The organism is Edwardsiella piscicida, from assembly GCF_021733145.1.
GTDB classification, from domain to species: Bacteria; Pseudomonadota; Gammaproteobacteria; order Enterobacterales; family Enterobacteriaceae; genus Edwardsiella; species Edwardsiella piscicida.
On sequence record NZ_CP090968.1, the window covers coordinates 2,813,274 to 3,043,959 of the forward strand.

200 protein-coding genes, 9 tRNA genes, 3 rRNA genes, 1 other RNA gene, 4 pseudogenes and 1 other annotated feature (2 of these 218 only partly in view) are annotated in these 230,686 nt (G+C 59.7%); of the genes and pseudogenes, 77 read left to right on the forward strand and 140 right to left on the reverse strand.

What is annotated here, in order from left to right:
- Nucleotides 1-702 carry the 3' portion of a ModD protein gene (gene modD / locus L1P05_RS12820; RefSeq protein WP_012849501.1) on the forward strand. 147 nt of this gene lie to the left of the window's left edge, so the window shows 702 of its 849 coding nt (coding positions 148-849); the start codon falls outside the window, past its left edge; it ends in the stop codon at nucleotides 700-702.
- Nucleotides 703-737: 35 nt separating this feature from the next.
- Here the strand turns inward: modD and L1P05_RS12825 are convergent, their stop codons facing one another.
- Complete coding sequence (locus L1P05_RS12825) at nucleotides 738-1,310, reverse strand: Ail/Lom family outer membrane beta-barrel protein (protein ID WP_012849502.1); 573 nt, start codon at nucleotides 1,308-1,310, stop codon at nucleotides 738-740.
- A gap of 403 nt (nucleotides 1,311-1,713) precedes the next feature.
- On the opposite strand from L1P05_RS12825, the gene L1P05_RS12830 reads away from it, so the two are divergent.
- Nucleotides 1,714-2,160, forward strand: a complete 447-nt coding sequence (locus tag L1P05_RS12830; protein WP_012849504.1) for a hypothetical protein — start codon at nucleotides 1,714-1,716, stop codon at nucleotides 2,158-2,160.
- Nucleotides 2,161-2,180: 20 nt separating this feature from the next.
- On the opposite strand, the gene L1P05_RS12835 is transcribed toward L1P05_RS12830, so the two are convergent.
- A complete protein-coding gene (locus L1P05_RS12835; RefSeq protein ID WP_012849505.1) occupies nucleotides 2,181-2,810 on the reverse strand; it encodes a ParB N-terminal domain-containing protein in 630 nt (209 codons plus the stop codon).
- Nucleotide 2,811: 1 nt separating this feature from the next.
- Nucleotides 2,812-4,023, reverse strand: coding sequence for a phosphoadenosine phosphosulfate reductase (locus L1P05_RS12840; RefSeq protein WP_012849506.1), 1,212 nt, complete (start codon nucleotides 4,021-4,023; stop codon nucleotides 2,812-2,814).
- Nucleotides 4,024-4,371: 348 nt separating this feature from the next.
- On the opposite strand from L1P05_RS12840, the gene L1P05_RS12845 reads away from it, so the two are divergent.
- A complete protein-coding gene (locus L1P05_RS12845) occupies nucleotides 4,372-6,252 on the forward strand; it encodes a potassium transporter Kup (protein WP_012849508.1) in 1,881 nt (626 codons plus the stop codon).
- 61 nt (nucleotides 6,253-6,313) lie between these two features.
- On the opposite strand, the gene L1P05_RS12850 is transcribed toward L1P05_RS12845, so the two are convergent.
- The 5 genes from L1P05_RS12850 to pagP form a co-directional block, all read right to left on the reverse strand.
- On the reverse strand, nucleotides 6,314-8,752 hold the full coding sequence (locus L1P05_RS12850) for a glycogen/starch/alpha-glucan phosphorylase (RefSeq protein WP_012849509.1): 2,439 nt from the start codon (nucleotides 8,750-8,752) through the stop codon (nucleotides 6,314-6,316).
- Nucleotides 8,753-8,876: 124 nt separating this feature from the next.
- The gene (locus L1P05_RS12855; protein WP_012849511.1) at nucleotides 8,877-9,317 is read right to left on the reverse strand and encodes an ATP-binding protein; all 441 of its coding nucleotides are present in this window, start codon (nucleotides 9,315-9,317) and stop codon (nucleotides 8,877-8,879) included.
- Between the two features lie 11 nt (nucleotides 9,318-9,328).
- On the reverse strand, nucleotides 9,329-9,667 hold the full coding sequence (locus tag L1P05_RS12860) for an STAS domain-containing protein (protein ID WP_012849512.1): 339 nt from the start codon (nucleotides 9,665-9,667) through the stop codon (nucleotides 9,329-9,331).
- Nucleotides 9,664-10,929 carry a PP2C family protein-serine/threonine phosphatase gene (locus L1P05_RS12865; protein WP_012849513.1) on the reverse strand — a complete coding sequence of 422 codons (1,266 nt, stop codon included), beginning with the start codon at nucleotides 10,927-10,929 and terminating at the stop codon, nucleotides 9,664-9,666. Before L1P05_RS12865 ends, L1P05_RS12860 begins: the two co-directional genes overlap by 4 nt.
- Before the next feature lie 159 nt (nucleotides 10,930-11,088).
- Nucleotides 11,089-11,595: a lipid IV(A) palmitoyltransferase PagP gene (gene pagP / locus L1P05_RS12870; protein WP_417926537.1), complete on the reverse strand. Its 507-nt coding sequence runs from the start codon at nucleotides 11,593-11,595 to the stop codon at nucleotides 11,089-11,091.
- Nucleotides 11,596-12,129: 534 nt separating this feature from the next.
- Here pagP and gss point away from each other — a divergent pair.
- Nucleotides 12,130-13,997 (forward strand): annotated as a pseudogene (gss, locus tag L1P05_RS12875) (bifunctional glutathionylspermidine amidase/synthase).
- Nucleotides 13,998-14,209: 212 nt separating this feature from the next.
- On the opposite strand, the gene L1P05_RS12880 reads toward gss, so the two are convergent.
- The gene (locus L1P05_RS12880; RefSeq protein ID WP_012849518.1) at nucleotides 14,210-14,542 is read right to left on the reverse strand and encodes an HdeA/HdeB family chaperone; all 333 of its coding nucleotides are present in this window, start codon (nucleotides 14,540-14,542) and stop codon (nucleotides 14,210-14,212) included.
- A gap of 356 nt (nucleotides 14,543-14,898) precedes the next feature.
- Complete coding sequence (locus tag L1P05_RS12885) at nucleotides 14,899-16,098, reverse strand: chloride channel protein (RefSeq protein ID WP_285806480.1); 1,200 nt, start codon at nucleotides 16,096-16,098, stop codon at nucleotides 14,899-14,901.
- Nucleotides 16,099-16,561: 463 nt separating this feature from the next.
- Between L1P05_RS12885 and L1P05_RS12890 the strand changes: the two genes are divergently transcribed.
- The gene (locus L1P05_RS12890) at nucleotides 16,562-16,855 is read left to right on the forward strand and encodes a hypothetical protein (RefSeq protein ID WP_012849521.1); all 294 of its coding nucleotides are present in this window, start codon (nucleotides 16,562-16,564) and stop codon (nucleotides 16,853-16,855) included.
- A gap of 451 nt (nucleotides 16,856-17,306) precedes the next feature.
- Here L1P05_RS12890 and L1P05_RS12895 read toward each other — a convergent pair.
- Nucleotides 17,307-17,383 (reverse strand) — tRNA-Arg (locus L1P05_RS12895).
- Between the two features lie 198 nt (nucleotides 17,384-17,581).
- Between L1P05_RS12895 and folD the strand changes: the two genes are divergently transcribed.
- The gene (gene folD, locus L1P05_RS12900; RefSeq protein WP_015462158.1) at nucleotides 17,582-18,439 is read left to right on the forward strand and encodes a bifunctional methylenetetrahydrofolate dehydrogenase/methenyltetrahydrofolate cyclohydrolase FolD; all 858 of its coding nucleotides are present in this window, start codon (nucleotides 17,582-17,584) and stop codon (nucleotides 18,437-18,439) included.
- A 120-nt stretch (nucleotides 18,440-18,559) separates the two neighbouring features.
- Nucleotides 18,560-18,772, forward strand: coding sequence for a ribosome-associated protein YbcJ (ybcJ, locus tag L1P05_RS12905; protein ID WP_012849523.1), 213 nt, complete (start codon nucleotides 18,560-18,562; stop codon nucleotides 18,770-18,772).
- 63 nt (nucleotides 18,773-18,835) lie between these two features.
- Here ybcJ and cysS read toward each other — a convergent pair whose 3' ends face one another.
- Nucleotides 18,836-20,221 (reverse strand): cysteine--tRNA ligase, encoded by a 1,386-nt coding sequence (gene cysS / locus L1P05_RS12910; RefSeq protein WP_012849524.1) that lies wholly within the window; start codon nucleotides 20,219-20,221, stop codon nucleotides 18,836-18,838.
- A 188-nt stretch (nucleotides 20,222-20,409) separates the two neighbouring features.
- Between cysS and ppiB the strand changes: the two genes are divergently transcribed.
- Both ppiB and lpxH read left to right on the forward strand, forming a co-directional pair.
- Nucleotides 20,410-20,904, forward strand: coding sequence for a peptidylprolyl isomerase B (ppiB, locus tag L1P05_RS12915; protein WP_012849525.1), 495 nt, complete (start codon nucleotides 20,410-20,412; stop codon nucleotides 20,902-20,904).
- Nucleotides 20,905-20,912: 8 nt separating this feature from the next.
- On the forward strand, nucleotides 20,913-21,692 hold the full coding sequence (gene lpxH / locus L1P05_RS12920) for a UDP-2,3-diacylglucosamine diphosphatase (RefSeq protein ID WP_015462160.1): 780 nt from the start codon (nucleotides 20,913-20,915) through the stop codon (nucleotides 21,690-21,692).
- Here the strand turns inward: lpxH and L1P05_RS12925 are convergent.
- Nucleotides 21,635-23,005, reverse strand: coding sequence for a sensor domain-containing diguanylate cyclase (locus L1P05_RS12925; RefSeq protein WP_012849526.1), 1,371 nt, complete (start codon nucleotides 23,003-23,005; stop codon nucleotides 21,635-21,637). The genes lpxH and L1P05_RS12925 overlap by 58 nt on opposite strands.
- Before the next feature lie 273 nt (nucleotides 23,006-23,278).
- On the opposite strand from L1P05_RS12925, the gene purE reads away from it, so the two are divergent.
- A complete protein-coding gene (gene purE / locus L1P05_RS12930; RefSeq protein ID WP_012849527.1) occupies nucleotides 23,279-23,788 on the forward strand; it encodes a 5-(carboxyamino)imidazole ribonucleotide mutase in 510 nt (169 codons plus the stop codon).
- Nucleotides 23,785-24,855: a 5-(carboxyamino)imidazole ribonucleotide synthase gene (gene purK / locus L1P05_RS12935; RefSeq protein WP_012849528.1), complete on the forward strand. Its 1,071-nt coding sequence runs from the start codon at nucleotides 23,785-23,787 to the stop codon at nucleotides 24,853-24,855. The genes purE and purK overlap by 4 nt, the downstream gene beginning before the upstream one ends.
- Nucleotides 24,856-24,858: 3 nt before the next feature.
- Here purK and ybbP read toward each other — a convergent pair whose 3' ends face one another.
- Both ybbP and ybbA read right to left on the reverse strand, forming a co-directional pair.
- Nucleotides 24,859-27,261 (reverse strand): putative ABC transporter permease subunit YbbP, encoded by a 2,403-nt coding sequence (gene ybbP / locus L1P05_RS12940; protein WP_012849529.1) that lies wholly within the window; start codon nucleotides 27,259-27,261, stop codon nucleotides 24,859-24,861.
- Complete coding sequence (gene ybbA, locus L1P05_RS12945) at nucleotides 27,258-27,944, reverse strand: putative ABC transporter ATP-binding protein YbbA (RefSeq protein ID WP_012849530.1); 687 nt, start codon at nucleotides 27,942-27,944, stop codon at nucleotides 27,258-27,260. Before ybbA ends, ybbP begins: the two co-directional genes overlap by 4 nt.
- Between ybbA and tesA the strand changes: the two genes are divergently transcribed.
- From tesA to L1P05_RS12980, 7 genes are all read left to right on the forward strand, one after another.
- Complete coding sequence (gene tesA / locus L1P05_RS12950) at nucleotides 27,912-28,574, forward strand: multifunctional acyl-CoA thioesterase I/protease I/lysophospholipase L1 (protein WP_073383442.1); 663 nt, start codon at nucleotides 27,912-27,914, stop codon at nucleotides 28,572-28,574. The genes ybbA and tesA overlap by 33 nt on opposite strands.
- Nucleotides 28,575-28,616: 42 nt before the next feature.
- Nucleotides 28,617-29,402: an SDR family oxidoreductase gene (locus tag L1P05_RS12955; RefSeq protein WP_012849532.1), complete on the forward strand. Its 786-nt coding sequence runs from the start codon at nucleotides 28,617-28,619 to the stop codon at nucleotides 29,400-29,402.
- Nucleotides 29,403-29,468: 66 nt separating this feature from the next.
- Nucleotides 29,469-30,323, forward strand: a complete 855-nt coding sequence (locus L1P05_RS12960; protein ID WP_012849533.1) for a co-chaperone YbbN — start codon at nucleotides 29,469-29,471, stop codon at nucleotides 30,321-30,323.
- Between the two features lie 277 nt (nucleotides 30,324-30,600).
- Nucleotides 30,601-31,341 carry a nucleoside recognition domain-containing protein gene (locus L1P05_RS12965; protein ID WP_012849534.1) on the forward strand — a complete coding sequence of 247 codons (741 nt, stop codon included), beginning with the start codon at nucleotides 30,601-30,603 and terminating at the stop codon, nucleotides 31,339-31,341.
- Entirely contained in the window at nucleotides 31,341-31,817 is a 477-nt protein-coding gene (locus L1P05_RS12970; protein WP_080514644.1) for a YjiG family protein, read from the forward strand. The genes L1P05_RS12965 and L1P05_RS12970 overlap by 1 nt, the downstream gene beginning before the upstream one ends.
- A gap of 16 nt (nucleotides 31,818-31,833) precedes the next feature.
- A complete protein-coding gene (locus L1P05_RS12975) occupies nucleotides 31,834-32,949 on the forward strand; it encodes a M20 family metallopeptidase (RefSeq protein ID WP_012849536.1) in 1,116 nt (371 codons plus the stop codon).
- 163 nt (nucleotides 32,950-33,112) lie between these two features.
- Nucleotides 33,113-33,334, forward strand: coding sequence for an HP1242/YdcH family protein (locus tag L1P05_RS12980; RefSeq protein ID WP_012849537.1), 222 nt, complete (start codon nucleotides 33,113-33,115; stop codon nucleotides 33,332-33,334).
- 64 nt (nucleotides 33,335-33,398) lie between these two features.
- On the opposite strand, the gene eno is transcribed toward L1P05_RS12980, so the two are convergent.
- The 5 genes from eno to rlmD form a co-directional block, all read right to left on the reverse strand.
- A complete protein-coding gene (gene eno, locus L1P05_RS12985; protein WP_012849538.1) occupies nucleotides 33,399-34,700 on the reverse strand; it encodes a phosphopyruvate hydratase in 1,302 nt (433 codons plus the stop codon).
- Between the two features lie 80 nt (nucleotides 34,701-34,780).
- Nucleotides 34,781-36,418 (reverse strand): glutamine hydrolyzing CTP synthase, encoded by a 1,638-nt coding sequence (gene pyrG / locus L1P05_RS12990; protein WP_012849539.1) that lies wholly within the window; start codon nucleotides 36,416-36,418, stop codon nucleotides 34,781-34,783.
- 260 nt (nucleotides 36,419-36,678) lie between these two features.
- Nucleotides 36,679-37,473 (reverse strand): nucleoside triphosphate pyrophosphohydrolase, encoded by a 795-nt coding sequence (gene mazG / locus L1P05_RS12995; RefSeq protein ID WP_034167978.1) that lies wholly within the window; start codon nucleotides 37,471-37,473, stop codon nucleotides 36,679-36,681.
- A gap of 89 nt (nucleotides 37,474-37,562) precedes the next feature.
- Entirely contained in the window at nucleotides 37,563-39,809 is a 2,247-nt protein-coding gene (relA, locus tag L1P05_RS13000) for a GTP diphosphokinase (protein ID WP_012849541.1), read from the reverse strand.
- Nucleotides 39,810-39,844: 35 nt separating this feature from the next.
- Nucleotides 39,845-41,161 (reverse strand): 23S rRNA (uracil(1939)-C(5))-methyltransferase RlmD, encoded by a 1,317-nt coding sequence (rlmD, locus tag L1P05_RS13005; RefSeq protein ID WP_034167977.1) that lies wholly within the window; start codon nucleotides 41,159-41,161, stop codon nucleotides 39,845-39,847.
- A gap of 83 nt (nucleotides 41,162-41,244) precedes the next feature.
- Here rlmD and barA point away from each other — a divergent pair, with 83 nt between their 5' ends.
- A complete protein-coding gene (gene barA / locus L1P05_RS13010; RefSeq protein ID WP_012849544.1) occupies nucleotides 41,245-44,004 on the forward strand; it encodes a two-component sensor histidine kinase BarA in 2,760 nt (919 codons plus the stop codon).
- Between the two features lie 173 nt (nucleotides 44,005-44,177).
- On the opposite strand, the gene acpS is transcribed toward barA, so the two are convergent.
- From acpS to L1P05_RS13075, 13 genes are all read right to left on the reverse strand, one after another.
- A complete protein-coding gene (gene acpS, locus L1P05_RS13015) occupies nucleotides 44,178-44,558 on the reverse strand; it encodes a holo-ACP synthase (RefSeq protein ID WP_012849545.1) in 381 nt (126 codons plus the stop codon).
- A complete protein-coding gene (gene pdxJ / locus L1P05_RS13020; protein WP_012849546.1) occupies nucleotides 44,558-45,289 on the reverse strand; it encodes a pyridoxine 5'-phosphate synthase in 732 nt (243 codons plus the stop codon). The genes acpS and pdxJ overlap by 1 nt, the downstream gene beginning before the upstream one ends.
- A gap of 165 nt (nucleotides 45,290-45,454) precedes the next feature.
- Nucleotides 45,455-46,183 carry a DNA repair protein RecO gene (recO, locus tag L1P05_RS13025; RefSeq protein WP_012849547.1) on the reverse strand — a complete coding sequence of 243 codons (729 nt, stop codon included), beginning with the start codon at nucleotides 46,181-46,183 and terminating at the stop codon, nucleotides 45,455-45,457.
- A gap of 8 nt (nucleotides 46,184-46,191) precedes the next feature.
- On the reverse strand, nucleotides 46,192-47,097 hold the full coding sequence (era, locus tag L1P05_RS13030) for a GTPase Era (protein ID WP_012849548.1): 906 nt from the start codon (nucleotides 47,095-47,097) through the stop codon (nucleotides 46,192-46,194).
- Nucleotides 47,094-47,774, reverse strand: a complete 681-nt coding sequence (gene rnc / locus L1P05_RS13035; protein WP_012849549.1) for a ribonuclease III — start codon at nucleotides 47,772-47,774, stop codon at nucleotides 47,094-47,096. The genes era and rnc overlap by 4 nt, the downstream gene beginning before the upstream one ends.
- Before the next feature lie 177 nt (nucleotides 47,775-47,951).
- Nucleotides 47,952-48,926: a signal peptidase I gene (gene lepB / locus L1P05_RS13040; RefSeq protein WP_012849550.1), complete on the reverse strand. Its 975-nt coding sequence runs from the start codon at nucleotides 48,924-48,926 to the stop codon at nucleotides 47,952-47,954.
- A gap of 73 nt (nucleotides 48,927-48,999) precedes the next feature.
- A complete protein-coding gene (lepA, locus tag L1P05_RS13045) occupies nucleotides 49,000-50,793 on the reverse strand; it encodes a translation elongation factor 4 (protein WP_012849551.1) in 1,794 nt (597 codons plus the stop codon).
- Nucleotides 50,794-50,932: 139 nt separating this feature from the next.
- The gene (rseC, locus tag L1P05_RS13050) at nucleotides 50,933-51,409 is read right to left on the reverse strand and encodes a SoxR-reducing system protein RseC (RefSeq protein ID WP_012849552.1); all 477 of its coding nucleotides are present in this window, start codon (nucleotides 51,407-51,409) and stop codon (nucleotides 50,933-50,935) included.
- A gap of 7 nt (nucleotides 51,410-51,416) precedes the next feature.
- Nucleotides 51,417-52,370, reverse strand: coding sequence for a sigma-E factor regulatory protein RseB (gene rseB / locus L1P05_RS13055; RefSeq protein ID WP_012849553.1), 954 nt, complete (start codon nucleotides 52,368-52,370; stop codon nucleotides 51,417-51,419).
- The gene (gene rseA, locus L1P05_RS13060) at nucleotides 52,370-53,008 is read right to left on the reverse strand and encodes an anti-sigma-E factor RseA (protein ID WP_012849554.1); all 639 of its coding nucleotides are present in this window, start codon (nucleotides 53,006-53,008) and stop codon (nucleotides 52,370-52,372) included. Before rseA ends, rseB begins: the two co-directional genes overlap by 1 nt.
- A gap of 29 nt (nucleotides 53,009-53,037) precedes the next feature.
- A complete protein-coding gene (rpoE, locus tag L1P05_RS13065) occupies nucleotides 53,038-53,613 on the reverse strand; it encodes an RNA polymerase sigma factor RpoE (protein ID WP_012849555.1) in 576 nt (191 codons plus the stop codon).
- A 440-nt stretch (nucleotides 53,614-54,053) separates the two neighbouring features.
- Entirely contained in the window at nucleotides 54,054-55,421 is a 1,368-nt protein-coding gene (gene brnQ, locus L1P05_RS13070) for a branched-chain amino acid transport system II carrier protein (RefSeq protein ID WP_012849556.1), read from the reverse strand.
- A gap of 240 nt (nucleotides 55,422-55,661) precedes the next feature.
- Nucleotides 55,662-56,405, reverse strand: coding sequence for a tRNA1(Val) (adenine(37)-N6)-methyltransferase (locus L1P05_RS13075; protein WP_012849557.1), 744 nt, complete (start codon nucleotides 56,403-56,405; stop codon nucleotides 55,662-55,664).
- 226 nt (nucleotides 56,406-56,631) lie between these two features.
- Here L1P05_RS13075 and srmB point away from each other — a divergent pair, with 226 nt between their 5' ends.
- Complete coding sequence (gene srmB / locus L1P05_RS13080; protein ID WP_012849558.1) at nucleotides 56,632-57,978, forward strand: ATP-dependent RNA helicase SrmB; 1,347 nt, start codon at nucleotides 56,632-56,634, stop codon at nucleotides 57,976-57,978.
- A gap of 102 nt (nucleotides 57,979-58,080) precedes the next feature.
- Here srmB and grcA read toward each other — a convergent pair whose 3' ends face one another.
- Nucleotides 58,081-58,464 (reverse strand): autonomous glycyl radical cofactor GrcA, encoded by a 384-nt coding sequence (grcA, locus tag L1P05_RS13085; RefSeq protein WP_012849559.1) that lies wholly within the window; start codon nucleotides 58,462-58,464, stop codon nucleotides 58,081-58,083.
- A gap of 409 nt (nucleotides 58,465-58,873) precedes the next feature.
- Between grcA and ung the strand changes: the two genes are divergently transcribed.
- Nucleotides 58,874-59,569 carry a uracil-DNA glycosylase gene (ung, locus tag L1P05_RS13090; protein ID WP_012849561.1) on the forward strand — a complete coding sequence of 232 codons (696 nt, stop codon included), beginning with the start codon at nucleotides 58,874-58,876 and terminating at the stop codon, nucleotides 59,567-59,569.
- Nucleotides 59,570-59,614: 45 nt separating this feature from the next.
- Here ung and grpE read toward each other — a convergent pair whose 3' ends face one another.
- Entirely contained in the window at nucleotides 59,615-60,193 is a 579-nt protein-coding gene (gene grpE, locus L1P05_RS13095; protein ID WP_012849562.1) for a nucleotide exchange factor GrpE, read from the reverse strand.
- 181 nt (nucleotides 60,194-60,374) lie between these two features.
- On the opposite strand from grpE, the gene nadK reads away from it, so the two are divergent.
- From nadK to bamE, 3 genes are all read left to right on the forward strand, one after another.
- Nucleotides 60,375-61,253, forward strand: a complete 879-nt coding sequence (gene nadK / locus L1P05_RS13100; protein ID WP_012849563.1) for an NAD(+) kinase — start codon at nucleotides 60,375-60,377, stop codon at nucleotides 61,251-61,253.
- Between the two features lie 111 nt (nucleotides 61,254-61,364).
- Nucleotides 61,365-63,026, forward strand: a complete 1,662-nt coding sequence (gene recN, locus L1P05_RS13105) for a DNA repair protein RecN (protein ID WP_012849564.1) — start codon at nucleotides 61,365-61,367, stop codon at nucleotides 63,024-63,026.
- Nucleotides 63,027-63,193: 167 nt separating this feature from the next.
- The gene (bamE, locus tag L1P05_RS13110; protein ID WP_012849565.1) at nucleotides 63,194-63,544 is read left to right on the forward strand and encodes an outer membrane protein assembly factor BamE; all 351 of its coding nucleotides are present in this window, start codon (nucleotides 63,194-63,196) and stop codon (nucleotides 63,542-63,544) included.
- Between the two features lie 40 nt (nucleotides 63,545-63,584).
- On the opposite strand, the gene L1P05_RS13115 is transcribed toward bamE, so the two are convergent.
- Nucleotides 63,585-63,869 carry an RnfH family protein gene (locus tag L1P05_RS13115; RefSeq protein WP_012849566.1) on the reverse strand — a complete coding sequence of 95 codons (285 nt, stop codon included), beginning with the start codon at nucleotides 63,867-63,869 and terminating at the stop codon, nucleotides 63,585-63,587.
- Nucleotides 63,862-64,296: a type II toxin-antitoxin system RatA family toxin gene (locus L1P05_RS13120; RefSeq protein WP_012849567.1), complete on the reverse strand. Its 435-nt coding sequence runs from the start codon at nucleotides 64,294-64,296 to the stop codon at nucleotides 63,862-63,864. Before L1P05_RS13120 ends, L1P05_RS13115 begins: the two co-directional genes overlap by 8 nt.
- Nucleotides 64,297-64,449: 153 nt before the next feature.
- On the opposite strand from L1P05_RS13120, the gene smpB reads away from it, so the two are divergent.
- The 3 genes from smpB to L1P05_RS13135 all read left to right on the forward strand — a co-directional run bounded on the left by smpB (nucleotide 64,450) and on the right by L1P05_RS13135 (nucleotide 66,725).
- Nucleotides 64,450-64,932 (forward strand): SsrA-binding protein SmpB, encoded by a 483-nt coding sequence (smpB, locus tag L1P05_RS13125; protein ID WP_012849568.1) that lies wholly within the window; start codon nucleotides 64,450-64,452, stop codon nucleotides 64,930-64,932.
- 48 nt (nucleotides 64,933-64,980) lie between these two features.
- Nucleotides 64,981-65,344: a transfer-messenger RNA gene (gene ssrA / locus L1P05_RS13130) on the forward strand.
- Between the two features lie 184 nt (nucleotides 65,345-65,528).
- Nucleotides 65,529-66,725: an integrase domain-containing protein gene (locus L1P05_RS13135; protein WP_012849569.1), complete on the forward strand. Its 1,197-nt coding sequence runs from the start codon at nucleotides 65,529-65,531 to the stop codon at nucleotides 66,723-66,725.
- Nucleotides 66,726-66,761: 36 nt separating this feature from the next.
- Here L1P05_RS13135 and L1P05_RS13140 read toward each other — a convergent pair whose 3' ends face one another.
- Nucleotides 66,762-68,171, reverse strand: coding sequence for a hypothetical protein (locus L1P05_RS13140; RefSeq protein WP_012849570.1), 1,410 nt, complete (start codon nucleotides 68,169-68,171; stop codon nucleotides 66,762-66,764).
- Nucleotides 68,172-68,689: 518 nt separating this feature from the next.
- A pseudogene (locus L1P05_RS13145) lies at nucleotides 68,690-68,794 on the reverse strand (phage polarity suppression protein); the annotation flags it as partial.
- An 85-nt stretch (nucleotides 68,795-68,879) separates the two neighbouring features.
- On the opposite strand from L1P05_RS13145, the gene L1P05_RS13150 reads away from it, so the two are divergent.
- The 7 genes and pseudogenes from L1P05_RS13150 to L1P05_RS13175 all read left to right on the forward strand — a co-directional run bounded on the left by L1P05_RS13150 (nucleotide 68,880) and on the right by L1P05_RS13175 (nucleotide 74,691).
- Nucleotides 68,880-69,212, forward strand: coding sequence for a DUF5375 domain-containing protein (locus L1P05_RS13150; protein WP_045474486.1), 333 nt, complete (start codon nucleotides 68,880-68,882; stop codon nucleotides 69,210-69,212).
- Nucleotides 69,213-69,226: 14 nt separating this feature from the next.
- Nucleotides 69,227-69,364, forward strand: coding sequence for a hypothetical protein (locus L1P05_RS17570; RefSeq protein WP_193345403.1), 138 nt, complete (start codon nucleotides 69,227-69,229; stop codon nucleotides 69,362-69,364).
- Nucleotides 69,346-71,022, forward strand: a pseudogene (locus L1P05_RS13155) (primase-like DNA-binding domain-containing protein); the annotation flags it as partial. The gene L1P05_RS17570 and the pseudogene L1P05_RS13155, both read left to right, overlap by 19 nt.
- Before the next feature lie 509 nt (nucleotides 71,023-71,531).
- Nucleotides 71,532-72,751 (forward strand): annotated as a pseudogene (locus L1P05_RS13160) (integrase domain-containing protein).
- 80 nt (nucleotides 72,752-72,831) lie between these two features.
- Complete coding sequence (locus tag L1P05_RS13165) at nucleotides 72,832-72,963, forward strand: ParA family protein (protein WP_012849572.1); 132 nt, start codon at nucleotides 72,832-72,834, stop codon at nucleotides 72,961-72,963.
- A gap of 46 nt (nucleotides 72,964-73,009) precedes the next feature.
- Nucleotides 73,010-73,825, forward strand: a complete 816-nt coding sequence (locus L1P05_RS13170; RefSeq protein WP_012849573.1) for a ParA family protein — start codon at nucleotides 73,010-73,012, stop codon at nucleotides 73,823-73,825.
- The gene (locus L1P05_RS13175; RefSeq protein WP_071818532.1) at nucleotides 73,822-74,691 is read left to right on the forward strand and encodes an SIR2 family protein; all 870 of its coding nucleotides are present in this window, start codon (nucleotides 73,822-73,824) and stop codon (nucleotides 74,689-74,691) included. Before L1P05_RS13170 ends, L1P05_RS13175 begins: the two co-directional genes overlap by 4 nt.
- 685 nt (nucleotides 74,692-75,376) lie before the next feature.
- On the opposite strand, the gene L1P05_RS13180 is transcribed toward L1P05_RS13175, so the two are convergent.
- On the reverse strand, nucleotides 75,377-75,685 hold the full coding sequence (locus tag L1P05_RS13180) for a phage polarity suppression protein (RefSeq protein ID WP_012849575.1): 309 nt from the start codon (nucleotides 75,683-75,685) through the stop codon (nucleotides 75,377-75,379).
- 206 nt (nucleotides 75,686-75,891) lie between these two features.
- On the opposite strand from L1P05_RS13180, the gene L1P05_RS13185 reads away from it, so the two are divergent.
- Entirely contained in the window at nucleotides 75,892-76,188 is a 297-nt protein-coding gene (locus tag L1P05_RS13185; protein ID WP_012849576.1) for a YciI family protein, read from the forward strand.
- Between the two features lie 116 nt (nucleotides 76,189-76,304).
- Here L1P05_RS13185 and L1P05_RS13190 read toward each other — a convergent pair whose 3' ends face one another.
- From L1P05_RS13190 to uilS, 5 genes are all read right to left on the reverse strand, one after another.
- Complete coding sequence (locus L1P05_RS13190; protein ID WP_012849577.1) at nucleotides 76,305-76,691, reverse strand: RidA family protein; 387 nt, start codon at nucleotides 76,689-76,691, stop codon at nucleotides 76,305-76,307.
- Between the two features lie 36 nt (nucleotides 76,692-76,727).
- Nucleotides 76,728-77,054: an AzlD domain-containing protein gene (locus tag L1P05_RS13195; protein ID WP_012849578.1), complete on the reverse strand. Its 327-nt coding sequence runs from the start codon at nucleotides 77,052-77,054 to the stop codon at nucleotides 76,728-76,730.
- Nucleotides 77,047-77,814 carry an AzlC family ABC transporter permease gene (locus tag L1P05_RS13200; RefSeq protein ID WP_012849579.1) on the reverse strand — a complete coding sequence of 256 codons (768 nt, stop codon included), beginning with the start codon at nucleotides 77,812-77,814 and terminating at the stop codon, nucleotides 77,047-77,049. Before L1P05_RS13200 ends, L1P05_RS13195 begins: the two co-directional genes overlap by 8 nt.
- Nucleotides 77,815-77,847: 33 nt before the next feature.
- Entirely contained in the window at nucleotides 77,848-79,131 is a 1,284-nt protein-coding gene (locus L1P05_RS13205; protein ID WP_012849580.1) for an L-cysteine desulfidase family protein, read from the reverse strand.
- 526 nt (nucleotides 79,132-79,657) lie between these two features.
- The gene (gene uilS / locus L1P05_RS13210) at nucleotides 79,658-80,518 is read right to left on the reverse strand and encodes a UilS family quorum-quenching N-acyl-homoserine lactonase (protein ID WP_015462185.1); all 861 of its coding nucleotides are present in this window, start codon (nucleotides 80,516-80,518) and stop codon (nucleotides 79,658-79,660) included.
- 437 nt (nucleotides 80,519-80,955) lie between these two features.
- Here uilS and L1P05_RS13215 point away from each other — a divergent pair, with 437 nt between their 5' ends.
- Nucleotides 80,956-81,681 carry a ribonuclease T2 family protein gene (locus tag L1P05_RS13215; RefSeq protein ID WP_012849583.1) on the forward strand — a complete coding sequence of 242 codons (726 nt, stop codon included), beginning with the start codon at nucleotides 80,956-80,958 and terminating at the stop codon, nucleotides 81,679-81,681.
- A 408-nt stretch (nucleotides 81,682-82,089) separates the two neighbouring features.
- Here the strand turns inward: L1P05_RS13215 and L1P05_RS13220 are convergent, their stop codons facing one another.
- On the reverse strand, nucleotides 82,090-83,559 hold the full coding sequence (locus tag L1P05_RS13220) for a sensor domain-containing diguanylate cyclase (protein ID WP_012849584.1): 1,470 nt from the start codon (nucleotides 83,557-83,559) through the stop codon (nucleotides 82,090-82,092).
- Between the two features lie 244 nt (nucleotides 83,560-83,803).
- Nucleotides 83,804-84,796 carry a TDT family transporter gene (locus L1P05_RS13225; protein WP_012849585.1) on the reverse strand — a complete coding sequence of 331 codons (993 nt, stop codon included), beginning with the start codon at nucleotides 84,794-84,796 and terminating at the stop codon, nucleotides 83,804-83,806.
- A gap of 107 nt (nucleotides 84,797-84,903) precedes the next feature.
- On the opposite strand from L1P05_RS13225, the gene L1P05_RS13230 reads away from it, so the two are divergent.
- The 9 genes from L1P05_RS13230 (at nucleotide 84,904) to L1P05_RS13270 (ending at nucleotide 94,913) form a co-directional block, all read left to right on the forward strand.
- On the forward strand, nucleotides 84,904-85,782 hold the full coding sequence (locus L1P05_RS13230; protein WP_012849586.1) for a LysR substrate-binding domain-containing protein: 879 nt from the start codon (nucleotides 84,904-84,906) through the stop codon (nucleotides 85,780-85,782).
- A 154-nt stretch (nucleotides 85,783-85,936) separates the two neighbouring features.
- The gene (locus L1P05_RS13235; protein WP_012849587.1) at nucleotides 85,937-86,461 is read left to right on the forward strand and encodes a Dps family protein; all 525 of its coding nucleotides are present in this window, start codon (nucleotides 85,937-85,939) and stop codon (nucleotides 86,459-86,461) included.
- Between the two features lie 152 nt (nucleotides 86,462-86,613).
- On the forward strand, nucleotides 86,614-87,099 hold the full coding sequence (locus L1P05_RS13240) for a DUF1198 family protein (RefSeq protein WP_012849588.1): 486 nt from the start codon (nucleotides 86,614-86,616) through the stop codon (nucleotides 87,097-87,099).
- 611 nt (nucleotides 87,100-87,710) lie between these two features.
- The gene (mprA, locus tag L1P05_RS13245) at nucleotides 87,711-88,229 is read left to right on the forward strand and encodes a transcriptional repressor MprA (RefSeq protein WP_012849590.1); all 519 of its coding nucleotides are present in this window, start codon (nucleotides 87,711-87,713) and stop codon (nucleotides 88,227-88,229) included.
- Nucleotides 88,230-88,575: 346 nt separating this feature from the next.
- A complete protein-coding gene (emrA, locus tag L1P05_RS13250) occupies nucleotides 88,576-89,751 on the forward strand; it encodes a multidrug efflux MFS transporter periplasmic adaptor subunit EmrA (RefSeq protein ID WP_012849591.1) in 1,176 nt (391 codons plus the stop codon).
- Between the two features lie 17 nt (nucleotides 89,752-89,768).
- Nucleotides 89,769-91,304, forward strand: coding sequence for a multidrug efflux MFS transporter permease subunit EmrB (gene emrB, locus L1P05_RS13255; protein ID WP_012849592.1), 1,536 nt, complete (start codon nucleotides 89,769-89,771; stop codon nucleotides 91,302-91,304).
- A 201-nt stretch (nucleotides 91,305-91,505) separates the two neighbouring features.
- Nucleotides 91,506-92,558, forward strand: coding sequence for an extracellular solute-binding protein (locus L1P05_RS13260; RefSeq protein ID WP_012849593.1), 1,053 nt, complete (start codon nucleotides 91,506-91,508; stop codon nucleotides 92,556-92,558).
- A gap of 13 nt (nucleotides 92,559-92,571) precedes the next feature.
- Nucleotides 92,572-94,233 carry an ABC transporter permease gene (locus tag L1P05_RS13265; protein ID WP_012849594.1) on the forward strand — a complete coding sequence of 554 codons (1,662 nt, stop codon included), beginning with the start codon at nucleotides 92,572-92,574 and terminating at the stop codon, nucleotides 94,231-94,233.
- Complete coding sequence (locus L1P05_RS13270; protein WP_012849595.1) at nucleotides 94,230-94,913, forward strand: ABC transporter ATP-binding protein; 684 nt, start codon at nucleotides 94,230-94,232, stop codon at nucleotides 94,911-94,913. Before L1P05_RS13265 ends, L1P05_RS13270 begins: the two co-directional genes overlap by 4 nt.
- Nucleotides 94,914-95,029: 116 nt before the next feature.
- Here the strand turns inward: L1P05_RS13270 and degP are convergent, their stop codons facing one another.
- Together degP and dgt are read right to left on the reverse strand one after the other, a co-directional pair.
- Nucleotides 95,030-96,445 carry a serine endoprotease DegP gene (gene degP / locus L1P05_RS13275; RefSeq protein WP_034165522.1) on the reverse strand — a complete coding sequence of 472 codons (1,416 nt, stop codon included), beginning with the start codon at nucleotides 96,443-96,445 and terminating at the stop codon, nucleotides 95,030-95,032.
- 222 nt (nucleotides 96,446-96,667) lie between these two features.
- Nucleotides 96,668-98,191, reverse strand: coding sequence for a dGTPase (gene dgt / locus L1P05_RS13280; RefSeq protein ID WP_012849597.1), 1,524 nt, complete (start codon nucleotides 98,189-98,191; stop codon nucleotides 96,668-96,670).
- 158 nt (nucleotides 98,192-98,349) lie between these two features.
- Here dgt and mtnN point away from each other — a divergent pair, with 158 nt between their 5' ends.
- From mtnN to L1P05_RS13295, 3 genes are all read left to right on the forward strand, one after another.
- Nucleotides 98,350-99,048, forward strand: coding sequence for a 5'-methylthioadenosine/S-adenosylhomocysteine nucleosidase (gene mtnN / locus L1P05_RS13285; protein ID WP_012849598.1), 699 nt, complete (start codon nucleotides 98,350-98,352; stop codon nucleotides 99,046-99,048).
- A gap of 3 nt (nucleotides 99,049-99,051) precedes the next feature.
- On the forward strand, nucleotides 99,052-99,915 hold the full coding sequence (gene btuF, locus L1P05_RS13290; RefSeq protein ID WP_012849599.1) for a vitamin B12 ABC transporter substrate-binding protein BtuF: 864 nt from the start codon (nucleotides 99,052-99,054) through the stop codon (nucleotides 99,913-99,915).
- Between the two features lie 276 nt (nucleotides 99,916-100,191).
- On the forward strand, nucleotides 100,192-100,803 hold the full coding sequence (locus L1P05_RS13295; RefSeq protein WP_012849600.1) for a TRIC cation channel family protein: 612 nt from the start codon (nucleotides 100,192-100,194) through the stop codon (nucleotides 100,801-100,803).
- A 77-nt stretch (nucleotides 100,804-100,880) separates the two neighbouring features.
- Here L1P05_RS13295 and erpA read toward each other — a convergent pair whose 3' ends face one another.
- Both erpA and clcA read right to left on the reverse strand, forming a co-directional pair.
- Complete coding sequence (erpA, locus tag L1P05_RS13300; protein WP_012849601.1) at nucleotides 100,881-101,225, reverse strand: iron-sulfur cluster insertion protein ErpA; 345 nt, start codon at nucleotides 101,223-101,225, stop codon at nucleotides 100,881-100,883.
- A 91-nt stretch (nucleotides 101,226-101,316) separates the two neighbouring features.
- Nucleotides 101,317-102,756: a H(+)/Cl(-) exchange transporter ClcA gene (gene clcA, locus L1P05_RS13305; protein ID WP_071818534.1), complete on the reverse strand. Its 1,440-nt coding sequence runs from the start codon at nucleotides 102,754-102,756 to the stop codon at nucleotides 101,317-101,319.
- Between the two features lie 228 nt (nucleotides 102,757-102,984).
- Here clcA and hemL point away from each other — a divergent pair, with 228 nt between their 5' ends.
- The 4 genes from hemL to L1P05_RS13325 all read left to right on the forward strand — a co-directional run bounded on the left by hemL (nucleotide 102,985) and on the right by L1P05_RS13325 (nucleotide 107,664).
- A complete protein-coding gene (gene hemL / locus L1P05_RS13310) occupies nucleotides 102,985-104,268 on the forward strand; it encodes a glutamate-1-semialdehyde 2,1-aminomutase (RefSeq protein ID WP_012849603.1) in 1,284 nt (427 codons plus the stop codon).
- 353 nt (nucleotides 104,269-104,621) lie between these two features.
- Nucleotides 104,622-105,455, forward strand: coding sequence for a xanthosine phosphorylase (gene xapA, locus L1P05_RS13315; RefSeq protein WP_012849604.1), 834 nt, complete (start codon nucleotides 104,622-104,624; stop codon nucleotides 105,453-105,455).
- Nucleotides 105,456-105,499: 44 nt separating this feature from the next.
- Nucleotides 105,500-106,708 (forward strand): MFS transporter TsgA, encoded by a 1,209-nt coding sequence (tsgA, locus tag L1P05_RS13320; RefSeq protein ID WP_012849605.1) that lies wholly within the window; start codon nucleotides 105,500-105,502, stop codon nucleotides 106,706-106,708.
- A gap of 23 nt (nucleotides 106,709-106,731) precedes the next feature.
- On the forward strand, nucleotides 106,732-107,664 hold the full coding sequence (locus L1P05_RS13325; protein ID WP_012849606.1) for a LysR family transcriptional regulator: 933 nt from the start codon (nucleotides 106,732-106,734) through the stop codon (nucleotides 107,662-107,664).
- A gap of 97 nt (nucleotides 107,665-107,761) precedes the next feature.
- Here the strand turns inward: L1P05_RS13325 and L1P05_RS13330 are convergent, their stop codons facing one another.
- Nucleotides 107,762-108,466, reverse strand: coding sequence for a GNAT family N-acetyltransferase (locus L1P05_RS13330; RefSeq protein ID WP_012849607.1), 705 nt, complete (start codon nucleotides 108,464-108,466; stop codon nucleotides 107,762-107,764).
- Between the two features lie 147 nt (nucleotides 108,467-108,613).
- On the reverse strand, nucleotides 108,614-109,804 hold the full coding sequence (locus L1P05_RS13335) for a CynX/NimT family MFS transporter (RefSeq protein ID WP_012849608.1): 1,191 nt from the start codon (nucleotides 109,802-109,804) through the stop codon (nucleotides 108,614-108,616).
- Between the two features lie 99 nt (nucleotides 109,805-109,903).
- Here L1P05_RS13335 and L1P05_RS13340 point away from each other — a divergent pair, with 99 nt between their 5' ends.
- Complete coding sequence (locus L1P05_RS13340; protein WP_012849609.1) at nucleotides 109,904-110,695, forward strand: AraC family transcriptional regulator; 792 nt, start codon at nucleotides 109,904-109,906, stop codon at nucleotides 110,693-110,695.
- 559 nt (nucleotides 110,696-111,254) lie between these two features.
- Here the strand turns inward: L1P05_RS13340 and guaA are convergent.
- Together guaA and guaB are read right to left on the reverse strand one after the other, a co-directional pair.
- Nucleotides 111,255-112,832, reverse strand: a complete 1,578-nt coding sequence (gene guaA, locus L1P05_RS13345; RefSeq protein ID WP_012849611.1) for a glutamine-hydrolyzing GMP synthase — start codon at nucleotides 112,830-112,832, stop codon at nucleotides 111,255-111,257.
- Nucleotides 112,833-112,916: 84 nt separating this feature from the next.
- Complete coding sequence (guaB, locus tag L1P05_RS13350) at nucleotides 112,917-114,383, reverse strand: IMP dehydrogenase (RefSeq protein WP_012849612.1); 1,467 nt, start codon at nucleotides 114,381-114,383, stop codon at nucleotides 112,917-112,919.
- Between the two features lie 171 nt (nucleotides 114,384-114,554).
- Here guaB and xseA point away from each other — a divergent pair, with 171 nt between their 5' ends.
- Nucleotides 114,555-115,937, forward strand: coding sequence for an exodeoxyribonuclease VII large subunit (gene xseA, locus L1P05_RS13355; protein ID WP_012849613.1), 1,383 nt, complete (start codon nucleotides 114,555-114,557; stop codon nucleotides 115,935-115,937).
- Between the two features lie 14 nt (nucleotides 115,938-115,951).
- On the opposite strand, the gene L1P05_RS13360 is transcribed toward xseA, so the two are convergent.
- The 29 genes from L1P05_RS13360 to trmJ all read right to left on the reverse strand — a co-directional run bounded on the left by L1P05_RS13360 (nucleotide 115,952) and on the right by trmJ (nucleotide 143,166).
- Nucleotides 115,952-116,530 carry a TPR domain-containing protein gene (locus L1P05_RS13360; RefSeq protein ID WP_012849614.1) on the reverse strand — a complete coding sequence of 193 codons (579 nt, stop codon included), beginning with the start codon at nucleotides 116,528-116,530 and terminating at the stop codon, nucleotides 115,952-115,954.
- Entirely contained in the window at nucleotides 116,527-116,910 is a 384-nt protein-coding gene (gene nrfF / locus L1P05_RS13365) for a heme lyase NrfEFG subunit NrfF (RefSeq protein ID WP_012849615.1), read from the reverse strand. Before nrfF ends, L1P05_RS13360 begins: the two co-directional genes overlap by 4 nt.
- Nucleotides 116,907-118,601 carry a heme lyase NrfEFG subunit NrfE gene (gene nrfE / locus L1P05_RS13370; RefSeq protein ID WP_012849616.1) on the reverse strand — a complete coding sequence of 565 codons (1,695 nt, stop codon included), beginning with the start codon at nucleotides 118,599-118,601 and terminating at the stop codon, nucleotides 116,907-116,909. The genes nrfF and nrfE overlap by 4 nt, the downstream gene beginning before the upstream one ends.
- A gap of 38 nt (nucleotides 118,602-118,639) precedes the next feature.
- Nucleotides 118,640-119,581 (reverse strand): NrfD/PsrC family molybdoenzyme membrane anchor subunit, encoded by a 942-nt coding sequence (nrfD, locus tag L1P05_RS13375; RefSeq protein WP_012849617.1) that lies wholly within the window; start codon nucleotides 119,579-119,581, stop codon nucleotides 118,640-118,642.
- Nucleotides 119,578-120,249, reverse strand: coding sequence for a 4Fe-4S dicluster domain-containing protein (locus L1P05_RS13380; protein ID WP_012849618.1), 672 nt, complete (start codon nucleotides 120,247-120,249; stop codon nucleotides 119,578-119,580). The genes nrfD and L1P05_RS13380 overlap by 4 nt, the downstream gene beginning before the upstream one ends.
- Nucleotides 120,246-120,833 (reverse strand): cytochrome c nitrite reductase pentaheme subunit, encoded by a 588-nt coding sequence (nrfB, locus tag L1P05_RS13385; protein ID WP_012849619.1) that lies wholly within the window; start codon nucleotides 120,831-120,833, stop codon nucleotides 120,246-120,248. The genes L1P05_RS13380 and nrfB overlap by 4 nt, the downstream gene beginning before the upstream one ends.
- 42 nt (nucleotides 120,834-120,875) lie before the next feature.
- Complete coding sequence (gene nrfA / locus L1P05_RS13390; RefSeq protein ID WP_012849620.1) at nucleotides 120,876-122,324, reverse strand: ammonia-forming nitrite reductase cytochrome c552 subunit; 1,449 nt, start codon at nucleotides 122,322-122,324, stop codon at nucleotides 120,876-120,878.
- A gap of 449 nt (nucleotides 122,325-122,773) precedes the next feature.
- Entirely contained in the window at nucleotides 122,774-123,001 is a 228-nt protein-coding gene (locus L1P05_RS13395) for a zinc ribbon domain-containing protein (RefSeq protein WP_012849621.1), read from the reverse strand.
- Nucleotides 123,002-123,010: 9 nt separating this feature from the next.
- Entirely contained in the window at nucleotides 123,011-123,967 is a 957-nt protein-coding gene (locus tag L1P05_RS13400) for an AEC family transporter (RefSeq protein WP_012849622.1), read from the reverse strand.
- A 260-nt stretch (nucleotides 123,968-124,227) separates the two neighbouring features.
- A complete protein-coding gene (gene der / locus L1P05_RS13405) occupies nucleotides 124,228-125,712 on the reverse strand; it encodes a ribosome biogenesis GTPase Der (RefSeq protein WP_012849623.1) in 1,485 nt (494 codons plus the stop codon).
- A gap of 134 nt (nucleotides 125,713-125,846) precedes the next feature.
- Nucleotides 125,847-127,025 (reverse strand): outer membrane protein assembly factor BamB, encoded by a 1,179-nt coding sequence (gene bamB, locus L1P05_RS13410; RefSeq protein WP_012849624.1) that lies wholly within the window; start codon nucleotides 127,023-127,025, stop codon nucleotides 125,847-125,849.
- Nucleotides 127,026-127,036: 11 nt separating this feature from the next.
- The gene (locus tag L1P05_RS13415; protein ID WP_012849625.1) at nucleotides 127,037-127,657 is read right to left on the reverse strand and encodes a YfgM family protein; all 621 of its coding nucleotides are present in this window, start codon (nucleotides 127,655-127,657) and stop codon (nucleotides 127,037-127,039) included.
- A 13-nt stretch (nucleotides 127,658-127,670) separates the two neighbouring features.
- Nucleotides 127,671-128,945, reverse strand: coding sequence for a histidine--tRNA ligase (hisS, locus tag L1P05_RS13420; RefSeq protein WP_012849626.1), 1,275 nt, complete (start codon nucleotides 128,943-128,945; stop codon nucleotides 127,671-127,673).
- Between the two features lie 106 nt (nucleotides 128,946-129,051).
- Entirely contained in the window at nucleotides 129,052-130,176 is a 1,125-nt protein-coding gene (gene ispG / locus L1P05_RS13425) for a flavodoxin-dependent (E)-4-hydroxy-3-methylbut-2-enyl-diphosphate synthase (RefSeq protein ID WP_012849627.1), read from the reverse strand.
- Between the two features lie 25 nt (nucleotides 130,177-130,201).
- Nucleotides 130,202-131,236 (reverse strand): cytoskeleton protein RodZ, encoded by a 1,035-nt coding sequence (gene rodZ, locus L1P05_RS13430; protein ID WP_071818535.1) that lies wholly within the window; start codon nucleotides 131,234-131,236, stop codon nucleotides 130,202-130,204.
- Nucleotides 131,226-131,981 carry a type IV pilus biogenesis/stability protein PilW gene (pilW, locus tag L1P05_RS13435; protein WP_012849629.1) on the reverse strand — a complete coding sequence of 252 codons (756 nt, stop codon included), beginning with the start codon at nucleotides 131,979-131,981 and terminating at the stop codon, nucleotides 131,226-131,228. Before pilW ends, rodZ begins: the two co-directional genes overlap by 11 nt.
- 81 nt (nucleotides 131,982-132,062) lie before the next feature.
- Nucleotides 132,063-133,235, reverse strand: coding sequence for a dual-specificity RNA methyltransferase RlmN (rlmN, locus tag L1P05_RS13440; protein WP_015462213.1), 1,173 nt, complete (start codon nucleotides 133,233-133,235; stop codon nucleotides 132,063-132,065).
- Nucleotides 133,236-133,485: 250 nt separating this feature from the next.
- Nucleotides 133,486-133,917 carry a nucleoside-diphosphate kinase gene (gene ndk / locus L1P05_RS13445; protein WP_012849631.1) on the reverse strand — a complete coding sequence of 144 codons (432 nt, stop codon included), beginning with the start codon at nucleotides 133,915-133,917 and terminating at the stop codon, nucleotides 133,486-133,488.
- Between the two features lie 311 nt (nucleotides 133,918-134,228).
- Nucleotides 134,229-135,089 carry an enhanced serine sensitivity protein SseB C-terminal domain-containing protein gene (locus L1P05_RS13450; protein ID WP_015462214.1) on the reverse strand — a complete coding sequence of 287 codons (861 nt, stop codon included), beginning with the start codon at nucleotides 135,087-135,089 and terminating at the stop codon, nucleotides 134,229-134,231.
- A gap of 67 nt (nucleotides 135,090-135,156) precedes the next feature.
- Entirely contained in the window at nucleotides 135,157-136,458 is a 1,302-nt protein-coding gene (pepB, locus tag L1P05_RS13455) for an aminopeptidase PepB (protein ID WP_012849633.1), read from the reverse strand.
- A 130-nt stretch (nucleotides 136,459-136,588) separates the two neighbouring features.
- Nucleotides 136,589-136,789: a Fe-S cluster assembly protein IscX gene (iscX, locus tag L1P05_RS13460; protein WP_012849634.1), complete on the reverse strand. Its 201-nt coding sequence runs from the start codon at nucleotides 136,787-136,789 to the stop codon at nucleotides 136,589-136,591.
- 1 nt (nucleotide 136,790) lies between these two features.
- Nucleotides 136,791-137,126 carry an ISC system 2Fe-2S type ferredoxin gene (gene fdx / locus L1P05_RS13465; RefSeq protein WP_012849635.1) on the reverse strand — a complete coding sequence of 112 codons (336 nt, stop codon included), beginning with the start codon at nucleotides 137,124-137,126 and terminating at the stop codon, nucleotides 136,791-136,793.
- 2 nt (nucleotides 137,127-137,128) lie between these two features.
- On the reverse strand, nucleotides 137,129-138,979 hold the full coding sequence (gene hscA, locus L1P05_RS13470) for a Fe-S protein assembly chaperone HscA (protein WP_012849636.1): 1,851 nt from the start codon (nucleotides 138,977-138,979) through the stop codon (nucleotides 137,129-137,131).
- Between the two features lie 29 nt (nucleotides 138,980-139,008).
- Entirely contained in the window at nucleotides 139,009-139,527 is a 519-nt protein-coding gene (gene hscB / locus L1P05_RS13475) for a co-chaperone HscB (RefSeq protein WP_012849637.1), read from the reverse strand.
- Nucleotides 139,528-139,617: 90 nt separating this feature from the next.
- Nucleotides 139,618-139,941, reverse strand: coding sequence for an iron-sulfur cluster assembly protein IscA (gene iscA / locus L1P05_RS13480; protein ID WP_005289574.1), 324 nt, complete (start codon nucleotides 139,939-139,941; stop codon nucleotides 139,618-139,620).
- A 66-nt stretch (nucleotides 139,942-140,007) separates the two neighbouring features.
- Nucleotides 140,008-140,394: a Fe-S cluster assembly scaffold IscU gene (gene iscU / locus L1P05_RS13485; RefSeq protein ID WP_012849638.1), complete on the reverse strand. Its 387-nt coding sequence runs from the start codon at nucleotides 140,392-140,394 to the stop codon at nucleotides 140,008-140,010.
- 32 nt (nucleotides 140,395-140,426) lie between these two features.
- On the reverse strand, nucleotides 140,427-141,641 hold the full coding sequence (locus tag L1P05_RS13490; RefSeq protein WP_012849639.1) for an IscS subfamily cysteine desulfurase: 1,215 nt from the start codon (nucleotides 141,639-141,641) through the stop codon (nucleotides 140,427-140,429).
- Nucleotides 141,642-141,710: 69 nt separating this feature from the next.
- Entirely contained in the window at nucleotides 141,711-142,208 is a 498-nt protein-coding gene (gene iscR / locus L1P05_RS13495) for a Fe-S cluster assembly transcriptional regulator IscR (RefSeq protein ID WP_012849640.1), read from the reverse strand.
- A gap of 220 nt (nucleotides 142,209-142,428) precedes the next feature.
- A complete protein-coding gene (trmJ, locus tag L1P05_RS13500) occupies nucleotides 142,429-143,166 on the reverse strand; it encodes a tRNA (cytosine(32)/uridine(32)-2'-O)-methyltransferase TrmJ (RefSeq protein WP_012849642.1) in 738 nt (245 codons plus the stop codon).
- A 227-nt stretch (nucleotides 143,167-143,393) separates the two neighbouring features.
- Between trmJ and suhB the strand changes: the two genes are divergently transcribed.
- A complete protein-coding gene (suhB, locus tag L1P05_RS13505) occupies nucleotides 143,394-144,197 on the forward strand; it encodes an inositol-1-monophosphatase (RefSeq protein ID WP_012849643.1) in 804 nt (267 codons plus the stop codon).
- Between the two features lie 237 nt (nucleotides 144,198-144,434).
- On the forward strand, nucleotides 144,435-145,466 hold the full coding sequence (locus tag L1P05_RS13510; protein WP_012849644.1) for a PRD domain-containing protein: 1,032 nt from the start codon (nucleotides 144,435-144,437) through the stop codon (nucleotides 145,464-145,466).
- Nucleotides 145,467-145,507: 41 nt separating this feature from the next.
- Here L1P05_RS13510 and glyA read toward each other — a convergent pair whose 3' ends face one another.
- Nucleotides 145,508-146,761 carry a serine hydroxymethyltransferase gene (gene glyA, locus L1P05_RS13515; protein WP_012849645.1) on the reverse strand — a complete coding sequence of 418 codons (1,254 nt, stop codon included), beginning with the start codon at nucleotides 146,759-146,761 and terminating at the stop codon, nucleotides 145,508-145,510.
- Nucleotides 146,762-147,100: 339 nt separating this feature from the next.
- Here glyA and hmpA point away from each other — a divergent pair, with 339 nt between their 5' ends.
- Nucleotides 147,101-148,288: an NO-inducible flavohemoprotein gene (gene hmpA / locus L1P05_RS13520; protein ID WP_012849646.1), complete on the forward strand. Its 1,188-nt coding sequence runs from the start codon at nucleotides 147,101-147,103 to the stop codon at nucleotides 148,286-148,288.
- Nucleotides 148,289-148,412: 124 nt separating this feature from the next.
- On the opposite strand, the gene L1P05_RS13525 is transcribed toward hmpA, so the two are convergent.
- Together L1P05_RS13525 and dnaQ are read right to left on the reverse strand one after the other, a co-directional pair.
- Nucleotides 148,413-148,489 (reverse strand) — tRNA-Asp (locus L1P05_RS13525).
- A 132-nt stretch (nucleotides 148,490-148,621) separates the two neighbouring features.
- Complete coding sequence (dnaQ, locus tag L1P05_RS13530; protein WP_012849647.1) at nucleotides 148,622-149,353, reverse strand: DNA polymerase III subunit epsilon; 732 nt, start codon at nucleotides 149,351-149,353, stop codon at nucleotides 148,622-148,624.
- Between the two features lie 67 nt (nucleotides 149,354-149,420).
- On the opposite strand from dnaQ, the gene rnhA reads away from it, so the two are divergent.
- The gene (gene rnhA, locus L1P05_RS13535; RefSeq protein WP_012849648.1) at nucleotides 149,421-149,885 is read left to right on the forward strand and encodes a ribonuclease HI; all 465 of its coding nucleotides are present in this window, start codon (nucleotides 149,421-149,423) and stop codon (nucleotides 149,883-149,885) included.
- 18 nt (nucleotides 149,886-149,903) lie between these two features.
- Here the strand turns inward: rnhA and L1P05_RS13540 are convergent, their stop codons facing one another.
- Nucleotides 149,904-150,626: a class I SAM-dependent methyltransferase gene (locus L1P05_RS13540; RefSeq protein ID WP_012849649.1), complete on the reverse strand. Its 723-nt coding sequence runs from the start codon at nucleotides 150,624-150,626 to the stop codon at nucleotides 149,904-149,906.
- Between the two features lie 31 nt (nucleotides 150,627-150,657).
- Between L1P05_RS13540 and gloB the strand changes: the two genes are divergently transcribed.
- Entirely contained in the window at nucleotides 150,658-151,413 is a 756-nt protein-coding gene (gene gloB / locus L1P05_RS13545; RefSeq protein WP_012849650.1) for a hydroxyacylglutathione hydrolase, read from the forward strand.
- A 69-nt stretch (nucleotides 151,414-151,482) separates the two neighbouring features.
- Nucleotides 151,483-152,865: a murein transglycosylase D gene (mltD, locus tag L1P05_RS13550; protein WP_034165997.1), complete on the forward strand. Its 1,383-nt coding sequence runs from the start codon at nucleotides 151,483-151,485 to the stop codon at nucleotides 152,863-152,865.
- Nucleotides 152,866-152,929: 64 nt separating this feature from the next.
- Here mltD and L1P05_RS13555 read toward each other — a convergent pair whose 3' ends face one another.
- From L1P05_RS13555 to rluD, 10 genes are all read right to left on the reverse strand, one after another.
- A complete protein-coding gene (locus tag L1P05_RS13555; RefSeq protein ID WP_015462221.1) occupies nucleotides 152,930-153,691 on the reverse strand; it encodes an endonuclease/exonuclease/phosphatase family protein in 762 nt (253 codons plus the stop codon).
- A gap of 268 nt (nucleotides 153,692-153,959) precedes the next feature.
- Nucleotides 153,960-154,036, reverse strand: a tRNA-Asp gene (locus L1P05_RS13560).
- A 99-nt stretch (nucleotides 154,037-154,135) separates the two neighbouring features.
- Nucleotides 154,136-154,212, reverse strand: a tRNA-Asp gene (locus L1P05_RS13565).
- A gap of 47 nt (nucleotides 154,213-154,259) precedes the next feature.
- Nucleotides 154,260-154,375: ribosomal RNA gene (rrf, locus tag L1P05_RS13570) — 5S ribosomal RNA — on the reverse strand.
- A gap of 90 nt (nucleotides 154,376-154,465) precedes the next feature.
- Nucleotides 154,466-157,373: ribosomal RNA gene (locus L1P05_RS13575) — 23S ribosomal RNA — on the reverse strand.
- 189 nt (nucleotides 157,374-157,562) lie between these two features.
- Nucleotides 157,563-157,638: transfer RNA gene (locus L1P05_RS13580), tRNA-Glu, on the reverse strand.
- Nucleotides 157,639-157,720: 82 nt separating this feature from the next.
- Nucleotides 157,721-159,264: ribosomal RNA gene (locus L1P05_RS13585) — 16S ribosomal RNA — on the reverse strand.
- Together the 16S, 23S and 5S rRNA genes with 3 tRNA genes alongside form the textbook arrangement of a ribosomal RNA operon.
- A gap of 472 nt (nucleotides 159,265-159,736) precedes the next feature.
- Entirely contained in the window at nucleotides 159,737-162,310 is a 2,574-nt protein-coding gene (clpB, locus tag L1P05_RS13590) for an ATP-dependent chaperone ClpB (protein ID WP_012849653.1), read from the reverse strand.
- Between the two features lie 168 nt (nucleotides 162,311-162,478).
- Nucleotides 162,479-163,213 (reverse strand): purine nucleoside phosphorylase YfiH, encoded by a 735-nt coding sequence (gene yfiH, locus L1P05_RS13595; protein WP_012849654.1) that lies wholly within the window; start codon nucleotides 163,211-163,213, stop codon nucleotides 162,479-162,481.
- Nucleotides 163,210-164,190, reverse strand: a complete 981-nt coding sequence (gene rluD / locus L1P05_RS13600; RefSeq protein ID WP_034168572.1) for a 23S rRNA pseudouridine(1911/1915/1917) synthase RluD — start codon at nucleotides 164,188-164,190, stop codon at nucleotides 163,210-163,212. Before rluD ends, yfiH begins: the two co-directional genes overlap by 4 nt.
- A 133-nt stretch (nucleotides 164,191-164,323) precedes the next feature.
- Between rluD and bamD the strand changes: the two genes are divergently transcribed.
- From bamD to pheA, 3 genes are all read left to right on the forward strand, one after another.
- Complete coding sequence (bamD, locus tag L1P05_RS13605) at nucleotides 164,324-165,061, forward strand: outer membrane protein assembly factor BamD (RefSeq protein ID WP_012849656.1); 738 nt, start codon at nucleotides 164,324-164,326, stop codon at nucleotides 165,059-165,061.
- Between the two features lie 331 nt (nucleotides 165,062-165,392).
- The gene (gene raiA / locus L1P05_RS13610; RefSeq protein WP_012849658.1) at nucleotides 165,393-165,731 is read left to right on the forward strand and encodes a ribosome-associated translation inhibitor RaiA; all 339 of its coding nucleotides are present in this window, start codon (nucleotides 165,393-165,395) and stop codon (nucleotides 165,729-165,731) included.
- A 126-nt stretch (nucleotides 165,732-165,857) separates the two neighbouring features.
- Nucleotides 165,858-165,980 (forward strand) — a sequence feature (Phe leader region).
- A 38-nt stretch (nucleotides 165,981-166,018) separates the two neighbouring features.
- Nucleotides 166,019-167,179, forward strand: a complete 1,161-nt coding sequence (pheA, locus tag L1P05_RS13615) for a bifunctional chorismate mutase/prephenate dehydratase (protein WP_012849659.1) — start codon at nucleotides 166,019-166,021, stop codon at nucleotides 167,177-167,179.
- A 25-nt stretch (nucleotides 167,180-167,204) separates the two neighbouring features.
- Here pheA and tyrA read toward each other — a convergent pair whose 3' ends face one another.
- On the reverse strand, nucleotides 167,205-168,326 hold the full coding sequence (gene tyrA, locus L1P05_RS13620; protein ID WP_012849660.1) for a bifunctional chorismate mutase/prephenate dehydrogenase: 1,122 nt from the start codon (nucleotides 168,324-168,326) through the stop codon (nucleotides 167,205-167,207).
- A 6-nt stretch (nucleotides 168,327-168,332) separates the two neighbouring features.
- Nucleotides 168,333-169,403 carry a 3-deoxy-7-phosphoheptulonate synthase gene (locus tag L1P05_RS13625; RefSeq protein WP_041692600.1) on the reverse strand — a complete coding sequence of 357 codons (1,071 nt, stop codon included), beginning with the start codon at nucleotides 169,401-169,403 and terminating at the stop codon, nucleotides 168,333-168,335.
- Between the two features lie 288 nt (nucleotides 169,404-169,691).
- On the opposite strand from L1P05_RS13625, the gene btsR reads away from it, so the two are divergent.
- Together btsR and L1P05_RS13635 are read left to right on the forward strand one after the other, a co-directional pair.
- Nucleotides 169,692-170,408 carry a two-component system response regulator BtsR gene (btsR, locus tag L1P05_RS13630; protein WP_012849662.1) on the forward strand — a complete coding sequence of 239 codons (717 nt, stop codon included), beginning with the start codon at nucleotides 169,692-169,694 and terminating at the stop codon, nucleotides 170,406-170,408.
- A gap of 486 nt (nucleotides 170,409-170,894) precedes the next feature.
- Complete coding sequence (locus L1P05_RS13635; protein ID WP_012849664.1) at nucleotides 170,895-171,797, forward strand: helix-turn-helix domain-containing protein; 903 nt, start codon at nucleotides 170,895-170,897, stop codon at nucleotides 171,795-171,797.
- 10 nt (nucleotides 171,798-171,807) lie between these two features.
- Here L1P05_RS13635 and L1P05_RS13640 read toward each other — a convergent pair whose 3' ends face one another.
- Both L1P05_RS13640 and L1P05_RS13645 read right to left on the reverse strand, forming a co-directional pair.
- Nucleotides 171,808-172,704, reverse strand: coding sequence for a helix-turn-helix domain-containing protein (locus L1P05_RS13640; RefSeq protein ID WP_012849665.1), 897 nt, complete (start codon nucleotides 172,702-172,704; stop codon nucleotides 171,808-171,810).
- 192 nt (nucleotides 172,705-172,896) lie between these two features.
- The gene (locus tag L1P05_RS13645) at nucleotides 172,897-175,416 is read right to left on the reverse strand and encodes an inverse autotransporter beta domain-containing protein (protein ID WP_012849666.1); all 2,520 of its coding nucleotides are present in this window, start codon (nucleotides 175,414-175,416) and stop codon (nucleotides 172,897-172,899) included.
- Nucleotides 175,417-176,099: 683 nt separating this feature from the next.
- On the opposite strand from L1P05_RS13645, the gene L1P05_RS13650 reads away from it, so the two are divergent.
- The 3 genes from L1P05_RS13650 to L1P05_RS13660 all read left to right on the forward strand — a co-directional run bounded on the left by L1P05_RS13650 (nucleotide 176,100) and on the right by L1P05_RS13660 (nucleotide 179,098).
- Entirely contained in the window at nucleotides 176,100-177,443 is a 1,344-nt protein-coding gene (locus L1P05_RS13650; protein WP_012849668.1) for an anaerobic C4-dicarboxylate transporter, read from the forward strand.
- A 169-nt stretch (nucleotides 177,444-177,612) separates the two neighbouring features.
- Nucleotides 177,613-178,383: a DUF481 domain-containing protein gene (locus L1P05_RS13655; RefSeq protein ID WP_015462228.1), complete on the forward strand. Its 771-nt coding sequence runs from the start codon at nucleotides 177,613-177,615 to the stop codon at nucleotides 178,381-178,383.
- 166 nt (nucleotides 178,384-178,549) lie between these two features.
- Nucleotides 178,550-179,098 carry a class I SAM-dependent methyltransferase gene (locus L1P05_RS13660; protein ID WP_012849670.1) on the forward strand — a complete coding sequence of 183 codons (549 nt, stop codon included), beginning with the start codon at nucleotides 178,550-178,552 and terminating at the stop codon, nucleotides 179,096-179,098.
- A 133-nt stretch (nucleotides 179,099-179,231) separates the two neighbouring features.
- On the opposite strand, the gene rplS is transcribed toward L1P05_RS13660, so the two are convergent.
- From rplS to ffh, 5 genes are all read right to left on the reverse strand, one after another.
- Nucleotides 179,232-179,579 carry a 50S ribosomal protein L19 gene (gene rplS, locus L1P05_RS13665; RefSeq protein WP_012849671.1) on the reverse strand — a complete coding sequence of 116 codons (348 nt, stop codon included), beginning with the start codon at nucleotides 179,577-179,579 and terminating at the stop codon, nucleotides 179,232-179,234.
- 44 nt (nucleotides 179,580-179,623) lie between these two features.
- Nucleotides 179,624-180,388, reverse strand: coding sequence for a tRNA (guanosine(37)-N1)-methyltransferase TrmD (gene trmD, locus L1P05_RS13670; protein ID WP_012849672.1), 765 nt, complete (start codon nucleotides 180,386-180,388; stop codon nucleotides 179,624-179,626).
- A gap of 38 nt (nucleotides 180,389-180,426) precedes the next feature.
- Complete coding sequence (gene rimM / locus L1P05_RS13675) at nucleotides 180,427-180,972, reverse strand: ribosome maturation factor RimM (RefSeq protein WP_012849673.1); 546 nt, start codon at nucleotides 180,970-180,972, stop codon at nucleotides 180,427-180,429.
- An 18-nt stretch (nucleotides 180,973-180,990) separates the two neighbouring features.
- The gene (rpsP, locus tag L1P05_RS13680) at nucleotides 180,991-181,239 is read right to left on the reverse strand and encodes a 30S ribosomal protein S16 (protein ID WP_015462230.1); all 249 of its coding nucleotides are present in this window, start codon (nucleotides 181,237-181,239) and stop codon (nucleotides 180,991-180,993) included.
- Nucleotides 181,240-181,387: 148 nt separating this feature from the next.
- Nucleotides 181,388-182,749: a signal recognition particle protein gene (ffh, locus tag L1P05_RS13685; RefSeq protein ID WP_012849675.1), complete on the reverse strand. Its 1,362-nt coding sequence runs from the start codon at nucleotides 182,747-182,749 to the stop codon at nucleotides 181,388-181,390.
- A 194-nt stretch (nucleotides 182,750-182,943) separates the two neighbouring features.
- On the opposite strand from ffh, the gene L1P05_RS13690 reads away from it, so the two are divergent.
- Both L1P05_RS13690 and L1P05_RS13695 read left to right on the forward strand, forming a co-directional pair.
- The gene (locus tag L1P05_RS13690; RefSeq protein WP_012849676.1) at nucleotides 182,944-183,732 is read left to right on the forward strand and encodes a cytochrome C assembly family protein; all 789 of its coding nucleotides are present in this window, start codon (nucleotides 182,944-182,946) and stop codon (nucleotides 183,730-183,732) included.
- 76 nt (nucleotides 183,733-183,808) lie between these two features.
- Complete coding sequence (locus L1P05_RS13695; RefSeq protein WP_012849677.1) at nucleotides 183,809-185,095, forward strand: HlyC/CorC family transporter; 1,287 nt, start codon at nucleotides 183,809-183,811, stop codon at nucleotides 185,093-185,095.
- A 79-nt stretch (nucleotides 185,096-185,174) separates the two neighbouring features.
- Here L1P05_RS13695 and luxS read toward each other — a convergent pair whose 3' ends face one another.
- The 13 genes from luxS to pncC all read right to left on the reverse strand — a co-directional run bounded on the left by luxS (nucleotide 185,175) and on the right by pncC (nucleotide 195,035).
- On the reverse strand, nucleotides 185,175-185,690 hold the full coding sequence (gene luxS / locus L1P05_RS13700; RefSeq protein WP_012849678.1) for an S-ribosylhomocysteine lyase: 516 nt from the start codon (nucleotides 185,688-185,690) through the stop codon (nucleotides 185,175-185,177).
- 160 nt (nucleotides 185,691-185,850) lie between these two features.
- Nucleotides 185,851-187,410 carry a glutamate--cysteine ligase gene (gshA, locus tag L1P05_RS13705; RefSeq protein WP_012849679.1) on the reverse strand — a complete coding sequence of 520 codons (1,560 nt, stop codon included), beginning with the start codon at nucleotides 187,408-187,410 and terminating at the stop codon, nucleotides 185,851-185,853.
- A 61-nt stretch (nucleotides 187,411-187,471) separates the two neighbouring features.
- Nucleotides 187,472-187,900, reverse strand: a complete 429-nt coding sequence (locus L1P05_RS13710) for a YqaA family protein (protein ID WP_015462234.1) — start codon at nucleotides 187,898-187,900, stop codon at nucleotides 187,472-187,474.
- Nucleotides 187,900-188,466, reverse strand: a complete 567-nt coding sequence (yqaB, locus tag L1P05_RS13715; RefSeq protein ID WP_012849681.1) for a fructose-1-phosphate/6-phosphogluconate phosphatase — start codon at nucleotides 188,464-188,466, stop codon at nucleotides 187,900-187,902. The genes L1P05_RS13710 and yqaB overlap by 1 nt, the downstream gene beginning before the upstream one ends.
- A gap of 329 nt (nucleotides 188,467-188,795) precedes the next feature.
- Nucleotides 188,796-188,872 (reverse strand) — tRNA-Arg (locus tag L1P05_RS13720).
- Nucleotides 188,873-188,944: 72 nt separating this feature from the next.
- Nucleotides 188,945-189,021: transfer RNA gene (locus L1P05_RS13725), tRNA-Arg, on the reverse strand.
- Nucleotides 189,022-189,100: 79 nt separating this feature from the next.
- A tRNA-Arg gene (locus tag L1P05_RS13730) sits at nucleotides 189,101-189,177 on the reverse strand.
- Between the two features lie 3 nt (nucleotides 189,178-189,180).
- Nucleotides 189,181-189,273 (reverse strand) — tRNA-Ser (locus tag L1P05_RS13735).
- Between the two features lie 463 nt (nucleotides 189,274-189,736).
- A complete protein-coding gene (gene csrA / locus L1P05_RS13740; protein ID WP_002209449.1) occupies nucleotides 189,737-189,922 on the reverse strand; it encodes a carbon storage regulator CsrA in 186 nt (61 codons plus the stop codon).
- A gap of 253 nt (nucleotides 189,923-190,175) precedes the next feature.
- A complete protein-coding gene (alaS, locus tag L1P05_RS13745; RefSeq protein WP_236888273.1) occupies nucleotides 190,176-192,803 on the reverse strand; it encodes an alanine--tRNA ligase in 2,628 nt (875 codons plus the stop codon).
- 134 nt (nucleotides 192,804-192,937) lie between these two features.
- Nucleotides 192,938-193,378: a recombination regulator RecX gene (gene recX, locus L1P05_RS13750; protein WP_012849683.1), complete on the reverse strand. Its 441-nt coding sequence runs from the start codon at nucleotides 193,376-193,378 to the stop codon at nucleotides 192,938-192,940.
- Between the two features lie 36 nt (nucleotides 193,379-193,414).
- Complete coding sequence (recA, locus tag L1P05_RS13755) at nucleotides 193,415-194,476, reverse strand: recombinase RecA (protein ID WP_012849684.1); 1,062 nt, start codon at nucleotides 194,474-194,476, stop codon at nucleotides 193,415-193,417.
- A 70-nt stretch (nucleotides 194,477-194,546) separates the two neighbouring features.
- Nucleotides 194,547-195,035, reverse strand: a complete 489-nt coding sequence (gene pncC / locus L1P05_RS13760; protein ID WP_012849685.1) for a nicotinamide-nucleotide amidase — start codon at nucleotides 195,033-195,035, stop codon at nucleotides 194,547-194,549.
- Nucleotides 195,036-195,418: 383 nt separating this feature from the next.
- Between pncC and L1P05_RS13765 the strand changes: the two genes are divergently transcribed.
- Nucleotides 195,419-200,374, forward strand: coding sequence for an autotransporter domain-containing protein (locus L1P05_RS13765; RefSeq protein WP_012849686.1), 4,956 nt, complete (start codon nucleotides 195,419-195,421; stop codon nucleotides 200,372-200,374).
- A gap of 124 nt (nucleotides 200,375-200,498) precedes the next feature.
- Here the strand turns inward: L1P05_RS13765 and L1P05_RS13770 are convergent, their stop codons facing one another.
- From L1P05_RS13770 to L1P05_RS13795, 6 genes are all read right to left on the reverse strand, one after another.
- Nucleotides 200,499-201,146 carry a MarC family protein gene (locus tag L1P05_RS13770; protein WP_012849687.1) on the reverse strand — a complete coding sequence of 216 codons (648 nt, stop codon included), beginning with the start codon at nucleotides 201,144-201,146 and terminating at the stop codon, nucleotides 200,499-200,501.
- A complete protein-coding gene (locus L1P05_RS13775) occupies nucleotides 201,131-202,432 on the reverse strand; it encodes an APC family permease (RefSeq protein WP_012849688.1) in 1,302 nt (433 codons plus the stop codon). Before L1P05_RS13775 ends, L1P05_RS13770 begins: the two co-directional genes overlap by 16 nt.
- A gap of 5 nt (nucleotides 202,433-202,437) precedes the next feature.
- Nucleotides 202,438-203,373: a glutaminase A gene (glsA, locus tag L1P05_RS13780; RefSeq protein ID WP_012849689.1), complete on the reverse strand. Its 936-nt coding sequence runs from the start codon at nucleotides 203,371-203,373 to the stop codon at nucleotides 202,438-202,440.
- Between the two features lie 75 nt (nucleotides 203,374-203,448).
- Nucleotides 203,449-205,029 carry a glutamine/gamma-aminobutyrate antiporter GadC gene (gene gadC, locus L1P05_RS13785; protein ID WP_012849690.1) on the reverse strand — a complete coding sequence of 527 codons (1,581 nt, stop codon included), beginning with the start codon at nucleotides 205,027-205,029 and terminating at the stop codon, nucleotides 203,449-203,451.
- A 36-nt stretch (nucleotides 205,030-205,065) separates the two neighbouring features.
- On the reverse strand, nucleotides 205,066-206,460 hold the full coding sequence (gene gad, locus L1P05_RS13790; protein ID WP_012849691.1) for a glutamate decarboxylase: 1,395 nt from the start codon (nucleotides 206,458-206,460) through the stop codon (nucleotides 205,066-205,068).
- 282 nt (nucleotides 206,461-206,742) lie between these two features.
- A complete protein-coding gene (locus L1P05_RS13795; RefSeq protein ID WP_012849692.1) occupies nucleotides 206,743-208,323 on the reverse strand; it encodes a methyl-accepting chemotaxis protein in 1,581 nt (526 codons plus the stop codon).
- A 497-nt stretch (nucleotides 208,324-208,820) separates the two neighbouring features.
- Here L1P05_RS13795 and hdeB point away from each other — a divergent pair, with 497 nt between their 5' ends.
- From hdeB to mutS, 3 genes are all read left to right on the forward strand, one after another.
- Entirely contained in the window at nucleotides 208,821-209,138 is a 318-nt protein-coding gene (gene hdeB / locus L1P05_RS13800) for an acid-activated periplasmic chaperone HdeB (RefSeq protein WP_015462241.1), read from the forward strand.
- Between the two features lie 123 nt (nucleotides 209,139-209,261).
- Entirely contained in the window at nucleotides 209,262-209,930 is a 669-nt protein-coding gene (locus L1P05_RS13805; protein ID WP_012849694.1) for a helix-turn-helix transcriptional regulator, read from the forward strand.
- Nucleotides 209,931-210,092: 162 nt separating this feature from the next.
- Entirely contained in the window at nucleotides 210,093-212,651 is a 2,559-nt protein-coding gene (gene mutS, locus L1P05_RS13810; RefSeq protein WP_012849695.1) for a DNA mismatch repair protein MutS, read from the forward strand.
- Nucleotides 212,652-212,703: 52 nt separating this feature from the next.
- Here the strand turns inward: mutS and rpoS are convergent, their stop codons facing one another.
- The 10 genes from rpoS to rppH all read right to left on the reverse strand — a co-directional run bounded on the left by rpoS (nucleotide 212,704) and on the right by rppH (nucleotide 221,917).
- Nucleotides 212,704-213,690: an RNA polymerase sigma factor RpoS gene (gene rpoS / locus L1P05_RS13815; protein ID WP_012849696.1), complete on the reverse strand. Its 987-nt coding sequence runs from the start codon at nucleotides 213,688-213,690 to the stop codon at nucleotides 212,704-212,706.
- 51 nt (nucleotides 213,691-213,741) lie between these two features.
- The gene (nlpD, locus tag L1P05_RS13820) at nucleotides 213,742-214,680 is read right to left on the reverse strand and encodes a murein hydrolase activator NlpD (RefSeq protein WP_078057757.1); all 939 of its coding nucleotides are present in this window, start codon (nucleotides 214,678-214,680) and stop codon (nucleotides 213,742-213,744) included.
- A 328-nt stretch (nucleotides 214,681-215,008) separates the two neighbouring features.
- Complete coding sequence (locus L1P05_RS13825; protein ID WP_012849698.1) at nucleotides 215,009-215,647, reverse strand: protein-L-isoaspartate(D-aspartate) O-methyltransferase; 639 nt, start codon at nucleotides 215,645-215,647, stop codon at nucleotides 215,009-215,011.
- Complete coding sequence (surE, locus tag L1P05_RS13830; RefSeq protein ID WP_012849699.1) at nucleotides 215,641-216,405, reverse strand: 5'/3'-nucleotidase SurE; 765 nt, start codon at nucleotides 216,403-216,405, stop codon at nucleotides 215,641-215,643. Before surE ends, L1P05_RS13825 begins: the two co-directional genes overlap by 7 nt.
- The gene (gene truD / locus L1P05_RS13835; protein ID WP_012849700.1) at nucleotides 216,386-217,432 is read right to left on the reverse strand and encodes a tRNA pseudouridine(13) synthase TruD; all 1,047 of its coding nucleotides are present in this window, start codon (nucleotides 217,430-217,432) and stop codon (nucleotides 216,386-216,388) included. Before truD ends, surE begins: the two co-directional genes overlap by 20 nt.
- 3 nt (nucleotides 217,433-217,435) lie before the next feature.
- Nucleotides 217,436-217,909 carry a 2-C-methyl-D-erythritol 2,4-cyclodiphosphate synthase gene (gene ispF / locus L1P05_RS13840; protein WP_012849701.1) on the reverse strand — a complete coding sequence of 158 codons (474 nt, stop codon included), beginning with the start codon at nucleotides 217,907-217,909 and terminating at the stop codon, nucleotides 217,436-217,438.
- A 3-nt stretch (nucleotides 217,910-217,912) separates the two neighbouring features.
- Nucleotides 217,913-218,644, reverse strand: coding sequence for a 2-C-methyl-D-erythritol 4-phosphate cytidylyltransferase (gene ispD / locus L1P05_RS13845; protein WP_012849702.1), 732 nt, complete (start codon nucleotides 218,642-218,644; stop codon nucleotides 217,913-217,915).
- A gap of 53 nt (nucleotides 218,645-218,697) precedes the next feature.
- The gene (gene ftsB / locus L1P05_RS13850; RefSeq protein WP_012849703.1) at nucleotides 218,698-219,042 is read right to left on the reverse strand and encodes a cell division protein FtsB; all 345 of its coding nucleotides are present in this window, start codon (nucleotides 219,040-219,042) and stop codon (nucleotides 218,698-218,700) included.
- Nucleotides 219,043-219,124: 82 nt separating this feature from the next.
- Nucleotides 219,125-221,371 carry a phosphoenolpyruvate--protein phosphotransferase gene (gene ptsP / locus L1P05_RS13855; RefSeq protein WP_034167940.1) on the reverse strand — a complete coding sequence of 749 codons (2,247 nt, stop codon included), beginning with the start codon at nucleotides 221,369-221,371 and terminating at the stop codon, nucleotides 219,125-219,127.
- Nucleotides 221,372-221,383: 12 nt separating this feature from the next.
- On the reverse strand, nucleotides 221,384-221,917 hold the full coding sequence (gene rppH / locus L1P05_RS13860) for an RNA pyrophosphohydrolase (protein WP_012849705.1): 534 nt from the start codon (nucleotides 221,915-221,917) through the stop codon (nucleotides 221,384-221,386).
- Nucleotides 221,918-222,607: 690 nt separating this feature from the next.
- Between rppH and mutH the strand changes: the two genes are divergently transcribed.
- Together mutH and L1P05_RS13870 are read left to right on the forward strand one after the other, a co-directional pair.
- Nucleotides 222,608-223,294, forward strand: coding sequence for a DNA mismatch repair endonuclease MutH (gene mutH, locus L1P05_RS13865; protein ID WP_015462249.1), 687 nt, complete (start codon nucleotides 222,608-222,610; stop codon nucleotides 223,292-223,294).
- 87 nt (nucleotides 223,295-223,381) lie between these two features.
- Complete coding sequence (locus tag L1P05_RS13870; RefSeq protein WP_012849708.1) at nucleotides 223,382-224,098, forward strand: TerC family protein; 717 nt, start codon at nucleotides 223,382-223,384, stop codon at nucleotides 224,096-224,098.
- Between the two features lie 72 nt (nucleotides 224,099-224,170).
- Here the strand turns inward: L1P05_RS13870 and L1P05_RS13875 are convergent, their stop codons facing one another.
- The 4 genes from L1P05_RS13875 to aas all read right to left on the reverse strand — a co-directional run bounded on the left by L1P05_RS13875 (nucleotide 224,171) and on the right by aas (nucleotide 230,055).
- A complete protein-coding gene (locus tag L1P05_RS13875) occupies nucleotides 224,171-225,013 on the reverse strand; it encodes a hypothetical protein (protein WP_012849709.1) in 843 nt (280 codons plus the stop codon).
- Between the two features lie 142 nt (nucleotides 225,014-225,155).
- Nucleotides 225,156-226,592 carry an alkaline phosphatase gene (gene phoA, locus L1P05_RS13880; protein ID WP_012849710.1) on the reverse strand — a complete coding sequence of 479 codons (1,437 nt, stop codon included), beginning with the start codon at nucleotides 226,590-226,592 and terminating at the stop codon, nucleotides 225,156-225,158.
- A gap of 120 nt (nucleotides 226,593-226,712) precedes the next feature.
- A complete protein-coding gene (gene lplT / locus L1P05_RS13885) occupies nucleotides 226,713-227,903 on the reverse strand; it encodes a lysophospholipid transporter LplT (protein ID WP_012849711.1) in 1,191 nt (396 codons plus the stop codon).
- On the reverse strand, nucleotides 227,896-230,055 hold the full coding sequence (aas, locus tag L1P05_RS13890; protein WP_012849712.1) for a bifunctional acyl-ACP--phospholipid O-acyltransferase/long-chain-fatty-acid--ACP ligase: 2,160 nt from the start codon (nucleotides 230,053-230,055) through the stop codon (nucleotides 227,896-227,898). Before aas ends, lplT begins: the two co-directional genes overlap by 8 nt.
- A 593-nt stretch (nucleotides 230,056-230,648) precedes the next feature.
- On the opposite strand from aas, the gene galR reads away from it, so the two are divergent.
- A protein-coding gene (gene galR, locus L1P05_RS13895; protein ID WP_012849713.1) for an HTH-type transcriptional regulator GalR crosses the window boundary here: on the forward strand, nucleotides 230,649-230,686 show its beginning. It continues 970 nt past the right edge of the window; only the first 38 of its 1,008 coding nucleotides appear in the window; its start codon is at nucleotides 230,649-230,651; its stop codon lies beyond the right edge, outside the window.

A 230,686-nucleotide genomic window follows, 5' to 3' on the forward strand; every position in this document is an offset into this window, starting at 1 on the left:
GCCCTCACCTGCCGCATGCTGGCCCGACTGGGGCTGGAGAGCATCGCCGCCGTGCGCGACGGCGATCGGGTCGAGCCCGGCGCCCTGCTGCTGCAGGCCCGCGGCAGCGCCGCCGCGCTGCACCAGGGCTGGAAAGCCAGCCAGAATCTGCTGGAGTGGAGCTGCGGGGTCAGCGACTACGCCGCCCGCATGGTGGATATCCTGCGCCGCTACCAGCCCGAGGGGCAGATAGCCTGTACCCGCAAGTCGATTCCCGGCACCCGGCTAGCCGCCATGCAGGCGGTGCTCGACGGCGGCGCCATTCTGCACCGCGCCGGCTGCGCTGAAACCGTTCTGCTGTTCACCAACCACCGGCGTTTCTGGCCGCAGCCCGATGACTGGCGGGGAATGGTGGCGCGCCTGCGTCGTCAGGCGCCGGAAAAGACCCTGATCGTCGAAGCGGACACTCCGCAGGAGGCCGCGGCGGCGCTGGCCGCGCAGCCCGATATTCTGCAGCTGGATAAGTTCACCCCGGCGCAGATAGCGCAGATCCAGACGCAGGCGGCCACGCTGGCCCCCCGCTGCCGCCTGTCGCTGGCCGGTGGGATCAACCTGAACAGCATTGAGACCATCGCTCAGACGGGCGTCGGGCTGCTGATCACCTCGGCACCTTATCACGCGGCGCCGGCGGACATTAAAGTCCGCCTGATGCCCTGCCCCTAACCCCGTCGCGGGGGCACCCGGCCCCCGCCGCTGGCTTAGAAGCGGTAGCCGACACCCAGGTTAAAGCCGTTGATGCTGTGCTTGCTGCCGCCCAGATCGACGCGCGATCCCTCATAGCCCACATCGATGCTCCAGTTGGCCAGCGGGTTGATCTGCAGACCGGCGCCGTACATCAGCGACCCCTTACTGCGCGTTTGCTGCAGACTGCCCTCTTCATAGCCGCCGACCCACACGTCGCGCCAGGCGGCGGAGACCGTGGTCTTATTCACGTTAACCCCCAGCAGCCCATAAACGCTGACGCTATCATTAATCCGCCAGGCCGGGCCCGCCGCCAGAGAGTAATATTTTAGATCCCCATTACCGCGAGAATACTCCAGCCCCGTGCTTTCACTGAACGCCTTGCTGCCGCTCATATAGGTAAAGGAGGTCATCAGGCTAAGGGGAGAGTCCCACTCATAGCGATATTTCAGGTTAACCCCGGCAATATTTTTAAAATCAGCCACCTTGGCCTGAGCATAGCCCAGAGAAACCGTCTGGCCCTCAGCCATTACCGGCGCAGCGGCACCCAGGGAAATCAACAGAGATACTGCGCAAAAACTTTTTTTCATTATGATTATTCCTAAAAATAGACAATATTTAAATTAAGAAACCGTCAGGCACGCCAGCGGCGCGGCGCCAAAATGGCATGAGAGTCTTATTTCGGCGCCGCGTGAGCGCCGCTGCGACCGGCGTAAAATACCCTTGCGAAAATACACCAAACATAAACGAACGCGCATTTCTGCGCACGACAGCGGACAAATAGGAATAGCGGAAAAAATCACATCGATTTTACCGAATGGTCACTTCGGCGTTCATTTAATTGTATTGCAAATGAATCTTCACGCCAAAAAACATCACTAGGAATAATACCAATTTATTTAAAACCGCTTGATCTTGGGGGATAAGAATGAATAATAGCCAGCCTGATTCAACACAGCATCAAAAATAACTAACCAAAAATAGGTATATATAATGAAGAAAATAACTCTGGGTAAGTTCCTTTTTATCGCAGGCGCCTCACTGTTATTAAGCGCCTGCGGCGGGGTACCGCTCCAGCACTATGCCGCCTACGGCACTCCGGTCAACGTCATCGCCCCCGCCGGACAATATAGCGAGTGGCACACCGACAGCAGCAGCCATACGACCGGCGATAGCCATACGCAGTCTCAGGGAAGCTGCACCCAGAGTGAGGACAGCGTGTTCAGCGATGACGGCGTCACCCGCACCCGCCAAAGCAACTGTAACAACAGTAGCCAAACCCACAGTAGCAGCCGTGCCAACAGCCGCTCCAGCAGCGTCGGCTTCAGCGTGGGTGGCCCCATCGGGGCCAGTCTCGGGCTGATTAAGCAGATGGAAGAGATGAATCGCCCGCGCGACGGCGGCATGGGGAGCGACATGTTCCGCGACGTCGGCTTTTGAGCCGTCGGCGCGGCTCGCCGCTAATCCACCGTCCATCCCTGGCTGTAGCCCTCGTCAGCAAACAGCTCCGCCAGTCCGCTGATCTGCTTGAGCCGCAGCACCTCATCGGCGTCCATGCCCAGCTCTTCGCCGATGCGCCCCTCATCCCAGCCCAGGCGGTGCAGATCGCGGACGATATCGGACATCGGCGCGATCTGGTGCTTGCCGCGCGCGCGGTTATGGCGGATCGTGGCCGCAATGCGCGCCGCCGCATCCTCACTCGCGCTGACCAGCAGCGTCACCGGCAGATAGCCCTGCAGTCGCTGGCGTAGCGCCACGTTCTTACGGCCCAGAAGGTAACGGTGAAAACCGTCGATCACCACGTAGCGCTCTCCCTGCGCCACCGCCACCACCGGCTGGGTATAGCCGTCCGAAGCCAGCGAACGCTGCAGCAGCCGTTTTTCCACCGGCGCCATCACGTTGGGGTTATAGTCATTGGCCTCAATCCGTTCGTTGGCGATCCACAGCACGCAGTCCACCGGCTCATCGGCAAAGGGACTGTAGCGATGCAGCAGCGTCCGCAGCCGATTAAGCAGCGCGATGCGCTGCGCCGTCGTCGACTGGGACTCCAGCAGATCGATCAGCGCCTGCTCTAGGGCTTCTAGGGTCATCTCAGATAATCTCCCATTGATGGCGCTTCTGCTGTATGCGCTTAACATAGCGCGCGTAGGCCTGCGGCCGATTGGGGCTGAAGGACAGCGATCGGCACCAGAAATCATTTTTGATCAGGGTTTTACAAATCCGACGCCACGAGGGAATATCGCGGGCTCCCAGATCGCTCTCCTGGCTGTCGGGAATATCCTGCGGGTAGCCGTGGCGCTGATACCAACGCAGGTAAATGGCGATCTTATTGCGGTAATGCTCCGCCGTTTTCTGCGGCATGCTGGCCAACAGATAGTGGACATAGCTTTTCCAGGTGTGCTGAGGCGGCTTGTCGATCTGCCGATTAAGGGCATAAAACGCCCCGCTCTGATTGGCGTAGATAGCGCCGCCGTTGGCACCGGCGACCCGCGAGCAGGCGCGTCCCCAGGTCGTCGGCTCCAGCACGTGGTACAGCCACAGCCCCTTACGCTGCTCTGGGCCGAAAGGCTCGCAGATACGCATCTGACGCAGCGGCACCCCGGCGCGATACATCAGATCATACAGCGGGTTATAGGGCAGACGCTGCTGCGCGTTAAAATGCCAGATATCGCTGACCTTCCAGTCATACAGCGGATAGGCGGTATAGTAAAAGCCATCCTGAGAGGCGGTCGTCCAGGGCTTGTCGTCGTCGTAGCGCAGCTTGCTTTGCGACGCCACCGCCATAAAGCGGTTCAGGGACTCATCGGCGCGGATCCCCACCAACGTCGCCATACTCTTACGCCCCGATAGCCAGAGGGAAAAGGCCACCACAAAGGCTTCGAAGCTAATACCCGACGTATAGAACGGAAAGAAGTCCGGATCGGTGATGGCATCCGGCGGCGGCTGGCGCACCCACGTCACCCCCGGCTGCCAGCAGGTCCACTCCGTTTCATACTGCGACACCCCGCTGGCCGTCGTCAGCGGCAGCGCCACCCAAAAGAAACGCTCAATCACATCCTGATAGCGCTGACGCATACTCTCGATATGCTGGATGGTATGGCTGAACTGCACCTCCCAATCGACAAACAGGACGAAGAGACGGCGCTTTTTCCGACGCGCGACCTCGGCAGCGATATGCAATAGAACGGTAGAATCCTTTCCGCCGGAAAATGAAACGCACACCCGAGGAAAAGTTTCAAATACCCAGTTCATCCGGGCATAGGCGGCAACGAAGACGTTCTCCTTTAGCGGGATCTTTTTCATAACTTCCCTATATAATTAATATTTAAACATCATTAAAATAGATAGCAGGCTTAGCGTAATTTGAATATTAAATTTAAATACCAGCGCGACGCCAACGTTTTTTCATCCAACTATTTTGGTGATCACACTTTTATTCTTATAAATAAATATTTGAAATAAACTTCTAGTGACAAATAAATACAGAAAATAATTTGGCATCGGACCGACAGTAATTACGCCGCCGCCGAGTAGCATCAATGGCAACGCCGCGCCGTCGCCAAGGAATAACAATATCGCCCGCTGGGCAATTCATCATAGAAATTGTCTATGCTATACTATGAAAATCAAGTAATTATCAGGAGATATGTCATGCCCGAGCGTACGGATAACGACGCATCCACCGGCAAGCGTCTACCTATCCTGGTATTTGGCGCATTGGGCATCGTCTTTGGCGATATTGGCACCAGTCCGCTCTATACCCTGAAAACGGTACTCTCTCTGGCCGGAAACCCCCATGCCCCCGCGGATGTGCTGGGGCTGCTTTCGCTGGTATTTTGGACGCTGGTCATTATTACCTCGCTTAAATATGCCCTGTGCGTAATGCGCATCGACAACCACGGCGAGGGCGGTATTCTGGCGCTGATGTCCCTGCTGGTACGCCACAAACATTCGCGCCCGGCCATCGTCATGGCGGCCCTGTTCGGCGCGGCGCTGATCTATGGCGATGGGGCGATCACCCCGGCCATTTCAGTCCTTTCCGCGCTAGAGGGGCTCAATCTGGTCATGCCGCAGCTGGATCCCTATATTCTGCCGGCGACGGTCGTTATTCTGGTGCTGCTGTTTGCGCTGCAGCATCTGGGCACCGCGCGGATCAGCAAGCTGTTTGCCCCGATCATGACGCTGTGGTTTCTCTCTATCGCCGCGCTGGGCATCTGGGGTATCAGCCTTCATCCCAGCGTACTGCTGGCGATAAATCCCTACTACGCCATCCACTTTATGCTGACGCACGGCACGCTGAGCTTTGTCGTGCTCGGCGGCGTCTTTCTGTGCGTGACCGGCGCCGAGGCGCTGTACGCCGATATGGGCCACTTTGGCCGTAAGCCGATCTGGGGCGCCTGGTTCGGCATCGTCTTTCCCAGCCTGCTGTTGAACTACGCCGGGCAGGCCGCCCTGGTGCTCTCCGGCGCCGATCTCAGCCAGAACATCTTCTATCTGCTCTGTCCGACGCCGCTGGTGGTCCCGCTGGTGATCCTGGCGACCCTGGCCACCATCATCGCCAGCCAAGCGATTATCAGCGGTGCCTTCTCCATGACGCGCCAGGCTATCCAGCTCGGCTGGCTGCCGCGCCTGCAGATCAAGCAGACCACCGAGGAGAGCTACGGCCAGATCTACATCGGCAGCATCAACCTGATGCTGATGATCGTCACGCTGCTGCTGGCCATCTTCTTCAAGACCTCGGAAAACCTGGCCGCGGCCTACGGCATCGCCGTCTCGCTGACCATGACCCTGACCTCGTCGCTGCTGTTTATCGCCATGCGGGAGATCTGGCGCTGGTCCCTGCCCGCCAGCCTGTGCGCCGCCGGGTTCTTCATGTGCGTGGATCTGCTGTTCCTGTGCGCCAACCTGACTAAGCTGATGGAGGGGGGCTATATCCCGCTGCTGCTGGCGCTGGCCATCTTCACCCTGATGCTGGTCTGGCATAAGGGCAGCCGGATGGTGCTGCGCAAGACCCAGGAGCGCATGATCCCGCTGACCAGCTTCCTGCACACCATTGAGGCGCAGAATATCCCGCGGGTGCCCGGCACCGCCGTATTCCTGACCCGCTCCTCCGCCGGCGTGCCGTCGGTGATGCGCCTGCACGTGCAGCGCAACGGCTCGCTGCACCGCAACGTGCTGCTGCTGACTATCCTGGTCGACAATATTCCCTACGTCGCGCCCGCGGAGCGCGTGACCCTGACCCAGATAGCGCCGAATCTGTGGCGCTGTAGCGCACACTACGGCTTTATGGAGCACCCCAACATTCCCCAGCTGCTGAGCGGGGCCGACTTTGAGCACTGCCAGAGCGATCCCAAGGAGATGACCTACTATATCGGCCATGAATCCCTGATGATGAAGGATCGAAACAAGGCGTTTCCTACCTGGCAGCGTAAGATATTCCGCGTCATGATGCGAAATAGTGCTCATGTCACAGACTACTATTATCTGCCCAGCGATCAGGTCGTCGAAATCAACCGCGTGGTGGCGCTGTAACCCCCTCGACACCCTAAAAAAAGGGCGGCCCACGGGCCGCCCTTTGTCGCGCTGTGCAGCGCTATACGTCGGTATTCCAGATATCGCGGCAGTAGCCGCGGATGGTGTAATCGCTGGAGAAGCTCCCCATTCGGCTCATCCCCCGCAGGGTACGGCGATACCACTCGGTATGCCGGCTAAAGTCCAGCTGCGCCTGCTGGTGAGCGTGACGATAGCCATCAAAGTCGGCCAGGTGCATGTAGTAATCCGACGCGGTCAGCATCTCATACAGCGGGCGGAACAGTTCGCGATCGGCGCACAGCTCGCCGGACACCAGCGCGTCCAGCGCCATCTGCAGCGACGGCTGCTGGCTCAGCACCTCATAGGGTCGGTAGCCCTGCGCCTTCTTCTGGGCTATCTGCAGCGTCGTGTGGCCAAACAGGTAAAAGTTCTGCTCGCCGACCGCCTGACGGATTTCGATATTGGCGCCGTCCAGCGTCCCGATCAGCAGCGCGCCGTTCATCGCAAACTTCATGTTGCTGGTGCCGGAGGCCTCCGTACCGGCCATCGATATCTGCTCTGACAGATCGCAGGCGGGGATCAGCCGCTCCGCCAGCGAGACGCTGTAGTCCTCCAGAAACACCACGCGAATAACCCCGTTCACCCGCGGCAGCTGGCTGATGCGCCGCGCCACGCAGTTCACCAGCTGCAGGATCAGCTTGGCCAGGGTATAGCGCGGCGCCGCCTTGCCGGAGAAGAAGTAGATCTTCGGCGTCGCCAGCTCCACGCCCTCCTGCAGACGCTGATACTGGTAGATGATGTGCAGCACGTTGAGCAGCTGGCGCTTATATTCATGGAAACGCTTGGCGTGAACATCAAACATGGTCATCGGGTCCAGGGCGATCCGGTAGCGGCTGTAGACATAGTTACTGAGCGCCAGCTTATTGTCGGTTTTAATCCGCCGCACCCGATCCACGACCTGAGCGTCATCGCAATAGTCCGATAGCTGCGCCAAACGATGGGGATCGTCCAGCCACGCCGGACCGATAAGCTCGGTAAAAAACTGCGCCAGCGCGGGGTTGGCCAGCTGCAGCCAGCGGCGATGGGAGATCCCGTTGGTCTGGTTGACGAACTTGTCAGGGGTCAGGCGACTGAACTGCGGCAGCAGCATATCGCGCACCAGCTCGGAGTGGATGGCCGAGACGCCGTTGACCTTATGGCTGCCCAGCGTCGCCAGATTCACCATCCGCAGGCGCTTCTCTCCGCTCTCATCGATCAGCGACAGCGACGGCAGCAGCGGCGCGGCATCATCGGGATAGCGACGGCTGACCGTGGTCAGGAAACGGTGGTTAATCTCATAAATCAGCTGCAGATGGCGGGGCAACAGACGCTCCACCAGCGGCAGCGACCAGCACTCCAGCGCCTCCGGCATCAGGGTATGGTTGGTAAACGAACAGGTGCGGCAGGTCATCGACCAGGCCTCATCCCAGCCGATACGGTACTCGTCCACCAGCACCCGCATCAGCTCCACCACGATCAGCGCCGGATGCGTATCGTTAATGTGCACGGCCGCCCACTCCGGCAGTCGGCGAATATCCTGGTGCTCGGCGAAGAAATCACGCAGCAGGTCGCGCACGGTGCAGGCGACCAGAAAGTACTCCTGAGTCAGACGCAGCTCTTTACCGGAGAGAATTTCGTCGGAGGGGTAGAGGATCTTGGAGATATTCTCGCTGCCAATCTTCTCGCCGACCGCCTGCAGGTAGTCCCCCTGGTTAAAGATGAGAATATCGAAGGAGTCGGAGGCCGCCGCATGGTACAGACGCAGGCGGTTAACCCCTTTATCCTCACCGCCGCTGACGTAATAGTCGTTGGGGACGCCCAGCAGCACCTTCCACTCCAACCACATCGGGTTATAGTTTCCCTGCGCGTCGAAGCCATGCTCTATGCGCCCGTAGATCGGAATGATCATGCTCTGGCTCGGATGCTGGATAATCCAGGGCGAGGCGGCCGAGTGCCACTCGTCCGGTTTTTCGATCTGCTGATCATTGATGATCAGCTGCCGGAACAGACCGTACTCATACTTGATGCCGTGACCGCTGGCGGCGACGTCCAGGGTCGCCAGCGAATCCATAAAGCAGGCGGCCAGTCGCCCCAGGCCGCCGTTGCCCAGCGCGGCGTCCGGCTCGCTGTCGAACAGCGCCTCCAGCGCCTGCCCCTCGGCCGCCAGCGCCGCCTGCGCCGTTGCGTACAGTCCCAGATTCTGCAGGTTAAAACGCAGCGATTGGCCGATCAGAAACTCCATCGACAGGTAGTACACCCGCTTACGCTGCTGATGCGCGTGACGCTGCCGGGTTTGGCAATAGGCATCATACAGGCGATCGCGCACCACCAGCGCCAGGGCGTTGAACCAGTCCCGCTGGCCCGCCGCCGCCGGCTCCATACCGACGCGATGGCGCAGCGCACAGACAATCTGACGCTGCATACGGCTTTCACTGCTCTCGCTTTCCGCGCTATAGGACATAGCTGCTACCCCTGTTATCTCGGCGTGATACGCCGTGGGCTCTGCGGCGCGCTGCGCCCTGAGCCGTCGTTCCCTTCGCCATCGCCGACGCGCTATGCGCCCGGCCCGCGATCCCCGTCATGCGCTATGGCGCGCACGTACCGCCGCCCAGCGGCAGATACTTGATCAGCCGCTGCTCATTTCCTCCCGCGCTGTAGCGGTAGTGGTACTCATCGGTCATTTGGCGGATCAATAGCATGCCCATGCCATGCTCCGGCCAGCTGCACGGATCGTCCATCTGGGGATCCGGTGCCGTCGGCCGCAGCGCCTCAGCGGGGATCGGCTGCCCGCGATCGCGCAGCACCACCTCCAGATGTCGGGGGTGACGCGTCAGGGTTATCGCCACCGGATACGCCCCCGCCTGGCCGTGGCGCACGATATTGCTGAAGGACTCATTGGCAGCCAGCTCCAGCTGGAACAGCACGTCAGGCGGCGCGCCGCTAAAAAACTCCTGCAGCGCGGCCCCCAGCGGGGCCAGACTATCCAGCGTCGCCGCCAGCGGAAATGAATAGGTGCGCAGCTTCATCGCCTACCGCCTCAGGCGCCGTGCTGCGCCAACATCTGCTGGCGATCCGTACCGATATGAAAAACGCGATCCATCCGGGTGATGCGGAACATGCCCTGAATATTTTCATTCAGCCCGCACAGCAGCAGATCGCCCCGATTGTTTAATAGCTTCAACAGCGAGACCAGGGCCCCCAGGCAGCTACTGTCGATGAAGTCCACCTGGCTGAAGTCCAGCAGCAGCCGATAGTGCCCCTGCTCGATCAGCGTAACGACGTTCTGACGAAATACCCCGGCAACCGACGCATCCAGGCGGCGGATCAGCGGTGAGACAATCGTCAGGCCATCCACTTCCTCTACGGCAAGATTCATATATTCTCCTCTACCCGTCCCTGCAGGTCATCGGCACAGCGGGTGATCATCAACAGTGAAATATCATCGGAAAAGCGCTGATGCGGGGTTCCCTCATCGGGGCTGTGCCAGCGCGAGAGAGCGGCGGCCAGCGTCTGCAGCAGCTGCGGCGCCGCCGCGTGGCTCTGCGCCTGCAGCTCACGGCGCAGGCGGAGCTCGCCGAACAGTTCGCCCTGCGGGCTGTCGCACTCGCTGACGCCATCGCTGTACAGACACAGCCGATCGCCGGGCGCCAGCGTCAGCGTATGATCCTCATACGCAGCCCACTCAAACAGACCTATCGGCAGCCCGCCGTCGCCAACGCCGCTCAGGCTGCCGTCCGCCCGGATCCACAGCGGTGTAGGATGCCCGGCCTGGCACAGGGCTATCTGACCGTTACGGGTATCCAGCACCCCATACACCAGGGTGAAGTAGCGCATGACGCCATCCTCCTGCGGCTCCAGGCAAAAGCGACGATTAAGCTCGCCCACCACCTGGTGCGGCGGCGCAGGCGCCTGGGCCGACGGGGAGAACAGCAGGCTGTGGGTCAACAGCGCGCTGTTAAACTCCTGCGCCACCGACTGCGCCAGCATGGCGGCGCTTACGCCGTGTCCGGCCACATCCACGCAGTAGAATGCCAGATGATGCGTATCCAGCAGAACGTAGTTCAGCAGATCGCCGGACACATAGGCCGAGGGCAAAAACAGCCAGTCGGCATGGAAGCCGTTAATGGTTTGGTCGTGAGAGGGCAGCAGGTTGCGCTGCATCGCGGCGGCGGCCTGCAGATCGGATTCGATCTGCTGGTAGGCATGGGCCAGCGTGGCGTTGCGCGCCGCCAGCGTGGCCTCCAGAGAGATGATGCGCTGGGCGGCATGCAGGCGACTGCGCAGCTGCCCCTGATTGAGGGGTTTCGTCAAAAAATCGTCGGCACCGGCCGCCATTCCGGCCAGCATATCCTCGGTCGACTGGCGGATAGTCAACAGGATCAGATAGATATAGTGACCGTAGTCTCCGGCGCGGATCGCCCGGCACAGCGCGGCGCCGTCCATCAGCGGCATCTCCCAGTCACTGATCACAATATGCACCCGGTGGCTCGCCAGACACGCCAGCGCCTGCTCACCGTCCTGCGCCTCGATAACCCGGTATTGCCAACGCGCCAGGATCGTCGCCAGCAGGCGGCGATAGCCCGGTGAGTCATCCACAATCAATACCGTATCGGCAAGCAAGACGCTCTCCGCTACCATGGTCATCCCCCGGGACGCGCCCGCTGACGTAATAACCGAGTACCCTGTAGCAAAGATAGATAACAACCCGGCGGCTCACCAATTTTTCCGCCGTATTTTATCGTCGGGCGCGCGCTAAACGGCGCCGTCCGCACCGTGAATTATGCCCCCTGCGCCGCGTTAAAACTGCAGCCTCAGCCAGGCAAAATAGACGTTACCGTTATCATAGGTGCCTGGAATATACGTCATTTGCAGCGTCAGCGGACCATAGCCGACGGAAGCCATCGGCAAGATCACCGGGATCGGGATATAGCGCCAGTTATCACGCATGGTCACTCCCACGGTATAGCCGGCGCCCCAATGAAAGTCCGAGCCCTCCAGCGGGCGCCAGGTTGCCTCCCAACCATAGCCGCCGATCGGCTCCCACTTATTAAACGAGTCTTTAAACGCCATCAGGTACAGGCCGTGCCAGTTACCCTTCTCATCCCAGCGGGACTGCCCAAAACCGGCGCCCCACGGACGCTCGTTGTAGCTATCGATCTTCTCCTGGCTATAGGCAAAGCGGGCGTGCCACGTAATCGCCGGCAGGTACAGATCGTAATGCTGCGGCTGTTCCCAGGTCTGAACAATATTGTTGCGTAACGTGTCCAGCATCCCGGGCTCAGCGGCAAAGGCCGCCCCAGTCAAAAAGAGGGGCAATGCCGCCAACGCGGCCAGAATATCATTATGCGTTTTCACTAAAACGGGTTCACTCTATTTTATTTAATGCAGGCGCTCATAGCATAACAATACAAACACAAACCTTCTATAAACAAACAGCATCGCGCCAACAGAACGACACCGCCGATAACAATCAGTTTATTATCAATTAGATACAAATAAAAATACGGTATTAAACTCGCCGCAGAGAATGCGATTAATATGCGCTAACATATTCAAATTACGATTTATTTGATGAACGAGGCACCGTGGTGCTATCCCTGAAAAGGATAATCCATGCGCTATAAAATAAGATTTTTCTCACACAATAGGCATATTTCACTTTTATTGACTGCGTAGCCGCAGCGCGACCGCCCGCCCTTTCTGCCCGCGCCGTTGCCGCCCCGTAAGTTAGTGCTATGATGAATCCACCTCTGTCTGGCTGGCGCCAGCGACTTGCCATGACGGCACCCTTTTCACCCTGCCAGCCAGCTCCAGCAGCGTTATACTGAGGTCAGGATCATGAGCGTAGATATCACCCACAATGACGCCCCTTTCGGTACTTTGCTTGGCTATGCGCCGGGCGGCGTCGCAATTTACTCCTCCGACTATAGCACGCTGGATCCCCGGGTTTATCCCGATGAAGCCTCCCTGCGCAGCTACATCGACGACGAATATATGGGCCACAAGTGGCAGTGCGTCGAATTTGCCCGTCGCTTTCTATTTCTGAACTACGGCGTCGTATTTACCGACGTCGGCATGGCCTATGAAATTTTCTCTCTGCGTTTTCTGCGTCAGGTCGTTAACGATAGCCTGCTACCGCTGCAGGCCTTCGCCAACGGTTCGGCGCGGGCGCCGGTGCGCTGCTGATCTGGCAGAAAGGCGGTGAATTCAAGGATACCGGCCACGTTGCCGTCATCACCCAGCTGCTGGGCGACCGGGTACGCATCGCCGAGCAAAACGTTATCCACGCCCCGCTGCCGCCGGGACAGCAGTGGACGCGGGAGCTCACGCTGCAGCGACACCAGGGCCGCTATACCATTCGGGACTCGTTTGACGACACCGAAATCCTCGGCTGGATGATCCATACCGACGACGCCCGCGACAGCTTACCCCAGCCCACCCTGGCGCCGCCGATGATGGCGCTGCACGACGCCCGACGCAGCGATAAGGGGACCTTTGACGGCCGCTGGCTGAATGAAAGCGATCCCCTCGAAAACGCCTATGTACAGGCTAATGGGCACGTCATCAACCAAAACCCGTATCAATATGTCACCATCAGCGAAAGCGCCGAACAGGAGCTGATCAAGGCCACCAATGAGCTGCACCTGATGTACCTGCACGCCACCGATAAGGTGCTGCGCGACGACAGTCTGCTGGCGCTGTTCGATATTCCCAAGATCCTCTGGCCGCGCCTGCGCCTCTCCTGGCAGCAGCGCCGTCACTGCATGATCACCGGGCGCATGGACTTCTGTATGGATGAGCGAGGGCTGAAGGTCTACGAATACAACGCAGACTCGGCCTCCTGCCATACGGAGGCCGCGCTGATCCTGCAGCGCTGGGCGAAGCAGGGCGACGGCGTACCGGGCTACAACCCGGGCGAGGATCTGCTCAACGAGCTGGCCGGTGCCTGGCGCCACAGCCACGCCCGCCCGTTTGTCCACATCATGCAGGATAACGACGTCGAGGAGAGCTATCACGCGCTCTTTATGCAGCGGGCGCTGTCGCAGGCCGGCTTCGATAGCAAGATAGTCAAAGGGCTGGCGGCGCTGCGCTGGGACGCCACCGGTCAGCTGATCGACGACGAGGGGCGCCAGGTGAACTGCGTTTGGAAAACCTGGGCATGGGAGACCGCCCTGGAGCAGGTACGGGAAGTCAGCGATGCCGAATATGCCGCGGTACCCATCCGCACCGGCCAGCCGGAAAACCAGGTGCGGCTGATCGACGTTCTGCTGCGTCCGGAAATCATGGTGTTCGAACCGCTGTGGACCGTCATCCCCGGAAACAAGGCGATCCTCCCGATCCTGTGGTCGCTGTTCCCCCACCACCGCTATCTCCTGGATACCGACTTTGAGCCGACGCCGGCGCTGATCCGCAGCGGCTACGCCGTTAAGCCGATCGCCGGGCGCTGTGGCAGTAATATCGATCTGGTCAGCCGCCATGAGGAGGTGCTCGATACCACCAGCGGGAAATTCCGCGACCAGAAGAATATTTATCAGCAGCTATGGTGCCTACCGCGGGTGGCGGACAAGCATATCCAGGTCTGTACCTTTACCGTGGGCGGTAGCTACGGCGGCGCCTGCCTGCGCGCAGACAGCGCATTGGTGATCAAGAAAGAGAGTGATATCGAGCCGCTTATCGTGCTCAAAGACAGTGAGTTTCTGAAGTAGGTGCCGACCTAAGCCCGTCAAGCAGCGGGCTTAGGTGCGACGGAGAGCCTATTCCAGCAGAGGCTGGCGTTGACACGCGCCGGACCGCGCAGATCCCCTACGCGTTCCCGCTCGTCAGACGCCTACGCTGACTGATGGGATAGGCTCTATCTCCGTGACATCATGGGCATTGACCGCCATCCGCTCAGCGCAAAGGGCGTGCGCGCCCGGCGTTATTCTGAAACCAGCTCCTGGACCTGATTACGGAATTCGACAATTTTCTTACCCGGCTCTTTTTTACAGACTTTAATCACCTTCGGCACCATGACCGTCTGTACCTTCTGCCAATCAACATAGTCGCCGTTTTTATAGTCGCGATCCTTATTGACCACCCAGACCATCACCGGCGTCATCGCCTTCGGGTTCATCTGGGTAAACTCATGGCAAGTCATGGTTTCCGGCGTGGTTACCGTGGCCATCGTCAGCTCCTGAGCGCAGGCGTTGCCAGCCAGTGCCAGAGTCAGCGCCAGTACGGAACCACCCATAAATGTTGTTTTACTTTTCATTGCAAACTCCTTATTAAGTAATATTCTCGCTAGACGCACTCGATACTGCTTCTTTTATAAATATCATTTTTATTCTGTTCGCATAATAAAAAACAGTAAAAAAACACCGGCACTCTGTACATCTTTTCGGACAGGCGTCCAGTGCCACAAATAGATTAGAAAGGAAGAGGGTAGATATAATCTATTTTTTATTTAAACAATAATAAATCAGCGCACTTATCGACAATAAATCAAAATAAACTCTTCTTCCGCACGTACTGTATAAATTTATTTTTAAGCGACGAGATACATAGCGCGTCGATATCACAGCGCACGCCGCAGAATATCATGCGCCGCCGCATTTTCACGCCGCGCCCCTAGGGTCCCAGCAGACGGCGTGCCGCCGTAGCGCCGACGATCGCCAACAGCATCGGCAGCAGAAAGTCTGGGCTGATATGGGTTAGCTCGAACACCAGCAGCAGCGCGGTCAGCGGCATTCCCATCGAGGCGGATAAAAACGCCCCGGCGCCGACGACGGCGAACGCCCCCAGCGCGGTGCCCGGCCACAGCTTTAGCCACAGGCTCCCCACGATGCAGGCCAACAGCGCGCCGTTAGCCAACGCTGGCGTCATCAGCCCTCCGCGCGCCCCCGCCCGCAGAGCCGCCATCTGCACCGCCACCTTCGCACACAGCAAAAGTCCGGCCAACCCAATGCCCACGTCGCTATTAAAGCTGAGCCAGGTTGCCCCTTTTCCGTTGCCGGGCAACTGCGGTAGCCACAGGCTGAGCAGCGCCAGCAGCAGAAAGGCCAACAGATTATCCCGGATCAGTCGAACATCACGCGTAGAGTGGGATTCAGCCAAACGCCCCAGGCGAGCAAACAGCACCCCTGCACCGCCAAACAGCGGACCAAACAGCAGCGACCAGAGGAGCAGCCCCTCCGTCACCCGGTACCCCGGCATAGAGTATTGGTACTCATCTCCCAGTCCGATCCGGGCGACCAGCGTCGCCACTGTGCAGCAGACCAGCGCCGGGATCACCGCCCTCGCTCGCCAACTCTTCAGCAGCACCTCCAGCGTAAACAGAGCGCCAGCCACCGGCACATTGTACACCGCCGCCAAACCGGCCCCGGCGCCGCAGGCAATCAGCGTACGCGTCTGCGGTGGCGTAATCCCCAGCGCAAAGGCCAGACGCTCCGCGCCCAGGGCCCCCATCTCTCGCGGCGCAGACTCCCGCCCCAGCGGCGATCCCATACCGACCGTCATCACCTGCAGCGCGGCATGCAGCATGCTTTCCCACGTCGGCATCCGCGACACCGGAGTGCGTAGCGCATCACGCACGCTGACCAGACCACGCCCATAGCGGTACAGCGCGTACCACCCCACGCCGGCCACGCCGCCCGCCGCCATCAACGCCGTAAAGCGGCGCCACGGCGCCGCATCGCTAACCCCCTGTAGAAAAGACTCACGGCTGATGATCGCATCCAGGCTATAGCCATAGGCAAGATGCTGCACGCTGTGCAGCAGCAGGGCGACCAGCCACCCGGCCACCCCGGCGGTCCCCCCCGTCAGCAGCATCGCCAGCGTAAAGCGACCCCAGCGCCGCCACCCAAATACATCACCCCGCTTACGCACCGTCACCGCCCATCGCCCCATCATCACTGTCAGTGACCATAGCACAGCCTGCGCCAGACTATCCTGCCGCCGCCGTGTCAATATTGTTATCTTTTCTTACACGCCGGAAACCGGACGCCACCATCCACGCGCTTATAATAAAAAACCGGGTTATTCAGCGCTCAAGAGAAGAATAAATACGCCGACTCCTATAAATAATGACTTTCAGCCATGCTGTATATATCGCGCTAGCACGATTGGGTGAACCATATATAAAACATTGCAAGCCGATAAGTTTGACCCATGACAACTTTTAACAGGATAAAGCCACTGCGAGTTACCCTTGCCTATGCTATTCCTTATATTGCTGTGTGCACGGCAACGTTAATTGAGTAGGACAACTTCTCTATCCCCAAAGGAAATTCATATGCAGAATTTAACTGGAAAGTGGCTGTGTCATGGTGATGGAATGACCTATCATATTACGCAAGATGGAAATTCCGTATTTGTTTCCGGATCAGGCAACGGCTGCCATAACGTGGGTTTTGGTATTATTGACCCACAGGATAAATCCGTTGTATTAAACTGGGCCGATCTTCCTGATAGCAAAGGGTTTGGCGCAAAGGGCACCTGCTATATTGATGCCAGCCATCCCGGCGTGCTGAAGAAAAAAGAGGGATCGGCCAGCTATGCTATCGGAAACTTTGAAAAGGTAGCCTAACCTGGAATCACCCCATCGCCGCACGCGATGGGGTATTACGCGAATATCAGATGTTTCCTCCATCCACGCAGCAGGGCGCCTCTGACGATTCGTCGCGCGTCGCGACTAAACGCCGTCTCACCATAATACGGTGGCCGCCTGAACGCTCTCATCATCCAGCGCCGCCGCGATAGCGCAGCCGGAAGACGCGAATCCCATCCCCCATGTGTCCACGCTCAGCGATCTCGCTTACCGAGCGATGGCGCGTCTCTACCGTTGCCCTACGGATGCCAGGTCGACGGCGACAGACGTGACACCACAGGGCACTATCGCCTTGATCGCAGCGCGAGACGCCCCCAACGCGGACGAGATATCGCTCGCCTACGCGTGACGTAAGGCGGCTGCAATGGCGATGATGATATTGATTTTATTGGTTTTTATAGAAAGAGGGAGAACTGACTGGACGTGTTATTGGTGCGCCCTGCAGGATTCGAACCTGCGACCCACGGCTTAGAAGGCCGTTGCTCTATCCGACTGAGCTAAGGGCGCATCGGAAAATCACCGGTGCATCTGCCTGATGTTTCAGGCGGAATGGGATTATACGGCCCAACTCAGGTGAGTCAATGCCTTTCACCGTAAAACGCGCCTAGCGGGTATTGATGGAGATCAATATTCACCTGACAGCGGGCCAGCCATTTGCGACAATGGCGACATCCCCGCAACATAACCAGGATGGATCAGCTCACCATGACAGCAAAAATTATTGATGGGAAAACGATTGCGCAGCAGGTCAGAAGTGAAGTGGCGGCACGGGTGCGACAGCGCCTGGCGGACGGCAAACGGGCGCCGGGACTGGCGGTCATTATGGTCGGTGACGATCCGGCCTCTCGCATCTACGTCGGCAGCAAGCAGCGCGCCTGTGAAGAGGTCGGCTTTCTCTCCCGCTCCTATGCGCTGCCGGACAGCACCGATGAGGCCCAGCTGCTGACGCTGATCGATACGCTCAACGCCGACGCGGCCATCGACGGTATTCTGGTACAGCTGCCGCTGCCCGTCGGCATCGATAACAGCCGCGTGCTGGAACGCATCCATCCGGACAAAGACGTGGATGGTTTTCACCCCTATAACCTGGGCCGCCTGTGCCAGCGCACCCCCAAGCTCCGCCCCTGCACCCCGCGCGGTATCATTACCCTGCTGGAGCGCTGCGGCATCGAAACCCAGGGGATGGATGCCGTGATGGTCGGCGCCTCCAACATCGTGGGGAGACCGATGGCGCTGGAGCTGCTGCTGGCCGGCTGCACCACCACCATCACCCACAGCCGCACCCGTAACCTGCAGCAGCACGTCGAGCGCGCCGATCTGATCGTCGCCGCCGTCGGTAAACCCGGCTTTATCCCCGGCGAATGGGTCAAGCCCGGCGCGGTGGTGATCGATGTCGGCATCAATCGGTTGGAAAGCGGTAAGGTGGTCGGCGACGTCGACTTTGCCGGCGCCGCCCAGCGCGCCAGCTGGATTACCCCGGTTCCCGGCGGCGTCGGGCCGATGACCGTCGCCACCCTGATGCAGAACACCCTGCAGGCCTGTGAGGCGTTTCACGACGACTAAGCCCTCGGCGCGCCATCGTGTCCCAGACGCAGCTTTCCCGTGCGCCAGGCGCTGCAGGCTGGCACAATAGCGGCGTGTCCGCCCGCGCGGCGGTTAATTTTTAAGGCAAGAGAAAAGACCATGCAAACTTTCCATCTGGACAATCATCCGCACGTCGAGCTGTGCGATCTGCTGAAGCTGCAGGGCTGGTGCGACAGCGGCGCCCAGGCCAAAAACCTGATCGCCGAGGGCCAGGTCAAGGTCGACGGCGCGGTCGAAACGCGCAAGCGCGCGAAGATTGTCGCGGGCCAGGTGGTCGACTTCGCCGGGCAGCAGGCGCGCGTCATCGCCTAAGCTGAGCTCCAGACGTCAAAAAGCCGGACCCAGGTCCGGCTTTTTGCGCGTTATCGCTCGGCCTTACTTACGCCGCCAGGTGGTGCCCTGCGGCCCATCCTCCAGCACGATCCCCATCGCATTCAGGCTGTCACGCGCCTCATCGGCAAGCGCCCATGCTTTGGCGGCGCGGGCATCGTTGCGCTGCTTGATCAGCGCCTCGATCTGCGCAACCTCGTCATCGCCTGCCGCGGCGCCGCTCTGCAGGAAGTGCTCCGGCGTCTGCTCCAGCAGCCCCAGGACGTGGGCCAGACCGCGCATCTGCGCCGCCAGCGCACTCGCCTGCGCCATGTCCTCCCCTTTCAGACGGTTGATCTCACGCGCCATGTCGAACAGTACGGAGTAGGCCTCCGGCGTGTTGAAGTCATCATCCATCGCCGCCCGGAAGCGCGCGGTAAAGGTCTCATCCGCCGCCGGCTGCGCCGCGGCGTCGGTGCCGCGCAGCGCGGTATACAGACGCTCCAGCGCCGCACGCGCCTGCTTCAGGTTCTCTTCGCTGTAGTTCAGCTGGCTGCGGTAGTGGCCGGACATCAGGAAGTAACGCACCGTCTCCGCGTCATAGTGCGCCAGCACGTCGCGGATGGTGAAGAAGTTGCCCAGCGACTTGGACATCTTCTCGCGATCGATCATCACCATGCCGGAGTGCATCCAGTAGTTGACGTAGGCGCCGTCGTGGGCGCAGGTCGACTGGGCAATCTCGTTCTCATGGTGCGGGAACATCAGGTCCGAACCGCCGCCGTGAATATCAAAGTGCGCGCCCAGCTGCTTGCAGTTCATCGCCGAGCACTCGATGTGCCAGCCGGGGCGCCCTTCGCCCCACGGTGACGGCCAGCTCGGCTCGCCCGGCTTGGACATCTTCCACAGCACAAAGTCCATCGGGTTGCGCTTCACGTCGGCCACCTCCACCCGCGCACCGGCCTGCAGCTGCTCCAGATCCTGGCGCGACAGCACGCCGTAGTCCGGATCGGTATCGACGGCGAACATCACGTCGCCGTTGCTGGCCACATAGGCATGATCGCGGGCGATCAGCTGCTCCACCAGCGCGATGATCTCGGCGATATGGTGGGTCGCGCGCGGCTCCACGTCGGGACGGGCGATATTCAGGGCATCAAAGTCGCGATGCATCTCCGCCAGCATACGCTCGGTCAGCTGCTCGCAGCTCTCCTTGTTCTCCAGCGCACGCTTGATGATTTTATCGTCCACGTCGGTCACGTTACGCACATACTTCAACCTGTAGCCCAGGTAGCGCAGGTAGCGGGCCACCACGTCGAAACAGACAAAGGTTCGGCCGTGACCGATGTGACACAGGTCGTAAATGGTTACCCCACACACATACATACCGACTTCACCGGCATGGATGGGTTTAAATTCCTCTTTCTGGCGACTGAGTGTATTAAAGATTTTAAGCATCGGGGGTATCCGTGATAGTTGCTGATAACGGGATAGAAACGTAAAGGTTATACTAACGCAGCGCCCGGAGAGAATGAAGCCCGGGAGCAGCGCCCTGCGAATATTCCCGGAGAAAGAGGTGCCAGCGGCAGGGGCATCGGCTACAATCATCCCGCTTGCTTCAATCATCATAAAACAGGATTATTGTTATGGTTACTTTCCACACCAATCATGGTGACATCGTCATCAAAACCTTTGACGACAAAGCGCCGGCTACCGTTGCCAACTTCCTGGAATACTGCCGTGACGGCTTCTACGACAACACCATCTTTCACCGCGTGATCGATGGTTTCATGATCCAGGGCGGCGGTTTCGAGCCGGGCATGAAACAGAAAGCCACCAAGGCACCGATCAAGAATGAAGCCAACAATGGCCTGAAGAATACCCGCGGCACGCTGTCCATGGCGCGCACCAACGATCCGCACTCGGCGACCGCCCAGTTCTTCATCAACGTCGTTGATAACGACTTCCTCAACTTCCGCTCCGAGCGCCCGGACGGCTGGGGCTATGCCGTATTCGCCGAAGTGGTAGACGGCATGGACGTGGTCGACAAGATCAAGGGTGTCTCCACCGGCCGTAACGGCATGCACCAGGATGTTCCGCGTGAAGACGTGATCATCCAACGCGTTACCGTGAGCGAATAATCGCCCGAATGGCAACGCTGTTCATCGCTGATTTACACCTCAGCCAACAGGAACCGGCGATCACCGCCGGTTTTCTGCGCTTTCTTGCCGAAGAAGCCCCTCAGGCAGAAGCCCTATACATTCTGGGCGACTTTTTCGACTACTGGATAGGGGATGATGACCCCCAGCCGCTGCACCAGCACGTCGCCGAGGCGCTGCGCCGTCTGAGCGACAGTGGCGTGCCCTGCTACTTCATTTGCGGTAACCGCGATTTTTTACTGGGTAAGTCCTATGCCAAGCGCTGCGGCATGACCCTGCTGCCTGATGAACAGATCATTACGCTATACGGTCAGCCGATTCTGCTGCTGCACGGCGATACCCTGTGCAGCGACGATCGCGACTACCAGCGCTACCGACGCCGGGTTCACAACCCCTTGCTACAGTGGCTGTTCCGCCGCCTTCCCCTGCGCCTGCGCCTGAAGATCGCCGCCGGTATGCGCCGACAGAGCCAGCGCAGCAACAGCGCCAAGGCGATGACCATCATGGATGTCAACCAGGAGACGGTCTGCGCCACTCTGCAACGCCGCGGCGTTCAGCGCATGATCCACGGCCATACCCATCGCCCGGCCCTACATCACTTTAGCCTGGACGATGGCCGCTGCGCCCTGCGCGCGGTGCTGGGTGCCTGGCATACCCACGGCTCGATGATCCGGGTCGACGCACAGGGGATACATCTGATCGAGCTGCCCGCTCACCCCGCAGAGAGCGAGCCCATCACGACGCGGTTACGCCCCGCCAGCTTGGCCTGATACAGCGCCATATCGGCCTGCGCCACGCACGCCTGGGCGCTCTGTCGACTCTCCTCGCAGACAACGCCGCCGATGCTGAGGGTCACGCTCAGTGGGGTGCCGTCCAGCGCCGTGAGCGGTAGCGCCGCCACGTCGCGACAGATCCGCTCGGCTATCGCGCGCGTCTGCGCCGCGTCCGCGTGGTACAGTAATATGCAAAACTCATCGCCGCCGACGCGCGCCACCACGTCCTCTGGACGGGCTCCCCGACCGATAGCCCGAGCCACCTCGCACAGCACCCGATCGCCGCTCAGGTGGCCATAGCGATCGTTGATCAGCTTAAAGCGATCGATATCCATCATCAGCACGCCCAGCGGGTATGTCGCGCCGCACTGCGGCAGCGCCCGCTGCAGACACCCATAGTAGTAAGCGCGGTTAAAGGTCTGCGTCAGGCCATCGCGGATCGCATTGTTGTAGCTGATGGCATATTCGATCTGTATACGACGGTAGCGCTGAAAAATGTCATATAAGAAGATCTCCATGACGTAAAAATTGGCCACCAGCCCAAACAGCAGAGATCCATACCACCCTACGCTGCTCACCTGGGGAGAGCGCCACTGCAGCACAAACCCGCCCAGGATGATCAGGCTGGCCAGCGTCACCGCCAGCCAAAAGCGCGTCGCCAGACGGGTTTGCCAGATCAGCAGCAGCGCCAGCGCCCCCCACAGCGTACACATAAACGGCAGCACCACCTGTCGATACCCTGCCTGATAATTCTGCGACACCTGCAGCAGCCGTGGCTCGAGCCACAGCGAATGCAGCGAGTGGTTGGAGAGCAGCAGTGCGCCCAGCGCGACCGCGACGCTCATGGTCAGGCTCAGCGCCACCACCGGGCCGAGCGCGATGGCGCCTTTCTCCTGCCGGCGGTAAAGGTACAGCGCATACAGAAACAGCATTGCCATTCCGCTATAGCGGATTAAATAAAATAAAACAAAGTCATTCAGCGTTAACGCATTTTTATATTCCGGAAAAAAGATATCTTGGCAAAATAATAAACTACAGAGAAGGAGCGAGGCCGAAAGTAGGTAGGATACGATTAACGGGATCTTATATATTTGCTGGCGCTCGCAGTTAAATTGCATAAAAATAAATAACGCAATAAATATATGCATGATCAGCAAAATAGCGTTACATACGGCGATAAAGCCGCGCAGTAGTACCATAGGCTGCGCCGCCGTCAGGAAGATCAGGCAATAGCACACCAGCGTCAGAAATAATAATAATATTCCCAGCGGACCGCCGCCGCGGGACAATAGCGTCGTGATCCATTTCATGGACAGTCCTTAAACAATATAGCGTCAGACTATCTCTGGCGTTGAGCGGTAGAGGTCCCCAAATAGCCCTTCATGGACTACTACTTTTATAGTAGATGTTTCCCTCGCATTACGCTAACCGATAGCGTAACGGCGCTGACTTTCCCCGGCGCGGCGGCCACGCAAACGTTTTCCTCACCTGAAAAGCTATGCTATGCTTTGCCCCTCTTATCTGTAGGGCCGCCGGGATCGGGCGGCCATTCACCGCCACCGAGTTAGAGGAGCACGCCATTCATGTCCGCCAGCGCCGCACCGGCCAGGATCGCCATCGTCATGGGGTCCAAAAGCGATTGGGCCACCCTGCAGTTCGCCGCCGAAATCCTGACGCAGCTTGAGCTGCCCTGCCACGTGGAGGTGGTATCAGCGCACCGTACTCCGGATAAGCTGTTTCACTTTGCCGAGCAGGCGGCGGCGCGCGGGCTGCAGGTCATCATCGCCGGCGCCGGCGGCGCGGCTCACCTGCCCGGCATGCTGGCGGCCAAAACCCTGCTGCCGGTGCTGGGCGTACCGGTACAGAGCGCCGCGCTGAATGGGGTCGACAGCCTCTACTCGATAGTACAGATGCCGCGCGGCATCCCGGTCGGCACCCTGGCCATCGGCAAGGCGGGCGCCGCCAATGCCGCCCTGCTGGCGGCCCAGATCCTGGCGCTGCATGACGAAGCGCTGAGCCGCCGCCTGGCCGCCTGGCGCCAGGCGCAGAGCGACGAGGTGCTCAGCCATCCCGATCCGCGGGAGGACGCATGAAGCCGGTTTGCGTACTGGGCGATGGCCAGCTGGGGCGCATGCTGCGTCAGGCCGGAGAACCGCTGGGGATCCCGGTCTATCCGGTGGGTATCGAGGCCGATCCGTACAGCGTCCCCTGGCAACAGGCGGTGATCACCGCCGAAATCGAACGCTGGCCCGACACGCCGCTGACCCGCGAGCTGGCCAGCCACCCGGCCTTCATCAACCGCGATATCTTCCCGCTGCTGGCCGATCGCTACAGCCAAAAGCAGCTGCTGGACGAACTGGCGCTGCCGACGGCGCCCTGGGCGCTGCTGGCCGCGCCAGAACAGTGGCCCGCCCTGTTTGAACGCCTCGGCCCGCTGGCCATCGTCAAGCGCCGCACCGGCGGCTATGACGGGCGCGGTCAGTGGCGTATCCGCCCCGGTCACGAACCCCAGCTTGATGCCGAGATCTACGGGCAGTGTATTGTCGAGCAAGGGATCAACTTCATCGGCGAGGTCTCGCTGATCGGCGCCCGCGCTCAGGATGGCCGCTGCGTTTTCTATCCCCTCACCCATAACCTGCATCAGGACGGCATTCTGCGCGCCAGCCTGGTCTTTCCGCAGCCGGAGAGCTTTCTGCAGGAGAAGGCGCAGGCGATGCTGCAGCGCATCATGCAGCGCCTGGAGTATGTCGGCGTCATGGCGATGGAGTGTTTCGTGGTGGATGACGACACCCTGCTGATTAACGAGCTGGCGCCACGCGTACACAACAGCGGGCACTGGACCCAGAACGGCGCCTCGATAAGTCAGTTCGAGCTGCACCTGCGCGCGCTGCTCGGCCTGCCTCTGCCGCACCCGGATGTCTCCACCCCCTCCGTAATGATCAACCTGATCGGCACCGCGCTGGACACCGCATGGCTAAGCGGCCCGCTGGTGCACCTGCACTGGTACGATAAGGCGGTCCGTCCGGGACGCAAGGTGGGCCACCTCAACCTGAACCACTTCCAGTCCCAGCGGCTGGTCAGCGCCCTGGATACCCTGCGCGGCCAGCTGCCGGCGGAGTACCAGGACGCCCTGGCATGGGCCGGCGCGCGGCTGAGCTGAGCATCAGCGCGCCGAGGGACGACGCAGCAGCCCTCTTCCCAGTCCGGCGCCGCAGATCCCCAGCAGCAGCGCGGCGCCCGGCGGCAGCAGTAGCCACATCGGCCAGGCGGGCTGCCAGGGAAAGTCAAACACCTGCCGCTGCAGCAGCCACAGCGCTGCCTCGGCGGCAGCGGCGGCCACCGTGCCCGCCGCCAGTCCCAGCAGCATGAATTCGGCATACAGGGTGCGACGCAGCACCCGTCGCGATGCGCCCAAGATCCGGTAGATCTGCAGCTCCTGGCGGCGCTGTTCCATCCCCACCTGCACCTGAGCCAACAGCAGCAGTACCCCGCACAGCACCACCAGCAGCACCATCACCTCCAGCGCTCGCCCCACCTGATCCAGTATCTGACGCGCCTGCAGCAGCAGGGCGCCCATATCCACCAGCGTCAGGGTCGGAAAGTGGCGGTTAAGCTCAGCCAAGAGCCGCGTATCGCCGTCATAACGTAGGCTGGTGAGCCAGCTTTGCGGCTGCCCCTCCAGCCCACCGGGCGGGAAAATAAAGTAGAAATTGGGGCGCAGGCTCTCCCAGTCTACCCGCCGCAGGCTGGTCACTCGGGCGCTGAACTGCCGACTGTCGCCGCTAAACGTCAGGCGATCGCCCAGCGTCAGCCCCAGGCGTTCAGCCACCCCTTGCTCCACCGAGACGCCCCCCGCGCCCGGCGGCCATTCACCGGCCAGCAGCGGGTTTCCCGGCGGCAGCGACGCCAGCCAGGTGAGATTCAGCTCACGGTTTAGGGACTCATCGCCCCCCTGCATGACCGGCGGACGCCCGTTGATCGCCGTCAGACGCGCCAGCGCAATGGGATAAAACCGCTGTGGAGTGACGCCGTGGGCGTGCAGGAACGCCTGCAGCGGCTCGCGCTGCGCCGCGCTGATGTTGAACAGAAAGTAGTTGGGGCTGTCGGGCGGCAGCTGCTGACGCCAGCGATCGAGCAGATCGCCGCGCAGCATCAGCAGTAGCGCCAACAGCATAAAGGAGAGCGAAAAGGCCGCCAGCTGACTCAGGGTTGCCCCCGGCTGGCGCAGCAGACGCCCCAGCGCCAGACGCAGCGTCAGGCTGCCCGGCGCCAGTCGGCGCAGGCTCCACAGCCCCAGCCAGCCGCACAGCGCCAGCAGCAGGGCCAGCAGGGCCATCCCCAGCAGCAGCGACCACATCAGCGCGCTGGCGCCGACCAGCCACAGCAGCCCGCCGCCCAGCAGCAGCGCCATCAGCGGCAGGTAATAGCGCAGGGGCCAGACCGGGCTCGGCGCGTCGGCGCGCAGCACCCGCAGGGGCCGCATCGCCAACAGCTGACGATAGGGTCGCAGGGCGGCCAGCAGCGCCATCAGCGGGATCCCCCCCAGCGCCCACAGCCAGGGCCAGAGGCCGGGCGACGGCAGCGCGGCGGGCAGCAGCGGCGTCAATAGCCACAGCAGCCCCCGCTCGACCAGCAGCCCCAGCCCCGCCCCCACCAGCAGCGCCGATCCCAGCAGCCATAGCCACTGTCCGACCACCCACTTCAGCAGCAGACGCCGCCCGGCGCCCAGCGTCTTCAAGAGCACCACCAGCGTATGGCGGCTACGGCAGTAGTGCCCCATCGCCACGCTGACGGCGGCCATGGCCAGCAGCAGCGTCAACAGCGCCGACAGCAGCAGAAACTGCTGCGCCCGCTGCAGGGTACGCGCCAGCACATTCGCGCCCTGAGCGGCCTGAGTCAGACGCTGATCCGCCTGCAGACGCGGCGTCAGATAGGCGTCGTAGCGCGCCAGCGCCTCGCGGCTGCCGGCCAAGCCATAGCGATAGCTCACCCGGCTGCCCGGTTGTACGATCCCGCTGCGCTCGGCGTCCGCCAGCGCAATCAGCATCCTGGGGGCGCTGCTCAGCAGGCTGAACCCACCGTCCGGCTCCCGTTCGACCTCGCCGACGACCCGCAGCGTCATATCCCCCACCTCCACGGCATCGCCGGGGCGCAGGGCGAACTGCGCCATCAGCCGCGGAGCGACCAGCGCCTCGCCGGGGCGCGGCACCTGGCGCGGCGGGCGCGTCTCCAGCCGGCCGTACAGCGGGTAGGCGTCGTCCACCGCCTTCACCTCCGCCAGCTGCAGCCGACCGCCGGCAAACGCCATGGTTGAAAATACCCACTGCCGGCTAACCCGGATCCCCTCCCGCCGGGCCTGCGCCAGCCACGCCTCGGGCACCGGCGTATAGCTGCACAGCACCCGATCGGCGGCGATCACCTCACGTCCCTGTCGCTGCAGCCCCTGATCCAGACGATCGCCAATCCGCCCCAGCGCCAGCACGCAGGCCACCGCCAGCGCCAGCGCCAGCCAGACGATCAGCAGCGACGGAGTGCGCCATTCGCGCCAGAACCAGCGCCGGATCACGCGACCTCCCGCAGCGTTCCGTCCACCAGGCGCAGCCGCCGCTGGCAACGCGCAGCCAGCTGAACATCGTGGGTCACCATCACCAGCGTCGTCGCCTGGCGCTGGTTCAGCTCAAACAGCAGATCGGCGATGCGATCGCCGGTCTGGCGATCCAGGTTGCCGGTCGGTTCATCGGCAAACAGGATCTGCGGCCGGGCGCTAAAGGCGCGCGCCAGCGCGACCCGCTGCTGCTCACCGCCGGAGAGCTGGGCCGGCAGGTGGCGCAGACGCTGCCCCAGCCCCAGCTGCGTCAGCAGCGCCGCGGCGCGCTGGCGGCTGTCGTGCTCGCGCTCGCCGCGCAGCAGCGCGGGCAGCTGTACGTTCTCCAGCGCCGTCAGGGTCGGCACCAACATAAAAGATTGAAACACAAAGCCAATATCGCGGGCGCGCAGGGCGGCGCGCCCCTCCTCATCCAGCTGTGACAGAGGCTGCCCCAGCAGACGCACCTCGCCGGCACTGGCATCGTCCAGCCCGGCCAAGATCCCCAGCAGCGTCGATTTTCCCGATCCCGACTCGCCGATCAGCGCCAGACTCTGTCCGCGTTTGACAACCAGGTCGACAGCAGTAAGGATGGAGATCTGGTTTTCACCCTCACCAACCCGTTTGGCGACATGATGAACTTCAATTACGTTTTGCGCTGGCATCGGATACTCCTGATGGTGGTCATGATCCTGTGTGGCCTGACGGCGGCCCGTGCCGATACACTGCTGGTGCTGGGAGACAGCCTGAGCGCCGCCTATCGCCTGCCGGAGCAGCAGGGCTGGGTTGCCCGCCTGGCCCAGCAATGGCAGCTGCGCACCCCGCCGCTGACGGTGATCAACGCCAGCATCAGCGGCGATACCGCCGAGCAGGGGCTGCTGCGCCTGCCGGAGCTGTTGCAGCAGCACCGGCCGCGCTGGGTGCTGATTGAACTGGGGGCCAACGATGGGCTGCACGGCATTGCGCCCGACGCCATCGCCGCTGCGCTGTCCGCGATCATCGAGCGGGTGCAGCGGGCCGGCGCCACCCCGCTGCTGATGCAGATCCGCCTACCGCCCAACTACGGTCGGCGCTACGGCGACGCCTTTGCGGCGATCTACCCTCAGCTGGCCGCGCGCTTTGGCGTCGCGCTGCTGCCGTTTTATATGGAAGCGGTGGTCGGCCACCCCGACTGGATCCAGGATGACGGCCTGCACCCCAACGCACTGGCCCAGCCGTTTATCGCCGACTGGATGGCGCAGCGCCTGCTGCCGCAGCTAACGCGCGCGGAGAACGGCGCGCCGTCTATTAATTAAACATGAATATTCAGCGACCAACAGAGCAACTTAGGTAAACTTATGCAAAAAGCCATCTTAATCACCGGCTGTTCCAGCGGCATCGGACTGGCGGCGGCCAAGGATCTGCACCAGCGGGGCTACCGGGTGCTGGCCGCCTGCCGTAAAGCGGAGGACGTCGCGGCGATGGAGGCCATGGGGATGGAGGGCATCACGCTGGATCTCGACAGCGCCGAGAGCGTAGAGCAGGCCGCCCGTCAGGTGCTGGCGCTGACCGACGGGCGTCTGTACGCCCTGTTCAATAACGGCGGCTTCGGTCTCTATGGGCCCCTCAGCCAGATCAGCCGCGAGGAGCTGGAGCGCCAGTTTGCCACCAACCTGTTCGGCACCCATCAGCTGACTCAACTGCTGCTGCCGGCAATGCTGGCCCAGGGCGAGGGACGCATCATCCAGACCAGCTCCATCATGGGGGTGGTTGCCACCCCCGGGCGTGGCGCCTATGCCGCCAGCAAATATGCGCTGGAGGGCTGGTCGGATGCGCTGCGCATGGAGCTGCGCGGCAGCGGCGTACACGTCTCCCTGATCGAGCCCGGCCCCATTCGCTCGCGCTTTACCCACAACGTGCACCAGTGCGACAGCGCCAAGCCGGTGACTAACCCTGGCATCGCCGCCCGCTTCACCCTGACGCCGGAGGCGGTGCTGCCCAAGCTGCGCCACGCGCTGGAGAGTCCGCGTCCACGGCTGCGCTATCCCGTCACCGTTATCGCTCACGCGCTCAGCCTGCTGCGACGGATCCTGCCGGGCCGCGCGCTGGATCGCATCCTGAGTGGCCATTCGACGGCGCGCTAAGCTTGTAATTGCCGCCGCCGCCCCCATATCCGTTTTATCTAGCCGAAGGGATCGAGAGAAACCACCATGATCAACGCCACCGTAGTCAATATTACCGAAGCCAACCTACACCAGACGCTGGAGCAATCCATGTCGGTGCCGGTGCTGTTTTACTTTTGGTCTGCCCGTAGCCAACACTGCGAACAGCTCACGCCGGTGCTGGAAAAGCTGGCCGCCGAGTACGCCGGGCAGTTCATCCTGGCCAAGGTCGACTGCGACGCCGAACAGATGCTGGCATCCCAGTTCGGGCTGCGCGCCATTCCGACGGTCTATCTGTTTAAGGATGGTCAGCCGCTCGACGGTTTTCAGGGACCGCAGCCGGAAGAGCAGATCCGCGATCTGCTGGCCCGGGTTCTGCCCAAGCCAGAGGAGCTAAAGGCCGCCCAGGCGGCGGAGCTGATGGCCGACGGCAAGATGGCGGAGGCCCTGCCGCTGCTGAAAGAGGCCCATACCCTGGCGCCGACCCGCAGTGATATTACGCTGGCGCTGGCGGAAAACCTGATCGCCCTCAACCGCAGCGATGAGGCCAGCGCCCTGCTGGCGACCGTGCCGCTGCAGGATCAGGACACCCACTATCAGAGCCTGATCGCCCAGATCGAGCTAATGAAGCAGGCCGCCGACTCCCCGGAGATCCAGCAGCTGCAGCAGCAAGTCGCCGAACAGCCGCAGAACGTGGCGCTGGCCGTCCAGCTGGCCCTGCAGCTGCATCAGGTCGGGCGCAACGAGGAGGCGCTGACCCTGCTGATGGATCACCTGCGCCACGATCTGGCCGCCGGTGACGGCGCGGCCCGCAAGACGCTGATGGACATTCTGGCCGCGCTGGGCACCGGCGATGCGCTGGCCTCTAAGTTCCGCCGCCAGCTCTACTCCCTGATGTACTGATCGCCGCTCTCTGCGCCCCCCTCACTCCCTGCCCGCTGACGCCGGCGGGGATTTTTTTATGGCCGTCGCACCGACCGGTTCCCGGTAACATTTCTGCTATTCCGAACTGTTAGCACGGAATTCCGATTTTTCCACGTGCGATATCTCAAATTATTAATTAGTCGTATAAATAACCAATATTTTTCTTGCGCCAGGTCATATATTCTAAAAAACTATTACTGAATATTCGTATTCTTGTATTTTGTAACACTTCACACCTGGCATAAGGAAATGATCCATGAGTAGTCCAATCCCACCCAGCGCCCCGCCCGCGGAACAGCGCGTCGGCTTCGGTGCCTATGTCGCGCTGATCTTCGCAATGGTGTTCTTCTCCGGCCTGCTGGGCGGAAAAGAATGGTACGGCGTCTTCGACTTCACCACCCTCAACGGCGCATTTGGTAAGGTCGTAAGCGGCGTCAGCAGCGCCGGCGACGCGGTAAACGCCGCCACCAGCACTTTCCGCGGTAAGGGCGGCTCCGGTGCCATGGACGGGTTCCTGTTCGCCTTTGGCCTGATCCCGGCGGTGATGTTCGCTCTGGGGATGATTAACGTGCTGGAGCACTACGGCGCGCTCAACGCGGCCCGTAAGCTGCTGACGCCGCTGCTGCGCCCGCTGCTGGGGATCCCCGGCGCCGCCGGCCTGGCGATGATCGGCTCACTGCAGAGCACCGACGTCGGTGCCTCGCTGACCCGCAACCTCTCCGACGAAGGACAGATAGCCGAACACGAGCGTGACGTCTTCACCATGTTCCAGTTCTCCGCCGGTGCCATGATCACCAACTTCTTCTCCTCCGGCGCGGTGCTGTTCACCCTGATGACCCTCGACGGCACCCCGGCGGTACCGGCCTCCATCGGCCTGTGTGTGGCGGTGATGTTCGTGATGAAAATTTTCGGCGCCAACCTGATGCGCCTGTACCTGCGCCTGACGACACGTAACAGCGCAAAAACTGCAACCCATCCGGCACAGGGAGAAGCCTAATGTCTGCACCTATTTCTACCTCCGCGTCGAAGCCTATGATCACCGACGTCTTTGTCGCCGGCGCGCGCAAAGGCTGGAACATTGCCACCACCAGCACCCTGCCCAACGTCTTGATGGCCTTTGTGCTGATCAAGGCGCTGGAGATCACCGGCGCCCTGAAAGGAATGGCGCTGGTGTTTGGCCCGCTGATGGGGCTGTTTGGCCTGCCGGGCGAGGCCGCCGCCGTACTGATCGGCGGTTGGATGTCCATGGGCGGCGGCGTAGGCGTTGCCGTAGCGCTGTTCGACCAGGGTATCCTCACCGGGATCCATCTGGCGATCCTGGCGCCGGCCATCTACCTGATGGGCTCTCAGATCCAGTATGCCGGGCGTATCCTCGGCGTTATCGGCACCGCCGCCAAACGTATTCCGGTGATGATCGGTATCTCCGTCATCAACGCCTTCATCGCCATGCTGCTCATGCGCGTAATTCTGTAACTCAAGGAGAGATCGGATGATACAACTGGAACAGTATCTGGACGAACTGCGCAGCGTGGTCAACGTCGACTGCGGCACCCAGACCCGCGACGGGGTCGCCCGGGTTGCCGATATCTTTACCGGCCTGTACCGCGACGCCGGCTGGCACGCGGAGCAGGTCGATCTGGGCGACCAGGTCGGGCCGGGGGTCTTTGTCACCAACCAGCCGCAGGCCGATCGCTACGATGTGCTGCTGGTCGGCCATCTGGACACCGTCTTCCCGCCGGGTACCGCCGCCGAGCGTCCGCTGAGCGTGCGCGATGGCCGCGCCTACGGGCCGGGCGTCTCGGATATGAAGAGCGGCCTGCTCAATATTCTGTGGGCCCTGCGTGGCCTGGAGGCGCACGATCGTCAGCGCCTGCGCATCGCCGTCGCCATGAACCCGGATGAAGAGACCGGCTCCGTCCACTCCCACGCCTGGATTGGCGAACTGGCCAAGCGCAGCGGCTGCGTGCTGGTGTGCGAAGCGGCGCGTGCCGACGGCTCCCTAGTCAAGGCGCGGAAAGGCATGGCCCGCTATCGCCTCAGCTTCCAGGGCGTCGCCGCCCACGCCGGTAACGATCCGGAGAAAGGCCGCTCGGCGATCACCGCTCTAGCCCACGCCATCATCGCCGTCAACCAGCTGGGCGACAGCGACAAGGGCACCACCCTCAACGTCGGCGTGATCAGCGGCGGCGACGCGGCCAACATCGTGCCCGACCACGCACAGGCCGTGGTCGATCTGCGCTTCTGGTGCAACGATGAGTATCAGCGCGTCAATCAGGCGCTGCAGGCCCGCTGCCAGCAGCCGTTCCTGGACGGCGTCAGCTGCACGCTGCAGCAGGATGCCCACACCCCGGCCATGGCGCCGTCGGGCGACACCGAAGCGCTGATGGCCCGCGTCGAGCAGGCCGGACGCGAAGAGGGGATCGCCATCACCTGGCAGGCGGTGGGCGGCGGATCTGACGCCAACCACACCGCCGCGCTGGGGATCCCGTCGCTGGATGGCTTTGGCCCGATCGGCGCCGGCTTCCACAGCGCGGCCGAATACCTGGAGCTGGAGAGCATTGCCCCGCGCATTCGTCTGCTGCGCCGGGTGATCGCCGGTCTGTAATCCTCACATAGCGCCCTCCCCAAGGGGCCGCACGCTGCGGCCCCTTCTTTTTATCACCGCGAATGCCCCCGACAAACTTCACTGACAACCTGCGACGCTGGTTACAAACTAGACGCTGTTTCTGTGCCATAGTAGACATGGGTTCTGACCAAAAGGAGGGCTTATGTTCCCAGAGTATCGTGATCTGATCTCCCGTCTGAAAACCGAAGACATCCGATTTGCCACCCTGTTCCATGAGCATAACCAGCTGGACCATGAGATCAGAAGGGCTGAAAACAGACCCGGCGCGGCCTTTAACGAGCAAATTGCAGATATGAAGCGCGAAAAGCTACGGATCAAGGATGAGCTGTATCAGATCCTGCGCTCGGAAGAGGCGATCAGCTAACCGTTACACCCGGACATAAAAAAACCCGCCGGCGGCGGGTTTTTTACATCAGAAAAGCAGCGGATTAATGCTGGCCTTTCACTTCTTTCAGACCGTTGAACGGTGCAGCCGCGCCCAGCGCTTCTTCGATACGGATCAGCTGGTTGTACTTAGCAACGCGATCAGAACGGCTCATGGAACCGGTCTTGATCTGGCCAGCCGCAGTACCTACCGCCAGATCGGCGATGGTCGCGTCTTCGGTCTCGCCTGAACGGTGAGAGATCACGGCGGTGTAGCCAGCGTCTTTCGCCATCTTGATAGCGGCCAGGGTTTCGGTCAGAGAACCGATCTGGTTGAACTTGATCAGGATGGAGTTAGCGATGCCTTTCTCGATGCCTTCTTTCAGGATCTTGGTGTTGGTCACGAACAGGTCGTCGCCCACCAGCTGCAGCTTGTCGCCCATCACTTTGGTCTGATAAGCGAAGCCATCCCAGTCAGACTCGTCCAGACCGTCTTCGATAGAGACGATCGGATACTCTTTGGTCAGGCCTTCCAGGTAGTGGGTGAACTCGTTGGAGGTGAAGGATTTGCCTTCGCCTTTCAGTTCATACATACCGGTTTCTTTGTTGTAGAACTCAGAGGCGGCGCAGTCCATGGCCAGGGTAACGTCTTTACCCAGCACGTAACCGGCTTTCTCAACGGCTTCTTTGATAGCAGCCAGCGCAGCCGCGTTGGACTCCAGGTTCGGCGCGTAGCCGCCTTCGTCGCCCACGGCGGTGTTCATGCCTTTAGACTTCAGCACTTTAGCCAGGTTATGGAACACTTCAGAACCGATGCGTACCGCTTCTTTCAGGGTCTTAGCGCCAACCGGCTGGATCATGAACTCCTGGATGTCGACGTTGTTGTCGGCGTGCTCACCGCCGTTGATGATGTTCATCATCGGCAGCGGCATGGAGTATTTGCCCGGAGTACCGTTCAGCTCGGCGATGTGAGCATACAGCGGCAGGCCTTTAGCGGCAGCGGCTGCTTTAGCGTTAGCCAGGGAAACCGCCAGAATGGCGTTAGCACCGAACTTGGATTTGTTTTCAGTGCCGTCCAGCTCGATCATGATCTGGTCGATATTTGCCTGATCTTTGGCGTCTTTGCCGATGATGGCTTCAGCGATCGGGCCGTTAACGGCGGCAACCGCTTTCAGAACGCCTTTACCCAGGAAACGTGACTTGTCACCGTCGCGCAGCTCCAGCGCTTCGCGGGAGCCGGTAGAAGCACCTGACGGCGCAGCAGCCATACCGACGAAACCGCCTTCCAGATGAACTTCGGCTTCTACAGTCGGGTTACCGCGGGAGTCGATGATTTCGCGACCGATGACTTTAACGATTTTGGACATTAGGTTTTCCTCGATACAAGTTAAACTAAAACTCCAGACGACAGACGCGGAACCAAAGTCCCGCGCCTGCCCATAATCACTTATTTCACCTGACGTTTCTGGTATTCCGCCGCCGCTTTAACAAAGCCGGAGAACAGCGGGTGCCCATCACGCGGGGTGGAGGTGAACTCCGGATGGAACTGCGAGGCCACGAACCACGGGTGGTTAGGCAGCTCGATGATCTCCACCAGGCTATTGTCCGCTGAACGGCCGGAGACGCGCAGACCCGCGGCTTCGATCGGCTTCAGCAGCATGTTGTTCACTTCGTAGCGATGACGGTGACGCTCCACAATGCTCGGCGCACCGTACAGCTGGCGCGCCAGCGTACCGTCCACCAGATTGCACTGCTGACCGCCCAGGCGCATGGTGCCGCCCAGATCACTGTCTTCGCTGCGCATTTCAACGTTACCTTCTTCATCACGCCACTCGGTGATCAACGCCACGACCGGGTATTTGCAGTCCGGCATGAACTCCGTTGAGTTGGCGCCTTCCATGCCCACGACGTTGCGGGCAAACTCCATCAGGGCAACCTGCATACCCAGGCAGATGCCCAGATACGGGATATTGTTTTCACGCGCATAGCGTGCGGTGGCGATCTTCCCTTCAATGCCGCGATAGCCGAAGCCGCCCGGCACCAGGATAGCATCCAGATCTTTGAGGATCTCGGTGCCTTTCGTTTCGACATCCTGCGAGTCGATCAGCTTGATATTAACGCTGACGCGGTTTTTCAGTCCACCGTGCTTCAGCGCTTCGATCACCGACTTATAGGCGTCCGGCAGCTCGACGTACTTGCCGACCATACCGATGGTCACTTCACCGGCCGGGTTGGCCTCTTCAAAGATAACCTGTTCCCACTCGGACAGATCCGCCGCCTGACAGGCCAGATTGAAGCGTTTGCAGATAAACTCATCCAGCCCCTGCGACTTGAGCAGCCCCGGGATCTTGTAGATGGAATCCACGTCTTTCAGGGAGATAACCGCTTTCTCCGGCACGTTACAGAACAGCGCGATCTTCGCGCGTTCGTTGGCCGGAATAGCGCGATCGGAGCGGCAGATCAGCACGTCAGGCTGGATACCGATAGAGAGCAGCTCTTTCACGGAGTGCTGGGTCGGCTTGGTCTTCACCTCACCGGCGGCCGCCATATATGGTACCAGAGTCAAGTGCATGAACATGGTGTGTTCACGACCGACGTCGACCGCCAGCTGGCGAATCGCCTCCAGGAACGGCAGCGATTCGATATCACCGACGGTGCCACCGATCTCAACCAGAACCACGTCGTGGCCCTCGCCCCCTTCCAGGATGCGCTCTTTGATGGCGTTGGTGATATGCGGGATCACCTGAACGGTGGCGCCCAGATAGTCGCCGCGACGCTCTTTACGCAGCACATCGGAGTAGATGCGCCCGGTGGTAAAGTTATTGCGACGGGACATTTTGGTGCGAATGAAGCGCTCGTAGTGACCCAGGTCCAGATCGGTTTCCGCGCCGTCTTCGGTAACGAAAACTTCCCCGTGCTGGATCGGGCTCATGGTACCCGGATCGACGTTGATGTACGGATCGAGCTTCATCATGGATACATTGAGGCCACGGGCTTCAAGAATGGCCGCCAGGGAGGCTGCGGCAATGCCTTTACCCAGAGAGGATACGACCCCGCCGGTCACAAAAATATAATTCGTTGTCATGCTGAACCTGAGAGTTAGGTTTAAAGACGATGGAAGAACCAGGACGGGACAGTAGTATACCCGAAGGTTTTATTTGCCACAAACGATCTGATCCCGTCCGCGCCATTTTCTGCGCCCAAACACCGCCTGCAATAATCTTCTTTTACTTCTGAAACAAAAGGATACAGAGAAAAAACGCCAAAAAATCCCATTAATCTCTGTCGCAGCGCATCAAACAGCCAAAACAAAACGGAAAACCACCGCCGACGCGGCGCTCCACCCTACTGTTTTTCTTGCTGTTTTACCTGCTGCCACGCCGCCTCCATCTCCTCTAGCGAGGCGCTCTCCAGCGTCTGTCCACCGGCGCTTATCGCCTGCTCGACCGCGCGGAAACGGCGCTCAAACTTACGGTTGGCCTCCTGCAGCGTGGTTTCTGCACGGCAGCCGAGATGACGCGCCAGATTGACCGTGGCGAACAGCAGATCCCCCACCTCTTCACTCAGACGGGTCTGATCCACCACCGCCTGCTGCGCCTCATCCATCACTTCGTCTATTTCTTCGTAAACCTTGTCCAGCACCGGCCCCAGTGTGTCCCAGTCAAATCCCACCGAGGCGCAGCGCCGCTGGATCTTGTCGGCGCGCATCAGCGCCGGCAGCGCCTGCGGAATATCATCCAGCACAGAGTCCATCGCCTTTTGCGCCCGCTCCCGCTGCTTGCGCTGCTCCCAGCGCGCTACGGACGCCTGCGCCGTCCCGTCATACTCCGCGTCGAACACGTGAGGATGGCGGCGCTCCAGCTTGTCGCAGATGCTTTGACACACGTCGTCAAAGTCGAACAGCCCCTGCTCTTGCGCCATCTGCGCATGGAACACCACCTGAAACAACAGGTCGCCTAGCTCTTCTTGAAGTCCATTGAAATCGCTGCGCTGAATCGTGTCAAGCACTTCATAGGTTTCTTCCAGCGTATAGGGGGCGATTGTGGCAAAAGTTTGACGTAGATCCCAAGGACAGCCCCGCTGCGGATCACGCAGCGTGCGCATTATCGTCAACAGTCGTTGCATGGCTGGTGTGGTCATCGGTGTTATTCCCGCGGTAAAAAAAGAGGGGGACGCCTGCCGACCCTACCCGGGCCGGCGCGTCAGATCGTGGGGAGGCGGCCCCGGGCTTACTCCGCGCCGCCGCGTCCGCCGTTCAGACGACGCGCGTCCAGCACGTCCGGCAGCTGATTCAGCTTGGCCAGCACCCGGCCCAGCACCTGCAGGTTATAGATCTCTATCTCCATATCGATGGTCGCCATCTGCTGCTTGGTATCGCTGCGGCTGGCAACCCCCAGCACATTGACCTTTTCGTTGGCCAAGATGGTAGTGATGTCGCGCAGCAGCCCGCTGCGATCGTTGGCGGTCACCCGCACCACCAGCGAATAGCCGCTGGAGTAGCTCTCGCCCCATACCGCGTCGATAATCCGCTCCGGCGCGTGCCGGCGTAGCTCATCCAGTTGGTCGCAGTCGACGCGGTGAATGGAGATCCCGCGCCCCTGGGTAATGAAGCCGACGATCTCATCGCCGGGGATCGGCTGACAGCAGCGGGCGATGTGGTGCATCAGGTTACCGACCCCTTCGACCACCACCCGGCCGCTGCTCTTGTCGCTGCGGACGCTGGACTGCCCCTTCTGGGTCAGTTGCTTCAGCGCCTCGCGATCGGCCTCCTCCGCACTGGGCTTGTTGATCTTGCCCTGCAGGAAGTTGACCATCTGGTTCAGGCGGATATCGCCGCCGCCGATGGCGGCCAGCACCTCGTCCAGGGTATGCACGTTGTAGCGCGGCAGCAGCAGCTTTTCCGCCTCTTTCAGGCTGATCCCCAGACGGGCCAGCTCGTCATCCAGAATCTGACGCCCGGCCAGGATGTTCTTATCGCGATCGAGCTTACGGAACCAGTTGTGGATCTTGGCGCGCCCGCGGCTGGTGGTGACATACCCCAGGTTAGGGTTCAGCCAGTCGCGGCTTGGGTTAGGCTGCTTCTGGGTGATGATCTCCACCTGATCGCCCATCTGCAGCTGATAGGTAAAGGGAACGATCCGCCCGCCGATCTTGGCGCCGATGCAGCGGTGGCCGACGTCGCTGTGAATATGGTAGGCAAAGTCGAGGGGCGTGGAGCCGGCGGGCAGATCGACAACGTCGCCCTTGGGGGTAAAGACATACACCCGATCGTCCAGCACCTGGCTTCTCACCTCGTCGATCATCTCGCCGGTGTCGGCCATCTCCTCCTGCCAAGCCAGCAGCTTGCGCAGCCAGGCGATGCGGTTATCGTAGCCGGAGCGTCCGCCCGCCTGCGGCCCCTCTTTGTACTTCCAGTGCGCCGCCACGCCGAGCTCGGCGTCTTCGTGCATCTGACGGGTACGGATCTGGATCTCCAGCGTCTTGCCGTGCGGCCCGAGCACGACCGTATGGATCGACTGATAGCCGTTGGGCTTGGGGTTAGCGACGTAGTCATCGAACTCGCTGGGCAGATGACGGTAGTGCGTATGCACTATCCCCAGCGCCGCGTAGCAGTCCTGCAGACGCTCGACCACCACCCGCACCGCGCGCACGTCGAACAACTCGTCAAAGGCCAGGGATTTCTTCTGCATCTTGCGCCAGATGCTGTAAATATGCTTGGGGCGACCGTAGATATCCGCCTTGATCCCCTCCTCGGCCATCGCCCCGCGCAGGTCACGCACAAAGTCGTCGATAAACTGCTCGCGATCGATGCGCCGCTCATGCAGCAGCTTGGCGATGCGCTTGTACTCATCCGGATGCAGGTAGCGGAAGCAAAAGTCCTCTAGCTCCCACTTCAGCTGGCCGATCCCCAGGCGGTTGGCCAGCGGGGCATAGATGTTGAAGCTCTCCTTGGCCGCCAGCACGCGCTCCTCTTCCGGCGCATCCTTCACCTCGCGCAGGTGGGCGATACGCTCCGCCAGCTTGATCACCACGCAGCGGAAGTCCTCTACGATGGCCAGCAGCATCCGGCGGATATTGTCCACCTGCTCCGAGCCGACGGCGCCATCTTGGGTGGCCTTCAGCTGACGGATGGCGTCCATCTCCAGCACCCCGCGCACCAGCTCGGCGATGGCATGGCCAAAGTCCTCGCGCACCCGGGCGTCATCGATCACCCCGCCGTCTACCAGCGGGAACAGCAGCGCGGCGCGCATGCTGTCATTATCCATGCTCAGCGTGGAGAGGATCTCGACCATTTCAACGCCGCGCCACAGCAGCAGCGGCGCCGCGGCGTTACCGGCGGTCTTCTCCTGACAATAGCGCCAGGTGGCGGTGAGACGCTCACACGACTCAGAATTGGACAGGTTCAGGCTTGCCACCCACTGCTCGGGGACAAATTCACCAGCCGTATTCAAATGAGCACTTCTTACCGCGACCATGGTTCTCTCCCTCTCGACTACTGCCTATCAAATGCCTATTGCGCCGCCGATTCAAACAGCGCCATCGACTCCAAATGCCCCGTGTGGGGAAACATGTCCAGCATACATAAACGCGTCAACCGATAGCCGCCCTGCAGCAACGTCTTACTGTCCCGGGCCAGCGTGGTCGGGTTACAAGAGACATAGACTACCCGACGCGGCGCCAGGCAAACGATATGCTGCATCACCCCGGGGGCGCCGGCGCGCGCCGGATCGAGCAAAATCTTGTCAAATCCCTGAGCCGCCCAGGCCTGACGCGTCACGTCCTCCTCCAAATTCTGATGGAAGAATTCTACATTACTCAGCCCGTTGTTACGTGCATTATTCTGCGCCGTCGCCACCAGCTCGGGAACCCCTTCGACCCCCACCACCCGCTGGGCGCGGCGCGCCAACGGCAGGGTAAAGTTACCCATGCCGCAGAACAGATCCAGCACGCGCTCATCGGCCCTGACGTCCAGCCAGGCCAAGGCCTGCTCGACCATCTGCGCATTTACCGCGGCGTTCACCTGGATAAAGTCCTGCGGATTAAAATCCAGGCGGATCCCGTCAATCTGGTAATAGGGCGCCTCGCCGAGCAGGCGCTGCGGCGCGCCGCCGTCGCTCAGGTAAAGCGAGAGCCCGCGCTGGCGGGCAAAGGCGCTCAGGGCCTCCCGATCCGACAGCGCGAGCGGATCCAGATGGCGCAGCACCATCAGCGGCCCATTGTCGGCCAGCGCCAGCTCCAGGTGTCCCAGACGGCGACGCGCGCGCAGCGCCGACAGACACTCGCCCAGCGGCAGCAGCAGCGCCTCCAGCGCGGGCGCCAGCACCGGACAGGCCTTCAGGGCCACCAGATCGTTAGAGGCCGCCTGACGGAACCCCAGCACCACCCGCTGCGTCTTCGCGTTAAACTGTAGCCCAAAGCGAGCGCGCCGCCGGTAGCCATAGGGCTCTCCGGCGATGACCTGCGGCGCAATCTCCACCCCGGTCTCACGGGCCATCAGGCGCTGCAGCGCCTGCGACTTGCTCTGCTGCTGCAGGGCGATCGCCGCATGCTGCTGCTGACAGCCGCCGCAGACGCCGGCGTGGGGGCAGCGCGGCGCCACCCGCTGCGGGCTGTGGCTGATTAAACGCGTAACCCGCCCGCGGGCAAACTGGCGCTTCTCTTCGATCAGGATGACCTCGGCCTCTTCGCCGGGCAGCAGTCCGCTGATAAACAGCGTCTTGCCCTTATCGCGCGCCACCCCCTGGCCAAAGGCGTCCAGATCGGTTGCGGTCACAATCAGGTTTTTCCGGGTCGCGGTACGGCGCCCCGGTGTGTAAAATTGAGCCATGTCGATTGCTTATCTGTGCGGTGGGTTAAGCCGGGGCTTACCCCAATAATAGTTTGCCGCCAATTCTCCCACATCGGAACGCCATGACCAAATACAGCCTGCGGGCGCGCATGATGATCCTGACTCTGGCCCCGACGCTGCTGATCGGGCTGCTGCTCAGCACCTTCTTCGTCGTGCACCGCTACAATGAACTGCAGGATCAGCTGGTCGACGCCGGCGCCAGCATCATCGAGCCGCTGGCCGTCGCCAGCGAATATGGCATGACCTTCCGCAGCCGCGAGGCGGTGCGCCAACTGATCGGCCTGCTGCATCGGCGTCACTCGGACATTGTGCGCGCCATCGCGGTCTTTGACAGCCAGAATAATCTGTTCGTTACCTCGAACTATCACCATAACTACGCCATGCTGCAGCTGCCGGACGGCAGCCCGCCGCCGACCGATCTGATGCTGAGCAAACGCGGCGACGCGCTGATCCTGCGTACCCCGATCATCGCCGAAAACCGCCTGGCGGAAGATAAAAGCGCCGTCAGCGCGCCGCTGGGCTATATCGCCATTGAGCTGGATCTGCGCTCGGTGCGCCTGCAGCAGTATAAAGAGGTCTTTGTCGCCACGCTGCTGCTGCTGATCAGCATGTGCATTGCGCTGCTGTTCTCCTACCGTCTGATGCGCGACGTCACCGGCCCCATCCGCAACATGGTCAACACCGTCGATCGCATCCGCCGCGGCCAGCTCGATAGCCGCGTGGAAGGCCACATGCTGGGCGAGCTGGATATGCTGAAAAACGGCATCAACTCGATGGCCATGTCGCTGACCGCCTACCATGAGGAGATGCAGCAGAACATCGATCAGGCCACCTCCGATCTGCGTGAAACCCTGGAGCAGATGGAGATCCAGAACGTCGAGCTGGATCTGGCCAAGAAGCGCGCCCAGGAGGCGGCGCGCATCAAGTCCGAGTTCTTGGCCAACATGTCCCACGAGCTGCGAACCCCGCTCAACGGCGTGATCGGCTTCACCCGCCAGGTCATGAAAACGCCGCTGAGCGCCACCCAGATAGACTACCTGCACACCATTGAACGATCGGCCAACAACCTGCTGACCATCATCAACGACGTACTGGACTTCTCCAAGCTGGAGGCCGGTAAGCTGGTGCTGGAGCACATCCCGTTCATGCTGCGTGAAACCATTGACGAGGTGGCGACCCTGCTGGCGCCCAGCGCCCATGACAAGGGGCTGGAGCTGACGCTCAACGTACGCAACGACGTTCCGGAGCACGTGCTGGGGGATCCGATGCGCCTGCAGCAAGTGCTGACTAACCTGTTGGGCAACGCGATTAAATTTACCGAAAAGGGCAACATCGACATCCGCATCGAGCTGCGTAGCCAGACCGCCCAGGCCGTGGAGCTGGAGGTGCAGGTGCACGACACCGGCATCGGTATCTCCGAGCGTCAGCAGTCCCAGCTGTTTCAGGCCTTCCGCCAGGCGGATGCCAGCATCACCCGCCGCCACGGCGGCACCGGCCTAGGACTGGTGATCACCCAGAAGCTGATCAACGAAATGGGCGGCGACATCGCCTTCCACAGTCAGCCCCACAAAGGGTCGACCTTCTGGTTCCATATCCGCCTGGAGCTCAACCATAACGCGCCCCCCTCCAGCCTGCCGCTGGAGCGGCTGCAGGGCCAAACCCTGCTGTACATCGAAAGCAATCCAGTGGCGGCGCAGTGCACCCTCGATATGCTGAAGGTCACCCCGCTGCAGGTCACCTACTGCCCGCAGTTCGCCCAGGTGATCCCGGACAGCCACTACGATATCCTGCTGTTCGGTCTGCCGGTCAAGACCTCTCTCACGACGGAGTCGATGCAGGAGAAGCTGAGCCTGGCGCTGCGCCTGGCCGACCGGGTGATCCTGGCGCTGCCCAGCCACACGCTGCACGACAGCGATACCCTGAAGGCCCGCGGCATCCGCAGCTGCCTGTTCAAACCGCTCGCCAGCAGTCGACTGCTGCCCGCGCTGATGGATAACGCCCTGCCGCTGCGGGCACCGCAGGTGATCTCTCCGCACGGCGCCCGTCTGCCGCTGACGGTGATGGCGGTAGACGATAACCCGGCCAACCTAAAACTCATCGGCGCCCTGCTCGGCGAACTGGTGCAGCACACCCTGCTGTGCCACAGCGGTGAAGAGGCGCTGGCGGCGGCGCGCGAACGCCATCTGGATATCATTCTGATGGACATTCAGATGCCGGAGATGGATGGCATCCGCACCACGGAGCTGCTGCGCCAACAGCCGCGCCACGCCACCACGCCGATCATCGCCGTCACCGCCCATGCGATTAACGGCGAGCGTGAGCGTTTACTGCGCGCCGGCATGGATGACTATCTGGCTAAGCCGATCGACGAAAACATGCTGCGCCAGCTGCTCAACCGCTACAGCGGCGAGCGTCCCAGCGCACCGACCAGCGCCCCCGCCCCGGCAGAGCCGGATAGCGCCGACGTCTCCCTCGACTGGGGGCTGGCGCTGCGCCAGGCGGCCAATAAAGCGGATCTGGCGCGCGACATGCTGCAGATGCTGATCGAATTCCTACCCCAGGTCCGCGAGCGAATCACCCGCCAGCTGGCGGGCGAACAGGACGGCGACCTGTGCAGCCTGATCCACAAGCTGCACGGCAGCAGCAGCTACAGCGGGGTGCCGCGCCTGCGCAGGCTGTGCCACTATCTGGAGCAGCAGCTGCGCCACGGTACCCCGGCCAGCGATCTGGAGCCGGAGTGGCTGGAGCTGCTGGATGAACTGGACAACGTGACCCGCGCCGCGCAGGGCTACCTCACGCCGGCGCCGGGCGACGAACAGTAAAGATCCCCCGGCATCGCCGGGGAGATGGCCTCTGCGCCGATAAGGCTGTCCGCATCGCCACGGAGGCGCCAGGCACCGCCGGGCCGTGGATCGCATGAGGGGCAAGAGACAAAAAAACGGCGAGCCGCGGCCCACCGTCTATTCTCCGCCGCCGTCGCCCGGCGCCGCGGGAATCACCCCTCCGCGATCACCGTCGCGCAGGCATAGCGCCGTTCATCGGCCAGCGACACGTGCAGCGAGGCGATCCCGAGCTCGGCGGCCAGCTCGGCCGCGCGCCCGTGTAGGATCAGTCGCGGCTTGCCCAGCGCATCGTTGGCTACCTCAAACTGGGCAAAGGCCAAGCCGTGGCGGATACCGGTCCCCAACGCCTTGGCCGCCGCCTCTTTGACAGCGAAGCGCTTGGCCAGATAGCGCACCCGCTGGGCATGCGTCAGATACTGCTGCCACTCCGCCGGCGCCAGCACGCGCCGCGCCAGCTGATCGCCGCTGCGCTCAACCACCGCCGCAATGCGGGCGATCTCGACGATATCGGTACCCAGCCCCACAATAGCCATTAGCGACGCGCGTCCAGCAGCAGCTGCTTCATGTCGCGCACCGCCAAATTCAGCCCGTCGAGGGCCGCGCGGCCAATGATGCTGTGGCCGATGTTCAGCTCATGCATCTGCGGCAGAGCGGCGACCGCCTGCACATTGTGGTAGGTCAGGCCGTGCCCGGCGTTGACCTTCAGGCCACGCGCGTGCGCAAAGCGCGCCGCTGCGGCAATCCGCTCCAGCTCTGCCGCCTGCGCCAGCGCACTGGGCGCATCGGCATAGGCGCCGGTGTGGATCTCAATGTAGGGCGCACCGACGGCCACCGCGGCCTCGATCTGGCGTTCATCGGGATCGATAAACAGCGACACCTGGATACCGGCGGCGCTCAGACGCGCCACCGCCGCCGCGATCTTGTCGCGCTGACCGGCTACGTCCAGCCCCCCTTCGGTAGTGACCTCCTGGCGCTTTTCCGGCACCAGGCAGCAAAAGTGCGGCCGCAGCTCACAGGCGATCGCCACCATCTCATCCGTTACGGCCATCTCCAGATTCATCCGGGTCTGGATGGTCTGGCGCAGCAGCCGCACATCGCGATCGGTGATATGCCGCCGATCCTCGCGCAGGTGTACGGTGATGCCGTCCGCCCCGGCCTGCTCGGCGACAAAGGCCGCCTGTACCGGATCGGGATACTGAGTCCCGCGCGCGTTGCGCAGGGTCGCAATGTGATCGATGTTAACGCCCAGCAGAATATCGGCCATGACAGCTCCTCAAGGATGATCGGTCGGGATAACCCGGTTATCAGACATCATATTACCCGCCAACGGGCGGCTGACAAGCGCCGCCGGGCTGGCCTGATGCAGTGTAACGCCGGGCGCGTCACCGCGCGCAGGACAGCGGCGGGGAAAACAGGGGGACAGTCGGCGTCAGGAGAGACCCGGCGAGGCCGGACGACGCGGGGAGAACTGGCGGAACAGCTCACGGCTTTTCAGCGGCTTACCGCCCAGGTAGGGCTTTAACGCCATGCGGGTAAAACGCTTGGCGGCGCGCAGGGTGGCGCCGTCGGGGAATTCGCGGCTGGCCAGCGCCTTCAGATCGCGTCCGGTGAAGCTCAACTGATCCACCACCAGACTGGCGATAAAGCCCTTCTCTTCACGGTAGCGGTAGGTCATCGTATCGGCTACCGGCTCGCCGGAGCCCGCACAGTGCAGAAAGTCGACGCCATAGCCCAGCTGAGTCAGCAGCGCCAGCTCAAAGCGGCGCAGCGCCGGCTCCGGTGAGCCCGCGTGGGCGGCCAGATGTTGAATGCAGTGCAGGTAATCGAAGAACAGCGCGCTGTAGCAGGTCTCCTGCTCCAGCACCCGCGCCAGCAGCTCGTTGACGTACAGGCCGCTGTAAAGGGTGATGCCGCTGAGCGGCAGCGCCAAAGAGACGGCCTCGGCGCTGCGCAGGGTCTTTACCTCGCCCCGTCCGCCCCAGCGGATCAGCAGCGGTGTAAAGGGCTGCAGCGCCCCCTTCAGCAAAGAGCGGCGGCTGCGCGCCCCCTTGGCCAGCAGGCGCACCCGGCCATGCCCTTCGGTGAACGTGTCCAGCATCAGGCTGGTTTCACTGTAGGGCCGTGCGTGCAGCACGAAGGCGCGTTGCCAGCCGTCCATCGTGCGGTTTACAGATCGTCGACGTAACCCAGGCTACGCAGCGCACGTTCGTCGTCCGCCCAGCCGGATTTCACCTTAACCCACAGCTCAAGATGCACCTTGGCGTCAAACATCGCCTCCATGTCTTGGCGCGCTTCGATACCAATGGTTTTGATCTTGCTGCCTTTGTTGCCGATGACCATCTTCTTCTGGCCATCGCGCTCGACCAGGATCAAACCGTGGATGTCATAGCCGCCGCGCTCGTTCGGCGCAAAGCGTTCGATCTCCACGGTGACCGAGTAGGGCAGCTCCTCACCGAGGAAACGCATCAGTTTTTCACGGATGATCTCAGAGGCCATAAAGCGCTGGGAGCGATCGGTGATGTACTCTTCAGGGAAATGGTGCTCCGCCTGCGGCAGGCGCTGGCGCACGATGCGGGCGATCGCGTCCACGTTGGTGCCCTTCTCCGCCGAGATCGGCACCACGTCCAAAAAGTTCATCTGCTGGCTCAGGAACTGAATGTGCGGCAGCAGCGCGGTCTTATCGACCACGTTGTCTACCTTGTTGATCGCCAGGATCACCGGGCACTTCAGATCGCGCAGCTTGTTGAGCACCATCTCGTCATCCGGCGTCCAGTGGGTGCCTTCCACCACAAAGATCACCAGCTCGACATCGCCGATGGAGCTGCTGGCCGCACGGTTCATCAGGCGGTTAATCGCCCGTTTCTCCTCAATGTGCAGCCCCGGGGTATCGACATAGATAGCCTGGTACGGGCCTTCCGTATGAATACCCATAATGCGGTGACGGGTGGTCTGCGGCTTACGCGAGGTGATGGAGATTTTTTGCCCCAGCAACTGGTTCAGCAGCGTTGACTTACCGACATTGGGACGGCCAACGATGGCAATAAAGCCGCAGTAGGTTTTTTCTTCGCTCATTCAAGCTCCAACTGTTTTAACGCCTGCTCGGCGGCGGCCTGCTCGGCCTTGCGCCGGCTGGAGCCGACGCCGACTACCGGCGCGGACAGCCCGCTGACCTGGCAGTGAATGGTAAACTCTTGGTCGTGCGCCTCACCGCGCACCTGCACCACCAGATAGGAGGGCAGCGGCAGGTGGCGCCCCTGCAGAAACTCCTGCAAGCGCGTCTTGGGATCCTTCTGCTTGTCGCCCGGGCTTATCTCCTCCAGACGGGAGTGATACCAGTCAAGGATCAGACGCTCGATGGTCTGAATATCGCTGTCGAGGAAAATGCCGCCGATCAGCGCCTCTACGGTATCCGCCAGGATCGACTCACGGCGGAAGCCCCCGCTCTTCAGCTCGCCCGGCCCCAGGCGCAGGCACTCACCCAGATCGAACTCGCGCGCCATTTCGGCCAGGGTGTTACCGCGCACCAGCGTGGCGCGCATCCGGCTCATATCGCCTTCATCCACCCGCGGGAAGCGGTGATAGAGCGCATTGGCGATCACAAAGCTCAGGATCGAGTCGCCCAAAAACTCAAGCCGTTCATTATGTTTACTGCTGGCGCTGCGATGGGTCAGCGCCTGCATCAGCAGATCCTGCTGTCTAAAAGTGTAGCCCAGCTTACGCTGAAGCCGGTTTATTACGATGGGGTTCATGAGATACCAATAAATTCAGAATGCGTCAAAAACCGCAGCATACGGAACAGGCCTGCCTTGCCATAAGCCAATCCAAAGCTGTTTCGTTTGCAGTGGCCCCCGCGCGGGGGGCCAAACGTGTCACGGGAATATTCTACAACGACTGACGGGAGATTGCTGCGTAATTACGGGGGTTATTTAATGAATTCCACCGATCCGCACCAGTCGAACGCCGGTTGGCCACTGGCCTTCCTGTTTCTTAAAGCTCATCCAGATCGCCGTGGCTTTACCCACCAGATTTTTCTCCGGCACGAAGCCCCAGTAACGGCTATCGGCGCTGTTGTCGCGGTTATCCCCCATCATAAAGTAGTGGCCCGGCGGAACGATCCAGGTGCCCTGGGGCTGCCCCGGCTGCTGGTAGTAGCGGGAGACCATATCCTGCGCCTGCGGCACGGTCAGGATGCTGTGGCTCACCGTCCCCAGCGTCTCCTGACGCTGATACATGCGGTAGCCGTTCGGCACGCTCTGATCGATGGGATACTGATAGAAACCGCTGCTCGGCTCATCGGCGCTCATCTGATTAAAGGTCTGCACCCACTCGCTCGGGCGCGACGGACTGTAGGTGATAGGCAGCAACCGATCGCACTGCTCGCCTTGCTGGCAGGACGGATACACCGTCAACTCCTTGCTGTAGGGGTCGTACACCACCTTGTCACCCGGCAGACCGATAGCGCGCTTAATATAGTCCAGACGCGGATCGAGCGGATACTTGAACACCACGATATCGCCGCGCTTGGGGTGCCCGGTCGGGATCAGGGTGGTCTGGGTCACCGGATCCTTCAGCCCGTAGGCAAACTTCTCCACCAGAATGAAGTCGCCGATCAGCAGCGTCGGCATCATCGAACCGGAGGGAATCTGGAACGGTTCGTAGATAAAGGAACGGATCACCAATACCAAGGCCAGCACCGGGAACACCGATACGCAGGACTCGATCCAGCCCGGCGCCTTGACGGCCTGGCGGGCGCTCTGCGTATCCAGCCCCTGCTCGGTCTGGCTGTTAATCTGCGCCAGACGAGCGCGCCGCGCCGGCGCCAGTTTGAAACGGTCGATACACCACACGATACCGGTTACCAGCGTGGCGATAACCAGGATCAAGGCAAACATATTTGCCATGTCCATCACTCCTTAAAATCAATGCTTATAAACGCAGCGGGCGCGGTATTCACCGCGCCCGCCGGGCTAACGATCAGTCTTTGCCGACGTGCAGAATGGCCAGGAACGCTTCCTGCGGCAGCTCGACGTTGCCGATCTGCTTCATGCGTTTCTTACCCTCTTTCTGCTTCTGCAGCAGCTTCTTCTTACGGCTGACGTCGCCGCCATAGCACTTGGCCAGTACGTTCTTACGCAGCTGCTTCACCGTGGCTCGGGCGATGATCTGGTTACCGATCGCCGCCTGAATGGCGATGTCGAACTGCTGACGCGGGATCAGCTCTTTCATCTTCTCGACCAGCTCACGCCCACGCACGTTGGCGTTAGCGCGGTGGGTGATCAGCGCCAGCGCATCGACGCGCTCGCTGTTGACCATCACGTCGACCCGCACCATATCCGAGGCCTGGAAGCGCTTGAAGCCGTAATCCAGCGACGCATAGCCACGCGAGGTGGACTTCAGGCGGTCAAAGAAGTCCAACACCACCTCGGCCATCGGGATCTCATAGGTCAGCGCCACCTGATTGCCGTGGTAGACCATGTTGGTCTGCACGCCGCGCTTCTCGATACAGAGCGTAATGACGTTACCCAAGAACTCCTGCGGCAGCAGCATGTGGCACTCGGCGATCGGCTCGCGCAGCTCCTCAATATTGTTCACCGCCGGCAGCTTGGAGGGGCTGTCTACATAGATCACCTCGTTACGGGTGGTCTCCACCTCATACACCACCGTCGGGGCGGTCGTGATCAGATCCAGATCGTACTCACGCTCCAGGCGCTCCTGGATGATCTCCATGTGCAGCAGACCCAGGAAGCCGCAGCGGAAGCCGAAGCCCAGCGCCGTCGAGGTTTCCGGTTCATAGAACAGCGAGGCGTCGTTCAGGCTCAGCTTGCCCAGCGCATCACGGAAAGCATCGTAGTCGTCGGAGCTGACCGGAAACAGCCCGGCGTAAACCTGCGGCTTCACCTTCTTAAAGCCCGGCAGGGCAACGGTCGCCGGATTGCGGGCCAGGGTCAGGGTATCGCCCACCGGGGCGCCGTGGATATCCTTGATGGCGCAGACCAGCCAGCCGACCTCGCCGCAGTTCAGCACGTCGCGATCGACCTGTTTCGGGGTAAAGATCCCCAGACGATCGGCGTTATAGGTCTGCCCGGTGGTCATCACCTTGACCTTATCGCCCTTACGCAGCGTCCCGTTCTTAATCCGGATCAGCGACACCACGCCCAGGTAGTTATCGAACCAGGAGTCGATGATCAGCGCCTGCAGCGGTGCCTCTGGGTCACCCTCCGGCGCCGGAATATCGCGCACCAGGCGCTCCAGCACATCGCCGACGCCAACGCCGGTCTTGGCCGAGCAGCGCACCGCATCGGTGGCATCGATGCCGACGATGTCTTCGATCTCCTGCGACACGCGATCCGGATCGGCGGCGGGCAGGTCGATCTTGTTCAGCACCGGCACCACCTCCAGATCCATCTCAATGGCGGTATAGCAGTTGGCCAGGGTCTGGGCTTCAACCCCCTGCCCGGCGTCGACCACCAGCAGCGCCCCTTCACAGGCGGCCAGCGAGCGGGAAACCTCATAAGAGAAATCCACGTGTCCCGGCGTGTCGATAAAGTTGAGCTGATACACCTGCCCATTCTGCGCCTTATAGTCGAGCGTGACGCTCTGCGCCTTGATGGTGATACCGCGTTCGCGCTCCAGATCCATGGAGTCCAGAACCTGGGCCTCCATCTCACGGTCGGACAGACCGCCGCAGAGCTGAATGATACGGTCAGACAGCGTCGACTTACCGTGGTCAATGTGCGCGATAATGGAGAAATTGCGTATGTTCTTCATTATTAATATATATGCCTGATGATTTCTGAATTACTCGCCTAAGGACACGCGGACGGGCTCAAAGCGATGATTTGGGTTAAGTGGCGCCGGGCGCCGAATCGCTGCATTTTACACAGCCCATCGGCCAAAACCTAGCGCTTCACTCGCGATTGGGTGGATTCGTTATGCTACGCAGCTGGGAGGACGGCAGCGCCACCTGCAGCAGCACCGGTTGATAGGCCTCGCCCTGCGCCATACGGCGCGCCCAACGGCGTGCCAGGGTAAAACCGAGGACGCCGCCGGCCAGGGCGCAGAGCGCGCTGGCGCCATCCGACCCCAGCCACAGCTGACCGGCGCCGCCGCCGCCCAGCAGCCCGACCAACGGCGTAATATAGACCAGCAGCGCAGAGCGCAGCACGCTGGCCTCCTGCAGACCGATTTCGACCCGCTGCCCCGGCTGCAGCGGCTGGCTGACGGCCAGCCGCAGCTGATGACGAGTCTGCGGCCCCAGTTCGGCCAGCGCCGCGCTGCCGCACCCCTGACGGGCTCGACAGCCGCTGCACCCGGCGTGCGCTTCGCACTGCAGCAGAGCCTCCCCTTGCCGCCAGCTGATCACCGTTGCCCACTCTCGCATCATCGCGGCATTACCGGCTGAAACGAATGGACGCGGCGATGCGCTTGGCGGTCATCGGCGGCAGCTCTCCCACCACGCTGATTTCGGCGTTGTTGCGGGTTTCGGTATGAATGGTACGCCGCCCCTGACGCAAAAACTGATCGTCGCGGCTATCGCCGGTCGTCGGACTGACGTTGACGGAGAAGCTGAACAGCCCGTCGCTGTACAGGCGAGACTCGACCGGTTCGGACAGCGAAGGCAGGGTTCGACGACTGCGGGAAACCTCTTTGAAACCGTCGGGCACCCAGGCGGTACGCCAGCTGAAGCTGACGTGCTCGGCCGGCGGTAGGCGCAGCAGCGGCGGCAGGGTCAGACGGCTAAAGCTGCGCATCTCGTTGGCCACCTGCTGTCCCACGTCAAAGGCGATGACCCGGAACTGCTCCAGCGTCTCACCGTCGCGATCGAGCAGATCCACTCGCAGCGGCAGCTTGGAGTCCTCATCGATCCAGACGATATAGCTAAAGCGCATACCGTCGCGCGACACCACCCGGATCACCTCACAGGGGCGATCGGCGACGCGGGTGCGTCCAACGGAGATAAAGTTGTAGTAGGGGGCCAGTTGGTTAATATCGGCAAAGATCACCGACGGCAGCGCGTCGACAATGTGATCGCCGGTCAGGGTAAAGGGCTCCAGACCCGGCTCAAAGTAGCTGACCTCATTGCCGCGCAGCACCACCTCGCGCCGCGGGCCATCCATCTGCAGCAGCTGCGCCAAGGCCTGCTGGTTTTCCAGCGCATGACGATAGCGCAGCGACTCGACGCCCTGCTTGGTGATATTGATGAACGCCAGTTCGTAATTGAGTGACTGGCTGGCCTTGTTCATCTGCTGCAGCATCAGCCCCGGCGCAGTATCCTGGGCCAGGGCGGAAGAGGAGATAAACAGGCTGCCGGTCAACAGACTAAGGGCAAACCAAATGTGCTTCATTACTGCTGCTGAGTTCCTAATGACAGCGTACCGGGCACCTGGATAGACGCCTGCGCGTTGCTATCCTCGGTCTGCAGCTGTTCAGCGTGGAGACGGCGCTGCAGCTCATAGTCCTGCAGGATCGCATTGATGCGCTTGCGCTGCTGCTGGATCTGCTGCTGCGCGTTGTTGCCCTCGCTCGGCACCCCAAAGCTCACCGGCGACGCCTGTCCGCCCAGCGGCAGGGTATTGAATACCGGAGACTCGGGTTCGGAGACGCCCTCAAGAGGCTTGTTGTAATGCTGGACGCCCAGCAGCACCGCCAGGGAAACACCGGCGGCGATCCCCATCTGGGAGATCTGCCCCACCCACGGACGCACCCGGTTCCAAAACGGCATGCGCTGCCAGGCGGACGGCTGTGGCTGAGACTCTGGAATGGCGTTGGGCACCAGACGCACCGGCTCGTCTTCCAGCGCGGCGGCGATACGGTCGGTGAGGTCGATCTGCAGCGTCTCACCCACGTCACCGCGCAGGGTGTCGCGGATCAGGTGGTAACGCTGCCAGGTCTGCTGCAGTTCAGGCTCCTTGCTCAGTGAGCCGATCAGCTCGCTATCCAGCAATTCACCATCCATTAGAGCCGAAAGTTTTTCTTTCTGCATGCCTTATACCCTTTGCTGTGTCCGCATGACTAACGCTGAATCAGCGGCTGAACTTTACTGTCGATCGCTTCCCTGGCGCGGAAGATACGTGAGCGTACCGTACCGACCGGACAGTCCATGATAGCCGCTATCTCTTCATAGCTGAGGCCATCTAGCTCCCTGAGCGTAATCGCCAGGCGCAAATCCTCTGGCAATGACTCAATGGTGCGAAAAACGATCTTCTTTAGCTCATCTGACAACATTAAGTTCTCAGGGTTCGAAATTTCTTTCAGCGCGCTGGCGCCTTCAAAGTTTTCGGCCTCGACCGCGTCCACGTCGCTGGACGGTGGGCGGCGCCCCTGAGCAACCAGATAATTTTTGGCCGTATTCACGGCAATACGATAGAGCCAGGTATAAAACGCACTGTCACCGCGGAACGACTCCAGCGCGCGATAGGCCTTGATGAACGACTCCTGCGCCACATCCGGCACATCGCCGGGCGGAACATAGCGGGACACCAGGCTCGCGACCTTATTCTGGTAGCGCGCTACCAGCAGGTTAAACGCCTTCTTGTCCCCCTTCTGGACGCGTTCGACCAATACCTGATCCGTTAACTGCTCGCTCATCCGAGGTAATGTCTCCCCAAATCTGTCTCCACGTATGAAATATATCGCCAGTCGTCAAAAAAACTGAGCAAGCATTGAATTAGAGTTCATACGCGCCCAAAAGTTCCCTGCCCGTTATTTTTATCCTGCGGGCACGCGATCGACCGCCCCACATCGGGGGCGCAGGCCTCCGCCTAGCGGTATTCCGTCACCCGATGCAGAATCGATACACCTTGCGATGAATGACCGGACACAACAGCCTAACACGATTTTTCTGATTCGGCTGCACCCTGACCACGGCGGTGACAAAATTCAGAGTATAGACACCGGGTTACCTCCCCCGGCGCGGCGCCTTGCCGCGCGACCAACCGCCCGCAGCCTGCCTGGCGAGGGACCTTGAGACAAAAAAAAATCGGGCGCCCCAAGGGCGCCCGACGATTCTTCAGAAACGGTGGCCTGACTCAGGCAGCCTGCGGCGCACCGGCGTCGCGGGCTCCCGGCAGCAGCAGCGCTACCAGCAGCGCCAGCGCAGACGGCAGCACCCAGGCCATACCGTCGGCGGCCAGCGGCATGGTACGCATCTGCCACGCCAGCAGCTCGCCCAGCCAGCCGCTCTCGGCGCCGGCGGCGCGGGCGCCATCCATCAGGCTGCACAGCAGGGCGACCAGCATCACCAGGCGATAGCCCACCAGCGGATTACGCAGCCAGCGGCGGATGAAGGTCAGCACCACCAGCGCGATCGCCAGCGGATAGAGCGCCATCAGCACCGGCACAGACAGAGCGATCAGACGGCTCAGCCCCACGTTGGCCACCACCGCACAGATCACGCACAGCAGCACCACCCACTGACGGTAGCGCAGCGGCGTCAGGGTTGAGAAGTAGTCGGCGCAGGCGCTCACCAGCCCCACCGCCGTGGTCAAACAGGCCAGCAGCACCACCAGCGACAGGATCCACTGCCCCGGCTGACCGAACAGCGCCTGCACATAGGCCGCCAGCACCACCCCGCCGTTGCTCGCGCCCGGCGCGACGCTGGACGAGGTCGCCCCCAGCCAGAACAGGGAAACGTAGACAAAGGCCAGGCCGATCGCGGCGATCACCCCGGCAATGCTCAGGTAGCGGAAGCAGGCGCGCGGCGCCGTGACACCCTTGCCGCGCAGCACGTCCACCAGCAGCATGCCAAACATCAGGGCTGCGAAAGTATCCATGGTGTTATAGCCACCGATAAAACCCTTGCTGAAGGCCATGGTTTGATAGGCCTCGACCGGCGCGACGATCTCGCCCTGCGGGCGCAGCAGCACGCCGAGCGCCAGCACCACCAGCAGCAGAAACAGCATCGGCGTCAGCAGCTTGCCCACGCTGTCGATCAGCTTGCCGCGGCTCCAGGCCAGTGCCAACGTCACCACAAAGAACAGCGCTGTCACGGCCATCTGCGCCCCGTCCAGGGTCACACCGCCGACCTGCAGCGCGCTGTCGCTCTGGCTACCCAGCAGCGGGCGGATCGCCATCTCAAAGGCTACCAGGCCGGTACGCGGTGCGGCAAAGGCCGGCCCGATGATGATAAACAGCAGCACGGCGGCAAAGGTGCCGGTGCCGCGCGGTAAATCGCGGGTCATCGCCGGCAGGCCGCCGCCGGCGCTGGCGACGGCGATAATGGAAACCAGCGGCAGGCCGACAGCGGTCAGTAGGAAACCGCCCATGGCATACAGCACATTCTCACCGGCCATTTGGCCTTCCAGCGGCGGAAAAATAATGTTGCCGGCGCCCAGAAAAAAGGCAAAGGTCATTAACCCCAGCCCCAGAGTGTCAGCCATCGATAAACGTTGTTGCATATTCTGCCCTCTTATCTCTCTTACCCCACCGTCTACGCCGCAGAAACGCACGGGGGGTATCGCATCAAAACGCTGTCTGTCCAGAAGTAAACTCAGGTATGTGGCAATAAAGCGGGTGCGATGTATTGGATTTGTCCCTGAATCCCTTAAATACCCCTGCCCTCGAACCGGGATATTATGGGCAGGATACGCCTGCCCCAAGAGGAATATTGGAATATCGTGCTGATTAAAGCAATAGCACTAGAAGAAAAGGTAGAAATCTTTCGTCAGGTTGCGAAAAATGCAGGAGTATTCGCTGGAATCATCGCGAATATCCAGTGTATTCGACTGTACGCTCGCAGGGAGGCGTCCGAACAACAGCAGCGCCCGGCGCACCGGTTTATCGGCGCGATCGCGCACCCATGTCCGGCGCAGCAGGTGCCAGCCGTGCGCCGTCCCCGCGCGGACCACCGACTCGGCGGCCTCGACGGGCAGCACCAGCGCCAGACGCCCGTCTGCGCAGCTCAGCTCGGCGGCGTGTTGCAGCAGCGCCGCGTGATCCAGCGAGTCCGTATAGCGCGCCGTCGCCCGAGCCGCCGTGCGACAGGCCACGCCCGGCGCAAAATAGGGTGGATTGCTGACGAGCAGATCATAGCGACGTCCGCACTCGGCGCTAAACGCCTGCAGAGAGCGCGTATGCATGGTCAGCCGCGTCGGCCAAGGCGAAGCCAGAAAATTCTCCAGCCCCTGCGTCGCCGCGCCGGGCTCGATCTCCACACCGTCAACCTGCGCCGCGCTGCGCTGCGCCATCATCAGCGCCAACACCCCGCTGCCGCTGCCGATATCCAGAATATGTCGCTCATCGCCGCGCAGGGGCAGCCAGGCGCCGAGCAGAATACTGTCGGTACCGACCTTCATTTCACAGCGATCGTGGGCGACAAAGAAACGTTTGAGGGTAAATCCGTTGCGCGGCAGGGGCAGCGCGGCGGAGGGCGGGTGCGGCACAGCGGACTCCTTGGAACTGAGAGAGTAACGCGCATAACATACCTGCGCCGCCGTAAAAAAGGAATGCCCGTCGGCGCGAGCGCAGCGGGGTAACGACAGGCCCGCACGGCCCGGCCGACGGCGCCGCGACCGCGTTACCGGTCATGGCAAAGGCGCGCCGCGCGCTTTAATGGGTGAAGATCGTCGCCAACCCGTCTATAATCTGCGCCCCAAGCAGAGGTAGACCATGACAGCAACCAACTTTTCCGAACTCGAACTCGACGAGCGCCTGCTCGACGCCCTGCGCGACAAAGGCTATGAGCGCCCGACCGCCATCCAGATCGCCGCCATCCCGCCCGCCATGGACGGACGGGACGTTTTGGGTTCCGCACCGACGGGAACCGGCAAGACCGCCGCCTTCCTGCTGCCCGCGCTGCAGCACCTGCTCGACTTCCCGCGTAAGAAGTCCGGCCCGCCGCGCGTTCTGATCCTCACGCCGACCCGCGAACTGGCCATGCAGGTGGCCGATCAGGCCCGGGAGCTGGCGCGTCACACCAGCCTGGACATCACCACCATTACCGGCGGCGTTTCCTATATTAACCACGCCGAGATCTTTAACACCAACCAGGATATGGTGGTTGCAACGCCGGGGCGCCTGCTGCAGTACATCAAAGAAGAGAACTTTGACTGCCGGGCGGTAGAGACCCTGATCCTCGATGAAGCCGACCGCATGCTGGACATGGGCTTCGCCAGCGACATCGAAACCGTCTCCGCCGAAACCCGCTGGCGCCGGCAGACCCTGCTGTTCTCCGCCACCCTGGAGTCCGACGCGGTTCACGACTTTGCCGATCGCCTGCTCAACGATCCCGTTGACGTCAGCGCCGAGCCACCGCGCCGTGAGCGTAAGAAGATCCAGCAGTGGTACTATCGCGCCGATAGCCTGAAACACAAGACCGCCCTGCTGTGTAGCCTGCTGCGCCAGCCGGACGTCACCAAGTCCGTTATCTTTGTGCGCAAGCGTGAGCGCGTGCATGAGCTGGTCACCTGGCTGCATCAGGCCGGTATCCAGGCCTGCTTCCTTGAGGGTGAAATGGTGCAGGCCAAGCGTAACGAGGCCATTAAGCGCATGCTGGATGGCCGGGTCAACGTGCTGGTCGCCACCGACGTCGCCGCCCGCGGCCTGGATATTCCGGATATCAGCCACGTGTTCAACTTTGACATGCCGCGCAGCGCCGATGTCTACCTGCACCGCATCGGGCGTACCGCCCGCGCCGGGCGTAAGGGGACCGCGATCTCCCTGATCGAGGCGCACGACCAGCTGCTGCTCGGCAAGGTGAGCCGCTATGTGCAAGAGCCGCTGAAGTCACGCGTCGTCGATGAGCTGCGTCCGGAGACCAAGGCGCCGAGCCTGAAGAACAAGGGTAAGCCGTCGAAGAAGGTACAGGCCAAGCGAGCGCAGAAAAAAGCCGACGAGCAGAAGAAAAAGGTCAAGACCAAAGTGCGCCACCGCGACAGTAAAAACGTCGGTAAACGCCGTCAGTCCAACGCTCAGAGCACTCCCGCCAGCGCAGGCACTGAGGATAGCGGCGAATAAGCCCCGCACACCGCCGCCCGCGCGAGGCGGACGATAAAAAAAGGAGCCTTTCGGCTCCTTTTTATTTGATTGACGTCACCGTGCGGCTCGCGCCGCCGCCCCTTACAGGCTCTGGGTGAAGGTACGGGTGATCACGTCGCGCTGCTGCTCCGGGGTCAGGGAGTTAAAGCGCACCGCGTAGCCGGACACACGGATGGTCAGCTGCGGGTACTTTTCCGGATGCTTCACGGCGTCTTCCAGCGTCTCACGACGCAGCACGTTAACGTTCAGGTGCTGACCGCCTTCCACGCGCACGCTCGGCGCGACGTCCAGCTCCACGTCACGGGATTCGAATGCGCCCAGCTCGTCCAGCGATACCATCTGATCTTCAGCGTAGCCGCCCTTGGCGCACAGGCAGCGCGCGGCGCCTTTCTCTGTGTCCAGCAGCCAGAAAGAGTTCAGCAGGTCAGCGTTGTCAGCCTTGGTGATCTGAATACCTTTAATCATTTGTTGCCTCCAATTGAGATAGAGCAAAAATCGGCCAATTCGGTCATGGTGCCAGCCCCGTCGGCGGGCCATTTGGTAAAACCAATGTTGTCTTGATGTGTTATATACCAGTTAAACACCCCGTATTCTTTGATCTAAATCAATTTTATTTGGCATGGCATTTTTACCACAACAGCAAATTTATGTTTTACATCAATTTTGACAAAAATAGCTGAAGAACAAGAAAGGGCGATTTTTCTCAGGCCACGCGCGGGGGCGGCGTGAAATGCGCGGTGGGATGGTTCCCCTGCTACCGGGGACAGGGTAAGCTACCCTTAGCGCAGTCCACCGCCGCGACGCACCGGAAACCCGGCGCATATCGGCGCTGCAACCACATGAGAATCAACAAATAAAGACAAAGGAAGTGCAGATGACCACGTCACTCACCTGGCATGACGTAATCGGTGCCGAGAAAGATCAGCCCTATTTCCGCGACACACTGACCTTTGTTGCCACAGAGCGCAGTAATGGTAAGACCATTTATCCTCCACAGCAGGATGTGTTCAACGCGTTCCGCTTTACCGAGTTCAACGACGTGAAGGTGGTGATCCTGGGACAGGATCCCTATCACGGCCCGAATCAGGCGCACGGCCTCTCCTTTTCGGTACTGCCCGGGGTGCCGACCCCGCCCTCCCTGCAGAATATGTACAAAGAGCTGAAGAGCGACATTCCCGGCTTTGAGATCCCCAGCCATGGCTATCTGAAAAGCTGGGCCGATCAGGGGGTGCTGCTGCTCAACACCGTACTGACCGTCGAGCGCGGCCAAGCGCACTCCCATGCCCAGCTAGGTTGGGAGCAGTTTACCGATCGGGTGGTTGAGGCGCTGAACAGCCAGCGCAGCGGCATTGTCTTTCTGCTGTGGGGCGCCCATGCCCAGAAGAAGGGGCGCATCATCGATACCCAGCGCCACCGCGTGCTGAAGGCACCGCACCCCTCCCCGCTGTCGGCTCACCGCGGCTTTTTGGGCTGCAGGCACTTCTCCATGACCAACCAGCTGCTGCAGGAGCAGGGAATCGCGCCCATCGACTGGCAGCCGCGCCTGCCGCAGGATGACGCGCAGGCATAAAAAAACCAGCCCGCGGGCTGGTTTCTACGCCTATTCTGGGCCGAATTAGCCTTTAGAGACGGCGACCATCGCCGGGCGGATCAGGCGACCGTTCAAGGTATAGCCCTTCTGCATCACCATCATCACTTGGTTCGGCGCATGGTCCGGTGACGCCATCATGGTCATCGCCTGGTGGACTTCGGGGTTGAACGGTACGTTAACCTCCGCCACCTGCTCCACGCCGAACTTACGCACGACGTCCAGCAGGGATTTCAGGGTCAGCTCCACCCCTTCGATCATCGACACCAGCTCAGTATTGGACTTGTCAGCAAGCTCCAGCGCGCGCTCCAGGTTGTCGATCACCGGCAGCAGCTCCCCGGAAAACTTCTCCAACGCGAACTTATGCGCCTTTTCGACATCCTGCTCTGCGCGACGACGGATGTTGTCCACCTCGGCACGGGCGCGCAGCATAATTTCACGCTCCTGGTCCCCCGTGGCCTTCAGCTGGGCCTCCAGCTCTGCAATGCGGACATCACGCGCGTCCGGCTCCGCACCGGCGCCCTGAGTCTCAGCCTGAAGCGCTTCGTTTTCAACCTGTTCTACGTTAGCCGGCTCTTGCGTCATGTTTTGTTGTTCACTGCTCATGGAATTCTCCGCGGTTTTTGGCATTTATCTCGCTACTTGGCTTATTATGGGGATGAAAGCCGGCGATTCAAGAGAGCCGGGCATAATGGGTGTCATTCTGTCGCCCGCATCAGGCTGAGATCCGCCTGCGGGGGCGCCGACGCGGCCCGGGCAACGGCGCGCCGCCAAGGAAAACCGGAACATGAACAAACGCTTTGAATCCATTGGGTTGGTCGGTCACCCGCGCCACCCCGCCGCGCTGGCGACCCACGAAATGCTGTTTCACTGGCTGACGGGGAAAGGCTATCCGGTGATCGTGGAGCGGCAGATCGCCCACGATTTAAAGCTACAGCATGCGCAGACCGGCACCCTGGCCGACATCGGCCAAAAGGCCGATCTGGCGGTGGTGGTCGGCGGCGACGGCAATATGCTGGGGGCGGCGCGCATTTTGGCGCGCTATGACATCGACGTCATCGGCGTCAACCGGGGCAACCTGGGCTTTTTGACCGATCTCGACCCGGATAACGCCAAGCAGCAGCTCTCCTGCGTGCTAGAGGGGGAATATAGCCGCGAACGCCGCTTTCTGCTGGAGGTCAAGGTCTGCCGCGACGGGCAGATGCACCGACGCAGTACCGCCATCAACGAAGTAGTGCTGCACCCGGGCAAAGTGGCGCACATGATCGAGTTTGAGGTGTACATCAACGACACCTTCGCCTTTTCCCAACGCTCCGACGGACTGATCATCTCCACGCCAACCGGCTCTACCGCCTATTCGCTCTCCGCCGGCGGCCCTATCCTGGCACCGACCCTGGACGCCATCGCCCTGGTGCCGATGTTCCCCCACACCCTCTCGGCGCGCCCGCTGGTGATCGACAGCAATAGCAAAATTCACCTGCGCTTCTCCCACTTCAGCAATGAGCTGGAGATCAGCTGCGACAGCCAAATTGCGCTGCCTATTCAGCAGGGCGAAGAGGTCATCGTGCAGCGCAGCCCGTTTTATCTGAGTCTGATCCACCCTAAAGATTACAGCTACTTCAATACACTCAGCAGCAAGCTGGGCTGGTCAAAGAAACTGTTTTAGTCGCGCATACGACGCGGCGCGCAAATATTTGCGCCGGGCACTTTACTGTATAAAAAACCAGTTTATACTGGCATTAAACACAGTAGTGTGATTCCGTACAGGGGAATACCCATGCTGACGCAGCTGACCGTCTCCAACTTTGCCATCGTCCGTGAACTGGAAGTCGACTTCCAACGCGGAATGACCGCCATTACCGGCGAAACCGGCGCCGGTAAATCCATCGCCATCGACGCCCTGACCCTGTGTCTGGGGGGGCGCAGCGAGGCCGCCATGGTGCGCATGAATATGCCGCGCGCCGATATCTGCGCCCGCTTCTCGCTGGCCGATACCCCATCTGCCCGCGCCTGGCTCGAGTCCAACCAGCTGGACGACAGCAACGAATGCCTGCTGCGCCGGGTGATCAGCGCCGACGGGCGCTCGCGCGGCTTTATCAACGGCACCGCGGTTCCCCTGTCTCAGCTGCGCGATCTGGGGCAGCTGCTGATCCAAATCCACGGTCAACACGCGCACCAGCTGCTGCTGAAGCCGGAGCACCAGCGCCACCTGCTGGACGCCTACGGGCAGCAGCACGCCCTGCGGAGCGAAATGCAGGCCGCCTACCGTCAATGGCACCACAGCGTGCGCCTGCTGGCCGACCACCGCCGCCAGATCAGCGATCGCGAGGCGCGCCGCGAGCTGCTGCAGTACCAGCTCAAAGAGCTGAATGAGTTTGCGCCGCAGCCCGGCGAGTACGAACAGATCGACGAGGAGTACAAGCGCCAGGCCAACAGCGGCCAGCTGCTCAGTCTGAGCCAGCAGATCCTGGCGGCGCTCTGCGACGGCGACGACGGCAACGCCCTGAGTCTGGTACACAGCGCGCGCCACAGCCTGAGCGAGCTTATCAGCTACGACGCGCGCTTTGCCCCGCTGCTGGAGATGCTGGAGGAGGCGGCGATCCAAATCGACGAAGCCGGCAACGAGCTGCGCCACTACGGCGATAGCATTGAAATGGATCCCGCTCGCCTGCAGCAGCTGGAGCAGCGCCTGTCGCGCCAGATCGCGCTGGCGCGCAAGCACCAGGTGGCGCCGGAGCAGCTGCCGCAGCTCTACCAGCAGCTGCTGGAAGAGCTGCACGCGCTGGATCGCCAGCAGGATGATGAAGCCCAGCTGGCGGACACCGTGCGCCAACACCATCAGCAGGCGCTCAGCCTGGCACAGCGCCTGCACCAGCAGCGCAGCGCCTGTGCGGCAGAGCTGTGCGGCCAGATCAGCGCCCGCATGCAGGAGCTGGCCATGCCCCACGGCCGCTTTGCCATCGATGTGACCTTTACCCCCGATGCGCTGACCGCCGACGGCGCCGATCGTATCGAATTCCGCGTCACCACCAACCCCGGCCAGCCGCTGCAGCCGCTGGGTAAAGTAGCCTCCGGCGGCGAACTGTCGCGCATCGCGCTGGCCATCCAGGTGATCACTGCCCAGAAGATGGATACCCCGGCGCTGATCTTTGATGAAGTGGACGTCGGCATCAGCGGACCGACCGCCGCCATCGTCGGACGCCTGCTGCGCCAGCTGGGTGAATCGACCCAGGTAATGTGCGTGACCCATCTGCCGCAGGTGGCCGGCTGTGGACACCAGCACTACTACGTCAGCAAAGAGACCGATGGCGAAGAGACCGAAACCCGCATGCGGGCGCTGAATAAAAAGGCGCGGCTACAGGAGCTGGCGCGTCTGCTGGGCGGCAGCGAGGTCACCCGCAACACCCTGGCCAACGCCCGCGAACTGCTGGCCGCCTGAGATCCGCCGACGGCGTGGGAAAAGCGCATAATCGGGGAACCAATTCCCCGCGCCGTTGCCTATACTCCCGTCAACGTGGTAATCTCGACGCCCAGTAGATCCTGCACCAAGATGCAGAGTCGCGCCGCAGCTATCCTGGCTTTGTGTCCAAAAGGAATGAATTAACTATGCGTTGTAAAATGCTGACTGCCGCCGCCGTGGTCCTGGTTATGCTGACCGCAGGCTGCGCCACCGTGGAAAAAGTGGTTTACCGCCCTGACATCAACCAGGGCAACTATCTGACGGCGGCCGACGTCGCCAAAATCCACCGTGGCATGACGCAGCAGCAGGTCGCCTATACCCTGGGCACCCCGCTGCTGCAGGATCCCTTCGGCAGCAGCACGTGGTACTACGTATTCCGCCAGGAGCCGAGCCACGAGGGCATTACCCAGCAGACCCTGACCCTGACCTTTAACGCTAGCGGCGTGCTGACCAACGTTGAAAATACCAAAAAGCTGCCGAACGACAGCGACGCATAGGCGTTCTCCGGCAGTTAAAAAATAAGGCGCCCACGGCGCCTTATTTTTTGGCTCGCTCGGCGCGCTGGCGCCGCAGCTCACGCGGATCGGCGATCAGCGGGCGATAGATCTCCACCCGATCACCGTCGTGCAGCGGATCGTCCAGGCGCACCGGGCGACTGAAAATGCCCACCTTATTCTTACCCAGATCGATCTCGCTGCGCTGCGCCAGCAGCCCGGAGCGCTCGATAGCCTGCCCCACGCTGCTGCCCTGCGGCAGGGTCAAACGACGCAGATACTGTTTTTCCGGCAGTGCGTACACGACCTCAATGCTCATCTCAGACACGGTAAACCTCTTTGGCCCGCAGGGTAAATGCCTGCACCATGCTGCCGGCCAACTCCTTAAACACCTTGCCAAAGGCCAGCTCAACCAGCTTATTGGTAAACTCAAAATCCAAATGCAGCTCTACCTTACAGGCGTCTTCACCCAAGGGAGTAAAGCGCCAATCCCCCATCAGGCGGCGAAACGGCCCCTCGATCAGCTGCATCTTAATATTACGGTTGTCCGACAGCGTATTGCGGGTGGTAAAGGTTTTACTGATCCCCGCCTTACAGACATCGACCGAGGCGGTCATGCTCTGCGGTGAACTCTCCAGCACCCGACTGCCGACACAGCCCGGCAAAAAGGCCGGATAGGCGTCAACGTCATTGACCAACTGGTACATCTGCTGCGCGCTAAACGGCACCAGCGCGGAACGGCTAATCTGCGGCATATCAATTCCCGGACAACATAAACCGAGGCATAATACCATTTATTGCTAGACAGAGAGAATTGGCTTACGCACACTGAATGCCGACCATAAATCCGCGGCCAGCCCCGGCAAAAGGTATTCATGCGCCGGTCGTAACAGTATAATGACGCTACTATGACAAAGAAAAAAGCACATAAACCGGGTTCGGCAACCATTGCCATGAACAAGCGCGCGCGCCACGAATACTTCATCGAGGATGAGTTCGAGGCCGGGCTGTCGCTGCAAGGCTGGGAAGTAAAGTCCCTGCGGGCCGGCAAGGCCAACATCAGCGAAAGCTATATTCTGCTGCAAAACGGCGAGGCGTTTCTGTTTGGCGCCACCTTTACTCCGCTGAGCGTGGCCTCTAGCCACGTGGTGTGCGATCCGACGCGCACCCGTAAGCTGCTGCTCAAGGAGCGCGAGCTGGCGACCCTGTTCGGCAGCGCCAACCGCGACGGTTACACCATCGTCCCGCTGTCGCTGTACTGGAAGAACGCCTGGGCTAAGCTGAAGATCGGCGTGGCTAAGGGCAAGAAAGAACACGATAAACGCGATGATATCAAGGCGCGTGAATGGCAGCAGGATAAAGCGCGAATTATGAAAAACGCCGGCCGCTAACGCTAGCGCAGCGGCGGTAAACTCTGGTATACTGCCGATTACACACTTGGGCCTGATTCTGGATTCGACGGGATTTGCGAAACTCAAGGTGCATGCCGAGGGGCGGTTTGCCTCGTAAAAAGCCGCAAAAAAATAGTCGCAAACGACGAAAACTACGCACTCGCAGCTTAATAACCTGCGCAGAGCCCTCTCTCCCTAGCCTCCGCTCTTAGGACGGGGATCAAGAGAGGTCAAACCCAAAAGAGATCGCGTGGAGCTCCTGCCTGGGGGTGAAGCGTTAAATCCAATCAGGCTAGTTTGTTAGTGGCGTGTCTGTCCGCAGCTGGCAAGCGAATGTAAAGACCAGACTAAGCATGTAGTACCGACAGCGTAGTAATTTCGGACGCGGGTTCAACTCCCGCCAGGTCCACCAAATCATGATCCGGATACGTCCGGTGAAGTACAGAAAGCCCGCATGGCACAAGCCCTGCGGGCTTTTTTGTGTCTGTCATTGTCCGAGAACATCCGGCTAAATCCGGTGATTATTGGTATACGTTTAGGTATACGGTAGGATGTATACCTAAACGCGTATACCAATTCATGAAGGAGCGGCCACAGTGGCACGGACAACACGCCCCCTTACCAACACCGAAGTTCTGCGTGCTAAAGCGTTAGAGAAGGATCTAACGCTGCATGATGGCGATGGCCTTTTCCTGATAGTGAAAACCAGCGGGAAAAAGCTCTGGCGCTTCCGTTATCAACGTCCGGCGACAAAACAGCGGACAATGATGGGGCTAGGTGCTTTCCCCGCCCTTTCACTTGCTGACGCCCGAGGGTTAAGAGCGGATTACCTTGCTTTGTTAGCCAACGAAATTGACCCACAAATTCAGGCCGAAGTTGCAGAGGAACAGCAGCAAATCGCTCTGGACAGTATTTTTTCAACGGTCGCCGCTAACTGGTTCCAGCTCAAAAGCAAAAGCGTTACCCCCGAATACGCAAAAGACATTTGGCGCTCACTGGAGAAAGATGTATTCCCTGCCATCGGTGAGCTCCCTGTTCAGCAAATCAAAGCCCGAATACTGGTTGAAGCCCTTGAACCAATCAAGGCACGCGGGGCGCTAGAGACTGTACGTCGACTGGTGCAGCGCATTAACGAGATAATGATATATGCCGTAAACACTGGTCTGATTGATACCAATCCCGCATCAGGTGTTGGAATGGCCTTTGAGAAGCCTAAAAAACAAAACATGCCGACACTACGGCCAGAAGAATTGCCGAAGCTGATGCGTTCTTTAGTCATGTCAAATCTGTCTGTTCCGACTCGCTGTCTAATCGAATGGCAACTCCTGACACTAGTGCGTCCTTCTGAGGCCTCCGGCGCTCGGTGGTCAGAGATCGATCTCGATGCCAAGCTCTGGACAATTCCAGCCGAACGGATGAAGGCCAAGCGAGAGCACATTGTTCCTTTATCCACTCAGGCATTAGACATTCTAGAGGTAATGAAACCTATTAGTGCGCATCGTGAGCATGTCTTCCCAAGCAGAAATGACCCTAAACAACCAATGAATAGCCAGACTGCCAATGCAGCATTAAAACGGATTGGGTATGGGGGAAAGTTGGTAGCTCACGGATTACGCTCCATTGCCAGTACATCTATGAATGAAGCTGGATTTAATTCAGATGTCATTGAGGCCGCATTGGCACATATTGATAAAAATGAAGTTCGGCGAGCATACAACCGTTCAACATATCTTCAAAAAAGAATTGAATTAATGAGTTGGTGGGGTGCATTAATTAGAGTATCATGCAGGTAAAAATAAGGTGATGATAAATCACCACCTTCCATATACTTAATTAAATTCTTTGAATTTATCACGCAACATACTGAAATGCTGCTCACCAATTTTATAATACTCGTCTAAAATACCATTAATAACCGCACTATTTATAATAAAAATATACTTACCTTTGCTTTTTGCCAACGCCTTTATCTTGTCTTTTTGCAGTTCGTTTGTTGCTTCACAGCAGGACAACAAACAAACTGATGTTTTAATAACATCCATTTCTTGAACTAGGTTTTCCAGATAACCCTCACTAATATGAGAGCTTGACATCAAAATATTAACTAAAATTATATCAGCCGGAATTTCAAAAACCGAAAAATCAAAAAAGAATCCCGCACGAGATTCATTTAACATTGTAAAGCTATAACCATGCATATTTCTCTTTATCAAGCATGGATAAAAAAGAGAAGGATAAAATATAGTCAGAAATATTTTTTTAAGGCTTTCAATATACAATCGCTCATCATTTTCTTTTATTGCAAGCTTGAGATTCTCAACATCTGATGATAGTGAGCCAGTTACAGCCCCTGTTGAATCATCAAAGCTTTTATGAGGAAGAGGCGGTGGCGGTGAAAGCAATAGTTCTTCTTTGTATTGCTTTATTGCATCAGGATATTTTACTATCTGTTCCTCAATAAACTCCTTAGACTGTCCAAATTCTTCGATAATCTTTGTAGCTGTTACTGTTTGCTTCCCTCTTAAAAGAGTTACAAGCGCAGACCCTGCTTTAAGATGTTCTGCTCTAATCTCTGGAATTATATATTTCCGATAAAATTTGGAGTGTGAATAAGCTATCTTTTCTCTAGCCAGTACCTTTGGAATAAGTATAATTTCTTCACCGTTGTAAACAGGAAGCTTGAATGTTCTTTTCCCCCATCGCCCACTATTCGGATCCCACAAACGAATACCAGAAACATCTGACATATCCACATTATAAAATTCACAAATCTTTTGTGTATATTCTATAAACGGAAGCTTAAGTATATTACATACAGAATCAGAAATCCTGTCAGATGCAATCCCGTCAATAGTTAATGCTGTATCCTCAAGATCATGCAGTAATCCTGTTTGAGCTGCTTTACTATTTTTCAATGACTCTAAAATTAGCTCTGCCGTTTTAACTCCTAAGGCTTTGCCAGAGGATTTTTTAGAAGAATACCCAAGATGAAATGAATTGGATTCCTTCAATGAAGATAATAATACTCCAGCTCTTTTAAGGTCTCCATTTTTTATACTAGCCATAACATCTGCGAAATAATCCCGAATTAATTTCTCAAGACCATCTCCCCAATTTGTTTTTAACGCTCGAATAGAGGTGGGATCTATAAAAAATTGTAAATCAGTATCCAAAGGGATATCAATAAAATCTAAATTTGATTGCTGAAATTCCATATTAAAAGCTTCAGAAAACTTCATACAGCACTCCTTACTTTAAGCATCTAGCAATGGGAACATACTCATTTATATTACATTAAGAAAAAGATCACAAGTTAGACAGATTAAAGTTGTTTAAAAATCACAAAAATAACAAATTACTCTTTAGTTTCAATTATATATATTGAAGAAAGGCTTTTTGAACACTGTAACGACTATTTTCATAATCAATAATACGTTCACTACTCACTGTTCCTGAGCTCTTCAAATACGCACTACATTGTACTTATCTCTCCAAACCAATATCGCACTCAATCGAGACCATTGGGGGGGATGCACTAAGTCAGCGAATTTAAATACTGCGCGCAATGCTCTCCCCGCCACGCCTGCCCGCTTAAGGGACCGCTTTTAATGCAGGTGCAAAGGTGGACTCAGGGCGCGCCGGGACTGGCGCTGGTCGGGAGTACATGGGCGAGAAAACACATGCAAAACCATGCACCCTTTGGATGCATGGCTTAATTCGGGAAAAATGGCGGGATTTACAGGGATTTTTTGACAGGCTACTGCGCAGCCAGTTCGGTGCGTCGACGGGTGTAAATCATGCTCTGTGCAGGCCGATAATCATCCCGCGAAGGCGCGTCAGGCCTGTATCCGATGACAGTTACCGCCATTATCTGTAATTAAAAATACTATCTGAAAAATTATGTGTGTATCTGCATAGGGATACGCACATCATCAGGAGACAGAATGATGCATTGTCACGCTACCCAACTCTGGCCGCTGTCATTACAAACCGCGCTTTACCGCCGCGCCGTGGCCTGTGCATGGCTAGTACTTTGCCAGCGTCAGCACCGCTATCCGCATCTCACCCTCGACGTGCTGGAAAGCGCCATTGCTGCCGAGCTGGAGGGGTTCTACCTGCGCCAGCACGGAGAGGAAAAAGGCCGTCAGATTGCCTGTGCACTGCTGGAAGATTTAATGGAAGCCGGACCACTGAAAGCTGCCCCGTCGCTGTCCTTCCTCGGGCTGGCCGTGATGAATGAGCTTTGCGCACGTCATATCACCGCACCGGTACTGCACTGAGGGAGAAAACAACGATGAAAATGAACGTAACAGAAACGGTAAAACAGGCATGCGGTCACTGGCCGCGCATTCTCCCGTCGCTGGGTGTGAAGGTCATTAAAGACCGCCATCAGGCCTGTCCGGTGTGCGGCGGCTCACCGTGCATCACCTGACCGGGGAAACCGTCATGGTGGCGCTGTCCTCCGTGAACCTCCTTTCTCTGGCTAGCCTTGCCCGTCATAAATACCCGGCCTGTCAGATTGTGCTGGCAGCCGACCGGGATTTAAACGGAGACGGCCAGAGCAAAGCCGCCGCGGCTGCAGAAGCCTATGAGGGCATGGTTGTCCTGCCGCCGGTGTTCGGCGACTGGAATGATGCGTTTATGCAGAAAGGTGAGGAGGCGACGCGGAAAGCGATTTATGACACCATCCGGCCACCGGCTGACAGTCCTTTCGCTACCATGAGCGAGGCGGAATTTACCGCCATGAGCACCAGTGAAAAAGCGATGCGGGTGCATGAGCATTACGGCGAAGCGCTGGCCGTGGATGCGAACGGCCAGCTCCTGTCACGCTATGAGGCCGGGATATGGAAAATCATTCCGCCGTCGGATTTTGCCCGCGACGTGGCCGGGTTATTCCAGCGTCTGCGTGCACCGTTCTCGTCGGGGAAAATTGCCTCTGTGGTGGAAACCCTGAAACTGATTATTCCGCAGCAGGATATACCGGCGCGTCGTCTGATTGGCTTTCGCAACGGCGTACTCGATACCGCCACCGGCACTTTCAGCCCGCACCATAAATCACACTGGCTGCGCACTCTGTGCGACGTGGATTTCACCTCACCCGTGGCGGGTGAAACGCTGGAAACCCACGCCCCTGATTTCTGGCGCTGGCTTGACCGCGCCGCCGGTGGCAGACCGGAAAAACGCGACGTGATTCTGGCTGCGCTGTTTATGGTGCTGGCGAACCGCTACGACTGGCAGCTCTTTCTTGAGGTGACCGGGCCGGGCGGGAGCGGAAAAAGTATTCTGGCCGAAATTGCGACCATGCTTGCCGGGGAAGATAACGCCACATCGGCCACCATCGAAACGCTGGAGTCGCCGCGTGAACGTGCTGCGCTGATTGGCTTCTCGCTGATCCGCCTGCCTGACCAGGAAAAGTGGAGCGGTGACGGTGCGGGACTCAAGGCCATCACTGGCGGGGATGCGGTCTCCGTTGACCCGAAATACAAGGATGCGTACTCCACCCATATTCCGGCGGTGATTCTGGCCGTAAACAATAACCCGATGCGATTTACCGACCGCAGCGGCGGTGTCTCCCGTCGCCGGGTGATCCTGCATTTCCCGGAGCAGATTGCCCCGGAGGAGCGCGACCCGCAGCTTAAGAACAAAATCGCCCGTGAGCTGGCCGTGATTGTGCGCCAGCTAATGCAGAAGTTCAGCGACCCGATGGCCGCGCGCGCACTGCTCCAGTCGCAGCAGAACTCCGATGAAGCGCTTAGCATCAAGCGCGATGCTGACCCGACATTTGATTTTTGTGGTTACCTTGAAGCACTGCCGGAGCCGGAGGGTATGTATATTGGCAATGCCAACATCATTCCGCGTCAGCCGCGCCTGTATTTGTATCATGCCTATCTAGCATACATGGAAGCCCACGGCTACAGGAATACCCTGAGCCTGACTATGTTCGGTAAGGGGTTGCCAGCCATGCTGAAAGAGTACGGGCTAAATTATGAAAAGCGCCGAAAAAATCAGGGCATACAAACCAATCTCACGCTAAGAGAGGAAAGCAACGCCGACTGGCTGCCGAAATGTGATGGCCCTATAGCGAAATAACCTACCCTGACCGGCAATAGCCGGTCTTTTTTTACCTGCAAAACGGCAACAGTGAACAGTAAAGTGTTCACTGTTCACCAACCATTCACATCATAACAGTTTGAATATTATAAATAAAAATGCTTTATGAACAGTGTGAACAGTTTTTCTAAAAAAAAGTTTTTTTCTTAATGTGATCTATTCAAAAACAGGTTCGTTTAACCACAGGAAGTACTGCAACAAATCGCCATTAGTATACGCTTAGGTATACCAACGAAAGTTGAATTAGTTAAAATAATTTAATAACAAACAGTTGCGCGAATTATTCAGACTCCGCCAGGCCACCACATACGCTTCCGGAGACGTCCGGGAAAGTCTAGAAAGCCCGCATGGCACAAGCCCTGCGGGCTTTTTTGCGTCTGTCGTTGTCCGAGTACATCCGGCTCAATCCAGAGAAAATTGGTACACGTTTAGGTACACGCTATACTGTGGTCCATTAAACGTGTACCAATTATGGATGGGATCCAGACATGGCGCGCATCACTCGCCCCCTCACTAACAACGAGATACTCAAAGCTAAACCCCGCGAGAAAGACTTTACCCTGCATGATGGCGATGGATTGTTCTTACTCGTCAAAACCTCTGGTAAAAAACTGTGGCGTTTCCGTTACCAACGTCCAATAAGTGGAAGCCGAACAAACTTAAGCCTCGGCTCATACCCAGCCCTTACGCTCGCAGCAGCTCGCCAGATACGCGACCAGCATTTAACAACCCTCGCACAAGGCATAGATCCTCAACAACAGCAGGAGCAAGCGTCAGAACAACGCCAGATTGAGTTAGATAGCATTTTCTCAACAGTAGCCGCTAACTGGTTTCAGATTAAAAGTAAAAGCGTTACAGGGGATTATGCGAAGGATATCTGGCGTTCTTTAGATAAAGATGTGTTCCCTGCCATTGGGGCGATACCTGTTCAGGAGATAAAAGCCAGATCGATTATTGAAGCACTTGAGCCAATCAAAGCACGTGGAGCTCTGGAAACTGTTAGGCGCTTCAGTGCAGCGTATCAATGAAATAATGATCTATGCTGTCAACACTGGGTTAATTGATGCTAACCCATCATCCGGCGTAAGAATGGCTTTTGAAAAACCCAAAAAGCAAAGCATGCCGACGCTGCGGCCAGAAGAATTGCCGAAACTGATGCGTTCTCTGGTCATGTCAAATTTGTCTGTTCAGACTCGCTGCCTCATTGAATGGCAACTCCTGACCCTTGTGCGCCCTTCTGAGGCCTCCGGTACTCGATGGGAAGAGATCGACCTCGACGCTAAGCTCTGGACAATTCCAGCCGAACGGATGAAGGCTAAGCGTGAGCACATAGTCCCACTATCTCCTCAGGCTTTAGATATTCTGGAAGTGATGAAACCTATCAGTGCTCACCGGGAATATGTATTCTCTAGCAGAGAATGATCCAAGACAACCTATGAATAGTCAGACTGCAAATGCTGCTTTAAAAAGAATAGGTTATGGTGGTAGATTGGTGGCACATGGTCTACGATCCATTGCAAGTACAGCGATGAACGAAGCTGGATTCAACTCTGATGTGATTGAAGCCGCATTAGCACATTCAGATAAGAACGAAGTTCGTAGAGCATATAATCGTTCAACCTATCTTGAGAAGAGGAGAGAGTTAATGAATTGGTGGGGGCTGGTTATCTTTTCTGCATGTGTAAATACCAACACTCCCCTACAATAACTTATGTTCTTGAGCATCAAAATCATTAACACCTTGCTATTATTAGCATAAATAATATTTATTTTAATGGTGAAATTATTGTGAAAAGCTTTGGTTTTTTTAATAATAAAGGCGGGGTTGGAAAAACTACGCTATTGTGTAATGTTGCAGCATCATTAGCTATTGAGTTTGATAAAAAAGTTTTAGTTATTGATGCGGCATCCTCAATGTAATGCCTCAGCCTACATTTTAAATGAAGATGATCTCGAAAGGATTTTCTTGGACAATGACTTTTATAGTATTGATTCATTTTTTGATCCTGTCAGAAAAGGTCAAGGCTATCCACAGAAAATGCCTGAGATTGTAACAAGCCAACGATTTAAGGTAGATTTAATTGTTGGCAGCCCTAAACTATCAATTAGAGAAGATCTTTTGGCTACTGATTGGGCTGCGACTAGAAACGGAGAACATAGAGGGTTTCAAACTACCTATGTTTTCAAAGAGCTTATATCAAGATTAAGCCATTATGATATTATTATGATTGATATGGGACCTTCTCTTGGAGCCCTAAACCGTTCAGTCATTCTTGGTGTTGACATGTTTCTAATGCCTCTATCCGTTGACATTTTCAGCATGATGGCTGTAGAAAATATTATAAAATCTTTCAACACTTGGAAATCTGCCTTAGCTGACGCGCTAGTAAAATATGTTGAGGTAGAAGGGGAGTCATTTTCAATTTGCAACACCCCAGTTCAATGGAATTTAGATTTTGCAGGTTATGTTATGCAGCAGTATAAAGCAAAATCCAAAGGTGGTGTTCGCGAACCTGTTGCTGCTTTTGAAAGAATAATAACTAAACAAAAACAAGAACTAGTAGAGCTCTGTAATTTCTTTAATTCAGATATAGATGAACTAAACCTAGGTGAAATCCCAACACTAAGCAGTGTTGTTCCATTATCACAACAAGCACACGCACCTATTTTTGAGCTATCTTCAAAGGATGGAATTGTTGGGTCACAATATACACGTGTTTCTGAAGCAGCCGAATTCTTCCACAAGATATCTGCCAATTTATTGGAGCGTTTGGATAAATGATTTCTTGGTCAGAACCCCTAATTGAAGCCTTAGCTAGACGCCGCTGCGTCATTATGATTGGAGCGGGTATTTCCAAAAATTCATCTAATGAACACGGTAAAAGACCAGCAACATGGGAAGAGTTCCTCAGAGAATGCTTAAATGAAATTGATGATAAGGACTGTATAACTCAACTAATAAACCAAAAGGACTATTTAAGTGCATGTGAAATTATCAAAGACAAACTTACGTTAGATGTTTTTGTAGACAAAGTTCAGGCTGAATATCAACGGGCTGGTTATAGACCTGCTAAGATTCATGGGCACATATATAACCTCGACGCTTCTATTGTTGCAAGCCCCAACTTTGACACAATTTACGACTCCTATGCAGGTGGAATATCGTCAGGAACATTAATAGTTAAAGATCATCAGAGTGATGATATTGCAAATTACTTACTTGGTGGTGACACCAGATTATTTCTTAAAACACATGGCTCAGCTAACGATCCAAGAAAAATAATTTTCACACGCCGAGATTATGCAGAAGCAAGAACAAAACACGTCTTGTTTTACGAAATACTCAAGGCATTAGCTCTAACACATACTTTTCTCTTCCTCGGTTGCGGAACAGATGACCCAGATATTAGGATGCTATTTGAAGATATTCAATTTACACATGAAAGAATACCTTATCACTACATGACATTACCCGAGGGTGAGGTTCACAATGATATTTTAAATATCGCCTCAAAGTCCATGAGAATTAAATTCTTACATTATTCTCCAGATAACGGCCACGTCGAACTAACTGATTCTCTTGAGCAACTAGTAGAGAAGGTTGAACAATTCAGATTCGAAAATCTGAAAGAAACATTAAAATGGTGACAAATATTTTCCATTTATCACTTTAATAAAAAAGAGGCAATGACGCCTCTTTTTTATTAGTATCTCATTGAAAATCCATCATCAAAAAAACACACTTCCTTATTTATCTCCCAACTCACCTCTCTCACAACACAAGATTACAATAACACCAACCATCAGGTTCAAATACCTAATCACACACTACAACTCAAAAAAAACAAACATCATTAAGCAACACTCTTTCCTCTACGCCTACTCATTGGATTTAGCATTTATAACTCAAATGAATTAAAACGATAACATTGCCTTAGTTATACCCCCGCACACTAACATTTAACTATAGCAACAAATTAACGGCCCCCCATACAGATACCGCACCTTGGTCCGAAAAGTAGCCAATAACAGATAATAGACCCTAAGTCACACCTTACAGTCCCTATTCCTCTTCCGTAAGCACTACATCACCACAACAACGCGCGCAGGCACTAAGTAAATAAATTAATTACCCATCTCAGCGCGCAATGCTTTCCCCGCCTCGCCTGCCCGCCTCATGGGGCGCTTTTAATGCAGATGCATGAGACGGCGCAGAGCGCGCCAGGACTGGCGCGGCGAGGGTTAGAAAATATCGAAGGATGCATGCAAAACCATGCACGCTATGCATGCATGGCTTTTTAGAGAAAAAATGCGGGGATTTACGGCGATTTTTTTATGCCGAGCGCTGCTGTTCCAGTGCGATTTTTCGGTGCATAAATTTCAGGTTTTCGGCAGGCGTTGTGCGGCTGATGGCATCCTGCCGGGCGGCTGTTTCTGGCCGTAGTCCCACACTGTTTAAAATATCCCGACTGGCCTCGGCGTACTCAATGGCCGGGCTGATGGCCATACTGACAGCCAGCGCTTCCCGCAGGTATTCCAGTGCCCGATCGGCGGCCCGTGTACGTAACAGCTCCGGTTGATGATTCAGCCCCATTAACTCCGGGGCCAGCGCACTGAGCAGCTCGGTACCGTGACGTTGCATGAAGCTGCGCAGCCCATATAACCGTGCCGCTCGTCTCTAAAGCCATACCGTATCGGAAAACACAATCCACGTTCGCTCCCCGCACCATGACATGATAACGTTTTCGCTTACGGTGCAGCATCGCCGGATAGGCGCGGCCGTGGCGGTAGACACACACACCGTCGCGGGCCGAGCGATACGCACTCTTTGTTAAACGGGATAATCCGATGAGCGTCATTTACGTTGTGGTGTTGACCTATAGTAAACCCCTGTCTGAAATCGATGCGCAGATGGCGGCGCATATTGAGTGGCTTAATCAGGGCTATGACGAGGGGGTTTTCCTGACCTCTGGGCGCCGTATTCCGCGCAGCGGCGGAGTGATCCTGGCGCGCAGCGACACGCTGGAGGCCCTGCAGGCCAGACTGCAGCGCGATCCGTTTCAGCAGCATGGGCTGGTCGCTACCGAGATCATCCCCTTTGAGGCCAGTCGCTGCGCCGATACGATCCAAGGGCTGTTGGCGTAAGGCGACCGCCATCGGCAGTACTGACGGGACAGCTTCTGGGTGTCCATAGACAACGCCACCGACAGGTGGCGTTTTAGCGACACGGAGATATACCCCGCGAGTTGATCTCCAGCAGATTAGCGCCGCACGGCGATGGCCTCGATCTCGATCAGGGCATCCTTCGGCAAACGAGCGACCTCGACGCAGGAGCGCGCCGGGAACGGGGCTCCGTGCGCGCTAAAGAACGCTTCATAGGCGGCGTTGACGGCGGTGAACGCATTGAGATCCTTAACAAATACCGTCGTTTTCACGATGGAGGCCACGCTGAGCCCGGCGGCGTCGACGATAGCCTTGACATTCTCCAGCGACTGGCAGGTCTGCTCCGCGACGCCCTGCGGCATGGTGCCGCTGACGGGATCCAGCGGAAGCTGGCCGGAGGTCAGCACCATGTTGCCCAAATCGATGCCCTGAACATAGGGGCCAATGGCGGCCGGGGCGTGCGGTGTGTTGATAACGTTAGACATAATGACTCCTAAATGCGCTTTCAGCGCGGGCGGGGATTACACAAAGACAAACTGGTTCAGCAGGATCAGCGAGACCACGCCGCTGATAACCACCCAGATCAGACCAAAGCGCAGGCTGACCAGAGTACAGATCACCGCGGCGATCACCTTCGGGTTGCGCAGATCAAACTCCATGTGGGAGTCAACGCTGAGGATCTGGATCGCAATGATGGCCGGCAGTACGGTGACCGGCACAAAGCGCAGCGTCTTTTTTACCCGGGGCGACATGTTGATGCGGCTGCCCAGCCCGATCAGGGAGAAGCGGATCGCAAAGGTGACCGCCGCCATGCCGAGCGTAAGCATGGCAAAAAAAGCATTAGTCATTGACGCTTACCTCGCGCATCGTATTAAGTTCGTTAAATATCTTATGCGACTCTTCGGTTTCACGCAGGGCCTTCTCTCTTTCATCCGCCAGATCGACCGCCAGACCGGCGACAACGCCCAGCACCGAGGCCACGACGATCCCCAGGGAATAAGGTAGGATCACCAGCAGCACGCCGGAGACGCTGGCCACCACCGCGGCAATGATACAGGCGCGGCTTTTCACCTGCGGGATCACGATGGCGATAAAGGCGGCGATCATCGCGAAATCCAACCCGTATTTTTCAATGTTAGGAAACGCCGCCCCCAGCAATGCGCCGAGAAAGTCGGCCACCACCCAAATAAACCAGAAGGTCAGCATCGCGGACATATAGAAATAGACTTTCTCATGCTTATTTTCCTGCATCGGTTTAACCGTGACCGCATACACCTCGTCCGTCAGTCCATATGCCATCAGGCATTTTTTCCAGAGTGCGTAGTGGCGCATTTTATCCGACATCGATGCGCTATACAGTACATGGCGCAGGTTAATGATCAGCGTAGTTAATACGATAACCCCTATCGAGGCGCCAGTTTTTATCATATTCAGCGCCAGCATCTGCGCCGATCCGGCGATAACAATGCAGGACCAGGCGGTGCTCTGCCATATGCTCATGCCCGCTCCGACGCTCAGCGCACCGACGATAAATGAGAAGGGAAAGTCCCCGACGCACAGCGGAAAAATCATCTTCATTCCGCTGAGTATTGCTTGTTTTCTTTTCATATTAGCCTCCATCCTGCGGCGCTAATCTTTCAATTATTTTTGAGTCATGATGCTAATAATTTCTTTATCGGTGAAGCGCATCGGTTTGATCACCAGACGGCACAGATTCTGAATCGAGTCTTCCACGTCATGGGCCACGATACCGTCATTTTCACCGGCGCAGTGGTTTTGGCGCGCCATCAGCACCGATTTAAAGGCGCTCATGGTGGTCGTGGAGACTTTCATCGCGCAGCTGTTGGAGGCGCCGTCGCAGATGATGCCGCTGACGTCGCTGATCATGTTGGTAATCGCCTGACCGATCGCCTGGAAGCTGTGGGTAAACAGCCAGGCCATGCCGGCGGCCGAGCCCATGGCGGCCGTCGAGGCGGCGCACAGCGCGGACAGGCGGGTATAGCGCGCATGGATCGAGATCGCCACCAGATGGGAGAGCGCTAGCGCACGGGCCAGCTGGTCATCGTTAACCTTGAGGTGACGAGCCACCGCAACGACCGGCAGCGTTGCGGCAATCCCTTGATTACCTGAGCCAAAGTTAGACATGGCTGGAACCGGCGCGCCGCCCATGCGGGCATCAGAGGCAGCCACCGTGTCGATCAGCACCCGGGTCATCAGCGAATCGCTCATCATCCCCTCATCAATGGCGGCGGAGAGGGTCTGGTTAATATTCAGGCCATAGGGCTGAGCCTTACCGACCGTCGATAGGGTGCCGTTAATCTCGGCGGCCTGCAGGATAAACGCCAGCTCATCAAACGGCGCCTGATTCACATAATCAAAAGCCTCGCGCAGCGTAAACGGCGGAAGCTCACCCGCCGTATCCTCCTGACCACGCGGTTGCGCCACGGCGACGGCCTCACCGTTCAGGTACAGTTCAGTCACGTTAGTATGGCTGCCGTTCACCACGATACGGCATTCGCTGTGCTGACTGCGCAGGGTCAGATCCAGATGGATAAAGTCCTCGGTATCGGCAGCGCCGATATTCACTCTACCGCAGGCAACCATCGTTTTTGCCTGTTCAACGCACGCATCGCCGATCCCTTTTAAGGTTTCCAGGCCGCGGCTGGCATCCCCCCCGAGGGCGCCGATGGCCGCCGCCAGATTAACGCCGCAGCAGGCGGTGCCGGGGATGGTTACCCCCATGGCATTTTTATACAGATTTTCAGAGATGGCGCCGCTAATGGTCTCCACCGGCTCCCCTAGGCATCGCTGGGCATAGGCCGCCGCATAGGCGATGGCGACCGGCTCAGTGCAGCCCAGCGCCGGCGCGACCTCTTTTTTCAGCCATTGCACGAATAACGGTGTCGCGGTAATTGGCGTAGTCATTGTTATTTCCCTCAAGATTAAAAAACAAATGCTCTGATAAATACTCTATGGGAATCCGCAGGAAATAACTTTCTATAATCACTCGTCTTATTGGCGACAAAAAGAAAAAACACTCTATTTTTAACAATAGGAAAAAAATAAATTACAACAATGTTAATTAATTGATTTTCATTGGATTGATAATGATATCAATTATCAAAAGGCAATTTTTAGTGCATTGCATCACACTTTGCAAAGAGAATAATTTTCTTATTCCACTTAAAACTCAGCAAAAAAATTTCATCAATAGGCTATCTTGCAGCAAGAAACCCTAGCAACTAATTTCTAATCATTTCTGTAAACATCATAATTCAAATATATTTATAAAAATATGGAATATTATTTAAAAAGTAAAATCAGTCTGCAGTGATAATAAAAAGGCGAGGTGGAAAGAGGTTGCCAATAATATGGCCAGAGGTAGGCGTGTCGATAATGTCAGCGATGCGAACGCCTTACCGCCGGACACGGTGATAAGGCGCGGGACCGATTACAGGTGCGCGTTAAACCACGCCAACTGCTCGGCGAGAGAGCGGCAGAAGTGCTCGCCGTCATACATATCGTAGTGGTGCGCTCCCTCCTCGACATACAGCCGCTTGGTCGCGGCACCCGCGGCGGCAAACAGAGCGATCCCCTGCTGCGGAGGATTGACCGTATCCTGTTCCGCCACCACCACCAGCGTGGGACACTGTACCTGCGCCGCAAAGCGCGCCGGCTGATAGCGAACGGTTTCCAGCACCGTCAGAAAAGGGATTTTGATATCCATCGCGGGATAACGCAGCCGATAGTCGGCAAAGAAGGCCTTGGACTCCTCGTCACTCAGCACCCGCGTAACGGCCACCATCATCTCTTTACCGCTGGCGTTCTTTTTCTCCTCCATCCGCAGCAGCGAGGCGATAAAGGCGTTCTTCTCCTCTTCCGTCATCTGTCCGGTGACCATGGCCTCGCCGTCGGCAAAGGCCAGCTGACTCACAATACACCTCACCCGGGCGTCGCCAGCGGCAGCGGCAAAGACATGGCAGCCGCCAAATGAGGTACCCCACAGGCCAATGCGCTCGGCATCGATAGCCGGCTGGGCCGCAGCCCAATCAATCACGCTGGTAATATCCGCCGTCTGCATAGCGGGAACCAGGCGACCGCGCTCTCCCGCGCTGGCGCCAAATCCGCGATAATCAAAGGTCAGCGCAGAGAATCCCGCCTGCGCGAAGGCTTCCGCAAAGGCAGGTAATAGCGCCTGCTGAATACCACAAAATCCATGACATAAAATAATCGCCGGAGAAGCGCTAATCTCTGCGGGGTGATACCAGGTCAGCGCAATACCGTTAGGCAAGGTATGAGTTGATATTTGCATTATCAGGAACGATCCATTTTTTATTAGGATCGTTACTATCAGCCAAAATACGATAGGCATTCAAGAAAAATCAAATCAGCGCTAGGACACCGTTTAGCTCTCGTTGACAATCACATTAAAACAGTAAGATAACATCTGAATGCGACCAGAATCACGGCGATGGCGCCATCCTGATATACTTATTTTTAGGTAGCGATGCGCTAGGTGGTTTATTCATAGGTGCGCGGCACTTTAGTATTGCCGCAGCAACTTTTCATTTTTACACAATGCGCCAAATTCATCCCAATTCTTGCCCCCTCCGTTGAGACTGGGTTTTATTTTTAGTGTTAGTCTGTACCTCGATATTCATCGATGCGCGGAGGATACGATCGCGTGATGACCCGAGCTTCTCTGAACCCGAAATAAGCTATACGGCAACCTGACTGAGAGAGACGACCGTGCTACGAATTAAATATTTTCTGTTACTGCTCCTGCTTTGCGTTTCCAGCTCCCTGTATGCCCTGGATAAAGATGAGCAGGATCTGCCCGGCCTGCCCAGCGGCGCCTACGACTACCTGGTTTACGCCGTCACCTGGCAGCCTACGTTTTGTCTGCTGAATCCGGCTGCTCCGGGGTGTAAAGCCTATCGCGCCGACTTTTATACCCATGGGATCTGGCCCTACTTTCTCTCTACCGAGCAGAGCGCCAACCGCCATCCCTCCAACTGTATCCAGTCACCCGGCTGCCCCGCGGGCAGCAGCTGCGCGCTGTTACCGGGCGTGATCGACGCCCTGCTGAAAGATACGGCGTTTCGAAAAATCGTCAGCGCCCAGCCCGAAGGGCTGATGAAGCACGAATGGAGTAAGCACGGTACCTGCCTCGGCAGCGATCAGCGGGGATATTTTACTCGCTTTACGCAGCTGAAATCGGCGGTGAAATATGACGATGAATTCAAAAAGCATATGGGGCAGTCCGTCTCTCTCGACACCCTGCGCGCCTGGTTCCCCGATAACGTTCGCTTTCGCTGTGCAACCCACGGCGGCAAGCACTATTTCTTTGAAGCGTTTTACCTGATAGACCGGCAGGGCGCCCCCGATGGCCGCGACGCCAAGCTACAGATAGGTGAACCCTGCCCGTTAGAAGCTATCTGGATCCCCGCGCCGCCGTCGCTCGATGCACGCTAATCCGTAAATCCCATAACACCGCGCCGGAGCGCCATCGCTGCGTATCCCGGCGCCCTCCCCCTCCACGCGGTAAAACAGCGCTGACGCGATAAATCAGGGATAATAAACATTATCCATAGCCGACGATTAACGAACGCAGATCAGTCGCGTATCTTCACGCGATGACCGTTCGGTCGCCCAAAATACGCCATGCCCCCCGCGGCGACGCTCAGGCCAGCCGGGGCCGCGAGCCGGAGATAAAGACGAAAGCTGGAGCAACGCAGAACGGCAAAATAATCATCCCGCGTCAAAACGCGCCGACGGGTCTATACAGATAATCGGATACAGCAAGACAGGCCATTCGCTATCCACATCGCCATATATAGCCACATCGGCACTGAGGTAATACACGCCCTATATCGCCGCGCTCTATATTTTAAGCGACGCTAGCTCGCGGTACTTCAGCCGATTACGTCCGGTATTTTTGGCCTGATACAGCATTTCATCGGCATAGCGCACCAGCGCATCGAATGACTGGGGGGTTACGCACTCCCGCGGCACCAGCACGCAGCCGATGCTGACCGTGAGATGGCCCGGTAAGGCCTCATCGCTACCGTAATCCAGAGACTCACGCAGCTTATCCAGCCGTTCTAAAATATTGCACTGACCGTCAGCGCTGCACAGCGCAATAAACTCCTCGCCGCCGAAGCGGCCGATCAGACTATCCGGCTCCTTAAAATGACGACGCATTTCATTGGAAAAGTAGATCAGCGCTTCATCTCCAGCCTGATGACCATAGGTATCGTTGTAATGCTTAAAGTAGTCCAGATCGAACAGCGCTAGCGCTACCAGCGACCTGGCATGCTGCAGCAGCGGCGCAAAGTGCTGAACAAAGCTGCGCCGGTTACGGATCCCGGTCAGATAGTCGATGCTGGCCTGCAGGGTCAGCGCCTGATTCAGCTGCTCCAGCTGCTCACGCTGGGCGGCCAGCGCCTGCAGCACGACTTTATCTGCGCCAATATCCTGGATCTGTGAAATATAAAGCAGCACCGCATCCTGCTCAAAAATGGCCGATACGCTCAAACGTACCCACAGGTAGGCGCCATCTCGCTTCAGGTAGCGCTTCTCCACCGAGTAAAACTCAATGCGACGCTGCGCCAGATCCTGCAGGTATTGCAGATCCAGCGCCAGATCGTCGGGATGAGTTATCGACTGAAAGCTGGTATTCAGCATCTCCGCCTCGCTGTATCCCAGCATCTTACAAAAGGTACGGTTGGCTCGTCGGTAGTAGCCCTCCGGTGAGGTCAGCGCCATCCCAATCGCCGCGTATTTAAACGCCTTATCGATGATCTCATTGATGCGCTGGTTTTCCCGCAGCAGCTGCGCGTTACGCTGGAGCAGCGTCGACTGATACAGCATATGGCCGATGCTGCTGGCCATAAAGCGCACGCAGGCAATCTGTCCGCTGCTGAAGGGGCGGTTACGCCCATTGCGCGACAGCAGCTCCAGCAGGCCATAAAACTCACCGCCCACCGTCAGCGGAATCCCGATATAGCTGGCGACGGGCAGCGCGCGGTAGGGCGGCGGCAGGCGCTGACGCTGCGCATCGGAAACCGTGGTCTGTACCACCAGCGCTCCCTGGGCCACCACGCTGGCGCTGAAGTCCGCTGCGAGCGCGAGGTGGTGTCCCGCCTGCAGCCCCGCGAGCGCGGGATACTGAAAGACGACGCTGGCGATCCGATGGTTCACCCGGCTGATCACCCCGACCTGCATGTTAAGGATCTTCAGCCCCAGCCCCAGGATATGGTGGTACACCTCATCGCCCGCGTCATGCGGCAGCGTGGTAAGGGATACCAGCTCGGGGTAGTAACGCGCCAGCTGCGGATCGCTGTCGTTCACGGCCTCTCTCCTTCAGAACATCGGGGGATATCGCTTTATTACTATAGAACAGCCGGGGCGGCGCAGTGGACGGGAGGGAGATAAAAAAAACCCCGGCGCAATAGGCCGGGGAATATGACAGAACACTTACAGAGTCATCACAGTTTTAAAGAAACAGAGCCCAAGCTGTACAGCCGATAAAGAGGACGATAGCCATTAAGGGGACGACGTTAATGCAGTTACTCTTCATGCGATATCCCTCACCTTACGCCACGTTGTTAAACGTTGTATCGTTCTTGCCCGCCAGACGCAGACCCGGCAGCCAGTAGTTGTGGGCATAGCGCAGCGCGACATAGGCGATGATCACCGTGGCCACCGCGACCTCTACCGTCGCCATCAGGTGAAGCTGCGCCGCATAGTCCGCTGCTCCCGGATACTGAGCAACCAGATGGGACATCTTGTACAGCGCGGTGGCACCGATGGCCATCGGGAAGGTAAAGGCCGCATAACCCGGGCTGAACGGCAGCTGCAGCAGACGGAAGAAGGAGCAGTAAATCACGACCGTCATCAGCAGGGCGATCCCCAGCAGAATGGCGCAAAGCAGCAATGACGGATTCTGAACCACGGTCAGATAGCCAGCCAGAGAGAGGCTTGCCGGAGCAGCCATGATAGCGATCGTCGGCTTCGCGGCATCCGGCACCTCATTGCAGAACATGAAGCGGTAAATCATCAGCGGCAGCATGATCAGGTAGCTGACCATCCCGATCACCAGCAGAATCTGTGCGAACGGAATAAAGGCGGCGCCAGGACAGCAAACATCGGCAACGATGATACCGACCGGCGGCACGAACCAGCTCGGCACCATATGGTGCATACGCGGCTCACGGGCGCGGTGGAAGAAAAACAGCGCCAGCGCAATCAGGTGTACCGCGACCGCAGCCAGCCACAGCCCCTGCCCTACGCGGGGAAAATAGTGGCCTACGGCCACGGATACCACCATCGTCGCCATGGCGAAGGTCGGCACGATACTGCCCACCACCGGATGCTTAATATCCTGCATCAGGGTGTCGGGGTGAAAAATAAAGCGAACGGTCAACGCCAGCAGGATCGCGGCGGCGATCAGCGCGCCGATATTCTGTCCGATCCCGTGCAGCGGCAGCGCATTTTCCAGCCCCCAGCCAATGCTGGCAATACCCAGAGCCAATCCAGCAGCCGGCGTCGGCATGCTGCGAACCTTGCGATGAATTAATCTTAACACCTGAACACCTCTACGTTTTTCATTGTTTCTATGGCGCATACTATAGCCACAGGATATTATTTAAAAAATCAATAAATTTCTTACCATTAGTTTAGGAAAACTAAACAATGAACATCACCTTCAAACAGCTGCGCGTCTTTGTCGCCATTGCCCGCAGCGGCACCCTGACCCAAGCGGCATCGCAGCTGTTTATGACCAAGGGAGCCCTGTCGCAAACCCTAAGCGAACTGGAAAACCAGCTTGGAGTGCGACTGTTTGAGCGTCAGCACGCCCGCCTGCTGCTGAACCATGAGGGACAGCGCCTATTGCCGGTGGCCGACGAGCTGCTGACCCGGATGCAGGGGGTGGAGAGCCTGTTCAACAACGGCAACGGCGATACCCGGCTGATGGTCGGCTGCACCAAGACCATCGGCAGCTATCTACTGCCGGAGCTGCTCAGCGCATTCCAGCTGCGCTACGGCTGGCTCCCCCTGCCGATCATCGCCAATACCCAGGGCATTGCCGGCATGGTGGCCGGATTTGAGCTGGATGTGGCGCTGCTGGAGGGACCGGTCACCGACCCGGCGCTAATCTGCCAGCCGTGGCTGGAGGATGAGATGGTGGTGGTCGCAAGCCTTGAACACCCGCTGGCCGGACGGGGCCCGCTGAGCTATGCGCAGCTCAGCCGGGAGCGCTGGCTACTGCGCGAGGCGGGGTCAGCCAGCCGGGCCTTCTTTGACCACCAGCTGGCACCCCGCCTGGACAATCCGCAGGTGGTGCTGTCGCTGGATGCCTTTGACGCGATCCTCGCCTGCGTCAAAAACAATCTGGGCATTACCTTTATTTCCCGCCGCATGCTGGAGCAGCCGCTGTACGCCGGACAGTTCTATATCCTCCCCTGCGAACTGCGCTTTAGCCGCCGTTTCTCCCTGTGCCTGCAGCGCAGCAAGTATATCTCCCCCACCCTGAATCTATGGCTAGAATTTTGTCGCCATTGGTCAGCGTAGGCGGGCGCCTCGTACATCCGTGTAACGATTACTGGCCGCATCTACTTGAAACTCTTTGTATTACAAATAAATCCACACTGACGTTGAATGATCTATACTGCTTGGGTACTGAGCACTACTGCTGCTTTGATTATCTAATTCTAAGGAGATCAAGATGAGCACGGTTAAAAAAAGCGACGTCCAAGCACGCCAACGTCTTCCCCTGGCCACGCCAACCGATCTGGGCCATGAGGCAACCAAAGCAATCAGCGCAGCAATGAATGCACTGCTGGCCGACATTTTTGCCCTTTACCTGAAAACCAAGAATTTCCACTGGCATATGAGTGGCCCGCATTTCCGCGACTACCATCTGCTGCTGGACGAGCAAAGCGCACAGCTGTTTGCCATGACCGATGATATTGCTGAACGCGTACGTAAAGTTGGCGGCAATACCCTGCACTCCATAGGCGAAATCTCCCGGATGCAGCGGATTAAAGACAATGATGCCGAGTACGTCGATCCCATCGACATGCTGGCTGAGCTGTGTGAAGACAACAAACAGGTCGCCGCTGAGCTGCGCGCCGCCCATGCGGTCTGCGATGAGTATCACGACATCTCCAGCGCCAGCCTGATCGAAAACTGGATCGACGAAACTGAACGCCGCGTCTGGTTCCTGTTTGAAGCCTGCCGCCGCGCCTAAGATCGTTTATTGTCGCTGTCACGGCGCCCTCTGCGGCGCCGTTTTCCTGCGTAGCGCTTTCGTAGGGCGCTGCGTGCCCCGACTCCCCCCTGCGCTGGCTGAACCGCGCCTTTATCCGTATGATGGAGCGACTGTCACTCCCGGAGACCGGCATGATTTGGTTAATGCTCGCCACGCTGGCACTGGTGTTTATCGCCGGCTTCCGCGTACTCAATACCCCCACCCGACGCGCCTGTCAGCGCCTGACCCAGCGCCTGAATATCGAGCCCGTGCACGTCGAGTCGCTGCTCAGCCAAATGGGGAAGACGCAGGGGGAGGCGTTTGTTCGCTATCTGCAGTGCGGCGGTGAGTCGCACCTCAATAATGGCGCGATTGTGTTACTCATCTATCAAACCTTTATCGTTAACGGTGACGACGACAACCTGCGGTACTGGCGCTCACTGCTGCGCAAAGCCGGTTTTAACGCCGATATCAACCCGCATCAGGTGCGCCTGGCGCTCGATTTTTTACGCGATCTGGAGCCAGATACAGATGAAATGTTGGCATTCCGCCTGCACTATCAGCAATTTTTTGCACCGCAGGTCCAAGAAGCAGAAGAAAATGGTGATAATGTCTACATCCTTGACCATTTCCGTTGACTATAATAAGGGCCGTTAACGTTTCTTGCGGCACATGTCACAAATCTGACATGCAATCTGTTGCATATTAAAAGCATGAACTTTCCATTTTCACACTAACTAATTAACGATATGGTTCAATCCGTGCGTTTTCTCCCTCGGACGGGGCAGTCGCGTCATACTGCGGCGCACCCGCTTCCCGTTGGCATGGCTCCCTGAACCGACACCGTTGTCATGGCCATGACGACGGTGCAGTACCCAGGCGTCCACGGCGGATGCCTGTGCCGGTCGATCGCCCCCGGCGCCCTCAGTAAGGACATTTTTTATAAAAATAAAGAGTTACTGGCCTAACTCAATAACAGTGAAAAAATGTATAGCTCACTCGCACACCTCCCACTCCGCTCGGCAGACGACCGTCGCCTGGCTGCGCTGTGGTATCCGCAGCGCTCCCGCGCCCACGGCAATCTCCGTTCGCCTTTGCGTAAGAGAGCATTAAAAAAATTCATTAATTCCGTTATGATTTCGTCATTAAATTTATTAGCACGCGGCTTAACTTTTTTCTCAGAAACATCGTTTACAAGACTGATAACCAAAGTTACTATACCCAATGAAACTAATGAGGTCATGATCCAATGCCACGTTCTATCGCTCAAATCGAAGAGATGCTAAAGCAGCGCGCTAAGCGGCAGCTGGATTTTCCCTATCAGGAGATCCTGCTGACCCGCCTGTGCATGCATATGCAGAATAAGTTGCTGGAAAATCGCAACAAGATGCTGAAAGAACAAGGGATTAATGAAACGCTGTTCATGGCGCTGATTACGCTGGATGCGCAGGAAGACTATAGTATTCAACCCTCCGAGCTGAGCGCGGCGCTGGGATCATCGCGTACCAACGCGACCCGTATCGCCGATGAGCTGGAGAAGCGCGGCTGGATCGAGCGCCGCGAAAGTGATAACGATCGCCGCTGCCTGCATCTGCACCTGACGGAGGCTGGCAAGGCATTTCTGGCCGAGATTATTCCGCCACAGCATAAGTGTCTACACTTCTTATGGTCAACGCTGACTCAGGAGGAGCAGCAGCAGCTGGAAGTGTTGACACGTAAGCTGTTATCGCGCATTGAAGAGATGGAACAGTCCGGATTGCCACAGTAAGCCATTCACCTGAAATTATGCTTACCGTTACGTAGAAGATCGCGCGTTTGTATCGCCAGCCCCCAGGGCAGCGCCAAACGACGCGCGGTCTGACCCGCCATCCAGAACGTACAACCGCTCTTTCTCTGACCGTACAGCGCACGTATCCACCAGACGATGTGTATCAGTGTCTGTTTCAATGCGCGGCTAAGACGATATCTCTTTTCATTCCTCCGCCCACTCTCCTATGCTGCCCAACGCCGGCGGCACGGCGACGGTGGTTGCCAGCGTGTGGCTGCGGGGGAAAAGACGACATGCAATACCCATCATATGACTATGGTTCCAAGAGGAAATGCGGAGAAACACCATGAGTGAAAACCTGGCGACACAGGCAACCCAGCAGCCTGCACCCAATAAAAAGAAACAGCGTAAAACCTGGATGCTAGGGATGACCGGCGTGTTCATCCTGATCGCCGCTGCCTACCTGGTCTATTGGTTTATCGTTCTGCGTCACCACCAGGAGACCGACGATGCCTATGTCACCGGCAACCTGGTACAGATCAATGCTCAGGTCTCCGGCAGCGTGACCCGGGTGAACTTTGAGGGCACCGATCTGGTGAAGGCGGGCGACATCTTGGTCACGCTGGATAAAACCGATGCCCAGCAGGCCTATGAGCGGGCGAAAACCGCGCTGGCCAACAGCGTACGCCAAACCCACCAGCTGATGGTCAACGCCAAACAGTATCAGGCCAACATCGCCATGAATCAGGTGGCGCTGAGCAAGGCCAGCAGCGACTACCAGCGTCGTCTGGCGCTGAGCCGCTCCGGCGCCATTGGCCGCGAAGAGCTGCAGCATGCGCAGGACGCCATGGAGAGCGCCCGCGCCGCGCTGGACGTCGCTATCCAGCAGTACAACGCCAATCAGGCGCTGATCCTGAATACCCCGCTGGAAAAACAGCCGGCGGTGCTGCAGGCCGCCGCCCAGGTGCGCGACGCCTGGCTGGCGCTGGAGCGCACCCAGATCCGCAGCCCGGTGACCGGCTATGTCTCCCAGCGCAGCGTACAGGTTGGCGCTCAAATCAGCCCCAACACGCCGCTGATGGCCATTGTTCCGGCCAGCCAGATGTGGATAGACGCCAACTTTAAAGAGACTCAGCTGGCCAATATGCGTATCGGCCAGCCGGCTACCGTCGTCAGCGATATGTACGGCGACGACGTGGTGTTTAAAGGGAAAGTGGCCGGTTTAGATATGGGCACCGGCAGCGCCTTCTCTCTGCTGCCGGCGCAGAACGCCACCGGCAACTGGATCAAGGTCGTGCAGCGCCTGCCGGTACGCATTGAGCTGGATCCTCAGCAGCTGGCGCAGCATCCGCTGCGCATCGGGCTCTCCACGCTGGTCACCGTCGACACCGCCAATACCCGCGGCGAGGTGCTGGCCCAGCAGGTACGTAAGACGCCGGCCTACCAGAGCAATGTGCTGACGCTGGATCTGGCGCCGGTGAATCGCGAGATCGCCGGGATCATCCAGGCCAATGCCGCTTAATCTGCGCCGAGGTGACTGTGCAACAAAAACCGCTTGAGGGAGCCAAGCTTGCCTGGATGACCATCGCGCTGTCGATGGCCACCTTCATGCAGGTGCTGGACTCCACGATCGCCAACGTGGCCATCCCGACGATCTCAGGGAACCTGGGCGCCTCCAACTCCCAAGGAACCTGGGTGATCACCTCGTTTGGGGTGGCCAACGCCATCTCGATCCCCATCACCGGATGGCTGGCCAAGCGCTTTGGCGAGGTGCGGCTGTTTCTGTGGTCAACCGGGCTCTTCGCCCTGACCTCTTGGCTGTGCGGGATCTCCCAAAGCCTGGAGATGCTGATCCTGTTCCGCGTGCTGCAGGGGCTGGTCGCCGGGCCGCTGATCCCGCTCTCCCAGAGCCTGCTGCTCGGGAACTATCCCCCCGCCAAACGCAATATGGCGCTGGCCCTCTGGTCGATGACGGTGATCGTCGCCCCGATCTGTGGGCCAATACTCGGCGGCTATATCAGCGATAACTACCACTGGGGCTGGATCTTCTTTATCAACGTGCCGCTGGGGATCGGCGTGGTGCTGGTGAGTATGTCGACCCTGAAAGGGCGAGAGACGCGCATCGAGCATAAGCCTATCGATACCGTCGGCCTGATCCTGCTGGCGCTGGGGGTCGGCTGCCTGCAGGTGATGCTGGACAAAGGCAAGGAGCTGGACTGGTTTAACTCGTCGGAGATCATCCTGCTGACGGTGGTCGCCATCGTGTCGCTGATCTTCCTGCTGATCTGGGAGCTGACGGACGATCACCCGGTGGTGGACCTTTCACTGTTTAAGATCCGCAACTTTACCATCGGCGTCCTGTGCATCAGCCTGGCCTATATGCTCTACTTTGGCGCCATCGTGCTGCTGCCACAGCTGCTGCAGGAGGTGTATGGCTATACCGCCACCTGGGCCGGACTGGCCTCGGCGCCGGTAGGGTTAATTCCGGTGCTGCTCTCCCCGATCATCGGCCGCTTCGGCGCCCGACTCGACATGCGACGACTGGTCACCTTCAGCTTCATCATGTATGCCGTCTGCTTCTATTGGCGTGCCTACAGCTTTGAACCGGGCATGGACTTTGGCGCCTCAGCCTGGCCGCAGTTTGTCCAAGGGTTTGCCGTGGCCTGCTTCTTTATGCCGCTGACCACCATCAGCCTGTCCGGTCTGCCGCCGGAGCGTATCGCCGCGGCCTCCAGCCTGAGCAACTTCTGCCGTACCCTGGCCGGCTCGATCGGGGTCTCGATCACCACCACGCTGTGGACGCGGCGCGAAGCGCTGCACCATACCCACCTGGCCGAGTCGATCACCCCGTATAACCCCATCGCCCAGCAGGCCTATGGCGAGATGGAAAAGCTGGGTCTGAGCAGCCACCAGGCCTCCGCCCTGATAGCCCAGGACATCACCGCCCAGGGCCTGATCATCTCGGCAAACGAGATCTTCTGGGCCTCGGCCGGCGTCTTCCTGGTGCTGCTGATACTGATTTGGTTCGCCAAGCCCCCCTTCTCCAGCGCAGGCGACAGCGGCGGCGCCCACTGATCCCTCGCGCCGCGCACGCGCTCAACCGCCCATCCCGGGCGGTTTTTTTTACCGTTTTTTCCCCGCCGTCCCCCCGCCCAGAGGCCTCCAATAACGATAAACAGAATTAAATTGAAATTAAAAGTAATTATCATTTACTATTTCATCCCCCAGGGCGGCGCCGGACGTCGTGCGCAGGCCCGCTGACCAGGAGAAAAATCGATGATGCGTAGCTTATCCACCGCCGTTACCGCCTGGCTGCGGCTCGGTGCCGCTGGCCTGCTGTTTGGCCTTAGCGCTCTGCCCGCCGCCGCCGACGGCGCCCTGACGCTGTACACCACCCGGGAACCGGGGCTGATCAAACCGCTGCTGGAGGGATGGACACAGCAGAGCGGTGTGCAGGTCAACACCGTCTATATCAAAGACGGGATGCTGGAGCGACTGAAGGCCGAAGGCGCCAACTCACCGGCCGATCTGCTGATGACCGTCGACGCCGGTAACCTGCTGGATCTGGTCGAGGCGGGCGTCACCCAGCCCGTCGACTCCGCGACGCTGACCCAGGCCATCCCCGCCAACCTGCGCGGCGCCGACAACCAGTGGTTCGCGCTATCGATGCGCGCCCGCGTACTCTACATCGCCAAGGATCTACCCGACCGCACGCGCACGCTGCAGTATCAGGATCTGGCCAAGCCGGAGTGGCACAACCGCATCTGCATGCGCTCAGGCCAGCACCCCTACAACACCGCGCTGGTGGCGGCGATGATCGCCCATCAGGGCGAAGCCAAGACCGAGCAGTGGCTGCGCGCGCTGAAGGCCAATCTGGCGCGTAAGCCGACCGGCGGCGATCGCGACGTGGCGCGCGATATTCTGGGCGGCATCTGCGATATCGGTATCGCCAACTCCTACTATGTCGGACACCTGAAAAACGCCAAGCCGGGCAGTGATGCCCGCCAGTGGGGCGAGGCGATCGAGGTGATCAGACCGACCTTCGCCAGCGGCGGCACCCACGTCAACATCAGCGGCGCCGCCGTAGCCCGCCATGCGCCCAACCGTCAGGCCGCGGTACAGCTGATGGAGTATCTGGTCTCCCCTGAGGCCCAGCAGCGCTATGCACGCGCCAACTATGAATACCCGGTACGCCAGGGCGTAGCGCTGGATCCGACCATCGCCGACGCCATTGGCACCATTACCCCGGATCCGCTGCCGCTGACCGAGATCGTCAAACACCGTAAACAGGCCAGCCTGCTGGTGGATAAAGTTGGCTTCGATCAGTAAGCGATTCCCCCCGATGAGCCGCCGGATACGCGGCGCCCTGCCGCACCCGACGCCGCTGGCGCTGGGCGCGATGGCCGTCGCCCTGCTGGCAATTACCCCGCTGCTCTCGCTGCTGTGGCTAGCCGCCGACGGCGGGGTTCAGCACTGGCGCGATCTGTGGCGCTATGTCCTACCGCAGGCCGCGCTGAATACCCTGCTGCTGCTGGTCGGGGTGGCGCTGCTGGCCGGCGCCATCGGCGTCGGCTGCGCCTGGGCGGTGAGCGCCTTTCAGTTCCCCGGGCGGCGCCTGCTGAGCTGGGGACTGCTGCTGCCACTGGCGATGCCAACCTACATCGTCGCCTTCTCTTGGCTGGATCTGCTGCACCCGATTGGCCCGCTACAGAGCGCGCTGCGCCTGCTGCTCGGCTATGACAGCCCGCGCCAGTTCCGCCTGCCGGATATTCGCGGCGTCGCCGGGGCTATCGTGCTGTTTAGCCTGGTGCTCTACCCCTATATCTATCTGACGATGCGGGCGATGTTCATCAGCCAGCCCGCACACCTGCTCGAGGCGGCACGCACCCTCGGCGAAAACGGGCGCGGCACCTTTCTGCGCGTTGTGCTGCCCATGGCCAGACCGGCGCTGGCGGTCGGTATCAGCCTAGCGCTGCTGGAGACCCTGAACGATCTCGGCGCCTCGGAGTTCCTGGGGGTGCAGACCCTGACCGTCGCCGTCTATACCACCTGGATCACCCGCTCAGACATCGCCGCCGCCGCCCAGATCGCCTGCATGATGCTGGGATTTATCTTCCTGCTGCTGACGCTGGAGCTATACGGACGCCGGCGCCAACGCTACGCGGGGCGCGGTCTGCGTACCCTGCAACCGCAGCCTCTGCGCGGCCTGCGCGCCTGGCTGCTCAGCGCCGCGACGGCGCTGCCGCTGCTGCTCGGCTTTATCATTCCGCTGCTGCACCTGATCTGGCAGAGCCTGAAGCGACTGGACAGCCAGACCCTGCTCTCCGCCGAGCTGCTGGCGGCGCTGCGCAATACCCTGCTGCTGTCGCTGGGGGTCACGCTGCTGGCGGTGGCGATCAGCCTGGCGCTCAGCTGGTATGCCCGCATTCGGGCGCTGGCGCCGCCCACGCCGCCGCTGCGCCGGATCACCCTGCGCCTCGCCTCGCTGGGCTATGCCGTACCGGGCACCATTCTGGCCATTGGCTTTATGCCGCCGGCGCTGCGCGCCGATGCTTGGCTGGCGACGGCGCTGGAGATACGCGGTCTGCCGCTGTTCTCCTGCGGCCTGCTGCTGATCCTGTGCTGCACCCTGCGCTTTCAGACCATTACCCTCGGCGCGCTGGACGCCGGGCTGGCGCGTATCGCCCCATCGCTGGAGCAGGCGGCCCGTTCGCTGGGTGAGCGTGAGGGGGCGACCTTTTGGCGCGTACACCTGCCGCTGCTGCGTCCGGCGCTGATCGGCAGCGCGCTGCTGGTCTTCGCCGACGTCATGAAAGAGCTGCCCATTACCCTGCTGCTGCGCCCGGTCAACGTGGAGACGCTGGCGACCCTGCTGTACGCCGAGGCCGCACGCGGCACCTATGAAGATGGCGCCATCGCGGCGCTGCTGATCGTACTGGCCGGTACCCTGCCCATGACGCTGTTGGTTCGCAACCAGTTAAAACACGCGGGAGAGTCGCGATGAACGAAATGGCCTTATGCCTGGATAATCTGCACGTCAGCTATGGCGCGGGCGCCAGCGCCCAGCCGGTGCTGAACGGTTTCTCCCTATCTCTGCGTCAGGGGACGCTGGCCTGCCTGCTCGGCGCCTCCGGCAGCGGTAAGACCACCGTGCTGCGCGCGATCGCCGGGTTTGAACGCCTCGACCGCGGCAGCATCCGCATCGCCGGGCGCTGCGTGGCATCGCCGCAGCAGCATCTGGCGCCGGAGCTGCGCCGCGTCGGCATGGTGTTTCAGGACTATGCGCTGTTCCCTCACCTGACCGTGGCGCAGAACATCGCCTTTGGTCTACGCCGCCAGCCGCGCGCCGTCCAGCGGGCGCGCGTCGCCGATCTGCTGCAGCTGATCGAGCTGTCGGGGATCGGCGAACGCTACCCGCACGCCCTCTCCGGCGGCCAGCAGCAGCGCGTCGCCCTGGCGCGAGCCCTGGCCCCCCAGCCGGATATCCTGCTGCTGGATGAGCCCTTCTCCAACCTGGACGAAGGCACCCGCGAACGTTTAGGCCAAGAGGTGCGGGCGATCCTCGCCGCCGCCGGGCAGACCGCGCTGCTGGTAACCCACAGCGCCCAGGAGGCGCGCACGATGGGCGGCCCGATCCTGCATATCGCCCACGGTCAGGCGCTGAGCTGCGCCGACGCGGCCTAACCCGTACGCGCCACCGCGGTGAGATGCGGATAAAAAAATACCCCGTGGGCAATACGCTCACGGGGTATTCGTCTTTCCGGGGGCGTCACCCGATATCCAGGCGACGCGCGGAGGAATTACTGCATCAGCAGATACAGGGTGTTGTCGCCACGCTGGATGTTCAGCGCCAGCACCGGCGGCTTGGCATCCAGAATTTTACGCAGCTCACCGATGTTAGCGATCGCCTGCTGGTTCACGCCCAGGATCACGTCGCCCTTCTGCAGACCGATACGCGCGGCGGTGGAGCCTTTCTTCACGTTGTCCACCTTCACGCCCTTGCCACCGGCGGCATTGCTCAGCTCGGCCCCTTCGATACCGCTGAAGATGTTGTCAGAGGCCACCTGGCTCTGCGCGCTCTGCTCCAGGGTTACCTCCACGTTCATCGGCTTACCGTCGCGGATGATCCCCAGCGCCAGCTTGCTGCCGACCGGCATGGTGCCGATTTCAGCGCGGAAGGAAGCGAAGCTGGAGATGTTCTTCCCGTTCAGGGAGACGATGACATCACCGGCTTTCAGCCCGGCCTTCGCGGCGGCTGACTTCGGCAGCACCTGGCTGATAAAGGCGCCGCGCTGGGCGTCGATCTTCATCGCCTTCGCCAGCTCGGAGTTCAGCTCGGTCCCCATGATCCCCAGCTCACCGCGTTTCACCTGGCCGTACTCCACCATCTGACCGGTCAAGTTTTTCACCATGTTGCTCGGAATGGCGAAGCCGATGCCGATGTTGCCGCCGTCCGGCGCCAGAATGGCGGTGTTGATCCCGATGAGATCGCCGTTCAGGTTCACCAGCGCACCGCCGGAGTTACCGCGGTTAATCGCCGCGTCAGTCTGAATAAAGTTTTCGTAGTTTTCCACGTTCAGGCCGCTGCGGCCCAGCGCGGAAACGATCCCGGAGGTGACGGTCTCACCCAGCCCGTAGGGGTTGCCGATCGCCACCGCATAGTCGCCCACGCGCAAATTGTCAGAGTCCGCCATTTTAATGGCGGTCAGGTTCTTGGCATCCTTCAGCTGGATCAGCGCGATATCGGTACGCGGATCGGTGCCGATCACCTTGGCGTCGAAGCGGCGACCGTCGCTCAGCTGCACTTTAATGCTGTCGGCGTTGGCCACCACGTGGTTGTTGGTCACGACATAGCCTTTACCCGCGTCGATAATGACCCCGGAGCCCAGCGCCTTAAAGCGCTCTTTGGACGGCGCATTGCCGCCGCCCTGGCACATCGGCGAACCGCCGAACGGCGAACCCGGCTGGCACAGCGGGGAGTCTTCGCCAAAAAACTGCTGGAACTGCGGCGGCACGCGGCTGTTATTGACGGTCGCGCTGCCCTCGACGTTGATGCTGACCACGGACGGCATCACTTTCTCCAGCATTGGTGCCAGGCTCGGCAGCGCCTGGGCTGTGGTGGCGGAAGAGGTCTCTGCCGCGCTGGCCGACATCGGACTCAACGCCATACCCAGACTCAATGCAACGGCACTCAATACTAAAGTGGTTTTTTTCATAGCACGATTTTCTCTCGTAATAGCAACGATAAAACGGATTCATTCAGCGGCGCTGAACGGCGTTGCGCCAGACGGCGCCGCTATCACCGTGACGGTGATATTATGTTTACTAAGAGTAGTAAACTGAAATGAAGTTCACCGCAATAAAGTCAAGGAAGCGTAAATATTTATGCGCCCGACTTTACAAAGCCAACGCGTGAACACGATATATCCAGCAGATGATTATTCCGCCGCCATCAGCCGACGATACTCATCATAGGCATATAAATCCGTCATTCCACTGATATAGTCCTGTATCAGTCGCGCCCGATAATAATACTCCCGCGCCTGCAGCTCGGTACCGTCAAACGCCGCCAGACCATCCACCGCCTCCCGGTAGGCCAGGCGGTGCTTCACGGAGAGCTTGTGAAACAGCCGCGTCTCGATCAGGTAGTCGGGGTGGCGATCATCGCGCAGCAGGCGCAGAAAGTCCGACTGCGGCATGGCCAACAGCGGGCTATAAATATCCAGTAGCCCCTTAATCACCCGATACCCCTGCAGCTCCAGCTGTTCGACCTCGAAATGATTGAATACGTGCTTCAGCGCGACCTGTTTAAATATATTCAGCAACCGATACTCTTCGGCCCCGGCGGACAGCAGCGGCTCATTAAATGCGCCAATAAAAATGTGTTGCAGGTTATTTAAAAAACAGTCGGCGGCGTAGGGAACCAGACGTTTCACCACGTTCACCCGCAAATACATAAAAAAGATATCGTCAGCGCTGCGATGACCGTATTTTTTATTACAGCGATCGAAGGCATCCTGCACGGTGACGCTGAACAGATCGCCGCTGGTCACCGCCCCCCATTCGTCCTTCAGCAGGGCGTACAGCTGCTCCACGCTGAGCAGGTGCTTTTCGACCGTATCCTCAAGATCGGCCACGCAATACGAAATATCATCCGCCGCCTCCATGATATAGGTCAGCGGAAAGCGATGATGCGGCAGCAGATCGACCTGCTGGCGCAGCTGCTCGACAAAGGCCTCTTCTGCCCAGTAGTAGCCGGGCTTTTTCATCAGGTAGTCAAAGCCCGCCGGCAGCGGCCCCTGCCAGTAGGCCGGGCGAGTGTACTTTAAGACGCAGGCGGTCTGGGCATAGGTCAAATTCAGCTTGAGCAGGGTATGGATCAGACGGATAGACTGGGCGTTCCCCTCAAAGTTGCTCAGGTCGATACGCAGGCGGGCGCGCAGGGTATCCAGTTCGGCATCCCGCCCATCGCGGCGCAGGAACGCCACCTGACAGGCCGCGTCGTCCAGCCGGTTATGGCCATCGGCGCTGACCCCCAGCTCGCGGCTGAACCAGGCCTTAATAGCCGCCTCGCCAAAGTGGCCGAAGGGTGGATTGCCCATGTCATGCATCAGGCAGGCCATCTCGACGCAGCTTTCAAAGGCGTCGGTGTAGTCCGCAAGGCCCAGCGCCGCGATGCGCCCCTGGCTAGAGAGGCAGTGCAGGATCTCCCGGGCGATATGCCGCCCCACCTGCTGAACCTCCATGGAGTGCGTCAAACGCGAGCGCACCGCCGCGTTGCGCTCCAGCGGAAATACCTGGGTCTTCTGCTGCAGACGGCGGATGGCCGCCGAATTGATGATACGTCCACGATCGCTCTCAAACTGGCGCCCGATCTCGTAAGCGCCATTCAGGAACAGCGCCTCCTCCGCCGAGCGTAGGGGACGCTGGTAACTGAGTTTGGACGCAAAATCGATGCTCATAGCGAATCTCCCACCGTGGAGGGCGTCGTGGACACGCCCGATCTCCACAGCCTACCAGATAATTTCTACCATTGCCGCCCCGCGCAGCGGTCCGGGACGGAGCTATGGTAAACTGCACAACCGGATTCCCGTTATTACTCCCAATTACAGGTATTGATATGAAAGTAGGCATCATTGGCGCCATGGAGCAGGAAGTTACCCTGCTGCGCGACCGCATCGAAAATCGTCAGACCCTCAGCCTGGCCGGCTGTGAAATCTATACTGGCCGCCTGCACGGCGTTGAGGTTGCGCTGCTGAAGTCCGGCATCGGCAAAGTCTCTGCGGCGATGGGAACCACCCTGCTGCTGGATCACTGCCGCCCGGACGTGGTGATCAATACCGGCTCCGCCGGCGGCCTGGCCAGCACCCTGCGGGTCGGTGACATCGTTATCTCCGACGAGGTGCGCTACCACGACGCCGACGTCACCGCCTTTGGCTATCAGCCGGGACAGATGGCCGGTTGTCCGGCGGCCTTTAGCGCCGACGCGGCGCTGATCGCCCTGGCCGAACGCTGCATCTCTGCGCTGCAGCTGAACGCCGTGCGCGGCCTGATCTGCAGCGGCGACGCCTTCATCAACGGCGCCGAGCCGTTGGCTCGCATTCGCCGTACCTTCCCGCAGGTCGCCGCGGTAGAGATGGAGGCGGCGGCTATCGGCCACGTTTGCCACGCCTTCCAGACCCCGTTCGTGGTGGTGCGCGCCATCTCCGACGTCGCCGATCAGGAATCTCACATCAGCTTTGATGAGTTCCTCAAGGTCGCCGCCGAGCAGTCCACCTTGATGGTGGAAGCGATGCTGCGCGCCCTGGCTGCCCAGTAATCCATGACCCTACGACGCGCCAAACGCCGTCGCGGATCGGGCGGCCGACTGTCGCTGGCTGCGCTGCTGCTGGGCCTCGGCCTGAGCCTGACCTCGCTGCAGGCGGCGGCGCTGCGCGTCATCAGCCTGTCGCCGCACACCACCGAGCTGGCCTACGCCGCCGGCCTCGGCGATAGCCTGGTCGCCGCCAGCGCCTACTCCGACTACCCGCCGCAGGCGGCAACGCTGGAAAAGGTAGCCTCCTGGAACGGGATCAACCTGGAGCGCATCCTGGCCCTTAAGCCCGATCTGATCCTCGCCTGGCACGGCGGCAACCCCCGCCGCGTGCTCGATCAGCTGAGCGCGCTGGGGATCCCCCTCTTCTACTCCGATCCCCAGCGCGTGAGTCAGGTGGCCGACGATCTCGACAGGCTGGCGGCCTATAGCCCTCATCCCGAGCAGGCGCACCGCGCCGCCGCCCAGTTTCGCCAGCGCCTGCAGCAGCTGCGCCAGCGCTACGCCCAGGGCGCACCGCTGCGGGTGATGATGCAGTTTGGCAACCAACCGCTGTTTTCGACCTCCGCTAAAACGCTGCAGAGCGATCTGCTGGCGCTGTGCGGCGCACAGAATATCTTTGCCGGCAGCCCGGTGCCCTGGCCGCAGGTCAGCCGCGAACAGGTGATTGTGCGTCGTCCGCAGGCGATCGTCATCGGCGGCGACGCCGCGCAGGCGGCCATCGTCACCGACTATTGGCGCCCCCAGCTCAGGGTGCCGGTGATCGCCGTCAATCAGGACTGGCTCAACCGCAGTGGGCCGCGCATTCTGCTGGCCGCCGAGTCCCTCTGCGCACAGCTGCATACGCTGAGCACCGCGGCGACGCCCCGCTGAACCCCGGCGGGCACGCTCTGTGCCCGCTTTTCACCCCCGCGCTTGTCAGACAAAACGCCGCTGGATTCGGTGGGATCCGCCGTTGGCGCGAGCCGACGCACAGAATAGCCAAAAGCCGAACCTTTCCCCGCCCGACAGCGTGGCGTAATCCCCGTTTTCACGCTATCTTATGCGCCGCCGCTGGAAGGTGATTCCCAATCAAAACAATAAGATCACAAATAATTGTCATTACAACTAATCCTGCCGGAGTCCGGTGGCGTTGAAGAGGTAAGGGTTATGCTGGTTTACTGGTTAGATATTTTGGGGACGGCGGTCTTTGCCATCTCTGGCGTGCTGCTGGCGGGCAAGCTGCGCATGGACCCCTTTGGCGTCCTGGTACTGGGGGTCGTCACCGCCGTCGGCGGCGGCACTATCCGCGATATGGCGCTGGACAACGGCCCGGCCTTTTGGGTGCGCGATCCCACCGATCTGGTGGTGGCGATGGTGACCTGCCTGCTGACCATTGTCCTGGTGCGTCAGCCGCGCCGCCTGCCCGGCTGGGTGCTGCCGGTGCTGGACGCCGTGGGTCTGGCCGTCTTCGTCGGTATCGGGGTCAATAAGGCTTTCGCCGCCGGCGCCGGTCCCATGATCGCCGTCTGTATGGGGGTGATCACCGGCGTGGGCGGCGGCATTATTCGCGATGTGCTGGCGCGGGAGATCCCGATGATCCTGCGCACCGAAATTTACGCCACCGCCTGCATCATCGGGGGCATCGTTCACGTCACCGCCTATGTCACCTTTGGCATGGCGCTACAGCATGCCATGATGCTGGGCATGGCGATCACGCTGGGCATTCGTCTGGCGGCTATCCGCTGGCATCTCAAGCTACCGACCTTCACGCTGGACTGACCCTTAAGCGCCGCCGATACAAAAATGGCGCCTTCCACAGGAAGGCGCCACGAGAGATCCCGCGCTCCGGCTTACGCTTAGATACTGAACGACGATCCGCAGCCGCAGGTCGTCTTCGCGTTGGGGTTATTGACGATAAAGCGCGACCCTTCCAGCCCTTCGGTATAGTCCACTGCACCGCCGACCAGATACTGCAGGCTCATCGCATCCACCACCAGCGCAGCGCCCTGGTTCTCAATCGTCATATCGCCGTCGTTGACTTTATCATCGAAGGTAAAGCCATACTGAAATCCGCTGCAGCCGCCGCCGGTAATGTACACGCGCAGCTTCAGGTTCGGGTTATCTTCGTCTGCGATCAGGGATTTCACCTTGTTTGCCGCCGCATCGGTAAACTGCAGCGGCACTGCCATTTCATCACTCATTGATTGCTCCAGCCAGTGTACATATCAGAATGCCGCTTGGCCCAGGGCATACTGACTCATCGGGCGATTATCTAATACCCGAGTAATCCATTCAAGTATTGGTGGTTTGCTGCCCACTCTGCTCCGCCCGTTTCTGCGCGGCCTCCTGCTCCTGCATCTGGCGATGCAGCGTACGCTCCAGAATGCGAGAGTACAGCGGTTTGCCACCCAGGAACTGCGCCAGTAGTGTAGCGCCAAGGCAGGTAATGATCATGGGCAAAATAAGCTGATAGTTATCGGTCATCTCCAGCACCAGCACAATACCGGTCAGCGGCGCGCGCACCGTGGCGGCAAACAGCGCCCCCATTCCGGCGATAGCGAAGGTTCCCGGATCGATGCCATAGTGCGGAAACAGATAGGCGGCCGCCATGCCAAACGCCGTCCCCAGCAGGGTGCCGAGCGCCAGCATCGGGGCAAAGATCCCGCCCGGCGCGCCGGAGCCAAAGCACAGCAGCGTCGTCACCACGCGGGCGATGAAGATAAACAGCAGCATGCCGACGGTGTAGTTGCCTTCGGCGGCGATGGGGATCAGAGCAAAGCCGCCGCCCGCCGCCTCCTGCTGAATCAGTCCCAGCGCGCCGCACAGGCCGCCTAGCGCCGCGCCGATCAGCATCAGCTTACGCCAATTGCCGCCGTGCATGCGCAGGAACATGTCCTGGGTGCGAAATACCCCCATGTTAAACAGCACGCCGACGATACCAAACACCATCCCCAGCACCAGATAGAGCCACAGGGTATTGAGCTCCGCAACGCCCAGACGCCCAACCTCAATCACCGAGTGTTCGCCGTTAAAGACGCGGAACACCACGCAGGACATGATCACCCCGATGAACACCGCCTTGATGGAGACCAGGCTGTAGTGAAACTGCGGGCGCATCTCTTCAATGATAAACAGGATCCCGGCCAGCGGCGCGTTGAACGCCGCCGTCAGGCCCGCCGCCGCACCGGTGGCCAGTAGGGTATGACGCGTCTCATTGTCACGCTTGGGCAAGCGGAACAGGTCATACACCATCTGCCCCAGGTTGCCGCCCATCTGCACCGTTGGCCCCTCACGTCCCAGTACCATGCCGGCCCCCAGGGTGCCCAGACCGCCGATGAATTTCACCGGGATCACTCGCCACCAGCGGGCAGGGCGCAGATCCTCCAGCGCCCCCTCGATCTCCGGGATACCGGAGCCACCGGCCTCTGGCGCAAAGCGACGCACCAGATAGTAGCCGCACATGGCCAGCAGCGCTGACCCCAGGATCGCCGCAGGCCAGACGATAAACCAGTAGTTAGCGACCTCCGCCAGACCGGCCAGGCGCTGCTGCTGCACCCAGTCCACACAGCGCTCAAAGGCGACCCCGATAAATCCGGCCAGGGTACCCACGATCGCCGCCAGGATCAACGTGGCAAGCGGAGTCTTATCCCGGCGAATTACCCGCCGAAGAACGTCGCTGTGCCGCAGACGGGGCGTCAACGGCGGAGAGATCGGGTCTTGTTGCGTAGTCATAGTCAGTTCAGTCAGTGAAGTTGGTCAAAGAATGGATAAATAGTACAAATAGAGTCGGCATTTTACTCTCTCTGACGGACGCCGTCTTTGTAAAGTGTTAGGCAATGTCTCTAGAGGGCAAAAATCGACGCTAACGCGCGGCGCACCACGACGCATTTCATCTGGCGCCAGACTTCTCTAGAATAGCACAGGCTTATTACCTTATTTTCTACACGTCTGGAGCCGATAATGAACAAGTCCGAACGACTGTACGAGCAGGCCAAAACGCTGATCCCCGGCGGCGTTAACTCCCCGGTGCGCGCCTTTACCGGCGTTGGCGGTACGCCGCTGTTTATCGAGCGGGCCGACGGCGCCTACCTGTATGATGCCGATGGCAAGGCCTACATCGACTACGTAGGCTCCTGGGGACCCATGATCCTGGGTCATAACCACCCGGCGATCCGCGATGCGGTGATCGCCGCCGTCGAACGCGGGCTGAGCTTCGGCGCGCCGACCGAGATGGAAGTGCGCATGGCCGAGCTGGTCACCTCGCTTATCGACAGCATGGACATGGTACGCATGGTGAACTCCGGTACCGAAGCCACCATGAGCGCCATCCGTCTGGCGCGCGGCTTTACCGGCCGCGACAAGATCATCAAATTCGAGGGCTGCTACCACGGCCACGCCGACCACCTGCTGGTCAAGGCGGGCTCCGGCGCCCTCACCCTGGGTCAGCCCAACTCCCCGGGGGTACCGGCCGACTTCGCCAAACATACCCTGACCTGCAGCTACAACGATCTGGACTCGGTGCGCGCCGCCTTCGCCCGCTATCCGCAGGAGATCGCCTGCATCATCGTCGAACCGGTGGCGGGCAACATGAACTGCATTCCGCCCCAGCCGGGCTTCCTGCAGGGGCTGCGTGAACTGTGCGATCAGTACGGCGCCCTGCTGATCATCGACGAGGTGATGACCGGCTTCCGCGTCGCCCTGGGCGGCGCCCAAGAGTATTACGACGTCACCCCGGATCTGACCTGCCTGGGCAAGATCATCGGAGGCGGCATGCCGGTGGGCGCCTTCGGCGGTCGCCGTGAGGTGATGGAGGCGCTGGCGCCGACCGGGCCGGTCTACCAGGCCGGGACGCTGTCCGGTAACCCGGTCGCCATGGCCGCCGGCTACGCCTGCCTGAATGAGATCAACCAGCCGGGGATCTACCCACAGCTGGCGGAGCTGACCGATAACCTGGCCAAGGGACTGCTGGCGGCCGCACGTGAAGAGGGGATCCCGCTGGTGGTGAACCACGTCGGCGGCATGTTCGGTATCTTCTTCACCGACCAATCCGCTGTCACCGGCTATCAGGACGTGCTGCGCTGCGACGCCGAACGCTTCAAGCGCTTCTTCCACCTGATGCTGGAACAGGGCATCTACCTAGCGCCGTCCGCGTTCGAGGCGGGCTTTATGTCCCTGGCCCACAGCCAGGAAGACATCCAGAAAACCATCGACGCCGCCCGTCGCAGCTTCGCCAAGCTGAAGTAACCCCCGTCTCGCCCCCTGCGGGGGGCGTTGATGGGGCTGACCACGCGCCCCGTCAAGCGCGTGGTCAGCCTCGCACAGGGCGTGCGAGGCTGAGGCATGATGGCGCGAGGGAGGAGATTCTGTCCATCGCGCCTGCGCCTCAGCCTGACGCCCCCTTATGATCGCCATCACACTTCCCCTCGCGTTTTCGCATTCTATTCCGCGCCCCTTCCGCGCTATCCCATTGAAACGTTGTATATCCCTAGCAAATCAATACTGAAAATTGAATCAATACGCGCGTTAATCATATTGGAAAGCAAATCAAATCACTTTGAGAATGGAGCCAATAATATGATTCAATTCAGGAGTGATTTATGTCCCGCGATATTTTCAACGATTCCCCCTATCACGCCGCCGAGATCCTGCGCGCGGCAAAGCCGGATTTCACGCCGCGCATTGCGATGATCCTCGGCTCCGGCCTGGGTCCCTTAGCCGACCACCTGGACGACAAAACCTGCGTCGCCTATAACGCTCTGCCGGGCTTTCCCGTCAGCAGCGTCAGCGGGCACGCCGGTGAGGTGGTCATGGGTACGCTGCACGGCATTCCTCTGCTGTGCATGAAAGGCCGCGGCCACTTCTATGAGGGCGCCGGCATGGGGATCATGACCCAGGCGGTACGCACCGTTAAGCTGCTTGGCTGCGAGCTGATGCTCTGTACCAACGCCGCCGGCTCACTCAATCCGGCCATTCCGGCCGGTTCACTGGTCGCGCTGAGCGATCACATCAACACCATGCCGTCAACGCCGCTGGTGGGAGCGAACGACGAGCGATTCGGCCCACGCTTCTTCAGCCTGGCCAATGCCTATGACGCCGCGCTGCGCCAGCGACTGCACGCCTCGGCCCGCGATCTCAGCCTGACGCTGCACGAGGGCATCTATGTGTCCTATCCGGGCCCCAACTTCGAAACCGCCGCAGAGATCCGCATGATGCAGCGCATGGGCGGTGACGTTGTGGGAATGTCGGTCGTGCCCGAGGTCATCGCCGCCCGCCACTGCGGGCTAAAGGTGCTGGCCGTCTCCGCCATTACCAATATGGCAGAGGGGCTGGGTGACGTTGAGCTCTCCCATGAGCAGACGTTGAAATGCGCGGCGATGGTCACCGACGACTTTATCCGTTTAATAAGCCAGTTCGTAAAGAACTCTCGCTGATCCCCTGCCACCGGCAGGCCGTTCGCCTGCCAGGAGAACCGCAGATGCAACATCATGACCACTCCCGCGGCAGACTGAATGCCATTTCCTACCTGAGCTACTATTTTGTCGGTGCGCTGGTTTCGACCCTGGGCATTGTCCTCGGCCCTCTGTGCGTCGCCTTCCAGAAAGATCCGAGCTTTATCGGTCAGATCTTTACCTTAATGAATATCGGCATGTTTATACCGATTATGTTCGGCGGCCTACTGATCAAAAAGTGGGGGCTACAAAAGCCGCTGGCGGCGGCGGCGCTATTCACTATCATCATCAGCATCGTCCTGTTCACGACTCCCACGCTCACGCTGTTCAGCGTGGCGGTCGCGGTAATCGGCGCCTGCGGCGGTATCTTTATGACGATAGGAAGCTACCTGGTCGTCCGCATCAATCCCGATGAAAAAAGTCGCTCCTCGAGCCTGATTTTCACTGACTTTTTCTTTAGCCTCGCCGGCGCAACGCTCTCCTTCCTTCTAGCGTGGATGTTTACACTCGGCGCTAGCTGGATCGCAATGTATGCCATCATGGGCGCGCTTGGCGTGCTGATGCTGCTCTTCGTCCTGCGCGCTCGCTTTCCCGGCGAGGAGACAGCGGCGCAGCCGCAGGCAGAGGCCCCCGCCGCGGTCGCCGCAGAGCCATGGGGCATATCGGTATGGCTTATCTGCCTGGCGCTGTTTCTATTCCTGCTGGCGGAGCCGATTTTTACCCTGTGGACTCCGGGATACCTGCAGCTACGCTTTGCCATGCAGCCCGAGCAGGCCGCGCTCTACACCACCGTATACTGGGTGAGTAAGGCTATCGGCCTCTTCCTGAATCAGTTCACCGTCAAATGGATGAGACTACGCACCTTTCTGCTGATCTGTACCGTTATCGGCATGGGGTCGATCGCGCTGATTAGCAACGGCGCCAGCGCCAGCCTGATCCTGATCGCCTGTGGCACCTTCGGGTTCTTTAACTCCGGCCTATTCTCGGGGCTGATGAGCTACGGCTCGCTGCAGGTCCGCCGCAGCTCACCGACGCTGATCTCTGCGCTGCTCACCTGCGGTACCGTCGGCACCCTGCTGTTCGCCAGCGTCTCCTCGCTGATCAATAGCCGCTTCGGTCTGCACGGCGCGCTCAATAGCGCCACCGTTGCCTACGGTCTGCTGCTGCTGACGCTGCTGAGCGCCGCGTTTTTCAGTAAGGCCGAACGCCTGCAGGCGAGCGCCCCCGCCGTTTGACAGGCGTGAGAGGGAGGGCAAGAATGGGCGCTCCCTCTCCCTACGTGACGACTCTCATGACCGAGCCCGCGCTCCTCAGCCGTATCCGCCTGCGCATGCTGCGCTACTTCCAAGTGCTCGCCGACGAGCTTCACTTTGGTCGGGCCGCCGCCCGGCTCAATATCTCCCAGCCGCCGCTCAGTATGCAGATCAAGGAGCTTGAGACGATCCTGGAGGTCGAGCTCTTTGAGCGATCCAGCCGACGCGTCGCATTAACGCACGCCGGAAAGGTGCTGAAAACCGAGGTCGATCGCCTGTTCAGCGCAGCAGAGCAATCGCTGAGCTACGTGCGTCAAATCGGCCGACGTGAAAAGCAGCATCTCAATATCGGTATCATCGGCAGTGCAATCTGGGGGGTCTTGCTCACCCGGCTCAAAACGTTTCGGGAGCACCACCCAGACATCGACTGGATCCTTAGCGAACTCGCCCAGCAGCAGCAAATCGCCGCCCTACGCGCCCGAACGATCGATGTCGCGATCAACCGCAATGTCATCCCCTGCGCGGAGGCGAATATTCGCTGCCAGCTCATCGCCCGCGAGACGATACGCTTAGCGGTTCATGAGGATGACCCGCTGGCGCGCCGCCGCCGGGTTTCGCTCCACGAACTGGTCGCGCGGCCGTTTATCTCGCTGTCGTTTAATCAGGGGGATTTTGCGCGCCAGGTGCATGACGCCTGCGTAGAGCACGGCTTTCACCCGCTGATCGTCCAGCAGGCGTCCGAGCCACAAACCGTGCTGGCGCTGGTGAGCGCCGGCAACGGCGTCGCGCTGCTGCCGGAGACCTGCGCGATGATCGACTGGCCAGGCGTCGCCTTCGTCGCGCTGGAGGAGACGATCCCCGCCGACCTCTACGCCCTGTGGAATGACGAACCGCAGCCGGAGATACTCAACCAGCTGCTGAGCGCGCTACGTGGCTAGAGCGTGGGTGAGCGCCGTGCCGATCCGCGGCGCCCTGCTGCCGTGAACCCGCAGCGCGGCGCATCCCGCCCGGGGCAGGCCCGTCGAGGGCGCCGACTCATCGTTCACGACACTGCGTCAGCGTACGTCGCTGCCGCCCCATCGCATCAAAATTGTCCTCCGCCAGCCACGCCTGCAGCGCCGCATCCACCTCGGGCCACTCCCTATCAATAACCGAGAGCCAATCGGTGTCACGGCTGCGCCCCTTGCGTACCATATGCTGACGGAAACGCCCCTCAAACGTAAAGCCAATACGCTCCGCCGCCCGACGCGACGCCGTATTCAGCGCATCACACTTCCACTCCACGCGACGGTAGCCAGCGCTAAACGCCTCGCGCAGCAGCAGCCAGATGGCCTCCGTGCTCAGCGTCGTGCGCTGCATACGCGGCGACCAACTAACGTGGCCGATCTCTAGCGAGCCATTCGCCGCATCGATCGCCATCAGGCACACCACGCCAACCGCCTGCCCGGTGTGCAAATCGACCACCACGAAGGGGATCAGCGACGCGTCATCCACCTTTTTTTGCATCCACGTCTGCATCGCGACCACCGATGAAGGACGCACGCTGCTCAGCCATGTCCAGTCGCGATCGCCCTCGGCCTCGGCAAAGGCGGCGAACAGATCGGCGGCATCGCGGCGGGCATCCATGGGAACCAGCCGGCAGGTGCGTCCGCTAAGCGCGCTCCCCGCCAAAACGCCGGCCCCTAGCCAGTCAGGAAGCGCCTCTCCAACACGTTGCCCATATTCATTGATCTCATTCATATGGCATCCCCTCGCTCTTGTTATCCGCCGAGTATATCCCCCCTTGGCCCCCAAGATCTTGGCACTCCCGCAGAAAGTAGCGTATTCACCGCGGCGGTGACCGGGACCGGGGGGGCAATAGGCTATGTCATCCTGAACAGAGGGCCATCACATAGCACGATGCGTTATCTCCCGAGCCCGTCCGGCAAGGCCACCGAAGATAGCCATCAGCAGCGAAATAACGGCGAGAGCCGCCAGGGGAATATGCCAATTACCGCTGATATCATGAATTTTACCTATCAACGGTGGCCCACAAGCGGCCAGGAGATAGCCTACCGACTGCGCCATCCCCGAGAGTGCCGCGGCCTGATGCGCCGAGCCGGCCCGTAGCCCGATAAAGGTGAGACCGAGGATCATCGTCGCCCCAGAGCCAAAACCGAACATCAGCGTCCACAGCACCGCCTGCGCGGGCAGCAGCCAATAACCGATCGCACTGAGACCACACAGCAGCGCCACCAGAATAGCGATACCGCGCTGATCTCTTAACGTATGCAAAATGAGGGGAATCAAAAGGCCCGGTAGCGCGGTAGCCAGCTGTAACACGCCATGCAGCGATCCTGCCTGTGCATCGCTATAGCCAAGGCTGATCAGAATGGCGGGAAGCCAGCCGATAATCACATAATAAACCAACGAATTAAGCCCAAGAAAGAGCGTCACCTGCCAGGCTAAGGCTGAGCGCCAGATGGCTTTATCATGCAAACTCCGTGCCCCGGTCATCTGCGTTGGGTGCTGATTACGCCACTGTGGTAACCACACGATCAGCGCCAACAGCGGAAATAGCATCAGCGCCAGCAACGCGCCTCGCCACCCCAAACCATACAGCGCCAATGGCACAACCAGCGCGGAGCCGAGCGCGGCAGCCCCGCCCATGGCCACGGAATAGGCTCCGGTCATCTTGGCAACATGATCAGAGAAGTCACGCTTAATCAGCCCCGGTAGCAGAACATTACCGAGCGCAATGCCGCTACCAATAACGGCTGTACCGATAAACAGCCAAGCAGGCGAAGGGAGGGCGCGTAGAACAATCCCCAGGCAAATTAAGATCAGTGCGGCAAACAGGCTGCGCTCAATGCTGAAACGTCGCGCAATACCGGCCGCCAAGGGGGAGATCAGACCAAAGGCCAGCAATGGCAGCGTCGTCAACAGCCCTACCTCGGACGTCGTCAAATCGTAGCCCGTGCGGATAACATCCAACAACGGCGCAGCACCGGTAAACGTCACGCGCAGAGTGGACGCGATGAGCATAATGCCGATGATCAGGAGAATATTGCGCTGATATAACGGGGGGGTTTTTAACATGATCTTCTCTGGTCATCAGGGGAGGCCGCCACAATAACGTTTTTCATACCTGTTTCAATCAAGCTAAAATGACAATTTATCGCTAATATCGGACAAAACATGATAGGCCTTGGGCTTGATGGCTACGAACCCGACCTTCACCATGACGCCGCGGTGGCGTTCCGTATCCAGGTCACCGCTGATGAACAGTTTACGCCTGAGCACCAACACCGTAAGGGGCAGCTGATTTTGGCGCTGCACGGTGCGATTACCTGCGAGGTAGAGGATGCTATGTGGATGGTGCCACCGCAGTATGCGGTATGGGTTTCCGGGCAGACGCGACACAGTAACCACGCCACCCCCAATGCCACCCTGTGCTTTTTGTTTATTGAACCGAGCGCGGCGGCGATGCCCACTCACTGCTGTACGCTCAAAATCTCTCCCCTGGTGCGGGAGCTCATTTTAACGCTGGCGCAGCGTGATCGTGTGGCGCGGGAGCACCCTGCAACGCAACGCCTCATTCATGTGCTCTTCGATGAGTTGCCACAGCAGCCGCAGGAGCAGCTACACCTGCCCGTGTCTAACCACCCTAAGATCCGCCTGATGGTCGATACGATGGCCGCTGAGCCTGCGCAGTGGCAGACGTTAAAGCAGTGGGCGACACGCTTTGCCATGAGTGAGCGCAATTTAGCGCGTCTGATTACAAAAGAGACCGGGCTCAGCTTTCGCCACTGGCGGCATCAACTGCAGCTGATACTGGCGCTACAAATGCTCGTCTGCGGCCAAGCCGTTAACCAGGTAGCCCATGCGCTGGGCTATGAATCCACCACCGCTTTTATCACGATGTTTCGCAAGGGATTAGGGCAAACACCCGGGCGCTACCTCAGCACACTGGCAGCCAATACCCCGTAAGTGCGGCTACCGACGCATATGTGAACACGATATTTTTATACGAACGTGGCATCACCAGATGCAAATAGGGAGAAGCCCGAGTGAACAGCACTCGGGATAATCTATCCGCCGGGGTAAATGCGCGGGGTAAATACCTTGAGGCCGGTAAGCAAGGGAGACCAGGCGATAAGGGAAGCCAGGCGATACCCTGTTATTGAGCGCTGATGATCCGCTCACAGATCAACTCGTCATCCATCACTTTGATGACATGGTTTATCCAATAACAAAAATCACTACCGACGTAGATGAAATGGCATGGGATCACATCAACGCGTTAGCACCGATTATCCCATATGATTTACGCTAATACTGGATAGGTCTCAGTCCCGTTCTAAAACGCCCCCATTCCTGTTAGAGATCGCCCAACATACTGATTTTCTCCCATACGGCCCCCAGACATCCCTGCGGGCGCCGAGCGACAAGCGAGAAAATCCTCGGTACATAAAGAAAAACCCTCTGTAAACACAGAGGGTTGATTTCAAACTTACCCGCGCATAAAAACACAGGAAGGGCTATCGGCTTATTCCCACTCGATAGTGGCCGGCGGCTTACCGGAGATATCGTACACCACGCGGGAGATGCCGTTGACTTCGTTGATGATGCGGTTGGAGACCCGCCCCAGGAAGTCGTAAGGCAGGTGCGCCCAGTGCGCGGTCATGAAGTCGATGGTTTCCACCGCACGCAGGGAGACCACCCAGTCATACTTACGGCCATCGCCCATCACCCCGACGGAGCGCACCGGCAGGAAGACGGTAAACGCCTGGCTCACCTTGTTATACAGGTCGGCCTTGTGCAGCTCTTCGATGAAGATGGCATCGGCGCGGCGCAGCAGGTCGCAGTACTCTTTCTTCACTTCGCCCAGCACGCGCACGCCCAGACCCGGCCCCGGGAACGGGTGGCGGTACAGCATGTCGTACGGCAGCCCCAGCTCCAGACCGATCTTGCGCACTTCATCCTTAAACAGCTCTTTCAGCGGCTCGACCAGACCCAGCTTCATCTCTTTCGGCAGACCGCCCACGTTGTGGTGCGACTTGATCACGTGCGCCTTGCCGGTGGCAGAGGCGGCGGACTCGATCACGTCCGGGTAGATGGTGCCCTGCGCCAGCCACTTGACCTGGGGCAGCTTGGTCGCCTCTTCATCGAACACCTCGACGAACACGCGGCCGATGGTCTTGCGCTTGACCTCCGGATCGGCGATGCCGGACAGCGCAGAGAGGAAGCGCGCTTCGGCGTTGACGTGGATGATGTTCAGACCGAACCGATCGCCGAACATGTCCATCACCTGCTCGGCTTCGTTCAGGCGCAGCAGGCCGTTGTCCACGAAGACGCAGGTCAGGCGCTTGCCGATGGCGCGGTGCAGCAGCAGCGCGGTGACAGAAGAGTCCACGCCGCCGGACAGGCCGAGGATCACCTCGTCGTCGCCGATCTGCTCACGCATGCGGGCAACGGCGTCTTCGATGATGGTGGCCGGGGTCCACAGCGCGGCGCAGCCGCAGATCTCCAGCACGAAACGCTGCAGCATATGCTGACCCTGATGGGTATGGGTAACCTCCGGGTGGAACTGCACGCCGTAGAAGCGTTTTTCCTCGTTGGCCATAATGGCGTACGGGCAGGTTTCGGTGCTGGCGACGGTGGTGAAGTCAGACGGGATCGCCGTCACTTTGTCACCGTGGCTCATCCACACGTCCAGCACGGCGTTGCCGTTGGCGCTGAGGGCGTCCTGAATGCCGTCGAACAGACGACCCGGCGCCGTGACCTCGACCTTGGCATAGCCAAACTCGCGCTCGGTGGAGCTTTCCACGCGGCCGCCCAGCTGCATGGCCATGGTCTGCATGCCGTAGCAGACGCCCAGGACCGGGACGCCGGCCTGGAATACGTACTCCGGCGCACGCGGGCTGCCGGCTTCGGTGGTGCTCTCCGGGCCGCCGGACAGAATGATGCCGCTGGGGTTGAACTCGCGGATCTGCGCTTCGCTGACATCCCACGCCCACAGCTCGCAGTAAACGCCGATTTCACGCACGCGACGGGCCAATAACTGGGTGTACTGTGAACCGAAATCCAGGATCAGGATACGATCTTGATGAATATTTTGCGTCATTAGGGGCTCTGTATTGGCAAATTGATCGGGCAAAACGGTACAAACTCAGCGGGCCCGACGCTGCGCCGGGCCCGGCTCGCCGGGTTAAGAACCCAGACGGTAATTCGGTGACTCTTTGGTAATGGTCACGTCGTGCACGTGGCTCTCCTGAATACCGGAGCCGGTGATTCGCACGAACTGCGCCTTGGTGCGCAGCTCATCGATGGTGGCGCAGCCGGTCAGCCCCATGCAGGAGCGCAGGCCGCCCATCTGCTGGTGTACGATCTCTTTCAGGCGGCCTTTATAGGCCACACGCCCTTCGATGCCTTCCGGCACCAGTTTATCGGCGGCGTTATCGCTCTGGAAGTAACGGTCGGAGGAGCCCTTAGACATCGCGCCCAGCGAGCCCATTCCACGGTAGGACTTGAAGGAGCGCCCCTGGTACAGCTCGATTTCCCCCGGGGACTCTTCGGTCCCGGCCAGCATGGAGCCGACCATGACGCAGGCGGCACCGGCGGCCAACGCTTTGGCGATGTCGCCGGAGAAGCGGATACCGCCATCGGCGATCACCGGAATGCCGGTCCCTTCCAGGGCGGCGACGGCGTCAGAGACGGCGGTGATCTGCGGTACACCGACGCCGGTCACGATACGGGTGGTACAGATTGAGCCCGGGCCGATACCCACTTTGACGGCGTTCACCCCCGCGTCGGCCAGCGCCTTGGCGCCGGCGGCCGTCGCAACGTTGCCGCCGATGATCTGCAGCTGCGGGAATTTAGCGCGGGTTTCGCGAATGCGCTGCAGCACGCCTTCGGAGTGACCGTGAGAGGAGTCGATCAGCAGCACATCGACGCCGGCCTCGACCAGCGCGGCGATGCGCTCTTCGTTACCGGCACCAGCGCCGACGGCGGCGCCGACGCGCAGGCGGCCATGCTCATCCTTACAGGCGTTCGGCTTGCGCTCGGCCTTCTGGAAATCTTTCACGGTGATCATGCCGCGCAGGTGGAAGCTATCGTCCACCACCAGGGCCTTCTCAACGCGCTTTTCGTGCATACGCTGCAGCACCACGTCGCGGGCTTCGCCCTCTTTCACCGTCACCAGGCGCTCTTTCGGCGTCATCACGGCGGTGACCGGCTGCTCCAGGTCCGTCACGAAGCGCACGTCGCGGCCGGTGATGATCCCCACCAGCTGGTTATCTTCCGTCACCACCGGGTAACCGGCAAAGCCGTTACGCTCGGTCAGGGCCTTCACTTCGCGCAGGGTGGTGCTCGGCGTCACGGTCTGCGGGTCGGTCACCACGCCGGATTCGTGCTTTTTCACCCGGCGCACTTCATCGGCCTGGCGCTCAATGGACATGTTCTTATGGATAAAGCCAATGCCCCCTTCCTGCGCCAGCGCAATGGCCAGACGCGCTTCGGTGACGGTGTCCATGGCGGCGGACAGCATAGGAATGTTCAGGCGAATAGTGGCAGTCAGCTGAGTGCCAAGTTCGGCGGTGTTCGGCAGAACGGTAGAGTGGGCAGGAACTAAGAGAACGTCATCAAACGTCAGGGCTTCTTTAACAATACGTAGCATGGGCAATATCTCACCAGAGAGGAAGGTCAAACCAGATTTAATATTGCCGCGGCATTATACAGGCCGAAACCGGTTGCCTCCAGTATTTTTTTCATAAATATCTTGCGATGCATAGCCATGCATGTAGTATCGACTAATTAACAGTATGATTTTAAGTTTGATCTAGGTCACATGACGCAGCCTGTTACCCCCACCATCTTTACCGTCAGCCGGTTAAATCAGACCGTACGCCAACTGTTGGAGCTGGAGATGGGGCAGATTTGGCTGTCGGCCGAAATCTCCAATCTTTCCCAGCCCGCCTCCGGTCACTGGTATTTCACCCTCAAGGATGACAAGGCACAGGTGCGCTGCGCGATGTTTCGTAACAGCAACCGCCGCGTGACCTTTCGCCCGCAGAATGGCCAGCAGGTCTTGGTACGCGCCAGTATCACGCTGTATGAACCGCGCGGCGACTATCAGCTGATCGCCGAAAGCATGCAGCCGGCGGGCGACGGCCTGCTGCAGCAGCAGTTCGATGCGCTCAAGCAGCATCTGCAGGCCGAAGGGCTATTTGACGTCGGCCACAAACAGCCGCTGCCGTCACCGGCGCGCTGCGTCGGGGTGATCACCTCCGCCAGCGGTGCGGCGCTGCACGACGTGCTGCACGTACTGCGTCGGCGCGATCCGGCGCTGCCGGTGGTGATCTATCCCAGCGCGGTGCAGGGCGCCGAGGCGCCTGGGCAGCTGGTGCGCGCAATTGCGCTGGCCAACCAGCGCGCGGAGTGCGACGTGCTGATCGTCGGGCGCGGCGGCGGTTCCCTGGAAGATCTGTGGAGCTTCAACGATGAGCGGGTCGCGCGGGCGATCTTCGCCAGCCATATTCCCATCGTCAGCGCCGTCGGCCATGAGACCGACGTCAGCATCGCCGACTTTGTCGCCGATCTGCGTGCGCCGACCCCCTCGGCAGCGGCCGAAGTGGTCAGCCGTAACCGGGACGAACTGCTGCGCCGTCTGCTGAGCCAGCGTCAGCGACTGGATATGGCGCTGGATTATACCCTCGCGCGCCGCCGTCAGCGCCTGCAGCAGCTGCATCACCGCCTGGAACAGCAGCACCCCCAGCTGCGTCTGGCGCGCCAGCAGGCGCGACTGCTTAACCTGCGCCGTCGCCTGGAAGAGGCCATCGATACCCGACTGCGCCTGGCGGAGCGGCGCTGGCGTCTGAGCGGAGAACGCCTGCAGCAGCGCTCTCCGGCGCATACCCTGCGCCAGCAGCAGTACCGCCTGCAGCAGCTCAGCCACCGTTTAGAAAGTCAGCTGCAGCGCAGCGTGGCCGCCCGACGGGAGCACTTTAGCGCCCTGTGCGCACGTCTGGAGGGCATTAGCCCGCTGGCGACGCTGGCGCGCGGCTTCAGCGTAACCCAGCGCGATGACGGCCTGCTGCTGCGCCGCCGTGAGCAGGTCGCACCGGGCGATACCCTGCGCACCCGCCTGGAAGACGGCTGGGTCGAAAGTCAGGTTACCGCCACCCGCCCCTTGACCGCCCACCGCCCCCGCAGGGCAAAGCGCAGCGCATAAGCCTCCCGTTGAGGCTATCCCTGCCGCTGCATCATGCGGGCGGTGGCGATAGCCTCGATCAGCTGACGCCGGTTAATCCGCGCAGATCCGCCGTCCAGCAGACGCTGCCATAGCCCGATCGCCCGCGGATAGTCCGCCAGCATAAACGCATCCGCCGCCAGCAGCATCAGCGCTGAAACCTCTGCCGGATCGAGACGCAGCGCCATGCTGATATCCTCCTGCACCTGCGGCGTCATCTGCTGCCCGGCATCGTAGTAGCCCGCCGCGGCCCGCGCCGCCCACAGCTCAGCGCTATCGGCGCGCAGCGCGATGGCCCGATCGTAGGCGCGCAGAGCGTCGCGACTCTGTCCCAGCCACAGATAGTGCTGCCCCAGCGCCGCCCAGGCCTCACCGCTGTCGGGTGCCGCTCGCACCGCCTCCCAGCGCTGCGTCAGCATACGATCCGCCTGCTGCTGGGGGGTAAACTGTCGCTGCGGATCGTCGCGCAGACGCTGCGCCTGCAGCACCGATGCCGCCCGTCCGCTCAGGCCATAGCCCGCCAGCGCCAGGCTCAGCGCCAGCGTCGGCAGCAAAAGCGCGCGCCAGAGGCTCATCGCCGCCTCCGCCATAGTCCGACGACGATCATCAACAGCAGCAGCGGCGGCAGTCCCCACAGCAGCGCCGTATGGCGATTGACGGCGGGTCGATAGCGCACAAACTCGCCGTAGCGCGCCGCCATGAAATCGACGATCTGCGCCTCATCTTGCCCCTGCGCCACCCGGCGAAACACCTCATGGCGCATCGCCACGGCCACCGGCGCATTGGACTCAAGCAGGTTCTGATTCTGGCACTGGGGGCAGCGCAGCTGGGCGGCGATGGCCAGCCCTTGATCGCGCGCCTGGGGCGAAGGAAACGCCCACGCATCCACCACCTGCGCCCGCGCGGCACCACACAGCAGCAGCAGCGCCCAGAGTCCCCCGCTAATGATTCTCATGGCTCCCTCCGTCGCGTCCGCAGACACAGCAGCGCCCCGGCGATCATCAGACCGCCGCCGCACCAAATCCAGCGCACCCCCTGACGCAGGTACAGGCGCAGGGCGTAGCGATCGCCCTGCTTTTCCACCATCAGGGCATACCACTCATCGCGCCAGCTCCAGCTGATGCCCGGCTCAAACATCTGCTGGTTACGAGCCAGATAGTGGCGTCGCTCCGGATACAGGCGCGCCACCGTCTCTCCCCCCCGCTGCACCCAAATCTCCCCGCGCTCGGCGGTATAGTTACCGCGCGCAAACTGCGTTACCTCCCGCAGGGTAAAACGGTACTCCCCCAGCTGCGTCGACTGCCCAGGCGCCAGCGCCACGCTGCGCTCCTGCTGCCCGGCGGCGTGCAGCCCGATCCCCAGCGCGCACAGCAGCGCCCCCAGGTGAGCCAGGCGCCCACCCGCCCCCACCCTATGCCGCAGCCCGCCATACAGCATCAGCGCCAGCGCCAGCAGCGCGAACGGCAGCAGTACGCCGTTAAAGTAAGGCGCGCCCACCGAAATCCGCCCCCAGCCCAGCAGACCGTACAGCATGGGATACAGCGTGCCGATCAGCACGATCAGCGCCGCGGCGCTGAACAGCCACAGGATCCCCTGCAGCGACAGAGAGACCGGCGCCGTCACCGGCGTCAGCCGCCCCGCAGACAGGGCGTACAGCGTCAGGGCACCGACGGAAAGGCCGCCGAACAGCAGCAGCAGCGCCAGCGCGCGCGTCTCATCCAAAGCGAAGGCATGTACCGACAGCAAAACGCCGGAGCGCACGATCAGCGTGCCCATCAGGGTAAAGATCAGCGATGTCAGCGCCAGCAGCAGCGACCAGTGCGCCAGCGCGCCGCTGCGCCGGGTGACGCTCAGGCTGTGCAGCAGCGCCGTCGCGCTCAGCCAGGGCAGCAGCGAGGCGTTTTCCACCGGATCCCAAAACCAGAACCCACCCCAGCCCAGCTCGCTGTAGGCCCACCATGACCCCAAGATGATCCCGGCGCTCAGACATCCCCAGGCCGGCAGCAGCCAGCGCCAGCAGCCGTCAGCCATCGCCTGCGCCGTCTGGCGCGCCAGCAGCCCGGCCAACAGGCGGGCGGCGCACAGGGCCAACCCGCCATAGCCGAGATAGAGCAGCGGCGGATGGAAGATCAGCCCAGGGTGCTGCAGCATCGGGTTTAGATCGCGCCCCTCCGCCGGTGCGGGAAACTGACGCGCGAAGGGATCGCCGAGGGTGACGATAAACAGCAGAAAGGCGCCGACGATCAGCGCCATCAGCCCCAGGGTATAGGCGTTCGCCTGTGCCGCCTGACGGCGGGCGCACAGGGCATACAGAGCGCTCCATCCCGCCAGGCACAGCAGCCACAGCAGCAGCGACCCCTCGTGGCCGCCCCAGGCGGCGGCCAGCTTTAGCCCGCGCGCCAGCGCGGAATGGCTGTGCTGAGCGACATAGCGCAGGGAGAAATCATCGGTCAGCAGTGCCAGCAGCAGCAGCGCAAACCCCGCCGCCGTCAGCGCCAGCTGAGCCAGCGACCCGCGCCGTGGACATAGCGCGGGCAGGCGTCGCGCCCACGACGCGCCGCTCGCCAGACTCAGCAACGCCGTCAACAGGCTGACGCACAGCGCCAGCAGCAGGACAATAAATCCCAGTTCAGGCCACCACAGCACACCGGCTCCTTAGGGGGTAGATTCGCCTCATCGCCAGCTCAGACCACCGTCAGCTGCCCAGCGTACAGGATGAACAGATGCAGCAGCAGCAGGCCGCACAGCGTTATTCCACTCCCCAGGAGGATGCGCAGGCGCAGGCTGCCCCGCGTCACCAGGCGCAGCATTAGGGGCAGGATAATGCCAATGCCGACCACGCCCAGCCACAGCCACCAGCTCCAGAAGCCGCCGTCCACCAGCGTGGCCAGCGCCCGCTGCTTAGCCGCGTCGCCCTGCGCGAGCCCCAGCACAAACAGCAGCAGCAGCGCCAGCAGCACGCCCCCCAGGGGAGCCTCGATACGGCGCAGGCGCGCCTGCTCCTGTGCCACGTCGTCACCGTGCAGCCACAGCGAGGCCAATAGGGCTACCGCCACGCCACAGCTCAGCGCGGCGCACAGGAACAACGCGGGCAACAGGGGCGAGTTCAGCATCGGGTAGGACTTCAGCGCCGAGAGCAGCAGACCATTATAGATACCCAGCAGCAGCGCCAGGATCAGCAGGAGGATAGACAGCGGGCGACGCAGCCCCTGCAGGCGCATCAGCAGCGCAGACAGGCGCAGTGCGCCCGGCAGCCGACGCTGCAGCAGCCCGGTCAGCGTCGGCGTAAACCACAGCGCCAGCCACAGCAGCAGCAGCGGCAGGTAGAGCTGGAACAGCAGCACCCGCACGGAGAGCACCGAACTCAGGTTATAGTGCAGGCTGACCTTCCAGAACATCCACGGCCGCGTCAGATGCAGCGCCAGCATCAGCAGCCCCAGCATGACCGTCAGCGGCGCCAGCCACAGCGTGGCGCGCATCACCGCGCTGGCCTCTGCGCGCGCTCCGCGCCAGCCACGCGCCATGACCGCCAGCGCAACCAGACCGGCAGAAACGCTGACCAGAAACAGATCGATGGCGATGGGCCAATCCCAGACCAGCGACGGAAAATGAAACGGCGATGTCATGGGGTCACCTCCCCGTAGCGGAACGGAATGCGATACAGTTTCGGGCGGGTGCCCAGCGCCAGCTTGTAGCGGTAGCTCGGCTGTTCACGCAGCAGTCGGCTCACCGCGCTGGCGGGATCGTCGAGATCGCCAAAGGTGAGCGCCTGAGTCGGACAGGCCAGCACGCAGGCGGGCTCCTTACCCGCCTTCAGGTTGGTTTTACGGCAAAAGTCGCACTTATCGGCGGTGCGAGTCTGCGGGTGAATAAAGCGCACCCGATAGGGGCAGGCGGCGATGCAGTACTGACAACCGACGCACAGCTCGGGATTGACGTCGACAATACCACTGGCGGCGTCGCGGAACGACGCACCGGTCGGGCAGGCGTTGACGCAGGGCGCATCGTCACAGTGCTGGCAGGAGTGGCGAAAGAAGCGGTATTTCACCTCAGGAAACTGGCCGATGGGCTCGCTGCGGATGATCTCCAGGCGTGATACTCCGGCGGGCACCCGGTTAACCTCGCGGCAGGCTTCCATGCAGGCGGTGCAGCCGATGCAGCGGTTTTCATCATACACCATGCCCAGCCGGACGCCCTGCGGCGTCACGGCGGAGGCCACCACCCGCGGCAAGGCGCCGCCGGAGAGCGCCATGACGCCCAGCCCGGCGATGAAACGTCGGCGGGAGCAACTCATGGGCGCAGCTCCTTACCCGGCATTTTCAGCGTCACCGCTGCCGGATCGAACGCCGGGTTATCCTGCTGCTGGCGGTGACAGTCTACGCACAGCGCGACGCGCTCGCGCTCGTTCAGCCGGATGACCGGATCCGACTGCGGATGCAGACTGTGACAGGCAGCGCAGTTCACCGCGGTCAGATGTACGTCGTGCGGCCAAAACGCCTTTTGCAGCTTCTCCGGTAGATGGCAGGACATACACACGCTGTTTTGCTGTGCTGCGCTGTGCCCATCGAGGTTGAAGCGCATCACGTCCGGCGCGCCGTCGCGATGACGTTCAAGGGAAACGTTGCCATGGCAGTTGCTGCAGGCGATCGCCGAGCCGGTATTGGGATTCAGCTCCTGGCTATGGCGCCCGTGCAGGCGATCCTGCGGCGTTTTATGGCAGTCCAGACACCCCTGATTGGGATCGCGCTGTAAAACGACCTCGGCCTGCTTGGCCGTCGCCCCCTCGCCCGCCGCTGGCGGGGTGGAGAATGACGGGGTGGAAAGCAGCAGCCCACTGACCAGCGCCCCGGCGGTAAATAACGAACGCAGTAGATTCATGATGACTCCATCTGCAGTGCCCCGCAGCGCGGGGCGCAGGGGTTAATGGTCCAGGCGCCCGGCGCTGCGCGCCTGGGCTTCCCACTCAGGAACAACCGTATTCAGGAAAGTCTGCTTTTCCTGCGTAAACTGCTGCATATTCATCCCCAGCGCCTGCTGCGCCTGCGCCTTGGTGGAGATATCCGGCAGCGGTACCGCATCGTTGACGCCGTGCTTAGCCAGCACCCGTACCAGCTGAGTACGCGCATTGGCCGCCTTGTCCAGCGCGGTGCCCAGCATCCGCAGCGCGACATCCGGCGCATGCATATGCACGCCGTGGGAGGCAATAGAGAAGTCCCAGCGCCACTGGGCGTGGCGAATATCGGTCAGGATCGGCTGCATTTCGGCCTCGCTGGCACCGGCGGCCCAGGCGGCCTTGGCCTCAAAGTGCGCCCGTACCAGCTGATCCTCGACCTTCAGCTTGATCTCATTAACATCCTGCTTGCGCTTGGCCACGGTCTGCTGCAGCGTCGCTTTATCCTGGGTATGGCAGGTCCGGCAGGTCTGCTCAAAGCTATCGAACGGATTGCCTATCTTATGGCTGGTGTACAGCTTGCCTTCGGCGTTCTGCACCTTCGGCATATGGCAATCGACGCAGGAGATGTTGTTCTGCCCGTGGATCCCGGCGCGCCACGTCTCATACTCTGGGTGCTGCGCCTTCAGCATCGGCGCCTTAGAGAGCGGATTAACCCAGTCGGTAAAGGCGATGCCGTCGTAATAGGCCTCGATCTCATCGACGCTAGTGCCCTGATCCCAAGGGAATTTGACGGTTTTCTCTTTGCCGGAGAAGTAGTACTCCACGTGGCACTGACCGCATACCATCGACTGCTGATCGATGCGGTTGGCTTTATCGAACGGTTTGCCTATCGCCTCCAGCGCTCGCGCGGCGTAGGGGCGCGACAGGTGCAGGGCCGGTTTACCGGCGGCAAAGTCATCGGAGGCGGTGTTATGGCAGTCGGCGCAGCCCAGGGCATTGACGATCTCCGGCCCACCGCGCGCCCAGGTGCCGTGGAAATAGGCCGCTTCACCCTGATCGGCGATCATCCGCGCCACGTCCGGACTCTTACAGCTCCAGCAGGCCATCGGCTGGGGCCCATCCTCCGGCTTCATCGGCGCGCCGGTGCGCAGGGTCTCGCGCACGTCGGTCAACGCATAGGCGTGGCCGCGCGGCTTGTTATAGTCCTTGGCAAAGGCGTAGCCGGCCCACAGGATCACCAGGCGCGGATCCTCCGCCAGCGCATCGCTACGCTCACTCTGGTCGGCGGTAGCCTTCCAGGAGGCATACTGGTCAGGGTGCGGCGCGGCGAAGCGATCGTTGCGCGCCTCGACCTTCGGCGGCGCCGTCTCTGCCGCGGCGGCGGCATCCGCGGTGGCCGCCTGAGCCCCCCCGCCAAACAGCGCCAGCGCGGCGCCGATCAAAATACGCTGCAGCGCATTGCTTACCTTAATCATAAGCATTCCATCCAGAGTTATATCCCTGTCGCACGGGTCATGGCACGCAGGTTATGAGTTATACATCGCACATCCGTGGGCATCAGGGTGAAAATAGATTCACCAAGTAGATAAAGTAATCCCAGCCACCGCGTATCGAGCAATATCACCCGACAACCGGAAAATAAAAAACACCCCACTCCGTGCGCAGCTTAATTTTTATTTGTCACGCCTAGCATGAATAGCAAAACCCGGATAAAAAATATTGTTTTCGATCAATGCGGATAAATACCACACGGAGCAAAGGTGTATTCTGTAATTTAAAACACGGAGAGAATGTAACAGAAGATTTATACAGAGAAATTATGCAGAAATTACGACATAAAGAATAAAATCTATAAAATCAAATCACAATAAATAAAAAATACCCCAATCGGGGTATTTAAATTCAATTTAAAATGAATCTGTATTTAGCAAGGAATATAGCGTATATGCAGCACCTGCTTTTTAGAGATTAGTCCATGCCCATGCGAGCAGAAATAATCAACGGCGCCGCACGCCTTCAGCACCTGTAGCGGCTGCTGACACTGGGGACAGAGCGCCTCGCGGCGATAGGCCTGGCGGCAGGATGGACAGAAAAAGCCCCCATCCTGCTGCCACTGTAGCTCATGCTGGCACTGCGGACAGCTAGCTTGCATCACACTCTCCTAAATAACGCCCCACTGGCGCAGGAAGTAAAGCCCCAGCGCCGTGGTAAAAAACGATCCCAGGGTCGTAATGGCGATAATATTCGCCGCCAGCGTCGCATTGCCGCCCATCGCCCGGGTCATCACGTAGCTCGCCGCCGCCGTCGGCGTGGCGCTCAGCAGAAAGATCACCCCCAGCGTAACATGGCGGAAACCGCAGAGCCAGGCGCCACCGGTCAGCAGCAGCGGCACCAGCAGTAGCTTGGCCAGCGAGGCATACCCCGCCACGTTCGAGGCGCCGAACATGGCGCGCCAGTCAATGCTGGCGCCGGCGCACAGCAGCGCCAGAGGCAGGGCCATGGCGGAGAGGAAGTTGCCGGTCGCGTGTATTACCTGCGGCATCGCCAGGCCAGCCGCGCTCCACAGCAGCCCCAGTACGATAGCGATGATCAGCGGATTGCTGACGATCCCACGCAGCATGGTGCGCCAGCCGATCCCACGCTGAGCGTCGCCGTACAGCGAGCGCGTCAGGGTGATCACCGACAGGACGTTGAACAGGATCACCGTCACTGCCATGTAGAGCGAACCGATGGCAACCCCCTCGCTGCCGTAGGCGCTGGCGCAGTAGGCTAGGCCGACGATCGCCGTATTGGCGCGAAAGCCGCCCTGAACAAAAATCCCCCGCTCACGCGGATCGCGTACCAGCCAGCGCGATACCCACTCCAGCAGGAGAAAGCTCAGCAGCGTCGCCCCGGCGCCATATAGCACAAAGGGCAGATTCTGCCGCAGAGAGGCCTGTGCGGTGGCGATGCTGAAAAACAGCAGGCAGGGCAGCGACAGGTTAAACACCAGCCGGGTCGCGCTGTCGCAAAAGCGATCGTCGAGCAGCTGGCAGCGGCGCAGCAGTATGCCGATCAGCAGCATCAACAGGTTAGGAACGGTAACGCCAAAGGCAAAACTCCAGGTCTCCCAGGACATAGCACATCCTTGTTACAGGCGGGAAGGATATTGGGCGGCGCAAGGCCGAATCCGTCGACTGAGAGGGGCGTCGCATCCGCGCGCGACCGGGCCGCCGTAGGTGCTCACTCACCGACGGGAACCGCCAGGGCCCACTCCCGCCACGCGTGTCACGTGGGGTCAACATGACCGCCAACGACGCCCAGAGCAGGTATGATAAATAGCCTAACATAGGGCCGAGGCAAAAAAAACGGGACACAAACGTGTCCCGTAATTAACGATTACTTCGCCTTTTTCAGGTGGCTCAACAGACGCTTACGCTTACGCATCTGGTTTGGCGTCAGGGTGTTGCGCTTATTGGCAAACGGGTTATCCCCCTCTTTAAACTGAATGCGGATCGGCGTCCCCATCACGTTCAAAGAGCGGCGGAAGTAGTTCATCAGGTAGCGCTTGTAGGAGTCCGGCAGATCCTTCACCTGATTACCGTGGATCACCACGATCGGCGGGTTATAGCCCCCGGCGTGCGCATACTTCAGCTTCACTCGGCGCCCGCGAACCATCGGCGGCTGGTGGTCATCCTGCGCCATGGTCATAATGCGGGTCAGCATCGCGGTGCTGACGCGGCGGGTGGCACTTTCGTAGGCTTCCTGAATCGATTCGAACAGGTTGCCCACGCCGCTGCCGTGCAGGGCGGAGATGAAGTGGATGCGGGCGAAGTCGACGAATCCCAGACGCAGATCCAGCATATCCTTCACCTGCTCTTTGACCTCCAGGCTCAGGCCGTCCCACTTATTGACCACCACCACCAGTGAGCGCCCACTATTGAGGATAAAGCCGAGCAGAGAGAGATCCTGATCGGAGATCCCCTCGCGAGCATCGATCACCAGCAGCACCACGTTGGCATCTTCAATCGCCTGCAGCGTCTTGATGACCGAAAACTTCTCAACGGTATCCGTAACCTTGCCGCGCTTGCGCACCCCGGCGGTGTCGATCAGCACGTATTCGCGCTCGTCACGCTCCATCGGAATATAGATGCTGTCGCGGGTGGTGCCCGGCATGTCATACACCACGACCCGGTCTTCGCCCAGGATGCGGTTGGTCAGCGTGGACTTACCGACGTTAGGACGCCCGACAATCGCAATTTTAATGGGCTGATTGATGGGATCAAACGCATCTTCCTCCTCCTGCGCCTCGCCGTCGGCGTCTGCCTCCAGCGCGGCCCAGTAGGCTGCGTTCTCTTCTTCTTCGCTCAGCACCGGCGCCGGCTCTTCCGGTGGAATAAACGGGACCAGCGCATCTTCGATAAGCTGGGTCACACCGCGACCATGGGAGGCTGCGATAGGATGAACCTCCCCCATCCCCAGGGCGTAAAAGTCCCCGATGGCCACCTCAGCGTCAATGCCGTCGGTTTTGTTGGCAACCAGGAACGTCGCCTTATCGCGGCTGCGCAGATGGCGGGCAATGGCCTCGTCCGCCGGCAGCAGGCCATCGCGGGCATCGACCAGAAACAGCACGATATCGGCCTCTTCAATCGCCATCAGCGACTGCTCCGCCATGTGGGTCTCGACCCCATTTTCGGTGCCGTCGATACCGCCGGTATCGATAATGATAAACTCGTGACCGTTTACTTCAGCACGACCATACTTGCGATCTCGGGTCAATCCGGGGAAGTCGGCGACCAACGCATCGCGGGTGCGTGTCAACCGGTTGAATAAGGTGGATTTCCCCACATTCGGGCGCCCGACCAGCGCGACGACAGGTATCATTGTTGAAGCCTCTATTACGTAATGTCATTCCCCGCCGCCGTCGACAACGGGAAAATATGCAGAAGACGAAACGGCCCCTGAGGTCATCAGGAGCCGTTCCGGGCGGCGGAAGCCGCCCTATATCATGTTATAAATCAACGGGAGATGGCGTAAACTTCACCATCGCGCGCCTGAATAATCAGGTTATCGCCCGCCACCTGTCCGGCGCTGAGCAGGCCGGAGCCGTTCAGCTTCTGCTCAACCACCAGACGACCATCGTCCGGGTTGATCCAGTACAGGTAACCGTCGGCGTCACCGACCACCAGATAGCCACGGTACAACACCGGCGCCGTTACGCCGCGGTGCAGCAGCTCGCTGTTTTTCCACAGGGCGACGCCGCCGCTGGTGCTCATGGCGGCGACGCGGCCATCCTGATCCACCAGATAAATACGCCCGCCGTCGACGATGATATTATTCACCCCGCCCATATCGCGTTTCCAGACGATCTGGCCAGAACGCAGATCCAGCGCGGACAGGCTGCCGTTGTAGCCCAGGGTATACACCACCCCGTCCACTACCACCGGCGTCATATCGATATCATTCAGGCGATCGATCTCGGTCGCACCGGTCGGCTGAGCCACCCGCTGCTGCCAAATCATCTGCCCCTGCTGCAGCAGCACCGCGCTGACGCGGCCATTATCACCGCCGACGATAGCAGCGCCATAGGCCACCGCCGGAGCGGATTCGCCGCGCAGAGTCAGCGACGGAATATCCAGGCTGATGGTCCACTTGATCGTACCATCGCTCTCATCCAGCGCCTGCAGCATACCGTTAGAGGTGTGGATCAGCACTAGACCGTCGCTGACCACCGGACGGGAGATCGCCTCGCCGGCTACCGTGGTTTTCCAAGCGACGCTGCCGTCATCGCTGTTCAGCGCATAGACGACCGCGTGCTCAGAGCCGACATAGACCTTGCTGCCGGAGACGGTCAGGCCGCCGGACAGCAGCGCGTCGCTGCGGGAGAACCAGCCCTCTTTCTCGCCAAGATTCACCGACCACAGCTTCTCGCCGTTTTCGGCGTTCATCGCCATCACCAGCCCCTGACGGTCAGCGGCGTAGATATGGTTATCCTGAAACGCCGGACGCAGGTGGGAATAGAAGTCACCGACGCCGTTACCTACCGAGCGGCTCCATACCGTCTGCGGCGTAAACTGGTTCTCTACCTGCGGCAGCGGGGCCATGACGACCGTATCCGTCTCGCCGCCGAACCAGGAGCATCCGCTCAGCATGGTTGCTGACAGTAAGCCGACCAGGAGCGTTTTACGCAATTGCATCGATTATCCCCTTAGCTGGATAAATTATTCAGTTTCATCCGCAGCAGCGCCTGCAGCGACTGGGAGGCGCTCTCCGCCAGCCCTTTGCTATAGGCCTCACGCGCGCCCTTGGCGTCGCCTTTCTTCAGCAGAACGTCGCCGCGTACATCCTGGGCCAGCGGCTGCCATCCTTTGGCCGTGACGCCATCCAGGGTTTTCAGCGCCGCATCCAGCTGATTCTCCTGCAGCTGTACCCGCGCCAGGCGCAGATCGCTCAGGGACTTCAAGTTTTCGTCTTTGGCCTGCCCCGCCGCCCAGACCAGCTGGGTCTGGGCCTTGGCGAAGTCAGACTTCTCGACCTCGTACTGCGCCAGCTGCAGCGCCGCCAGTACGCCGTAATTGTTGCCATTCTCTTTGATAAAGGCTTCGCTGAGCGCCACGCCGTCCTGCTTACCGCCGCTCAGCGCCTCGCTGGCCAGCTGATAGGACTGGGAAGCCTGCGCCATGTTGGCCTGCTGATGGCCAACCCAGTAACGCCAGCCGAGCAGCGCGCCGACGCCAATCACCACGCCCACCACCAGCGTTTTGCCATACTCCTGGAAGAAATGGCGGATGGCATCAACCTGTTCGTTCTCTGTGCTATAGACTTCCACTGTTTCCTGCTCCTTAGCCCAACAGGGTCGCCAGCAGCGTCGCGGCCTGATCCTGCGCCACGGTCTGCTGTTCACCGCTTGCCAGGCACTTCACGTTCACCTGACCATTCTGTACTTCGCTCTCGCCCAGCACCAGCGCGATGCGGGCGCCCCATTTATCGGCGCGGGCAAACTGCTTCTTGAAGTTACCGCCGCCGTAGTTAGTCATCAGACGCAGCTGCGGCAGTGCGTCGCGCAGCTGCTCCGCCAGACGCATCGCCGCGCTTTGGGTCCCTTCACCGGCGGCGATCAGGTAGACCTCGACCGCGCGCTGCGGCAGGAAATCCGGGTTGACCGCCTGAACCAGCAGCACCAGACGCTCCAGCCCCATAGCAAAGCCTACCGCCGGCGTCGCATGTCCCCCCAGCTGCGCCACCAGACCGTCGTAACGGCCCCCTGCGCAGACGGTGCCCTGTGCGCCAAGGCTCGTGGTCACCCACTCAAATACGGTACGGTTATAGTAATCCAGCCCGCGCACCAGACGCTCGTTGACCGTATAGGCGATCCCGGCATCGTCCAGCAGACGGCACAGGCCGTCAAAGTGTTCGCGGGAGTCGGCGTCCAGGTACTCAGACAGGCGCGGAGCCTCGTTCAGCAGCGCCTGTACCTGCGGATTCTTCGAGTCCAGCACGCGCAGCGGATTGCTGTACATGCGACGCTGGCAGTCCTCATCCAGCTGATTCTTATACTGCTCCAGGTAGGCGACCAGGGCGTCGCGGTAGGCGGCGCGCGCCTCCAGCGAACCGATGGAGTTCAGCTCCAGCGCGACGTGATCGGCAATCCCCAGCACCTTCCACCAGCGGGCGGTCATCATGATGATTTCCGCATCGATATCGGGACCAGCCAGGCCGAACACCTCCGCCCCCAGCTGATGAAACTGGCGATAGCGCCCCTTCTGCGGACGTTCGTGGCGGAACATCGGCCCGATGTACCACAAACGCTGCTCCTGATTGTACAGCAGACCATGTTCGATACCGGCGCGCACGCAGCCAGCGGTGCCTTCCGGACGCAGGGTCAGGCTGTCGCCGTTGCGATCCTCGAAGGTATACATTTCTTTTTCAACGACATCGGTCACTTCACCAATGGCGCGTTTGAATAACGGGGTCTGCTCTACAATCGGCAAACGGATTTCGCTGTAGCCGTAGCTGGCCAGCACCTGCTTAAGCGCCGCTTCAATCGGCTGCCACAGCGCCGTATCTGCCGGCAAATAGTCGTTCATGCCACGAATGGCCTGGATATTCTTCGCCACGTCAACTCTCTATGTAATTTGCAAAAACTGGCCCGATTATAGAGGGATTCACGGCCCCTCTTCAACGCGGGCAAACAGCGGCGGCGCCAGAACGCGCCGCCCGTCATCACCGATCGTCCAGCGTCGTGACGCCAATGCGCATCTTTTCATCCAGCATGGCGGCCTTGGCGCGGATCTTCGCCTCCAGCAGATCGATGATCGCATCGTTATCAAAGCGCTCCTTCTGGCGGACACCGTCCTCATAGAAGCCGCTCTTATTGTGTCCGCCGGTCACGCCCAGAGTGGAGACCAGCGCTTCGCCCGGCCCGTTGACCACGCAGCCGATGATCGATACGTCCATCGGCGTGATGATGTCTTCTAGGCGCTGTTCCAGCGCATTCACCGTTCCGATCACATCAAACTCCTGACGGGAGCAGGTCGGGCAGGCGATAAAGTTGATCCCGCGCGAGCGGATGCGCAGCGACTTGAGGATATCAAATCCCACCTTCACTTCTTCTACCGGATCGGCGGCCAGCGATACGCGCAGGGTATCACCGATCCCCTCCGCCAGCAGCATTCCCAGCCCGATGGCGGATTTCACCGATCCACTGCGAGCGCCGCCGGCCTCGGTAATCCCCAGGTGCAGCGGCTGATCGATGCGCGCCGCCAGCAGGCGGTAGGCGTCAACCGCCAGGAATACGTCGGAGGCCTTCACGCTCACCTTAAACTGGTCAAAGTTGAGGCGATCCAGAATATCGACGTGGCGCATGGCTGACTCCAGCAGCGCCTGCGGGGTCGGCTCACCGTACTTCTCCTGGATGTCCTTCTCCAGCGATCCGGCGTTAACGCCGATGCGGATCGGAATACCGCGATCGCGAGCACAGTCGACTACCGAGCGGATCCGGCTCTCATTGCCGATATTGCCCGGATTGATGCGCAGACAGTCTACGCCGTACTCCGCCACCTTCAGCGCAATACGGTAGTCAAAGTGGATATCGGCCACCAGCGGCACCTGCGCCTGCTGTTTGATCAGCCGGAACGCTTCAGCCGCCTCCATGGTGGGCACCGATACGCGCACGATATCCACCCCGACCCGCTCCAGTGCGCGGATCTGCGCCACCGTCGCATCGACGTCGGTGGTGCGGGTGTTGGTCATGGACTGGACGGCGATAGGCGCGCCGTCGCCGATCGGCACGCTGCCGACATGAATACGCGTCGATTTACGGCGCTTAATGGGGGATGCACTGTGCATGACTTCTCTCCGCCCTTGCCGTAGCTCAGTTAGCCGCCGCAGGCTGCGCGTCTAACGTCAAACGGGCAACCTGGCTTGACTTGATGAAACGACTCAGATCAACGGGCTTACCCAGATACTGGATCTGAACTGCCGCCGGCGCCCCGATCTTCAGGCGATAGGGTGCCTTACCGGCTAAATCGAGTTTACCGCCGGCGCGCTGCAGCCCGCTGAACAGGACCTTGCCGCTGGCATCGCGCACTTCCAGCCAGCAGTCGGCGCTAAAATGCATCGCCAGCGGGCTCGCAGAGGCTTCGCTCGCGCTGCCCGGCGCGACGCTCGCGGCGGCGGTCGGCAGAGCCACGCCGGAAAGCGGCGCCACGTCAGCCTGGCTCGGCGCGACGACGGCATTGCTCTGCGCCGCGGCCGGGGCGGCGGCCTCAGGCGCTGGCGCGTTAGCGGCCACAGCGGTGGCTGGCGTCGTCGCCGGCGCAGTGTGGTTAGGATTCGCGCTCGCGGCAGACGACGACGGCGCCGCGGCGCTATCGCCGGCGGTCGCAGTCGCGGACGCAGAGGACGACGCGGACAGATCGACCGGCTGCGCATCCTGCTGCTTAGCCAGCTGAGCCGACGACTCATCGGCCATTTCCACGATATCCTGCTGCTGGGCCTTATGGTTTTGCCACCACCAGGAGCCGGTGATGCCGATCACCACGAAGATCACCAGCCAGGTAAAGGTCATCAGCCAGCCTTCGCGCTTCTTACGCTTTTTACCCAGCGAAAAGCTCTGCATAGGCGCCATTTTTACCGCCCGAACAGGGGCTTGTTTGGCTAACAGCGGGGCGATCTCCTGCTCGGGGATCTGCACCAGCTTGGCATAGGAGCGGATATAGCCGCGGACAAAGGTCGATACCAGACCATCCGGGGCCTTGTCTTCTTCAATATCGCGTACGGTTGAGAGCTTCAGGCACAGGCGTTCGGCCACCTGTTGCTGGGTGAGTCCTAAACGCTCGCGGCCCTGGCGCAGACGCTCGCCGGTGCTCATCGGTGCTGCTTGATCTTGGGAGGCTTCAGTATTCATTCGCTAGGAACTGCTGGTACTGTTGGGATTGTGGAAAATTTCGCGCCAGTTGCTTGCCATAACGTTCGAGATTCGTCTGGCGCCCATCTAACGCAGCGAAACGGATTTGTAACCATAAACTATCGGCGCTGGCCGGTAAAATATGATTGTAAACATCCAACATCAATCGTGCATCCGTGCGGTCACCCTGTTGTAACGCCTGTGCGGCGTCGCCCAGCAGACGCGTCCCCTGCTGCGAATCGGCCTTTAACGCGCGGGCAAATAGCCTGCGGGCTTCATCGGGCCGGTCGGCTCGCAGAAAACAGGTCCCCGCGCTAAAAAAAGCATCGGCGACCCCGCCGTCGTCCGGCAGACGCGCTGCCGCGTTAAACTGTTGTTGCGCCGCTACATACTGCCCTAAACTGCAGAGAAACGCACCGTAATTATTCACGACGGTGCCGTTGTCCGGCGCCAGCGCCAGCGCCTGGCGATAACTTTGCGCGGCCGCCTGCGGCTGACCGCTCAGCTGCTGATAGCGCGCCATCAGCAGCGGACGCCGGTAGTCACCGGGTGCCGCGGCGGGCAGCTGCGCTAACGCCTGCTGCGCCTGTGCGACATCGCCGCGATCGAGCGCCGCCTGCGCTCGCGCCTCCGGCGACAAGGCGGCCGTATCGGCCGCTACCGCGCTCGGCGTCTCCGGGGTATCGGCACACCCGAAGAGCAGCAGCGCTACCCCTGCGCACATCGTCGCCGTCGTCGTTTTCATCCCTAGCTCCGCTACGTCCGTGTGCGGGTCAGTCGATGTCTGGCGCTGCGCCGCCGTCGCCGGCGGCCGTTCGTCTCTACATCAGACTTCACGCACGTTGATAGGTTCCCCTGCCGCTTGCTTCTTCAGGGTTCGTTTGGTTCTGTCGATCACCTCGCCCGCCAGCTGACCGCAGGCGGCATCGATATCATCGCCACGCGTCTTACGCACGATAACGGTAAAGCCATACTCCATCAGCACCTTAGAGAAACGATCGATGCGGCTGTTGGAGCTGCGGCCAAAGGGCGCCCCCGGGAAGGGGTTCCACGGGATCAGGTTGATCTTGCACGGCGTATCCTTCAGGCACTCCGCCAGCTGGTGCGCATGCTCCGTACCGTCGTTGATATGATCCAGCATCACATACTCTACCGTCACCCGCCCCTGATTGGCGTTGGACTTCTCCAGGTAGCGGCGCACCGATCCCAGGAACATGTCGATATTGTACTTGCGGTTGATCGGCACGATCTCATCGCGGATCGCATCGTTCGGCGCATGCAGCGAGATCGCCAACGCCACGTCGATCATATCGCCCAGCTTATCCAGCGCCGGTACCACACCGGAGGTGGACAGCGTCACGCGACGCTTGGAGAGACCGAAGCCAAAATCATCCAGCATAATCTCCATCGCCGGGATCACGTTGGTCAGGTTGAGCAGCGGCTCCCCCATCCCCATCATCACCACGTTGGTGATCGGACGGTTGCCGGTCACCTTCTGCGCGCCGATGATTTTGGCCGCGCGCCATACCTGGCCGATGATCTCCGATACCCGCAGGTTACGGTTAAAGCCCTGCTGGGCCGTCGAGCAGAATTTGCACTCCAGCGCGCAGCCCACCTGGGACGAGACGCACAGGGTGGCCCGATCGTCTTCCGGAATATAGACCGTCTCGACCCGCTGATCGCCCACCTGCAGCGCCCACTTGATGGTGCCGTCAGAGGAGCGCTGTTCTACCGCCACCTCCGGCGCACGAATTTCCGCGACCTGCTTGAGCTTAGCACGCAACACCTTATTGATGTCGGTCATCACGTCAAAGTCATCGCAGCAGTAGTGGTAGATCCACTTCATGATCTGATCGGCGCGGAACGGCTTTTCGCCCATCTGGATGAAAAACTCACGCATTTGCTTGCGGTCCAGATCGAGCAGGTTAATTTTTTCCTGCGCCTGAGAAGCGCACGGCGCGGCGTCAGCAGAAACGGGCGTTACATGAATATCAGACAAGGGAGACTCGATGGCAGTGGCATCGGGCGCAGCGCCCGGATGCGATAAAGGATTCTTGGACATAAAATGGACAGGCCTCGTTGTTACACTTTGCGGCTCGTTGCCCCCCGCCCGACGGGCGGAGAGGACAGAAACTGGCATACAATAACGCCCCGGAGAAAACGCGGGGCGGCATATTGTACCTACTCTCGCCCGCCGATGCCATGGCGATAATGCACCCAGGCGGGATTTTGGCGCGCGGGCGGGGCGCTCAGCGGGTGCGCGGGCAGATGTCGTCAGCGCTGAAGAAATAGGCGATTTCGCGCTCGGCAGAGGCCGGAGAGTCGGAGCCGTGCACCGCGTTTTCCGTCAGGCTATCGGCATAGTCAGCGCGCAGCGTACCGGCCAGCGCGTTTTCCGGATTCGTGGCGCCCATGATTTCACGGTTACGACGCACCGCATCGTTGCCTTCCAGCACCTGCACCATGATCGGACCGGAGGTCATGAAGGTCACCAGGCCGTCAAAGAAAGGGCGCTCGCGGTGCTCGGCGTAGAAGCCTTCCGCCTGCTCGCGCGTCAGGTGCACCATTTTGGCGGCGACGATCTTCAGACCGGCAGACTCAAAGCGTGCGTAGATGGCGCCGATGGCATTTTTGGCCACCGCGTTCGGTTTTACGATGGAAAAGGTACGTTCTAAGGTCATGTCTACCCCTGTCAGACAGCTTTAATCAACATCCGCGCGGGATTCTACGGCGCAACAGCGACGGAAGAAAGCCACCCGGTCATGCTAACACCATGAGCTGGCGGAAGATTTTACTTACGCTTATCTCTACCGATGATGCCCAGTCGGCCCGTTGCCCACCCGACAGGGCGCGCAGACTGGCGGATTCGATTATAAGAGGGCGCCGCGGGGTTGCCTATGGCAATGACGTTAATTTGTTAAAAAGATATGAATATTTTGATGCCTACCGCAGGGCAGTCTCCCGGCGGTAGGCAGGATACGCCTCTGGCGGACTAGCGCCCCGTCGCGATGGCGTTGCGCAGCCAGCCGCCCCAGCGACGTTGATACAGCGGCGTCACGTGGGTGCGCAGGTAGTCGGCCAGCGGATCCTGCGCATCACGGCGAAGGCAGCAGACGTCGATCGCCTCGTCCTGATCCAGCAGGGCGCTGGCCAGGGTACCCGCCTCGCGGATCAACTCTTGGTGCGCGGCCTCATCGTGTCCCTCCAGCTCCAGCGCCAGCAGCAGCACCGGCTGCGCGTCACAGAGTGGATCCTGAAAACGCGCCAGCCAGGCGCTCCGCACCAGATTGCGCTGACCGCACAGGGCGGTCAGGCCGCTCTGCAGGGCCTCCGGCGTCTGATCCAGCGGCCCGACACGGATCGCGGCGCCGCCGTCGATCGACAGCGTCTGCGGCTGCGCCATGCCGCCGCTCTCCAGCAGCATCGCCACCTCCTGCGGGTAGAAGGCCTTGCCCACCTCCGCGCGGGGATTTAAAAACAGCGTCTCGCCGCGGGTCAGGGTGAACAGCTCGCGGACCGGCAGCGCGTGCCAAGACGTGGGGCCGCCGTCCGTCAGCGCCTGCTGCAAACGCGCCGGCGTAGAGAAAAAGGGGATCACCCGCGTACCGTCCTCCATTTCCCAGTGTTCGATCTCCAGCGTATCGTCGTCCGCCTCCGCCATCGCGTCTCCCCGAAGCGGAAGGTAGACCGTCGATGACAGCAGCGCACGGTAAAACAGCGCCAGATAGGCCGGATCGGCCGCCGCCTGAGCCAGGCTGGATTCGAGCCGCTGTTCGGGGGTGTCGTGATGGTGATCGTGCTCATGCTGACGATCGTCGTGATCGGGGGGGGTATCGCAGGTACTCACCGTCATCTCTCCTGTTTCCGTGTTTCCTTGGCCGATGCAGGCTCCGCCGTGCGGCGGAGCCATGATGTCAACGTCAGCAGCGCTCGGCCTGCGTCAACAGCAGGCGCGCCAGCGTCCGTACGCCAATGCCGGTCGCCCCGGCGGACCACTGATCCACCGCCGCCTTACGGTAGGTGGCGCTGCAGTCAATGTGCAGCCAGCCCTGCCGGTAGTCAGTGACGAAGTGCGACAGGAAGGCCGCCGCCGTACTGGCGCCGGCCGAGTGCGCCGCGCCGGCCACGTTGCTGAGATCGGCAAAGGCGGAGGGCAGCTGGCTACGGTGAAACTCCGCCAGCGGCAGACGCCAGAACAGCTCATCTTCCTGAGCCGCACTCTCCTGCAGCGCCGTCACCAGCGCATCGTCAAAGGAGAGCAGCGCATGGTAGTCACCGCCGACCGCGGTCTTGGCCGCGCCGGTCAGGGTGGCGCAGTCGATGATCATGCGCGGTGCCTGACGCGAGGCATCGATCAGGCCATCGGCCAGCACCAGGCGCCCTTCGGCATCGGTATTCATAATCTCAACCCGTTTGCCGTTGCGATACGAAATGATATCGCCCAGTTTGAACGCGTTGCCGCTGACCAGGTTATCCGCGCAGCACAGGTAGAGTTTGACCCGCGCCTGCAGCCCCTGCGCGATCGCCAGCGCCAGGGCGCCGGTCACCAGCGCCGCGCCGCCCATGTCCGACTTCATGGAGTCCATGAAGGCCGTCTGCTTCAGGCTATAGCCGCCGGAGTCAAAGGTGATCCCCTTCCCAACCAGGCAGGCCAGCACCGGAGTATCGGGCTGACCGCCCGGATTGTAATCCAGCTCCAGCAGCGCCGGCGCGCGCGCAGAGCCGCGGCCAACGCTGTGCAGCCCCATATAGCCCTGCTCGCGCAGATCGTCGCCCTTGATGATGCGATAGTGAATGCTGTCGCAGGCCTGCGCACACAGCAGGTCGACAGCGCGCTGCGCCAGCTGAGTCGGCCCCAGGTTTTCCGCCGGGATATTGATGGTGTCGCGCACCCAGTCGATATTCAGCAGCCGACGATCCAGCTCGGCGCGATCGGCGGCGCTCAGCGCCGGCCACTGGACATGCTGCCCGCCCTTCGGATTGCGAAAGCCCTGCCAAAACGCCCAGCAGGCGCTCAGGCTCCACGACGTCCCCTGCAGCGAAACCTGCTTCATCCCCTGGGTATCCAGACGGCGCCCGGCGCGCTGAATCGCCCCGTGGTCCAGCGCCGCTCCGGCGTGGATGGTCATCCCCTGTGCATCCGCGCTCAGCAGCGCATCGCTGCCCCAGCGCGCATCTGCGGCCTGACTTGATAAAAGGACCGGCATCAATTCATTGGTCATACGTGTTCTCCCGCTTGCTTCGCGGCCCCCGCGAACGGACGTCGCGGGCGGTCTATAGTAAAAAGCCACCCCTACGGGTGGCTTGCCCGGGCGACTCCCACGCCAAACTCAACGGCGGGGGAGGCCCTTCTCACTCAGCTTCATCTAACCAGACCAGCAGGATGGCTTCCAGAATTTTTTCACTGGAAGCGGACGGATCGTCATCAAAGTCATCCAGGCTGCAGATCCAGCGGTGCAGATCGGTAAAGCGCACGCTCTGTGGCGAGACGTCCGGGTACGCGTCATAGAGCGCCTCGCCGATGGCGCGGCTATCGTGCCACTTCAGTCCCACCTCAGTGCTCCCGCGCATGGTTAACGGTGTAGCGCGGGATCTCGACCACCAGGTCCTCATCCGCAACCCGCGCCTGACAGCTCAGGCGGCTTTCCGGCTCCAGACCCCAGGCCTTGTCCAGCATGTCATCCTCCAGCTCGCTGCTCTCCCCAAGGGAGTCAAAGCCTTCGCGGACGATGCAGTGACAGGTGGTGCAGGCGCAGGACTTCTCGCAGGCATGTTCGATTTCAATCCCGTTACGCAGCGCTGCGTCCAGGATCGTTTCGCCTTCCTGGGCCTCGATCACCGCCCCATCCGGGCAATGTTCCTGATTGGGCAGAAATACGATTTTTGGCATGTTTAAACCTCATCCACAGAGTGACCGGCCAGAGCACGGCGGATGGAGCTATCCATGCGCCGCGCGGCAAATTCTTGAGTTTGTGCATCCAGCGCGTTGATCGCCGCTTCGATCGCCGCGGTATCGTTACCGGCGGCAGCGGCCTGCAGCGCCGTCTGCGCCTGGCGGATCGCCGCCAGCTCCTGCTCGCCCAGCAGAGCACTGTCCTGCTGCAGCGCACCGTGCAGGCTTTCCAGCACCCGCGCGGCCTCCACTTTTTGCTCCGCCAGCATACGCGCGCTGAGATCCCCCTCGGCGTTCGCCATGGAGTCTTTCAGCATCCCGACGATTTCGTCTTCGCTCAGCCCGTAGGAGGGCTTCACCTGGATCGCCGCCTGTACCCCGGTCGACTTCTCCATCGCGGTCACGCTGAGCAGCCCATCGGCATCCACCTGGAAGGTGACGCGAATATGGGCACCGCCCGCCGGCAGCGGCGGAATGCCGCGCAGGGTAAAGCGCGCCAGAGAGCGATTATCCTGCACCAGCTCGCGTTCGCCCTGCAGCACATGGATCATCATCGCCGTCTGGCCATCTTTAAAGGTGGTAAACTCCTGCGCCCGGGCCACCGGGATGGTGGTATTACGCGGGATCACCTTCTCGACCAGTCCGCCCATGGTCTCCAGCCCCAGCGAGAGCGGGATCACATCCAGCAGCAGCATGTCGGCATCCGGTTTATTGCCGACCAGAATATCGGCCTGGATAGCCGCGCCGATCGCCACTACCCGATCGGGATCGATCGCGGTCAGCGGCGGGCGGCCAAAGAAGTCGCCCACCAGCGTCCGCACCAGCGGTACCCGAGTTGAGCCGCCGACCATCACCACCTCCAGCACCTCGTCACGGGTGACGCCGGCATCTTTTAGCGTCCGGCGACAGGCCAGCAGCGTGCGTTTGACCAGCGGCGCGATCAGCGCCTCCAGCTGAGCGCGGCTCACCTCACCCTGCCAGTCGCCGACGCATACCGTCGTCGCTTGCTGGGAGCTCAGAGCGATTTTTGCCGCGACGGCCGCATCCAGGAAGCGGCGCGCCAGCCCGGCATCGCTGCGGTCGTGCAGGCCGGCCTGCTCACGCAGCCAATCGGCCAGCAGGTGGTCAAAGTCATCGCCGCCCAGCGCGGAGTCGCCGCCGGTGGCCAAGACCTCAAACACCCCGCGACTGAGGCGCAGAATCGAGATATCAAAGGTGCCGCCGCCGAGATCGTAAACCGCGATCACCCCCTCCTGACCGGAGTCCAGCCCATAGGCGATGGCGGCTGCGGTCGGCTCATTGAGCAGGCGCAGCACGTGCAGACCGGCCAGACGCGCGGCGTCCTTCGTCCCCTGGCGCTGCGCATCATCGAAGTAGGCCGGCACCGTGATCACCACGCCGTCCAGCTCGCCCCCCAGGGCCGCCTGCGCGCGCGCGGAGAGCGCGCTGAGAATATCGGCCGAGACGTGGATCGGGTTGACGCTGCCCGCCGCCGTCGCCAGCTGCGGCATACCGCTCTCGCTGGCGTGCATCTGATAGGGTAAATGCGGGTAGCGCGCCTGAATGTCGGCCAGCGAACGCCCCATCATGCGTTTAATCGAGCTCACGGTATTGCGCGGATCGTCGGCGGCCTGTTCACGGGCCTCAACGCCGACGATATGTCCGCCAGCCTGGTAGCGCACTACCGACGGCAGCAGATGGCGCCCCTGCTCATCGGCCAGCGTTTCGGCCTGGCCGCTGCGCACGGTCGCCACCAGGGAGTTGGTGGTGCCCAGATCGATACCCGCCGCCAGACGACGCTGATGCGGCGCGGCACTCAGCCCCGGCTCACTGATTTGTAATAACGCCATGTTCGCTTCCGTTAATCCGTCAAAAAGGGTTACATCCCCAGCAGTCGCTCTTCCAGCTGTTCGGTCTGCTGCTGGAGCCTGTCTAGAAATCGTAGCTTGCGCACGCTGTCCGCCGCCTGGGTCCAGGCCTGACGGTCCAGCTCATTCACCATCTGTGCGCTGCGCGTCTGCACCATTTTAGCGATCCCGTCGGCAAAGTTCATTAACGCCTCATCGGCGTCGGCGCGGTGTTCCAGCGCCTCCAGCTCCTCGCGCAGGGTCATCTGCTCCATCAGGAAAGCCGTATCGCGCAGGGTCTGCTGTTCATTATTGATGTCAAAGCCGTGCAGAGAGAGCAGGTACTCGGCCCGCTTGAGAGGATGTTTGAGCGTCTGATAGGCGTCGTTGATGGTCGTCGCCTGCTGCATCGCCAGCAGACGATCGCGCTCGGGCGCGGTGGCGAAACGATCGGGGTGAAACTGACGCTGCAGGTCCTGAAAACGCGCAGCGAGCAGGCTGCCGTCCACGTCATAGCGTGCCGGCAACCCGAAAAGCGTGAAGTAGTCCATGCCGTACTCTGATGCTGATACCGTGAAAGCGGCGTCGCCGACGTCGGCTAATGAAGGAGAGGCGACGGCCGCCGATGACGCGGGCGCGGGTTAAACGTTAAAGCTCTCGCCGCAGCCGCACTCATTCTTAACGTTCGGGTTGTTGAACTTAAAGCCTTCGTTCAGGCCCTCTTTAACGAAATCCAGCTCGGTACCGTCGAGGTACACCAGGCTCTTTCCGTCAACGATGACCTTCACCCCTTTATCCTCGAAAACCACATCGTCCTCGTTCAGGACATCGACAAACTCCAGCACATACGCCATGCCCGAACAGCCCGAGGTTTTTACCCCCAGACGCAGGCCCAATCCCTTACCGCGATTGGTTAAAAATGTCTGTACGCGCTTTGCAGCGGAGTCGCTCATGGTAATCGACATACAACAACCTCAGTCAAAAAATTCAGGGTGACGGCGACCGGAATACCGGCCGCCGGAGCGCGGCGCTTATTCCGCGCTATGCTTGTTTTTATAATCGGCGATCGCCGCCTTGATGGCGTCTTCTGCCAGAATCGAGCAGTGGATCTTCACCGGCGGCAGCGCCAGCTCCTCGGCGATGTCGGTATTCTTGATCTCCGCCGCCTGCTCCAGGGACTTACCCTTGACCCACTCGGTGACCAGAGAGCTGGAGGCGATGGCAGAGCCACAGCCGTAGGTCTTGAAACGGGCGTCCTCAATGATACCCTCATTGTTGACTTTAATCTGCAACTTCATCACGTCGCCGCAGGCCGGGGCGCCGACCATACCGCTGCCGACGTTGGGATCGCTATTGTCAAAGGATCCGACGTTACGCGGATTCTCGTAGTGATCGATCACTTTATCGCTATAAGCCATTTATCGATGCTCCTAAAAGGGTGTCCTGGGAATTAATGGGCTGACCATTCGATGGTGCTGAGATCCACGCCCTGCTTATGCATCTCCCACAGCGGTGAGAGCTCGCGCAGGCGGCCGATGGATTTACGCACCAGATCGATGGCGTAATCGACCTCTTCTTCCGTGGTAAAGCGCCCCAGAGAGAAGCGGATGGAGCTGTGCGCCAGCTCATCGTTCAGCCCCAGTGCGCGCAGCACATAGGACGGCTCCAGACTGGCTGAGGTACAGGCCGACCCGGAAGATACGGCCAGATCCTTCAGCGCCATGATCAGGGATTCCCCTTCAACAAAGTTAAAGCTGACGTTCAGGATGTTCGGCGCCCCCTGCTCCAGAGAGCCGTTCAGATACACCTCTTCGATGTCTTTCAGCCCGTTCCACAGGCGATCGCGCAGGGCGCGCAGACGCGGAACCTCGGTCGGCATCTCTTCCTTGGCGATACGGTAGGCTTCGCCCATCCCAACGATCTGGTGTACCGGCAGGGTCCCGGAGCGCATACCGCGCTCATGGCCGCCGCCGTGCATCTGTGCTTCGATACGCACGCGCGGTTTACGGCGAACGTACAGGGCGCCGATGCCCTTCGGACCATAGATTTTATGGCCGGAGAACGACATCAGATCGACCTTCAGTTTGCTCAGATCAATCGGCAGTTTGCCCACGCTCTGGGTGGCATCCACGTGGAAAATAATGCCACGCGCGCGGCACATCTCGCCGATGGTCTCAATATCCTGAATGATACCGATTTCGTTATTCACATGCATGATGGAGACCAGGATCGTATCGTCACGCATCGCCGCTTCCAGGGCCTTCAGGTCGATCAGACCATTGGGCTGCGGTGCCATATAGGTCACCTCAAAGCCTTCGCGCTCCAGCTGACGGCAGGTATCCAGCACCGCCTTGTGCTCGGTCTTACAGGTAATGATGTGCTTGCCTTTCTTCTGATAGAAGTTGGCGGCGCCTTTGATGGCCAGGTTATCGGCCTCGGTCGCACCGGAGGTAAACACGATCTCGCGCGGATCGGCGCCCACCAGCTCAGCGATGTTATTGCGCGCAACGTCTACCGCCTCTTCAGCCTGCCAGCCAAAGCGGTGGGAGCGGGAAGCTGGGTTACCGAATGTACCGTCCAGCGTCAGATACTGCATCATCTTCTCAGCCACGCGCGGATCGGCCGGCGTCGTTGCGGAGTAGTCCATATAAATCGGTAATTTCATTCTATTGCTCCGTACATCACTTCCAAAAATGATTTGCCTACGGGTGATAATTCAACGCCGTGCCCGCGCTTAGGCGCGCAGGTTCACGTTAATCGTATCCTGACGCCCGGCCGCGACAACGCTGCGCCGTGCATCGATATCCTGTCGGTCAGCCACATCCATGACTTCCTGGTTATTGACCAGCTCCGCCAGCGAAATATTGTTTAGAAAGCCGCTGATACGCTCGCTGAGATCGCGCCACAGCGCGTGGGTCAGGCAGCGGGTTCCTCCCTGGCAGCCCTCTTTTCCCTGGCAGCGGGTGGCGTCCACCGACTCATCCACGGCGGTGATCACCGCGCCGATGGCAATCTCGCTGGCCTCTTTCCCTAGCAGGTAACCGCCGCCGGGACCGCGTACGCTGGCCACCAGACCATTTTTGCGCAGGCGAGAAAACAGCTGCTCCAGATAAGAGAGCGAGATCCCCTGGCGTTCAGAAATATCCGCCAGCGGTACCGGCCCTTCCTGGGAGTGAAGCGCCACATCGAGCATGGCTGTTACGGCATAGCGCCCTTTGGATGTCAGTCTCATGGCTAATAGTCCCTTTGGGAAAAAGAGTGAAACACGCGGTGTTGCTCAACGGTTTCATCCTCTCATTCCTGACTATTTCAGTCAACTATTTATCCTACTATTTTAGTCAGGTATTATCCCGTTGTCGACGCCGCCCATCCGCGAGAAACGCGCGACAATCTCGGCCAGCGTCCGCGCAAAAATACCCGTGCATTCTACTATGATATAGCCGCTGTCGCAGTTAACTTTCGTGCCGTTCTGCGTCGCACTTATCAATTGAGGCCAGTATCCCGCGCAGGATATTCAGCTCCTGTGCCTCCGGACGAGCGCGGGTGAACAGGCGGCGCAGGCGGTTCATGACCTGGCCCGGATTCTTCTCGCGGATAAAGCCGGTGTGGTGCAGCGTCTGCTCCAGATGGGCATAAAAGCGCTCCAGATCGTCCGCCAGCGGATAGGCTGCCTCCTCTACCGCCGGCGCCTTGGCCGCCTGGCGATCCAGATGCGCGACGCGGATTTCATAGCTGAGGATCTGCACCGCCATCGCCAGATTCAGCGAGGTGTACTCCGGGTTAGCCGGGATCTGCACGTGGTAATGGCACTTCTGCAGCTCATCGTTGGTCAGCCCGACGCGCTCACGGCCAAATACGATAGCGACGGGCGCATGCTCCGACTCCATGGCGCTGCGCTGGCCGCATTCGCGCGGCTCCAGCATCGGCCACGGCAGCGAGCGCGAACGGGCGCTGGTGCCCACCACCAGGCTACAGCCGGCGATCGCGTCATCGAAACTGTCCACGATGGTCGCGTTGCCGATCACGTCGCTGGCGCCGGCTGACAGGGCAATGGCCTGTGAGTCGGGGCGTACCAGCGGGTTCACCAGATACAGGTTGGTCAGTCCCATGGTCTTCATGGCGCGGGCGGTTGACCCCATGTTGCCGGTGTGGGAGGTTTCCACCAGCACGATGCGAATATTGTCCAGCATGCTTACTCATTACACGGTTGAATTGATTCTGCGATTTTACCATAAGGCGCTATTAATGGTTTCTATTGATTTATTCGCCGCCGAGCGATTCCACAGCCAATTGATATAAAACACTATTTATCGCCATGGCCAACGGATATAAAAACGGCATGGTTGTTTGCCGCACGCTTTGCTATACTCTACGCCGTCTAAATTTCCCGTTCTTTAACATCTAGTGGAAGATTCCCATGCATCCGATGCTGAACATCGCCGTGCGCGCCGCGCGCAAGGCTGGTAACCTGATTGCCAAAAGTTACGAAACGCCCGACTCAGTAGAAGCCAGCCAGAAAGGCAGCAATGATTTTGTGACCAACGTCGATCGCGATGCTGAACACCTGATCATCGAGACCATCCGCAAGTCTTACCCCAAGCACACTATTATCAGCGAAGAGTGCGGTGAGCTGCTGGGTGAAGATCACGAGATCCAATGGGTAATCGATCCGCTGGATGGCACCACCAACTTCATCAAGCGTCTGCCGCACTTCGCGGTGTCTATCGCCGTACGCATCAAGGGCCGCACCGAAGTCGCCGTCGTCTATGATCCGATGCGCAACGAGCTGTATACCGCCACCCGTGGTCAGGGCGCGCAGCTCAACGGCTACCGCCTGCGCACCGGCGTCGCCAAAGATCTGGATGGCACCATCCTGGCCACCGGCTTCCCGTTCAAGATGAAGCATCACGCCACTACCTACATCAAGATGGTCGATAAGCTGTTTACCCAGTGCGCCGACTTCCGTCGCACCGGCTCTGCCGCGCTGGATCTGGCCTACGTCGCCGCCGGCCGCGTGGACGGTTTCTTTGAAATCGGCCTGAAGCCGTGGGACTTCGCCGCCGGTGAGCTGCTGGTGCGCGAAGCGGGCGGTCTGGTTACCGACTTTGTTGGCGGCCATGGCTACCTGGCCAGCGGTAACGTCGTCGCCGGTAACCCGCGCGTCGTCAAGTCGCTGCTGGGCGCCCTGCGTGACGAACTGAGCGATGCGCTGAAGCGCTAATCGCCCGCCCGAAAGGGCACCGATGCGTATTATCCAACGCCCTGCCGGAGCCCCCGCGCAGGGCGTTTTGCTTTTTTACGCCCACCGTCGTACGGAAACCCCGCGAGGACGCCCCTCCGAGGTCGTCGAGCTTTGCTATGCTTAGACGATGCCCTTTCGTTCGCCTCTGCGGCGAGCCGCCTCGCGGGGGCGTACCCTATGCCGGTTTCGTCGATCTTCGCCCGGGGGGAAACACACATGCAGAACGATGTCCCGCTGCCGCCACCGCACTCCCGCGCGGAGCGACACTGTAATCTGGCTCTACTGCTGCTGCTGCCAACGGCGCCGCTGACGATGGCGCGTCTGTGTAAGCTACAGCAGCAAACGCCCGATGAGGCCGAGCAGGATCTGAATCATCTGGTCAACGACATCATGCGTTATCACGCCCTGCATATCAGCTTCCACCCGCGCCATGGCTATCGCCTTCAAGGCCCAGCCTATGAGTGGCGGCTGTGCCTGCTGCACTGGCTACAGCGTACGCTGCGCTACTTCCCGGCCAACGCAGCGCGTCTGCTATCCCCTGCCCTGCCCCCGGCCTTTCCCCGACAGACGCTCTGCGAACGCCTGCTGCAAAGCGTCCCGCGCCTGGAATCCCAGGCGATTCCGGCATCCGCGGCCTTTACGCCGCGCCAGCGGCAGCTGATCGACATCATGATGCGGTACGCCGCCGTACAGCGCCGCGGCGGCCGATCGGATTCACTCATGCCCTGCTGGCTGCTGCCCTACCGCCGCCGCTGGCTGCAGCAAAAAGAGGAGTATGCCGTTGCCGAAGCACTATGCCGCATCTACATCGGCGACGCGCCGGCGGACGTCCTGGATCAGGAGCGGCTATTCGCGACGCTGCTGTTAACCCTGCTCAAGAATCACAGCCACAGCCCGCGGGAGAATGCGCAGGACAGCGCCCTCATGCACGAGATTGAACGCTGCGTCGACTGCGTCGAGCGCGACAGCGATGTGCGACTTTCCCAGCGCGAAAGGCTGTGCGCCCGCCTGTTCGCCCACCTTGGCGCCGCCATTGAGCGCGCGCTGTTCGACATCCGTATCGGCACGCCGCTGGCGGCGGAGCTGGCGTCTCATCACCCCGCGTTACTGGCGCTCACCCGCCGTGCCATCGCCGGACTGGAGCAGCGCTACCGTATCCGCTTCTCCCCCGAGGAGCTAAGCCTGATCGCCGTCAGCATCGGCGCCTGGCTGATGCAGGCCGGTCGCCTACAGGAGCAACCGACGTAAAAAAGCCCGCGCGCGGCGGGCTCGGTAAGGCTAACGACCTGTCAGGCATAGACCGGCAGGCGTTCACAGATAGCCAATACCTTCTGCTTGGTATCGGCGATCGTGGCCTCATCATGGATATTATCCAGCACGTCGCACATCCATCCCGCCAGCTCGCGGGACTCCGCCTCTTTAAAGCCACGGCGTGTGATAGCCGGGGTGCCGACGCGAATACCGGAGGTCACGAACGGGCTCTGCGGATCGTTGGGCACGCTGTTTTTATTCACCGTAATATTGGCGCGCCCCAGCGCGGCATCGGCCTCTTTACCGGTGATCTGCTTATCGACCAGATCCAGCAGGAACAGATGGTTTTCCGTGCCGCCGGACACGACTTTATAGCCACGCTGCAGGAAGACGTCGACCATCGCCTTGGCATTCTTGGCCACCTGCTGCTGGTAACGGGTAAACTCGGGCTCCATCGCCTCTTTCAGCGCGACCGCCTTGGCTGCGATCACGTGCATCAGCGGCCCCCCCTGCGCCCCCGGGAACACGGCGGAGTTCAGCTTTTTGTACAGAGCCTCATCCAACCCCTTGGCCAGGATCAGGCCGCCGCGCGGACCGGCCAGGGTCTTATGGGTGGTGGTGGTCACGACGTGAGCATGGGGAACCGGATTGGGATAAACCCCGGCAGCGACCAGACCCGCCACGTGCGCCATATCCACAAACAGGTAGGCACCGATGCTATCGGCGATCTCACGCATACGCGCCCAGTCCACTACGCCGGAATAGGCCGAGAAACCGCCGATGATCATCTTCGGACGGTGCTGCTGCGCCTGCGCCGCCAGATCGTCATAGTCGATACGGCCATGCGCGTCGATGCCGTAAGGCACCACGTTATACAGCTTACCGGAAAAGTTAACCGGAGAGCCGTGCGTCAGGTGGCCGCCGTGCGCCAGATTCATGCCCAGCACCGTATCACCCGGCTGCAGCAGCGCAGTATAGACGGCGAAATTGGCCTGAGAACCTGAGTGGGGCTGTACGTTAGCGTAGTCGGCGCCAAACAGCGCCTTGGCGCGATCAATCGCCAGCTGCTCAACCTGATCCACATACTGGCAGCCGCCGTAATAGCGCTTGCCCGGGTAGCCTTCGGCATATTTATTGGTCAGCTGGGAGCCCTGCGCCTGCATAACCCGCGGGCTGGTGTAGTTTTCCGAGGCAATCAGCTCAATATGCTGCTCCTGACGCGTCACTTCCTGCTGCATTGCCTGCCACAGCTCGGCATCATAATCGGCAATGTTCATCTCACGCTTTAACATCCGCTTCTCCTGACTCAGCTAACCGGTTTTGAGTAAATCTGGCCCTCACAGCCAATACATCCCACCCCAACGGGCAATCGTCACAGTGTAATATGTTTTTAGCTTGTTACAAACACCTTGCCCCATCTTTTACGCAATCGTTTGGCACTCCGTGGCGCAAGGCCTTGGCCAGATAGACACCTTGTTGCATTTTTGTGCGCGCAGCGATAGGCGTGCATAAAAAAACACCATTACCGTAACGCCAATGAGGCGCATCGGCAATTATTGATTTACAGCGCCGCCGAAAAGCCTTAAGTTGCATTTAAAATACAACTTAACTAACCACGCCCAGGAGCGCCCATGCTGGACACACAAACCATCGCTATCGTCAAATCCACCCTACCGCTACTGCAGCAATATGGCCCGGGGCTGACCGCCCATTTCTACCAGCGCATGTTCCGCCATAATCCAGAGCTGAAGTCTCTCTTCAATATGAGCAACCAACGCAGCGGCGATCAGCGCGAGGCGCTGTTTAACGCCATCTGCGCCTATGCCGCCCACATTGATACCCCCGCCGCGCTGCTCAATGCGGTGGAGCGTATCGCGCACAAGCACGTCAGCGTCGGTATTCAGCCATCGCAGTATGCCATCGTGGGTCATCATCTGCTCAAAACCCTGGAGGAGCTGTTCAACCCCGGCAGCGATGTGCTGGACGCCTGGGGAAGCGCCTACGACGCGCTGGCGCAGCTGTTTATTGCGCGGGAGGCCCAGCTGTATCAGGGACACGTCGGGCAGCCCGGCGGCTGGGCGCATCAGCGCGCGTTTACGATCGCTGAAAAGCGGGCGGAGAGCGACCTGATCACCCGCTTCACGCTGGTACCGCAGGATGGCGCCCCGATCGCCGACTTCCTCCCGGGGCAATATCTGAGCGTATATGTGCGCCATCCCAGCCTCCCACGTCAGGCCATCCGCCAGTATTCACTGACCCATGCCCCCAACGGCACGCATTACCGTATCGCCGTCAAACGAGAGCCTCAGGGCGCCGTCTCCCGCTACCTGCACGACGTCGCCGTCGCGGGCGATACGCTGCACCTCTCAGCCCCCAGCGGCGAGTTTACCCTAGAGACGACGCCGGAGACGCCGCTGGCGCTGATCTCGGCGGGCGTCGGTGTGACCCCGCTGCTCAGCATGTTGGATACCCTGAGCCGCCGCGGACAGCGCGCCCCGCTGTACTGGCTGCACGCCGCCGACAGCGACCCCGTGCGCGCCTTTGGCGAGGAGAGCGAGCGTCTGCTGGCCGCGATCCCCCAGCACCAGGCCCATCTGTGGCTGCGCCACGGCGAACCTGCGCAGCCGGTCCGCGCCCACCACCATCGCGGTACGATGGATCTCGACGTCGTGGGCGAAGGGCTGCGCGATCCGCGCATGCAGTTCTATTTCTGTGGACCGGTGGGCTTTATGCAACGGGTGGCGCAGCAGCTGCTGGCGCAGGGCGTTGACGCAGAACGACTGCACTATGAGTGCTTCGGCCCACACAAAATTCTGTGAGCCCGTCGTCCCGGCCATCTTCGCGCCGGGAACGTCGCCGCGCGATGCCGCCGTAGGCATCGGTAGTGCGAGGAGAGATAAAACGAAAAACCCCGGTTCATTTCTGAACCGGGGCTTAGAATGTTGGCGGAACGGACGGGACTCGAACCCGCGACCCCCTGCGTGACAGGCAGGTATTCTAACCAACTGAACTACCGCTCCGCGTTGTTCCCGCTGGGGGGAACGAGGCGCATATTACGGTCAGCGCTCGGCGGCGTCAACCCTTTTTCACCGCAAAACCATCATTCGTACATATTTTATACTTTGTGATGATTTTTCAGCAAATTTTACCGTTTAGCTACGCCACAGGCAGCTGCCGCCCTTCTTTTGAACCAGATCCAAGCGCTGTTCATGGGCCGCCAACTCCGCCTCACTGGCATACACGACCCGTAGCCCTTTAGCACCGCGCACCACCCGACGAATCTCCGACGCCTGCGACTGAGAGGTGCCATCGCCGTCGCTGGAAAACGCCAGCGATGTCTGGCCGCCGGTCATGATCAGGTAGACGTCGGCCAGGATCTGGGCATCCAGCAGCGCCCCGTGCAGCGTACGTTTGCTGTTGTCTATCTCATAGCGGTTGCACAGCGCATCCAGGCTGTTCCTTTTGCCCGGAAACAGGCGACGCGCCATCACCAGGCTATCGGTGATGGTACAGAATGTCTCCGTCTTGGGCAGATCGCGCCCCAGCTTGGCGAACTCATAGTCCATAAAGCCGATATCGAACGGCGCGTTATGGATCACCAGCTCCGCGCCGCGGATAAACGCGAGAAACTCGTCGGCGACCTCGGCAAAGCTGGGCTTATCCAGCAAAAAGTCATCGCTGATGCCGTGTACCGTAAACGCCTCGGGATCCACCAGGCGATCCGGCTTCAGGTAAACGTGAAAATTACGACCGGTCAGGCGACGGTTAACCACTTCAACGGCGCCGATTTCAATGATGCGATGCCCCTCATAGTGGGCACCCACCTGATTCATACCGGTAGTTTCCGTATCGAGGACGATTTGGCGGGCGATAGGGGTATTCATTTTACTGTGCTCATCGTGTCACTTTATGTCAGACTCACGGTTTTGATCAGAGAGTAGTCTACCAGAGATGTTAAAGCAGGTTGAGATTTTCACCGATGGTTCCTGCCTGGGTAACCCGGGCCCGGGCGGCTATGGCGCCATTCTGCGCTACCGTCAGCATGAAAAGGCGCTCAGCGCCGGCTATCGGCTGACCACCAACAACCGCATGGAGCTGATGGCGGCGATCGTCGCCCTAGAGACGCTGACCAGCGCCTGTCAGGTCACGCTGTTCAGCGATAGCCAGTATGTCCGTCAGGGCATCACCCAGTGGATCCACGGCTGGAAACGACGCGGCTGGAAAACGGCGGATAAAAAACCGGTGAAAAACGTCGATCTGTGGCAGCGACTGGATCAGGCCATCGGCCCGCATCAGGTGGAGTGGATCTGGATCAAAGGCCACGCCGGCCACCCAGAGAACGAGCGCTGCGATGAGCTGGCGCGCAGCGCCGCCGGGGCACCGAGCCTGGAGGACAGCGGCTACAATCCCGAGTAACCGCGCCATCGGGGGCCACTAAGCCGATCGTCGCAGGATCTTCGCCGCGCCGCCCAGCGCGCGGCGGATCCCGTGATGTGCCCGCAGAACGCGCTGCGGCGTTAAGGTCAGCGGAACCGTGCGCTTACGCGCCACGATCAGCATCAGACACCCCATCGCCGGAAAGTGGCGGCTCAGCAGAGAGACGCAGGGCTGATGCCAAGGCAGCACCTGAAAACGTGACGCCGCCAGCACCTCGTAGTTCAGCAGGTTCAGCCAGTCGATGAGCCGCCCCATACTGAACATACGGCTGTTGTAGGGCACCCGGCGGCGCAGTCCGGGCACCAGTCTCCCCATCCCCAGCAGGCTCAGCGGACTAAAGCCGCTGATGATAAGCCAACCGTCATCCACCAGTACCCGATCGACCTCGCGCAGCACCCGGTGCGGATCGCGGGAGTAGCCCAGGGTGTGAGCCAGCAGGCAGGCATCCACCGACTTCGCGGCAAACGGTAGATGCGCAGGATCGGCGATCACCTGTAAATGCTCTCCCTCCGGCGCCACACTCACCTGATGTGATATGGTACAGCGGTCCGTTGCCAGATCGGTACTCAGCGCCCCCAGCTTCAGCAAATGGTAGCCAAATAGCTTGGGCCACCACGGCGTTAAACGCAGCTCCAGCGCGGCCCGGTAGTGGACTCCCCACGGGATTTGCCGCCAGGTAAAAGGCGCGTTCAGCGTGCGCTTGCTCAGTGCCGGTTTCATCGTCACCTCTGACTTTGGAGTAGATAACATCATGGATCTTATCGGTCTTCCTGCCCTACAGGATAACTACATCTGGCTGCTAATCAATCCGCAGCATCAATGTCTGATCGTCGATCCCGGCGTTGCTGCGCCGGTTTTACACTATTTGACAGAGAATAGGATAACCCCTAAAGCCATCCTGCTAACGCACCATCATAATGACCACATTGGCGGCGTTGCAGAAATAGTCCAGGCCTACCCTGAACTGCCGGTTTACGGCCCGGCAGAAACGCAGGGACTGGGAAGTACCCAGATCGTGGCCGACGGCGATACGTTCTCCCTGCTAGGGTGCCAGATTTCGGTCATGGCCCTGCCGGGACATACGCTGGGCCATGTGGGCTATTACAGCGCCCCTTACCTGTTTTGCGGCGATACGCTCTTTTCCGCCGGCTGCGGCCGCCTGTTTGAGGGCAGCGCGCAGCAAATGTTTGACTCGCTACAGCGCATTATGCAACTTCCTGATAACACGCTGGTGTGCTGCGCGCACGAATATACCGAGTCAAATCTGCGATTTGCACGGCATGTCTTACCCCAAAACAGGGCAATAGAAACATATCAGCAACACGTAGCGACGTTGCGGGCAAAACAGCAACCTACGGTGCCTTCAACGCTACGGATTGAGCGGGAAATAAATCCATTCTTACGCTGTTATGATGATGATTTGCAAAGGAATGTAGGTTTTCCTACGCAACCTAATGAGATTTGGCGAGTTTTTGCCTGTCTACGCGACATGAAAGACAGCTTTTAAAGCTTTTTCTTGTGTTGTGCGGCCAAGCAACGTATTATTGCTCGTCTTTTAATCACCAGTGACACACACATGAAGGCTAAAGCGATTATCTTCGCCTCCGTGTTGTTGGCTGGCTGTCATGGGGCCTCCCAATCACAGCCGGAGCAATATGCACAGAGTTTGTCTTCTGTCAGTCGAAGTGAAGCAGGACAGCCCTCGGACGCACGAGCGACCTCCGCGCGATGGTTAAGCGACAGTAATACCCTCGCGCAGGATGACTTATGGGGCTTCATTAGTGACGACATGAAGATAAAGGTTCCGGACAATGCCCGGATCCGCGAGCAACGAAACAAGTATTTACGCAATAAGAGCTATCTCCACGATGTAACATTACGGGCAGAGCCGTACATGTACTGGATTGTCGAGCAGATTAAGAAACGTAATATGCCGATGGAACTGGTACTGCTACCCATAGTGGAGAGCGCTTTTAATCCGCATGCAACGTCATCGGCCAACGCCGCAGGGCTATGGCAGATCGTGCCTCAAACGGGTCGTAACTACGGATTGAAACAGAACCAGTGGTATGACGGACGCCGGGATATCGCCGCCTCGACAACGGCTGCGCTGGATATGATGCAGCGCATGAACAAGATGTTCGACGGTGACTGGCTGCTGACTCTGGCTGCATTCAACAGCGGCGAAGGGCGCGTCATGCAGGCGATCAAGGCCAACAAGCGCAAAGGGCGTCCGACCGACTATTGGTCTCTCTCCCTACCGCGTGAGACGGCGCTGTACGTGCCGAAGGTGCTGGCGCTGAGCGATATCATTAAGCATAACCAGCGCTACGGTATCAAGCTGCCTAAGTCGAGCCAGGAGCGGGCGCTAGCGCGCGTTGACGTCGGTCAGCAGATGCAGCTCAGCCAGGCTGCCGAGATGGCTGGGATGTCGCTGACTAAGCTGAAGTCGTTCAACCCAGGCTATAAGCGCAACGTTACCGCGCCTAGCGGTCACGGTCCGCGCTATATCATGGTGCCTCAGGCTCACGTTGATCGGCTGAAGGATTCGTTGGCAGAACGTGAAATTGCCGCGATCCAGCCGGATACCGAGCTGGCGAACAATCGCAGCGCGTCAACCTACCGGGTGCGCAGCGGCGATACGGTGTCTGGCATCGCCCGTCGCCTAAACATGACGCAGAAAACGCTGCTGAGCATGAATAATATGGGCAGCCGCAGTACCCTGAAGGCCGGGCAGACGCTGAAGGTCGCCACGGACGCGAAAGGCACTGCGCTGGCGGACAATACCATCACCTATAAGGTGCGGAAAGGGGACTCACTCTCCAGCATTGCACGCCGCCACGGCGTCGACATCGATGATGTTATGCGCTGGAACAGCAAAGTGAACAACCCGGGTCAGATCCAGCCGGGCGATCTGCTCACCCTGTACGTGAGGGATAAGCAGGACGGCAACAGCTGACGCCACTAACAGCAATAAAAAAGCGCCTTTTCGGCGCTTTTTTATTGCACGGTACGGAGGTCGATCACTCGGGACGAAACTCAACCAGCAGCGGATTATGATCTGAGGCCTGAGTCACCAGTACCGATGCCTCCACAACGCCTAAACCACGATAAAAAACAAAATCTAAAGGACGCCCAAAGGCCGTACGGCGATGATCGTTCGTGAAGTGGACCTCACGTAGCTCCATACCGCTGGCAAAGCGCCTCAGGGCATTCAGACGGCGATTACTCCAGGCATTGAAATCCCCCGCCATGATCACCGGCCCCTTATGTAGGGCAATCTGCTCCCCTATCGGATCCAGCTGCTTGCTGTAGACCTCAACGCCTAGGCTAAAGTTGACCGCATGAATATTCACCACCATCAGCAGGCGCCCGTCAAACAGCGGATATACCGTCACCAGCGCTGATTTCGCCAGACGGATCAGCGGCTCCTTCTCCCGCAGCGGACAGCAGTAGATCGGGTGTGCCGCGGCCAGCGTCATCACGCCGGAGGGATGCTGGGGCAGCGAGAAGGCCGGAACCTGATCGGCCGTCAGATAGTGACTGGTGGCAAAGCGCACCAGCTCGGGGGTGGTTTGCGCCTCCTGCAGTAGCACCAGCTGTGAACGGCGACCATACTCCTTTAGCACCGACAGCCAATCGGCGCGCTGCTGCTTGAAAATATTCCAGACCATGATCCGCAGGGCATCATCCGTCGGCAGCGCCTGGGTCATCGCAGGCTGACTCAGCGCGTCGGTAGACCCGGGAAAAATACGCGTCGCCGGCATCCCCGCCGTATAGCGCATGGCAAAGTTCTTTTTGCGCACGTTTACCGCCTGTTACTCAGAATACACCGTAGAAAAGACGCGGGAGTGCGCAGATTCCACACTATGTCACCGAGTCTACTCTTCTGTTATAGGGATGCACAGCGTGAATTACAACCGCCGGACGACCGGCGCCAATGATATCGGTGACCTGTAAGCCTGAAAGGACGCTCGAAGAGAAGAGAGAAGATCACTGCGAAAGATGAAAAAACAAAAAAGGCCTGCTGATTCAGCAGGCCTTTAAAATAAGTGGCGGAACGGACGGGACTCGAACCCGCGACCCCCTGCGTGACAGGCAGGTATTCTAACCAACTGAACTACCGCTCCACCGAATTTTGTCTCTTTTCATGCGCGCCATCGACAGAGTTCGGCCTCCGTCGGCGGGTACTAAAAAGGCCTACTGAACCAGCAGGCCTTTTGAATAAGTGGCGGAACGGACGGGACTCGAACCCGCGACCCCCTGCGTGACAGGCAGGTATTCTAACCAACTGAACTACCGCTCCACCGAATTTTGTATCACACCCGTTTCCGGGGTACTGCTAAATTGGATGCCTGGCAGTTCCCTACTCTCGCATGGGGAGACCCCACACTACCATCGGCGCTACGGCGTTTCACTTCTGAGTTCGGCATGGGGTCAGGTGGGACCACCGCGCTATCGCCGCCAGGCAAATTCTGTTTTACCAACCGCCATCACTGGCCATCGGTATCAATCTTGAACAAGCTTCATTCGTCTCTCTAAAACACCTTCGGTGTTGTAAGGTTAAGTCTCACGGATCATTAGTACTGGTTAGCTCAACGTATCGCTACGCTTACACACCCAGCCTATCAACGTCTTAGTCTTAAACGTTCCTTCAGTGGACTCAAGGTCCAAGGGAAGACTCATCTCGAGGCAAGTTTCGCGCTTAGATGCTTTCAGCGCTTATCTTTTCCGCACGTAGCTACCGGGCAATGCAATTGGCATCACAACCCGAACACCAGCGGTGCGTCCACTCCGGTCCTCTCGTACTAGGAGCAGCCCCTCTCAATCTTCCAACGCCCACGGCAGATAGGGACCGAACTGTCTCACGACGTTCTAAACCCAGCTCGCGTACCACTTTAAATGGCGAACAGCCATACCCTTGGGACCTACTTCAGCCCCAGGATGTGATGAGCCGACATCGAGGTGCCAAACACCGCCGTCGATATGAACTCTTGGGCGGTATCAGCCTGTTATCCCCGGAGTACCTTTTATCCGTTGAGCGATGGCCCTTCCATTCAGAACCACCGGATCACTAAGACCTGCTTTCGCACCTGCTCGAGCCGTCACTCTCGCAGTCAAGCTAGCTTATGCCTTTGCACTAACCTCCTGATGTCCGACCAGGATTAGCTAACCTTCGTGCTCCTCCGTTACTCTTTGGGAGGAGACCGCCCCAGTCAAACTACCCACCAGACACTGTCCCTATCCCGGATCACGGGACCAGGTTAGAACATCAAACATTAAAGGGTGGTATTTCAAGGTCGGCTCCATGCAGACTGGCGTCCACACTTCAAAGCCTCCCACCTATCCTACACATCAAGGTTCAATGTTCAGTGTCAAGCTATAGTAAAGGTTCACGGGGTCTTTCCGTCTTGCCGCGGGTACACTGCATCTTCACAGCGAGTTCAATTTCACTGAGTCTCGGGTGGAGACAGCCTGGCCATCATTACGCCATTCGTGCAGGTCGGAACTTACCCGACAAGGAATTTCGCTACCTTAGGACCGTTATAGTTACGGCCGCCGTTTACTGGGGCTTCGATCAAGAGCTTCGCCTTGCGGCTGACCCCATCAATTAACCTTCCAGCACCGGGCAGGCGTCACACCCTATACGTCCACTTTCGTGTTTGCAGAGTGCTGTGTTTTTATTAAACAGTTGCAGCCAGCTGGTATCTTCGACTGGCTTCGGCTCCATCCGCGAGGGACTTCACCTACGTGCCAGCGTGCCTTCTCCCGAAGTTACGGCACCATTTTGCCTAGTTCCTTCACCCGAGTTCTCTCAAGCGCCTTGGTATTCTCTACCTGACCACCTGTGTCGGTTTGGGGTACGATTCAGTGTTATCTGGAGCTTAGAGGCTTTTCCTGGAAGCAGGGCATTAACCACTTCAGCACCGTAGTGCCTCGTCATCACGCCTCAGTGTTAAAGGTAACCGGATTTGCCAAGTTACCCCACCTACACGCTTAAACCGGGACAACCGTCGCCCGGCCGGTCTAGCCTTCTCCGTCCCCCCTTCGCAATAACACCAAGTACAGGAATATTAACCTGTTTCCCATCGACTACGCTTTTCAGCCTCGCCTTAGGGGTCGACTTACCCTGCCCCGATTAACGTTGGACAGGAACCCTTGGTCTTCCGGCGAGCGGGCTTTTCACCCGCTTTATCGTTACTTATGTCAGCATTCGCACTTCTGATACCTCCAGCAGCCCTCACAGGCCACCTTCGCAGGCTTACAGAACGCTCCCCTACCCAACAACGCCTAAGCGTCGCTGCCGCAGCTTCGGTGCATGGTTTAGCCCCGTTACATCTTCCGCGCAGGCCGACTCGACCAGTGAGCTATTACGCTTTCTTTAAATGATGGCTGCTTCTAAGCCAACATCCTGGCTGTCTATGCCTTCCCACATCGTTTCCCACTTAACCATGACTTTGGGACCTTAGCTGGCGGTCTGGGTTGTTTCCCTCTTCACGACGGACGTTAGCACCCGCCGTGTGTCTCCCGTGATAACATTCTTCGGTATTCGTAGTTTGCATCGGGTTGGTAAGTCGGGATGACCCCCTAGCCGAAACAGTGCTCTACCCCCGAAGATGAGTTCACGAGGCGCTACCTAAATAGCTTTCGGGGAGAACCAGCTATCTCCCGGTTTGATTGGCCTTTCACCCCCAGCCACAAGTCATCCGCTAATTTTTCAACATTAGTCGGTTCGGTCCTCCAGTTAGTGTTACCCAACCTTCAACCTGCCCATGGCTAGATCACCGGGTTTCGGGTCTATACCTTGCAACTAGACGCCCAGTTAAGACTCGGTTTCCCTACGGCTCCCCTATTCGGTTAACCTTGCTACAAAATATAAGTCGCTGACCCATTATACAAAAGGTACGCAGTCACACCCCGAAGGATGCTCCCACTGCTTGTACGTACACGGTTTCAGGTTCTATTTCACTCCCCTCGCCGGGGTTCTTTTCGCCTTTCCCTCACGGTACTGGTTCACTATCGGTCAGTCAGGAGTATTTAGCCTTGGAGGATGGTCCCCCCATATTCAGACAGGATAACACGTGTCCCGCCCTACTCATCGAACTCACAGCTGTGCACCTTCGTGTACGGGGCTATCACCCTGTATCGCGCGACTTTCCAGACGCTTCCACTAATGCACAAACTGATTCAGGTTCTGGGCTCTTCCCCGTTCGCTCGCCGCTACTAGGGGAATCTCGGTTGATTTCTTTTCCTCAGGGTACTTAGATGTTTCAGTTCCCCTGGTTCGCCTCGTTAAGCTATGTATTCACTTAACGATAGTGCAACGGATTGCACTGGGTTTCCCCATTCGGACATCGCCGGCTAATAACGCTTCATATCAGCTCACCGACGCTTATCGCAGATTAGCACGTCCTTCATCGCCTCTGACTGCCTAGGCATCCACCGTGTACGCTTAGTCACTTAACCTCACAACCCGAAGGTGTTTCACTTCGTGCTGTAAGCATTTGAGAGACTCTCGAATCACTTATTAAAAGCAATTCGATTGTTTTCGAATTTTCAGCTTGTTCCAGATTGTTAAAGAGCAAATATTGCAAACATGACTCGTAAGTCCGTTTTGCAATACAGTTGGCATCGTCTTTCACCCGATACCGCAAATGGCGTCCCCTAGGGGATTCGAACCCCTGTTACCGCCGTGAAAGGGCGGTGTCCTAGGCCTCTAGACGAAGGGGACACAGGGTCGGCTTCGCAGACGCGTTTGCTCGAACATCTATCAGACAATCTGTGTGAGCACTACACAATTTCGTATCTTCAGGTAAGGAGGTGATCCAACCGCAGGTTCCCCTACGGTTACCTTGTTACGACTTCACCCCAGTCATGAATCACAAAGTGGTAAGCGCCCTCCCGAAGGTTAAGCTACCTACTTCTTTTGCAACCCACTCCCATGGTGTGACGGGCGGTGTGTACAAGGCCCGGGAACGTATTCACCGTGGCATTCTGATCCACGATTACTAGCGATTCCGACTTCATGGAGTCGAGTTGCAGACTCCAATCCGGACTACGACGTACTTTATGAGGTCCGCTTGCTCTCGCGAGTTCGCTTCTCTTTGTATACGCCATTGTAGCACGTGTGTAGCCCTACTCGTAAGGGCCATGATGACTTGACGTCATCCCCACCTTCCTCCAGTTTATCACTGGCAGTCTCCTTTGAGTTCCCGGCCGAACCGCTGGCAACAAAGGATAAGGGTTGCGCTCGTTGCGGGACTTAACCCAACATTTCACAACACGAGCTGACGACAGCCATGCAGCACCTGTCTCAGCGTTCCCGAAGGCACTCCCGTATCTCTACAGGATTCGCTGGATGTCAAGAGTAGGTAAGGTTCTTCGCGTTGCATCGAATTAAACCACATGCTCCACCGCTTGTGCGGGCCCCCGTCAATTCATTTGAGTTTTAACCTTGCGGCCGTACTCCCCAGGCGGTCGATTTAACGCGTTAGCTTCGGAAGCCACGCCTCAAGGGCACAACCTCCAAATCGACATCGTTTACAGCGTGGACTACCAGGGTATCTAATCCTGTTTGCTCCCCACGCTTTCGCACCTGAGCGTCAGTCTTCGTCCAGGAGGCCGCCTTCGCCACCGGTATTCCTCCAGATCTCTACGCATTTCACCGCTACACCTGGAATTCTACCTCCCTCTACGAGACTCTAGCTTGCCAGTCTTGGATGCAGTTCCCAGGTTAAGCCCGGGGATTTCACATCCAACTTAACAAACCGCCTGCGTGCGCTTTACGCCCAGTAATTCCGATTAACGCTTGCACCCTCCGTATTACCGCGGCTGCTGGCACGGAGTTAGCCGGTGCTTCTTCTGTAGGTAACGTCAATTGTGAGCGCTATTAACGTTCACACCTTCCTCCCTACTGAAAGTACTTTACAACCCGAAGGCCTTCTTCATACACGCGGCATGGCTGCATCAGGCTTGCGCCCATTGTGCAATATTCCCCACTGCTGCCTCCCGTAGGAGTCTGGACCGTGTCTCAGTTCCAGTGTGGCTGGTCATCCTCTCAGACCAGCTAGGGATCGTCGCCTAGGTGAGCCATTACCCCACCTACTAGCTAATCCCATCTGGGTTCATCTGATGGCATGAGGCCCGAAGGTCCCCCACTTTGGTCTTGCGACGTTATGCGGTATTAGCTACCGTTTCCAGTAGTTATCCCCCTCCATCAGGCAGATCCCCAGACATTACTCACCCGTCCGCCGCTCGTCAGCGGAGAAAGCAAGCTTTCTCCCTGCTACCGCTCGACTTGCATGTGTTAAGCCTGCCGCCAGCGTTCAATCTGAGCCATGATCAAACTCTTCAATTAAAAGCTTGATGCTCAAAGAAATTAAACTGTTTATTCGTAATGAATTAACTGCTGTCACTCTTCAAGACTTTAAATATTTTCGCATTCCGAGGAATGCGTAATACGAATCTTGCGAGTGCCCACACAGATTGTCTGATAATTTGTTAAAGAGCAGTGACTTAGCAAGTTTTCCTTACCAAGTCGAGGTGGCGTATATTACGCTTTCCTCGGTGAGAGTCAACGTTTAATTTGCCGTTTCCCTCTCACTCTCCCCGGCTCATCCTGTGATGTTGTTCACATGTGCCGTGTCGATGAAGGCGCATTATAGGGAGTTTACGTCGGCTGACAAGTCCTAAATTCAACTTTTTTACCGTTCGTTTGTTTTGCATACAGAGCGCTCTGTTTTGCAGCATTTTCACTTACTGAACCGCCCCCTGAGCGCAAAAAGGGCAGCCTAACGGCTGCCCTTTATCCTCTTATCACGAGCGACGGATTATTGCCGCGCGACGATCTGCTGCCCATCCAGCTCCAGGACGATCGGCTTACCCGGCAGCAGCGATCCTGAAAGGATTTGCTGCGCCAGCGGGTTTTCGATCTCCTGCTGGATGGCGCGTTTCAACGGACGCGCGCCGTATACCGGATCGAAGCCGGCCTGGGACAGCTGCTCCAACGCCGCATCACTCATGCTAATGCTGTAGCCTTTCTCTTCCAGACGCTGGTACAGACGCTGCAGCTGGATACGGGCAATCGCCTTGATGTTCTCCTGACCCAGCGGATGGAATACTACCGTCTCATCAATACGGTTAATGAACTCCGGTCTGAAATGATGAGTGACTACGCTCATCACCAACTCTTTCATTTCACCATAGCTCAGGTCGCCGAAGCGATCCTGGATCAGGTCAGAGCCCAGGTTAGAGGTCATGATGACCACCGTATTACGGAAATCGACGGTGCGTCCCTGACCATCGGTCAGGCGTCCATCGTCCAACACCTGCAGCAGGATGTTAAAGACATCCGGATGCGCCTTCTCGACCTCGTCGAGCAGGATGACCGAGTACGGACGACGGCGTACCGCCTCCGTCAAATAGCCGCCCTCTTCATACCCGACGTATCCCGGAGGTGCCCCGACCAAACGGGAAACGGAGTGCTTCTCCATAAACTCGGACATATCGATACGCACCATGGCGTCATCGCTGTCGAATAAGAAGTTAGCCAACGCCTTGCACAGTTCGGTTTTACCCACCCCGGTCGGGCCGAGGAACAGGAATGAGCCGATGGGACGGTTCGGATCGGACAACCCGGCGCGGCTACGGCGAATGGCGTTGGAAACGGCTTCAACCGCCTCATTCTGCCCGATGACGCGCCGATGCAGCTCATCCTCCATGCGCAGCAGTTTTTCACGCTCGCCCTCCAGCATGCGTGATACCGGAATACCGGTCCAGCGCGCCAGCACCTCGGCGATTTCGACATCGGTGACCTTATTGCGCAGTAGCTTCATGCTCTTGCCTTCGGCCTGCGTTGCGGCCTGCAGCTGCTTTTCCAGATCCGGCAGTTTGCCGTACTGGATCTCAGACATCTGCGCAAGGTCACCGCTGCGGCGCGCCTGCTCCAGCGCGATCTTGGCCTGTTCGATCTCGGCCTTGATATTCTGGGTACCGGTCAGCGCGGCCTTTTCTGCCTTCCACTCCTCTTCCAGCGAGGCATAGTCGCGCTCTTTCTCTTCCAGCTCGGTGTTCAGGATCTCCAGACGCTTCTTACTGGCCTCGTCAGACTCTTTCTTCAGCGCCTGCTGCTCCAGCTTCAGCTGAATGATGCGCCGTTCCAGACGATCCAGCGCCTCCGGCTTGGAGTCGATCTGCATACGAATGCTGGATGCCGCCTCATCGATCAGGTCGATGGCTTTATCCGGCAGCTGGCGATCGGCGATATAGCGGTGAGACAGCGTGGCGGCCGCCACGATGGCCGGATCGGTGATCTGCACGTGGTGGTGCAGCTCATAGCGCTCCTTCAGCCCGCGCAGAATGGCAATGGTATCCTCGACGGACGGCTGCGCTACATAGACCTTCTGGAAACGGCGCTCCAGCGCGGCATCCTTCTCAATATACTGACGGTACTCATCCAGGGTCGTCGCACCGACGCAGTGCAGCTCGCCGCGCGCCAGCGCCGGCTTCAGCATATTCCCCGCGTCCATAGCGCCGTCGGCCTTACCGGCCCCCACCATGGTGTGCAGCTCATCGATAAACAGAATGACGCTGCCCTCCTGTTTGGCCAGGTCGTTCAGCACCGCCTTCAAACGCTCTTCAAACTCACCGCGGAATTTCGCACCGGCGATTAACGCCCCCATATCCAGGGAGAGCACGCGCTTGTGCTTCAGCCCCTCCGGGACCTCACCGTTGATGATGCGCTGGGCCAGCCCTTCAACGATGGCCGTTTTACCGACCCCGGGCTCCCCGATCAGCACCGGGTTATTCTTGGTGCGGCGCTGCAGTACCTGAATGGTGCGGCGGATCTCTTCGTCACGCCCAATCACCGGATCCAGCTTACCCTGCTCGGCACGCTCGGTCAGATCGATGGTGTACTTCTTCAGCGCCTGACGCTGATCTTCCGCATTCTGATCGTCCACTTTCTCTCCTCCGCGCAGCTGCTCAACGGCAGCGTTGAGTTTTTGCGCAGACGCGCCGGCGGCCTTCAACATATCGGCCAGTTTGCCACGCTCTTCCATCGCGGCCAGAATAAACAGCTCTGACGATATGTAGGTGTCACTGTGCTTTTGCGCTAATTTGTCACACAGGTTCAAAACCCGAATCAGCTCATTGGATGGCTGCACGTCGCCACCGGTCCCCTCCACCTGCGGTAGACGGGCAATAGCCTGCTCAAGGGACTGCTGAAACGCGCTGATATCGACGCCTGCAGATACCAGCAAAGGACGAACCGTGCCCCCATCCTGACCGAGCATCGCGCTCATCAGATGTATCGGTTCAATAAATTGGTTATCGCGCCCGAGTGCCAAAGACTGGGCGTCAGCGAGGGCTAACTGGAACTTGTTGGTTAAGCGATCCAGACGCATGTTTCCTCCGAGACGTATGCAAATTGCTTCTGGAGAATAAGTGTGGTCTAGACTGCACTTTTCAACCAAACCGTGACAATTATTTAATTATTTTTTGTTCAATTTGGGGTGGCACGTGAGGCGTACAGCGTCCCAAGGCCGCAGGACGCTAGCCTTGGGAGAGATACGTTAGGAGAACCAGATCAGAGAGGCCATGCGACCGGTCTGCGCCGCACGACGGTAGGAGAAGAAGCGCGATGCGTCGCTCAGCGTACAGAACTCGCCGCCGCTGATGCGGGTAACGCCCGCGGCCTGCAGACGCTGGCGCGCCAGGGCATAGATATCGGCCAGGTATTTATCGCCCGCCGTGGGCCGGAACGCGCTGGCGCTGGCCCGATCGTGCTGCATAAACTGCGCGCGCACCTCGGCGCCCACTTCAAAAGCCTCGGGGCCAATGGCCGGCCCGAGCCAAGCCATCACCGCACCGGGCGCCGCATTAAAACAGCGCAGGGTCTGCTCCAGAACCCCATTGCACAACCCACGCCAACCGGCATGCGCCGCCGCCACTTCGTTACCCTCATCGCAGGTAAACAGCACGGGCAGACAGTCAGCCGTCATCACCGCGCACACCTGCCCCGGCGTTCGGGTATAGGCTGCATCGGCACGCACATCGTCGTCGGTATTCCCGGCCGCCAGCGTCAGCACCCGCGTACCGTGTACCTGATCCAGCCACACCGGCGGCGTCGGCAGCGCCAACGCCTGACACAGCCGCGCACGGTTGGCCGCAACCCGTGCAGGCTCGTCGCCGACGTGCGCGCCCAAATTTAACGCGTCATAGGGCGGCAGACTAACGCCGCCGTCGCGAGTGGTCCCATAGGCAAAGACCCGCGACGGCGCCGACCAGCGCGGCACGATCGGTTTCATAGCCAGTCCATCTCATCCTTAAAGGTTTCGGCGTCCTCTTGCATCACCGCAATCAGGCGCTGCATATCTTCCGGGATCGGTGCATGCCACTCCATTTCGATACCGCTGATCGGATGATACAGGCGCAGCATGGTCGCGTGCAGCGCCTGGCGATCAAACTCGCGCAGGACGCGGATAAACTCCGGCGACGCATCGCGCGGCGGGCGCGGACGGCCACCGTACAGCGGATCGCCCACCAGCGGATGGTTAATGTGTGCCATATGCACACGGATCTGGTGAGTACGCCCGGTCTCCAGGCGCAGGCGCAGGCGCGTATGGGCGCGGAAGTGCTCCATGATGCGGTAGTGCGTCACCGCCGGTTTACCCATCGGGTGTACCGACATGTGGGTTCGCTTGGTCGGATGGCGCGCGATGGGCTCCCGTACGGTGCCGCCGGCGGTCATGGTCCCGATGGCCACCGCCTCATACTCACGGGTGATTTCACGCAGCTGCAGCGATTCGACCAGGCGAGTCTGGGCCGGTACCGTCTTCGCAACCACCATCAGACCGGTGGTGTCTTTATCCAGTCGGTGCACGATCCCGGCGCGCGGAACGTCGGCGATCTGCGGATAGTAATGCAGCAGCGCGTTGAGCACCGTACCGTCCGGGTTACCGGCGCCGGGGTGCACGACCAAATCGCGCGGCTTATTGATCACCAGGATATCTTCGTCCTCGTAGACGATATCCAGCGCGATATCCTGCGCTTCCCAACGGTTCTCTTCCTCAATCAGGGCATCAATGGCAATATGCTCACCGCCCAAAACCTTCTCTTTCGGCTTATTGATGATGACCCCGTTCACGCTGGCGCGACCCTCTAGGATCCACTCTTTTATGCGTGAACGTGAATAATCAGGGAACAATTCCGCCAACGCCTGATCTAAGCGTTGACCGAGCTGGGATTCCGTCACCGTCGCGGTGAGCTGTACTTGTTGTGCCATAGTGAGTTTCTTTCGTTAACGTTGGGTTTTCTCGGCGTTGCCGTTTAAAATAATGTGCTATTGTAGCTGGTCTTTGCCGGGAGCTTAACGGAGAGTCACCCGGAACAACACAAAAAAGGGTAAGCAAAACGTCATGACGCGTATCAAATATCTGGTGGCTGCCACCACGTTGAGCCTGGCGCTGGTTGGTTGCTCCAGCTCCAAAGAGGCGGTGCCCGACAATCCGCCTGCAGAAATCTACGCCACCGCACAGCAAAAACTGCAGGACGGTAACTTTAAAGCGGCGATTACGCAACTGGAAGCGCTGGATAACCGTTATCCATTTGGCCCTTACTCTCAGCAGGTGCAGCTGGATCTGATCTACGCCTACTACAAGTCGGCAGACCTGCCGATGGCACAGGCTACCATCGATCGCTTCATCCGTCTCAATCCGACCAGTCAAAACATGCCCTACGTACTGTACATGCGTGGTTTGACGGATATGGCCATGGACGACAGCGCGCTGCAGGGCTTCTTCGGCATCGACCGCTCTGACCGTGACCCCGAACATGCCCGCCAGGCTTTCCGTGACTTCAGCCAGTTGGTACAACGTTACCCGAACAGCGCCTACACGACCGATGCCACCAAGCGTCTGCTCTTCTTGAAAAACCGGCTTGCCAAACACGAACTGGCCGTCGCCCGCTTCTACACCAAGCGCGGGGCCTATGTTGCCGTGGTAAACCGCGTAGAGCAGATGCTGCGCAACTATCCTGATACCCAGGCGACCCGTGACGCGCTGCCGCTGATGGAGAACGCCTACCGTCAGATGGGCCTGAACGGCGAAGCCGACAAGGTACAAAAAATCATCGCGTTCAACGGCGACAAAGCATAGCGCCGACGCAGAGACGGATAAACAGCGAAGGCAGCCCATCGGCTGCCTTTTGTTTGATCCGCGCGGATGAGGCCGGGAAGCGCGTCCCGCCCCGTGGGGGAGATTTCGGCCATGATCGATCCTAGGCCGCGCCAATTTTTCTGCCTTAACTTTTCCATCATGCGCATAAATTTCCGCTGACTCAAGCGCTATTTTCAGCACTTTTCACCAGAATCACAAAACCACTTAACTTTGCAAAAAGTGACAAAAATCCGTGATTTTCCTCTCACACTTTGCTCCGCGGCGCGTTATGCTGAAATCACCAAGACGGAAAAGACAGAGAGGTATCTGTATGACTATCAGCATTACCAGCAAACAAATGGAAATCACTGCTGCCATCCGTGAACATGTCGAAGACCGTCTCAGCAAACTGGACAAATGGCAAACGCACCTGATTAACCCGCATATCATTCTGTCTAAGGAGCCGCAGGGGTTTGTGGTTGACGCCACGATTAACACACCCAATGGCCAGCTGGTCGCCAGCGCCAAGCATGAAGACATGTATGCCGCCATCAACGAGCTGCTGAACAAGCTGGAGCGTCAGCTAAACAAAGTCCAGCATAAGGGCGAAGCTCGCCGCGCCCATACCAGCGTAAAAGACGCTAATCTGCAGGCCACTGCCAGCGAATAACCTAAAACGAGCCCTTTTATTTAGAGATAACGCGCCCCACGGGCGCGTTTTTTGTATCAATAAAAAACATTGACAGGAAAAAAGTATCACGGTTAACGTAGGGTATGACTCACCGTGGAGCTGCGTTATGTCCCATCGCTCGTTGTTCTTTCGCTGCTTTTTTCCGACGCTGCGCCCGGGAGGCGTCGCTCTACGCTAAGAAAGCAGCGAAAGAACGATGTAAGGCCTCCCCCGGGAGGCTTTTTTTATGCGCGCCACCACTGCACCAAGCTGATTAAGGGCCCCTGATGAGCACACCCAATCCATTATTGACGCTGCGCGAGCAGATTAGCGCCGTCGACAGCCAGCTGCTGGCGCTGCTGGGCGAACGCCGCTGCCTGGCCGAGCAGGTCGCCCGCACCAAACAGGCGCTGCATCACCCGGTTCGCGACCGGGCCAGAGAGCGCGATCTGCTGCACAGCCTGATTGAGCAGGGCAAACCGCTGCAGCTTGACGCACATTTTATTACTCGCCTGTTTCAACTGATTATCGAAGACTCGGTGCTGACCCAGCAGGCGCTGCTACAGCAGTCACACCTGGCCGTCGACGCCGCCGCACGCATCGCCTTTCTCGGTCCCAAAGGCTCCTATTCCCATCTGGCCGCTCGCCGCTATGCCGCGCGCCATTTTGATCGAGTGCTGGAGTGCGGATGCCAGCGTTTTCAAGACGTCGTCGCCCAGGTCGAAAGCGGCCAGGCCGACTATGGCGTACTGCCGATAGAAAACACCTCATCCGGCGCCATTAACGACGTCTACGATCTGCTGCAGCACACCAGCCTCTCCCTCGTCGGAGAGCTAACGCTGCCTATCGAGCACTGCCTGCTGATCGCCGGAGAGGGCGACATCAGCGCGCTGACCACCGTCTACAGTCACCCCCAGCCGTTTCAGCAGTGCAGCCAGTTCCTCAGCCGCTACCCACAGTGGCATATCGAATACTGTGAAAGCACCGCCGCCGCGATGGAGAAGGTCGCCGCGCTGCGCTCTCCCCAGGCGGCAGCCCTGGGCAGCGCCGACGGCGGTAATCTATATGGCCTGCAGCCGCTGGCGCACGATCTGGCCAACCAGGCCCAGAACATGACCCGGTTCATTGTCCTGGCGCGCAAAGCGATCGAGGTCAATCCCCACATCGCCGCCAAAACCACGCTGATCATGGCGACGGGCCAACAGCCCGGGGCGCTGGTCGATGCGCTGCTGGCCTTCCGCGAGCAGCATATCGTCATCACCAAGCTGGAGTCGCGGCCGATCAACGGCAATCCGTGGGAGGAGATGTTCTACCTGGATGTTCAGGCGAATCTGAACGACCCAGCCATGCAGCGGGCGCTGCATGACCTGCGGGCGCTCACCCGATCGCAGAAAGTCTTGGGCTGCTACCCGAGTGAAAACGTGGTGCCGGTCGCACCGACCGCGTAATCATCATCCTGATACCGCCGCGGCATCAACCGCGGCGATCGTGCGCCTGACTCAGCAGCGCCCGGCTCTCATCCTGAAAACGCTGCGCATCGTCGCCGAACCAGCGAGCGATACGCTGAAACGTCTCGATAAACGCCTCTTTATTCTGCCCGTCCAGCAGTCTGATCGCGTCGCCGAAGCGCTGATAGTAGCGCGTGATCAGCGCCAGATTATCCGGCGATGCCATGATGATATCGGCATACAGCTGCGCATCTTGCGCAAACAGGCGTCCGACCATCATCAGCTCCAGACGATAAATCGGCGAGGAGAGCGCCAGCAGCTGTTCCATGCTGACATTCTCTTCGGCCAGATGCAGCCCATAGGCAAAGGTGGCAAAGTGACGCAGCGCCTGAATAAACCCCATATTCTGATCGTGCTGCACCGCGCTGATGCGATGCAGGCGAGCGCCCCAAACCTGCAGCTGCTCTAGCAGCCACTGGTAAGCCTGCGGCTGTCGACCGTCGCAGTAGACGATCACCTGCTTGGCAAAGCTGCCGACGTCCGGGCCAAACATGGGATGTAGCCCGACGACGGGCCCGCGATGCGCCGCCAGCATCGCCTGCATCGGTCCTCCCTTAACCGACGCCAGATCGACCAGCAGGCAATCCGACGGCAGCGGCGGCAGGCGGGCTATCGCGGCCTCGGTCAAATGGATCGGTACGCTGATCATCACCATACCGGCATCGGCGCAAAGCGTCTCGGCCTGCGGCCAATCCTGCGGCTCCAGTATACGCACCGAGTAGCCCGACAGGCGCAGCATCCGGGCAAACAGCCGCCCCATCTGCCCCGCGCCGCCGACGATCACCACCGGGCGCAGCGTCGGATTCAGCGCCTTAAACCCCTTGTCATTTTCACTGACGTAGGACTCCCGCATCACCCGACGCAGCACGTCCTCAATCAGATCCGGCGAGACACCAAGCTGCTGCGCCTCCGCGCGGCGCGACGCCAGCATCACCGCCTCTCGCTCCGGCACATAGACCGGCAGACCATAGCGGCTTTTGACCTCCCCCACCTGGGCTACCAACTGTAAACGGCGCGCCAGCAGCCCCAGCAGCGCCTTATCGACCTCGTCAATGCTATCGCGCAGTGCGCTCAGTTCCGCCACCATCGTCTATCATGCCTCCCGATCGCGTCGCTGCGGCGCCAATTGACGCTGTATATCGCGCAGCAACGTTTCCGTTGTCGTCCAGTCAATGCAGCCATCCGTCACGGATACGCCATAGCGCATAGCGCTGCGCGGCTGCTCTGAGCTCTGATTACCGGCCTCCAGGTTGCTCTCCAGCATCACGCCGATAATGGCGCGGCTCCCCCCCGCGATCTGCGCAATGACCGACTGCGCGACCTGCGGCTGACGTCGGTAGTCCTTGTTGGAATTGCCGTGGCTGCAGTCAACCATCAGCAGCGGGCGCAGACCGGCCCGCACCATCTGTGCCTCACACTGCGCGACATCCTGCGCGCTGTAGTTTGGCGTCCGTCCTCCGCGCAGAATAACATGACCATCGGGGTTGCCCTGCGTCTGCAGCAGGCAGACCTGCCCCGCCTGATTGATACCGACGAAGCGATGCGGCATCGCCGCCGCCTTCATCGCATTAATCGCGGTCTCTAGGCTACCGTCGGTGCCGTTTTTAAAGCCGACCGGCATCGACAGGCCGGAGGCCATCTCGCGGTGGGTCTGCGACTCGGTGGTCCGCGCGCCGATGGCCGACCAGCTGAACAGATCGCCCAGATACTGCGGCGAATTGGGGTCCAGCGCCTCGGTCGCCAGCGGCAACCCCATATCGACCAGCTGCAGCAGCAGGCGGCGGGCGATGTGCAGCCCGGCCTCAACGTCGAAAGAGCCGTCCATATAGGGATCGTTAATCAGCCCTTTCCAGCCCACCGTGGTACGCGGCTTCTCAAAATAGCCCCGCATGACAACGTAGAGCCGATCGCCCACGCTCTGCGCCAGCGCTCGCAGGCGACGGCCATACTCAAGGGCGGCATCAACATCATGGATCGAGCAGGGGCCGCAGATCACCAGCAGACGCCCGTCGCGCCCAGCCAGAATATCGGCTATCTCGCGGCGGGAGGTGGCGATGTGCGCCTGCTGGGCCTCGCTCAGCGGGAAACGGGCCTTTAGCTCCTCCGGCGTAATCAAAATCTGCTCATCGCTGATATGAACGTTATTCACCGCGTCTTTTTGCATCATCATTACAATACCTGCCTATCTGGGAGTGGTTATCTCGGCGCGGCCACCGTGCCTCTATTCAGGTTACATTAACATGCACAGTAAACTTTTCAATCCATATATGTAAACAATATCGTACATTCATCTTTACACGTTATTGAGTAGCAAAATTTGAAGCATCACGCAGTTTCATTGTCGATTACACCGCGAAGTTAAAGACACATGTTAGGCTGTGCCCGCTAACCGTCCGCGACGCCCGAGGGCCAGCGGCCTGCCGTCCGATCCTGTTCGCTCTGGGGAGATACGATGTTAACTGCTATCATTGTCGACGATGAACAGCCGGCCCGTGACGAGCTGACGACGCAGCTGCAACGCTATCCTGAAATAACGCTGGTCGCCAGCTGTGCCAATGCCCTGGAGGCGATCCCCACCATTCATCGCCTGCGCCCCGACGTGCTGTTTCTCGATATCCAGATGCCGCGCATCAGCGGGTTAGAGATGGTTAACATGCTGGATCCGGACAGCCAACCCTATATCGTCTTCATTACCGCATTCGACGAATACGCCATTCAGGCGTTTGAACAGCACGCCTTTGACTATCTGCTCAAACCGATCGACTGCGCTAGACTGCAAAAAACCCTGGTTCGCCTGCTACGCGGGTGCGCGGTGCGGCAAAATCTACAGCCTTTGCAGGAGCCGCAGCTGCGGCATATTCCCTGTCACGGACTCAATCGCATCTTTTTGCTCAAGCTGGATGAGATCGAGTATCTGTCGTCAGAATTAAGCGGGATTCACGTCGTCGGCGCTCAGCAAAGCGGCTATACCCAGCTGACTCTCAAAACGCTAGAGGAGAAAACCCCTTTCGTTCGCTGTCATCGGCAGTACATGGTGAACGTCGATCGCCTGAGCGAAATCCAGCTGCTGGATAACGGCGCCGCTGAGGTATTGACCCACAGTGGAAGACGCATTCCGGTCAGCCGCCGCTACCTGAAAAATTTAAAAGAACATCTGGGGATCGCCTAACGCCCCCCGTGAATGAACTCATTAGTTCGTCTGATAAAATATCATGCTGTCCCCGTCCGATAGCCGTAACTAAAAATAGCCGAGCCACCGCGCCCCTCAAATTTAATTATGTTTCATAGACTCATCATACGATGGCACATCCCCCTCATCCGCTCGCTATTTCACGCACCTCTAGTTTATAAGCTCAGCTCAACAAACCTTATATTTCCGCTTAATTACTGCGAAATAACCTACCATTCAACGATGAATACTCCCTATGGGTTATTACCCGATCCTGCCGGTACGATAACGCTGACATAACCCGACGTTAGCGCCGTAAACGACAGGTTAACGAACGAACTAAATCGAGCGCGGAAATAAAATATTTTGTGCACTTTCGCATCTGTTTTGCATAAAATAAACAGCATAGAAGTTAGCGCATATTATTTTATGCTTACCTATCGGCAGCGCGAGCCCTCTGCCCTGCGCCAGCGACATTGATTAAATATGATGAATACAACTGTCTCATTTGAAGCCAAAGGCTATGAGGATATTCCCGCGCTATTAACCTTTATGCAGCGGAATCTACAGTGTGGAGAGCTGAGTATCGAAATGACCGCCGATGATTTCTATGCACAGACCACGATCACCTCGCTGGAGAACGGCGCCCACTTCATGACCATGAACGCCTGCGGCTACCGTATTGAACATCATATTGCCTGCGACCTGCAAAATCGGCGGCTATATCTTATCTACTCCGATCACAAAATGCAGTGGGGTGAAGAGGGGCTCAGCTGCACCCTCCCCTACCGGGACTCTTTCCTGATCGACAGTACCAAAAGCTTCCGTATCGCCTCACCGGGATATCAAAAAACGCGCTCTTTCGGCATCCCGTTTTCTCTGCTGGGCGATCGACTGGAGCAAGTGATCAATGGATTAACCGGAAGGAAACTCTCGACGATTAAGTATGGCGATGAGATCAACAAAATCCTATCGACCACCTACCATGCGCCGGGGCTTGCCGAACGCCTGGATATCGTGACCAACCTGATTAAGGTGATCACTTACAATGAAACACCGGACAGCAACGGCAAGTACGATCGCATCGTTAAAAAAATCACCATGAATATTTACGATGAGTCTCTCACGCTGCCCAAGCTGGCGCAGCTGTGCGCCATGTCAGCCCGAACCATTCAGTATATCCTGGCGTCGCACGGCACCTCGTTTAACCGCCTGAGCGCCGATATCCGACTCAAGCTGCTATGCGAAAATATTCATAAGATGAAGAACAAAAGAATCAATGAAATCGTCTTTCTCAGCGGCTATAACTCGTTTTCAACGGCAGCCAGGCATTTTAAGCGTAAATTCAATCAGTCAATCACCGATTATATCAGCGCCGAGGGCCAATAGCCGCCCCCGTTTATAGGCAGTATTTTATGTAATACCCCTCCAGCGACTCGCGGTAATAGCGTCTGAAGTTCCGCGAGGCGGTCAGCAGCGAACGATAGCCGCAGCCGCTGACCAGATCCGATAGGGAGCGCGAGGGGTTATGCTGCATCTCTCTCAGCAGACGATCCAGACGAGCCTGGATCAGGACATCCTGAAAACGCGTATTCTGCTGCGCAAACACATACTGAATCGAACGCTTTGACATACCGCTGACGCTGACCAGCCCCTCTAAGGAAAAGTCGCACCCTGTACAGTGTTCGTCGATCAGGCTGCTGAGATAGGCAAATTTATTCAGCGTACGCCCCAGCGACATCCCGCAGGAGATAATCAACAGATTAACCAACGCCGCTACCTTCTCCTGCAGCGCTGCCACGCAATGGCATTCTGCGGCCAGCTTATTGATCAGCTTGCCAAAGGGCAGCGTCGAGGCCAGGCGCCCGTCAAACATCGGCGTCACCGCCTGCGCATGCGAACCAAAGCTGGCGACCGGGAGCAATACCGAGACGGTCGCCCGGGGGACCGCGGAGTCCAGGATAAACGGCAGTCCGCCGTTTATCAGCACACACTCTTTACTGCGCACGGCGATCTCTCGCCCGTCCAGCGTACACCGCAGCGGCGCATCCGAATACACGATGCCGAATACCGCCGCGGAATGCTCGCACTTCTCGATAACGCCGGGCGTGGTGCGGATCGCGATCACCATTTCACCGCCGGGCAGATGATGGATCTCACTCTCACCAAAAAAATCATCATTATGCACATTGATTTTTATCTTGCCGCAGTGTGCCTGCTGCTGGAAAAAGTCTCCCCATGCAGAAAAGTGTTCAATACCGTACGCAAAGAATGTGCGTGTAATAATATCCGCCATAGATACACACCCTTAAAATAAGAAAAATTGTACACAGGCAAACTTCATCGTGCCGGCAATAGGCGCAACCTGCGTCAAAATATGCAGCCTCACGTTTTCAATAATCTATTGATGAAGATCGATCTATATATCCAGTGACGCCCTTCACGGTCACAATAGTCCGGCGCGAAGGGCGGAGTTCGGAAGCGGTGGCTAAAGCGTTTTTACACAATTCGCCATTCTAAGCACCGGCCACCCATTATTAACGATCGGGTCTGCGGTAAGATGCCCCGTCGATAGGCCCGCGGTATAGCGGACAGTGCGAGTCTCATCGGTATATTCCGCGCTCCAGCTCTGATCAACGCCAAACATGAGATTTAAGTTGGCAATATTTCCCCACTCCGACCACAGCGAGCCGACCGCACGCACGCCCTTATCACCATCATTAACCGCATTGGTCACCCAGCGATAGCTGGGCACCTCGTAACCGCTGTTCCCGGCACAATAGGCATCGGCATCCACGCTGGAAATATGATTAATGCCGTTGCTGATAAACCAGCGCGATACGGTAAAGGGATAGGACACCTCGTGACCATAGCGCTTAGACCGCGCCGTGATCGTGACGGTCTGACGCGCCGTCGGTTCGGCCTGAAACTGCACATTGCCGCCGCTGTCTACCGTGACCCACGCCGGTGCACTGCTGCGCCACTCATAGTCGGCGTTTTGCGCGCTGTCGCCGTTAATTTCCAATAAAAACTTAGCATTGGCAAAACCCGTCGTCGGAAAACCGGCGCTCGCGTCAAAGCGGGCGCCGTTAACAAGCACCGCGGTAAACCGATCGTTCGGCACGAAGTGGGTATCTAGCGCAGACTGCCGATTATTGCTCAGCGTAGCGCTCACGTTGCTGACGCCAACCGTCGTACTGCTCAACGAGGTCTCGGCCACCCCATCCTCGCCGGTGGTCACCTGCACCGCCGTCAGCGTGGCGCCGTTGTCCGCCGAGAAAACGACGCGCTGATGGCTCAGCGGCGTCCCCGCGGCGTTCGTTACCCGCGCGCGCACCTGATTTTTATCAACGCCGTCGGCCTTCGCGTTGTCCCGAATCAGCGTGAGGTTACCGTTCAGAATCCACGCGTCATTATCCATCTCAGGCTTTAATACCGAGATCTGCGTCGTACTGATATTCGAGCTCTGTCCCCGGGTATCATAGGCCATCACGTCGATATGATAGCGATTGTCCCCATTGTCATTATACGGGGGATAGGTGATTTTTAACCGATTGTTTGGCAGCTCCATTATCTGCCCTCCGGCAGCAACAAACGCCGCAACGTTCATCCACTGGAGATTGCGCACGCCATATTTACTGACCACCTCGGCATAGATTTCACTGCTATTACCGGGATACCCCTCAAGATATTCAGTGCTTTTGATTTTTAACCTCTGCTGCTCTTGGTACTGCAGGACAATATTATGATTCCGCTCCACTAGGTCATAGCGGGTTTTTGCTATTGTCCTTGCGGCGACCAGCGCGGCGGGATCAAGCTGAGCCGGCAAGTCAGCACCCAGGCGATAATTTATGTGTAGCCCCAGCTGAGTATCCTGATTTCCCTGTTTACCTAGGCGCTGCTTTACCTCCAGCGTCAGCAGAGAGAACGGCGTGTAACTCCCCCCTAGCGTGATGGCATAGGGATTACGCTGCAGGTGATCTTTACCAAAGAGCGCAACGTTATCACCAAAATAGTGCTCATATATCAGCGATCCTCCCAGGTGGGGCTGCGCCGGAAGCCAACCATTGGCGCGGAGATCGACGCCGTTGGCAGGCCGCTCATTATAGTCGCTGCGATCGCGCGACTGATGCCACGCCGTTAGCCTGAAGTAACCGTTGGCGGACAGTTGAAAAGAGTCTGTCCAGAGCTCGGCACCGAGTCCAACCCTTTTATTATCCCCTGTAAAATCATTATCGTAAAAAGCATTCCCCCCCATCATCCACTCATGGTGAATGAACCGGGTGCCGATGCCAATATTCGCAATATTACGCCGATCCTTATTTCTGAAGCCCTGCTGCGTAAATAGGGTCAACGTCTGCGAATCATACAGCGGCAGCAGCCAGTCCAGAGCGCTCTCTGCCAATGAAAAATCCCGATCGGTATTCAGCTGGATCCGCGCGGTCCCATAGCGATTGAGCCATTGTCCTATCTGATCGTTTACCGCCGACGTCGCCATGGTACGCGCCATATGATGTAATGCATCTACTCGCCCCGATGCAGCCAACGCGCTCCCCACGCCGCGAATGGACAGCGAATCCATAGGGTCTTGCTCCTTCGTCAATGACCCAGCGCCTGCGTTGTTTTTATTATTCTGCGAGGCCCTGTTTATATTTATGGCAATGGCATCGTTTATTGGTGAATCAACTAACTCCCCCGCATTGGCGTCTTCAACATTATGTATAGCGATAGGCTGCTGACCTATTTCCCCACTCAAAACAGCCGTTCCATCCGGCGTTATGGGCATGCGGAAAAGGCGACCAACCTCATCCGAAGCGGCGCGTTGTTGATTTTCTTTTATAAGATTACCAGGCCTATCCATCGTTTTTTCAGATGCTGCGCTGGCGATACTGACAGATAAAGCCAAAGTAAAAAATAGATAAAGTGGAAAAATAACTCGCCTCCGCCTAGTGCGCAGACTTTTCCTCATATTACGCTGCGGCGCATCCGTTAGACACAGTGATACCATCCAGCCTCCCAAAGGCATAAGGAAAACAACAATACGAATTATCAGTAACAATTTTTGCGTATATTATTTGTCAATTGCGTCACACGCATCCAAAATGCGCAATTTATGATATAACGTGCAAGATATAATTATTTTTTATTAACATGAGCGCGTAATCTCATCACACAAATAACACCAAAGTACAACGTGCAGCGGAGGCGGTCGGCGATATCATAATTTTACTGAAAGCATGAAAACACCGACGCTCGCCGCACCGTGAAGCGTCACGAAACCGCGCATTCAGGTATAGAGATAATCAGAGAAAGAGCAGAATGATAAGGCTATCTAATGAGATAGCGCAGCCTACGCCGCGTCCGCGATACACTATAAGCATGATAAGTAACTGGCTGCTCTATACGCTTGCTGCATGATAACGAACAGATTTATCTTATGACACTATTCCTATTTTGGATGCCCAGCGGGCTCTTTTCCGTTTTCATTTTTTCCACAATACTTTATTCAGATCAATTTTCATTTAATTTATATTCTGTATTTTTATAAAGGGAGAGCAATCTCTCAGAATCATATGCAGACCCAAAAGATTATTACGTAGCATTACGCTGTATACGACTTTCGCTGTCATGAATGCCCGACGCTCTCATAACATGAATCACGGCGCGGGAGAATAAAAACAAAGGGAATATATGGTCACACTACAATTTGCCGTTATAATAATCTGTCTATTGCTAGGGACACGCTATGGCGGGATGGGGCTGGGGCTTATCAGTGGTATTGGTCTCTTCATCCTGACCTTTGTCTTCGATCTGGTGCCCGGCAAGCCGCCGGTCGAGGTCATCCTGACCATTCTGGCCGTCATCGGCTGCGCCGCGGTGCTACAAACCGCCGGCGGCCTCAACGTGATGATGCAGTTTGCCGAACGCCTGCTGCGTCGTCACCCTCAGCACATCACTATCCTGGCGCCGTTGACCACCTGGATGCTGACGTTCCTCTGCGGCACCGGACACGTGGTCTATACCATGTTCCCCATCATCGCCGATATCGCGCTGAAGAAAGGTATCCGCCCAGAGCGCCCGATGGCGGTCGCCTCCGTCGCATCACAGATGGCCATCACCGCATCGCCGGTCTCCGTCGCCGTGGTCTCACTGGTCTCAATCCTCGGCGCCGCGCACGGCATTGGCCAAGCCTTCACGATTCTGGATATTCTGGCCGTATCGGTGCCAGCCTCGCTGTGCGGGGTGCTGGTCGCCGCGCTGTGGAGCCTGCGCCGCGGTAAAGATCTGGATAAAGATCCGGTATTCCAGGAGAAAATCAAAGATCCGGAGCAGCGCGCCTACATCTATGGCGATAGCCAAACGCTGCTGAACCAGACGTTCCCCAAACAGGCCTACTGGGCTACCTGGATCTTTTTTACCGCTATCGCCGTCGTCGTCATCCTGGGCGCCTTCGCCGATCTGCGGCCGGCCTTTGAGGTGAAAGGGGTGATGAAACCCCTCTCGATGAACCTGGTCATCCAGATGATGATGCTGATCGCCGGCGCCATCATCCTGATGTCCTGTAAGGTCAAGCCGGGCGAAATCTCCAGCGGCGCCGTCTTTAAAGCCGGTATGGTCGCTATCTTTTCCGTCTTTGGCGTCGCCTGGATGAGTGATACCTTCTTCCAGGCGCATATGCAGGATCTGCGCCTGGTGCTGGAAGATGTCGTGAAGAGCCACCCCTGGACCTATGCGCTGGTGCTGTTTTTGGTCTCCAAGCTGGTGAACAGCCAGGCGGCCGCGCTGACCGCCATCGCACCGATGGGGCTATCGCTGGGCGTTGAGCCCAAAATGCTGCTGGCGTTCTTTCCGGCGGCCTATGGCTACTTCGTTCTGCCGACCTACCCCAGCGATCTGGCCTGTATCGGCTTTGACCGCTCAGGAACCACCCGCATCGGGAAATTTATTATTAACCACAGCTTTATCCTGCCCGGTTTTATCGGTGTCATCACCTCGTGTACGGTAGGCTATCTGCTGGTTGCCGCATTCTATTAAGAAACCTCTTCCCCGGCCTCCTACGGGAGGCCGATATAAAAAAAGCGTATAACGCTCCCGTCAACCTTGCAAAAATAAGCTAATCATTACCATTTTTGGCCACAATATCACCCGCTATAATGTGACGCCTATCAACTTTGGCAACATCCCTATTTTTACTGGAAACATCATGCTCCGCTTATGCGTCACCCGTTCACTGCCGATCCTCATTGGCATTACCGCTGCGCTGTACGGCGTCAATGCCTGTGCCGATAGCACCCTGTTTACCGCGTTAGACGATCCGTCAACGGCGAAACAGCCTTTTACCGGAAACATACAGGCCGGTTATAACTCACAGTCAGGAAACAGCAATAACTCCAGCCTGCTGGCCGATACCACCATGACCTGGTTTAACCGGGATGCCGCCACCGCCTATAGCCTGTGGGGAACGGCGAATAACGCCGAGTCTAACGGCACCCGCTCCGCCGAAAAATACCAGGCCGGCGCCCGTACCCGCTATAACGTCACGACCGATAACTATATGTTCGGCCAGGTTAACTGGCTGAACGATCGCTTTGCCGGCTACGCCTCCCGCACCACCGGTACCGCAGGCTATGGTCGTCAGATCTTCTCCTCACCGTCGCAGGATCTGCGCGTCGAATTCGGTCCAGGCATCCGCCATGACGAGTATCGGGAAGGGGGGCGCTCCACCCGCGCGCTGGCCTACGGTGCCGCGAACTATACCTATCAGCTCACCAAGAACACCCAGTTTACCCAGGGGGTCTCTGCGCTCTCTAACGAAGATACCTCTCTCAACTCGGAAACGGCGCTCAACGTCGGCATTAACGATGCCTTCTCGCTGCGTCTCTCCTATAACGTGACCTACAACAGCGAACCGCCGGCCAGTGCTCCCAAGCACACCGACCGCACCAGCGCGATCACCCTACAGTACAACCTGTAACGGCCGCCCTCCCCCTCGGGAGGGTACCTGCGCCACGGCTCAGTCGTGGCGCGCCTGACACGACCTTACCCTTCTTATTCTTTCTTTACGCCGTAGCTTAATATCCCCTTAAGCATTTCTCGCTCTAATGGAAACAACGATAAGAGAAGCGAGAGGAAGCGGTATCATGCTATTGACCGAATCACTAAAAACGACGGCAGACTTCATTACTCAGTTCGTCCGCTCACCCCGCACGGTTGGCGCTATCACCCCCTCCACCCCCTATCTGTGCCGCCAGATGGTACGCTCCGTTGACTGGGCCTATAGCCGTCGCGTTGCGGAGTTCGGCGCAGGCACCGGGGTTCTGACGCGTCATATTCAGCGTCAGATGCGGACGGATGCCAGGCTGGATATCTTTGAGACCAACCCGCATTTTTGCCAGACCCTACGCAATATTGCCGATCGGCGCGCGACGGTGCACTGCGCCTCGGCGGCGGCGATCACGCAAAAATACGATGCGATCTTCTCCGGGCTGCCGCTGCTGGCATTCCCCCAGGCGCTGCGCCAAACGATCCTAGCGCAGGCCGCCCGCGCCCTGACGCCCGGCGGGGTGTTTATTCAGTTCCAATACAGCCCACTGCTGGAAGAGGGCCTTTCTGCCCACTTTCTCTGGCAGCGTACCCTGGTATGGCGCAATCTCCCCCCCGCCTTTGTCTACCTATGCCGAGCGCGCTAACCCGCACGTCGCGATGCATGGATACGACAACCCCCGGCTAGGTCAGGGGTCTTCAACCGACAAAAAAAAGGGGTTGGCCATATGGCCAACCCCTTATCATTTAACTACTTTCGGATGTAGCGAAAGCGTAGTCTTAGTTCAGGCGCTCTTTAATACGGGCAGCCTTACCAGTACGCTCACGCAGGTAGTACAGTTTAGCTTTACGAACGGCACCACGACGTTTCACAGCGATGCTGTCGATAACCGGTGAGTGAGTCTGGAATACACGCTCAACACCTTCGCCGTTAGAAATTTTGCGAACAGTGAATGCAGAGTGCAGACCGCGGTTACGGATAGCGATAACCACGCCCTCGAATGCCTGCAGACGCTTTTTAGAACCTTCAACGACCCATACCTTCACTTCCACGGAGTCACCCGGACGGAACGCAGGTACGTCTTGCTTCATCTGCTCTTGTTCAATCTGTTTAATGATATTGCTCATAATAATCTCTTACCCTAGGTAAACTGATATATCGGCCCGACGTTTTAGTCGCAGCCTTCATGATCCTGCTGCGCGGCATGCTCCTTGCGGAACTGCGCCAGCAGCTTTGCTTGCTCGTCAGTCAGAGCTAGGCTTTCTAGAAGTTCAGGTCTTCTAAGCCAGGTTCGGCCCAGCGACTGCTTTAAGCGCCAGCGACGTATCTCGGCATGGTTTCCCGACAGCAGCACCGCCGGTACCTCCATATCCTGTAACACCTCAGGGCGGGTATAGTGTGGACAGTCCAGCAGACCGTCGACAAACGAATCCTCCTCAGCCGAGGCCTGATCGCCCAACACCCCCGGCACAAACCGGGAGATCGAATCAATCAGGGTCATGGCCGGCAGTTCGCCGCCGCTGAGAACGTAATCGCCGATCGACCACTCTTCATCGATTTCGGTTTGGATCACGCGCTCATCAATACCCTCATAACGCCCGCAGACCAGAATTAACTTCTGGCTGACGGAGAGTTCGCAAACGCCCTGCTGGTCCAGTTTGCGCCCCTGTGGCGAAAGATAAATCACCTTCGCCCCTTCGCCTGCCGCTGCCTTTGCCGCATGGATGGCATCCCGCAGGGGTTGAACCATCATCAACATTCCCGGTCCGCCGCCATAGGGGCGATCGTCCACGGTTCGATGCCGATCGTGCGTGAAATCGCGCGGATTCCAGCACTGCACGCTAAGCAGGCCTTTTTTTACAGCCCGGCCAGTTACCCCGTAATCGGTGATTGCGCGGAACATCTCGGGAAACAGACTAATTACCCCAATCCACATTGTGGCGTTCCACTCAGTTCTACCGTTAATATCGGAGGTCAAAAACCAGGATCCCAATCTACTTCAATAGATTTAGCAGTGAGATCGACTTTCTTGATCACCTGTCCGTCGAGGAACGGAATCAACCGCTCCTTCATACCGAATGCATCTTTCAGGTTCGCCTTCACGACCAATACGTCGTTGGAGCCGGTTTCCATCATCGCAGTGACTTTACCCAGCGCATAGCCGGACACGGTGACTACCTGGCAACCCATCAGGTCTTTCCAGTAGTAGTCGCCCTCATCCAGCGACGGCATCTGCGACTCATCCACGATAATCTCTCGATTAACCATGGCATTGGCCGCATCACGATCGTCAATACCTTTAATTTTGACGACCCAATCCTGATTGTGGCTGCGCCAGCTTTCCAGCTCGATCGCAACCCACTTACCCGCCTGCTGGATAAACCAGGGCTGGTAATCAAAAATGCTTTCAGCATCCTCGGTGGAGGAAAACACTCTGAGCCAGCCGCGGATGCCATACGCAGAACCGAGTTTCCCCAGAACAACTGCATTGCTCACCGCCGGCGTATTCTCTGTGCTCATCGTGACCACCGCAACGGATTAAGCTGCTTTCTGAGCTTCTTTGATCAGCGCAGCTACGCGATCAGAAACGGTTGCGCCCTGGGAAACCCAGTGGCTTACGCGATCCAGATCCAGACGCAGGCCTTCGGCGCTACCGGTCGCGATCGGGTTGAAGAAACCTACGCGCTCGATGAAACGACCGTCACGGGCATTACGGCTGTCGGTCACTACTACTTGATAAAACGGACGCTTTTTCGCGCCGCCACGTGCTAAACGAATGGTTACCATAACATCCTCATTAGTAAATAAAACACCAGACCCCATCGAGGAACGGAGCCCGGTGTCCTTGTTCATACGAACATAAAAGCCCGAAAATTTTACTCATTTTGGCGCGAAAAGCAACTACCGCTATACGCTTTCGCACCGACGACGGCGATTAACGCCCCGGGAACCCCGGTGGCATCATGCCGCGCATGCCGCGCATCATTTTCGCCATTCCGCCTTTCTTCATCTTTTTCATCATGCGCTGCATTTCGTCAAACTGCTTCAGCAGACGGTTCACGTCCTGCACCTGCATGCCGGAACCCTGAGCGATACGGCGCTTGCGCGAGCCTTTGATGATCTCTGGATTGCTGCGCTCTTTCAGCGTCATCGAGCTGATGATCGCCTCCATCCGCACCAGCACCTTGTCATCCATCTGCGCCTTCACGTTGTCCGGCAACTGACCGACACCCGGCAGCTTGGCCAGCATGGAGGTCATCCCTCCCATGTTGCGCATCTGTTTGAGCTGATCCATAAAGTCGTTGAGATCGAAGCCGTCACCCTTCTTCAGCTTGGTCGCCAGCTTCTCGGCCTGCGCGCGGTCAACCTTGCTCTCCAGCTCTTCGATCAGCGACAGCACGTCGCCCATGCCCAGGATACGCGAGGCCACGCGATCCGGATAAAACGGCTCCAGCGCCTCGGTCTTCTCCCCGACGCCGAGGAACTTGATCGGTTTTCCCGTGATGTGGCGGATCGACAGCGCCGCACCGCCGCGGGCGTCGCCGTCCACCTTGGTCAGCACCACGCCGGTCAGCGGCAGCGCCTGGTTAAAGGCGCTGGCGGTATTGGCCGCATCCTGGCCGGTCATCGCATCGACCACAAACAGCGTTTCCACCGGATTGATCGCCGCGTGGATCTGCTTGATCTCATCCATCATCGCTTCGTCGACGTGCAGGCGACCTGCGGTATCGACGATCAGCACATCATAAAACTTCTGCTTGGCGTGGGTTAGCGCGCGCTGCACGATATCCAGCGGGCGCTCCTGGACGTCGGAAGGGAAGAAATCGACGCCGACGCCCTGTGCCAACGTCTCCAGCTGTTTGATCGCCGCGGGGCGATACACGTCGGCGGAGACGACCAGCACCTTCTTCTTCTGTTTTTCCTTCAGGAACTTACCAAGCTTACCCACGCTGGTCGTCTTACCGGCGCCCTGCAGGCCGGCCATCAGCACCACGGCCGGCGGCTGCGCCGCCAGATTCAGCTCGGTGTTGGCCTCCCCCATTGCGCGGGTCAGCTCATCCTGAACGATTTTGACGAACTCCTGTCCCGGCGTCAGGCTCTTGTTTACCTCCTGACCCAGCGCGCTCTCTTTCACCCGACTGATGAACTCGCGCACCACCGGCAGCGCCACGTCGGCTTCCAGCAGCGCCATGCGCACCTCGCGCAGGGTATCCTTGATATTATCTTCGGTCAGTCGCCCGCGGCCACTGATGTTGCGCAGCGTGCGCGACAATCGATCGCTTAGATTTTCAAACATGGTTTATGCTCAACGTAGTACCAATGCAAAACGGGCCGTCAGGCGACGACATCGCTAAAGATGGCGGCGAGTATAACACGAAGCCCCGCGATTCTCTCCCCCACGGCGCGCATTGGTCGGCGCCAGCGGTTGGAGCGTAGCGCCGCTGCGGCTATACTGAACGCCTCATTCACTCAGCCATCAATGAACTCGCTATGCCCGTATTTGCCATCACGGCTATGATTGCCTATCTGCTCAGCCTGGGACTGATTGTTCCCGGTCTGGCGCGCAATAATCGCGCATACCGGCGTCTGGCGCTGATCTTCGCCGCCGCGGCGCTGCTGTGCCATGCCATCGCCCTCTACCAGCGCATCTTTGACGTCAGCGCAGGCCAGAACCTCAGCCTGCTGAATATGGGATCATCGGTCAGCCTGCTGATCTGCCTGGTCATGACCGTGGTCGCCTCACGCGATCGCGGCTGGTTTCTGCTGCCGATCGTCTACAGCTTTGCCCTGATCAACCTTGGTCTGGCCAGCTTTGTTCCCGGGGAGTTTATTACCCATCTGGAGGCCAGCCCCTCTCTGCTGTTCCATATCGGGCTGGCGCTGTTCTCTTACGCCACGCTGATCATCGCCGCGCTGTATGCCTTTCAAGTGGCGTGGATGGATCACCTGCTTAAGAATAAAAAGCTGAGCCTGCGCGCCGACATGCCGCCGTTAATGAGCATTGAGCGCAAGATGTTCCACATTACCCAGGTGGGCGTGGTGCTGCTGACCCTGACGCTGATCAGCGGCAGTCTGTATATGGAGCAGCTGTTCAGCCCCGAAAATATGCACAAGGCGCTGCTGTCGCTATTGGCCTGGTGCGTGTATATCATATTGCTGTGGGGGCACTATCGCCGGGGATGGCGGGGACGTCCGGTCGTGTGGTGTAACCTGGCCGGCGCGGCGCTGTTGACGCTCGCCTACTTCGGCAGTCGGATCATTCTGGATCTGGCGCAGTAATCCTACGCCCTCGCACCGATTTTCGCGCCCCGCCGCCGTGCGGGGCTAATCGTTAACCACCATAAGGAATACCCGTTTGGAGCACGTCTCGACCGGTACGCTGATCGCCATTCTAGTGCTGATGGTGATCGTCTCCGCTTACTTCTCCGCCTCGGAAACCGGGATGATGACCCTCAACCGCTATCGCCTGCGCCACCTGGCCAAGCAGGGACTGCGGCCCGCCCGGCGCGTCGAGCGCCTGCTGCGTCACCCGGATCGCCTGATAAGCCTGGTGCTGATTGGCAATAACCTGGTCAATATACTGGCCTCAGCGCTGGCGACCATCGTCGGTATGCGTCTGTATGGCGACAGCGGCGTGGCCATCGCCACCGGTATCCTGACCTTTGTCATTCTGATTTTTGCCGAGGTCATGCCAAAAACCTTTGCGGCGCTGTACCCAGAAAAGGTGGCATTCCCCAGCAGCCTGCTGCTGGGCCCGCTGCAGAAGGTCATGATGCCGCTGGTCTGGCTGCTGAACGGCATCACCCGCCTGCTGCTGCGGCTGTGCGGCGTTCAGCCGCACGCGGGCCCCAGCGATGCGGTAAGCAAAGAGGAGCTGCGCACTATCGTGAACGAGTCGCGCGCTCAGATTTCGCGGCGCAACCAGGACATGCTGATCTCGGTACTGGATCTGGATAAGGTGTCGGTCGAGGACATCATGGTGCCGCGCACCGAGATCGTCGGCATCGACGTCAACGACGATTGGAAATCGATCCTGCGCCAGCTGACCCACTCTCCCCACGGGCGCATCGTGCTGTTCCGCGATACCCTGGACGACGCCATCGGTATGCTGCGCGTGCGCGAAGCCTACCGCCAGATGATTGAAAAGCAGGAGTTCAACAAAGAAAACCTGCTGCGCGCCGCCGACGAGATCTACTACATCCCGGAGGGGACCCACCTCAACGTGCAGCTGCTGAAGTTCCAGCGCAATAAGGAAAAGGTCGGCATCGTGGTAGATGAATACGGCGATATCAAGGGGCTTATCTCCGTCGAAGATATCCTTGAGGAGATCGTCGGCGACTTTACCACCTCCATGTCCCCCTCGCTGGCCGAAGAGGTGCTACCGCAGAGCGACGGCAGCGTACTGATCGACGGCAGCGCCAATATCCGCGAGCTGAACAAGGCCTTTAACTGGACCCTACCTGCGGAAGGCGCGCGCACCATCAACGGAGCGCTGCTGGAAACTCTGGAGGAGATCCCGCTGCCGGGTACCCAGGTCACCATCGGTAACTACTTCATCGAAATTCTCGATGTGCAGGACAACATGATCAAGCGGGTGAGAGTCTCTCTGCTGCGTTCGCACCTGCCGGGCGACGGCGCCTAATCTACGCGTCTCCCCCGCCTCACCGGCGTAAAAAAGCCCCCGCAGATTGCCTCTGTGGGGGCTTTTCTATCGGTGAAGCCTAGGGGTGCAGACGGGCCAGTTGGTCGGCAGAGAGCGCCAGCGCATCGTTATGGTTGATACCGATCCCGGCCGCCAGGATCTGGCGGGCAATCTGGTGCGCCTCGGCCAACGAGTGCATGCTGTAGGTACCACACTGAAACTCATTCAGCTCTGGGATGCTCCGCTGATCGCTGACCCGCAGCACGTCCTCCATCGCCGCCTTCCACGCCGCGGCAACTCGCGCTTCGTCCGGCGTTCCGATCAGGCTCATATAGAAGCCCGTGCGGCAGCCCATCGGTGAAATATCAATAATCTCAACGCCGTCGCCGTTCAGATGGTCACGCATAAAGCCGGCGAATAGGTGCTCAAGGGTATGAATACCGCGCTCCGGCAGGATGGCATGGTTGGGGCGGCAGAAGCGCAGATCGAATACGGTGATCTGATCGCCGTGCGGGGTGGTCATATTTTTTGCTACGCGAACGGCAGGTGCGGCCATGCGAGTATGGTCGACAGTGAAGCTATCCAGTAACGGCATTTCGTCACCTCCTCAATAAAAAAATATTTTTTTCCTTTGTTAGGAAACCTTTTCCCATACTGCGACTCTCAGTATATGAAAGACGCGCATTTGTTATCATCATCATCCCTGTCCTCAGAGATGTTTATTTTGGCCACAGGTATTGTGGCCTTTTTCTTTTCTAGCGTCCGGCGTGCTGCCGAAGATAGTCTGCAAAGGACTCGCTGTCCTGGGACTCCAGCGCCGCTTGGCGGGTAACCGAGCCCTGCGCCTGCGCCGTCAGCGTCGCCTCATCCAACAGCGTCAGCGGCTCGCTGCACAGCCGATCGCGGTAACGCTGCGCCAGCGCCAGGCCATAGCTGCCGATCCCCCGCTCCCCCATCTGGGCCATGACCCGTGCCGAGTAGGTCAGAGAAACATCCTCAAAGGCTGCCACCAGACGAGCGCAGACCTGCTGGTAGCGCGCATCACCGTTAATGCCATCCAGCACCTCGGCGACCCGATGCAGGTCGGCAAAAAGTGACTGTCCCACGTACGCCAGCGGCTGACGGGCATCATGACAGCCAATGCCGATGGTCTGCCCCGGCTTGCGCCCCTCAAGGATCACCCGGTTCCAGTTTTGGCGCGTACACAGCAGCTCGTCGCTGCTCATCTCCGGCGCATCGGCCAGCACGCACCAGATCAGAAACAGATCGAGGAAGCGGGCCTGATCGGCATCGACGCCGATGGGAGTGAACGGGTTAATGTCCAGAGAGCGAACCTCAATGTACTCTACGCCGCCGCGCAGCAGCGCATCGGACGGCGACTCACCGTCGCGCGTCACGCGCTTGGGCCGGATCGGCGCATAGAGCTCATTTTCGATCTGCAGAATATTGGCATTCAGCTGGCGATAGCGGCCGTCTTCCTCCACGCCCAGGCGAGCAAACTCCGCGGAGGGGGTATGGATGGCGCGCTTCAGCCCTTCGACATACTGGTCAAGGTGGTTAAACGTGATCCCGAGATTGCTCTGCGACTTATTGGTGTATCCCAGATCGCTCAGGCGCAGCGAGGTGGCATAGGGCAGGAACAGCGTTCCGCCGCGGCGCTCAAACGGCAGCGCGCTCTCCCGCCCGTTCAGGAAGGAACCACAGATGGCCGGTGACGCGCCAAACAGATAGGGGATCACCCAGCCAAAGCGATAGTAGTTCCGAATCAGGCGGAAATAGCCGTCGGAAATGGCGGCCTTACCGCTATCCGCATCCTGCACGCCGGCGCGCGCCTGCCAAAACGACAGCGGCAGGGAGAAGTTATAGTGCACGCCGGAGATGGTCTGCATCAGCGCCCCATAACGGTTCTTCAACCCCTCGCGGTAGAGCGTTTTAAAGCGCCCTAGGTTACTGCTGCCGTACTGGGCCAGGGTGATATCCTGCTCGCTCCCGATAAAACAGGGCATGCTCAGGGGCCACATGCGCTCATCGCCGAGATGGCGCGCCACATAGCGGTGAATATCACTGAGGAAGTCCAGCATATGGTCGATGCTACCATCGACGGGCGTGATGAACTCCAGCAGGCTTTCGGCGAAGTCAGTGGTGATCCAGGGGTGGGTCAACGCCTTACCCAACACCGCCGGGTGCGGCGTTGCGGCCAAATGACCATCGGGAGTGACGCGCAGCGTTTCGCGCTCGATACCGCGCCGGATGCCGTCCAGGGCATGCGGATGAGATTCTAGCCAGCTAAGGGCCTGAGATACGTCCGGGATCAAATTGACCTCCCGCTAATAAGAAGAGTTAATCGCACCCACCGCGTCTTACCGCAATGGACGCCTAATGCCACCACGACATGCCGTACAGCGTCAGCCATGCCAGCACCGCATAGCGTGCGGCCTTGCCCAGGGTCAGATACAGTGCGACCTTTCCCCACGGCATCCTCAGCCACCCGGCCAAGAGGCACAGCAGATCGCCGATCAGCGGCAGCCAGCTAAGCAACAGCGCCGCGGCGCCGTAGCGCTGCATCCAGCCCAGCGCCATCGCCAGCCCACGCTGCGGCGTCACCTGGGGCAGCGCACGACCAATGATCACATTGGTCAGTCCCCCCAGTACGTTGCCCACGATCGCCGCCGTCAGCAGCCAGAGCAGCGGCGCCTGCGCCGCAATCAGCAGCCCGCTCAGCACCACCTCCGAATTACCCGGCAACAGCGTCGCGCTGGTAAAACTGCTGACAAACATGCCAGTGATAGCCCAAAATTCACTCATTACAGGTCGCGCACGTCGATCCAGTCCATGCCCGCTCGCTGGGCGGCCTGAATACCAAAATCCGCATCTTCAAACACCACGCAGCGGGGCGGTGCAACGCCGAGCAGCGCGGCACAGCGTAAAAAGGTTTGCGGATCCGGCTTATGGCACTGCACATCATCGGCGGCCACGATCGCCTGAAAACAGTCACGCAGCCCCAGATGACGCAGCAGGGCGTCGGCCAGGCGATGCTCGCTGCCGGTGCCGACGGCCATGGGACGACGCCCCTTATAGGCCAAGGCAACCTCCGCCAGCGGCAGCGGACGTACGCAGTCCAACAGCATACTCTCTACCGTCCTCGTTTTTTCCGCGGCCAACGCATGAGGATCGAGATCGGACTGATTGTGTTCAATGATAGCCTGAGCAATACGCCATGTGGGAGAGCCATTGAGTGCGATCACCGTCGTTAGGTCATAATCCATACCGTAACGACCCAACACCGCATCCCACGCCCGCCGATGCGTCGGCTCGCTGTCGAGCAGGGTACCATCCATATCGAAAATCAGCCCGTCATAACGGTCATACATCGTCATGCTCATCCTCTGAAACGGGGAAAAGAGAGATACTTTAGCGTAAAAACAGGCGGGCTGTCGCGGGCCGTCAGTGCATCGTCGTGATACGTGCGGAAGGCCTGGGTAGGAAAAGTGAAACGGAGGGAGGACGCGGGCGGCAGAATGCAAAAAAGCCCGCAAAAGCGGGCTTTTTATAAAGCGAGAAAGCATCTAGGCGGATAATTTGACGCTGTGCGTCTCACCGTAGGCGCCGTTGCTACGCAACGTTGACCTGCCTCGTGTGCAATCCTATGCAATCTTTGCCGTAGGCGAAGCATGATGTTAGCATCACGCCCTGCGAAAGATGGTGCATCCGGGAGGATTCGAACCTCCGACCGCTCGGTTCGTAGCCGAGTACTCTATCCAGCTGAGCTACGGATGCACAGAATAACAACATTGACAGAAGGGTCACCCTACTGTCTGATTCACCGCTAATCACCATGAATCGAAAAGATGGTGCATCCGGGAGGATTCGAACCTCCGACCGCTCGGTTCGTAGCCGAGTACTCTATCCAGCTGAGCTACGGATGCACAGAGAACTTACTTGATGATACGGGCCGTTCTGATTCCCGCATCCGATTTACCGCCGCGAGGCCATAAACCTGAAAGATGGTGCATCCGGGAGGATTCGAACCTCCGACCGCTCGGTTCGTAGCCGAGTACTCTATCCAGCTGAGCTACGGATGCAAATGGCGGTGAGGGGGGGATTCGAACCCCCGATGCAGCTTTTGACCGCATACTCCCTTAGCAGGGGAGCGCCTTCAGCCTCTCGGCCACCTCACCACACGCGACTCTTGCGAGTTGTGCCCACTCAACGTTTCGTTGTCTCATCGGCACTGCGTGGCGCACATATTACTTTCACGGGCTGATAAGTCAAACAATTTTTCCTGAGTTTTCACGCAATCTGATTCGTTTGCACAATTCACAGGCAAACCGCTGTGAATAGCGCCAACCTGCTGTTTTTATGAACCGCAAAAACCCCTGTTTTATGCGACATGGCGAGCGCGCGCCATGTCGACTGATAGCGCATTGCTGAACCGTTTGAATAAAAAACACCCGCCGCCTCCCCGCAGGGGCGTTCTCAGAGCACCAATCCACGACGCAGGCAGAGATAACGCCGGTAGAGAAACCTAACAGAGAAGTGTAAAAGGAGAAAACAAAGGGAGAAGGAGGAAACGAGGGAGACAAGAGGCCGTAGCAAGCACCGCGTAAGCGCCCCGCTGCGATGCGAGACGCTATACCGAAATCAATACGTCGTCGGTTGGGACTTTTCCGCCTGAATACGCTGATAGATCTCTTCACGGTGCACAGAAACCTCTTTCGGAGCATTCACACCGATACGTACCTGGTTTCCCTTCACCCCCAACACGGTGACCGTTACTTCATCGCCAATCATGAGGGTCTCACCCACTCGACGAGTCAGAATAAGCATTCTTTGCTCCTTGAAAGATTAATTAGAGTCGGGTCTCTCAGTTTTTCCCCGCCATTATCCATCATCTGTAGTAAAAACGTAAACAGCAACAACTCTATAATGTGTAAGCAGATTCCCGCCTACTACATTCTCAGTACAAGTTTAGCTCAAACTACACACACCATTGCAAAATTTATAACACCAAGCGGGCAAAAAAACAAAAAAACGCCGTATCCAACAAATGGATACGGCGTTTTCACCGTGCTAGCGTGGATTACAGCTTAGCGGCAACCCAATCCGTCACGCTGGCCAGCGCCTGCGGCAGAGCTGCGGCATCGGTTCCCCCGGCCTGCGCCATATCGGGACGTCCGCCGCCTTTACCACCGACCTGCTGCGCGACCATACCGATCAGCTCACCGGCCTTCACCTTGGCGGTCAGATCCTTGGTCACGCCGGCGATCAGGCTGACTTTACCCGCCTCTGCCGTCGCCAGCACCACGATGCAGGAGCCCATCTGGTTTTTCAGGTCATCCACCATGGTACGCAGCATTTTCGGCTCCACGCCGTCCAGCTGACTCACCAGCAGCTTCACCCCGTTAACCTCAACGGCTTTCCCGCTCAGCGAGGCGCTCTCCTGTGCAGCCTGCTGATCCTTGAGCTGCTGCAGCGCTTTCTCCAGCTGGCGGCTCTTTTCCATCACGGCGCGGATCTTCTCTGCAACGCTTTGGGCATCCCCCTTAACCAGGGATGCCGCCTCACGCAGCATATCGCTCTCCTGGTGCATCGCCAGCAGGGCCTGTTCACCGGTCACCGCCTCAATGCGACGCACGCCGGCCGCGGTGCCGCTCTCGCTGACAATGCGGAACAGACCGATATCGCCGGTGCGCTCTGCGTGCGTACCGCCGCACAGCTCGGTGGAGAAGTCACCCATGCTCAGCACGCGAACCTGGGCATCGTACTTCTTGCCGAACAGCGCCATGGCCCCTTTGGCCTTGGCCTCTTCCAGCCCCATCTCCTGCGTATCGATAGGCAGGTTGCGGCGGATCTGGGCGTTAACGATATCCTCAACCTGACGGATCTGCTGCGGCTTCATCGCCTCTGCGTGCGAGAAGTCAAAGCGCAGGGCGCCATCGCTCACCAGCGAGCCTTTCTGCGCGACATGCTCACCCAGCACGCTGCGCAGGGCGGCATGCATCAGGTGCGTCGCCGAGTGGCTCTGGCGGATACGCTCGCGGCGCGCGCCGTCGATGCTGGCCTGCACCCGCTCTCCGACCCGCAGACTGCCCTGGGCCACCTTACCGAGATGACCAATAGCCTGGCCGTACTTCTGGGTATCCTCAACCACAAAACGGCAGCCCTGCGCCGTCAGCTCGCCGCGGTCACCCACCTGGCCACCAGACTCGGCGTAGAACGGCGTCTGCGCCAGCACGACAACCCCTTCCTCTCCGGCCTGCAGGGCATCAACCGCCTGCCCGTTGTGAAACAGGGCCGTCACCAGGGCATCCTGCTGCTGCAGGTGATAACCGGTAAAGTCCGTGCTGCCGTCAACGCGGATCATACTGTTGTAGTCGGCGCCGAAGCCGCTGGACTCGCGCGCACGACGGCGCTGAGCCTCCATCGCCCGCTCGAAGCCCTCTTCATCCACCTTCAGACCGCGCTCGCGGCACACGTCGGCGGTCAGATCCAGCGGGAAGCCATAGGTATCGTACAGGCGGAATGCGGTCTCACCGTCCAGGGTATCCCCGTCCAGCGTAGACAGCTCGTCGTCCAGCAGCGTCAGCCCACGCTCCAGCGTGCGCGCAAACTGCTCTTCTTCCGTTTTCAGCACCTGCTCCACCATCGCCTGCTGCTGTGCCAGCGCATCGGCAGCTGACCCCATCACGGCGATCAGCGGCTTCACCAGCTTATAGAAGAATGCCTCTTTGGCGCCCAGCATATGTCCGTGGCGCACGGCGCGACGGATGATACGGCGCAGCACGTAGCCGCGGCCCTCGTTGGAGGGCAGCACGCCGTCGGAAACCAAGAATGCGCAGGAGCGGATATGGTCGGCGATCACCCGCAGCGATTTGCTGCTCAGATCGCTGACGCCGATCACCCGCGCGGTCTCTGCGATCAGGGTGCGGAACAGATCGATATCATAGTTGGAGTTAACGTGCTGCAGCACCGCCGCAATGCGTTCCAGCCCCATCCCGGTATCCACGGAAGGCTTCGGCAGCGGCAGCAGCGTGCCGTCGCTCTGGCGGTTGAACTGCATGAAGACGATGTTCCAGATCTCGATATAGCGATCGCCGTCTTCGTCCGGGCTGCCCGGAGGCCCCCCGGCAATGTGGGCACCGTGGTCATAGAAGATCTCGGTGCACGGGCCGCACGGGCCGGTATCGCCCATCTGCCAGAAGTTATCGGAGGCGTAGGCCGCACCTTTATTGTCGCCGATGCGAATAATGCGCTCGCGCGGTACGCCGACCTCGTTAGCCCAGATGTCGTAAGCCTCGTCGTCGCTTTCGTACACCGTCACCCACAGCTTCTCTTTCGGTAGGTTAAACCACTGCGCGCCGGTCAGCAGTTCCCAGGCAAAATTGATGGCGTCATGCTTGAAGTAGTCGCCAAAGCTAAAGTTGCCCAGCATTTCAAAGAAGGTGTGGTGGCGAGCGGTATAACCGACGTTCTCCAGGTCATTATGTTTACCACCGGCGCGTACGCAGCGCTGTGCCGTGGTGGCACGGCTATAGCTGCGCTTATCGATGCCAAGGAAAACATCTTTAAACTGGTTCATCCCGGCGTTGGTAAACAACAGTGTCGGATCGTTGTTCGGCACCAGGGAGCTGCTGTCCACCACCTGGTGGCCCTTACTGTGATAAAAATCGAGAAACGCTTGACGGATCTCAGCGGTACTCTTGCTCATAAATGTCCCGGAGTCTGGCTAGAAGAACAGTCCGTGAACAAAACAGCCCGCATTCCGCTGCCGACGCCCGCTCACGAACACAAAGTGACACTAAGATAAAATTTCTTCTCACCGAAGTAAAACGCCGCGTGCGTTCACGAAGTTAAATCGCGCAGGGCATCCTGGATCTCCTCCGAAAAGAAGCCGCGATACAGCAGATAGCGCTGCACTTTGGCCCGAGCGGCCCAATCGGGAGAGAGCGGTAGGGAAAAGTGGCGCTCCAGCGCACGGCGCGCCTGTGCGCTCCAGTCGATCTCACACTCGGCCAGCGCCTGCTGGATGAGATCGCGCGCCACGCCGCGCACCCCCAGCTCCTGACGAATGCGCTGCGCGCCATAGCCTTTACGGCTGCGGGAGTCAATATAGCGCTGGGCAAAGCGGGCATCGTCCAGCCACTGATAGCGCTGACAGTGGGCGATAGTCAACGCGATATCCGCCTCAGAAACGCCCTGCGCCGCAAGTTTGCGGCGCAGCTCATTCTCGCTGTGATCACGCTGGGCCAGCAGACGCATGGCCCGGTTAAGCGCGTCGCTCACGCAGACCTCGCCGCGCCGCGCCCGTGACCGGCGGGATTAGAAGTTTTCATCATCCGTCGCCGCGTCATCTTCGCGCTCAGCACCCGCGCGCTCGGCGTCGGTCGCCGCGGCGTGGCTCAGCAGCAGCTCACGCAGCTTGCCCTCCAGCTCAGCGGAGATCGTCGTATTCTCCTGCAGGAACTTCATGGAGTTCGCTTTACCCTGACCGATCTTGTCGCCATTGTAGCTGTACCAAGCTCCGGACTTATCCAGCAGCTTGTGCTTAACGCCCAGATCGATAAGCTCGCTCTCCTTGGAGATACCGGCGCCGTACAGGATCTGGAACTCAGCCTGGCGGAACGGCGGGGCCACCTTGTTCTTGACCACCTTGACGCGGGTCTCGTTGCCGACCACCTCATCGCCCTCTTTGATGGCGCCGATGCGACGGATATCCAGACGCACGGAGGAGTAAAACTTCAGCGCGTTACCGCCAGTGGTGGTCTCAGGGTTACCGAACATCACCCCGATCTTCATGCGGATCTGGTTGATAAAGACCACCAGACAGTTGGCGTTTTTGATATTGGCGGTCAGCTTACGCAGCGCCTGCGACATCAGACGCGCCTGCAGGCCTACGTGAGAGTCCCCCATTTCGCCCTCGATCTCCGCCTTCGGCGTCAGGGCGGCCACGGAGTCCACGATGATCACATCGACGGCGCCAGAGCGCACCAGCGCATCGCAGATCTCCAGCGCCTGCTCACCGGTATCCGGCTGCGACACCAGCAGATCATCGACGTTGACCCCCAGCTTGGCGGCATAGATCGGATCCAGCGCGTGTTCCGCGTCAATAAAGGCGCAGGTCTTCCCCGCCGCCTGAGCGCGCGCGATGACAGACAGGGTCAGCGTGGTTTTACCGGAGGACTCCGGCCCGAAGATCTCAACGACGCGCCCCATCGGCAGACCGCCGATGCCCAGCGCCACGTCCAGACTCAGAGAACCGGTTGAAATGGACTCAATGTCCAGCGTTTGGGTATCCCCCAGACGCATGATAGAACCTTTACCAAACTGCTTTTCAATCTGGCCTAACGCCGCAGCCAGGGCACGTTGTTTGTTCTCGTCCATCCGTTTACTCCACGCATAGCAAATCTGAAATTGACCTTGATTATACTGTATGCTCATACAGTATCAAGGCTCACGTAAGAAATTTTTCCAGCAGCGTCCGCAGCGCAAACTGCGCCGCCTGCCGCCGTACGGCATCCCGATCGCCGGTAAAATGCCGGCACAGGCACAGGGGCTCTCCGCCGCGGGCGGCAAAGCCAAACCAGACGGTGCCGACCGGTTTCTGCGCGCTGCCGCCGTCGGGCCCGGCAATACCGCTCACCGCCACGGCCAGATCGGCCCGCGCTGCGCGCAGCGCGCCGACGGCCATCGCCGCCGCCACGGGCTCGCTGACCGCGCCATGCTGCGCCAGCACGCCGCCTGCCACCCCCAGCATCTCCTCTTTAGCCCGGTTGCTGTACGTGACAAAGCCGCGCTCAAAATAGCACGAGCTGCCGGCGATATCGGTCAACAGCTTGGCGATCAGCCCCCCGGTGCAGGATTCGGCACAGGTGACCTGCTCCCCGCGCGCGCGCAGACGTTCGCCCACCTCTCGGCTTAACGTCGTGAGCGATTGTTCCATAGCGACTCCTTGGTTCATAGCGGGGCTGACGGCATAGTAGCACGTTCTGCCGCGGGAGACCCCGACGGCGAGGAGCGCGTTAAAATAGTGAAAGTAAATAAATAAGCTCAATAGAATATATAGATATTATATTCCGCAAGGCAATGTGCAAATATTAGAAATACCCTCAAAAAATAATCTCTATATTCCCGTTAGGTTGCTCACACAATAACGTCAAATTTAAAAACGACGCAGCGAAAACATGTTAATTAGCGGTTGACACAACATTAATCTCGAAGAAGAAGTCAAAGAAATACCATAACCATAAAGCCGCTGACGCCCCTACCGTCGGGCCGAGCCTATGTGTGTCGCGTTTTATTCCACATTAACGCAAGGACACCGCTATGAAGAAAAAACGGAATATGGCTTTCCGCCGGTCTACGCTCGCACTCTCTATCGCGATGCTGCTCGGCATCGGCGTCATATCGCCCCGCTGGGCCGCCGCCGATCAGCCCCGCCTCTCCACCCGTACGACACCTATTATTACGCTTAATGATGCAACTAATACCTATTATTTTAAAGACGCCAATAAAAACGGCACGCTGGATATCTATGAAGACTGGCGCAGGCCCGTCGCGCTGCGCGCCGTCGATCTGCTGAGTCAAATGCGTAATGAGGATAAGCTGGGACTGATGGTCATCGGCTCACAGTATTTAGGCTCGGCGGGTAACTGTAGCACGGCCAACGCCAACGGTATTCTGTGTGAAAGCTATCGGGAAGCCACCAGCAACGTATTCAGCGCCCCGGGCGACAGCTTTGAGTTCTTTGAAAAGCCGGTCATTGAACGCAGCGCGCCGGCGACCGAAGGGATCCTCGACTGGAAAGTGCGCTTTATGATCGATCGCAGCAACGCCGATCCGCTGACGCTGGCTATCTGGACCAACGCCCTGCAGCAGGTGGCGGAGGGCTCCACGCTCGGGATCCCCGTCGTGGTCACCTCGAACCCGCGCAACCACAATACCGACAACGTCGGCTTTGGCCTGCAGGAGTCCTCTGGAACCTTCTCCCTGTGGCCCAGCACCCTCGGCATGGGCGCCGCCTTTATCGGCGAAATGGAGACCCTCAACGCCCCCAGCGATATGCTGCTGACCTTCGCGCGTCAGGCAGCGCAGGAGTGGGACGCCACCGGAATCCGCAAAATGTATGGCTACATGGCGGATACCGCCACCGATCCGCGCTGGTTTCGGCTGGCCGACACCTTTGGCGATAGCCCGGAGATCGTCGCCGAGGCCACACGTCAGATCGTCACCGGCTTCCAGGGGGATACGCTAGGCAACCATGGCATCGCCATGACCACCAAACATTTCCCCGGCGGCGGCGCCCGCGATCGCGGCACCGATCCCCACTATGTCTACGGTCAATACTCCCCCTACCCGACCAAAGACAGCCTGTATCGCTACCATCTGCCCGGCTTTATCGCCGCCGTCGATGCCGGCACCTCGTCGATCATGCCCTACTATGCGCGTCCCAGCGACGCCATGAGCCTGCCTCAGCTGTATCTCAGCGATATTCCCGAGGCGGAGAAGATCGTCAATGACGCCGGCGACGGCTCGACCCTGTTTACCCGCGACCGCTTCGGCAACCGTATCTATGATCCGCTGTATCTGGCCAAGAAGAGCCCGGAGAAATTCCTGGAGAACGGGTTTAGCGAAGAGCTGGGCTTTGCCTATAGCCACAAGCTGATCGACCGTCTGCTGCGCGATCAGCTCGGCTTTACCGGCTATATCAACAGCGATTCCGGTATTCTGACCGGCATGGCCTGGGGGCTAGAGGCGGCCACGCTGGCTCAGCGCGTCGCCCTCGGCGCCGCCAACGGCGTGGACGTGTTCAGCGATCTCTCCGACGTATTCCTGTTCCGGGACGCCTTTGCCACGGAAGATACCTTCCGCCAGGGGGTACTGGATCAGGCCGCCGGACGGCTGCTGACGGAGATGTTCCATCTGGGGCTGTTTGAGGATCCCTACCGCGATCCGCAGCGCGCCGTGGCGATCTTCAATGAGCGCGAGCGCCAGCAGGCCGCCTATCAGGCCCATCAGAAGTCGGTCGTGGTGCTGAAGAACAGCGGCAATCTGCTGCCGTTGACCGAAGCAAAGATCGGCGATGCGCCGGTCTACATCGAGTTCTTCTCGCGCGACGCCGAGGCGCAGCGGGCGACGGACACCCTGACGCTGTACCAGGCCATAAAACGCCAGGCGCCCTGGCTTAACGTCACCTTTGATATCGACAGCGCCGAGTACGCCCTGCTGTTCGTCAAGCCGTCGGATGGCGTTGGGCTGTTCGAACAGAGCGCCGAGTTCGTCTATAACCTGCAGATCGACGACCATAACGGCATCGACATCGACCGAATCAACCTGATCCAGGCCAAGGTGCCGACCATCGTCAACCTCAATCTCGCTCAGCCGTGGCTGCTGGAGAACCTGGAGCCGGGCGCCGCCGCCCTGACCGCCAGCTTCGCCACCCTCTCCGAGGCGGTGGTGGACGTCATCGCCGGCAACGTCAACCCGGTGGGCGCACTGCCGGTCACGCTGCCGCGCAACGAGGGCGAAGTAGTCAAGGCCGAAACCGCCGGACCGCAGCGCTCCGGCGCGATTATCGCCTCCGACGCGCCGGGCTACCTGCGCGATAATCAGGATGAGTATGTCTATGCCGACCGCGACGGCAGCGCCTATCTGACCGGTTTCCACCTGACGTGGGATATCGAGGCGCTGGACAATACCCCTCCCGATCGCGACGCGCTGCGCCAACAGGCGCGCATCGGGCTGGTGACCGCCCGCTGGCGACAGGCGCAGAATCCGCCCCATATCGACCGCTACTACCTCACAGAGAAAGCGCTAAGCGCGCGGATGGCGGCCCATAAAGGCAGTACGCTGGCCCTGAGCGACCGGGTGAATCTGGCCGTGAACCAACCGGCGCACGGCGACGACGATGTGGATGCCGATCTGAAAACGCGCCAGCCGGCGCGCAGCATGAACCCGGGGCTGTTTATCACCAAAGAAGACAACGCCGTGACGCTGGAGAACGTCGTCAACGGCGGCATCTACCGCCGCAGCGCGGCCCCAGCGCAGAGCGCCAATGTCTACGCCGCCGGGATCTGGCTGGATGCCTCCGCCGACCATAACTCGCTGCGCCTAAACAACAGCATCAATCTGGCCTACAGCGACGCCCTGGCCGCCTATGGGGTATTCCAAAACGCCAGCAGTCAGGACAACCTGCTACTGCTGCAGAATTCGCTGAACCTCGCGCTCGGCGACGGCGTCAGCGCCCACGGGATCTACCATGGCAACAATAATGCCTATAACCTGCTGACCGACGCGGGCTACGACAGCGGGCAGCGTCAGGCGTTTAGCCAAAGCGCGGTGATCCTGGACCATGCGGCTAACCTGGCCGCCCGTCTCAACGACGGGGTCTTCTCCACCCTGACCAGCGCCTTTACCAACGTGCCGACGCTGATCCTCAACAACAGCCTGGTGGGCGGTAATATCACCCAGACCGCGGGAGATGACTTCCTGCTCAGCTTCAACAGCGCGCTGTACGGCGACATCGCCCTGAGCAACGGCAACGATATTTTCGTGCTGGACGAAAACAGCCGCGACGTCACCCTGCGCGGGCAGATAACGCCAGACTATCGGTTTACCGACAGCCTATACATCTACACCCCCTCCTGTCGCGACAGCCACTGTCTGCAGCTCATCCAGGATGAAGGCAGCTTCAAGGTTGTCAGCGCCGCCCCCACCAACGGGACCCCACACACCATCGCGAACGTCCACTACGGCGCGGTGAACCCGTTCAATGTCTATCAGGTCATGGCGGACGGCAGCGTCTCCGACGTCGCGCTGCTGAGTCGCGATGTTCCGCCGCCGCTGCGCCCGCTGATCCAAGCCTACCGCTATACCTTCGCCAACGGCTATCAGGCAGACTTCGCCCTGCCGGTGCAGAATAGGGATAGCGTTACCCTGCGCGGGGCCGAGATGCAGGTCGGCGACTGGCGCCTGACGCCAAACGCCGTCGTTACCCCGCAGGGCTACCGACTGCGCGGCGACGGCCTGCTGGTCAGCGCCGGTACCCCACTGCCCGCGCTGGTCACCGGCAGGGTCGAGGTGCCCAGCGATCCCACCTATCTCCTGCTCCCTGACGCCAGCGGCACTCCCCGTCTGGAGCGCTTCACGGAGCCGCGCATCCTCGATCCCGGCAAACCGATAACCCTGACCCAGGATGCCCTGCTGGTACGGGATATCGCCAACCGCGCCGCGCCGGAGAATACGCTGCTGGTCGCGATTGACGGGGCGCAGATGCAGGTCAAAACCCCCGCCGGCATCCAGGCCAGCGTCGACATCAACGCGCTGAGCGCCACCCGGGTCAGCCATATCCCCGGCAGCGCGCTGCATATCGATGCCTTTAACTATCTGCTGGAGGTCCCGGGGATGCTCAACGACACGCTGCAGGCTCGCGAACGCAGCGTGCGTCTGCAGGAGGGCGACCTGGATGTCTACCTGAACTACCTGGCCGACAACCGCACCTATGACGGCGGCAACGGCGGCGCGGGCAGTAAGGGGCAGACCTCCGGCATCGCACTGGGGCTGGGCGCCGGCGTAGCCGATGCTCTGACGCTGTACGGTCAGCTGGCGAAAACCTACGGCACGCTGAGCAGCGGCGCCAGCGAGGCCGATGTGGATGTCAACAGTCTGACGCTCGCCCTCACCTACCGCCCGCAGACGACGGCGGAGAGCAATACCCCCTTTGTCTCTCTGAGCGCTGGGCTGGGCTGGAGTCAGTATGAGCCTCGCCGGCAGATGGGAAGCCTGGGACAGGCGCGGGCAGACAGTGACGGGTGGCTTTACAGCTATGCGCTGACGGTCGGCTATGAAGCCAATCTGAGCTCGGCATGGCGTCTGACGCCGTCGCTGGCGCTGCAGGGCAGCTATCTGCGTCAGGACGCGTTCCGCGAGTCGGGACACGATACGCTGGCTCTCGACGTCGCCCAGTTCAGCGATAGCCGTAACGATATAGCCCTGCGCCTGGACAGCGATTATCGCATCAGCCTCGGCGACTGGCAGATAGCGCCGCGGCTGTTCGCCGAATACCGCTATGGTCTGGGCGATAAAAATAGCCGGGCGGATCTGCGGCTGGGCAGCGCGACGCTGGATCCGATCGTCCACGTCCGCGGCGATAACCAGCTGCGCGGCGGCGCAGAGCTGGGCGTCGGCTACGGCGCCTGGTCGCTGGCGCTGCGCGCCGACGGCACCGTCGGCGATAAGCGCGGCGGCGGCAACGCGGCCCTTCTCGTAGGCGCCCGCTTCTAACGGCCCATCCCACCGGCGCGCGCCCCGCGCGCGTGCCGGTATTCAGTCAAGCGTTGAGGATCGCGGCCGCTCGCCGCCATCGCCCCGCACTCTCCCCTCCCCCGTCCGTGCACAGCGCCATCGGCTACTTCGCGAGGCCATACTGCAGCACCAGCTGCGTCAGTCCAGAGGCCAGCAGCTGCAGCGACAGCGTCACCAAAACGATGCCGGCGATGCGCGCCATGGCATCGATCGCCCCGCTCGAGAGGCGCCCGTGCAACGGGCCGACCGCCAGAAACGTCAGGGCAATGGTCGGCGCCATCAGCAGAATCACCGCCGACAGCTGCAGCAGGCCCGCCAGAGAGCCGTCATGGCTGGCCAACGAAATGCCGACGGCGATGGTTCCCCCGCCAATGGTCAGCGGAAACAGCAGCGGCACCAGCACCATATCCTGCACGTTGGGGCGGGCATCGGGCGTGACGACCATCCGCGCCGGCTCCGCCTTGGTCCCCTTGGTCATCAGCGGCCAGCCCTGAAACAGCAGCGCCGCGCCGCCGGTCGCGGTCAGCGCGTGGGCGTTCAGCCCCAGCGCCATCAGCAGGTAGTTCCCGATCCAGATAGCGACCAGCATCACCGCCACATATTCGAGCGCCACCTTCCAGGCCAGCTGGCGCAGCGTATGGGGCGGCGTCTGGCCCAGCAGGATCGTCGCTGCCGTGATGGTGGCCGGGGGACAAAACATCGACAGGAAGGTGACATAGGTGAGCAGAAAATGAATCAGCCATGTTTCCATACCGTCCGTCCCCGTCGGAAAAGCAGCGCCAGCGCCAGGCTCAGCAACAGCGCGCCCAGTACCCACAGCAGCGCCGGCCCGCCCTGCTGCCACAGACTAAAGAGAAAGCCGACGATCACCAGCAGCATCACCAGCGCCCCGCACAGCAGCAGCGGCGCGGCGGCGCCGATCTCCCGGCGCAGGCGCCAGGCCACCACAAAGACCGCCAGATAGCAGAACAGAAAGGTTGCGCTGGCGACGTTGGCCAGCGCGCCGAGATCCAGCAGCAGCGTTATCAGCATAATCAACGCCACCACCGTCAGGTTGCCGGGCGTGCTCTGGCGCCACAGCGGGCGGCGGAATGCCCCCGGCAGCTCGCCCTCGCTGCCCATGCTGGCCATGATGTTAAAGGCCGCAAACAGCGTCGCGTTGATCGCCGAGGCCGTCGCCAGCAGCGCGCCGATCGCCACGATGGTATAGCCCACCCGCCCCAGCAGCGGATAGGCGGCCTGCGCCACCGCCGTATCGGCGTAGCGCTCCAGCTGCGCCGCCGGCACATCGCTGACCAGCACCAGCGCCAGCGTCACATACAGCAGCGCCGTCACGCCGATGGCCAGCGTGAAAGCCCGCGGCATGGTGGTGGCCGGGCTGCGCACCTTATCGGCCGCGTTGGCCATCATGCCAAAGCCCGCGTAGGCGAGAAAGGTAATGCCGATGGCGGAAAAGAAGGCGCCACCGCCGGGCGACGACGTCAACGTCAGCGAGGCCGGGTGCAGTGCCCATACTCCGGCGGCGATCAGCACCAGCAGGATCCCCAGCTTAATGGCCACCAGCACCACCTCCAGCCGCCCGACGGCATGGCTGCTCAGGGCGTTGAACAGCGCCATCAGCGCGATCACCCCCAACGCATAGCTCAGGATCACCCGCTGATCCTGGCTGCCGTCATGCAGCAGATCGGCGGCATAGGCGCCAAACGCTCGCGCCACCATGGCGATGGTCAGCACCAGCGTCACCAGATACAGCAGCGACAGCGACAGCGTCAGCAGCCCGTCGCCTAGCCCGCGGCGGAAGAAATCGATAATGCCGCCGTTGCTGGGGTAGCTGGCCCCCAGGCGGGCGTAGGCGTAGCCCGAAAACATCGCCACCACGCCGCCAAAGACAAAGGCCAGCCAGGTCGACGAGCGCATCAGCAGCGCCGCCTGCCCCAGCAGCGCGAAGATCCCCGCGCCGACCATCGCCCCGATGCCGATGGCGACCACATGCCACAGCCCCAGGGGTTTCTCGTTGTCGCCATCGCCCGCATTCATCGTATTTAGGCCTTATACAGGTTATAGCCCAGCCGTGCGGCGACGTCCGCCACCATTTTTCGCCCGCGGACGCTGTTACCCGCCTCATCCAGCGGCGGAGAAAAGGCCGCGATGCCCATCACCCCCGGCACCACGGCCAGGATCCCACCGCCGACCCCGCTCTTGCCCGGCAGACCGACGCGGTAGGCCCAGTCGCCGGATCGTCCGTACAGCCCCTCCATGGTCATTTCCGCCAGAATGTAGGGCACGTTGTCGGCCTGCAGCACCCGCCGCCCGCTGCGCGGATTGACCCCGCCCGCCGCCAGCGTGGCGCCCAGCGTCGCCAGCTCAACGGTATCAATGAGCGTGGAGCACTGGCGGGTATACACGTCGCAGGCCTCCATCGGATCGCAGTACATGGTGCCGGCCGAATAGAGTAGCCAGGCGATGGCGCGGTTGTGAAAGTTGGTGGTCTGCTCCGACTGGTTCACCTCGTCCGACAGCGCCACCGTCTCGCCGGCCAGCTGCTGCTGAATGGCCAAAATACGCTGCCAGCGCTGCTCACGGTTGTCGGCCTTAATCAGGCTAGCCGAGGCCATGGCCCCCGCATTGACCAGCGGTGACAGCGGCTTGCCGCCGTGTAGCTCCAGCGCCATCACCGAGTTGAACGGCAGACCGGTCGGGTCCGCGCCGATCTTTTCCTGCACCGCCTCGGGCCCCACGTCCTCCAGCGCCAGCGCCAGGGTACACACCTTGGAGATCGACTCCAGGGCGAAACGGTAGTCGCTGTCGCCGGCGCAGTACACCGCGCCGTCGCGCGTGACCACCGCCACCGCCGCCAGCTGGCTCGGCACGCTAGCCAGATAGGGGATGTAGTCCGCGTTTTTTCCCCCGGCCAGCGTCGCATACTGTGCATGGGCCGCATCGACGGCCTGCTGCAATCTCTGTGCATCTAACGTCATGATATAACTCCTGATACCACTCCGGGTTAAAGTGTAGGCAGGGCCTATGCCCTGCCCAATGTCTTACGGACGGGATCAGACCGGTGACGTCGGCGGTTTATTGCCGGGCGCCGCGGCAGTCTGCTGTGCCTGGGCCGCCAGCACGCTGGGGTGGGCGGAGGAGTCCGTCGGAATGCCCGGATGCCCTCCCTCGACCTGCCAGGTGAACGGCGCAAAGTCGCTGTTGTCATCACGCCAGTGTGGTTTACGGATGGCATAGATAACGAACGGCACCAGGCAGAAGAACAGCGACAGGGCGATCAGGATGCCGACATACTCCATCGGGCTTCCCACCGCGATCTGGCTCGGCGGCACGAAGCTGAGGATAAAGGCGAGGATCGAGCCGACCAGCCCGGCGCCGCCGATAATCCACATGCCGATGGCGCCCCCGGGGATCCGATAGGGCCGCGGGCGGTTAGGCTGGCTGTAGCGCAGATAAATCGCCGCACAGAACATCAGGATGTACATGATCAGATACAGGATCACCGTCAGCTGGCTGAGGATCTGATACGTCGCCTGCACCGACGGCAGGATCACAAACAGAATCGACAGGATAGTAACGATCACCGCCTGCAGCAGCAGGATGTGGGTCGCCATGCCATTCTGGTTGGTGTGCTGCCACCAGCGCGGCAGGTAACCCGCCTTCGCCACGACCAGCAGACCGGTACTGGGGCCACCGACCCAGGTCACCACCCCCGCCAGTACGCCAATCGCCAGCGCGCAGGCCATCACGGGCCCGAGCCACTCCACGTGCGCCCATTTGAACATGTCGTCAAAGGCCACCAGCAGACTCTGGGTCAGGTTGATATCGGACTGGGGAATGATAAAGGCGATGGCCAGGGTCCCGAAGACGAAGATCACCACGGTCCCCAGCGCCGCCAGCATGATGGCGATGGGGTAATTGCGCTGCGGGTTGTCCACATCCTTCACGTGAATGGCGTTCATCTCCATCCCGGCGTAAAACAGGAAGATACTGGCCGCCAGCACCACGTTGTCAAAGTTGGTGAAGTCGGGTACCACCTGATCCCAGCTGAGGGTGATTTGCGGCGTACCGCCGCCTATCAAGTAGGAGAATCCCAGCACGATCAGGATAATCGCCGGAATGATGGTGCCTATCATCCCCCCCCATTTGGAGACCTTGGCAAAGGTATTCACCCCCTTAAAGGCAATAAAGGTCGCCAGCCAGTAGATGAACAGCACAATGGGCAAGATAAAGAAGCGATTGGCGGAGAGGGCCTCATCCCAGCGCTGATCGGGGCCGATAAACGCCAGGGAGACGGCGCCAAAGGTCAGCGCCGTTGGGAACCATACCGTCACCTCAATCCACAGCATGCACATCGCCAGGAAAGCCCAGTGCGGTCCGAAAGCCTCGCCAACCCAGCGGAATATCCCCCCCTTCTCCGGCCAGCCGGTCGCCAGCTCGGCCGCGACCAGCGAGACCGGGATCAGGAAGAAGATCGCCGCAAACAGATAGTAGAAAATGGAGCTCAGCCCATATTCCGCCTCTGCCGGCAGCCCGCGCAGGCTGACCACCGCGACGATATTCATGATCGCCAGAGTCATGATACTCAGTTTCTTCACCGACACGGGTGAGGCGGCGGTCGATTTTGTAGCCATGATAGTCACTCCTTACGTCAAGGGTGGACAGGCGCCTCAGGAATGTTTGAAGCTGTTCTGATGCGCCACATTGGCCACTGCCGGATGGGCCTTAAGATAGGCCAGCGCCGCGCGGAAGTCCTCCATCAGCAGCTGGGCAAAATCCATCTCAAAGCCGCGGCGGCACATGATGCGCATCACCACCACGTCGGACATTTCACCGTTCAACGCAAAGGCCGGAACCTGCCAGCCGCGCAGGCGCAGGCGCTCGGAGAGATCGTACAGGCTATAGCCCAGCGCCTTGCCAGCCGGAATGCGGAAGCACACCGCCGGAATACCCTGCTGCGGATCGCCGCTGCAGATAAACTCATAGGGTCCCAGCTTAGCGATCTCCGCCGCCAGGAACTGCGCCACCTGATAGCTGGCGGTATGCACCTTGGTGTAGCCCTCGCGTCCCAGACGCAGGAATTCATAGTACTGCGCGATCACCTGACCCGCGGGACGGGAGAAGTTAATGGCAAAGGTGCCAACCTGTCCGCCCAGATAGTCCACCTTAAAGATCAGATCGTCCGGTAAAGAGGCGGCGTCACGCCACACCACCCAGCCGCAGCCGAGCGGCGCCAGGCCGAACTTATGGCCGGATGCGCTGATGGATTTCACCCGCGGCAGACGGAAGTCCCAGACGATATCCGGGGCGCAGAACGGTGCCAGGAAGCCGCCGCTGGCGGCGTCGACGTGCATGTCGATATCCAGCCCGGTACGCGCCTGCAGATCGTCCAGCGCCTTGTGCAGCACGTCAGGCATCTCATAGTTACCGGTGTAGGTAACGCCAAAGGTCGGCACGACGCCGATGGTGTTCTCATCGCAGGCGGCGATCATCCGCTCCGGATCCATAAACAGCTTGCCGGGCGCCATCGGGATCTCGCGCAGTTCGACATCCCAGTAGCGGGCAAACTTATGCCAGCAGACCTGTACCGGCCCGCACACCATGTTGGGCTTATCCACCGATTTTCCCTGCGCCAGACGCTTGGCGCGCCAGCGCCACTTCATCGCCATGCCGCCCAGCATGCAGGCCTCGGAGGAGCCGATAGTATTGGTACCGACGGCCTGTCCATCCGCCGGGCGCGGCGCATGCCACAGATCGGCCACCATATTGACGCAGCGCAGATCGATCGCCGCCGACTGCGGATACTCCTCTTTATCGATCCAGTTTTTATTGATCGAAATATCCATCAGGCGGTGTACATAGTCGTCATCCCAGGTCTGACAAAACGTCGCCAGGTTTTGCCGGGCATTGCCGTCTAAAAACAGCTCATCGTTAATAACCTGGAAAGCAATGTCTTCGCGCATTTCTCCCTGAGGAAAATGGTGTGCCTCTGCCGCCGTGCGAATAGCCTCTGAACCAAAGCGGGAATCCAAATATCCCCCACGGGTATCAGTACCTTTTTTCATTATCTCTCTCCCAAATGGTAAATCGCTGATGACCAAAAGACAGACTCAGGAGAAAAGGGCCGCCGTCGTTATGCGCCGCCCGTTCCCTATTCCTCCTTAAGTGATCGCCAAAATAGGTAAACAGGCAAATTATTAACATTAATTATTTATAGAATGATTAAGATAATGATGAGAAAAATAACGCTAACTAATAGATAAGAAAGGAAACAATAGCGAGGAATAAAATTATTCGCCGCCCGCAACGCGGGACGGCGACATCGTACCCGAACGGGCGTTCAGGAATCAGATACGGAACTGAGCGATGGTGCCGTGCAGTGACCGCGCGTGCTCCTCCAGCGCGCGGGCATCGCCCGCCAACTGCTCTGAAAGGGCCGCGTTCTGGCGGATACCGCTGTCCATGAAGGCCACCGCGCTGACGACCCCATCCACCGTTCCGGCCTGCTCGGCGGAGTCTGCGCTGATCAGATTCACCGCGCGTTTCACCTGCTGCATCGACGCATCAATTTGGGTCATACAGCGCTCGGCGCTGTCAACGGAGTGGGCGTTGCTGCGCACCCGCTGTACCGAGCGGGCCAACAGCTGGCCGATATCGCGGGCGGCGACCGACGAACGCTGGGCCAGAGAGCGAACCTCTGCGGCCACCACGGCAAAGCCACGCCCCTGACTGCCGGCCCGCGCCGCTTCAACCGCCGCGTTCAGCGCCAGGATGTTGGTCTGAAACGCGATGGACTCGATGATGCGGGTAATATCGGAGATCTCCGCCGAATCCTTGATGATGTGCTCCATATCCGCCACCACGGCATGGATCACCCGGCTGCCCTCGGCCACCTGCTCGCCGGCATCGGCCACCAGACTGTCCGCATGACCGGCGTTCTCGGAGTTACGCTTTACCGCCGCCGCAAACTGCGCGATCGCCGCCGCCGTCTGCTGAATGGACGAGGACTGACTGTCGCTGCGGGCGGCCAGATCGCCGCTGCCGCCGGTCAAGCCTTGGCTGACGCCGGAAACCTGCTGTACCGACGTTTTCACCTGCCCCAGCAGATCGGTCAGCGCCCGCTGCATCTCCTGGGTCGCCGCCAGAATACTGCCCGCCGGCACCGGCGCTATCGCCAATCGATACTGCAGATCGCCCGCGGCAATGGCGTTAATCAGGCGACGCAGGGCAACCGGCTCGGCGCCCAGCGTACCGCTGATGGTGCGCCGGATCGACATAGCGATCAGCACCACCGTGATGACCGCCAGCGCGGCCAGCGCCAGCATCAGAAAGCGAAAGTGTTCGGAGACCCCGCGCGCAACCTGGGTCTGCGCGTTGCTATAGCCATCCTCGATGGTGATAAAGGCATTGATCTGTTTCAGCCAGGTCACAAAGCGGGGGCCGGCCTGCTGCAGCAGTAGCTGAGACGCCTGCTCGCGCTGCCCCGCCTCGCGCAGGGCGATCACCTGTGCGATCAGCGGCAGGGTCTGAGACTCCGTCGCCGCCAGTTCGCTATAGACCCGCTGTTCCTCTGCGCTGAACCCGGCGCTGCCGCTGCGCAGCTGCTCCAGATGCTGCCAGGCCCGCTGATAGTCGCCCCCCAGGCGGCTAATATCTCGCACGATGGGCGCCAGTGCGCCCGGCTCGACCAGCACGACGTCGCGCAGCGCAATGGCGCGATCGTGTACGCTGCCGCGCAGATCCACCGCCAGCTGCTGCTTCACGTTATTCACATCGTTAATCTGCTCCAGCGAGCTTTTAATCTTACCGACCTGCCACACGCTGACCGACGCCAGCAGCAGCACCAGTACCAGCACCACGCCAAAGCAGATGACGATCCGCCCCCCAATTGTCACTCGCTGAAAATAACTGCGTACTGCCGCCAACATGACTTTCCCTCAAATAAAATGCCGACCACGCATCGGCTAAATAGGTTTTATCGTTATCCTGTCGTGGGGTAACCCCAGCGCCACCCCGGTAGCCAACCGCATCAATACCGACATCGCTCTGGAATAGTTATCCGTAACTACGCTATATCGGCCAGATGCAGCAACAATTCAGTCATCTCGCCGCTTTATTTACCTATCGATGAGATAGCAATGACGAATCAATCCGGCGCTAGCGAAATAACGGCGTTTTCTTGCTCAGAGCGCGACGCAGTAAACAGCGATGGATACCCCGATCGACCTAGAGCCGATACCCCGGCAGATTTTGCGCCGCCGTACGCCATTCGCGACTATAGTGCTAATAGCGCGTTTTCCGGCAGCTCGGCGCGCGCCTCGGGCTCCCCTTGAAAAGGCCCCGCGTTGCTGGCAAGATGGCGTAAAATATGTAATACAAAATGCATATTCTATTTATCGATCAATTAAGTGAGGCAGTGACAGTAATGAAAATGACGCTACTCGCCGCGGTTCTGGGCACCCTGACGCTGGGCTGCGCCAGCCTGGCCCAAGCCGCCACGGAAACCACGCCGCAGAACATGACCTGCAAAGAGTTTGTGAACCTGAATCCTAAGGCGATGACGCCGGTCGCATTCTGGATGCTCAATAAAGATACCGATTATAAAGGCGGTGACTACGTCGACTGGAATGAGGTCGAAACCGTCGCCGTGCCTCAGGTGATGGAAGTCTGCAAGCAGCACCCGCAGAAGAAAGTTATGGATATCAAAGGTCAGATTAAACCTGCCGGCAACGCGGCGCACTAATCCACCGTCGCCCGGCTCCGCTGAGTCGGGCGCGTTTATCCCTCGCCTCCCCACGCCGAATGGACAGCCCACCCGCAGTGCCTACACTTAATGGGCTCCCAGTCAGCCTAGCGCGGAGGCGCCATGCGGCCAACGATATCCCCACAGGCGTTACCCGAGCGGCCCCACCGCGTCTACATCGTCGCCCCCTGCCCCTTTTTTGCCCAGGGACTGGCGGCCCTGCTGGCTCCGTATCTGGAAACGCACCTGCTCCCCTCCCTACAGGCGCTAAGCCACGATCGGCAGGACGCCGGACCGACGAGGGCCATCGTCTGTACCGGCGCGCTGAACAGCCAGCGCCTTAGCGAACTGAGTCAGCTGGTCGCCCGTCTACGACGACGCCATCCCGCGGGGCTGCAGCTGCTGGCCGTACTGGATGCCCGTCATCCCGGCCTGGAGCGTCTGCTGCTGGCGATGGGATTCGACGCCGTCTGGTATGACCGTCTTAACCTGACCCAGTGGCTGCTGCACCTGGCCCACTGGCTCGACATCCGCCCCACGGCGGAGCGGATCGCCGTGCGCCCCTATCTCACCGAACGGGAGCTGCGGGTGCTGAAATGGAGCGCCGAGGGCGCCTCGCTGCCGACTATGGCCCAACAGCACGGCGTCAGCGTGAAAAGCCTCTACAGTCAGCGCCGCTCCGCGCTGCATAAGCTAGGGCTGACCCGCACCCGCGAGTGGCTACAGCTCTCCGCCTCCCTGCTGCGTACGCCGCCCTTTGCCATCAAACGCCGCCGCACGCCGCCGGCCTGATCGCCGCGGGCGCCCCGCAAAACGCGCTCGCGGTTCCCCTGCCCGAAAGAGTTGGTTATCATGCTCAGTTAACGGTTTTCTGGCCTGGGCATGCCCGGTCGCGGGCACACCTGTCCGCCGCTCTCCCGTCAGGCCGGTTCTATCACACGGATACGCAGACCTATGACCACCACGGACAATCTTGACGCTCACACCCCAATGATGCAGCAGTATCTGCGCCTCAAGGCGCAGCACCCCGACATCCTGCTGTTTTACCGGATGGGAGACTTTTACGAACTGTTTTATGACGATGCCCGCCGTGCGTCACAGCTGCTGGATATCTCCCTGACCAAACGCGGTGCCTCCGCCGGGGAGCCGATCCCGATGGCCGGCGTGCCTTATCACGCGGTAGAGAACTACCTGGCCAAGCTGGTGCAGCTGGGGGAGTCGGTGGCCATCTGCGAACAGATTGGCGATCCCGCCACCAGCAAGGGGCCGGTAGAGCGTAAGGTGGTGCGGATCGTGACGCCGGGCACCGTCAGCGATGAGGCGCTGCTCAGCGAGCGGCAGGACAACCTGCTGGCGGCGATCTGGCAGTCGCCCAACGGCTTTGGCTACGCCACGCTGGATATCAGCTCTGGACGCTTCCGCGCCGCTGAGCCGCAGGACGCCGATAGCATGGCCGCGGAGCTGCAGCGCACCAATCCGGCGGAGCTGCTGTATCCAGAAGAGTTTGCCGCCATGGCGCTGATCGAGCAGCGCCGTGGACTACGCCGCCGCCCGATGTGGGAGTTCGAGCTAGAGACCGCCCGCCAGCAGCTCAACCTGCAGTTCGGCACCCGCGATCTGAGCGGCTTTGGCGTCGAACAGGCTCCCCTGGCGCTGCGCGCCGCCGGCTGCCTGCTGCAGTATGCCAAAGACACCCAGCGCACCATGCTGCCCCATATCCGTGCCATCACCATGGAGCGCCAGCAGGACGGCATCATTATGGACGCCGCCACCCGCCGCAATCTGGAGCTGACCCAGAATCTGGCCGGTGGCCAAGAGAACACCCTGGCGGCGGTGCTGGACGCCAGCGTCACCGCGATGGGCAGCCGAATGCTCAAACGCTGGCTGCATATGCCGATCCGCGATCGCCAGGCGCTGCAGCGGCGTCAGGACGCTATCGAGGCGCTGCTGCCGCTGATTGATGAGCTGCAGCCCCTGCTGCGCCAGGTCGGCGATCTGGAGCGCATTCTGGCCCGACTGGCGCTGCGCAGCGCCCGTCCGCGCGATCTGGCGCGCATGCGCGTCGCCTTCCAACAGCTGCCAACCCTACAAACCCTGCTCGGCGAGCGCGGCGGTGAGGCGCTGGCGCCGCTGGCGCGTCAGGCGGGCCGCTTCGATGCCCTGTGCGAACTGCTGGAGCGGGCGCTGGTTGACACGCCGCCGGTGCTGGTGCGCGACGGCGGCGTGATCGCCAGCGGCTATCACGCCGAGCTCGACGAATGGCGTGCTCTGGCGGACGGCGCCAGCGACTACCTCGATCGGCTGGAGATCCGCGAACGTGAGAAGCTGGGGCTGGATACCCTGAAGGTCGGCTTTAACGCGGTGCACGGCTACTATATTCAGGTCAGCCGCGGACAGAGTCACCTGGTGCCTATCCACTACGTTCGCCGCCAGACGCTGAAAAACGCCGAGCGCTACATTATCCCCGAACTGAAAGAGTATGAGGATAAGGTACTGACCTCGAAGGGCAAGGCGCTGGCGCTGGAGAAGCAGCTGTATGACGAGCTGTTCGACCTGCTGCTGCCGCACCTGGCGGAGCTGCAGCAGAGCGCGACGGCGCTGGCCGAGCTGGACGTCCTGAGCGGCCTGGCCGAGCGGGCCGACCGCTACGGCTACGTCCGCCCACAGCTGAGCGAACGCGCCGGGATCAATATCGAAGAGGGGCGCCACCCGGTAGTGGAGCAGGTGCTCAAAGAGCCCTTTATCGCCAACCCGCTGACCCTATCCAGCGCACGGCGCATGCTGGTGATCACCGGCCCCAACATGGGCGGCAAGAGTACCTATATGCGCCAGGCGGCGCTGATCGTGCTGATGGCGCACATCGGCAGCTTTGTCCCGGCGCAGCGCGCCGTTATCGGCCCGGTCGATCGCATCTTTACCCGCGTCGGCGCCGCCGACGATCTGGCCTCCGGCCGCTCTACATTTATGGTGGAGATGACCGAAACGGCCAATATCCTGCACAACGCGACCGAGCACAGCCTGGTGCTGATGGATGAGATTGGCCGCGGCACCTCCACCTACGACGGCCTGTCGCTGGCCTGGGCCTGCGCCGAAAGCCTGGCCAGCCGCATCAAGGCGATGACGCTGTTCGCCACCCACTACTTTGAGCTGACCACCCTGCCGGAGAAGCTGGAGGGGGTCTACAACGTGCATCTGGACGCGCTGGAGCACGGCGAGACCATCGCCTTTATGCACAGCGTACAGGACGGCGCGGCCAGCAAGAGCTACGGGCTGGCGGTGGCCGCGTTGGCCGGGGTGCCGCGCGAGGTGATCAAGCGCGCGCGCCAGAAACTGCGCGAGCTGGAAACCCTGTCGCAGCACGGCAGCCAGAGCCAGGCAGACAGCGCTCAGCTACCGCTACTGGTCGAGGCGGAGCCGTCGGCGGCGCTGGAGGCGCTGACGGCGATCGATCCCGATGCGCTGACGCCGCGCCAGGCGCTGGACTGGCTCTATCGCCTCAAGGGGATGCTGTAGCGATAAAAAAAACGGTGAAGCAAGGCTTCACCGTTTTTTTTGACCGCATCGCTCAGCGGAACAGGGCTTCGATACTCAGCCCCTGCATCTGCAGGATCTCACGCAGGCGCCGCAGCCCTTCAACCTGAATTTGACGCACCCGCTCACGGGTCAGGCCAATCTCTCGCCCGACGTCCTCCAGCGTGGCGGCCTCATAGCCCAGCAGGCCAAAGCGGCGCGCCAGCACCTCGCGCTGCTTGGCGTTCAGCTCAAACAGCCACTTGACGATGCTCTGCTTCATGTCGTCGTTCTGGGTGCAATCCTCCGGCCCGCTTTCGTTCTCATCGGTCAGAATATCCAGCAGCGCCTTCTCCGAATCACCGCCCAGCGGGGTATCCACCGAGGTGATCCGCTCGTTAAGGCGCAGCATGCGGCTGACGTCATGCACCGGCTTCTCCAGCCGCTCGGCGATCTCCTCCGCGCTCGGCTCATGGTCCAGCTTATGAGAGAGTTCGCGGGCGGTACGCAGATAGACGTTAAGCTCTTTAACGATATGGATAGGCAGGCGAATGGTGCGAGTCTGGTTCATGATGGCCCGTTCAATGGTCTGACGGATCCACCAGGTGGCGTAGGTCGAAAAGCGGAAGCCGCGCTCCGGGTCAAACTTCTCGACCGCGCGGATCAGACCCAGGTTACCCTCTTCGATCAGATCCAGCAGCGCCAGGCCGCGGTTGCTGTAGCGACGGGAGATCTTCACCACCAGCCGCAGGTTGCTTTCGATCATCCGCTTACGCGATGCCTCATCCCCGCGCAGAGCGCGGCGAGCGAAGAAAACCTCTTCCTCTGCCGTCAGCAGCGGCGCATAGCCGATTTCGCCAAGATAGAGCTGCGTGGCGTCCAAAACGCGCTGTGAAACAGACTGAGACAGCAATTCATCATCGGTAATGTCATTTTCCATGGACTCTTCAACGAGGGCCTTCTCGTCAAAACCGTCCTCAACGCCATCCTCCAACTCGACTTCATCATGTAATTCGTTAACTTTCAGCGTAGTATGACTCATAGCTGTACCCTACCCGTGATTTGCGAGCAGGATACAGCGATCCTGCTCAAACTATCGCTGCGGCAGATATTGCAGCGGGTTTACGGATTTTCCCTTGTAACGAATTTCAAAGTGCAATCTAACTGAGCTGGCACCGGTACTGCCCATGGTGGCAATTTTTTGACCCGCCTTCACCTCTTGTTGCTCCCGGACCAGCATGGTGTCGTTATGGGCGTAGGCGCTCAGGTAATCATCATTATGCTTAATGATGATCAGGTTTCCATAGCCGCGCAGCGCATTACCGGCATAGACCACCCGCCCATCGGCGGTGGCCAGCACCGGCTGCCCACGCGAGCCTGCGATATCGATCCCCTTGTTGCCCCCTTCGGCCGACGAGAAGTTTTCGATAATCTTACCGTCAGTCGGCCAGCGCCAAGTCCCTACCGGCGCCGAGCTGGATGACGATGCGGAAACGGCGGGCGCAGCGCTTGCCGCCCCGGCTGCAGGCAACATTCTGCCTACATTCTGTTTACCCGAAGGGTCAGAATACGCGCTGGCTGATGTAGAATCAACATTCGTCGTCTGAATTTGTGCACTGCTTGGCTGAGCGGGAACAATATTATTGGAGGCCAACATACCGCCGCCGCTGCCACCGTTTCCACCGATGCGAATAACCTGCCCGACATTCAGGCTATAAGGCGCCTGAATATTATTGCGTGCGGCCAGATCGCGGAAATCGCTGCCGGTGATCCAGGCGATATAAAACAGCGTATCGCCGCGCTTAACGGTATAGGCTTCGCCGTTATAGCTCCCCTTGGGAATCGACTGGTAGCTGCGGTTATACACAATATGCCCGCTGGCATCCGTTTGCACATGACCGCCGGAAGAGAGCATGCGGCCGCCGCCCGAGCCATTTACAGAGCTTATCGGTGCGGAATTATCACTACTGCTACACCCCGCCAGCCACATTGTAACCAGCGTACACATCGCCACCCGGCGCCATTTAATCATTGGGCTTCCCATGCTCATGACTCCCCCATGACAGCATTCTTCTCTTAAATAAGTCATTCGATATACCCGGAAAACGCCGGATTAGCATCGGCCTGCGCTGGCCGAAAGGCATTGATATCGCTCAGCCAATTATTTTATTCATACCCTAAGGCAGGGATTGGACACTAAAAAGCGCCCGCAGGTCAAATACGGATTAAGTAAGAATTATCCCTATTCGCCTCGGCAGGACGCGCAGGGAAAGTCTACGGCGCGCTCCGCCGCCGATCATCCGTATCTCAGCATAACGGCAATTGCGCCGCCCTGCACGGCGAGGCGTGCCATTACCCCGTCAAGCCAGCTCGCCGCTCACCAGCGGGACAAAGCGCACCGGTTCGATCGATTCGACCAGGTATTCGTCGCCGCGCCGCTGGATACGCCGTAAAAACTGGGGCTGGGACTGCTCACCGACCGGCAGCACCAGGCGTCCCCCCTCGGCCAATTGCGCCAGCAGCGCCGGCGGGATCTCCGGGGCGGCGGCGGTCACAATAATGGCATCGAAGGGGCCGCGCGACGCCCAGCCCTGCCAACCATCGCCGTGGCGGGTCGATACATTGTGTAAATCCAGCTGCTTAAGACGCCGTTTAGCCTGCCATTGCAGGCTCTTGATCCGCTCGACCGAATAGACATGAGGCACCAGGTGCGCCAGCACCGCCGTCTGATAGCCGGAGCCGGTGCCGATCTCCAGCACCCGCGAGGCTGCCTGCAGCGCCAGCAGCTCGGTCATCCGCGCCACCATATAGGGCTGGGAGATGGTCTGTCCTAACCCTATCGGCAGCGCCGTGTTGTCATAGGCCTTATGGGACATGGCCTCATCGATAAAGCGTTCGCGCGGCACCGAGGCGATAGCCTTCAGCACCGCCTCATCGCGGATTCCCTGACGCATCAGCTGCTGGATCAGCAGCAGAACCCGGCGATCGACGTCTACCATGCCGCACCGCCCTTATCCACCCGGCCCAGCCACTCCGCCAACCGCTCACGCGCGCCGTGGGCGGTCAGATCCACCTGCAGCGGCGTCACGGAGATATAGCCCGCCGCCACGGCGGCGAAATCGGTCTCTTCGCCGGCGTCCTGTTTGGCCCCCGGCGGGCCGATCCACATCAGCGGCTTACCGCGCGGATCCTGCTGATGGATCACCGTCTGCGCTGGATGACGACTGCCGCAGCGGGTCACGCGCCAGCCGCGGATCGCCGCCAGCGGAACGTCCGGCACGTTCACGTTCAGGATGCGCCCGCTGCGCAGCGGCGCATCGGAGAGCATACGCAGCAGTCGGCAGGTCACCGCCGCCGCCGTGTCATAGTGGCGCTCGCCGTCCAGCGACACCGCCAGCGCCGGAAAGCCCAGATGACGCCCCTCCATCGCCGCCGCCACCGTGCCGGAGTAGATCACGTCGTCGCCCAGGTTAGGACCGGCGTTGATGCCGGCGATCACGATATCCGGGCGCGGGCGCATCAGCGCATTGACCCCCAGATAGACGCAGTCGGTCGGCGTGCCGTCGATCACGCTGATGTCGCCGTTGGCCAAGGTTTCGCTGCGCAGCGGTGACTCCAGCGTCAGGGCATTGGAGGCCCCGCTGCGGTTGCGGTTCGGGGCGACGACCTGCACCTGGGCAAACTCACGCAGCGCCGCCGCCAGCGTCTGAATACCGGGAGCCGTTACGCCATCATCATTACTCAGCAAGATCCGCATCGGGGTTTTCCTGACAGAACAGTTCACGCACCACGCTGGTGGCGAAACTACCGGCGGGCAGATCGAAGGTCAGCTCGACGGTGGCGTCATCCCACCAGTTCCAGGCCATCGCCTGCGGCTGCAGCAGCACCGCCCGGCGCGCCGGCTCTACCCGCTCTCGCGTCAGCAGGGCCTGCAGATCAGCATACTCAGACAGCACTCGACGTTCAAACTCCGCCGCATCGCCGCCGACGCCGCCGTCACCGTCGCCCGGCAGCGCCGCCGTAATGCGCAGTTCGCCGGCGTCCAGCCGCTGCTGCAGCGTCGCCAGCTCCGCCTCTTGGGCGACAAACCAACTGCCGCGCCCGGTCAGCTGCAGCGCGTCGCCAGCCAGGGCCCGAGAAAAACAGCCCGCCGCCAGCCGCTCGCTCACCAGCCGATTAAACAGCGCGCTGCGCGCCGCGGAGAGATAGAAGCCGCGCTTGGCACGCTCGTTAACCCGAATCTGATCGGCGGCCCAGCGACGCGCCTGCTGCAGGTTGTTGCCGCCGCGGCCAAAGCGCTGCTCGCCGAAATAGTTGGGCACGCCCTGTGCCGCCACCCGGCGCAGACGCTCTTCGACCTCGGCGCTATCGCTGATATGGCGCAGCACCAGGCGGAACTGGTTGCCACGCAGCGTACCGATACGCAGCTTCTTCCGATGACGGGTCACGGCCAGAACCTGGCACCCCTCCAGCACAAACTGGCTGAAGTCTGGGGTATCGCGCCCCGGCAGATGCAGGCAGAACCACTGCTCGGTCACCGCATGACGATCCTTCAGCCCGGCGTAGCTGACCGAGCGCGCGGCGATACGGGCAAAGCGAGCCAGGTTCTCCGCCACAAACTGGGTGTTGCACCCCTCTTTACGCAGGCGAACCAGCACATGCTCACCCTCGCCGTCCGGGGCGAATCCCAGATCCTCTGCGACAAAAAAATCCTCGGCGAAAGCCTTGAGCACTCCGGTCGCCGCCGGACGCCCGTGCAGATACTGCAGCGTGGAAAACTCCATCGATCACTCCTTGACCAGCAGGGCCACCGCTTCGCAGGCGATCCCCTCGCCGCGTCCGGTAAAGCCCAGCTTTTCAGTGGTGGTCGCCTTCACGTTGACATCATCGATCGGGCACTGTAAATCCTCGGCCAGAAACACCCGCATCTGCGGAATGTGCGGCGCCATCTTCGGCGCCTGGGCAATCAGGGTAATGTCCAGATTACCCAGACGGTAGCCCTTGGCGCGAATGCGACGGTATGCCTCACGCAGCAGCGCGCGGCTGTCCGCCCCCTTATAGGCGGGATCCGTATCCGGGAACAGCTTGCCGATATCCCCCAGGGCCGCCGCCCCCAGCAGGGCGTCGGTCGCCGCATGCAGGGCGACATCGCCATCGGAATGGGCCAGCAGCCCCTGTGGGTGCGCGATGCGCACGCCGCCGATAATCAGCGGCCCTTCGCCGCCGAAGCGGTGAACGTCAAAACCGTGACCAATTCTCATCGGTTATTGCTCCTGTGAGTGCGTCAAAGAGGCGTGGCGCGCCAGATAGAACTCTGCCAGCGCCAAATCCTCTGGACGGGTAACTTTAATATTGTCCGAACGCCCGCTGACCAAGCGGGGATGATAGCCGCAGTGCTCCAGCGCCGAGGCCTCATCGGTCACCGTCGCCCCCTCGCGCAGGGCGCGCTGCAGGCACTGGATCAGCAGCGCGCGGGGAAACAGCTGCGGCGTCAGGGCATGCCACAGATCCTGACGCGCCACCGTATGGGCGATCAGCGGGAGACCGGCTTCGGCCCGCTTCATCGTGTCACAGACCGGCGTCGCCAGTATCGCCCCCTGATGCGCAGCATCAACGCAGGCCATCAGGTGCGCCAGATCGTCGGGCCGCAGGCAGGGGCGCGCCGCATCGTGCACCAGGACCCAGTCGGCATCGTCGGCGGCCAGCAGCGCAGCCAGCACCGACTCGGCGCGGGTCGCGCCGCCCGTCACCCGGCTCACCCGCCGATCCGCCGCCAGCGGCAGCGCGTCAAAGCCGGTGTCCTGCGGGTGCAGCGCAACGATCGCCCGGCGCACCGCCGGATGGGCGAACAGCGCCGTCACGGCATGCTCCAGAATGGTCTTGCCATTCAGCGTGAGGTATTGCTTGGGAGTAGCGCGTTGCATCCGGCTGCCGATCCCGGCGGCCGGTACAATGGCGACAATGGACGGTACGTTAACGGAGTCGTTGTCGTTCATCGGTGAATTATCGTTATCGGATATGAAGGCATGGCGCGGGCCATGCAAAGAATTCAGTGACTCGCCGTCACTGACGGGTAGGACGCGGCTGGCTGGGTAGCCGTCCCCGCCGTACGGCGTTTGTTCTGATCGGGCACCAGGCGGTAGAAGGTCTCACCCGGTTTAATCATTCCCAGCTCATTGCGCGCGCGCTCTTCGATCGCCTCTTGGCCGCCGTTAAGATCGTCGATCTCGGCAAACAATTGATCGTTGCGCGATTTCAGCTTGGCATTATTCGCCAGCTGCGTCGCGACGTCCTGCTTCACCCGCATATAGTCATGGACGCCGTTTTTGCCGACCCACAGCGAATACTGCAGCCAGCCCAACAGCACCACCAATAATAGCGTCAGTTTACCCATTCACGCCCCCTGAAAAACCGCCCAATCATCCCATAACTTCCGTCAGGACTCCATCATGACGGCAAAATTCCCCGGACGCGCCCTACATCCCGCCGCGGATCAGACCACCGACGCCGCGCCGCTCCAAAAACGAGGCGGTGAGGTGACGCACCTCGGTCGATGAATGGGTCGCCACCATGCGGGCGGCCAGCCCTTCGACATCCTGCAGATCCAGGTGACGCAGCAGATACTTGATACGCGGCACGCTGTGGCCGTTCATGCTCAGCTGGCGAAATCCCAGCCCCACCAGCAGCAGCGCGCCCATCGGATCGCCGGCCATCTCGCCGCAGACGCTGACCGGCAGCCCCAGCTCGGCGCACTCGCGCACCACCTGCTGCAGCAGGCGCAGCATCGCCGGATGCAGGCCGTCATACAGCGCCGCCACCCGGGTATTGTTGCGATCCACCGCCAGCAGATACTGGGTCAAATCGTTGGTGCCGACCGAAATAAAGTCGACCCGAGAGGCCAGCCCCGACAGCATAAAGGCCAACGCCGGCACCTCCAGCATCACCCCGATGCGCGGGCGCGGCAGGGCATAGCCCAGCATCTCCTCAACCTCCCGCCCGGCGCGGTCGATCAGGCGACGCGCCTCATCCACCTCGGCCAGGGTGGTCACCATCGGCAGCAGGATCCCCAGGTTGCCGCTGGCCGCATTGGCGCGCAGCATCGCGCGTACCTGCACCAGAAAGATCTCCGGCTGATCGAGGGTGATCCGCAGCCCACGCCAGCCCAGACTGGGGTTCTCCTCGCTGATCGGCATATAGGGCAGCTGCTTGTCGGCGCCGATATCCAGGGTGCGCAGCACCACCGGCTTCGCCGGGTTGATCTGCAGCATGCCCTGATACTGTGCGACCTGCTCCTCCTCTGACGGGAAGCCGCTCTGCAGCATAAAGGGAATTTCGGTGCGATACAGCCCCACGCCGTCGACGCAGGCCTCCAGACGCTGCTCATGCTCCGCGCTCAGGCCGGCGTTCAGCAGCACAGCGATCCGTTCGCCGCTGCGCAGCTGCGCTGGACGATCCGACTCAGCCTCCGTCTTGCGGCTCAGCGCCTGCTCCTCGCTGATCAGGCGCTGGTACTCCTGCACCAGCACCGGCTCCGGCTCGACCAGCACCTCGCCACGGTAGCCGTCGATGATCAGCAGCCGCTCATGGAGCAGCGCAGGGCGAATATCGGCCCCCATCACCGTCGGCACGCCCATCGCGCGCAGGATGATCGCCGCGTGGGAGTTCGAGGCGCCGTCGCGCACCACCACCCCCAGCAGACAGGACTGCGGGATCTCCGCCAGCAGGGTCGGCGTCAGCTCATCGGCCACCAGAATAAAGCGCTCCGGCCACGGCGCCGGACCGATGGCGTTATCATCCAGATGAAACAGCAGGCGCTGCCCGAGCGCGCGCAAATCGCTGGCGCGGTCGCGCATATAGCTGTCCTGCAGGCTGGCGAACTGGTCGGCAAAGTGTTCGGTGACCTGCTTCACGGCCCATTCGGCCACCGCGCCGCCGTCGACGTGACGCATCAGCTCGCGCTTCAGACGCGGATCGTTGAGCAGGTGGGAGTAGAGATCGAAGATCGCCGCGCTCTCTTTCTGCGCGCTGGCGCCAAAGCGCTTGCTGTAGCGACGAAACTCGCTGGCCGCCTCCTCCAGCGCCCGCGCCAGTCGTTCACGTTCGCTGTCGGTATCCAGCGTGGAGGCCTCATAGACGTGCTCCAGCGCCGGCTGGCTGATATCCATCCATCCCTTGGCCACCGCGATGCCGGGTGCCGCGGCGATAGCGCGCAGGCGGTTCTGGCGCAAACGGCCAAACAGGCTATTGAGCTGGGTTTGTGACAGGATCCCGGCCAGCTGAGTCGCCAGGGTCACCAGAAAGGACTCTTCGACCTCATCAAACTGACGGGACGCACGCTGCTGTATGACCAGCACCCCCAGCAGCTGGCGGCGATAGATCATCGGCACGCCCAAGAAGGCGCGGTAGCACTCCTCGCGCACCTGCGGCAGGTATTTAAAGCTGGGGTGGCTGGGCGCATCCGCCAGGTTTACCGGCTCCGCCAGACGGCCCACGAGGCCGACGATCCCTTCGTCAAAAGAGAGCGCCACCACGCGACCGCGCGGCTTTTGCAGACCGCGGGTCGCCATCAGGTAGTAGCATTGACGATCGTTGTCGGCCAGGTAAACCGAGCAAACCTCCGTCTCCATCGCCCGACAGGTTTCGTCCACCAGCACATTCAGCGCGTCATTCAGGCTGGCGGCCGCAGCCACCTTCTCCACGATCTCGCGCAGGCGCGTAAGCATGATTACTGCCACTTAACCTCTTTTACGGCGATAGCCGGGAGACGAACGCCCCCCCTGGGCCACGCTCTCCTGCAATGACATGACAACGGATGAGAACTCCTTCATCACCCGGCGGTAAACATCGCGCTTAAACGACACTACCTGACGCACCGGATACCAATAGCTGACCCAGCGCCAACCATCAAACTCCGGCGTATTGCTGCGCTGCATATTGATCTCCGCCTCACTGCACAGCAGCTGCAGTAAAAACCAGCGCTGCTTTTGGCCGATACACACCGGCTTCGTATCCCAACGCACCAAACGTTTAGGTAATTTATAGCGTAACCAGTTACGGGTAGAGGCCAGAATTTTCACATCCTTACGTCCCAGCCCCACCTCTTCAAACAGTTCGCGGAACATCGCCTGCTCGGCGGTCTCCCCGGCGTTGATCCCGCCCTGCGGGAACTGCCAGGAGTTTTGCCCATAGCGACGTGCCCACAGCACCTGCCCCTGCCGGTTACAGATTACAATACCTACGTTCGGGCGGTAGCCATCATCATCGATCACCAGACTACCTCAATAAGCAAAATCGCAAGATGACATGATTGTTTCACACTCGCACCAAGCGGTAAACCATTGGCTCAACGCCGAGATTTCCCGCGCGTGCGCCGCATAATTTCGGGATAACTCACAGATAAATGCAAAGTTATAAACACACACGCGATAGCGAGGCGGCTTTTATTCACTTTTTCTGTGGATATATTTGTGTAGAAGTGTCTGGAAAGAGGGGTAAAACTTATCGCCACCGCCATAGCCACTCAACGCCACCACAAAATATTTCAATATCTTTCAATTAATTAATCAACAATCTCACCCTGTATACAGGATAAAAATGTGATCCATGCACGCTTAGGATCCCGCGCTGTCTAAAGATCGCGCAATGCCGATTTTATCCACAACATATCCGCAAAACTTGCACACTGCGGCAGCAATTTCGCAAAAAACCGCGTCCGTCAAGGCTGTAAATCAAACCAGTGTCCGCCGATAAAACGGGTTATCCAAAATATCTGTGGATAAATAGGTGTAAGATCCTGTTCATTGTCAGTGGCTAGTGGTGCACAATAGCAGATCCCGGTCCGGAGCGGGGAGAGCGTTATAAAAAATTTCATTATGAATCATAATATTATTTATAGCCTGCGCCGCTGTCGCCCGCGCTGTTGATAAGCCCTGAATGAGCGTACGTTTTTTAACCAGATGATGAACGAACCGTTTCCTCCCCACTCGCCGCCGGCGGATCGCCAGGCGCTGCTGCAGCGCGCCCTGCGTCTGGCCGGATACACCTATGCCGAGCTGGCCGCGCTGGCCGGCCTGACCATCCCGCGCGATCTGCGCCGTGATAAGGGCTGGGTCGGTCTGCTGCTGGAGCGCTGCCTCGGCGCCTGCTCGGGCAGTAAGGCGCAGCAGGACTTTCCTGCGCTGGGCGTCGAGCTGAAGAGTATCCCTATCGATGCCCAGGGACGGCCCCTGGAGACCACCTTTGTCTGCGTGGCTCCGCTGACGGGAAATACCGGGTTAACCTGGGAGCACTGCCATCTGCGCCGCAAGCTGCAGTGCGTACTGTGGATCCCGGTAGAGGGGGAGCGTCAGATCCCGCTGGCCGAGCGCCGAGTCGGCGCCCCGCTGCTGTGGACCCCCTCTGCGCAGGAGGAGCTGGCGCTGCGGCGGGACTGGGAGGAGCTGATGGATCTGATCGTGCTGGGGCGGGTTGAGTCGATCACCGCCCGCCACGGCGAGGTGCTGCAGCTGCGTCCCAAGGCGGCCAACAGCCGGGCGCTGACCGAAGGCATCGGCCAACGCGGCGAACCGATAATGACCCTGCCGCGCGGCTTCTATCTGAAAAAGAACTTCACCGCGGCGCTGCTGGCCCGCCATTTTCTGCTGTAAATGTTGTTTTACGCCCCGCGAGCGCTGCGCAGCGGGACACTCTCGGTGTATAATTCCCGTTTATGATTTGTTTAGGTATTTATCTCTATGTTTGCGTGGATTGCCGATCCTAACGCCTGGCTGGCGCTGGGGACCTTAACGATTCTGGAAATCGTTCTGGGCATCGATAACATCATCTTCCTCTCCCTGGTCGTGGCGAAGCTGCCCAAGAAACAGCAAAACAAAGCGCGCCGCATCGGCCTGCTGGCCGCCATGGGGATGCGCCTGTGCCTGCTGGCCTCGATCGCCTGGGTAGCCCACCTGGTGCATCCGCTGTTCAACCTGTTCGGCCACGCGGTCTCCGCCCGCGATCTGATCCTGCTGCTCGGCGGGCTATTCCTGATCTATAAGGCCAGTAAAGAGGTGCACGAGACCATCGAGGGCAGCAACGATAACCATGCTACCCACGTGCACTCGTTTATGGGGGCCATCGTGCAGATCATGATGCTGGATATCATCTTTAGCCTGGACTCCGTGATCACCGCCATTGGCCTGTCCGATCACCTGTTCATCATGATGGCAGCGGTGATCATCGCCGTGGGCGTGATGATGTTCGCCGCCCGGCCGATCGGCGAGTTTGTCGCCCGCCATCCGTCGGTCAAGATGCTGGCGCTGGCCTTCCTGATCCTGGTGGGCTTCACCCTGATCCTGGAAAGCTTTGCGGTACACGTCCCCAAAGGCTATATCTACTTCGCCATGTTCTTCTCCATGGCGGTGGAAAGCCTCAATCTGGTCCGTAACAAAAAGGCCAGCGACGGCGAATAAGCCGCGCGACACCAACGACAGAGGGGCGTAAACGCCCCTCTGCTTATCCCACCGATTCCCCGTCCGTACGACTCACTCCACACAGTCCCTGCGATTCAGCACCAGAATGCGCTCCTCCTGATGCACCCGGTAGACATACATCACCTTCATGCCGAACTGACGCACGCCGCGTTCGTGGCAGTGCTGAAGAAAGTCGCTCAGGGCGTGACGGCGCAGAGATGCCTCGCTGGCCGCCTCTCCCTCCAGACGCACGCGGTAGACAAACACCAGCGTACGCCCCTCTAGGCGCACCCGCCGCAGCCAAATCCCGGGGGCATTCGGCGTTTCGGCAACCGTCAGGTGCTGATAACGTCCCAGCATCTGGCGGCGGTACTCGATCCACAGCAGTGGATTCTCTCGCTTTTTATCCAGCCAGCGCAGGGCAAAGCCGCTGCTGAAGCTGCTTATCAGCAGCGCCAGCAGCATCAATACCAGCACCGGCCGCCAGCCGCGCCGCGCCAGCCACAGCGGCCGCACCGCGCCCCGCGCCTGGCGTTGGCGCTGCGTCGTCGCGATGGCGCCAAACAGGAAAAACAGGACAAACAGGAAGCTGATCGCCAGATTAAAGGCGGTTCCCCGTAGAAACAGATACAGCAGCAGCGCATTAAACCCAATCAGCAGTGCCCAGGCGCAGATGCGCGGAAAACGCAGCATCCCCAGCAGCAGCAGCAAAGTCACCGGCCCCAGATAGACCCCGGCCAGCATATAGGTGCGCTCTTTAAAATCACCGGGGAACATCAGCACCATCATTAACGTCAGCAGGACGCTGCTGGCCGCCGCCATGACGCCGCACAGCTGATAAAAGCGTAGATGTTCATCCAGCTCAGCATCGACGTCGTCGTCCGCACCGGGCGAAACAGGATGTTTTATGAACATATTTAATTAGATGTGTAAATAAATGCACATAAAACATACCATAAGAATAATAAATAGTTCACTGATACTTTTATGCGTTAACCGGGATAAAAAAAGCGGCCCGGGCGACAATAGCTCCCGGGCCGACGATCTCGGTCACGGCTTAGGGGGCGGTTTTCAGTCCCAGCGCGTCGCGCAGGGTAAAGAACAGATCGGTCTGATCCGTCAGGCCAACCACGTTGGCTCCGTGGGGACCGTAGGCGGCGATGCGCAGCTGAGAGCCGGTATGCTCCTGGCTATCCGCCTCTTCTGCGGTGCCGTAGCTGATGGTCATCGGTACCCCATCCTGGGTGATCAGCGTCTGCGTCAGCCCCGGCGCCTTGGCGTCGTTGGGCACGATCTGGCTGGTGTGGGCGTGGTCGGCCGTGACCACCACCAGGGTGTTGCCATCGCGGCGGGCGAACGCCAGCGCCTTCTGCACCGCCTCATCCAGATCGACCGTCTCGCCAAACTGACCGCACGGATTCGCGGCGTGATCCTGTTTATCGATCGATGCCCCCTCAACCTGCAGGAAAAAGCCGTTGGGATTCTTGCTCAGCAATGAGATGGCCTTCTCGGTCATCTGCGCCAGGCTCGGCTGGCTGTCGCTGCGCTGCGGGTTCGGCTGACAGGTCACCGGCGCCTGCTGGTTGCCGTGCCGCGTGGCCTTGGGCCCCAGCCAGCGCACCGGCATGTTGCCCTCGGCGAACAGGCCCAGCAAAGGACGCCGATCGTCGGCCTCCGTGACGGCGTTCATCTCATCCAGATTGCTGACGATGTGATAGCCCTGCGCCTGCTGGAGCAGGGTCTTCCCCTTAAATGCCCCCGCGCTCACCGTCTGCGCAAGGGTCTTCGCCCCGCCGCCCAGCGTCACATCGGCGCGCGCCTTCAGCATCTGCTCGGTGATCGATCCGGCGCCGCCGTTATCCAGGGCGTTCTCCGGGCACGTCGCCAGGGTCTGCTGCGGACCATAGCATTTGCGTCCGCTGACGTGGGCGAACATCGCCGCCGGCGTGGCGTCCTGCAGCTCCGCAGTCGAGACGTTTCCGGTCGCCTTGCCCGCCGCGCGCGCCAGCTCCAGCAGCGTCGGGTGGGACTTGCCCGTCACATCGATGCCCAAGGCGCCGTTATAGGTCTTTACCCCGCTGCTCCAGGCGGTCGCCGAGGCCGCCGAGTCGGTGACATAGTTCGGTCGGTGGGTTTGGCGATCCAGCGAATAGTGCGTGTACTGCCCGGTCAGCGGCAGGGCATCGATACCGCGCAGCATTCCGCCCGCGCCGGCCGCATAGTTACGGGCGGCGGTGATCTCCGCATCCCCCATGCCATCGCCGATCAGCAGGATCACGTTCTTGGCCGGACGGGCGCTCAGCGACGCCTGCAGCGCCGCGGTCTGATCGCCGAGCAGACGGCGAGCGCCGCCCCGCTGGGTAATATCGCCGCGCGCGGCGCGTTCGGTCAGCACCTGCTCTGCGCTCGGCGCAGCGGGCGCGGCCTGCAGCGGCAGGGCCAGGCTAAGAGAAAGCATCAGTAAAGAAAGGGAGAAAGGGGTATGGCTCGCCATGATAAGACTCCGTGTCCAAGAGGAAAATCGATCAATTAATGAATGAATTGGCACGAAGTATAAGGAGAGATAATGTCGGTTAGGTGACACTCCGGTGAAGGCTGAATGACAGGCGGCGCCTCAGCGCCGCCCCCAGCGCCAAACCGCGACGATCGCCAGGGCAAACAGCAGGCCAAAGCCCGCGCCGGCCGCCACCACCGGCACCCCGCAGCGAATCGCGGCGGAATAGCACGCCAGCATCAGCAGCATGGCGCCATTCTCCCCCAGATTCTGCACCGCGATCGCGTGGCCGGCGCCTACGCTTTCGCGCCCGCGCTGCTGCAGCAGCGCGTTGAGCGGAACCACGAAAAAGCCGCCGCACACCCCGACCAGCAGCAGCAGCGGGTAGGAGAGCGCCAGGCTGTGCTGCAGGGAGAACAGCAGCACCAGCAGGCCTATCAGGATCCCCGCGGGCATGCAGCGCTGCGCCGTGCTCAGGGTGACCAGCCGCCCCGCCGCCGCCGCCCCGATCACGATGCCGATGGCCACCATGGCGTTCAGCAGCGTCGGGGTGGTGTTATCCGCCACGCCGAGCACCGTCGGCACCCACAGCACCAGCAGAAAGCGCAGGGTCACCCCGGCGCCCCAGAAGAGGCTGGTTCCCACCAGCGAAAAGCGGGCCTGCGGATGACGCCACAGGGTACGGCAGGCCGCGCTAAACTCCGCCAGCATCGCGCCCGGTCGCCACGCCTCAACCCGGCGCGCCGGCGCGAGGCGTGGAATATACAGGTTGGCGATCAGCGCCGCGGCATAGATCAGCGCACAGATAGCCAGCGCCGCGCTGACATGCCAGTCGGCCAGCATGCCGCCGGCGACCGATCCGGACAGGATCGCCGCGATCGTCGACGCCTCCAGGACGCCGTTGGCCTTCACCAGGCGACCGCCGTCCGTCAGCTCGCCCAGGATCCCATACTTGGCCGGAGAGTAGGCCGCCGCGCCAATCCCGACCAGGGTATAGCCGACAAAGGGATTCACCCCGAGACAGATCAGCAGCGCCCCCAGCAGCTTGAGGGCGTTGGCCCCCATCATCACCCGCCCTTTGGCAAAGCCGTCGGCCAGGTGTCCGACAAAGGGGGCAAACACGATATAGGCCGCAACAAAGGCCATCTGCAGCGCCGGCTGACTCCACTGCGGGAAATGCAGCCCCTTCAGCAGCGCCAGCGTCACAAACAGCAGGGCATTGTCGCCAAACGCAGAGAAAAACTGCGCCACAACAACCGCTCGCATTCCCCGTCCGCGCTCACCGACGGAGGCGCGCTGTGTCTCATCCATTCACGCTATCCTCAGACTCCGCCATACGGCGTAGCGTTACAAAATCCACCTTGCCGCTGCCCAACAGCGGCAGGGCCTTCAGGTAGCGAATATCCCGCGCCACCGCCAGCTCTGGGGCACCGCTGGCGCGGGCCGCCGCCAGCAACTGCTCCCGCCCCAGTTCGGCATCGGTGGTAAACAGCACCAGTGCCTCCCCCTTGAGCCGATCGCTTCGCGCGCTGGCGGCATGTTCGCCCTGCGGCGACGCCGCACGCGCCAGCTGTTCAACCCGCTCCAGCGACACCATTTCGCCGGCCAGTTTGGCAAACCGTTTAAGGCGTCCGACAATCGTGCAGTAGCCCTGTGCATCCAGCGTCACAATATCGCCGGTATCGTACCAGCCCGCCTCCATCTCACCCTGTGCGTTCGCCGCCTGCGGCGGCAGCAGAACCCCCGGCGCCTCGACCCGCAGGTAGCCTTTCATAATATTGGGGCCACGCAGCTGCAGACAGCCACCCTGCGCGATCCCCGCCACCGGGATCAGCCGCGCCTCCATTCCCGGCAGAATGCAGCCGACGCTGCCGATGCGCGTCGCCATCGGCACATTGATCGCCACCACCGGCGCACATTCAGTCACCCCGTATCCCTCAAGAATACGGATGCCAAACTTCTCAAACCACAGCCGCGCCGTCTCCGGCACCAGCTTCTCTGCGCCGGCAACCACATAGCGCAAACGGGCAAAGTCATAGGGATGAGCGAAGCGCGCGTAGTGCCCCAGGAACGTCGAGGTCGCGAACAGCACGGTGCAGTTTCGGTCATACACCATCTCCGGCACCATACGGTAGTGCAGCGGGCTGGGGTACAGAAAGACCCGGCTGCCGCACAGCAGCGGCGTCAGCAGCCCCACCGTCAGCCCGAAGGCATGAAACAGCGGCAGCGCCGACATAAAGCGATCGCGCGGGGTAAAGTCCGCTACGCAGCGGATCTGCTCCACGTTGGCCAACAGGCTGCGGTGAGAGTGTACCACCCCTTTAGGCGCGCCCTCTGAACCGGAGGTAAACAGGATCAGCGCCGCATCGTCAGGCTGGCGCGGCAGCATCGCGCCCTCGGGTCGCAGCAGGTACCGCAGCACCCAGAGCTTATCCCGCCACCCTAGCGTATCCCGCAGATCCTCCAGGTAGATCCAGCGTGCGCCGTCCACCTGCTGCGGCAGCTGCTCCAGGCGCGCCTTCTGCAAAAACTGTCGCGAGGTGACCACGGTCTCGATCCCGGCGGCCAGCAGGGCGTTGCGCAGCCCGGCGGCGCCGGCGGTGTAGTTCAGCATCGCCGGCACCCGATTGCGCAGCGTCGCGCCGAGGATCGTCGCCGCCGTGACGGTGGCGTTGGGCAGCAGCATACCGACGTGCTCATCCTCGCGGGTAAAGCGCTGCAGGATCCGGCTGACGGCGAGGCTCTTTTTCAGCAGCCCGCGGTAGCTGTCCTCACGCAGGTTAATGTCATCGATCGCCCGGCTGCTCGCCCCATAGCGCCGCATCGCCGCCAAATAGGCGGCAAACAGCGTGGTCATCGGCTGCGCCTCCAGACGCGCGCGCATCATAATGGCGTGCAGACGTTCACCGGCCAGCAGGCGCCGCTCGCGCGCCCGCGCGGCCTGCGGCATCGCCAGATGCGTCACCGGCAGTAGATGAAGGGAGAGCGGCGGTAGCAGGCGCAGACGAAACAGCCCCTTCAAACGACCAAAGTGGCTGAACTCAGCGCCCTCGATGCGCACCGGCAGCAGGGCTGCGCCGGAGCGGGCCGCCACAAACGCCGCGCCGTCATAGACCTTCATCAGCGAGCCGGTCACGGTGATACGTCCCTCGGGGAAGATCACCACCGGCCTGCCCTGCTCTACCAAGCGGATCAACCGTTTGATCGCCATCGGCTTGCGCGGATCCAGGGCGACGATATCGACAAAGCGCCCGACCAGGCGCATCAGCCAGCTGTCGGCTATCGAACTGTAGACGGCAAACACCGGCCTAACCGGCAGATACAGCGTCAGCAGAACGCCATCCAAGAAGGAGACGTGGTTGGGAACGATCAGCAGCTTCGGGTGATCGAAACGCTGATCGAAGCCGGTCAGACGAAGACGGAACAGCGTTTTCAGCAGCGCGCCGATGAATCGGTACAGCATGGACATCTCCCTATGTGCGGCAGAATAGCGCGGCTAGCATACTACCCCATGCCAGAAGCGCCGCAAACTGCACAGGCGGGAATATCTGCGCCCGAGCACGGGCGGGCGCGACGGGCAAAAAAAAACCTACGCATCTGCGTAGGTCGGTGTAAGCGTTGGTCGGCTTTCCGGCGGGAAAACCAGAACGTCACCCATCAATACCTCTGGGACAATCAGTGTAGGAAAATAACGGCCGACGCCGCCACGAATAATTCGCAAGCTAACGGTTCAAAGTGAAACAGAGTGTAATCGAGGGGAAAATGAGGCAAAAAAAACCTACGCATCCGCGTAGGTCGGTGTAATTTTGTTGGCTTCAGCAACTGAAAACTGAACTCTCACCAATCAATACCTCTGGGACATTCAGCATACGGGGCATCCCCGCGATACATGAAGTCCCGAATGGCAACATTCGACTGCGAAATGTAACCAGCGGTGTACTTTGTTGTTTTTCGCACATATTAGAGGCTCAAACGCCCATCCTCGGCTTGCAGGCGCGGCGCTTTTCCGCAACACTGGTGTAAACGTTTACGGTTTGCAGTTGGACACTCAAGAACATGGCTACGATCAAAGATGTTGCCAGGCTTGCCGGCGT

Bases quoted from the DNA above. Each gene is read 5' to 3' on its own strand.
- L1P05_RS13120 (WP_012849567.1), bottom strand. From the start codon at position 64,296: ATGCCGCAGATTAGCCGTTCCGCGCTGGTGCCGTTTAGCGCGCAGCAG.
- iscA (WP_005289574.1), bottom strand. From the start codon at position 139,941: ATGTCGATTACCATGAGCGACTCCGCTGCAAAGCGCGTACAGACATTT.
- csrA (WP_002209449.1), bottom strand. From the start codon at position 189,922: ATGCTTATTCTGACTCGTCGAGTGGGTGAGACCCTCATGATTGGCGAT.
- rimM (WP_012849673.1), bottom strand. From the start codon at position 180,972: ATGAGCACAGAGAATACGCCGGCGGTGAGCAATGCAGTTGTTCTGGGG.
- pheA (WP_012849659.1), top strand. From the start codon at position 166,019: ATGAGCACACCCAATCCATTATTGACGCTGCGCGAGCAGATTAGCGCC.
- ung (WP_012849561.1), top strand. From the start codon at position 58,874: ATGACCACGTCACTCACCTGGCATGACGTAATCGGTGCCGAGAAAGAT.
- tsgA (WP_012849605.1), top strand. From the start codon at position 105,500: ATGCAACATCATGACCACTCCCGCGGCAGACTGAATGCCATTTCCTAC.
- luxS (WP_012849678.1), bottom strand. From the start codon at position 185,690: ATGCCGTTACTGGATAGCTTCACTGTCGACCATACTCGCATGGCCGCA.
- L1P05_RS13770 (WP_012849687.1), bottom strand. From the start codon at position 201,146: ATGGAAACATGGCTGATTCATTTTCTGCTCACCTATGTCACCTTCCTG.
- pyrG (WP_012849539.1), bottom strand. From the start codon at position 36,418: ATGACAACGAATTATATTTTTGTGACCGGCGGGGTCGTATCCTCTCTG.
- L1P05_RS13200 (WP_012849579.1), bottom strand. From the start codon at position 77,814: ATGAAAAGAAAACAAGCAATACTCAGCGGAATGAAGATGATTTTTCCG.
- L1P05_RS13380 (WP_012849618.1), bottom strand. From the start codon at position 120,249: ATGAGTTGCTCCCGCCGACGTTTCATCGCCGGGCTGGGCGTCATGGCG.
- hmpA (WP_012849646.1), top strand. From the start codon at position 147,101: ATGCTGGACACACAAACCATCGCTATCGTCAAATCCACCCTACCGCTA.
- L1P05_RS13140 (WP_012849570.1), bottom strand. From the start codon at position 68,171: ATGAAGTTTTCTGAAGCTTTTAATATGGAATTTCAGCAATCAAATTTA.
- trmJ (WP_012849642.1), bottom strand. From the start codon at position 143,166: ATGCTGGACAATATTCGCATCGTGCTGGTGGAAACCTCCCACACCGGC.
- recO (WP_012849547.1), bottom strand. From the start codon at position 46,183: ATGGACGGCTGGCAACGCGCCTTCGTGCTGCACGCACGGCCCTACAGT.
- gadC (WP_012849690.1), bottom strand. From the start codon at position 205,029: ATGGCTACAAAATCGACCGCCGCCTCACCCGTGTCGGTGAAGAAACTG.
- glsA (WP_012849689.1), bottom strand. From the start codon at position 203,373: ATGACGTTAGATGCACAGAGATTGCAGCAGGCCGTCGATGCGGCCCAT.
- L1P05_RS13450 (WP_015462214.1), bottom strand. From the start codon at position 135,089: ATGACGGTGAGTACCTGCGATACCCCCCCCGATCACGACGATCGTCAG.
- L1P05_RS13400 (WP_012849622.1), bottom strand. From the start codon at position 123,967: ATGTCCTGGGAGACCTGGAGTTTTGCCTTTGGCGTTACCGTTCCTAAC.
- tesA (WP_073383442.1), top strand. From the start codon at position 27,912: ATGATGAACTTCAATTACGTTTTGCGCTGGCATCGGATACTCCTGATG.
- acpS (WP_012849545.1), bottom strand. From the start codon at position 44,558: ATGGCTATTGTGGGGCTGGGTACCGATATCGTCGAGATCGCCCGCATT.
- mltD (WP_034165997.1), top strand. From the start codon at position 151,483: ATGAAGGCTAAAGCGATTATCTTCGCCTCCGTGTTGTTGGCTGGCTGT.
- L1P05_RS17570 (WP_193345403.1), top strand. From the start codon at position 69,227: ATGAAAATGAACGTAACAGAAACGGTAAAACAGGCATGCGGTCACTGG.
- bamD (WP_012849656.1), top strand. From the start codon at position 164,324: ATGACGCGTATCAAATATCTGGTGGCTGCCACCACGTTGAGCCTGGCG.
- L1P05_RS13625 (WP_041692600.1), bottom strand. From the start codon at position 169,403: ATGCAAAAAGACGCGGTGAATAACGTTCATATCAGCGATGAGCAGATT.
- lplT (WP_012849711.1), bottom strand. From the start codon at position 227,903: ATGGATGAGACACAGCGCGCCTCCGTCGGTGAGCGCGGACGGGGAATG.
- L1P05_RS13510 (WP_012849644.1), top strand. From the start codon at position 144,435: ATGCAGAACGATGTCCCGCTGCCGCCACCGCACTCCCGCGCGGAGCGA.
- L1P05_RS12885 (WP_285806480.1), bottom strand. From the start codon at position 16,098: ATGCTGCTGACGGGGGGGACCGCCGGGGTGGCCGGGTGGCTGGTCGCC.
- L1P05_RS12835 (WP_012849505.1), bottom strand. From the start codon at position 2,810: ATGACCCTAGAAGCCCTAGAGCAGGCGCTGATCGATCTGCTGGAGTCC.
- L1P05_RS12975 (WP_012849536.1), top strand. From the start codon at position 31,834: ATGATACAACTGGAACAGTATCTGGACGAACTGCGCAGCGTGGTCAAC.
- truD (WP_012849700.1), bottom strand. From the start codon at position 217,432: ATGGAGTTTTCCACGCTGCAGTATCTGCACGGGCGTCCGGCGGCGACC.
- rpoE (WP_012849555.1), bottom strand. From the start codon at position 53,613: ATGAGCGAGCAGTTAACGGATCAGGTATTGGTCGAACGCGTCCAGAAG.
- rlmD (WP_034167977.1), bottom strand. From the start codon at position 41,161: ATGGCTCAATTTTACACACCGGGGCGCCGTACCGCGACCCGGAAAAAC.
- rnc (WP_012849549.1), bottom strand. From the start codon at position 47,774: ATGAACCCCATCGTAATAAACCGGCTTCAGCGTAAGCTGGGCTACACT.
- nrfF (WP_012849615.1), bottom strand. From the start codon at position 116,910: ATGAGAATCATTAGCGGGGGACTCTGGGCGCTGCTGCTGCTGTGTGGT.
- glyA (WP_012849645.1), bottom strand. From the start codon at position 146,761: ATGTTAAAGCGTGAGATGAACATTGCCGATTATGATGCCGAGCTGTGG.
- pilW (WP_012849629.1), bottom strand. From the start codon at position 131,981: ATGAAAACGACGACGGCGACGATGTGCGCAGGGGTAGCGCTGCTGCTC.
- ndk (WP_012849631.1), bottom strand. From the start codon at position 133,917: ATGACCTTAGAACGTACCTTTTCCATCGTAAAACCGAACGCGGTGGCC.
- ispD (WP_012849702.1), bottom strand. From the start codon at position 218,644: ATGAACGACAACGACTCCGTTAACGTACCGTCCATTGTCGCCATTGTA.
- clpB (WP_012849653.1), bottom strand. From the start codon at position 162,310: ATGCGTCTGGATCGCTTAACCAACAAGTTCCAGTTAGCCCTCGCTGAC.
- L1P05_RS12840 (WP_012849506.1), bottom strand. From the start codon at position 4,023: ATGAAAAAGATCCCGCTAAAGGAGAACGTCTTCGTTGCCGCCTATGCC.
- L1P05_RS13175 (WP_071818532.1), top strand. From the start codon at position 73,822: ATGATTTCTTGGTCAGAACCCCTAATTGAAGCCTTAGCTAGACGCCGC.
- barA (WP_012849544.1), top strand. From the start codon at position 41,245: ATGACCAAATACAGCCTGCGGGCGCGCATGATGATCCTGACTCTGGCC.
- L1P05_RS12830 (WP_012849504.1), top strand. From the start codon at position 1,714: ATGAAGAAAATAACTCTGGGTAAGTTCCTTTTTATCGCAGGCGCCTCA.
- erpA (WP_012849601.1), bottom strand. From the start codon at position 101,225: ATGAGTGATGAAATGGCAGTGCCGCTGCAGTTTACCGATGCGGCGGCA.
- der (WP_012849623.1), bottom strand. From the start codon at position 125,712: ATGATACCTGTCGTCGCGCTGGTCGGGCGCCCGAATGTGGGGAAATCC.
- L1P05_RS13710 (WP_015462234.1), bottom strand. From the start codon at position 187,900: ATGAGTGAATTTTGGGCTATCACTGGCATGTTTGTCAGCAGTTTTACC.
- L1P05_RS13690 (WP_012849676.1), top strand. From the start codon at position 182,944: ATGCCCGTATTTGCCATCACGGCTATGATTGCCTATCTGCTCAGCCTG.
- rseB (WP_012849553.1), bottom strand. From the start codon at position 52,370: ATGAAGCACATTTGGTTTGCCCTTAGTCTGTTGACCGGCAGCCTGTTT.
- mtnN (WP_012849598.1), top strand. From the start codon at position 98,350: ATGAAAGTAGGCATCATTGGCGCCATGGAGCAGGAAGTTACCCTGCTG.
- L1P05_RS13270 (WP_012849595.1), top strand. From the start codon at position 94,230: ATGAACGAAATGGCCTTATGCCTGGATAATCTGCACGTCAGCTATGGC.
- iscR (WP_012849640.1), bottom strand. From the start codon at position 142,208: ATGAGACTGACATCCAAAGGGCGCTATGCCGTAACAGCCATGCTCGAT.
- mutH (WP_015462249.1), top strand. From the start codon at position 222,608: ATGAACGAACCGTTTCCTCCCCACTCGCCGCCGGCGGATCGCCAGGCG.
- degP (WP_034165522.1), bottom strand. From the start codon at position 96,445: ATGAAAAAAACCACTTTAGTATTGAGTGCCGTTGCATTGAGTCTGGGT.
- dnaQ (WP_012849647.1), bottom strand. From the start codon at position 149,353: ATGAATACCCCTATCGCCCGCCAAATCGTCCTCGATACGGAAACTACC.
- L1P05_RS13260 (WP_012849593.1), top strand. From the start codon at position 91,506: ATGATGCGTAGCTTATCCACCGCCGTTACCGCCTGGCTGCGGCTCGGT.
- emrA (WP_012849591.1), top strand. From the start codon at position 88,576: ATGAGTGAAAACCTGGCGACACAGGCAACCCAGCAGCCTGCACCCAAT.
- ppiB (WP_012849525.1), top strand. From the start codon at position 20,410: ATGGTTACTTTCCACACCAATCATGGTGACATCGTCATCAAAACCTTT.
- L1P05_RS13360 (WP_012849614.1), bottom strand. From the start codon at position 116,530: ATGAGCCTCTGGCGCGCGCTTTTGCTGCCGACGCTGGCGCTGAGCCTG.
- recN (WP_012849564.1), top strand. From the start codon at position 61,365: ATGCTGACGCAGCTGACCGTCTCCAACTTTGCCATCGTCCGTGAACTG.
- mprA (WP_012849590.1), top strand. From the start codon at position 87,711: ATGCCACGTTCTATCGCTCAAATCGAAGAGATGCTAAAGCAGCGCGCT.
- suhB (WP_012849643.1), top strand. From the start codon at position 143,394: ATGCATCCGATGCTGAACATCGCCGTGCGCGCCGCGCGCAAGGCTGGT.
- L1P05_RS12980 (WP_012849537.1), top strand. From the start codon at position 33,113: ATGTTCCCAGAGTATCGTGATCTGATCTCCCGTCTGAAAACCGAAGAC.
- L1P05_RS13240 (WP_012849588.1), top strand. From the start codon at position 86,614: ATGATTTGGTTAATGCTCGCCACGCTGGCACTGGTGTTTATCGCCGGC.
- L1P05_RS13335 (WP_012849608.1), bottom strand. From the start codon at position 109,804: ATGTTAAAAACCCCCCCGTTATATCAGCGCAATATTCTCCTGATCATC.
- L1P05_RS13190 (WP_012849577.1), bottom strand. From the start codon at position 76,691: ATGTCTAACGTTATCAACACACCGCACGCCCCGGCCGCCATTGGCCCC.
- hemL (WP_012849603.1), top strand. From the start codon at position 102,985: ATGAACAAGTCCGAACGACTGTACGAGCAGGCCAAAACGCTGATCCCC.
- grpE (WP_012849562.1), bottom strand. From the start codon at position 60,193: ATGAGCAGTGAACAACAAAACATGACGCAAGAGCCGGCTAACGTAGAA.
- btsR (WP_012849662.1), top strand. From the start codon at position 169,692: ATGTTAACTGCTATCATTGTCGACGATGAACAGCCGGCCCGTGACGAG.
- raiA (WP_012849658.1), top strand. From the start codon at position 165,393: ATGACTATCAGCATTACCAGCAAACAAATGGAAATCACTGCTGCCATC.
- L1P05_RS13195 (WP_012849578.1), bottom strand. From the start codon at position 77,054: ATGACTAATGCTTTTTTTGCCATGCTTACGCTCGGCATGGCGGCGGTC.
- folD (WP_015462158.1), top strand. From the start codon at position 17,582: ATGACAGCAAAAATTATTGATGGGAAAACGATTGCGCAGCAGGTCAGA.
- gad (WP_012849691.1), bottom strand. From the start codon at position 206,460: ATGAAAAAAGGTACTGATACCCGTGGGGGATATTTGGATTCCCGCTTT.
- L1P05_RS13340 (WP_012849609.1), top strand. From the start codon at position 109,904: ATGATAGGCCTTGGGCTTGATGGCTACGAACCCGACCTTCACCATGAC.
- uilS (WP_015462185.1), bottom strand. From the start codon at position 80,518: ATGCAAATATCAACTCATACCTTGCCTAACGGTATTGCGCTGACCTGG.
- L1P05_RS12850 (WP_012849509.1), bottom strand. From the start codon at position 8,752: ATGTCCTATAGCGCGGAAAGCGAGAGCAGTGAAAGCCGTATGCAGCGT.
- L1P05_RS13645 (WP_012849666.1), bottom strand. From the start codon at position 175,416: ATGGTATCACTGTGTCTAACGGATGCGCCGCAGCGTAATATGAGGAAA.
- guaB (WP_012849612.1), bottom strand. From the start codon at position 114,383: ATGCTACGTATTGTTAAAGAAGCCCTGACGTTTGATGACGTTCTCTTA.
- nadK (WP_012849563.1), top strand. From the start codon at position 60,375: ATGAACAAACGCTTTGAATCCATTGGGTTGGTCGGTCACCCGCGCCAC.
- L1P05_RS13640 (WP_012849665.1), bottom strand. From the start codon at position 172,704: ATGGCGGATATTATTACACGCACATTCTTTGCGTACGGTATTGAACAC.
- L1P05_RS13185 (WP_012849576.1), top strand. From the start codon at position 75,892: ATGAGCGTCATTTACGTTGTGGTGTTGACCTATAGTAAACCCCTGTCT.
- L1P05_RS13875 (WP_012849709.1), bottom strand. From the start codon at position 225,013: ATGTTCATAAAACATCCTGTTTCGCCCGGTGCGGACGACGACGTCGAT.
- rpoS (WP_012849696.1), bottom strand. From the start codon at position 213,690: ATGAGTCATACTACGCTGAAAGTTAACGAATTACATGATGAAGTCGAG.
- rseC (WP_012849552.1), bottom strand. From the start codon at position 51,409: ATGATGCGAGAGTGGGCAACGGTGATCAGCTGGCGGCAAGGGGAGGCT.
- L1P05_RS12880 (WP_012849518.1), bottom strand. From the start codon at position 14,542: ATGAAAAGTAAAACAACATTTATGGGTGGTTCCGTACTGGCGCTGACT.
- L1P05_RS13325 (WP_012849606.1), top strand. From the start codon at position 106,732: ATGGGCGCTCCCTCTCCCTACGTGACGACTCTCATGACCGAGCCCGCG.
- L1P05_RS12960 (WP_012849533.1), top strand. From the start codon at position 29,469: ATGATCAACGCCACCGTAGTCAATATTACCGAAGCCAACCTACACCAG.
- L1P05_RS13540 (WP_012849649.1), bottom strand. From the start codon at position 150,626: ATGAAACCGGCACTGAGCAAGCGCACGCTGAACGCGCCTTTTACCTGG.
- tyrA (WP_012849660.1), bottom strand. From the start codon at position 168,326: ATGGTGGCGGAACTGAGCGCACTGCGCGATAGCATTGACGAGGTCGAT.
- L1P05_RS13180 (WP_012849575.1), bottom strand. From the start codon at position 75,685: ATGCAACGTCACGGTACCGAGCTGCTCAGTGCGCTGGCCCCGGAGTTA.
- ftsB (WP_012849703.1), bottom strand. From the start codon at position 219,042: ATGGGTAAACTGACGCTATTATTGGTGGTGCTGTTGGGCTGGCTGCAG.
- L1P05_RS13150 (WP_045474486.1), top strand. From the start codon at position 68,880: ATGCATTGTCACGCTACCCAACTCTGGCCGCTGTCATTACAAACCGCG.
- L1P05_RS13235 (WP_012849587.1), top strand. From the start codon at position 85,937: ATGAGCACGGTTAAAAAAAGCGACGTCCAAGCACGCCAACGTCTTCCC.
- L1P05_RS12925 (WP_012849526.1), bottom strand. From the start codon at position 23,005: ATGAAATGGATCACGACGCTATTGTCCCGCGGCGGCGGTCCGCTGGGA.
- lepB (WP_012849550.1), bottom strand. From the start codon at position 48,926: ATGGCAAATATGTTTGCCTTGATCCTGGTTATCGCCACGCTGGTAACC.
- brnQ (WP_012849556.1), bottom strand. From the start codon at position 55,421: ATGCAACAACGTTTATCGATGGCTGACACTCTGGGGCTGGGGTTAATG.
- eno (WP_012849538.1), bottom strand. From the start codon at position 34,700: ATGTCCAAAATCGTTAAAGTCATCGGTCGCGAAATCATCGACTCCCGC.
- nrfB (WP_012849619.1), bottom strand. From the start codon at position 120,833: ATGAATCTACTGCGTTCGTTATTTACCGCCGGGGCGCTGGTCAGTGGG.
- L1P05_RS12825 (WP_012849502.1), bottom strand. From the start codon at position 1,310: ATGAAAAAAAGTTTTTGCGCAGTATCTCTGTTGATTTCCCTGGGTGCC.
- purK (WP_012849528.1), top strand. From the start codon at position 23,785: ATGAAGCCGGTTTGCGTACTGGGCGATGGCCAGCTGGGGCGCATGCTG.
- era (WP_012849548.1), bottom strand. From the start codon at position 47,097: ATGAGCGAAGAAAAAACCTACTGCGGCTTTATTGCCATCGTTGGCCGT.
- rseA (WP_012849554.1), bottom strand. From the start codon at position 53,008: ATGCAGAAAGAAAAACTTTCGGCTCTAATGGATGGTGAATTGCTGGAT.
- pepB (WP_012849633.1), bottom strand. From the start codon at position 136,458: ATGACCAATGAATTGATGCCGGTCCTTTTATCAAGTCAGGCCGCAGAT.
- L1P05_RS13650 (WP_012849668.1), top strand. From the start codon at position 176,100: ATGGTCACACTACAATTTGCCGTTATAATAATCTGTCTATTGCTAGGG.
- L1P05_RS13205 (WP_012849580.1), bottom strand. From the start codon at position 79,131: ATGACTACGCCAATTACCGCGACACCGTTATTCGTGCAATGGCTGAAA.
- nrfA (WP_012849620.1), bottom strand. From the start codon at position 122,324: ATGATTAAGGTAAGCAATGCGCTGCAGCGTATTTTGATCGGCGCCGCG.
- btuF (WP_012849599.1), top strand. From the start codon at position 99,052: ATGACCCTACGACGCGCCAAACGCCGTCGCGGATCGGGCGGCCGACTG.
- srmB (WP_012849558.1), top strand. From the start codon at position 56,632: ATGACAGCAACCAACTTTTCCGAACTCGAACTCGACGAGCGCCTGCTC.
- L1P05_RS12890 (WP_012849521.1), top strand. From the start codon at position 16,562: ATGCAGAATTTAACTGGAAAGTGGCTGTGTCATGGTGATGGAATGACC.
- L1P05_RS13775 (WP_012849688.1), bottom strand. From the start codon at position 202,432: ATGAATGCGGGCGATGGCGACAACGAGAAACCCCTGGGGCTGTGGCAT.
- L1P05_RS12855 (WP_012849511.1), bottom strand. From the start codon at position 9,317: ATGAAGCTGCGCACCTATTCATTTCCGCTGGCGGCGACGCTGGATAGT.
- hdeB (WP_015462241.1), top strand. From the start codon at position 208,821: ATGAAAATGACGCTACTCGCCGCGGTTCTGGGCACCCTGACGCTGGGC.
- L1P05_RS13265 (WP_012849594.1), top strand. From the start codon at position 92,572: ATGAGCCGCCGGATACGCGGCGCCCTGCCGCACCCGACGCCGCTGGCG.
- ybcJ (WP_012849523.1), top strand. From the start codon at position 18,560: ATGCAAACTTTCCATCTGGACAATCATCCGCACGTCGAGCTGTGCGAT.
- surE (WP_012849699.1), bottom strand. From the start codon at position 216,405: ATGCGGATCTTGCTGAGTAATGATGATGGCGTAACGGCTCCCGGTATT.
- nrfD (WP_012849617.1), bottom strand. From the start codon at position 119,581: ATGACATCGCCGTTTCATTTTCCGTCGCTGGTCTGGGATTGGCCCATC.
- L1P05_RS12845 (WP_012849508.1), top strand. From the start codon at position 4,372: ATGCCCGAGCGTACGGATAACGACGCATCCACCGGCAAGCGTCTACCT.
- rplS (WP_012849671.1), bottom strand. From the start codon at position 179,579: ATGAGCAATATCATTAAACAGATTGAACAAGAGCAGATGAAGCAAGAC.
- dgt (WP_012849597.1), bottom strand. From the start codon at position 98,191: ATGAGCATCGATTTTGCGTCCAAACTCAGTTACCAGCGTCCCCTACGC.
- guaA (WP_012849611.1), bottom strand. From the start codon at position 112,832: ATGACGCAAAATATTCATCAAGATCGTATCCTGATCCTGGATTTCGGT.
- yqaB (WP_012849681.1), bottom strand. From the start codon at position 188,466: ATGTATGACCGTTATGACGGGCTGATTTTCGATATGGATGGTACCCTG.
- smpB (WP_012849568.1), top strand. From the start codon at position 64,450: ATGACAAAGAAAAAAGCACATAAACCGGGTTCGGCAACCATTGCCATG.
- xseA (WP_012849613.1), top strand. From the start codon at position 114,555: ATGACGCAGCCTGTTACCCCCACCATCTTTACCGTCAGCCGGTTAAAT.
- ybbA (WP_012849530.1), bottom strand. From the start codon at position 27,944: ATGCCAGCGCAAAACGTAATTGAAGTTCATCATGTCGCCAAACGGGTT.
- yfiH (WP_012849654.1), bottom strand. From the start codon at position 163,213: ATGAAACCGATCGTGCCGCGCTGGTCGGCGCCGTCGCGGGTCTTTGCC.
- L1P05_RS13395 (WP_012849621.1), bottom strand. From the start codon at position 123,001: ATGCAAGCTAGCTGTCCGCAGTGCCAGCATGAGCTACAGTGGCAGCAG.
- ptsP (WP_034167940.1), bottom strand. From the start codon at position 221,371: ATGCTTACGCGCCTGCGCGAGATCGTGGAGAAGGTGGCTGCGGCCGCC.
- ispF (WP_012849701.1), bottom strand. From the start codon at position 217,909: ATGAGAATTGGTCACGGTTTTGACGTTCACCGCTTCGGCGGCGAAGGG.
- gloB (WP_012849650.1), top strand. From the start codon at position 150,658: ATGGATCTTATCGGTCTTCCTGCCCTACAGGATAACTACATCTGGCTG.
- L1P05_RS12865 (WP_012849513.1), bottom strand. From the start codon at position 10,929: ATGGTAGCGGAGAGCGTCTTGCTTGCCGATACGGTATTGATTGTGGAT.
- rpsP (WP_015462230.1), bottom strand. From the start codon at position 181,239: ATGGTAACCATTCGTTTAGCACGTGGCGGCGCGAAAAAGCGTCCGTTT.
- alaS (WP_236888273.1), bottom strand. From the start codon at position 192,803: ATGAGCAAGAGTACCGCTGAGATCCGTCAAGCGTTTCTCGATTTTTAT.
- L1P05_RS13660 (WP_012849670.1), top strand. From the start codon at position 178,550: ATGCTATTGACCGAATCACTAAAAACGACGGCAGACTTCATTACTCAG.
- xapA (WP_012849604.1), top strand. From the start codon at position 104,622: ATGTCCCGCGATATTTTCAACGATTCCCCCTATCACGCCGCCGAGATC.
- hscA (WP_012849636.1), bottom strand. From the start codon at position 138,979: ATGGCGTTATTACAAATCAGTGAGCCGGGGCTGAGTGCCGCGCCGCAT.
- L1P05_RS13870 (WP_012849708.1), top strand. From the start codon at position 223,382: ATGTTTGCGTGGATTGCCGATCCTAACGCCTGGCTGGCGCTGGGGACC.
- iscU (WP_012849638.1), bottom strand. From the start codon at position 140,394: ATGGCTTATAGCGATAAAGTGATCGATCACTACGAGAATCCGCGTAAC.
- L1P05_RS12955 (WP_012849532.1), top strand. From the start codon at position 28,617: ATGCAAAAAGCCATCTTAATCACCGGCTGTTCCAGCGGCATCGGACTG.
- aas (WP_012849712.1), bottom strand. From the start codon at position 230,055: ATGCTGTACCGATTCATCGGCGCGCTGCTGAAAACGCTGTTCCGTCTT.
- cysS (WP_012849524.1), bottom strand. From the start codon at position 20,221: ATGCTTAAAATCTTTAATACACTCAGTCGCCAGAAAGAGGAATTTAAA.
- L1P05_RS13825 (WP_012849698.1), bottom strand. From the start codon at position 215,647: ATGGTAGACGTCGATCGCCGGGTTCTGCTGCTGATCCAGCAGCTGATG.
- recA (WP_012849684.1), bottom strand. From the start codon at position 194,476: ATGGACGAGAACAAACAACGTGCCCTGGCTGCGGCGTTAGGCCAGATT.
- L1P05_RS12965 (WP_012849534.1), top strand. From the start codon at position 30,601: ATGAGTAGTCCAATCCCACCCAGCGCCCCGCCCGCGGAACAGCGCGTC.
- L1P05_RS13295 (WP_012849600.1), top strand. From the start codon at position 100,192: ATGCTGGTTTACTGGTTAGATATTTTGGGGACGGCGGTCTTTGCCATC.
- grcA (WP_012849559.1), bottom strand. From the start codon at position 58,464: ATGATTAAAGGTATTCAGATCACCAAGGCTGACAACGCTGACCTGCTG.
- L1P05_RS12860 (WP_012849512.1), bottom strand. From the start codon at position 9,667: ATGAATCTTGCCGTAGAGGAAGTGGATGGCCTGACGATTGTCTCACCG.
- bamB (WP_012849624.1), bottom strand. From the start codon at position 127,025: ATGCAATTGCGTAAAACGCTCCTGGTCGGCTTACTGTCAGCAACCATG.
- purE (WP_012849527.1), top strand. From the start codon at position 23,279: ATGTCCGCCAGCGCCGCACCGGCCAGGATCGCCATCGTCATGGGGTCC.
- L1P05_RS13805 (WP_012849694.1), top strand. From the start codon at position 209,262: ATGCGGCCAACGATATCCCCACAGGCGTTACCCGAGCGGCCCCACCGC.
- L1P05_RS13635 (WP_012849664.1), top strand. From the start codon at position 170,895: ATGATGAATACAACTGTCTCATTTGAAGCCAAAGGCTATGAGGATATT.
- hscB (WP_012849637.1), bottom strand. From the start codon at position 139,527: ATGGACTACTTCACGCTTTTCGGGTTGCCGGCACGCTATGACGTGGAC.
- lpxH (WP_015462160.1), top strand. From the start codon at position 20,913: ATGGCAACGCTGTTCATCGCTGATTTACACCTCAGCCAACAGGAACCG.
- L1P05_RS13555 (WP_015462221.1), bottom strand. From the start codon at position 153,691: ATGCGCTATACGGCGGGGATGCCGGCGACGCGTATTTTTCCCGGGTCT.
- pdxJ (WP_012849546.1), bottom strand. From the start codon at position 45,289: ATGGCCGATATTCTGCTGGGCGTTAACATCGATCACATTGCGACCCTG.
- bamE (WP_012849565.1), top strand. From the start codon at position 63,194: ATGCGTTGTAAAATGCTGACTGCCGCCGCCGTGGTCCTGGTTATGCTG.
- mutS (WP_012849695.1), top strand. From the start codon at position 210,093: ATGACCACCACGGACAATCTTGACGCTCACACCCCAATGATGCAGCAG.
- lepA (WP_012849551.1), bottom strand. From the start codon at position 50,793: ATGAAGAACATACGCAATTTCTCCATTATCGCGCACATTGACCACGGT.
- fdx (WP_012849635.1), bottom strand. From the start codon at position 137,126: ATGCCAAAAATCGTATTTCTGCCCAATCAGGAACATTGCCCGGATGGG.
- L1P05_RS13490 (WP_012849639.1), bottom strand. From the start codon at position 141,641: ATGAAATTACCGATTTATATGGACTACTCCGCAACGACGCCGGCCGAT.
- nlpD (WP_078057757.1), bottom strand. From the start codon at position 214,680: ATGATTAAATGGCGCCGGGTGGCGATGTGTACGCTGGTTACAATGTGG.
- L1P05_RS13765 (WP_012849686.1), top strand. From the start codon at position 195,419: ATGAAGAAAAAACGGAATATGGCTTTCCGCCGGTCTACGCTCGCACTC.
- L1P05_RS13330 (WP_012849607.1), bottom strand. From the start codon at position 108,466: ATGAATGAGATCAATGAATATGGGCAACGTGTTGGAGAGGCGCTTCCT.
- rodZ (WP_071818535.1), bottom strand. From the start codon at position 131,236: ATGAATACTGAAGCCTCCCAAGATCAAGCAGCACCGATGAGCACCGGC.
- pncC (WP_012849685.1), bottom strand. From the start codon at position 195,035: ATGGAACAATCGCTCACGACGTTAAGCCGAGAGGTGGGCGAACGTCTG.
- phoA (WP_012849710.1), bottom strand. From the start codon at position 226,592: ATGGCGAGCCATACCCCTTTCTCCCTTTCTTTACTGATGCTTTCTCTT.
- ispG (WP_012849627.1), bottom strand. From the start codon at position 130,176: ATGCACAGTGCATCCCCCATTAAGCGCCGTAAATCGACGCGTATTCAT.
- L1P05_RS12970 (WP_080514644.1), top strand. From the start codon at position 31,341: ATGTCTGCACCTATTTCTACCTCCGCGTCGAAGCCTATGATCACCGAC.
- mazG (WP_034167978.1), bottom strand. From the start codon at position 37,473: ATGACCACACCAGCCATGCAACGACTGTTGACGATAATGCGCACGCTG.
- clcA (WP_071818534.1), bottom strand. From the start codon at position 102,756: ATGACTACGCAACAAGACCCGATCTCTCCGCCGTTGACGCCCCGTCTG.
- trmD (WP_012849672.1), bottom strand. From the start codon at position 180,388: ATGTGGATTGGGGTAATTAGTCTGTTTCCCGAGATGTTCCGCGCAATC.
- L1P05_RS13655 (WP_015462228.1), top strand. From the start codon at position 177,613: ATGCTCCGCTTATGCGTCACCCGTTCACTGCCGATCCTCATTGGCATT.
- L1P05_RS13795 (WP_012849692.1), bottom strand. From the start codon at position 208,323: ATGTTGGCGGCAGTACGCAGTTATTTTCAGCGAGTGACAATTGGGGGG.
- relA (WP_012849541.1), bottom strand. From the start codon at position 39,809: ATGGTCGCGGTAAGAAGTGCTCATTTGAATACGGCTGGTGAATTTGTC.
- rnhA (WP_012849648.1), top strand. From the start codon at position 149,421: ATGTTAAAGCAGGTTGAGATTTTCACCGATGGTTCCTGCCTGGGTAAC.
- L1P05_RS13230 (WP_012849586.1), top strand. From the start codon at position 84,904: ATGAACATCACCTTCAAACAGCTGCGCGTCTTTGTCGCCATTGCCCGC.
- rluD (WP_034168572.1), bottom strand. From the start codon at position 164,190: ATGGCACAACAAGTACAGCTCACCGCGACGGTGACGGAATCCCAGCTC.
- ffh (WP_012849675.1), bottom strand. From the start codon at position 182,749: ATGTTTGAAAATCTAAGCGATCGATTGTCGCGCACGCTGCGCAACATC.